This window comes from Streptomyces cynarae (assembly GCF_025642135.1).
Taxonomy (GTDB): Bacteria; Actinomycetota; Actinomycetes; order Streptomycetales; family Streptomycetaceae; genus Streptomyces; species Streptomyces cynarae.
The window spans coordinates 7,564,818-7,795,503 of record NZ_CP106793.1 but is presented as its reverse complement, the minus strand read 5'-3'; the positions used below and the strand labels follow the sequence as shown (position 1 = coordinate 7,795,503).

Sequence of the window (230,686 nt, the reverse complement as noted above, 5' to 3'; positions counted from 1 at the left end):
GCGCCAACGGCCCGCCATGTTGGACTTCACCTCGAGGTCGACCAGGCTCTCGGACTCACGCCCGAAGGACTGGGTGAGGGAGTCGGCGCGGCCCATCGTGCGGCCGAGCAGGATGCCGCTGACGGAGAGCGACTCGGTGACGGTGGCGGCCATCGCGGCCATCTGCTTCTGGCGCTGGGTGGCTATCTTCTTGCGTTCGTTGCCGACGCGCCGGCTGATCCACACGAACAGCGGCAGCAGGAGCAGCGAGACCACGGTGAGGCGCCAGTCGAGGGCGACCATGGCGACGATGGTGGCGACCACGCTGGTGAGGTTGGACACCAGGGAGGTCGCGGTCGAGGTGACCGTCGCCTGCATGCCGCCGATGTCGTTGGCGATCCTGGACTGCACCTCGCCCGTGCGGGTGCGGGTGAAGAAGGCGAGCGACATGCGCTGCAGTCGGCCGTAGACCGCGGTGCGCAGGTCGTGCATGACGCGCTGGCCGACGGTGGTGGAGATCAGGGTCTGCAGCACACCGAAGACGCTGGTGACGACGGCGCTGAGGATCATGCCGAGGGCGAGCAGGGTCAGCAGACCGGTGCGGCCCTGCGGGATCGCGACGTCCAGGGTCTCCTTCAGCAGGAATGGCGTGGCCACGGAGACCAGCGATGCGGCGCCGACCAGCAGGCCGACGATCGCGAGTCGGCCTCTGTACGGCCTGAAGAGCTTCAGGATGCGGCGGACCTGCCGCGGCTTCTCCGGCGAGTCGCCGGGCGACGGTGTCCAGGTGGGTTGGTCGGGGTGCATGGGCTCCTACGGAGGTGAGGCGTCGGAACGCGTCGTGGACGCGTCGGGACGGGTATCGGGATCCTAGCTCATTGTTACCTATACTCACAATGCACAACGTCCTGATATTGTTCCCGCATGACGACCCCCGATCCGGACAGCCTGCTCGCCGAGCAGCTGCTGCGGCTCACCCGTCGGGTCCACCGCATCCAGAAGCGCCATCTGGAGCGGTGCGACCTGGGCATCACCCCGGCCCAGTCCCGGCTGCTGCGCACACTCGCCCACTTCAGCTCACCGCCCCGCATGGCGGATCTCGCCGAGCGCCTCGAGGTGGTGCCGCGAGCGGTCACCACGCTGGTCGACGGCCTGGAGGCGAGCGGCAGGGTGCGCCGGGTACCGGATCCGACCAATCGGCGGGTGATCCGGATAGAGGTCACGGACGAGGGGCGCAGGGCATTGCGCGCTTTGCGCGGTGCGCGTCGGTCCGCGGCCGAGGAGATTCTCGCTCCCTTGACGGACGAGCAGCGTGAGGTGCTGGGCGATCTGCTCACCACACTGATCGACGGCGGGGACGTCGCCCTGCCGGCCGAGGGCGACCTCGCAGCCGGACGGGAGCACCGGTGCTGACATCACGCGCCTGAACGGCATGTGGCGGGGCGCGGCTCCCGGCTCGAAGTCAGCCGCGCCCCCTGGTTGCGTCAGGCCTCTCGTGCGGGTTCCCTGGCCGCGCCGGCGGTGGGGCCGACCTGCGCAGCGACACCGGCTTCCCCCGTCGCGTTTCCCACCGGGACTCCGCCCGTGCGCAAGGGGCCTCACTGGGCGTCAGGGAGTACGTCCGGTTGCCCCCAGGCCCTCAGGTGCGCCCTGTCGCCCATCACCACCACGGGCTCCTGGTCGGGATCGAGCACGCGCAGCAGGTGCCTCATACCGGATTCGGGCAGCGTGACACAGGCCAGCGTGCCGTCTTCGTGATCCACGTGCAGCCAGATGCCGCCGCCCTTCTCCTCACCCTCGGGGCGGGCCGGATCGTGGGGCGGGGTGCCCCTGAGCCGGTTGTAGTCGATGGCGATGACGTAGTCGAAGACGTTCCGGTGCGACTCGTCCAAGCCCGCCGGCGCCTGGTACGAGTCCCCCTGGCTGTACGGGAGCTTCGTCCCCGGATCGTCGAGGAGACCGCCGGCGTCGCTGAGCGTGAACACGCCGACCGGACTGCGCAGATCGCCCAGGTAGTGGTCCGTCGTCCAGCCCGCCTTCCCGTTGTGCCCGCGCCAGCGCCCCGACTCCTTCCAGGCCGAGCCCTCCTTCAGGTAGAGCGCGACCGTGGACTCCGGAGAGTCCTCGTCGTCGCCGTAGACCACGACGACCTGACGCGACCCGTCGGGGATCCGCCGGTACAACCCGTCACCGACGCCCGGAATGCGGCTCGGCCCGTGCGTGGGCGCAGGTGTCCTCCCGGCCCCGTTCCCCGGAGCACCACGAAGGGTCCGGCCGTCCCGTGTCGGATCGGGGCCCTTCGCCCGGTGGCTCTCGCCCGCCGAACCGCCACACCCGGGCACGGACATCAGCAGCACACCGCAGGCCGCCGCCACCATCCACCTGTCCACCGCCGCACCGCGCACACCACCTGTTCGCATATGTCGTATCGTCACATCGCTTTCCGGACCCTTCCGTCCGGATGTCTGCCATTCGGCCGCACGCAACGGGCGGGGGCCGGTTCTCGTCTGCGGGGGCGGAAAACCGTTTGCTTCCGGACGCGTTCCGACGCGACGCTGTCACGGCTTGTCACGGGCAGGCGTCGGACCCGCAGACGCTGTCCCGTCCTGCCCCACCACCCGTTTCCGCTGACACGAGCCACTGGGACGTCATGCAGATTCACGACCTTCCGTATCCCGACCCGGGTGTGCCGGACGCACGCTCGGGTCCCCGATTCCTGTGGTGGCTCGGCCGGAACCAACTGGGCGGCCAACTGAAGTCCCTGGCCTGGGGGCTGCTGCACTTCCTTTCCGTCTGCGGGCTGCCGTTCTGCGTCGGTCTCGCCGTGCAGGCCGTCGTCGACCGGTCGGGCACCCGGCTCGCACTGACGGGCGGACTGCTCCTGCTGTGCGGGGCCGGCATCGCGCTCGGCGACACCATGCTGCACCGCACCGCGGTCACCAACTGGATCACCGCCGCCGCGCGGGTCCAGCAGCTCCTGGCGCGCAGGACGGCCCTGCTCGGCTCCGCCCTGACCCGGCGGGTGGCGGCCGGTGAGGTCGTCGCGGTCTCCACCGGTGACGTCGAGAAGATCGGCTGGTTCGTTGAGGCCGTCTCGCGGTTCAGCGCGGCCGCGCTCACCGTCGTGGCGGTCTGCGTCGCGCTCGTCGTCTACCAGCCCGCGCTCGGCGTCATCGTGGCGGTGGGCGTGCCGGCGCTGGCCCTCACCGTGCTGCCGCTGCTGCCCCGGGCGACCCGGCGCGCCGACGTCCAGCGCGAGAAGGCGGGCCGCGCCACCGAGCTGGCCTCGGACACCGTCGCGGGCCTGAGGGTGCTGCGCGGCATCGGCGGCGAGGAACTGTTCCTGGAGCGCTACCGCCGGGCCTCCCAGGAAGTCCGCAACGCGGCCGTGGGCAGCGCCCGCATGTGGTCGCTGATCGCGGCGATCCAGGTGCTGATGCCGGGTCTGCTGATGATCGCGCTCGTCTGGCGCGGCGTACAGCTGGCCCATGAGGGGCGTATCGCGGTCGGTGAGCTGGTGACCGTGTACAGCGCCGTCATGCTGCTCACCTATCCTCTGCAGCACTTCCAGGAGATCGCCATGGCGTACTCCTTCTCCCGGCCGTCCGCCCGGCGTGCGGCCCGGGTGCTGTCCCTGGACCGCGCCACGGACGCCGCGGGCTCCCGCGAGGCGAGCCTGCCGACCGGAGACCTCTACGACCCGCGAACCGGCCTGCTCGCGCCCGCGGGACAGTTCACCGCCGTCGTTTGCGGCGACCCGGACGCGGCGGGGGTGCTGGCCGAACGGCTGGGCGGACACCCCGCGGAGGAGGACACCTCTGTGCTGCTGGGCGGCGTCCCGCTGGACGAGCTGCCGCTCCGGACGGCCCGCACCGCCGTCCTCGTCCAGGACAAGGATCCGGTGCTGTTGTCCGGCTCCCTGCGCGAACTGCTCGACGTACCCGCCTCCGGTGAGGTCGGCGCCGAGGAGGCGCTCGCCGCCGCGCAGTGCGGTGATGTCCTGGACGCCCTCGTGGAGGGGTCGACGGACATCGACGACCCGATGGACGCGCGGATCACCGAGCGCGGCCGGTCCCTGTCCGGCGGCCAGCGCCAGCGGCTCGCCCTGGCCCGGTCGCTCATCACGGACCCGCAGGTGCTGGTCCTGGACGAGCCGACGTCCGCCGTCGACTCGCACACCGAGGCACGGATCGCCGACGGGATCCGCCGCCTGCGGGCGGGTCGCACGACGGTCGTGTTCACCTCCTCGCCCCTGCTCCTGGACCGAGCGGAGCGGGTCGTGCTGGTGCACGAAGGGGAGGTCGCGGCGGTCGGCCTGCACCGCGACCTGGTGCACGCCGAACCCCGGTACCGCTCGGTCGTCACCCGCGAGACCGACGACGAAGCCGCCGCGCGCGCCGACGTCCTGGCCGAACTGCACGAGCTGGAAGACCTGGAAGAGATCGAGGAGACCGCATGATCGGCGTGGCGCCACCGGCGTACGACCCGGCGGCCCCGACGACGGCGACCACGCTGCCCGTCGGCGCCCCGGGGACCGTACGCGCCTACGTGGCCGAACTGTTCCGCCGGCACCGCCGCCCCTTCCTGCTGCTCATCGCCGTGAACACGGTCTCCGTGGTCGCCTCGATGGCCGGCCCGTACCTGTTGGGCGGGCTCGTGGAGCGCGTCTCGGACGGCGCCCGGGAACTTCATCTTGAACGCACCGTCGCACTGTTCGTCGTCGCGCTCGTCGTCCAGGCGGTCTTCGTACGCCTGGTGCGGCTGCACGGCGCCGTGCTCGGCGAGCGGATGCTGGCCGACCTGCGGGAGGACTTCCTCGTACGGTCGGTGAGACTGCCACCGGGCGTCCTGGAGCGGGCCGGTACCGGCGACCTGCTGTCCAGGATCACCACCGACATCGACCGGCTCGCCAACGCCATGCGCGAGGCCGTGCCGCAGCTCGCCATCGGCGTGGTGTGGGTCTTGCTGCTGCTCGGCGGCCTCACCGTCACGGCCCCGCCGCTGGCACCGGCCGTGCTCGTCGCGGTACCGCTGCTGGTGATCGGCTGCCGCTGGTACTTCAAGCGCGCTCCGTCCGCCTACCGCTCCGAAGCCGCCGGGTATGCCGCCGTGGCCGCGGTCCTCGCCGAGACCGTGGACGCGGGGCGCACCGTCGAGGCCCACCGCCTCGGCGACCGGCGCATCGAGCTGTCGGACCGGCGGGTCAAGGAGTGGACCGCGTGGGAGCGCTACACCCTCTGGCTGCGGTCGGTCCTCTTTCCGGTCATCAACGTCACACATGTCACCGTCCTGTCCTCGGTCCTGTTGATCGGCGGGGTGTTCGTCCTGCAGGGCTGGATCGGCATCGGGCAGCTGACGACCGGCGCGCTCATCGCTCAGATGCTCGTCGACCCGGTGGGGCTGATCCTGCGGTGGTACGACGAGCTGCAGGTGGCCCAGGTGTCGCTGGCCCGGCTCGTCGGGGTCCGCGAGATCGAGCCGGACGCGGGCGACACCTCCCTGGCGCCCGCCGGCCGTGACGTGGCGGCCGAGGAGGTGCGTTTCGGCTACCGCGCGGGCGTCGACGTGCTGCACAAGGTCTCCCTGCAAGTGGCGCCCGGCACCCGCCTCGCTCTGGTCGGCCCGTCCGGCGCGGGCAAGTCGACGCTGGGCCGGCTGCTCGCCGGCATCTACGCGCCCGCCGCGGCCGCGTCACCCTCGGCGGCGCGGAACTGTCGGGGATGTCGGCCGAGCGGGTGCGCTCGCATGTGGCCCTGGTCAACCAGGAGCACCACGTCTTCGTGGGCTCCCTGCGCGACAACCTGCTGCTGGCCCGGACGGACGCCGTCGACGCCGAGCTGTGGGCCGCCCTCGGGGCCGTGGACGCGGACGGCTGGGCGCGTGCCCTGGACGACGGCCTGGACACCGAGGTGGGCTCCGGTGGTCTGGCGCTCACTCCGGCGCAGGCCCAGCAGATCGCGCTGGCCCGGCTGGTGCTCGCCGACCCGCACACGCTGGTCCTGGACGAGGCGACATCCCTGCTCGATCCGCGCGCGGCCCGCCATCTGGAGCGCTCCCTGGCCCGTGTGCTGGACGGCCGCACGGTCGTCGCCATCGCCCACCGGCTGCACACCGCCCACGACGCAGACGTCATCGCCGTCGTGGAGAACGGGCGGATCAGCGAGCTGGGCAGCCATGAGGAGCTGGTCGCCGCCGACGGGGCGTACGCGGCGCTGTGGCGCTCCTGGCACGGGTGACCTCGGGCACCCGCCCGGCGGCGGTCCGGGGCGGGCGGCCAGGGATCGGCGGCCCGGGGATCGGCGGTCCGGGCGGGCCGTCGGTCGCCGGGACCGCTGCCGTCGCGGGTGCGCCGGTCCGCCCGCTCACAGACGCCTGCTCCGGCCTTTCCCGGCCGCTGTCCGGCTGCCGTTGCGCGGTGCCGACGGGGGGTGGAAGGCTGGAGGTGGCACCAGCCCGGGGGACGTGCCGGAACCGTCCGGCTCGGGAGGGCGCGACCCGTCCGAGTGGTTCCCGGCGTCCGCGACGCGTGCATGGCGGCAATCGGTTCCGTCCCACCACCTGGAGGTATCTGTGGACAGCACCGAGGGATGGGGCGACGACGTCTACCAGCCCGACGGATCCGAGGTGCAGGACGACGCGGGGCTGCTCGACGCCGAGGACACCCTGGAGAGCGACGGCGTCACCAACCCGCTCGACCGGGGCTGGTCGCCGCCCGAGCGGCCCTGGGCGGTGGAGCACGTGGGCGTGACCGCGGCCGAGGGGCATCGGGGCGAAACCCTGGACCAGCGACTCGCCGAGGAGATCCCGGACATCCCCGTCCCGGACGACGACGGCATCGGGGACTGGTCCGACGGCGAGGGGGAACCCCTGGACAACGAGGTCGGCGACGCCCGCTCCGGCCGTCTCGTCGCCCCGGACGAAGGGGCGCACGAGGACGAGGAGAACGGGCTGGTCGCCACCGACGTCGGCATCGACGGCGCGGCGGCCTCGGCCGAGGAGGCGGCGGTGCACATCGTCGACGAGGACACACTGCCCGGCTGAACGCCACCCGCCGCACGCGCCACGCAAGGAGGCCCCATGCAGCAGGACAAGCACCCCGACTACCGCCCCGTCGTCTTCCGCGACCGCGCCGCCGGCTACGCCTTCCTCACCCGGTCGACCGCGACCAGTGACCAGACCATCGAGTGGGACGACGGGACGACGTATCCGGTGGTGGACGTCGAGATCTCCTCCGAAAGCCACCCCTTCTACACGGGCAAGGCCCGCACGGTGGACACGGAGGGGCGCATCGCCCGCTTCGAGCGGCGTTACGCCAGGGGACAGGGAGCAGACGGCGACTCCGGGCAGTAGGTTGCCGCGCTCGTCGAACGGCCGTCGTCCTCCGGCTGCCCTCAGATGACGTTGAGCGCCGCCGCGCAGCCCACCCCGCCCAGCAGCATGAACGCCGGCATCAGCACCTTCAGCTCGACCCAGCTGCCCGCCCGGAACCGCAGTGCCTTCGGCGGGCCCACCGGATACCAGCGCTTGCGGCCCAGAGGGATCGGCCACAGGATCGGGCAGCCGGAAACCGTCAACGCGTCCCCGATGTCGTGCACCAGGGCGCCGAGGACGATCGGCAGGCCGAGCCACAGGTAGTGCTGGCCCGGCGCCGTGAACAGCCAGTCGGCACCGTTGCCCGGTTTGTCGAGTATGCCGGCCAGAATCCACGCGCTGGTCGCGGCCAGCAGCCACACCAGCACATCGCTGCTCGAACCGCGCGCCGCCCGCCACAGCAGTCCTTCGATGGCCAGCACCATGTGCGCGAAGAGGATGGCCAGCACCGTCCAGCGGCCGCCCGTGACGGCCGCCACGGCCGTTCCCACCCCGATCAGCACCGCCCACAGCCAGGTGTGCGTGAGCGTGCGGTGACCTCCCGACCGGCGAGCATCGCCCGGCTTCCTGGTCGCCTTGTAGACGGCGTACGACAGCTTGTCGACGATCTCGCAGATCCAGCGGGAGAGGGGGCCGAAGGCCCGCGAGATGGTGGCCGCCTTGTGATCCAGATCAGGGGCAAGCGCGGCACCTGCGCAGATCAGCGCACCGACGAGAAGGACCGGCCAGGGCATCGGATGACCCGACGCTGCGGCGGCCGCTCCCACCCCGAGCCAGGCCGCGGCCCCCGACAGTGAGTGTGCTGGTCCCATCATGGCCGCATCCCGCCCCATTCCTCTTGTAGCGCTGTCCAGTTGTCCGTGTGCGTCGACGTACTGTCGGCGCCACAGCGTAGCGTTCAAGATCTTCGGGTCGGCAGCCGATTCCCTCATCGGGTGCGAGGGCAGGCAAGATGGGGACGTGACCCTCATCGATCAGCTCCCGCAGACCGCAGACCCCGACGCCCTCTATGAAGCCTTCGAGTCGTGGGCCGGGGAGCGCGGGCTCACCCTCTATCCGCACCAGGAGGAGGCGCTGATCGAGGTGGTCTCGGGAGCGAACGTGATCGTTTCGACTCCCACCGGATCCGGCAAAAGCATGATCGCCGCGGGCGCGCACTTCGCGGCGCTCGCCCGGGACGAGGTCACCTTCTACACCGCGCCGATCAAGGCACTCGTCTCGGAGAAGTTCTTCGAGCTGTGCAAGCTCTTCGGCACCGAGAACGTCGGCATGCTGACCGGTGACGCCTCCGTCAACGCCGACGCGCCTGTGATCTGCTGTACGGCCGAGGTCCTGGCGTCGATCGCGCTGCGTGACGGCAGGCAGGCCGACGTCGGCCAGGTCGTGATGGACGAGTTCCACTTCTACGCCGAGGGTGACCGTGGCTGGGCGTGGCAGATCCCGATCCTGGAGCTGCCACAGGCACAGTTCATCCTGATGTCGGCGACGCTCGGCGACGTCTCGATGTTCGAGAAGGACCTGACCCGCCGCACCGGTCGCCCCACGGCGGTGGTGCGCTCGGCGACCCGTCCGGTGCCGCTCTCCTACGAGTACCGGCGCACCCCGCTCACCGAGACGCTCACTGAACTGCTGGAAACCCGGCAGGCCCCTGTCTACATCGTCCACTTCACCCAGGCGCAGGCCGTGGAACGGGCCCAGGCGCTGATGAGCATCAACATGTGCTCGCGGGAGGAGAAGGACCAGATCGCCGAACTGATCGGCAACTTCCGCTTCACCACCAAGTTCGGCCGCAACCTCTCCCGTTACGTGCGGCACGGCATCGGCGTCCACCACGCCGGCATGCTGCCGAAGTACCGCCGCCTGGTGGAGAAGCTGGCCCAGGCCGGCCTGCTGAAGGTGATCTGCGGCACCGACACCCTGGGCGTCGGCGTCAACGTCCCCATCCGCACCGTGCTCTTCACGGCCCTGACCAAGTACGACGGCAACCGGGTGCGCACCCTCCGCGCCCGGGAGTTCCACCAGATCGCGGGCCGTGCCGGGCGCGCCGGCTTCGACACGGCCGGCCTCGTCGTGGCGCAGGCGCCGGAGCACGTCATCGAGAACGAGAAGGCGCTCGCCAAAGCCGGCGACGACCCGAAGAAGCGTCGCAAGGTGGTGCGCAAGAAGGCGCCGGAAGGCTTCGTAGGCTGGACGGACAACACCTTCGAGAAGCTGATCGCCTCCGAGCCGGAGCCGCTCACCTCGCGCTTCCGGGTCACCCACACGATGCTGCTGTCGGTGATCGCCCGCCCGGGCAATGCCTTCGAGGCGATGCGCCATCTGCTGGAGGACAACCACGAGCCGCGCAAGCAGCAGCTGCGGCACATCCGGCGGGCGATCGCGATCTACCGCTCGCTGCTGGACGGCGGCATCGTCGAGAAGCTCGACGAGCCGGACGCCACCGGCCGCATCGTGCGCCTCACGGTCGATCTCCAGCAGGACTTCGCGCTCAACCAGCCGCTGTCCACCTTCGCGCTGGCCGCGTTCGAACTCCTCGATCCCGAGTCCCCGTCCTACGCCCTCGACATGGTCTCCGTCGTCGAGTCCACGCTGGACGACCCGCGTCAGATCCTCATCGCGCAGCAGAACAAGGCGCGTGGCGAGGCCGTGGCCGCGATGAAGGCGGACGGCGTCGAGTACGAGGAACGCATGGAGCGGCTCCAGGACGTCAGCTACCCCAAGCCGCTGGAGGAGCTGCTCTTCCAGGCGTACAACACCTACCGCAAGAGCCATCCCTGGGTCGGCGACCATCCGCTCTCGCCGAAGTCGGTCATCCGCGACATGTACGAACGGGCGCTCTCCTTCACGGAGTTCGTCTCGTTCTACGAGCTGGCACGCACCGAGGGCATCGTGCTGCGCTACCTGGCCAGTGCCTACAAGGCCCTCGATCACACCGTGCCGGACGACCTGAAGTCGGACGATCTGGAGGACCTGATCGCCTGGCTGGGCGAGATGGTGCGCCAGGTCGACTCCAGTCTGCTGGACGAGTGGGAGCAGTTGGCCAACCCGGAGGAGATGACGGCCGAGGAGGCCCAGGAGAAGGCAGACGAGGTCAAGCCGGTCACCGCGAACGCGCGCGCCTTCCGGGTGCTGGTCCGCAACGCCATGTTCCGCCGCGTGGAGCTCGCCGCCCTCGACCAGATCGAGGAGCTCGGCGAGATGGACGCCGAGGCCGGCTGGGACGCCGAGGCGTGGGGCGCGGCGATGGACAAGTACTGGGACGAGTACGACGAACTCGGCACCGGCCCCGACGCCCGCGGCCCCAAGCTGCTGATCATCGAGGAGGAGCCGGAGCACGGGCTGTGGCGGGTGCGGCAGATCTTCGCCGATCCGAACGGCGACCACGACTGGGGCATCAGCGCCGAGATCGACCTCGCGGCCTCCGACGCGGAGGGCCGCGCCGTCGTCCGGGTCACCGACGTCGGCCAGCTGTGAGCACAGGAGCACACCACCCATGACGAACCCAGCCGAGAGGCTCGTCGACCTGCTCGACCTGGAGCGGATCGAGGTCAACATCTTCCGTGGCCGCAGTCCCCAGGAGTCCTTGCAGCGGGTCTTCGGCGGCCAGGTGGCCGGCCAGGCGCTGGTCGCCGCCGGCCGCACCACGGACGGCGAACGGCCGGTGCACTCGCTGCACGCGTACTTCCTGCGCCCGGGCATACCGGGCGTGCCCATCGTGTACCAGGTCGAACGGGTCCGTGACGGAAGGTCCTTCACTACCCGGCGGGTCACGGCCGTGCAGCAGGGCCGCACGATCTTCAATCTGACCGCCTCCTTTCACAAGCCTGAAGAGGGGAGCTTCGAGCACCAGTTGCCGCCGGCCCGCGAGGTACCGGACCCGGAGTCACTGCCGACGGTCACGCAGGAGGTCAAGGAGCATCTGGGCGCGCTGCCCGAGACGCTGGAGCGGATGGCCCGGCGTCAGCCGTTCGACATCCGCTATGTGGACCGGTTGCGCTGGAGCAGCGACGAGATCAAGGACGCCGAGCCGCGCAGCGCGGTGTGGATGCGTGCCGTGGGCCCGCTCGGGGACGATCCGCTCGTACACACCTGCGCGCTGACGTACGCGAGCGACATGACGCTCCTGGACGCCGTCCGCATCCCCGTCGAACCGCTCTGGGGGCCGCGGGGCTTCGACATGGCGTCGCTGGACCATGCCATGTGGTTCCACCGGCCGTTCCGCGCTGACGAGTGGTTCCTGTACGACCAGGAGTCCCCGATCGCGGTGGGTGGTCGGGGTCTTGCCCGGGGCCGCATCTATGACGTCGAGGGTCGCCTGCTCGTCTCGGTCGTCCAGGAGGGACTCTTCCGCCGGCTCGAGCGGTGACGGCACGCCTGTCCCGCGCCCGCGTCGACCAGCACCCGGTCAGGGGTTTCTGCGGCGCAGCCACCCGAGCACGCCTCGCGACGGCGTCTGTTCATGCCGCCCGGCCATCGCCTGCCGGTCGGGCATGGTCCCGGTGTGGGCCACAGCCTCACCCGGGATGGCCGTTTCGCTGAAGCTCGCGGTCCGGCCCACGTCCGTGGCCCTGTGCACGGTCGTGTTCCCGCAGACCGTCGCGGCCCCGGCTCCATGGACCGGCGCAGGACGGTGGACGGTCGCGGGCCGGAGGTCGTCGTCGGGGACTCCCGGTGACAGCCACGACGCGGGCCGCTCTCGCCGCGCCTCGCTCAGCGCTCGGCCCAGATCGGCCCGGAGCCAGCCGACCTCGTCGGGGTCGTCCGCGATCATGATCCGCGCGGCGATCCGGGCCGCGGGCGAGTCGGGCGGCCACTGCACGGACTGCGCAGGTCGCAGGCGGTACAGCTCGGCGCGCTCGTACGGATCGCGGACGACATCCGCCACGTGCGCCGGGTCCAGCAGGGACGCCACCACGGCGGCCTTAGCCCACGGATCCTCCGTCAGCCGCAGCCGGAATCCGAGGTGCCGCCCACGCCAGTTGCGGGGCCGCAGGTCCAGCCCCGCGTCCAACTGGTCACGCAGCCCCTCCGGCGTCCGGCCGGTGAGCAGCGGCGCGTTCGCCTCCCCGGAGGCGAACTGCTGGACCTCCTCGGCCAGATACAGCCACACCACGGCACGGTAGCGGTTCAGGTACCACTTCACCGGCACGATCAGACCCAGGCGTGCGAACCGTGTGAACCGGGCGGGCGTCACGTCCATCAAGGCCGCGCCGTCCCTGGTGCCCACCGTCGCCACCCGTTCCCGGAGCGTCTCGGGGAACCCGTCCTCGCAGCGGACCCGGTCGATTTCGGCGCGCGTGACGCGGCGGCCCCCTCCCCTGTCGTCGGGTACCGTCCGCACACAGCCGAGCTGGACGGCGAGGTCCAACTCACCGCGCCTGAGGCCCAGTTCACGTGCGGCGCGGCCCAACGCCGGCGACGCCAGCCGCGACGTGATGTCCGCGGCTCCGGTGGTTTCCGCGATGACGGGCGTGATCGTGTGTCCGGGCATGGCCGTTCTCCCCCGTGGAGTCCGCTGCGGGCGCCGTGTGCTCCCGCGTCGGAAAAGACCGTAGCCCCATCGCCGGATTCCGGAACGGGCCTGTGGAAAACTCCGCTCGCTCCACCGTCGACGCAGGTCAGAGGTCCACTGCGGGCTTGTGCTCCCGCTCTCGGTCGGCCACGGCGAGGTGCTCCCCGACCCGGTTCACCATCAGTGTCATCTCGTAGGCGATCTGGCCGATGTCCGACTCGGCGGCGCTGAGCACGCACAGGCAGCTTCCGGGCCCGGCCGCCGTGACGAACAGAATCGCGTCCTCAAATTCGATCATGGTTTGCCGTACCTGGCCGGCGCCGAAGTGGCGGCCTGAGCCCTTGGCCAGACTGTGCAGACCGGACGAGACGGCGGCGAGGTGCTCGGCGTCCTCGCGCCGCAGCCCGGTGCTGGTGCCGGTCACCAGTCCGTCGTTGGACAGGACCAGCGCGTGCCGTATGGGCTCCACGCGCTCGGTCAGGTCGTCCAGGAGCCAGCCGAGCTCCGTGTTCTGCGCCATGGTCCGCTCTCCCCGTGTCGTAGCTCTCCCTGGCCGGAGGATCCGGTCAGCCAGCCTTCACCACAGCCGCCGTCCCGGCAAGCAGGATGGAGGTATGGCACAGAAGATGACCGACGAGGAATGGCGGGCCTTCGTCTCGCACGGGACCCGCACCGGGAAGCTCTCCACGGTCCGCGCCGACGGCAGGCCGCATGTGGCACCGATCTGGTTCCTGCTGGACGGCGACGACGTGGTCTTCAACACGGGTAAGGAGACCGTGAAGGGGCGGAATCTGGCCAGGGACGGCCGGGTCGCCCTGTGTGTGGACGACGACCACCCTCCGTACGACTTCGTCGTGCTGCACGGGCGGGCCGAGTTGTCGGAGGACCTGGAGGAGGTGCGGCACTGGGCGACACGGCTCGGTGCCCGGTACATGGGTGAGGACCGGGCGGAGGAGTTCGGAGCCCGCAACGGCGTTCCGGGAGAACTCCTCGTCCGGGTACGGGTCGAGAAGGTTCTGGCCTATTCCTCCGTCGCCGAATAGAACCGGCCTGCCCGGGCCGGCTCACACGTCAGCCCACGGAGTCCAGCAGCCGGGCGGTGTGCATCCGCCCGGCGTACTCGACGAGGCGGATCAGCACCTCCTTCCCCGAGTCGCGGTCCCGTGCGTCGCACAGCACCACCGGCGTGCCCTGGTCGAGGTCGAGGGCGCGCGACACGTCCTGGGCCGCGTGGGCGCGGGCTCCGGCGAAGCAGTTGACGGCGACCACGAACGGGATGCGCCGGTGCTCGAAGTAGTCCACCGCCGGGAAGCAGTCCTCGAGTCGTCGGGTGTCCGCGAGCACCACGGCACCGAGGGCGCCCTGGGAGAGCTCGTCCCACAGGAACCAGAACCTGTCCTGACCCGGTGTACCGAAGAGGTAGAGCGAGAGCCCGGAGCGGATGGTGATGCGCCCGAAGTCCATGGCGACGGTCGTCGTGACCTTCTGGTCCACACCGTCGGTGTCGTCCACGGACTGGCCCGCCTCGCTCAGCAGTTCCTCGGTGCGCAGCGGCCTGATCTCGCTCACCGCGCCAACCAGGGTGGTCTTGCCGACGCCGAATCCGCCGGCGACCAGTATCTTCAACGCCAGGGCGGCCATCTCGTCCTCGGTGGCGTCGGAGTGCTCGGAGACCATCGATCACTTCTCTCGGGAGTGCCGACCACGGTCGACGTCAGTACATCCGTGCGGAGTCAGCATCATGGCAACGGCGGTGCGTTCTCGGGGAGTTCGACCGCTTTTTGACCGATGCGACCACCTGTCGTCCATTCGGCGCCCGAATGGACGTACAACTCGGTTCGGGTCCGGCCCGCTGTGCTCACGGCCCATCGCCTACAGCGCCCTCAGTCCCGCGATGACCTCGCGCAGAATGCGTTCGTCAGGAAGTTGGGCCGGCGGTACGGGGCGGCTGACCGTCACGCACCCCAGCTCCAGGAGGTCCCCCAGGAGCACACGGACGACACCCACGGGCAGGTCGGCCCCGGCGGCGAGTTCGGCGACGGACTGCATCTCGATGCGGCAGAGGTCGATGAGGGCCCGGTGTTCCGGGCCCAGCACGGCATCGTCGTCGAGGTTCGGTGCCCCGGGATCCAGCGAGACGAGGGCGATGAGGTCGAAGCGCACCCCGGTGGGGCCTGGTTTGGTACGGCCGCCCGTCATCGCGTAGGGCCGCACGAGGGGGCCCGCCTCATGGTCGTACCACTGGCTGCCCGGCTGGTACGGGACGTCTGTCCTGTCCTCGGTCATCTGCGACCGCCCTTGGTCCTCATCCGGCGGCGGGTGGTCGCGCGCCCACCCTGGGCGCGGTGTAGAGGTGTTCGCCGACGCGCTTGACCAGTCGTGCCATCTCGTACGCCACCAGGCCGATGTCGGCGGTGACGGCGGTGAGGACGGCGAGGCAGGAGCCGTCGCCCGCGGCCGCCACGAAGAGGAAGCCGTCGTCCATCTCCACCATGGTCTGCCGTACACCGCCCGCGCCGAAGTGGCGGCCCGCGCCCTTGGCGAGGCTGTGGAAGCCGGAGGCGACGGCCGCCAGGTGTTCCGCGTCCTCCCGGCTGAGGCCGGTGGAGGAACCGACCGCCAGGCCGTCGTTCGACAGCACCACGGCGTGCCGGACCTCGTTCACGCGTACCACCAGGTCGTCAAGCAGCCAGTCGAGTTCACCCGACTGCTGGGCGGCCCTCATGCTCGGGTCCTGGATCATGCGGGGTCTCCTTCGCTGCTGTCGCCGGCGGGTCGGGCGGCCTGTCCGGGTGCGCGGCCACCGCCGCGTGCCCAGCCGTCTCGGTAGGCCGCCATGCGGTCCCGTACCACTTCGGGGGTGCGCTCGTCGTCGCGCCGGGAGCCGGGAGCGCTTGTCGCGCCTTCCTCCGGGCGTCGGTCGCGCAGCTGGGGGGCGAGGCTCGCCTGCCGTACCCGTCGCGGGAGGTCGTCGGAGGCCTCGGAGTCGTCCGCGGTGCGGTGCAGCCTCAGGGGCGCGACTCCTGGGGGATGGTTCTCGTGCGGCAGGTCGGCGGAGGGTGCCGCTCCGACCCGGGTGGGACGTGCCAGCGCGGGCCGTTCCGCGGTCTGCGCCACGGGCTCCCTTTGCGGCGGGACCGCGGCCACACGCGCGTACTCGCGGTCCTCGTCCCGCTCGGCGTCCGCCGTACGAGGAGGCGGTTCCGCTGCGCCGTTGTGCAGCAGGGCGGTCGGCAGGAGGACGACGGCGGTGGTGCCGCCGTAGGGCGAGGTGCGCAGGTGCACCTTGATGCCGTGCCGGGAGGAGAGTCTGCTGACCACGAAGAGGCCGAGCCGGTCGCTGTCGAACAGGTCGAGCGCCTCGGACTGCTCGATGCGCCGGTTGGCCTCGGTGAGGGTCTCCTTGCCCATGCCGAGTCCCCGATCCTCGATCTCGACGGCGTAGCCGTTGCCGACGGGCTCTCCGTTGACGCGCACGCGCGTGTGGGGCGGCGAGAACTGCGCGGCGTTCTCGATGAGTTCGGCGAGGAGGTGCGTGAGGTCGGCGACCGCGGTGCCGATCACGAAGGCCTCGGGGAGTTGCCGTACCTCCACGCGCGCGTAGTCCTCGATCTCGGAGACCGCGGCCCGTACCACGTTGGTCAGTGAGACGGGCATGCGCCAGGCGCGGCCGGGTGCCGCGCCGGAGAGGATGATGAGGCTCTCGGCGTGGCGGCGCATCCGCGTGGTCAGGTGGTCGAGCCGGAAGAGGTCGCTCAGTTCGTTCGGGTCCTCGGAGCGGCGCTCCATGCTGTCGAGCAGGTTGAGCTGGCGGTGCACCAGGATCTGGCTGCGCCGTGCGAGGTTGACGAACACCCCGGAGATTCCGCTGGCGAGTTCCGCGCGTTCGACGGCGGCGAGAAGGGCGGCGCGATGCACGATGCCCAGGGCCTCGGCGACCTGGCCGGTCTCGTCCTCGGCGGGTGGGCCGCCGGGCGCCTCGGCGTCGACGTCGATCTCCTCCCCCGCGCGCAGCTTGCGCATGGCCTGGGGGAGTTTGCGGCGTGCGATCTCCAGGGCGCTGTTGCGCAGGCTCACCAGTTCGACGACGAGTCCTCGTCCGATTCGCACGGAGATGACGAGCGACGCGGCGACGGCGACGAGGCCCAGCAGGACGGCCGCGCCGGCGGGTGTGAGCACACCGCGGGTGAACGGGTCGGCCTGGCGTGCGACACTCCGGCCCGCCTCCGCCTCAATGGTCCGCATGCCGTCCTGCACGCGCGCGTGCGCCGGATTCCAGGCGGCTTCGGGGGCGGCCGCGACGGCCGAGGCGCCGGGCCGTCTGGAGAGCACCCTGTCCTCCATGACACCGATGCCGCCGTACGCGCTGCTCTTCGCCAGCCGGTTCCAGGAGGTGCGCTCGGCGCCGCGGAGGTCGGCGACGGCGGACGCGGTCAGGGTGCGGCGCGTGTCGACGGCGCCGGTGAACAGCTTCAGCCGGTCGCCGTCAAGGCTCCGCGCCAGGCGGGCGCCGGCCAGAACGGCGTCCTCCTGGGCGAGCGACTCGCCCGCGCGGGAGAACTCGAGCAGCACGCGCGCGTCGGAGCCGAGGTCGGCGTCCTGCACACCGGTGAGCGCGCCGCCCACCTGGAAGGCGGCGACGATGGTCCTCGTGTACTGCTCGTACGCCTCCTTCCAGCCGACCCGTCGCGCGAGTACGTCGCTGCGCAGGGACCGCAGGTGTTCGGCTCCGGTCACGAAGGATTGGAGACGGCCTGAGACGCCGGAGGGCAGGTCGGTGCCGTCGGCGACGGTGTGGTGGCCGCCGAGCCTCAGTGCGGCCACGGCCCGGTCGGTGCGTCCCGACAGAGCTTGCAGATCGCTCTGCTGCTGGACGGCGGGATCGGTGGCATAGCGCACGGCGGCGACGCGCTCGTCCTGGAGCGCGGCCACGGCGTCGGCGACCGGCACGCGCACGGTGGAGTCCACTCGTTGCAGCTGGCGCAGGCGGGCGACGTCCTGGGCGGTGCTGACGGTGGCGTAGGCCCACAGGGCGATCAGGGAGATCACGGGCACCATGAGCAAGCAGACGATCTTCGCCCGGACGGTGCGCGGCCGTATGCGCCACCGTCCGGCCCGCACGGCGGTGCCTGACGGCTCAGTGCCGCCCGCCTCGTCGCTCCCGGCACGCTCGTCGGCGGCGGGCGGCGTGTGCGCGGCGGCCGCGCGCCGGTGGCCTGGGCGGCGGCTCGGCGCCGTCCGTGGGTGTCCTACGGGGTGTTCGCATGGCCTTCTCACTCGGAGTGTGTCGCGACATGTGGTCCGTGGCCCGTGGTCAGCGGCCGGCGCTCTCGAGCGGCCGCTGGGCCGACGCGGATGCCTCGCGCTCCCCGGCGGTCGGCGACAGTGCGACGAACGCCGAGGTCAGGAAGAGGTAGGACCCGAGACCGACGGCGAGGGGGAAGATGAACTGCATCGCCGTGGCCCCGGGCAGGACCTCTCCGGACGGCGTCACATCGACGCTCACCGCGAACATCCCGGTGTAGTGCATGCTGCTGACCGCCGCGCCCATGACGAGCGAGGCGACGGTGACCGCGATGGGCGACTTGATGTTGAGGCCGGCCCACAGGGCCGCCGTCGCCGCGACCACGGCGATCAGCACGGAGAGCGCGACGAGCACCGGGTCGTAGTGCACCGCCCCGTGCAGCCGAAGCGCCGTCATACCGAGGTAGTGCATGCTCGCGACCCCGAGACCGGTGGTGAGCCCGCCGAGGAAGAGCGCCCGGGGGCGGCCACCGCCGTAGCCGACGGCGAACACGCCGACGCCCACGACGATCATGGCGACGAGCAGGCTGAGGATGGTCAGCGGCACGTCGTAGCGGATCTCGGTACCGGTGACGCCGAAGCCGAGCATGGCCACGAAGTGCATGGTCCAGATGCCGGTGCCGATGGCCGAGGCCGCAGTGACGAGCCAGTTGCGACGCGACCTGCCGGTTGCGCCGAGCGCACGGACCGTGCAGCGCAGCCCGAGGGCGGCGCCTATGCACGCCATGACGTACGACAGCACGGGGGTCAGCCAGCCGAATGCGGCGTGGTCCAGGTGTCCCATGGCCACGGGACGCTAGCCCCGGCGGAGGGGCGCAAAGGGGGCGCATTTCGAAAGCTGTTGAAATCTGACGCAGACGAGGCACGGAACGATCGCGTCATGCTCGAACGTGTGCACAAAGGCATCCCTCGTGAAGGTGAGGGATCATGCGGAGCATGAGCGACATCCATACACATGTCCAGGAGTTCTTCACCGCGCGAGCGGCCGACTGGGACGCGAGGTTCCCCGACGACGGCCCGGCGTACGCCGCCGCGGTCGCCGCTCTCGGCCTTCGCGAGGGCGACCGGGTGCTCGACGCGGGCTGCGGTACGGGGCGGGCTCTGACGCCGCTGCGCGCGGCCGTCGGACCGTCGGGCCTGGTCCTGGGTGCCGATCTCACCCCGGCGATGCTTCAGACAGCGGTACGGGCCGGACGCGACCGCGACGGCCTGTTGCTGCTCGCCGACGTGGCCGCGCTTCCGCTGCGCACGGAGTCCCTGGACGCGGTCTTCGCGGCAGGGCTGATCGCGCACCTCCCTAACCCGGCCGAGAATCTGTGTGAGCTGGCGCGTGTGGTGCGGCCCGGCGGACTGCTCGCGCTCTTCCATCCGGTCGGGCGGGCGGCCCTCGCGGCCCGCCAGGGGCGGCAGATCACACCCGGCGATCTGCGCGCCGAGCCCAACCTCCGTCCGCTGCTGGCCGGTGCCGGCTGGCGCATGACGTCGTACGTCGACGAGGACACCCGCTTCCTCGCCCTGGCCGTCCGCGGGGGCTGAGTCTCAGCCTCGCCGCGCAACGACGGTCCGTCGCGGAGGGCGCGCTGTGTGCGGCGGTGCGCTCGACTCTCTCGGCTCACTCCGTGGAGGAGATCGTCGAGGAGGCCCCTGCCTGCCGGACCGGGCAGCCCTTGACCCCGGGGACCGGACGGGTGCCCAGGTCGGCGATGCGGTAGCCGTTCGGGTAGCCCTTGATCTCCCAGTTCTGCCGCGCGTAGTGGGGAGTCCGGCGCGGGGGCATGAGGCGGACTAGGCGGCCGCGGGCCCGGACCGCACGGCGTACCCACGCGCGCGTGGCGGCGCTCGGCGGCTCGTACCGGAAGGCCCGCAGGAGCGAGTCGTCGAGCAGGGAGAGAGTCACCCGGCGCAGGACCGGTGCGAGGGGGCTCGGATACCAGGAGGCCATCAGGTCCAGGGTCGCGTCGGACACGCGCCGGGCTTGCGGGTCCCAGGCGAAGTGGGCGGCCTCATAGGCGTCGAGGCAGGCCTCGAACTCCTCATGGGTCCCGGGGATGTCCTTGATGCCCATGTGCCGCCCCAGAGTGCGGTAGTGGACGGCGGAGGCGACGGTCTCGTGCCGGGACAGCCGGCGCCATCCGTAGGCGTCGATCCACCGCCTGGGCATCACCACGAAGGTGCACAGCACGTACCTCATGTCGTCATTGCTGATGTCGTAGCTGCGGTGCATCTGGTTGATGCGGCGGATCGCGGTGCGCCCCTCGTCGCTTTCGAAGCCGTGCTCGACAACGGTGTCGAGGAGCAGCGAGGTGTCGTCGTACCGCTTCTGTGTGCGGTCGGTGAGCTCCCTGGTCTCGGCGAGCAGCCGACCGATGCCGGGGACGGCGTACGTACGATAGAGCGCAAGTTCCAGGGCGCGGGTGTAGTCCCAGGGGAACTCGTACGCGGTACTGAGCCGATAGATCTCCAGGGCGTCCTTCTCGGGATGCAGACGCCGGATCTGTTCGAGCCGATCGAACCGCTTCACCGTTCCGTCCCCCTTCTGCCGCGGCGACTCCAACCCTACGTTGAAGAGCAGCACATGCACGTCGGCGGAGGCAACCACACAGGGGGAAGGTGGCGTGGCATGTTCGACAGGATCCGCACATCGGTGGGCAGACTCGGCAACAAGTCTTCGCGCGCGCAGGCGTCCGCGGCCGGTGGCAAGCGCACACACAACCTGTTCGAGGCGGCAGCCGCTTATGTGTCGGCGTGCGCCGAGGACGACCAGGACCGGATGGACGAGGCCGCGGCCTGGGTCTCGCCGGAGGCCCTGTCGTTCGGTGTGACGGAGCTTGCCTGCCGTGCGCTGATCGCTCTCGCACGGGAGCGCGGCGACTCTCCGCGGTCCGTCGCGCGGACGCTCCTCGGCCTGCCTGCCGCCTGACGCCGGAACTCGCCGGGTGCTTTCGCCCCGTCCGGCCGGAGACGTGCGGTTCCTTCTGCGATTCGCAGTCGTGACAACCGGCTCGCGGGCGCATTAAGGTGCGCCGACGAACCAGTGATCGGGAGGACGGCATGACCGGGACGGACGAGGACTCCGTCGCCGCCACGGACGACGACGCGCTGTATGTGCTGACGGCGATTCTGCTGACGCCCGCGCAGTTCCCGAGCGTGCTGGGCGACGACTATCCGGAGGCCTGCGCGGCGCTCGGTCTGCCGCCCGTGATGGACGGCTACGGTTTGGTACTCGGCCAGGACGCCGACGGTGCGCGCTGGACGGTGGTCGTCGACGACGTGTCGCTGGTGGCCGTGGCGATCGCCTCCTGGGACTGCGGCATGGAGTACGACCTGTCACCCGACGAGCGCACGGTCGTCGCCGCGCTGCCGGGCTGGCCGCTGGCCGTGGCCGTCGCGGCGCCCGGTGTGCCCGCCCCGCACGACCCGGCACCGGAAGACACCGATCGTGAGCCGCTCTCCCCGCCGGACACCGACACCTGGGGTCCGGCGCAACGGCGCCTGGGCGCCGACCAGATCGCGCTCCAGTGGGCCGTGTGGCGAGACCAGATCGACGCCGCCGACTTCGCACCCGTGGACGACGCGGAGCCGGCGGCGGAAGGTGGCGAGCCCGCAGACGGCAAGCCCGCAAGCGGGGCCCGCAGCGCGATACACCGCGCGCTTGACCAGGCGCACGGGTATGTGGACTCCCCTCCGCCGCCGGGCCGTGTCCGTTCCTCGTTCGCACCCGGTGACGCACGCCTGTTGCGTGCTGACGGGCCCGGCTGGTCCATGGTGGCCAGGACAGACGACATCGCGTTCTTCCTCCTCGACGAGAAGCCCGGAGAGGTGATCCCGGTGGGCCGGGGGTCGCAGTTGCCCGGACTGCTGGAGGGCCTCGACAAGGTGGCGGCACGTCCGGCCTGAGTTGGGACAACTGGGTGCGGCGAACATGGGCAGCATTGTGAGACCCCATACGGTCATCTCCGCCCGTGTGGGCCACACCTATGGTCGGCGACCTTCCGTGGTCGGAGCATGGGCAGCCGCGTGCTCCCGTCCTGACTTGGAGGTCCCTCATGCGCCTGTCCCGTCGCGTCGCGTTGTGCGCCGCCGCTCTGCTCGTCTCGGCCCTCCCCGGCCGCGCGGCGGCGGGCGACGGTGGCCATTGCAAACCCCAGGAGCGGATACGGGTACCCGGTGCGGCGTTCCAACAGAGCGCCTGTCTGGAGGACATGACGACGGCGGGGCTCGCGGGAACGCCGTACACGGACATGACCGACCAGGCGGGCCTGACCGCCGCGGCCACCCGCAATCCGTCCGGTGTGCCGGGGCTGCAGATCGACGGCTACTTCCCGGACGACTCGCACTTCAACACCACGCACGGCTGGCGGCACGACGCCCAGTTCGTGATCCGGCTCCCGGACCGGTGGAACGGCGGCCTCGTCGTCACGGGCGCCCCCGGTACGCGTCGGCAGTACGCGACCGACACGGCGATCTCCGACCGGGTGCTGGCGCAGGGCTACGCGTACGCGGCCACCGACAAGGGCAACAGCGGGCCGGACTTCTACCGTGACGGAACCCGCCCCGGTGACGCCGTCGCCGAGTGGAACCGGCGCACGACGCAGCTCACGCTGGCCGCCAGGCGGGTGGTGGCGCAACGCTACGGGAGGGCCCCTCGGCGCACGTACATGACCGGGATCTCCAACGGCGGCTACCTGACGCGCTGGCAGTTGGAGCACCACCCCGAGCTGTACGACGGCGGGGTGGACTGGGAGGGCGCCCTGTGGACGGCCGACGGCCCGAACCTGATGACGTCGCTGCCGGTGGCCGTGGCCCGCATGCTGGGGTCCGCCGGGGACGAGGATCTGTACGCGGCCGGGTTCGCCCGGGGATCCGAGTTCCTGTGGCCGTACCACGAGAAGGCTTACTGGGGCATCACGCAGAAGATCTACCGGGCCGAGTTCGACCCCTCGTACGACCCCACCTGCCCTGGTGCGTCCGCCGGGTCGACGGCGGAGCAGATCCTGGCACCCTGTCCTTCGGACGCGGCCTACGACTACGCGGCGCGACCCTCGTCCGTGCACCGAGCGGTCGCCCGGGTCGCCCTCACGGGACACATCGGCAAACCGCTGATCACGCTGCACGGCGACCTGGACGCCCTGCTGCCCGAGAGCACGGACTCCGACGTGTATGCGCGCATGGTGCGGGAGGCCGGCCGCGGAGCGCTGCACCGCTTCTACACCGTCGCGGGCGGTACGCACGTCGACGGCCTGTACGACTCCTATCCCGACCGGCTCAGGCCGATTCTGCCGTGCTACCGGGCGGCCTTCGACACGCTCACCGCATGGGTCGAGCGGGGCGAGCGGCCGCCCGCGGACCGTACCGTCGGCAGGCCCGCGGGCGGTGACGTGGTCAACTCCTGCGCACTGACGGGGCCCGGGGCCGGCCGCTGACCTCTCAGCGGCCGAGCTCCTTCCGCGCCACTCGGCGCAGCCTGCGCCGCTGCGAGGGGTCCAGGGTGAAGTACGCGGCCGCCGGGACTCCCAGCACGATCAGGAGGACGGCCCACCACGGCAGCCATATCCACAGGATGAGTCCGGCCAGCACTCCCCCGGTGGCGATCTTCGCGTTCCTCGACATGTGACGCCTCCTTCGCGGCCACTGCCGCTCCTTGTTCTGAGAACGGGTGCCTGCGGCGTGCGGTTCCGGGCTCCGACCCTGAGACAACCCTGAGCCCCACCCCTCAGCCATCCCTGAGAGACCCTTCAGGGGACGGCCGCGACCTCAGTGTGCGTCGACGGTGCGGCGGCCGGGGCCGCGAAGAGTGACTCCAGGTCGCTCGGAAAGCCGCTGGGAAGCACGCTGGGCCACCCCGACGGCAGCCTCGTCGGAAGGTCCGAGGGGAGCTTCGAGGGCAGTGCGGTGGGCAGTCCCGTCGGGATGCCCAGGGACGGCGCAGGTGCACGGCTTGTGCTCGCGCCGCTCTCGGTGGGCGATTTCCGCTGCGACGCGCCTCCGCGGTTGACGACGAGGACCACGGCGACGATTCCGAGGGCCACAATCGCGGCGAGCGTCAGGAAAAAGCCGGCGCGTCGGCGGACGGGCGCGCCGGGTGGTCCGGGCGGAGGCTGGAACGGCGGGCCGAACCCGGTGTGGTCCGAGGGCGGCGTGTTTCCCGGCGGCATGGCCATACGGTCCACGGTCGCCCCCGACCGGTCATGACGGCACCCCCGCGCGGCTGTTGATACGGACTCATGCCGTGGACGGCATGAGTCCGGGACATCCCGCGCGGGGGGGGCCATTCCTCGAGTACCGGCAGCGCTCAGCCGCGCGCGCCCAGGAGATGGTCCATGGCCAGCTGGTCCAGGCGCTCGAAGGCCATCCCGCGCGCGGCGGCCGCCTCCACGTCGAACTCCTCGAAAGCGCTGCGGTCGGCGAGCAGCGCCTGAAGTCCGTCCTCGGCGGTCGGCTGCGCCAGCTGGTCCAGACGCGAGGCGCGCAGGGCCTCCTGGACCTCCGGATCGGCCCGGAAGGCGGCCGAACGCTCCTTCAGGATGAGGTAGTTGCGCATGCAGCCCGCCGCCGACGCCCACACGCCGTCGAGGTCCTCGGTCCGCGGCGGCTTGAAGTCGAAGTGGCGCGGGCCGCTGTAACCGGCGCTCTCCAGGAGGTCGACCAGCCAGAACGCGGCCCGCAGGTCGCCCGCGCCGAAGCGCAGGTCCTGGTCGTACTTGATGCCGGACTGGCCGTTGAGGTCGATGTGGAAGAGCTTGCCCGCCCACAGGGCCTGGGCGATGCCGTGCGGGAAGTTGAGGCCTGCCATCTGCTCGTGGCCCACCTCGGGGTTGACGCCGTACAGCTCCGGACGTTCCAGGCGCTCGATGAAGGCCAGGGCGTGGCCGACGGTGGGCAGCAGGATGTCGCCGCGGGGCTCGTTCGGCTTGGGCTCGATGGCGAAGCGCAGGTCGTAGCCCTGTGAGGTGACGTACTCGCCCAGGAGGTCGAAGGCCTCCTTCATGCGGTCGAGTGCGACCCGCACGTCCTTGGCCGCGCCGGACTCGGCACCCTCCCGGCCGCCCCAGGCGACGTACGTCTTGGCGCCCAGCTCCACCGCCAGGTCGATGTTGCGGATGGTCTTGCGCAGTGCGTAGCGGCGGACGTCCCGGTCGTTCGCCGTGAAGGCGCCGTCCTTGAAGACGGGGTGCGTGAACAGGTTGGTGGTGGCCATCGGCACGGTCATCCCGGTCGTGTCGAGGGCCTGACGGAAGCGCTTGATGTGCGCCTCGCGCTCGCTGTCCGAGGACCCGAAGGGGATCAGGTCGTCGTCGTGGAAGGTCACGCCGTAGGCCCCGAGCTCGGCGAGGCGCTGCACCGTCTCCACCGGGTCCAGGGCGCGCCGGGTGGCGTCGCCGAACGGGTCCCGTCCCTGCCAGCCGACGGTCCACAGGCCGAAGGTGAACCTGTCCTCGGGGGTGGGCTGGTAGCTCATGCCGCGGCTCCTTGCTCGCTGAGACTATTTCGTCATGGCGCTTAACAAATTAGTATGCGAAGGCATCTCTGGGAAGAGACGATGTGTCCTCCGTACGGTGACTCCGTACGGTGACGACGGGCGCACGTCCGGCCACTGCGGCCGGGCACGCCCGCCCACAGGCCAGAACCCGCGAGCCGCGGAAGAGGGAGAGCCCGATGTCAGCAGCCGAGGGTCCGCTCGTCGTCGGAGTGGACTCGTCCACCCAGTCCACCAAGGCCCTGGTGGTCGACGCGTCGACCGGACGGATGGTGGCGAGCGGTCAGGCACCGCACACCGTCACGTCGGGCGCCGGTCGCGAGAGCGACCCGCGCCAGTGGTGGGAGGCACTGTGCGAGGCCCTGCACCAGTGCGGCGAGGCGGCCCACGAAGCCGCCGCCGTGTCGATCGGCGGCCAGCAGCACGGCCTGGTCACCCTGGACGGCCGGGGGGAGCCGGTCCGCCCGGCCCTGCTGTGGAACGACGTACGGTCGGCGCCGCAGGCCCGCCGCCTGGTGGAGGAGCTGGGCGGTCCCAAGGTCTGGGCAGAGCGCACGGGAAGCGTGCCCGGCCCGTCCTTCACGGTCACGAAGTGGGCCTGGCTGGCCGAGAACGAGCCGGAGGCCGTCCGCGCGACCAAGGCCGTGCGGCTGCCCCACGACTACCTGACCGAGCGTCTCACCGGGCAGGGCACGACCGACCGCGGCGATGCCTCGGGCACCGGCTGGTGGGCGTCGGCGACGGAGTCGTACGACGAGGAGATCCTCGCGCACGTGGGCCTCGACCCCGCCCTGCTGCCGCGCGTGGTCCGGCCCGGGGAGGTGGCCGGCACAGTGCGCGACGCCCACGACCTGCCGTTCTCCAAGGGCACCCTGGTCGCGCCGGGCACCGGCGACAACGCGGCCGCCGCGCTGGGCCTGGGGCTGCGACCCGGGACCCCGGTGCTGAGCCTCGGGACCTCCGGAACGGTGTACGCGGTCTCGAGACGGCGGCCCGCCGACCCGACCGGGACCGTGGCGGGCTTCGCGGACGCGCACGGCGACTGGCTGCCGCTGGCGTGCACGCTGAACTGCACGCTCGCTGTCGACCGGATCGCCGCCCTGCTCGGCCTGGACCGGGAGGCCGTCGAGCCCGGTACCGGTGTGACGCTGCTCCCCTACCTGGACGGCGAGCGCACCCCGGCCCTCCCGCACGCCTCGGGGCTGCTGCACGGCCTGCGGCACGACACGACGGCCGGACAGCTGCTGCAGGCGGCCTACGACGGCGCGGTGCACTCACTGCTCGGCGCCCTCGACCTGGTGCTCGACGCGGACGCGGACCGCACCGCCCCACTGCTGCTCATCGGGGGCGGCGCGCGGGGCCGGGCCTGGCAGGAGACCGTACGGCGGCTCTCGGGACGTCCGGTCCAGGTTCCGGAGGCCCGGGAACTGGTCGCGCTGGGCGCCGCCGCGCAGGCCGCCGGGTTGCTGACCGGTGAGGACCCGGCAGCCGTCGCCCGGCGCTGGGACACCGCGCGCGGGCCGGTCCTCGAGGCCGTGGAGCGGGACGAGGCGACGCTGGCCAGGATCACCGGGGTACTCTCCGACGCGGCGCCGCTGCTGGAGCGGGAGCCGGACCGGCGCTGACGAGATCCGAGGGAGGCATGACCGCACCGCTGCACGAAGCCCATCCGTCCAGCCCCGGCCGACGGCTGCCGGACACCCAGCAGGGCATGCGCCGCCGGAACCTGGCGCGGGTCATGCACACCGTGAGCGCCGAGGGGCCGCTGTCGCGTGCCGCGGTCGCCTCACGGATCGGGCTGACCCGCGCGGCGGTCTCGACGCTGGTCGACGAGCTGATCCGGTCGGGACTGCTGGAGGAGCTGGGGCCCGAGCGGCCCGGCCGGGTCGGGCGCCCCGGTTCCGCTCTGGCCGTCAGCGGGCGCGGTCCCGCCGGGATCGGCGCCGAGATCGGTGTCGATCACCTGGCGGTGTGCGCGGTCGATCTGCGGGGCGACGTACGGGCTCGGGCGGTGCGGCACGGCACGAACCGCGACCGCCCGCCGCAGCCGGTGCTCGGCGAACTGACCGCACTGGTACGGCAGGTGGTGGCGGAGGCGCGGCGGGAAGGACTGTGGCCCGCGGGTCTCGCCGTCGCCGTGCCCGGCCTCGTCGCGCGCGACGCCCGGACCGTGGTGCGGGCCCCCAACCTCGACTGGCACGACGTCGACCTGGGGCCCCTCCTGCCGGACGAGCTGCCGCTGACGGTGGACAACGAGGCCAACTTCGGCTCGCTCGCGGAGCTGTGGCTCGGTGACGACACCCCCCGCGACTTCCTGCACGTCTCGGCGGAGATCGGCATCGGCGGCGCCGTGGTCGTGGACGGGCGGCTGCTGCGCGGGACGCGTGGATTCGCGGGCGAGCTGGGTCATGTGCCCGTGCGCCCGGAGGGTCCCGCGTGCGCCTGCGGCGGGCGTGGCTGCCTGGAGCAGTACGCCGGTGAGGAGGCCGTGCTGCGCGCGGCCGGGCTGACACCGGGCGAGGACCGCGTCGAACTCCTGGCCGAGCGTGCGGCACAGGACGACCGGGAAGTACTCCGAGCCCTGCGCGGCGCCGGAACCGCGCTCGGCATCGCGCTGACCGGGGCGGTCAACCTGCTCGACCCGGAGACGGTCGTGCTGGGCGGAGCCCTGGCCGCTCTGGCGCCCTGGCTCCTGCCGTCCCTGGAGCGGGAACTGGCCCGGCGAACGGCCGGCCCGGCCTGCGCCGTGAGCGTCTCACGGCTGGGGTCCGAGGGGCCGCTGCTAGGGGCCGCGCACTCGGTGGTGCGGGCGGTGCTGGACGATCCTGCGGCAGCGGCGGCGCGGATGTGACCGCCTGGCCCGGGGCTTCCGGGAGCCCGGTCACGTAGGGTCACGTCCCTCGAACGGGTGACGAAGATATCCACAGTCTCCTGGTTGTCCACCGAAGACACCGCCCTCTTCCTGCCCAACCGCCCAGCCCCGTACCGTGATTCACGCGAGGCGCAGCCGCCGGGCAGTGGCTGCGCGGGAGCAGAATCGGGGGGTTCACATGGCGGGGGACACGGCTTTCGGCCTGAGGCGTGAGGCGATCGGCCTGCGCGAGGTCCTGTTCCAGAGCATCACGGCGATGGCGCCGGCGGCAGCGGTCGCGGCGTCCATTCCCTCCGGCGCGGCCTTCGCGGGCGGCAGCCTGCCGTTGTCGGTGCTCGTCGCCCTGGTGGCCTGCCTGTTCACCGCGTCGTGCGTGGCCGAGCTGGCGCGGCGGCTGCCTGCCGCCGGCTCAGTGGCGACCTATGCGGCGCAGGGGCTGCATCCGGCCGTCGGCTTCCTCGTCGGCTGGGGCTATGTGTTCGTGGAGGCGCTGGTGCCGCCGCTCCTGCTCCTGCAGCTCGGCTTCACGACGGCGGGCACGCTCCACCAGGAATGGTCCGCCTACCCGGACGATCTGTGGTGGCCGTGGGCACTCGCCGGTGCGCTGATCATCGGGGTGACGGGTTACCTCGGCGTGCGCGCATCGGCCCGGTTCGGCACCGTCCTCGGCGTCTTCGAAGTGCTGGTCTTCCTGGTCTTCGCCGTCTGGCTGATCGTCAGAGCGGGTGGGCACAACACGCTGTCGGTGTTCGGGACCTCCCACACGGCGAAGGGGTACGAGGGAGTGAGCGGCGTGTTCGCCGGATCGGTCTACACGGTGCTCGCCTTCGCCGGATTCGAGGCGGCTGCACCGCTGGCGGAGGAGACGAAGGATCCGCGACGGACGATGCACCGCGCCGTCCTCGGAGCGGCGCTCGCGATCGGACTCTTCTACGTGGTCACGACCTACGCGATGGCCGTGTTCGTCGGCCCCGACCGCTTCGCCGGCTTCGGCGCGTCGGGAGCGGCGTCCTGGGAAGGTGTGGCCCGGGCCTCCTTCGGGCTCTTCTGGGTGCTGGTGTTCCTGGCAGTCGTCAACTCGACGGTCGCCAACGCCAACGCGTGCGCCAACGTCTCGACGCGTACGGCTTTCGCGCTGGCGCGGATCAGGGTGTTCCCGCCGCTCTTCGCGCGCCTGCACCCCCGGTACCACTCTCCCGCCGCCGGTGTCGCCGTGCAGAGCGCGGTGGCCGTGGCGGTCATGCTGGGGCTCGGCCTCGCCTACGACCCGGTCACGGCGTTCCTTCTACTGGCCACCATCATCGTGACGGTCGTCATCGGTGTGTACATCGTGGTCAACCTGGCATGCGCGGGCTACTTCCTGCGCCGCGAGCGTGAGTCGTTCAGCCCGGTGCGGCACCTGCTGTTCCCGCTGCTTGGCGTCGCCGCCTTCGTACCCGCCCTGCTGACCGCGGCGGGCCTGCCGGTGTTCCACTTCGTGTCCAAGCTGACCGCTCCGGTGTCGTACGCCGGTCCCGTCGTCGGGGTCTGGATGGCCGCCGGGGTCGTGGTGCTGCTGGTCCTGCTGCGGCGCCACCCCGGACGGATAGCTGAGACCGCCCGCGTCCATCTGGACGACTCCCCCACACCCGACCCTCTGCCGAACGGAGCCGTACAGCCATGAGCGATCCCCGAATCCTGACCGTGCGACCCACGCCAGACGAATACGCCTGGACCTTCGGCGGCGCACCACCCGTCGCACGGATCGTGCCGGGCACGGTCCTCGACCTCTACACGGAGGACTGTTTCGCCGGACGGGTCCAGTCCGAGAAGGACCTGGTGTCGGAGGTGTGCGAGTTCCCGTATCTGAATCCGCAGACCGGTCCGTTCCACGTGGAGGGCGCCGAGCCGGGCGACACCCTCGCGGTCCACTTCGTGTCGATCGAACCGGCCCGGGACTGGGCGGCCTCGACGACGGTGCCCCTGTTCGGCGCGCTCACCTCGACGCACACCACCGCGACGCTGCAGCCGCCACTGCCGGAGGCCGTGTGGATCTGGCAACTGGACCGGGAGCGCCGCACCGCCCTGTTCACCGCGCGGGACAGCGACATCCGTATCGAGCTGCCGATGGACCCCATGCACGGCACCGTGGGCGTGGCACCGGCCAACCTGGAGGTGCGCTCCGCGCTGGTGCCGGACGCGCACGGCGGGAACATGGACACCCCTGAGATGCGGGCGGGCGCCACCTGTTACCTGGGGGTGAACGTCGAGGGCGGGTTGCTCAGCCTGGGCGACGGGCATGCCCGGCAGGGAGAGGGTGAGACCTGCGGAGTGGCCGTCGAGTGCGCGATGAACACCGTGGTGATCGTCGAGCTGCTCAAGGGCGTCGCCACACCCTGGCCGCGCATCGAGACCGACACGCACATCATCTCGACGGGCTCGGCACGCCCGCTGGAGGACGCGTTCCGGATATCCCAGCTCGACCTGGTGCAGTGGCTGGTGCGCGACTACGGGTTCAGCGAGCTGGACGCCTACCAGTTCGCCACCCAGACGGTCGAGTCTCCGCTGGCGAACGTCTGCGACACCAACTACACGTGCGTGGCCAAGCTCCGCAAGGAATGGCTGCCGGCGCGCGAGACGCACCGAGGAATTCATGCCCGCATGCGCGAAACGGCGGCCGCGCTGGGGCGTTGAGCAGACCAGGACAAATCGGCACTTCTTCGAAAGTCAGGCGCGGAAGGCACTCCGTCCAATGAAACGAACCGAGCAGGAGCGGGCAAGACCCCTCACCAGCAGGCGCCGGTTACTGCAGGGCGCGGCCCTCGCAGCGGTTCCCTACACGCTGCTTCCCTCCGCACCGGCCCAGGCCCGGCCCCGGACCGTCGACCATCCCTTCGCGGACTGGATGTCGGCGGACCCCCGCAACTACACGCCGTCCGACCGGCCCTTCAGTTATCCGCTCGACCTCGTCGTCATCCACGTGACGCAGGCGACGTACACGAGCACCCTGGGCATCTTCCAGAACCCGCGGAAGAACGTGTCCGCGCACTATGTCGTCCGGTCGGCGGACGGGCACGTCGCGCAGTGCGTCCGCGAGCACGACATCGCGTGGCACGCGGGCAACTGGGACTACAACACACGGAGCATCGGCATCGAGCACGAAGGGTGGGTGGACCGTCCCGGATATTTCACGGACGCCCTGTACGCGGAGTCGGCCCGACTCACGGCGGCGATCTGCGCCCGACACGGCATCCCGAAGGACCGGGCGCACATCATCGGCCACTACGAGGTCCCGGGCACCGACCACACCGACCCCGGACCGAACTGGGACTGGACGCGCTACATGAGGCTGGTCAACGTCTCTTGACGCCAGCGCGCGAACCGCCCGTCCCGTTCGGGTCGATGGCGGTCGAAACGGTTGTCGGCGGCCGACCCCGGAGTGACGATGTCACCCATCGCACCGCCGTTCCCGGGAGGCCGAGTTGACCGAGCCGTGGGTGGCCCTGGAGCCAGGGGCCGATCCCGTAGAACGGGTACGGGAGCTGCGTCGCGCGCACGAGACGTTCACGGCGGTGGGGACGGTGGCACGACGGGTCCGTCCCGTGGTGGCCGACTCGTGGCGGCGTTCGGCGCTGGCGGGCGTCGGACCGGAGGGTACGGCGCCGGTGGAGCTGACGGACGGCGACCTCGGCTCGTACCGGGCCGAGCATCCGCTCGCTCGGGTGATGCCACTGGTGCGTGAACTGATGGGCCCGTTCGCGGCGGACGGCGAACATCTACTGGCGGTCTGCGACGCGCAGGGCAGGCTGTTGTGGGTCGAGGGACATCCGGCGACACGACGGCGGGCGGACAGCATGAACTTCGTGCCGGGGGCCCGCTGGGCGGAGTCCGCGGTCGGGACGAACGCGCCGGGGACGGCCGTCGCGGTCGACCGGCCGGTGCAGGTGTTCGCCGCCGAGCACTTCGTCCGGCGGGTCCAGCCGTGGACGTGCGCGGCGGCGCCGGTGCACGATCCGCGCACCGGGCGGGTGCTCGGCGCACTGGACATCACAGGCGGGAACCGGCTCGCGCATCCGCACAGCCTGGGGTTCGTGCAGGCGGTGGCGCGGGCCGCCGAGTCCCAGCTGGCGCTCCTGGCGCCGGTCGAGGACGCGGCGGACACACTGCGGCTGACGGCACTCGGCCGTGACGAGGCGCGGCTCGTCGTCGACGGCCGAAGGGTCCGGCTCAGCCGCCGGCACAGCGAGATCCTGGTACTGCTGGCCCGGCACCCGGAGGGACTGACCGGGGGCGAACTGCTGTGCGCGCTGTACGAGGACGAGTCGGTGACGCCGGTGACGCTGCGCGCCGAGCTGGCCCGGCTGCGCCGGATCCTCGGCCCCGCTCTGCTGGCGTCGCGCCCGTACCGGCTCACGGCCGCGGTGGAGTCGGATGTCAGCGTCGTGGAGCGTCGGCTGGACTCGGGGGCGGTGGCGGAGGCGGCGGCCGCGTACCGGGGCCCGTTGCTGCCCGGTTCGCAGGCGCCCGCGGTGGCGCGGTTGCGGCGCAGGCTCGCCGACGGGCTACGGACGGCGCTGATCGCCCGCCGCGACCCCGACCTGCTGGCCGACTGGGTGCACGCGCCGTGGGGCGAGGACGACCTCGACGTCTGGCGGGCACTCGCGGCGGTACGGCCGACTGCGGCGGTAAGGGCACGCCTCGAGGACCTGGAGGCGGAGCTGGCGGCACCAGCGGGATGGGAGCGTCCCGGACCTCACTGACGCCGGGAGACGAAGACCGGCGTCCGTCCGTGAGCCCCAGCACGCAACGTCCTCGCAACGTCCTCCTTCCTAGCCTCGGCGTCGAGAGCTGCCCAACGGCGGGCAGCGCCTTCCCAGGAGGCAGAGCCGCAATGACCCGTTACGCAGCGCCCGGCACCGAGGGCGCGATCGTCTCCTACCAGGCGCGTTACGACCACTTCATCGGCGGAGAGTACGTGCCGCCGGCGCGTGGCCAGTACTTCGAAAATCCGACTCCGGTCAACGGGCAGCCGTTCACGGAGATCGCGCGGGGCACCGCCGAGGACGTGGAGCGCGCGCTGGACGCGGCGCACGCCGCCGCGCCCGCCTGGGGCCGTACGTCGGCGACCGAGCGCTCCGACATCCTCCGGAAGATCGCCGACCGGATGGAGGCCAACCTGGAGCAGTTGGCGGTGGCCGAGAGCTGGGAGAACGGCAAGCCCGTCCGGGAGACCCTGGCCGCGGACATTCCGCTCGCCATCGACCACTTCCGCTATTTCGCGGGCGCGCTGCGCGCTCAGGAGGGTTCGCTGGGCGAGCTCGACGACGACACGGTGGCATACCACTTCCACGAGCCGCTCGGCGTGGTGGCGCAGATCATCCCGTGGAACTTCCCCATCCTGATGGCGACTTGGAAGCTCGCGCCGGCGCTCGCCGCGGGCAACGCCGTCGTGCTGAAGCCGGCCGAGCAGACCCCGGCGTCCATCCACTACTGGCTGAGCTTGGTCGCCGATCTGCTGCCGCCGGGCGTGGTGAACATCGTCAACGGCTTCGGTGTCGAGGCGGGCAAACCTCTGGCGTCGAGCCCACGCGTGGCGAAGGTCGCGTTCACCGGTGAGACCACGACCGGGCGGCTGATCATGCAGTATGCCTCCGAGAACATCACCCCGGTGACGCTGGAACTCGGCGGGAAGTCCCCGAACATCTTCTTCGACGACGTCTGGTCGGCGAACGACGACTTCCGCGACAAGGCGCTGGAAGGCTTCACGATGTTCGCGCTCAACCAGGGCGAGGTGTGCACCTGCCCCTCACGGGCGCTGGTGCAGCGGGGCAACTACGCCGAGTTCATGGAGGCGGCGGTCGCCCGCACGGAGAAGATCAGGGCCGGGCATCCGCTGGACACCGACACGATGATCGGCGCCCAGGCGTCGAACGACCAGCTGGAGAAGATCCTCTCCTACCTGGACATCGGCCGGCAGGAGGGCGCGAAGGTCCTCACGGGCGGAGAACGCGTCGAGTACGACGGTGAGTTGAAGGGCGGGTACTACGTCCAACCGACGATCTTCGAGGGCGACAACCGGATGCGGATCTTCCAGGAGGAGATCTTCGGGCCGGTGGTGTCGGTGACGTCGTTCCACGACTTCGACGACGCGATCAAGATCGCCAACGACACGCTGTACGGGCTCGGGGCGGGCGTGTGGACGCGGGACATCAACACCGCGTACCGCGCGGGCCGCGCCATCCAGGCGGGCCGTGTCTGGACGAACTGCTATCACGCGTACCCGGCGCACGCGGCGTTCGGCGGCTACAAGGGCTCGGGCATCGGCCGTGAGACCCACAAGATGATGCTGGAGCACTACCAGCAGACGAAGAACCTGCTGGTCTCGTACTCGCCACGCAAACTGGGCTTCTTCTAGGCTCACGCGCAAGGGTGCCTGACCTGGCGAGACTCCCCGTCAGGCACCCTTCTCGGTCAAGGTCCAAGCAACAAAGACGGCCGATGAGAACCGCGCGCCCCGACAATCCATGACACACACGACGTCAAGATCGAGAACGACGGCGTCGCCTGGCCACGTGATCAGGCGTTCAAGGCGTCGATGAGGGCCTTGGTGACGTCCTCGGTGGAGGCGGTGCCGCCGACGTCGCGGGTGAGGATGCCGGCGGCGGTGGTCGTCTCGATGGCCTTGTGGAGGCGGGCCGCATGGTCGGGCAGGCCGAAGTGCTCCAGCATCAGGGCCGCGCTGCCGACCGCGCCGATCGGGTTGGCCAGGCCCTGACCCGCTATGTCCGGCGCGGAGCCGTGGACCGGCTCGAACATGCTCGGGAAGCGGCGCTCGGGGTTGAGGTTGGCGCTGGCGGCCAGGCCCAGGCTGCCGGCGAGCGCGCTGCCGAGGTCGGAAAGGATGTCGGCGTTGAGGTTGGAGGCGACGACCACCGAGAGGTCTTCGGGCTTCAGGACGAACTTCGCGGACATGGCGTCGACCAGGACGCTCTCGGTCTCCACGTCCGGGTAGTCGGCGGCGACCCGCTTGAAGACGTCGTCCCACAAGACCATGCCGTACTGCTGCGCGTTGCTCTTGGTGACCGACGAGACCTTCTTGTGCGCCCGGGTGCGGGCAAGGTCGAAGGCGAAACGCATGATGCGTTCGCAGCCCAGCAGCATTCCGGCGTATCCGAGCCCGCCGACCGACCCGGCACCCGGGACTCCGGCAAGGGGCGCCGCATCCGTGACACCCGCCGCCGACTCCCGTACGAAACCGGCGTGCGCGTCGTCCAGTTGCCGCACGTCGTCCACCGTCGCCCCCTTCACGTCACCTCGGCCGCCTCGTCTTCGGTCCTGTCCTCGGCCTCGTCCTTGGTCGTCAGCGGCGGCTCGCCCGCCTTCCCGGCCGGCACCGCGCGGGCCCGCTCCAGGTCCAGGCCGTTCTCCCACTTGGCCACGGTGAGAGTGGCCACGGCATTACCGAAGAAGTTGACCAGCGCCCGGCACTCCGACGCCCATGAACTGCAGCTTGTGCATCAGTCCCGGCAGCGCGGGCTCGGCCGTGGACGTGCCGAGGATCAGCCAGAACTCCTCCTTGAAGTAGCGGAAGAGCTGGAAGATGTTCAGCCGCACGTACAGGGCGAGCACCCCGCCGAGCACCACCACCACGAACAGCGCGGAGGTGACGTAGAAGAGGACGATCAGCGAGCCGAGGCTGGTCAGCGTGGACAGGCCGAACTTGCCGATGGCGTACGACATCGCGCCGAAGGCGCCCAGCGGCGCGGCCTTCATGATGAAGGACAGGACCTTGAAGACGACCTCGGTCAGACGCCCGACGGCGACGGTGATCGGCTCGCCGGTCTTCCCGACCATCTTGATCGCGATGCCGAAGGTCACGGCCAGAAAGATGACCTGGAGGATGTTCCCCTCGACGAACGGGTCGAAGAAACTGTTCGGCACGATGCCCGTGAGGAACTCCCACCAGTGCTGGTGCTCTCCCTGGGATATGTACTGGCTCGCGACGCCCGACGTCTTGAGCGTCGCCGGGTCGGCGTGCACGCCGTCGCCGAGGCGGAAGAGGTTGACGGCCACCAATCCGGTCAGCAGGGCGACGAGCGTGCCGACCGGAAGTAGGCGAGCGCCTTGACGCCGGTGCGGCCGACCTTCTTCAGGTCCGCGACACCGGCGATGCCGCCGATGATCGTCAGGAAGACGATCGGACCGATCAGCATCTTCATCGCGGTGATGAACGTGGTGCCGATCGGCTCCATGTCCGTGGCGAGATCCGGCCATCGCCAGCCCAGCACGATGCCGATCACGATCGCCACCGGCACCTGGACGTACAACTGCCGGTACCACGGCGTCGCCGCGATACGCGCAGCTTGCTCGGCTCGTCCGCCGCCTGGGGTATGCGTCATTACAGCCTCCCTGATCGCGCGCCACCGAGCCCGATCGGTACGCGCCAGCTTTCGCCACAGTGAACCGGGCCGCAGCTCAGGGGGTCCACGACCAAAAATCGATGCCCTGTATAGGCGCTGCCTATCTTTCCTGGCGCATCTGCACCGGTGCGTCCCTCCGGAGCGAGGGCCGGCGGGTGGCGTGAATTCCGTCGTCCTCGGTGTCGGTAGCGGCGCGATCGGGGTGCGTGAAAAAGAAGACTGTCAGACCTGTTTTCGAGCCTTCCAGCCCCGGCCAGGCGCGCCGTAGGGCACGAACAGCGGGAAGTCGTTGCCGAACTGGGCGCCGTGGAGGGCCTGTTGCAGCTCGTCGATCGTTACCGCGCAGAAGCCGTGCCCGGGACCGGGCGACCTGCTGGAGCGCGCAGCGCGGCGAAGCACCCCTAGGCGGTAATCGATCGGTGGATCAAGCCTCAAAGCTTGAACACAAATTACACACATCCTCTCTTCATACCGGCCGCCATGGTCTAGATTGACCGTGCTTCAGCTGTTCGGACATGAGGCGAACCATCGATGATCCATGGGTCCGGCGCTAAGGAAAGCCAGCAGTCGCGTCCCCGGCGCCGGACGTGGGGTGATCAACATCTGGAGCCCGAGAGGGGGCCTTGGGCGCGGGGAGCGCCCGAGGTTTCGGCGGGTTCCCGTGCGCCTCGAGAGTCTGGCGGGCGAGTCTGCTGCCGCCAGGGGGGTTGTTCAAGTAGCTCTGAAATAGCCGGGATGTGGGCGGGGGGCGGGGGCCTCCCGAGGGGAGGAACAGCACGGCGCGGGAGGCGGGGGCCTCCCGTGGGGGAGCAACAGTGTTGGGCGAACACGTCGAACCACTGGGGACCTGGGGGGTTCTGTGCGGCAAGGGGGACTTGTCAGCCCGTTTCCGTCGGCGCGCGGGCGTCTGGCGAACGGGGCAATCAGCCAGCCCGCGATTGCCTGGGAGCAGCGGTACAGACGTGCCGTGGTCACCAGCGATAGCGTGACCACCGCCTTCGTGGTGGCGGCGATCGGCAACTTTTTCGGGGCCCGGGACGCGGCCAACTGGCACGAGAAGTGGGGAATTCTCGCATTCGGCACCGAGCTGCTGGTGCTGGGAGCGCTGGCGGTGGGCCGGGCCTGGGCTCCGGCCGTGCTCGGCCAGGGCGCCGAGGAATTCCGAAGACTCGGACGCTCACTGTTCGCGGCGACCGTCGTACTGGCGCTCGGCGGGATAGCCCTGACCTCGCGCAACATCAAACTCTGGATCTTCGTCGCGATACCCGCGATCGCGCTCGTCACGATGACCGCGCGGTATCTGCTGCGCCTCTGGCTGCACAAACAGCGCAAGGAAGGCCGGTGCCTGAGACCGGTGCTCGCTGCCGGGAGCCCGGCCACCGTGCGCGACCTGATCACCAGAACCCGCAAGTTCCCGCACATCGGCTGGCGGGTGGAGGCGGTCTGCACGACGGACGGTCGCGGGCTCGACGGTGACGAACTGGACGGGGTGCCGGTCGTCGGTCAACTGGCGGACGTCGCCAAGCACGTCCGCCACGACGGCTACCGCGTCGTCGCGGTCACACCGGACCCGCACTGGACACCGGACCGGCTCCAGCGGCTGGCCTGGAACCTCGAGGGCAGCGACGCCGAAATGGTCGTGGCCCCCGTGCTGATGGAGGTGGCCGGCCCGCGGCTGCACGTCGACGCGGTGCTCGGGATCCCGCTGCTGCGGGTCAGTATGCCGACCTTCACCGGGGGCCGCCGGGCGATCAAAGCGGTCGTCGACCGGGTGGGCGCGGCGGTCCTGCTGGTGCTGTTCGCGCCGCTGATGGTGCTCGTCGGGCTGCTCGTGGCGGTGGACAGCCGGGGTGGGGTGTTCTACCGCCAGCGCAGGGTCGGCAAGGACGGCCGCGAGTTCACCATTCTCAAGTTCCGCACCATGGTCGCAGGGGCTCACGGGGCACGTGCGGAGCTGGCCGACCGCAACGAGGGCGCGGGCCTGCTGTTCAAGGTCCGCCGGGATCCGCGGGTGACCCGGGTGGGAGCAGTGCTGCGCCGGTACTCGCTCGACGAGCTCCCGCAGCTCTTCAACGTGCTCACCGGATCGATGTCCCTCGTCGGACCGCGGCCTCCGCTACCGGAGGAGTGTGCCGCGTACGACCCGGACATCCGGCGGCGGCTGCTGGTCAAGCCCGGGCTCACCGGCCTGTGGCAGATCAGCGGACGCAGCGATCTGCCGTGGGAGGAGGCGGTCCGCCTCGACCTGCGGTACGTGGAGGACTGGTCGCTCGCCCTGGACACAGTGATCTTGTGGAAGACGCTGCGTGCGGTGCTTCACGGGCAGGGGGCCTACTGATGCGCGGGGGTCGTCCGACCGGCGCGCGGACCGCAGGCCGAGGGGGCCTGCCTGGGGGGAGTGACGCGTCATGAGAGTCAGCGTTTTCGGGCTCGGTTACGTGGGCTGCGTGTCGGCCGCGTGCCTGGCCAGCATGGGCCACGAGGTCATCGGGGTGGACGTGAACCAGGTGAAGGTCGACCTGGTCAACGACGGCAAGGCCCCGGTGGTCGAGGAGCGGATCGGCGAGCTCATCGCCGAGGTGGTGCGGACCGGGGCGCTGCGCGCAACCGGCGACGTCCGCGAGGCGGTCATGGACAGCGAGGTGTCGCTGGTCTGCGTGGGCACACCGTCGGAGCCCAACGGCAGCCTGTGCACCACGTACTTGGAGCGGGTCACCGAGCAGATCGGCGCCGCGCTGGCCGAGCGGGGTGGGCGGCACACCGTCGTGTTCCGCAGCACCATGCTCCCGGGCACGTGTCTGAACCTGCTGGTGCCGATCCTGGAGAAGACCGTCGGCGGCACGGCCGGGGTGGACATCGGGGTCGCGGTCAACCCGGAGTTCCTGCGCGAGGGCACGAGCGTGCGGGACTTCTTCGACCCGCCCAAGACCGTCATCGGCGAGCTCGACCCGTCGAGCGGTGACGCGGTGATGGCGCTGTACGACGGCTTGCCCGGTGAGGTGTTCCGGGTGCCGGTCCCGACGGCCGAGGCGATCAAGTACGCGGACAACGCGTTCCACGGCCTCAAGATCGGCTTCGCGAACGAGCTGGGCGCGGTGTGCCAGGCGCTCGGGGTGGACTCGCACCAGGTGATGGACGTGTTCCTGGCCGACCGCAAGCTGAACATCAGCCCCGCCTATCTGCGGCCCGGCTTCGCCTTCGGCGGCTCCTGCCTGCCCAAGGACCTGCGCAGCCTGGTCCACGCGGCGCAGCGGGCCGATGTCTCGGTGCCCATCCTCTCCCACGTACTGCCCTCCAACTCCGACCATCTGCAACGCGCGGTGGAGCTGGTCGAGCGCACCGGCAAGCGCCGGGTGGGCCTGTTCGGGCTGTCCTTCAAACCCGGCACCGACGACCTCCGCGAGAGCCCGCTCGTCGAACTGGCGGAGAGGCTTCACGGCAAGGGGTACGACCTGCGGATCCACGACGCCAACGTGAGCCTCTCCCGGCTGCTCGGCGCGAACCGCGAGTACATCGAGATGCGGCTGCCGCACCTCGCGCAGCTGCTCGCGGACTCCGTCGACGAGGTGCTCGAACATGCCGAGGTGTGCCTGGTCGGGACCAGGGACCCGGCCGTCCTTGCGGCGCTGCCGCATGGGGACGGCCCGGTGATCGTCGACCTCATCCGCCTTCCCGACGCCGAGGCGCGCCGGACCGAACCGGGATACATGGGCCTTGCTTGGTAACGCAATCAGCGGCGGCGGGTCGGACCGGCGCGCGCTGATCCTGGTGGAGAACCTGTCGGTGCCGTTCGACCGGCGGGTGTGGCAGGAGTGCACGACGCTGCGCGACGCGGGCTGGACGGTGCACGTCATCTGTCCCCAGGGGAGCAAGCGGGACACGGAGCCGGAGGCGGAGATCGACGGGGTGCGGATCCACCGCTACCCGTTGCGCGCGGCCACGGGAGGACCGGCCGGCTACCTGAGGGAGTACGGGTCGGCGCTGTGGCACACGGCCCGGCTGGCCCGCAAAGTCGGTCCGGTCGACGTGGTCCACGCCTGCAACCCGCCCGACCTGCTGTTCCTGCCGGCACTGTGGCTGAAGCGGCGCGGCGCGCGGTTCGTCTTCGACCAGCACGACCTGGTGCCCGAGCTGTACCTCTCCCGGTTCGACCGCGGCAAGGATCTGCTCTACCGCGCCGTGTGCGCGCTGGAACGGTGGACCTACCGGGCCGCGGACGTCGTGATCGCCACGAACGAGAGCTACCGGGACGTCGCGGTGCGCCGTGGCGGTCGGCGGCCGCAGGACGTCTTCGTGGTGCGCAGCGCACCAGCGATCGACCGGTTCCAACCGGTGCCGCCCGAGCCGGAGTTGAAGCGCGGCAAGCCTCATCTGCTGTGCTACCTCGGTGTCATGGGCCCGCAGGACGGCGTCGACTACGCCTTGCGCGCCCTCGCGAAGCTGCGCGACGAGTTCGGGCGGACCGACTGGCACGCGGTGTTCGTCGGAGCCGGCGACGCCTTCGACGCGATGGTGGAGCTGTCCCGGCGGCTCGGGCTCACGGAGCAGGTGCAGTTCACCGGGCGCATTCCGGACGCCGACCTGGTGCGCTACCTGTCCACCGCGGACGTGTGCCTCTCCCCCGACCCGCGCAATCCGCTCAACGACGTGTCGACCATGAACAAGGTCCTGGAGTACATGGCGATGGGCCGGCCGATCGTCTCGTTCGACCTGAAGGAGGCGCGGGTCTCCGCCGGTGACGCCGCCGTCTACGCGCCCGCCAACGACGAGGCCGAATTCGCCAAGCACATCACGGTGTTGCTGGACGATCCGGAGAAACGGGCGCGGATGGGCGAGATCGGCCAGGAGCGGATCAGCGGGGAGCTTTCCTGGCGGAACTCGCAAGCGTCGCTCCTCGCCGCCTACGCCGCAGCGAGCCGCGATCGAACTCCGGAGTCGGCGGACGACCCGATCCGCACAAGGAAGAGGCAGCGGCGTTGAACGAAGACACGATCCGCCTAGTCACGATCGGGCGGATACTACGCCGGCGTTGGCGACTGCTCGCCGTCCTCGCCGTGCTGGGCGCACTCGTGGGCTACGGCACTTCCGTGGTGGTGTTCCCGGCGCGATACACCGCGTCGGCACCGGTACTGCTGCCGGGACAGTGGGAGGAGCGCGAGCTGCTCACCCAGGTGGACATCGCCACCAGTTCGGCGGTGCTCGACCGCACGGCCGCCGCTCTCCACTGGTCCGGCGTCAGCGGCACCGAGCTGGAGCATCGAGTGACCGCCAAGGCCGCCGACGGGAACATCATCAAGATCTCGGGTACGGCCGACACCCCGGAGCGCGCACAGCAGCTCTCCGACCAGGTGGCCCGGCAGTTCGTCGCCTTCGCAGCAGGGGTCGCGGGCGGCAGCACCGACACCGAGGCGGCCTCGGGGACCGAGGCGCTGCGGAAGAAGGTGGCGGAGACCAACCGCCGCATCACCGACCTGGCCAAGGCGGCCGATCCGGGACAGACCGTGGAGAGCGTGCAGGCCCGCACCGAGCTCGAGCAGCTGCGCACCTCGCTCGAGGAGGCCATGCAGAAGCTGGACGAGGCCGACCCTGCGAACAACAAGGCGGGCATGGTCGTCATGGGTCCGGCCCCCAGGCCGACCGGCGAGGCGCCGCCCACGAGGCTGCAGCTCGTCCTCGGCGGAGCAGTGCTGTTCTTCCTGCTCGCGCTCATCGGCCATCTCGTCGCGGCGCGGATGAACCGCCGACTGCGCACCGAACCGGAGATCGCCGCGGCGCTGGGCTCGACCCTCCTCGGCACCGTCGACGTGCCCACTGAACAGCCGGTGCACCGGCCGGAGGACGGGGGCCCGCGAGCCCGGATCCGCCGCCTCCTCGGCATCGACGCACGGTGGGACATACCCGTCCCACAGCAGTCCGTTGACCAGGCCGGCAGTCGGCTCCGCTACCGGCGGGTGTGCGCTCGCCTGAAGGAGCGACTGCCGGGAGCCCAGCGGCTGCTGGTCGTCGTACCGGACGGCGACGAGATCGCCCGCCGGGCCGCGGGGCAACTCGTCGCCGAGGCCAAGAACGGTCTGCAGCTGCGCGTGGTCGAGGTTTCGGTGGACCGGCCGACAGTGCCGGACCGCGACACCGAGTCCGGCGCCCTGGTCGTCCTCAGCGCGGGCAGCTGGACCGCGGAGGAGCTCGCCGGCATCGCCGAGGCGTGTGCGGACGGCAGGCACGAGGTCGTCGGCATCGTCGTCGCCGGCATGGTCCTGGCCCGCCCCACGCGGTCCGCCGGCCAGCTTCCCGACGACGCCACCCTGACGCTCGCGGTGCCCGGCCACGGAACGGGAGGTTCAGCGTGACGACGAGCACGACTTCGGAGTCGACGGCCGCCGCCCCGCTCCTTGACCTGCAGGCACTGGTGGTGGCGGTGCGCAGGCGCCGGCGCCTGTGGTGCGCCATGGCGCTGGTGGGCCTGCTGATCGGCTCGGCGGTGGCGATCCTGATGCCGCCGCCCCCGAGCGCGGTGACCAAGGTGCTGGTCGCGCACGCGGAGGACCAGCCGAACGACCCCGGAACGCTGATCCGCACCGACGTCGCGCTGCTGCAGACCACGCGGATCGCCGACGCGGCGCTCAAGGCCCTCAAGTCCCCGGAAAAACCGGAGACCTTCATGCGGGACTACAGCGGCGTCGGTCTGACCAACAATCTGCTGCAGATCAATGTGACGGGTGCCAGCGACGCGGAGGCGGAGGCCCGCGCCAAGGCGCTGGCCGACGCGTTCGTCGCGGACCATGTGCGGCGGATTCGGGAAACCTCGAACGCCGAGGCCAAGGCCCTGCTCAACCAGCGCGACCGACTGCGGGACGAACTCGCCCAGGTCAACAAGGCGATCGGAGACGGATCGACGACGAGCGGGGCCAAGACGTCGGCGAATCTGGAGTCGCTCTTCGCCCGCCGGGCCGACCTCACCTCGAAGATCACCGATTTCGGCGAGCGCGCCGCGGAGGCGAGCGTCGGCACGCCCCAGCTCATCGCCGGCACACAGATCGTGGACGCCCCGCACGCGGTGCGACACTCCCTGCCCAAGGCCGCCGCCACCGACGCCGCGATCGGGCTCGTACTCGGACTCGTCCTCGGGCTCGCGGTGGCCGCGGTCGGCGCGGTGGTGGCGGACCGGCCCGTGCTGCGCCGGGAGATCGCGGTGAACCTCGGCGCCTCGGTCATCGCGGAGCTCCCCGCGCGGTCGCCCAGGCTGTGGCGCCGTCGACGGAACAGGACGGCACGCGAACGCCTCACCGGGTCCCTGGCACGCACCGTGCGCGACTCCGCGGAACCGGTGTCGCTGCTGGAACTGGGCTGTGCGCGCAGCGCGAGCGTGATCGCACTGGATCTCGCCCGGGCGCTGGCGACGGAGGGGCCGGTGGTCGTCATCGACGGTCTGCCCGGCTCGCAGCTCTCCGGCCGCCGCCCGAAGTCAGGAGACCCGACCGTGGTGAGCGGGGAACGTGCCGCGAGCGTGTCGCATCAGGAGCGCCCGCTCGGCGTCGGCTCGGTGGCGCCCGGCACGGCGTGGACCGACCTCCAGTTCCTCGGCACTCGGACCGTGCTCGTCGTGCGTGCCGGGCACGGCAGCGCCGCATGGCTGCACACCGTGGCGCGGCAGCTCGCCGACCAGCGCATCACGGTGATCGGTGTGGTGCTGATCGACCCCGATCCGCGCGACCGGACCGACGGCACGCTGTGGGACGGGCTGCACACCGCTCTGCGCGGCCAGAACGACCGGACGGCCCGGCAGAACGGTGGGGGTACCTCCCACGCCGTCAAGGCAGTGGGAGAGGGCCGGCATCGGACTGAGCGCCAGCCGATGTGGGCGACACGGGTCCCGGACAGCGAGCAGGAGGTGCGGTAGGACATGTGTGGCATCGCAGGCACTTACCGATGGCCGGACGGGAAGGCCGTCACCGACCGGCTCACCGAGACACTCGCCCACCGCGGCCCGGACGGGGCGGGCCGGTACGGCCATCCCGCCGGTGACGGCGAAGTGCAGCTCGGGCACCGCCGGCTGGCCATCATCGACCTGTCCGAGACCGGCGCCCAGCCGATGGTCTCGGACGGCCTCGCCCTGACGTACAACGGCGAGCTGTACAACGCGCCCGAACTGCGTGCCGAGCTGACAGCAGCCGGCGTGCGGTTCCGCGGTACCTCCGACACCGAGGTGCTCCTCGAGGCCTGGCGGCGCTGGGGCACGGACTGCCTCCCGCGGCTGCGCGGCATGTTCGCGTTCGGCGTCTTCGACGAGCGGACCGGCGAGCTGGTGCTCGTCCGCGACCAGCTCGGCATCAAGCCGCTGTTCCTGCTCCGCCGCGGCGAGGGCCTGGCGTTCGCCTCCGAGCTCAAGGCGCTCGCCGGCGCGACCGGCGGATCGCTGGAGGTGGACCACGCGGCGCTGGTGGCCTCGCTGCTGTACTACTGGGTGCCGGACTCACGGTGCGCGTTCCGCGAGGCGGAGAAGCTGCCGCCCGGGAGCTGGCTGCGGTGCCGGCCCGACGGCCGCATCGAGCGGGGCCGGTTCTGGAACCTGAAGGACGTGGCCGCCGAGGGCCGGGAGCGGGCCCGGGCCGGCGAGCAGCCGGACCTGGCCGAAGTCGTCGAGGAGTCGACCCGGCGCCACCTGCTCTCCGACGTGCCCGTCGCGACCTTCCTCTCCGGCGGCCTCGACTCCAGCTACCTGACCGCTCTGGCGGCTCGCCACCAGCCCGGGATCTCCGCCTACACGATCGGGTTCCGCGCCGAGGACGCCAAGTTCGAGGCGATGCCGGACGACCTGCGCTACGCCCGGCAGGTGGCCGAGCGGTTCGGCGTCGACCTGCACGAGATCGAGATCGCCCCGAACGTGCTCGACCTGCTGCCGCAGATGACGTACCACCTGGACGAGCCGATCGGTGACCCCGCCGCGATCAACACGTTCCTGATCTGCACGGCCGCCCGGGAGGCCGGGGTCAAGGTGATGCTCTCGGGGATGGGCGCCGACGAGCTGTTCGCCGGGTACCGCAAGCACCTGGCCAACCTGCTCGCGCTGCGCTACCAGCGCGTCCCGCGGCCCCTGCGGCGCGGTGTGTCCGCGGCCGTGGACCGGCTGCCGGTCGCCACGTCCCGCCGGGGGCTCAGGTCGGTGCGCTTCGCCAAGCGGTTCCTCTCCTTCGCCGATCTGCCGGAGGAGACCGCGTTCCGGCGCAGCTACACCATGTACGACCAGGACGAACTGCTCGCCCTGATCGATCCGGACCTGGCCGGCACGGTCGACGATGTCCTGACCGAACACGCGGACGTCTATGCGGACAACGACCTCGACGACTTCGTCAACCGCATGTGCCTGGGCGACGCCCGGATGTTCCTGCCGGGCCTGAACCTCACGTACACGGACCGCTCCAGCATGGCCGCGTCGACCGAGGTGCGGGTTCCGTACGTGGATGTCGAGGTGGTCAGGGCGGCGTTCGCCGTGCCCGGCGACCGAAAGATCGTCGGACGGCAGGGCAAGGCGGTCCTCAAGGAGGCGGCCACCTCGATCCTGCCCCGGGAGATCGTGTACCGGCCCAAGGGCCTGTTCAGCGCCCCGCTGCGCGCCTGGATGAGCCGGGATCTGGCCCCGCTGGTGCGCGAGGTGGTCAACGACGGCGAGCTCGTCCGCTCCGGGTTCCTGCGCCGCGACGCGCTGGCGCGGATGGTCGCCGAGGACGCCGCCGGGCAGCAGGACTTCTCCAAGCATCTGTGGCATGTGCTGACCCTCGAGTACTGGTATCGCGACGCGACCTCTGGGTCCGGCCAGAGCACTCGGCAAACGGCTTAGGAATCAGGGGAGTTCCGGTGAAACAGGTTGTACAGAACTACAAGAGCGGCGAGCTGGCGGTGCTCGACGTGCCGGTGCCGGGGTGCAAGCCGGGCGGTGTGCTGGTCCGCAGCGCCTACTCGCTGATCTCCACGGGGACCGAGCTCATGAAGGTGTCCGAGGCCGGCATGTCGATGCTGGGCAAGGCCCGCTCCCGGCCCGACCAGGTGGCCAAGGTCATGCAGAGCGTGGCCACCAACGGCGTGCCCGCCACGTACCGCAAGGTGATGGGCAAGCTGGACTCCTACACGCCGCTGGGCTACTCGCTGTGCGGGGTGGTCGAGCAGGTCGGCGCCGGCATCGACGACGTGAAGGTCGGCGACCTCGTGGCCTGCGCCGGCAACGAGCACGCGCTGCACGCCGAGCTGAACTGGGTGCCGAAGAACCTCTACTCCCCCGTCCCCGACGGCCTCGCGCCGCGGCACGCGGCCTTCGGCACCGTGGGGTCGATCGCGCTGCAGGGCGTCCGCCAGGGCGAGCCGCAGCTCGGCGAGGTGGCGCTGGTCATCGGACTCGGGCTGATCGGGCAGCTGGTGGTGCAGCTCCTCGCCGCCTCGGGAGTCCGCGTCGTCGGCGCCGACCCCGACCCGGCGCGCTGCGAACTCGCCGAGCGCCTGGGCGCCGCGGCCTGCGGCGATCCGGCGTCCGCGGCCGTGGAGACCGCCGTCGCCGAACTCACCGGCGGCCTGGGCGTGGACCAGGTGTACCTGGCCGCCGGCGGCGGCAGCAACCAGCCCGTCGAGCTGGCCGCCAAGCTCTGCCGGGACCGCGGCCGGGTCGTCGACATCGGCAAGTGCCGCCTGGACCTGCCGTGGAACGCGTACTACGAGAAGGAACTCGACGTCCGGTTCTCGCGTTCGTACGGGCCCGGTCGCTACGACCCGTCGTACGAGCTGGAGGGGCGCGACTACCCGATCGGCTACGTGCGCTGGACCGAGCGCCGCAACCTGGCGTGCTTCCTCGACCTCCTCGCCCGCGGCAGCGTCGACGTCGAACCCCTGATCTCCCACATCGCCGACTTCGACGACGCCGTCGAGACGTACCAGCGCCTGAAGGACGGCGAACTGAAGGCCGTGGCCGTGCTGTTCCAGTACCCCGAACACACGACGGAAGCGGCGGAACCGGCGGCTGTGTCGGTGGCCGTGCCCGTCGTGAAGGTGCGGCCCGGTCCGGCCCGGCTCGCCAAGTCGCCCGTGCGGCTGGCGTTCGTCGGCGCGGGCAACTACGCGACGTCGATGCTGCTGCCGCACCTGGCACAGCGCGAGGGTGTGGAGTTGTCGACGGTCGTCACGACGACGGCCCTGTCCGCGGCCAACGCGCAGCGGAAGTTCGGCTTCGCCGAGGCGACCACCGACCTCGACGCCGTGCTCGGCGACAAGTCCGTCGACGCGGTGTTCGTGGTCACCCGGCACAGCTCGCATGCCGAACTGACCCGGAAGGCGCTGCTCGCCGGCAAGACCGTGTTCGTGGAGAAGCCCCTCGCCCTCACCGAGGAGGAGCTGGCCGGCGTGCTCGCGGCGGTGGAGGAGTCCGGCAACGACCGGCTGCAGGTGGGCTTCAACCGCCGGTTCGCGCCGCTGCTGCAGGAGGCCAGGCAGCGGTTCGGCACCCGGACCGGCCCGGCCAACCTCCGCTACCTGGTCAACGCGGGACGCCTCGACCACGGCAGCTGGTACCTCCAACAGGGCTCCGAGGGCTCGCGGTTCGTGGGCGAGGGCGGGCACTTCATCGACACGGCGAGCTGGCTGCTCGACGCCGACCCCGTGTCCGTGTACGCGACCGCTCCGTCGGGCAACGAGGACCTGCAGATCGTGCTGCGCTACCCGGACGGGTCCACCGCCACCATCAGCTACGTCACCTCCGGCCCGTCCGGCTTCCCGAAGGAGACGCTGGACCTGATCGCGGACGGCCGTGCGCTGCGGCTCGACGACTTCGTGCGTGCCTCGGTGTACGCCCGCAAGCGGTGGGTCAGTTCGCGGCTGCCCAAGGCCCGGGACAAGGGTCAGAACGCCGAGCTGGCCGCGTTCGTCAAGGCCGTGCGGACCGGCGGGCCGATGCCGGTCCCGCTGGAGTCGCTGGTCACCACCACGGCGGCCACCCTCGCGGTGCAGGCCGGTCTGGCGAGCGGCGCCCCGGTGACGCTGGCGAGGGCGCGATGACCATGAGCGCGGGCTGGTACCTGCGGCGGCTGTCCCGGATGGGACCGCAGGAGGTCGCGGGCCGGGTGGGCGACGCGGTGCGCCGGCGTCGGTGGCGGTCGGCGCCGCCCGACTGCCCGAGCGTGACCGGCGCCCGGTTCACCGCGGTCCTGCCGGCCGGGACGATCGCCGCCCTGCCTCCCGACGCCGTGAAACGCCTCGTCGCCGAGGCGGACCGGCTCATGGACGGGCACGCCGAGTACTTCGGCGTGGTCCGCGACGACCTGACCGACCCGGACTGGTGGCTCGACCCGAAGACCGGTCGCCGGGCTCCCGCGGGCTACGCGTTCGACGTGCCGTACCGGAGCGAGGACGCGGTAGGGGACATCAAGCAGATCTGGGAGCCGTCCCGGCACCAGTACCTGACCCGGCTCGCCGCCGCCTACGCGATCACTGAGGACGAGCGGTACGCCGAGCGCGTGGCCGAGCACCTGAGGTCGTGGTGGGCGGCCAACCCGCCGCTGCGCGGCGTCCACTGGATCAGCGGCATCGAGCTGGGCATCCGGCTGCTGTCCTGGGTGTGGATCCGCCGGCTGCTGGACGGCTGGTCCGGCGCGGCCGGTCTGTTCGAGGCCAACCCGGTGGCGTTGAACCAGATCTGGCACCACCAGCGTTGGCTGGCCGCCTTCCCCAGCCGGGGGTCTTCGGCGAACAACCACGTCATCGCCGAGGCCGCCGGTCAGTTCGCCGCGGCCTGCGCGTTCGACTGGTTCCCCTCGTCGGGCCGTTGGCGGGCCGACGCGCTGCGGTCGCTGGACCGGCACCTGCGCGGCAACACCTACGTTTCCGGCATCAACCGTGAGCTGGCCACCGAGTACCACGGACTCGTCCTCGAACTCGGGCTGGCCGCGTTGGCCGAGGCCGATGCCGCCGGCGTACCGGTCCCCGCGTCGATCCGCCTGGTGCTGCTGCGCATGACCGACGCGCTCGCGGCCATCGTGGACAACCGGCTCCGGCCGCCGCGTCAGGGGGACGCGGACGACGGGTACGGTCTGGTCGTGGACGGCGCGGGCACCGACCGCTGGGGCTCGCTGCTGGCCACCGGGGACGCCGTGTTCGGCCGGCTCGCCTGGTGGCCGGCGGTAACCGGCACCGACGTGCGCACCCCGCTGCTGGCCGCGCTCATCGAACGCACTGAACCGTCGGTGCGCCGCCCGGCGGAGCGGCCGGCGCACTTCGCCGATGCGGGCATGACCATCCTGCGCGGCCCGGAGGAGATCTGGTGCCGCTGCGACGGTGGCCCGCACGGCTTCCTGTCCATCGCCGCGCATGCCCACGCGGACGCGCTGTCCGTGGAGGTCCGGCACGACGGGGTCGACGTGCTCGCCGACCCGGGGACGTACTGCTACCACGGGCAGCCCGAGTGGCGGCAGTACTTCCGGTCGACCCTCGGCCACAACACCCTGCAGCTGGACGGCGGTGACCAGTCCGTCTCCGGCGGCCCGTTCCTGTGGACCCGGCATGCCGAGAGCCGTGTCCTGACCGTGGACACATCCGGCGAGGACGTGACCCGCTGGTGTGCCGAGCACGACGGCTACGAGGGTTCCGTGCACCGCCGCCGGGTGGAGCTGACGGCCGCGCGCCGGGAGCTGCGGGTGATCGACGAGGTCCGCGGCCAGTACAGTCCGCGCCGGGCCGTACGCCTGGCGTTCCACCTTGGCCCGGCGATCACCGCGGACCTGGTGGGGAACCGGGCACAGCTCACCTGGACCAGGGACGGCGAAGACCGTTCCGCGGTGCTCGACCTGCCCGGGCAGTTGTCCTGGCAGGCGTATCGCGGCGAGACGGATCCCGTGCTGGGCTGGTACTCCGCCGGATTCGGGCGCAAGGAACCCGCCACCACACTGGTCGGTTCCGGCTTCACCGACGGCGCGGAGGGCTTCACCACCGTGCTCGGGTTCCGCGGCTAGGAGGGCGCGTGGGGATCAAGACGCGGCCGTGGGCGCCGGCGGTGGCACCGCTGGTGCTCGTCCTGCTGGTGGCGACGGGCTGTGACAGTACGCCGCACGCGGCGCGTGCGAAGCCGACCGCCGTGCCCACCACGTCCGGGGCGCGGTCCACATCCATGGCCCGGGTGTGTGCCAATCCCGCGGCCGGGCCGACCAAGGCGCCTGCGGGCGCGGTGACGGTCGACCCCGCGGTGGTCGGCGACCTGGCGGCGAAGACCAAGAGCAGTCCCCCGCACACCACGTTCTGGCTCCGACCGGGCAAGCACAGGCTCGACCCGGACCGCTACGCCCAGGTCATCCCCAAGGAGGGCGACAGCTACCTCGGCGCGCCGGGTGCGGTGCTCGACGGCCGGAAGAAGAACCAGTACGCGTTCGCCGGTACCGCCCGCGACGTGTCCATCCGCTACCTGACGGTGCAGGGCTTCGACCCCCCGCAGAACGAGGGCGTGGTCAACCACGACTCCGCCGACGGCTGGGTGATCGAGCACACGACGATCCAGAACAACTCCGGCGCCGGGCTGATGGCCGGTGCCCGTCAGCAGGTCCGTGCCGACTGCCTGCGCGACAACGGCCAGTACGGCATGAACGCGTACAAGGCCGGCGGCCGTATCACGGACCTGGTGGTCGAGGGCAACGAGATCGTGGGCAACAACACCGGCGACTGGGAACGGCGGCAGTCGGGCTGCGGCTGCACCGGAGGCATCAAATTCTGGGCCGTCGACGGCGCCGACGTACGCGGCAACTGGGTGCACGACAACCGCGGAACGGGGTTGTGGGCGGACACCAACAACAACGACTTCCTCATCGAGAACAACGTGATCGAGGCCAACGACGGTGCCGCACTGATCTACGAAATCAGCTACAACGCGGTCATCCGGAACAACACGATCCGGCGGAACAACTGGGTCGAGGGCCGTGCGGCGGCCGACCGCGGCGACAGCTTCCCGTTCGCGACCATCTACCTGTCGGAGTCCGGCGGCGAACCACGGATCAAGGCCCGCACCAGCGAGATCGAGATCTACCGGAACGTGCTGGAGAACAACTGGTCCGGGATCACCCTGTGGGAGAACGCCGACCGGTTCTGCAACAGCCCCGCCAACACCTCGTCCGGCGACTGCACGTTGCTGGTGAAGAACACCAAGCGCTGCGCCCAGCCGGCGATCGCCAAGGCCCCGCTCTACTCGGACTGCCGGTGGAAGACCCAGCGGGTGGACATCCACGACAACCGCTTCGTGCTGGACAAGTCCGTCATCAAGTGCACGGAGAAGTGCGACCGCATGGCGGTGCTGTCCAACTACGGCACCTATCCCGACTGGTCGCCGTACAAGGGAGAGCGCGTGGCCGAGGCGATCACCAGCAAGCAGCACAACCGCTGGCACGACAACGTCTACGCCGGCCCGTGGAAGTTCGTCGCCTACGACCCGAGCCGAGTGCTCGACCTCGGGCAGTGGCAGGGCACGCCGTACCAGCAGGACGCGGGCAGCACCTTCAGCGCAGGGAACGGTGGCTGAGATGGGCGCGGACCGCACACCGAAGATCGTCGGGACCGTCTGGGGACTGCTGATCCTCAACACCCTCGGCTCCGCCGGCGCGAAGACCATCGTCCCGCTCCCCCGCTCCCTCATCCAGATGGTCACCATGGGCGCGCTGGTCGCCGCGTTCGCGCTGGCGCTCCTGGTCAATCTCCGGCTGCGCGTCCGAGCCAGCTCCTACGTGTTCCTGCTCACCCTGCTGCTGGTGGCGAGCGTGATCTCGAGCGCGAACCTGGAGTCCGGGTTCGGCGCGCTGTTCCGCTGCTTCCGGCTGGCTCTCTTCGTCGGCACGCTGTGGCTGCTCACCCGCTGGTGGGACGGCGGCATGACGTTCGTCCGGCACCACATCCGCATGTACTTCGCGGTGCTCGGGTCGGTGGCCGCCGGCCTGGTCGTCTCACCGGGCGCGGCCCTGCCCGACCTCTACGGCGGACGCCTTGTCGGCGCGTTGTGGCCGCTCACACCGCCGCAGATCGGACAGTACGCCGCGGTGATCATCGGACTCACCGTGCTGCTCGTACTGGGCCGCCGGACCGACAGGGTCAGCGCGGCGGTGATCATCATTCCGTCCCTCGTCCTGCTCGCGCTGACCCATACCCGGACGGCCACGCTCGGCCTGATCATCGGGCTGGCGTTGGCGATCGGCTCGCTCCTCCTCACCAGCGCCGCGGCCCGCCGCTTCTTCACCTGGGCGGTGCTGTGCGTCACGGTGGCCGCGGTGGGGTTCGCCTCCCTGCTCCAGGCGTGGTTCCTGCGCGGCCAGAGCAAGGAGAACTTCTCCAGCCTCACCGGTCGGGCCAAGGTCTGGGACGCACTGCTGGCGGCGCCTCGGACGACCGGGGAGCAATTGTTCGGCGTGGGCCTGGGCGACAAGTCGTTCGGCGGGCTGCCGATCGACGACAGCTGGCTGGCCGTCTACAACGAGCAGGGCCTGATCGGCGTCTCCCTCGTCGCGGCGTTCCTCATCGTGCTGGGCGGCGTCGCGTTGCTGCGGCCGCCGTCGCTGTCGAGGGCCTGCGCGATCTTCCTGATCAGCTACTGCGCGATCGCGTCGTACACCGAGGCCGGTCTTGGCGACGCCTCGCCGTATCTGCTGCATCTGGCCCTGGCCGCCTCACTGCTCGCGGCACCTGCCGCGGCCACCGACCTCTCGACGCCCGAAGTCCCTCGACAACGCATCCCGCTACGGACCCGCAGATCGGAGGTGACCTGAGCATGCACATCCTCGTGGTGCACAACCGCTACGCCTCGGCACAGCCGAGCGGGGAGAACAAGGTCGTCGACCAGGAGGTGGCGCTGCTGCGCGAAGCCGGCCACCGGGTCGAGGTGTTCGAACGGCGCAGCGACGACATCGCCGCCCGGTCCCTCCTCGGCAAGGTCGCGGTGCCACTCCTTGTGCCGTGGAATCCGGCGGTCCGCACGGAGCTCGCCGCCCGGCTGCGCAGCGAGCGGCCGGACGTGGTGCACGTCCACAACGTCTTCCCGCTCCTGTCGCCCGCGGTCCTTGCCGCCTGCGCCGACGCCGGCGTGCCCGCCGTCGCCACCCTGCACAACTACACCCAGGTCTGCCCGCCCGGCACGCTGCAGCGGGACGGCCGGCCGTGCACCGAGTGCGTCGGATCGGCGGTACCGCTGCCCGCCGTGCGGCACGGCTGCTACCGCAACTCCCGCCTTGCCACGGTGCCGCTCGCGGTCAGCCTGTCGGCCAACCGGCGGCGCTGGTGGTCCGGCGTGGAGCGGTTCTTCTGCATCTCCGCGGCGCAGCGCGACACCCTGGTGCGGGCCGGCATGCCGGCCGAGCGGCTGGCGGTGAAGCACAACTTCGTACCCGACCCGGGCGTCTGCCGAGAGGGCGACGGAGAGCATCTGCTCTATCTCGGCCGGCTCGCGGAGGCCAAGGGCGTGCGGCTGCTCATGGCCGCGTGGGACGAGATCGCGGCGAGCGGCGGGGTGGGAGTACCGCTCGTCATCGCCGGCGCGGGGCCGCTGGAGCCGGAGGTGACCGCCTGGGCGGCGGGCCGGGACGACGTGCGCTACGTCGGCCTGTTGGACACAGCGGAGTGCCGGAAGGCCGTCGCGCGGTCGGTCGCCGTGGTCGCTCCCTCGACCTGGCTGGAGGCGTTCGGCCTGGTGGTCGTGGAGGCGATGGCGGCCGGGGTCCCGACCGTCGCCGCCGGTCACGGCGCCTTCGTCGAACTCGTCGAGGACGGGGTCACCGGGCTGCTGCACCGGCCGGGCGAGTCCGCCTCGCTCGCGTCCTGCATACGCCGGATCGCGACCGGACCGGACCGCAACCGGGAGATGGGCCAGGCGGCCCGGATCCGTTACGAACAGGGTTTCAGCCCGTCGGTCGGCCTCGACCGCCTGGTTGATGAGTACCGCACCGCGATCGCGGGTCGGTCAGCACTGGCTCGCGGCGGGGACACCCGCGCGAGCAGGGGGGATGGGGACAGCAGATGACACGATGCCGACTCTGCGGCTCGGAAGCGATGGCGAGCGTCGTCGATCTCGGGGCGACGCCACCATGTGAGAGCTTTCTCGCCGCGGACCAACTGGACCAGCCGGAGCCCGCGTACCCGCTGCACCTTCGGGTCTGCACCAACTGCTGGCTGGCGCAGATCCCGCCGCTGATCAAGCCGGAGGAGACGTTCAGCGAGTACGCGTACTTCTCCTCCTACTCGACCTCTTGGGTGGAGCACGCGCGCACCTTCGTCGCCGACGCCGTACAACGGGTGGGTCTCGGCCCCGACGCCTTCGTGGTCGAGGTCGCGAGCAACGACGGGTACCTGCTGAGGCACGTGGTGGACCGGGGGATCCGCTGCCTGGGCATCGAGCCGTCGGTGAACGTCGGTGCCGCGGCCCGGGACGCGGGTGTGCCCACGCTCACTGAGTTCCTGAGCCCGGACACCGGTGCCGCCGTCCGCGCCGATCACGGCCCGGCGGAGCTGGTCGTGGCCAACAACGTGTACGCGCACATCCCCGACGTCGTCGGGTTCACCCAGGGGCTGCGCGCCCTGGTCGCCGACGACGGCTGGGTCTCCATCGAGGTGCAGCACCTGCTGACCCTGATCGAGGAGAACCAGTACGACACGATCTACCACGAGCACTTCCAGTACTACACGGTCGCCTCCGCGATCCGGGCGCTTGCGAGCGGCGGACTCGCGCTCGTGGACGTCGAGTTGCTGCCCACGCACGGCGGCTCCATCCGGCTGTGGGCACGGCCCGCCGAGGTGGCCGGCGAGCCGACGCAGCGGGTGGCAGACGTGCTGGCCCGGGAGAAGTCCGCCGGGCTCCAGGAGCTGTCCGGATACACCGAGTTCTCCGCCCGGGTGGCCAAGGTGCGCCGGGATCTCCTCAAGTTCCTCATCGAGGCGGCCGAGCGCGGCGAGACGGTCGTCGGCTACGGCGCCCCGGGCAAGGGCAACACCCTGCTCAACCACTGCGGTATCCGGCCCGACCTGCTCCCGTACACCGTCGACCGCAACCCCTACAAGCACGGAAGGTTCACCCCGGGCACCCGCATCCCGATCCTGCCGCCCGAGCAGATCGCCGCCGACAGACCGGACTACGTCCTCGTCCTCCCGTGGAACCTGCGGGCCGAGCTGGTCGAGCAGCTGTCCTTCGTGCACGACTGGGGCGGCCGACTGGTCTTCCCCATCCCGGCTCTGAGCATTGTCGAGGTCAAGCGATGAAGGTCGTTCTGTTCTGCGGCGGTTACGGGATGCGGATGCGCAACGGCGCCTCCGACGACGTGCCCAAGCCGATGGCGATGGTCGGCCCCAGGCCGCTGATCTGGCACGTCATGCGTTACTACGCGCACTTCGGGCACAAGGAGTTCATCCTGTGCCTCGGCTACGGGGCCCACCACATCAAGGACTTCTTCCTCAACTACGAGGAGACGACGTCCAACGACTTCGTACTGCGGGGCGGGCGGACCGAGCTGCTGTCCACCGACATAGCCGACTGGACGATCACGTTCGCGCAGACCGGCATCGAGTCACCGATCGGGGAGCGGCTGCGCCGGGTCCGGCACCACCTGGACGGCGACGAGATGTTCCTCGCCAACTACGCCGACGTGCTCACCGACGCCCCGCTGCCGGAGATGATCGAGAAGTTCGCGCAGCGCGACGCTGGTGCGTCGATGATGGTGGTGCCGCCCCAGTCGTCGTTCCACTGCGTGGAGTTGGGCGAGGACGGCCTGGTGGGGGGCATCACCGCGGTGAGCGAACTGCCGCTGTGGGAGAACGGCGGCTACTTCGTGCTCCGCCAGGAGGTCTTCGACCACATCCCGGAGAACGGGGACCTGGTCGCCGACGGATGCGCCCAACTGGCCAAGCGCGGACGGCTGGTGGCGCACCAGCACCGCGGCTTCTGGAAGCCGACCGACACCGTGAAGGAGCGGGCCGCGCTCGACGAGGCCTACGCCCGGGGAGACCGTCCGTGGGCCGTGTGGGAACGGGACGGCGCGGGGGCGAACGCCGGAATGAGGACCGCATGATCCAGCTCGGCGCCGAGCGCCTGGACCGGATCGTCGCAGTGGGCGCGCACTGCGACGACATCGCCATCGGCGCCGGAGGCACATTGCTGACGCTGTGTCACGCACGGCCGGGTCTCCGCGTCGACGCTCTGGTGCTCTCCGGCGGCGGCAGCGAACGCGAGCAGGAGGAGCAGGCCGCGCTCGCCGCCTTCTGCCCGGGTGCCGACCTGCGGCTGACCGTGCACAAGCTGCCGGACGGCCGGCTGCCCGTGCACTGGGACGAGGCCAAGGCCGCGGTCGAGGAACTGCGTGCGCAGACCGACCCGGATCTGATCCTGGCCCCGCGCACCGACGACGCGCACCAGGACCATCGCGGCCTGGCGAAGTTGATACCGACCGCGTTCCGCGACCACCTGGTCCTCGGCTACGAGATCGTCAAATGGGACGGCGACCTCGGCCGTCCGGCCGCGTACCAGCCGCTGTCGCCGGAGATCGCCGAAGAAAAGGTGCGGCTGCTGCAGGAGCACTACCCCTCGCAGCGGCGCCGGCCCTGGTACGACCGCGAAGCCTTCCTCGGGCTGGCACGGATCCGCGGCATCGAATGCCACGAGCGATACGCCGAGGCGTTCGCCGTCACCAAATTCAAGCTCAACCTGGGGGGTTGAACCAATGCGCGTACTACTGACCGGGCACCAGGGCTATCTGGGCACCGTGATGGCCCCGGTCCTCGCCGCCGCCGGACACGAAGTCGTCGGCCTGGACTCCGGCCTGTTCGCCCACTCCGTCCTCGGCGAGACGCCCGCGGACCCGCAGGGGCACCGGGTGGACCTGCGCGACGTCACGGCCGAGCACGTGGCCGGGGTGGACGCCGTGATCCACCTGGCCGCCCTGTCCAACGACCCGCTGGGATCGCTGGCGCCGGAGCTCACCTACGACATCAACCACCACGCGTCCGTACGGCTGGCCCGGCTGGCCCGCGACGCCGGAGTGCGGCGCTTCCTGTACGCGTCGACCTGCTCGGTCTACGGCGCCGCCGGCGGCCACGACCTGGTGGGCGAGGACGCCCCGCTGCGCCCGGTGACGCCGTACGCGGAGTCCAAGGTGCGGGTGGAGGACGACCTGCACGCGCTGGCCGACGGCGACTTCACCCCGGTGTACATGCGCAACGCCACCGCCTTCGGCTACTCGCCCCGGCTGCGCGCCGACATCGTGCTGAACAACCTGGTGGGCCACGCGCTCCTGTCCGGCGAGGTCCTCGTGCTCTCCGACGGCACCCCCTGGCGCCCGCTGGTGCACGCCGCCGACATCGCCCGGGCCTTCACGGCCGCGCTGAGCGCGCCGCGCGATGCGGTGCACGACCGGGCGTTCAACATCGGCAGCGAGACCAACAACGTCACGGTCGCCGAGATCGCCGAGCAGGTCGCCGAGGCGGTGCCCGGCGCGAAGGTGCGGATCACCGGGGAGAACGGGGCCGACCCGCGCTCCTACCGGGTGGACTTCTCCCGGTTCCGCGCCGCGATCCCCGGCTTCGACTGCGAGTGGACGGTGAAGCAGGGGGCACTCGAACTCGCCGACGCCTACAGGAAGTTCGGGCTGACCAAGGAGGACTTCGAGCAGCGCTTCACCCGGCTCGCCGTGCTGCGCGCGGCGTCCGAGGCCGGCACTGTCGACGACACCCTGCGGTGGCGCCGATGACCACGGCCGGCGAACAGCCGATGACGGCCGCCGGCGACCAGATGTACGCACTGGTGGAGCGGATGTACCCGCTGTGCCGGAGCATCACCGGCGACGGTGTCCGCGCCACCCTGGACATCGTCGGCGAGTACATCCCGCTCCAGGTGCACGAGGTGCCGACCGGGACGCAGGTGCTCGACTGGACGGTGCCGCAGGAGTGGAACATCCGGGACGCGTACATCGCCGACCCCGCCGGCAACCGGGTCGTCGACTTCGCCGCGTCCAGCCTGCACGTGCTCGGCTACAGCGTGCCGGTGTCCAGGACCATGCCCCTGTCCGAGCTGCGCGGACACCTGCACACCCTGCCGGACCACCCGTCCTGGGTGCCGTACCGCACCAGCTACTACAAGCCGGAATGGGGGTTCTGCCTGGCCCAGGAGACGCTGGACGCGATGCCGGACGGCGAGTACGAGGTCCGCATCGACTCCACCCTCGCCGACGGCCACCTCACCTACGCCGAGCATGTGGTCCCCGGGCAGGTCCCCGACGAGGTGATCGTCTCCTGCCACGTGTGCCACCCTTCGCTGGCCAATGACAACCTGGCCGGCATCGCGGTGGCGACGTTCCTGGCCCGGGCGCTGGCGGAGGAAACGCCGTACTACACCTACCGGTTCCTCTTCGCGCCCGGCACCATCGGAGCGATCACCTGGCTGGCCCGCAACGCGGAGCGGGTGAATGGGGTATCCCCTGCTCTGGGGGCCCCTCCCTGCTCGAAGAGCTTGGGGGAGGAGCCGAGAGCTGGGGGAAGGGTCAAGCACGGCGTCGTGCTGGCCTGCGCCGGGGACCCGGGCCAGTTGACGTACAAGCAGAGCAGGCGCGGTGACGCGGAGATCGACCGGGTGATGCGGCACGTGCTGACCGCATCCGAACGGCCGCACCGCGTCAACGAGTTCACCCCGTACGGCTACGACGAGCGGCAGTTCTGCTCGCCCGGGTTCAATCTCGGGGTGGGCTCGCTCACCCGGACCCCGTACGCCGGTTACCCCGAGTACCACACCTCGGCGGACAACCTGGACTTCGTCTCGCCGGAGGCCATGGCGGACACCCTCGCGGTCTGCCGCGAGGCGTTCGCCGTCCTCGACCGCAACCGGCAGTACCTCAACCTCAGCCCCTACGGCGAACCGCAGCTGGGCCGACGCGGGTTGTACGACGCGCTCGGCGGCCGCAGCGACACCAAGCAGGCCCAGATGGCCATGCTATGGGTGCTCAACCTCTCCGACGGCGAGCACAGTCTGCTGGACGTCGCGGAGCGGTCCGGGCTGCCGTTCGACACCGTCGCCGCCGCGGCCGATGCCCTGCACGGCGCCGGGCTGATCAAGGCGTGACGCCGATGACCATCGAGGGGGAGAAGACGACCAGACCGGCCGGGTCCGCCAAGCGGGCCCTGGTCGGCCGGCTGTCCTGGGGGCTGGCCGACCAGGCGGCCTCCAGCATGTCCAACTTCGCTGTGGGCATCTACGTGGCCCGCTCGCTGGGGGTGACCGCGTTCGGCGTGTTCAGCCTGGCCTGGGTGACCTACGGTGTGGTGCTCAACGTCTCCCGCGGCCTTTCCACCGACCCGCTCGTGGTGCGCTTCAGCGGTGTGTCGGACGCGTCCTGGCGCGGGGCGGTGGCCCGGTCGACGGGTACCGCACTCGGCGTCGGCACCGCCATAGGTGCGGTGTGTCTGGTGGTCGGGCTCGGTCTCGGCGGCCGGTTGGGGCCCGCGTTCGCCTGCCTCGGCGTCATGATGCCGGGCCTGCTGCTGCAGGACGCCTGGCGGTTCGGGTTCTTCGCCGCCGGCAACGGACGGAAGGCGTTCGTCAACGACGTCGTGTGGGGTGTCGCGCTCGTCCCCGCCATGGTCGTCGCGGCCCATGTGGGCAGCGTGGCCGCTTTCGTGCTCGCCTGGGGCGCGTCCGCCGCCGTGGCCGCCGCGTACGGCTGCCTCCAGTCCGGCATCCGGCCCAGGATGGCCGAGGCGCGCGGGTGGCTTCGAGAACAGCGCGATCTCGGCTACCGGTACCTGGTCGAGAACGTCAGCCTCAGCGGTGCGAGCCAGCTGCGGGCGTACGGGCTCGGCGCGATCGTCGGGGTCGGCGCGGTGGGTGCGGTGCGGGGCGCCGAGCTCCTGATGGGCCCCTTCCTCGCCGTGTTGATGGGCCTGTCGCTGGTCACCGTGCCGGAGGCGGCACGCGTGCTGCGGCAGGCCCCGCACCGCCTCGGCCCGTTCTGCCTCCGGCTGGGCGGCGGGCAGGCCGTCGCCGCGCTCCTGTGGGGCGGGGCCCTGCTGCTGGTCCCGGACCGGCTGGGCGAACTCGTGCTCGGCGACGTCTGGCACTCCGCCTCGCAGCTCATCCTGGCGATCACCTTCAGCGTCGCGGGCGCGGGCCTCGGCACCGGCGCGGCGGCCGGTGCGCGCGCTCGGCGCGGCCCGGCGCAGCCTGCGCTGCCAGCTGTTCGCCTCCGCCTGCTATGTCGGCGGCGGGCTCGGCGGCGCTGCCGTGGCGGCACGGTCGGCTCGGCCTGGGGCGTCGCCGCCGCGACCGTCAGCGGCTCGGCCGTGTGGTGGCTGCAGCTGCGGTCCGCCCTCCGCGAGCGCCATCACGACTCCATTCCCGAAGTGAGGACCGCATGACCGACCGACCCAGGCTGAGCATCGGCCTGCCCGTCTACAACGGCGAGGAGTACCTGGCCGAGTCGCTCGACGCCCTGCTCGGTCAGACCTACGAGGACTTCGAGCTGGTCATCTCCGACAACGCCTCTACCGACGGGACCGAGAGCATCTGCCGCAAGTACGCCGCACAGGACTCCCGCATCCGGTACCTCCGGCTGCCCCGGAACGTCGGCGCCACGCCGAACCACAACTACGTGTTCACCCAGTGCCGCGGCGAACTGTTCAAGTGGGCCTCGCACGACGACCTGTACGCCCGCGACCTGCTGCGGCGCTGCGTCGAGGCGCTGGACGAGCGGCCGGACGTGATCCTCGCGCACGCCGACCAGGCGGTCATCGACGGCGACGGCCGGGTGAAGGTGCCGTACGAGTACACGCTCGCCACCGACTCACCGCACGCCCCGGAGCGGTTCCGCAGCATGCTGTTCGAGCCCGGCGGTGACGACTTCTACGGAGTGATCCGGGCCGACGCGCTGCGCCGGGTGAAGCCGATGGACAGCTACCACCACGCGGACCGCACGTTCGTCGCCGAGATCGCCCTGCACGGGCGCTTCCACCAGGTGCCGGAACTCCTGTACTTCCGCCGCGACCACCCCACTCGCGCCGAGCGGGCGAACCCTTCCAAGCGCGCCCGGTGCGTCAACCTGGACCCGCGCCGGGCGGGCCTGCTGCATCCGACGCCCCGGCTGCTCGCGGAGTACGTCTGGGGCTTCGCCTCGGCGATCCGGCGGGCCCCGTTGTCCGCGGCCGACCGGCGCGCGTGCTACCGCCACCTTGCCGCGTGGATGACCAGCCGGGTCCGGCCCGGCGCCGGTGAGCGGGTCGAGGACCGCGCCCCGGTCGACCCTGCCGCGCTCACCGTCTCCGTCGACGCCCTCGTCGCGGGCCGCGAAGGGCGGCGGGCATGAAGACGGCAACACGTGTGGGGGTGTTCGGCCTCCTCGGCTCCGGCAACCTCGGCAACGACGGGTCGCTCGAGGCCGTGCTCGGGTACCTGCGCGCCGAGCACCCGGAGGCGGTCGTGGACGTCCTGTGCGGCGGACCCGAGGCCGTCACGGCCCGGTTCGGGATCCCCGCCACGCGGCTGCACTGGAACCGCGCGGAGTACCGGACCGCGTCACGCGCGGGCGCGATCGCGTCGAAGGGCCTGGGCAAACTCGTCGACGTCTTCCGCACCGCCGCCTGGGTGCGCCGCCACGACGTGGTGATCGTGCCCGGCATGGGCGTCCTGGAGGCCACGCTCCCGCTGCGGCCGTGGGGCTTCCCGTACTCGCTGTTCCTGCTCTGCGCGAGCGGCCGGCTGCTCGGCACCCGGGTCGCGCTGGTCAGCGTCGGCGCCGCCGAGATCGGCAACCGGCCCACCCGGGCCCTGGTGCGCTGGTCGGCGCGGCTGGCCGCGTACCGGTCGTACCGGGACGCCCAGTCCCGTGACGCGATGCGGGCGATGGGCGTGGACACCGCGCGCGACGAGGTCTACCCCGACCTCGCGTTCTCCCTGCCGACGCCGCAGGCGAGCGCACCCTCGGACTCGCCGGGCACGGTCTGCGTCGGCGTCATGGACTTCCACGGCGGCAACGACGACCGCGCCCGGGCCGACGAGATACACCGGCGCTACCTCGACGGGACGATCCGTTTCGTCCGCGCGCTGGTCGAGGACGGCAGGCCCATCCGGCTGCTCACCGGCGACCAGTGCGATGTGGCGGTGGTCGACGCGATCCTCGACGCGGTGGACTCACCGCTGATCACCGCCGCCGAGCCGTCCTCACTGGCCGACCTGATGAAGGAGATGGCGGCCGCCGACACCGTGGTGGCGGTCCGCTACCACAACCTGATCTGCGCGCTGAAGACCGGCACGCCGGTGCTCGCACTCAGCTATGCGGCGAAGAGCGACGCGCTCATGGACCGGATGGGCCTTGGCGCGTACTGCCACCCGGCGCGCGAGGTCGACGCCGACCGGCTGCTCGAGCAGTTCCGGGCGTTGGAGAAGCGATCGGCCGAGCTGCGGCAGACCCTGACCGAGCGGAACCAGGCCGCCGCGCAGCAACTCGCCGACCAGTTCGCAGCGTTGACCGCGGCCATGTTCCCGACGACCGACCACACTCACACCCCCCGGAAGGCTTGATGAAAGCGACCGAAGTCCCGGAGATCGCCGGCGCGTACCTGTTCGAGCCCACGCCGTACGCCGACGAGCGCGGCTTCTTCTGCCGCACCTTCGACGCCGACGTGATCCGCTCGGTGGGTCTCGACCCGCACGCCTTCGTCCAGGACAGCGTCTCCCGCTCGGTCCGGGGCGTGCTGCGCGGCCTGCACCTGCGCTCCGGCGCCGGCGAGGCCAAGCTGGTGCGGTGCTCGTACGGGAAGGTCTTCGACGTCGTCGTGGACCTGCGCCCGGAGTCGGCGACGTACCTGGGCCGGGCCTTCTTCGAGCTGTCCGGCGAGACGCAGACGACCGTGTACATCCCGGCGGGGTGCGCGCACGGCTTCCAGGCGCTGACCGAAACCGCCGACACCTCGTACCGTATCGACCGCCCGCACGATCCGGCCGAGGACGTGACGATCGCCTTCGACGACCCGGAGCTCGCCATCCCCTGGCCGCTTCCGGTCACATCGATGTCCCAGCGGGACCGTGAGGCGCCGAGCCTCGCCGAGGTCCTGAAGCACAAGGAAGGGTGAAGTCGGCTTGGAAACCGAAGAGTTCGAACTGCCCCGGTCGCGGGCGGCGAACGAGCGGCTGCACACCCTCATCCCCGGGGGCGCGCACACCTACGCCAAGGGCGACGACCAGTACCCCGAGAACCTGGCCCCGGTCATCAGCCACGGGCACGGTGCCCACGTGTGGGACATCGACGGCAACCGCTACATCGAGTACGGCTCCGGCCTGCGGTCGGTCAGCCTCGGCCACGCCCACCCGCGCGTGCTCGAGGCGGTGCGGCGGGAACTCGACCGTGGCAGCAACTTCGTCCGGCCGTCCATCGTGGAGGTCGAGGCCGCGGAACGCTTCCTGGCCACGGTGCCGACCGCCGAGATGGTGAAGTTCGCGAAGAACGGCTCCGACGTCACCACCGCCGCGGTGCGTCTCGCCCGCGCCGTCACCGGGCGTCCGCGGGTGGCCATCTGCGCCGACCAACCGTTCTTCTCCGTCGACGACTGGTTCATCGGCACCACGCCGATGTCCGCCGGCATTCCGGCGGCGACCACCGAGCTGACCGTGGCGTTCCCGTACGGGGACCTGGCCGCCACGGAGGAGTTGCTCACCCGCTACGAGGGCGAGGTCGCCTGCCTGATCCTCGAACCCGCCTCCCACACCGAGCCTTCCCCGAGCTCTCAACTTCGTTCGATCAGGGGAGGCCCCACTCCCGGGTACCTCGCCGGACTGCGCGAGCTGGCCGACCGGCACGGCTGCGTCCTGATCTTCGACGAGATGATCACCGGCTTCCGCTGGTCCGAGGCGGGCGCTCAGGGTCTGTACGGCGTCGTCCCCGACCTGTCCACGTTCGGCAAGGCGCTGGGCAACGGGTTCGCCGTCTCCGCGCTGGCCGGGCGCCGCGATCTGATGGAGCGGGGCGGGCTGCGTCACTCGGGCGACCGGGTGTTCCTGCTGTCCACCACGCACGGTGCGGAAACGCACTCCCTGGCAGCCGCGATGGCGGTGCAGGCCACCTACGTCGAGGAGGGCATCACGGCGCGGCTGCACGCCCTGGGCGAGCGGTTGGCCGCCGGTGTCCGCGACGCCGCGGCCGGCATGGGCGTCGACGACCACATCGTCGTCCGGGGCCGGGCCAGCAACCTGGTCTTCGCCACCCTCGACGAGAAGGGGCAGCCGTCGCAGCCGTACCGCACCCTGTTCCTGCGCCGACTCCTCGCGGGCGGGGTGCTGGCCCCGTCGTTCGTGGTGAGCAGCGCGCTCAGCGAGGCCGACATCGATCACACCGTCGACGTGGTGGCACAGGCATGTGCGGTGTACCGGAAGGCCCTGGACGCCGGTGACCCCACCCCCTGGCTGGCCGGACGACCGGTGAAACCGGTGTTCCGCCGCCTGGCGTGACGTCAGCGACGCTCCAGCCGACCGGCGTCGGCCGTGCGACCGGCCCGCCGGTCGGCCGTACGGTCGACCAGCCATGCGGTCGCCGGCACCACGACCAGCGCGGTGCACCAGCCGCCGAGGACGTCGGTCGGGTAGTGCGCGCCCAGGGCGACCTGCGCCCACCCCATCGCGGCGCCGCCACCAGCGCCGCAGCGAGCACGAGTGACGTGCCGCCGCCTTGCCGAGGCCGAGCCGGCCGGTCGCGGGCAGCGCCGCCGTGAGGGCGAGCGCGGTGAAGAAGGCGGTGTGCCCGCTCGGGTAGGACAGATTGTCGGCGCCGTGGATGGTCCGTCCCACCACGTGCTTGAGCAGCGTCGCCGTCCCCACGGTCATGCCGACGCCGACAACGACGAGAACCGCGGCACGAGGACGCCGAAGCAGCAGGCACCCCGCCACAGCGGCCACGATCACCATCGTCGATCCGGCGGGCTCCCCCAAGAAGTCCAGGGTCAGAGCCGCATACCGCCACGGCGGCCGCACACTGTCCGCGGTCGGCTGGATGATCCACCGGTCCTCCCTGCCGGGCTCGCTGTGACCGGCGTACAGGACCCCGAGCGCGGCGACCACCAGCGCGGCGAGGACCGCGACCGGCCCGAGCCACGCGCGCAGCGACCTGGGCAGCACCGCCGGCGCCGACCGGCCGGTCACGCGCCCACCTCGTCCGGTCGACCTTCGGTGCTTTGCTCCGGGCCCTCTTGAAGACTGCCCGGCCCGCTTTCGGTGACCTTCCTCGCGCCGACGGCCAACCGGCCGCCCACCTGGTGGTGCGCGCCGCGACCCCCTACGTGGCGGCGGTCGAGCCGAACACCCCGCTCATGACCGAGACGGGGCAAACCCCGCACACCGTCGCAGACCATCCGGCAGATGCGACACACCTCCCCCTCACGTCGGCGCCGTTGGCGCCATGTCACCCGCCGCTACCGCGATGCCGCGCCCGGAATCAGTCGCTGCCTGCCCACCTGCCCAGCACTGCGGTCGCGGCAAACGGCCGTCGGACGGTCCGTGTGTCAACACTCTGGCACAGCGTCCGCCGTCTTGACTTCAGGACGCCTCAACGCGGGGCTTCAGACGCCACCGATCCGCCGGACGATCCGCTCCCCCATACGTCGGCGCACTGCAAGGCCTGGCGGGCCTATCCTCGACTCCACCTTCTGGCTGGACTTGCCGTTGCAGGGCCACAGGATGAGCTGGGTTCCCGGGGCGGTGCCGTCACCGGCCGCGGCGAGGCAATTGCCGAGGACGCGGAGTTCGCCCGCGTCGGTCGCCGCGATCTGCTGGTCCTGGTTCCCGGAGCAGTCCCGGATCTGGCCCACTTCTCCGAAGGACTGCCGGAGATCGAACCGGCCTTCCTCGAGGCCGGCCTGTCCTCCCTGCTACGGGTCGCGCCCCATGGCACATGGGTGCCGCTGACCCCCTGGACCCTCCGCGCCAGCCGGACTTGGCCGCGCGGTCGGCCGGCGTCAGGCGCTGAGTGCGGTGCGGAGGGTGCCGGCCATCAGATCGATGGCCTGTTTCCCGGCCGCGACCGGGCCGGTGTGGGTGAAGTAGTGGTCGACGCCCTCGAAGACACGGTGGGTGACCGGTACGCCGGCGGCCTCCAGGGCCTTGGCGTAGGCGTCACCCTCGTCGCGCAGGCGGTCGTTCTCCGCGGTGATGACCAGGGCGGGAGGCAGTCCGGCGAGGTCGTCGGCCAGTCCGGGCGAGACGAGCGGATGGGCACGGTCGGCGGGGTTCGGGACGTAGGCGGCGGTGAAGATCCGCATGAGCTGAGGGCTGAGAAGCGGCTTGGCGATCAGGGACTGCCTGGTGGCGGGATCGGGCTCGTCCTCGTCGCGCAATGGGCAGACAGGAGCCGGCCCGCCGCATGCGGAGGGCACGCGGCGGGCTGCGGCGACCTGCCTGTCTCATCCGGGCCGGGTGGAGCCCCAAGTCCCGAACCACAGACGCCCGCTGTGGGCCTGGGCGGACGCGCCGGTCAGCAGCCGCCGCAGTTGTAGTAGAGGACGTCCCAGTGGCTGCCCTCGTCGGTGTAGACGTTCCCGGAACCGGACGTCCACATCGGGTAACCGTCGCCGCGCAGGCCGGAATAGCTGAAGTAGGTCTTGATGTAGTTGCCGATGCAGGTGTACTTGCTGTAGTCGAGCTTGTAGCCGTTCCAGTGCGAGTACGTGCCGCTGGCGTGGCCGGTCTCGGTGCCGCCGGTGATGTTGAGCGCGCAGCCGCTGGCCTTCTTCAGGGTGACGGCGCCCTGAGCGGTGGCGAGGTTGAGCTGCTCGAACGACGTGCAGGTGGAGTTGTAGCGGTTCGTGCAGTTGCCGGAAGAGGACCAGGTGATGCCGGCGCTGCGGAACATGCTCTCCGCCTGGGCCTGGGTCAGCTTGGTGACGGCGTACGCGTTGTCCGACGAGGCCAGGCCCACTCCGGGCGCGAAGAGCACCGTCAGGACGAGGGCCAGGATGCCGGCCACGACCCGGGCGCGCGGTCGCTGCCGAAGGCGGAACTGGGCGGCGGGACTGCTCATTCGGATTCCTCCTGCTGATGCCGACGAGGGTGTGCAGGTGGCGCAGAAGGGAGTGTGGCGGAGGCTACACGCGTCCACCAGTAGGCATACGTGTACGCGTCAAGAGGTGGACGGCCCGGCCACGGGCCGCTCGGGAAGAGCCGAGCGGCCCGGCTGCACGGACGGCGAGGCCGTCCGCTGACGGGCCCCACGGGGGGCTGACCGGGGACCTTCACCAAGGGCGGTTATTGTGACGGCCGAATCGAAGGTGGACCGAGCTGGCGGAGGGCACACAGTGTCGGACAAGGGGCGGCTCGTCGCCGGCCGGTACCGGCTCACCGAGCGGATCGGGCGTGGCGGCATGGGCACCGTGTGGCGCGCCGAGGACGAGGTCCTGGGCCGCCAGGTCGCGCTCAAGCAGCTGCACGAGCCGCCCCACCTGTCGCCCGACGAGGTCGCGACCCTGTACGAGCGCACCCGCCGCGAGGCCCGCAGCGCGGCCCGGGTCGTTCACCCCAACGTGGTCGTCGTCCATGACGTCGTGGAGGACGACGGCCGGCCCTGCATCGTCATGGAGTACGTTCCCGCGCTCACGCTCGGCGAGCTGCTCGGGGACGGCCGTACGGTCCCGGCCGAGGAGGCCGCCCGCATCGGCCTGGGCATGATCGCCGCCCTGAGGGCCGCGCACGCGGCCGGTGTGCTGCACCGCGACGTCAAGCCGGGCAATGTCCTGCTCGGTACCGAGGGTCGGGTGGTCCTCACCGACTTCGGGATCGCGACGACGGTCGGCACCTCGACGCTGACGAGGACCGGCGAGATGGTCGGGTCCATCGACTTCATGGCCCCGGAGCGGATCCGCGGGAAGAAGCCCGGCCCGGCGTCCGACCTGTGGTCGCTGGGCGCGACGCTGTACCAGGCGGTGGAGGGACGGCCGCCGTTCCGCCGCGACACCGCGGTGGAGACGGCGTACGCCATCGCCGTGGACCCCTTGGAGCCCATGAAGCACGCCGGGGCCCTGGAACCGCTGATCCAGTCCCTGCTGTACAAGGAGCCCGGCGAACGGCCCTCGGCGGAACAGACGGAGAGGGCGCTGCGCACCGCCTTGTCCGGGGCGCCGACCGAGGTACTTGCGGCGGCGCCGAAGGAGAGGCACCCGGGGAGCACGGCTGCCGTCGCCGCCTCGACCGGCGGCCACGAGCACGACACGGAGCCGGAGGCGGGGACGGCCTCCACCGGGGCGGCGGAGTCCACCCGGGCCGGCAGCCGTGAGCGGTCCCGGGGCCGTGAGCGGTCCGGGGGCCGGAGAGGCAAAGTTCTCGCGTCCGTGGCGGTGGCCGTCGCGGCGGTGGGTGCGGCCACGCTCTACGCGACCTCGCAGCAGTCGCAGCACACTGCGCACGCGCCCGACGCCCGGAAGACCCGCCGCGCCACCACGGCAAACGATGCCCCGTCGCCCGTGCCCGCCGGCTACCACCAGGTCAGGGACGAACGGCTCGGCGTCTCTCTCCCCATTCCGGACGGCTGGAAGGCCGGCCCGCACACCGGTGACGAGGTCACCTACACCGACCCGACGGGTCTGGCCGGCATCACGATCGGCACGGTGGACCCCGCGGGGGCCAACCCCGAAGCGCACTTCCTGGACATCGAGACGAACACGAAGGCCAACTACCCGACATACCGGAGGCTGCGTATGCAGCAGACGACGTTCCGCGGGGAACCTGCGGCCGTGTGGGAGTTCACCTTCAAGGGCCGCGTCCGCGCTTTCCGCGCCGTCGATCTGGGTTACGGCCGTGAAGGCGGCCGGGAGTACGACATCTACCTCTCGGCTCCGGACGCGAAGTGGGACGCCTACCGACCCGTCTTCGACCACGCTCGAGACGGATTCACCGCCACCGGTTCCTGAATCCGCGGCCGGCCAGTGAGTGCGAGACGGTTCAGGGCGTCGCCACGACCGCCGTGGAAGGCGCGAACAACGCCAGCTGATCCGTGATCCACGGATCGAGCACAGCCAGCTGGTCGGCGATCCACGGGTCGAGGGTACGACCATCCGTCCGGCGCTCACCGACATGCCGGTGGCCTTCGCTCCGGTCCCGGGATCCGCCGTGGACGGCGACGGCCTTCGGATCTGCCTTCCAATCCTGGGCGGCAACCGTCCTGACGGTGGAGTGACCGTCCGCCTGGGGGGTGGCCGCGGCAGCCGGTCCGCCGACGGCGAGGAGAGCGCTTCCGACGAATATCGCGGAAACACCTCCGGTCCCGATACGCCGTATGAGCTTTCCCATGGTCTTCTCTCCTTGCACAGTCCGCTGGTCTGCGACTGCAAACGATGAAATGCCGGGTTTCGGCGTCACCCAAGCTACGCACTCTCACGTAGTTGAACAATAAACGATCTGGTGAAACACATCACCGGAATCACGGGGAATAGGAAGCGGGGCCGGCCTTGCGATCGCCGGCTTGGGGGCGAAAAGCGCCGGTCGATACCGCACAGGCGGGTGAATCCGCGGGCTCGGGATACCCGACGGGTATGGCTCGGCTACCGAAGTTGCGACACAGGGGTCATGCCGATCGTGGCGAAGAGCGGTTCGGGCCGGGGCCCGAGGTGGAGCGGCGGGCGCCGGACGCGCCGACGAAACTGCCCAGGCGGTCGTGGGGCGCGGTGCTGAAGGGCTCGCTGCGGGAGTTCAAGGACGACGAGCTGACCGACCGGGCGGCGGCCTTGACCTATTACGGGGTGCTCTCACTGTTCCCGGCGCTTCTGGTGCTGGTGTCGATGCTGAGCCTGACCGGCAAATCGACCACCAACCAGGTGCTGGCCAATGTCAAACAGTTCGCCCCCGGCTCGGCACGCGACATCCTCACGAGGGCGGTGCAGCAACTACAGGGCAACACCGGCACCGGCTCGGTGATGGCGATCGTCGGTGTGGTGCTGGCGGTGTGGTCGGCGTCCGGCTATGTGGCCGCCTTCATCCGTGCGGCGAACGCCGTCTACGACGTGCCCGAGGGCCGCCCGGCGTGGAAGGTCCTCCCGGTGCGAGTGGGGGTGACGGTGGTGCTGCTGGTGCTGGCCGTGATCAGCGCCCTGATCGTGGTGTTCACCGGTGGTCTGGCCCGCCAGGCGGGGGCCGCGCTCGGCATCGGTGGCACCGCGCTGACGGCGTGGTCGATCGCCAAGTGGCCCGTGCTCGTCCTGCTGGTCACGCTGATGATCGCCATCCTGTACTGGGCGAGTCCGAACGTGCGGGTGACCGGATGGCGGTGGCTCACCCCGGGCAGCTTCCTGGCCTTGGTGATCTGGATGATCGCCTCGGCCGGGTTCGCGTTCTACGTGGCCGGCTTCGCCTCCTACAACAAGACCTACGGCACGATGGCAGGGGTGATCGTCTTCCTGGTCTGGTTGTGGATCACCAACCTTGCGATCTTGCTGGGCCTGGAGTTCGACGCGGAGGTCGCACGGCAGCGGGCCGTCGCGGGCGGCTACCCGCCCGAGGCGGAGCCCTACGCCCGGCCTCGTGACACCCGGAAGTGGGACGAGGAGGACCGGCGCCGCCTGGAGGGGTCCTGAGCCTCGCGCAACCGCGGGCGTGTGCACGCCGACACCGTCCACTCCGTCGGCGTGCACCTCGCCGGGCCGGGCCGGCGAACCCCCGTGCGGCTTGCCTGTCGTGCCCGCCCTCGGGCGCCGGCGCCTCCCTCGCGCGCTCAAACCTGCGCGGCTACGGCCTCGCGCGCCTCGCCGGGGTAGCGGACGCCGATGTGGTCCCGTATCGCGTCGAGCGTCCGCATCACGGCGAGCGTGCCGTCGAGGGGGACGAGTGGAGACTCGGTGTCACCGGCGCGGAGGGCGCGCATGACCTCGACGGCCTCGTGGTGGAGGCTGTTGACGGGGCCGTTCGCCGGGTCGGCCGGGAACTCCTCGGCCTCGCGGCCGTCGCGATGCAGGACAAAGCGGTCGGGATGGAAGAAGGTATACGGAATGTCGATGCGGCCGCGCGAACCGGTGACCGTGGCGATTCTGGGAGACTCGCCGATGATGGAGCAGTGCACCAGAGCCTGAGCACCGCTCTCCCAGGAGAGCAGCGCTCCCGTCTGCAGATCGACGCCCTCCTGCGAGAGCACCGCTCGCGCCGCCACGTCCGAGGGCTCACCGAGCAGCAACTGCGCGAACGAAACCGGGTAGACGCCCAGGTCGAGCAGCGCGCCCCCACCCTGCGCCGGGTCCCGTAGCCGATGAGAGGGCGGGAAGTCCCCAGCGATGCCGAAGTCGGCCTGCACCGAACGCACTTCACCGATCGCGCCCTCACGCACCAGGTCGGCCACGCGCCGGATCAGCGGGTTGCAGTACATCCACATGGCCTCCATGAGGAAGACCCCACGCTGCCTCGCCAACGCCACCAGTTCCTCGGCCTCGCACACGTTCAGCGTGAACGGCTTCTCGCAGAGCACGCTCCGACCCGCCTCCAGGCACAGCCCCGCAGCGGCCCGGTGCGCCGAGTGCGGAGTGGCGACGTACACGACATCGATGTCGTCGTCCGCAGCAAGGGCGCCCCAGTCGCCGTAGGCCCGCGGTATCCCGAACCGTCCCGCGAAGTTCTCGGCCGACTCCCTGCTCCGCGACGCCACCGCCACCACTTCCGCGTCCGGCAGGTCCATCAGGTCCGCCGTGAACGCGGCCGCGATCCCTCCGGTCGCGAGAATTCCCCACCGCACGGGTTCGCCGACCATGCCCCACCCCTTGTTCCGTGACCGACAGACGTCATTCGAACCGAGAGCATAAGCGGCGAGTGAACGCAGGGAGGCGCACAGGCCCGGGCACGACGGCCGGCCCGAACGCCGGATCTCCCTCGGCTCGACTCACCCCGCGCCACACCCCCGCGGGCATCCCGTGCTGTGCGACGCCGTTGACATCCCCTGCCGGCCGCCTCATAGTACCTGTCACTAGAGCGCGCTAGTGCAGCGCTCCAGTGACAACGAGGCGGTCTCACCCCCGGCCGCCGCACAGCACTTCCGCCGTCACCCGAGCACCCGCAGTCCGCCCGCGCCCGGGCCCGCCTCGCCACACCGGACGAGGCCGCCTTCGCCGAGCGCGGCCCCCGGTCCTCACGCTCAGGGCCCGCACACCCCGCCCCGACGTGACAGCCGGATCCTCCTCCGCCCCGACTCCCCCGACCGCACAGCGAGGTGCAAGGGACATGCACAGACACAAGCGAACCGCCGCCCTGACCGCCACCGTTCTCGTCGGCGCCCTGTTCGCCGCCGGGTGCTCCAGCAGTTCCGGCGGCAAGAAGGCCGATCAGGCGGGCACGAACATATCGGCCGGCAAGGCCACCACGCCGCGCATGACCGTCGCCATGGTGACCCACGCCGCCCCCGGCGACACCTTCTGGGACCTGATCCGCAAGGGCGCCCAGGCCGCGGCCGCCAAGGACAACATCAAGCTCGTCTACTCCAGCGACCCCAACGCGGGCAACCAGGCCAACCTGGTGCAGAACGCCATCGACCAGAAGGTCGACGGCATCGCGCTCACCGCGGCCAAGCCCGACGCCATGAAGGCGGTGGTGGCCAAGGCCAAGGCCGCCGGCATCCCGGTCGTCGGCTTCAACTCCGGTCTGGACGACTGGAAGAGCCTCGGCATGCTCGAGTACTTCGGGCAGGACGAGAACATCGCCGGCCAGGCCTTCGGCCGACGGCTCAACCAGATGGGCGCCAAGCACGCCGTGTGCGTGATCCAGGAGCAGGGGCAGGTCGCCCTCGAGTCCCGGTGCGCGGGTCTGAAGAAGGGGTTCGAGGGGAAGACGGACACGATCTACGTCAACGGCACCGACATGCCGTCGGTGAAGTCCACGCTCACCGCCAAGCTCCAGCAGGACTCCTCCATCGACCAGGTCGTCACCCTCGGGGCCCCGTTCGCCCTCACGGCCGTGCAGTCCGTGAAGGACGCCGGCAGCAAGGCCGGGGTCGCGACCTTCGACCTCAACAAGGACCTGGTCAAGGCGGTTCAGGACGGGCAGGTCGAGTTCGCGGTCGACCAGCAGCCGTATCTGCAGGGCTACCTCGCTGTGGACGCACTGTGGCTCTACAAGACCAATGGCAACTTCAGCGGCGGCGGCACCGCCCCGGTGCTGACCGGTCCGGCCTTCGTGACCAAGGACAACGTCGACGCGGTCGCCGAGTTCGCCGACAACGGGACACGCTGACCACCGACACGTACGGCTTCCGGGCGGAACGACCGCCGTCCGGGCGGCGTGACCCACACGAGCGGCCCCAGGGCCCGGACCTCGGTCCGGGCCCCACCGCGCGCTGCCGCGGCCCGTCAGACCGGCGCCTCGGGCGGCGGCCCGCTGGTCCCCCTCACCACCAGCTTCGGGTCGAGCACCGCCTCACGCGGCTCACGCTCCGGGGTCTCCAGCCGTTCCACGGCGAAGCGCACCGCGTGCTCCGCCATGAGCACCGCGTCCTGACGGACCGTCGTGAGGCCGATGGGCATCAGGTGGGAGAGGTGGCTGTCGTCGTACCCGACGACGGACAGGTCCTGAGGCACCTCGACACCGGCCCGCACCAGCGACATCAGCAGGCCCATCGCGCACCGGTCGTTGCCCGCGAGGACCGCCGTCGGCAGGGGCCGGCCGCTCGCCTGCTCCTCCAGCAGCAGGCGGCCGGCCTCGATGCCGGACCGCTCGGTGTGGTCGCCGGGGATGACCCGCAGCTCCGGCTCGAGCCCGTGGCGGCGCATCGCGGCCCGGTAGGCGCGCCGTCGCTCCGCGGAGCCGGGGCCCCGGCCGCCGTCGATGTGCACGATCCGGCGGTGCCCGAGCTCGACGAGGTGGTCCATCGCCTGCCGTATGCCCTTGCCCTCGGCGGTGTGCACGCTGTCCACGCGCACGTGGGGCACGCGCCGGCCGACCGAGACGGTGACCGTGCGCTGCCCGAGCGCGTCGAGGTCGGCGGGATCGGCGTCGGGGCCGAGCAGGATCACCGCCTCGCAGCGGTGGCCGAGCAGCGCCTCGACCGCCTTCGCCTCGCCGCGGCCCTCGGCGGTGGCGGACAGCAGGACCTCGTAGCCGAGTCGCTCGGCCTCGGGGTAGATGCCCTCGACGAGGTCGGCGTGGAAGGTCTGGTGGACGGTGAACATCACGCCGAGCGTGCGGCTGCGCCCGCGGGCCAGCAGACGGGCCGCACTGTCGGGGCGGTAGCCGATCTCGTCGGCGACGCGGAGCACGCGCTGCCGGGTCTCCTCGCTCGCCCCCGGCTGGTTGCGGAACACGATGGAGACGAGCGCCCGGGAGACGCCCGCCTTCTCGGCGACGTCCGCCATCGTGGGGCGCTGCCTGCCCGAAGCATCCACCAGTGATCCCACCCTCCGACGGCGCCCACCTTATCGGGCGAGCTGAAATCTCCCGGCAACAAGCTATTGACATGACATTTGGACAGGGGTCATCGTACTCGCACTAGAGCGCACTAGTAGAGCGCGATAGTCGACTTCTCCCGTGACCACTCCCGGGATCTTCCGGAGCGAAGGGACACCAGCGTGATGCACCGCCCACGGCAAGCGTGTCCAGGCCCTCGGCGGCGCCAAGAACCACGCCGTCGTCCTGCCCGACGCCGACCTGGAGTTCGCCGCCGACCACATCACCGCCGGCGCCTACGGCTCGGCCGGCGAGCGCTGCATGGTCCTCTCCGTCGCCGTCACCGTCGGCCCGGCCGCCGACGGACTCGTCGACGTGCTGCGGCGCAAGGCTCGCGAAGTCAAGGTCGGCCCCGGCGACGCCCCCGGCACCGGCATGGGTCCGCTGGTCACCAAGGCAGCCCAGGAACGCGTCGAGAACGCCGTCGGCACAGCCGCCGCCCAGGGCGCCGCCGTCGTCGTCGACGGCCGCAGACTCAAGATCGCCGGCCACGAGGACGGCTTCTTCACCGGCCCCTCCCTCCTCGACCACGTCACCACCGAGATGGACGCCTACCGGGAGGAACTCTTCGGACCCGTCCTCGCCATCGTCCGCGTCGACACCCTCGACGAGGCCATCGCCCTGATCAACGCGAACCCCTACGGCAACGGCACCGCCCTGTTCACCGCGTCCGGCGAAGCCGCCCGCCGCTTCCAGCGCGACGTCAAGGTCGGCATGATCGGCATCAACGTGCCGGTGCCCGTGCCGATGTCCTACTACTCCTTCGGCGGCTGGAAGGACTCCCTCATCGGCGACTCCCCCATCCACGGCCCCGAAGGCATCCGCTTCTACACCCGCCCCAAGGTCGTCACCTCCCGCTGGCTCCGGCCCAAGCAGCAGGTCACCGCGGGCTTCACCTTCCCCACCTCCCACTGAACCCCGTCCCCTTCCCCGAAGGACACGTCATGGCAACGGCGCCAACCCCACTCCGCACCATCGCGGGAAACCTGTGCCTCGGCTCCGCCCCGGACTCCTGGGGCATCTGGTTCCCCGAGGACGAGCACCAGGTCCCCCACACCCGCTTCCTCGACGAGCTGGTCGAGGCCGGCTACGAGTGGCTGGAGCTCGGACCGTACGGCTACCTGCCCACCGAGCCGCAGCGCCTGAAGGAGGAACTGGACGCCCGCGGCCTGAAGGTCTCCGGCGGCACCGCCTTCGGCGCCCTGCACCGGCCGGAGGCCTGGGCCGACATGCTCGCCCACGTCCGCCAGGTGGCCGGACTGACCGCCGCCGCCGGCGCCCACCACCTCGTCCTCATCCCGCCCATGTACCGGGACGAGAAGACCGGCGCGTTCACCGAGTCCCGCGTGCTGACCGCCGAGCAGTGGGCGGGCTTCGGGCGGGCCGCCGACCGGCTGGGCAAGCTCCTGCTGGACGACTACGACGTCCGGCTGGTCATCCATCCGCACGCCGACAGCCACATCCAGACGCAGCCCGAGATCGAACGGCTGCTCAACGAGTCCGACAGCCGCTACACCAACCTGTGCCTGGACACCGGCCACGTGGCCTACGGCGGCGGCGACAACCTGGACCTGATCCGCCGCTTCGGCGAGCGCGTCGGCTACGTCCACATCAAGCAGATGGACCCCGGGATCCTCGCTCAGGTCGCCGCCGAGAACCTGTCCTTCGGCGAGGCCGTCAAGCGCGGCGTGTGCGTGTCCCCGCCCGCCGGTGTGCCGGACCCGGCCGACGTGGTGGCCGAACTCGCCAGGCTCGATGCCGAGTTGTTCGTGATCGTCGAGCAGGACCTGTACCCGTGCGCTCCGGAGGTGCCGCTGCCGATCGCGGTGCGCACCCGCGAGCACCTGGCCGGCTGCGGCCTTTCCGGAACCCGACGCCCGAACATCAACCGGTAGGAGGCGGCCATGGACGTCAGGGACGACGCGACTCAGGCCCCCGCAGTCACGGCCGACGCCCCGCCCGCCGTCTCCCGGCGGCTGCGGCTCATCACCGTCATCGCCACCTTCGGCGGCCTGCTCTTCGGTTACGACACCGGTGTCATCAACGGCGCCCTGCCCTACATGAGCAAGGACCTCGGTCTGACCCCGTTCACCGAGGGCATGGTCACCAGCTCGCTCCTGCTCGGTGCCGCACTCGGTGCGGTCGCCGGCGGCCGCCTGTCGGACGCCCGCGGCAGGCGCCGTACGATCCTCACCCTCGCGGTGCTGTTCTTCGTCGGTGCGCTCGGCGCCACCCTCGCCCCGACCACAGCGGTCATGGTCGTGGCCCGCTTCGTGCTCGGCCTGGCGGTCGGCGGCGCTTCGGTGACCGTGCCGGTCTACCTGGCGGAGATCTCCCCCGCCGAGCGGCGCGGCGCACTGGTCACCCGCAACGAACTGATGATCGTCAGTGGGCAGTTGCTGGCCTTCACCTCCAACGCGATCATCGCGAACGTCGGGAGCGAGTCCGGCGGCATCTGGCGCTGGATGCTGGTCATCGCCACGATCCCGGCCGTCGTGCTCTGGTTCGGCATGCTGGTCATGCCGGAGAGCCCCCGCTGGCTGGCCTCCAGGACCCGCTTCAACGATGCCCTGGAAGTCCTCAAGCAGGTGCGCTCCCGGCAGCGGGCCGAGGCCGAACTCGCCGAGGTCTCCGCGCTCGCCGTGAAGGAGGAGCAGGAGAAGCTCGGCGGCTGGCAGGACATGAGGTCCACCCCGTGGGTGCGCAAGCTGATGTTCGTCGGCTTCGGCATCGCGATCGTGCAGCAGATCACCGGCGTCAACACGATCATGTACTACGGCACCCAGATCCTCACCGACGCGGGCTTCGCCGCCGACAGCGCCCTGACGGCGAACATCGCCAACGGCGTGATCTCGGTCCTCGCCACCTTCGTCGGCATCTGGCTGCTCGGCCGCGTCAACCGCCGTCCGATGCTGATGACAGGTCAGATCGGCACGACCGCCGCACTGTTGCTGATCGGCGTCTTCTCCCTGGTGCTGCCCTCCGGTGACGACCGCGCCTACGCCGTCCTCGCCATGACCGTCACGTTCCTCGCCTTCCAGCAGGGCGCCATCTCGCCGGTGACCTGGCTGATGCTGTCGGAGATCTTCCCGATGCGGATGCGCGGGTTCGGCATGGGCGTGGCAGCGGTGGTGCTGTGGCTGACCAACTTCGTGATCGGTCTGGTCTTCCCGTCCCTGGTCTCCGGGATCGGGATCTCCAACACGTTCTTCCTGTTCGTCGTGGCGGGCGTCTTCTCCCTCACCTTCGTCAAGCTCTACGTCCCCGAGACCAAGGGTCGCACCCTCGAGACGCTCGAGGCCGAACTGCGCACGCGCTTCTCCTGACCTCCCCCGCCCTCTTGTGAAGGGATCGACCATGACCGTACGTGTAGGCGTCATCGGCGCCGGAATGATCGGCCAGGACCACATACGGCGCCTGACCGAGGTCGTCACCGGGGCCGCCGTGACGGCCGTGACCGACATCGACGCCGCCCGTGCGGCGGAGGTCGCCGCCCGCGTCGGCGCGACCGCCCTGCCCACCGGCACCGAGCTGATCGACTCCCCCGACGTGGACGCCGTCCTCGTCACCTCCTGGGGCCCCACCCACGCCGAGCACGTCCTGGACGCGATCGCGGCCGGAAAGCCGGTGTTCTGCGAGAAGCCGCTCGCCACCACCGCCGAGGACTGCCTGCGCATCGTCGACGCCGAACGCGCCCACGGCCGCCGTCTCGTCCAGGTCGGATTCATGCGCCGCTTCGACGCCGGCTACCGCCAGATGAAGGAGGTCATCGCCTCCGGCTCCCTCGGCGCCCCGCTGATCGTGCACTGCGCCCACCGCAACCCGGCCGTGCCGGACTCCTACACCTCGGCCATGGCCGCGCAGGACACGGCCGTGCACGAGATCGACGTGCTGCGCTGGCTGCTGGACGACGAGATCGTCTCCGCCCAGGTGATCACCCCGCGCGCCACGAGCAAGCGGTTCGACCACCTCAAGGACCCGCAGATCATGTACTTCGAGACGGCGAACGGGGTCCGCATCGACCTGGAGGTCTTCGTCAACTGCCAGTACGGCTACGACATCCAGTGCGAGACCGTCGGCGAGGAAGGCCTTGTCCGGCTGCCCGACCCCGCCGCCGTCGGCGTCCGCACCGCCGGACGGCACGGCACGGCCGTCCTGCAGGACTGGAAGGGCCGCTTCGCCGAGGCCTTCGACACCGAGTTCCGCGAGTGGGTCGGCGCCGTCGCGGCCGGCACCGAGCCCACCGGCCCGTCCGCCTGGGACGGCTACGCCGCCACCGTCATCACCGACGCCGCCGTCCGGTCCCTGGAGGCGGGCGGCCAGGTCGTCACCGTCGACATGAAGCCCCGCCCGGCCTTCTACGGAGGCACCGCATGAAAATCGCCCTCGACCCGTACATGTTCCGCGCCCTGCCGATGGACGACATGGTGCGCACGGTCGCCGAACTCGGCTACGAGTACCTCGAGTTGTCGCCGCGCGAGGACTTCATGCCGTTCTTCCTGCACCCGCGCGCGGACGACGAGCGTGTCGCACAGCTGAAGAACTCCCTGCGTACGCACGGCGTCCAGCTGTCCTCCGTGCTGCCGCTGTACAAGTGGTCCTCCCCCGACGAGGCCGAGCGGCAGGCCGCCGTCCGCTACTGGAAGCGGATGATCGAGATCACCGCGGACCTCGGATGTCCGCTGATGAACTCGGAGTTCAACGGCCGCCCGGAGCGCGCCGCCGAGAGCGAGGCGGCGTTCTGGCGCTCGATGGAGGAACTCCTCCCGGTCTTCGAACGCGAGGGTATCGCCCTCAACCTGGAGGCTCATCCGGACGACTTCTGCGAGGAGAACACCCCTGCGGTCGACCTCGTCCGCGCGATCAACAAGCCCTGGGTGAACTACCTGTACTGCGCCCCGCACACCTTCCACCTCTCGGGGACCGACCCGAAGGCGGACATCGCGGCGATGCTGCGCCACGCCGGCGACAAGCTCCAGCACGTGCACATCGCCGACTCCTTCAACCACAAGGGGTCGTCGGGCCTGCGCTACATCCTCAACCCGCCCGGCACTCCGGCCCGCATCCACCAGCACCTCGACATCGGTCAGGGCGAGGTGGACTGGGACGCCTTCTTCGGCGCCCTGCGCGAGCTGAACTTCGACGGCGTCGCCACGGCCTGCGTCTTCGCCTGGGAGGAACGCGCCCGCGAGTCCTCCGCCTTCATGCTGGACCGCATCCGCAAGGAACTCACCGTGTGAGCCCCGCGACCGGCGGCCGTGCCTTCCCGGGCACGGCAGCCGGGAGCCCTGGTCCTGGGTACGGGCGCCGAGTCCCGGTGCGGCATACCCGCCGGTGTCCGGCACCGGGACCTCCCCGGTACTCCCCGCGCACATCGTGTCCGGCCACCGGCCGAATGGGCATCGCCGGTTCCCGGCGACGTTCACCACGAGCTCACCCGCGCCGATCCGGTCGGCCCGCCCTCCGCAACATGCTCCGGACGGCGGTCATCGGCGCCCGTCTGCCGGACTGCCCGGCGAAGGCCCTCTGATCCCGTCGTCGGTCAGGGCGATGACGATCTCCGGCGGTGCGGCCAGGGTGTTCCTGACCGTGCAGCGGGACACCGCCGCCCGCAGGGCGTCCCGCCGTCCGGCGGGGAGCGCGGGCGCGCGCACCCGCAGACGGACCGAGCTCACGCGGGGCGCCCGGCCGGACGCCGTACGGAATTCCGTCTCGATCCGCAGCCCCTCGCGGCTGAGGTCGTGGCGCTCAAGGAACCGGCCGGCGCAGTGCGCGACGCACGCGGTCAGCGACGCCACGAGGAGCTCCACGGGAGTGGGGGCCGTGTCGGTACCGCCGTCCGGCACCGGCTGGTCCACGGCCAGTATGTGACCGCGCAGCCGTACTTCGTAGGCGTCCGCGGCGATCGGCACGGCGTCCGCGTGGCCCGGCGGCCCCGGGACCCGCGGGGCGAACGAGGCGGCCTGGTGGAGCAGCAGCCCGGCGACACGCCGGGCCTCCTCGGGCGTCAGCGAGGCCAGGGTCTCGCCCCGGTCGCGGGGTTCGCAGGTGATGCCGAGGACCACGCGCGCCATGTTCGGAGGCATACCTTCGGGCGTGAACCCGGAGACGGTGACCGTACGACCGCGCCGGGTGCGCACGCCGTCCGCGAGCCGTTGCCTTGCGTTCACGATGTCACCGTCCAGACTCGGCGCGCGGCGCCGGCGGGCGATCACGCGCCGTGCTCCACCTCGATGTGCCGGGCCTTGGCCTTCCGTGTCTCCTCGGGTGCGGTCGCTTGTGCCGACACCTCCAGTGCACCGCGCCCGCCGCCCTACCGCTGAGGCCGAACAGCCCATGCCGGGGGACCCGAACGTCCCTGCCCCACCCTTCAGAGCGACTCCGGTACGACGGCCACCGGGCACTCGGCGTGGTGCAGCAGCGTGTGGGCCACCCGGCCCAGGTGGAGTGCCCGGCGGTCGTGGCCGCGCCGGACGCCGATGATCACGAGGTCCGCGGCGGCCGAGCGGTGCAGGAGAACCCTGCGGGCGGTTCCCTCGACCGTGGACCGGTGCACCCGGACGTCCGGATGGTCGGCCACCGCGTCCTGGAGCAGGGCGTCGATCAGAGTGGCCGCCCGCTCCTCGCAGCACAGGGCCGGGTCCCCGGCCAGCAGGGGGTGGTCGACGGGCCGGTGCGCGGGGCGGTGCCAGACACGGACGACGTCGAGGACGCAGTGCCGCGCCTCTGCCTCGCGGAGGGCGAACCGCACCGCGGCGCCGCTCGTGCCGGGCTCGCCGGCGCCGAGCAGGATCCGCTCGTGCGTGCCCTCAAGCCCGGCCCGGTCTCCGCGGACCACGATCACCGGCCCACGGGCACGGCCCGCGACGGTGAGGCTGACCGAGCCGAGGAGCAGACCCGCCAGCCGGCCGCGGCCACGGCTGCCGGTCACCACGGCCGAGGCGTGGTGCACCGCGCGCAGCAGCGCGTCCACCGGGTCCTCGGGCAGGACGTCGGCGGTGACCTTCACCTCCGGGTTGCGGCACCGGGCGCGTTCCGTGGCGGTGGCGACGACGTCCGGGGGGACGTCGTCCTCGTCACGCTCACCCTCGGAGGCGTACAGCAGCCGCAGGGGCAGCCCGTGCCGGGCCGCCTCGTCGGTCGCCCAGTCCACCGCCACGAGGCTGCAGTCCGATCCGTCGACGCCCACGACCAGGGGCGGCTCCATGCGTCCCACCGCCTTTCGTCCGGCTCCGGAACCGCTGCGCGACCGGCTCCGGAACGGCTCTCCTTCACCGTCACACCGGTCGCGGAGAGGTGAGAGGGGCACTTCGGCCCCTGGTGGGGGACATTCGGCCCCCTACCGTGCCGGGGCGGCCTTGCGGAGTGTCGCGATGCAGGTGCCGATCGCCGTCCGAAGCTCCTCCAGGCGCTGGAGCATGTCGTCCTCGTACAGGTCGTCGAGGTCGTCGGCGTCGTCCAGGGTGAGCTCCTCGAAGACCTTCGTCGCTCGCTGGAGGCTGCTGTAGAACTTCGTCCGCCGCTCCAGGCGGCGCAGTTCGGGATCGGACTCGACGGTGCGCGCGACGAGTTCCTTGACCGTGTCGTACGCCTCCGCCGCCCACTGTCCGGCCTCTTCGCCCTCGTCGAGTTCGTCGAGGAGGGACAGATGGCGCTCGGCTTCCGCACGGAGGTCGGCGGGCGCGTCGATCGTCTGCCCGGCCGGGGTCTTGACCTGGCCGTTCTCGACGATCTGCCGGACGTAGCCGATGCGGTCCGCCACCCGGCTCTCACCGGCCACCGCCTTCTTCAGCTCGTCGGTGCGGACGACGTCACGGGCCAGTTCGGTCTGCAGGGCCGGGTCCTCCTTCAGCCGGTCCAGCAGCGCGGCCCGCGCGGTCCGGGCGGTGGCGGGGTCGGCGAGGATCGCGGCACGCAGCGCGGTGGGGTTCTCGGCGACCTCCAACGCCTTGGTGGGGCGGATGCCCTCGGCCTCGGCCGCCGCCGCGATGGCGGTACCGCGCTCGGAGGACGCGCTGGAGCGGGGGCTGTAGTAGGAGAGCCATGCGTCGGAGTCCGGCAGGTCGATCTCCTGGCCGGGGACGAGGATCTCGAAGTGCGGGACGAGCCCGTCGTCGGCGGCCTTGTCCCAGGCCCTGTAGTAGCGCATGACCCGCTCCCCGGAGCATCCCGCCAGCTCGGCGAACCGCTGGGCGGAGATCTTCGCGGTCTCCCCCGCCGGCTGTCCGCCGGGCCGTACACTGCGCGCCACCTTCAGCGCGAACGCCCAGCCTCCGGTCCGCGCGTACACCCCGAACTCGCGGGCGTCACGCGCCACCGCCTCGGCGACCTCGGGTTGCGCGGGAGCCGGGACGGCTCCCGGCTCCACCCAGAACTCGTCGCCTGCTGAGTCTGCAGCCGCTGCCGCGTCTGCTGCGGACGGGACGATCGGTACGGTCACGGGGAACTCTCCCGGGCACTCGCGGACTGTGGGAACCGAAGCGAGCAGCCTATAGGAGCGTGTCGCCGCCGAGGTTTCGCGGCGCAGGGGCGAGGTGCGCGCCATCTCCGGCCGGCCTGTCGGGTCCGTCCGATCGGTCCGTCCGGGCGCCGCTCGTTGAGTGACACGGCGTGGAATACGCGGCGTCGGGCGGCCGTTGGGCTCTGCTGTGATCAAGTGGTGCGTGGCCGGCGCACCGTACCGGGTACGGAGGGATCGGAACCGATGGGCGACGTCACCAGCACGGACAGCGTGGGCTCCCTGAAGGAGAACGTCGGGCGGTACGGCATCTGGAGTGCCGGACTGCGTGCGGAGGATCCCGCCAGGCGCGGCGAACTGGCCGACGCCGCCGCCGAACTGCAGGAACTCGGCTTCGGCGCGGTCTGGCTGGGCGGCAGCAGCGCGGTGCGCCACGCGGTGCCGCTGATCGAGGCGACCTCACGGCTCGTCGTGGCGACCGGCATCCAGAGCATCTGGCAGTACGAGGCCGGCGACACGGCGGCGAGCGTCGCGGAGCTGGAGCGGACTCATCCGGGGCGCTTCCTGCTCGGCCTCGGCGTGAGCCATGCGAAACTCGCGGACCAGTACCGCCGCCCGTACTCGGCCATGGTCGGCTATCTGGACGAGCTCGACGCCGCCGGCGTACCGGCGGGGCACCGTGTGCTGGCCGCGCTCGGGCCGAAGATGCTGGAGCTGTCCCGCGACCGCGCCGCGGGCTCGCACCCGTACCTGGTGACCACCGACCATACGGCCGAGGCCCGCGCGATCCTCGGTGACGGCCCACTGCTGGCTCCCGAGACGAAGGTGGTCCTGGAGACGGACCCGGACCGCGCCCGCGCGACGGCCCGCGGCGGCCTCGCCGTCTACCTCGGACTGCCCAACTACACCAAGGCGCTCGCCCGGTTCGGCTTCACCGAGGACGACTTCGCGGGCGGCGGCAGCGACCGGCTGGTCGACGCGCTGTTCGCCTGGGGCGACGACGACCGGATCCGGGAACGCATCGAGGCCCATCTGGCGGCGGGCGCGGACCATGTGGCCCTCCAGGTGGTCGACGACCAGCCCCGCGACTCGCTCCCCCGGGAAGCCTGGCGCCGCCTGGCCGCGCTGCTGAGCTGACGCCACGCACGATCCGGGGTCCGTTGTCAGTGCCCCCTCCTACTGTGGTCGTCGGCTCAGGACCACTGACCCAAGGCGAGACGACGGAGTCCCCATGACCACCCTGCCCGACCGGCCGAACACCGCGCTGCTCGTCATCGACGTCCAGAAGGGGGTGATGGCGGGCACGCCCCGCCGCGACAGCGTGATCGCGAACATCGGCACGCTGGTCGACAGGGCGCGCGAGGAGGACGTGCCCGTGGTGTGGGTGCAGCACTCCGACGACCAGCTCAAGCGGGGCAGCGAGAGCTGGGAGTACGTGCCGGAGCTGGTGCGCCTCGATGACGAGCCCCTGGTCCACAAGCTCTACGGCGACTCGTTCGAGGACACCGAACTGGAGACGGTGCTCGCCGGGCGCGGAGTGGGCCGGCTCGTGGTCACCGGTGCCCAGACCGACCAATGCATCCGGTCCACCCTCCACGGCGCCTTCGTCCGCGGCTACGACGTGACGCTGGTCGGTGACGCGCATACGACGGAGGACCTGACTCAGTACGGCGCGCCGGCCCCGGAGCAGGTGATCGCGCACACCAACCTCTACTGGAACTGGCACAGCGCCCCCGGGCGCCGCGGCGGGACGGTCGGCACGGCGGAGGTGACGTTCGCACCGGCCGACGGGGGATGAATCTGCCCGACGAGGGATGAACGTGCCGTACTGGGTACAAGTGGTGCGACCCCCTGGCACGGTCGTAGCGTGTCACGGGAGTCCGGAGACACCCGAGACGGACGGGCGGGAGCGGACATGCGCAATCACACACTCACCAAGGCGGTCGTACTCGGTGCCGCCGCATCACTGGCAGCAGTCATGGGCACGGCGTCCGCCGCCCCGGCCACGGCGCCGTCGGCCGCACACACCGCGCCACGGCAGTCCGGGCGCCCCGTCGTCGTCGACTGTTTCTGGCAACCGCAGGTACGCCCCGGCGCCTTCGTGATCGCCTGCGGTGACGGCAACAGCCTCCTGTCCTCGGTCCACTGGTCGCAGTGGGGGTCGCGCTCGGCCGTGGGCGAGGCCGTCAACATGGTCAACGACTGCAAGCCGTACTGCGCGGCGGGCAGGTTCCACTCGTATCCGGTCACCGTGCGGCTCGACCACCCGCAGCCCTGGAAGAAGCGCCCGCAGCTGGAGCACTACACCCGGATGACCCTCACCTACACCGACGGCAGGCCGGACGGGTTCGGACGCGTGGTGACCTATCCCCTCTGGGACTGATCCGGCTCCTCCACGGTCACGCGGGGCCGCGCAGCCCGACGCCGGTGACCCCGACCGGGTTGCCGGACGGGATCACTCCCGAGGCCACCACCGTCCGGGCCAGCGGGGCGAGCAGTTCGGCCAGTCGCGTGGTGGCATCGTGACCGAGCGCGCGCCACGGCCCCTCCGCGGCGGCGTCGGTCGCCTCTTCGATCGCGTCGCGCTCGGCTGCTCCCGCACCGGTCAGACGCCCGCCGCCGTCGATCCACCCGCGCTCCCGCAACAGCGCCTCGGTGCCCTGCCAGCTGGCAGCGTCCCATTTCCGGCCCTCCCGCAGCAACGCGCCGTCCGACTCGCCCGCGGCGGCCTTGAGCACCATCGCCTCGACCGGGCCGACGCCCCGGCTCACCAAGACGGCGACATGCCCGTCACCGCGGTGTTCGCGGAGCGTGGTCGCCGCCTGCCAGAGCCGTACGTGCGGCTGGGCAGGGCGTTCCAGTGCCTGGTTGGCCGCGCCGAGCACCCGTCCCGCGGTGTCGGCCGCCTGGGCCGCGTCCCAGGCGAGATCCGCCGCCTCCGCCATCAGTGCGCCGTGCACGGCCTCGTCCCCGTACAGCCGCCGCATGGCCCGGTCCACCGCCCGCTCCCTGGCCGCCAGCAGGTCCGAAGGTGACGCGTACCGCCACGCGTCGGGCAGCGCCCGCGCCACCCGCTCGGGGTGGAACACATAGAAGCTGCTGGTCACGACCGCCGCGGGAACAGGACCGAGCGGCGCGGCGCGCAGACCGAAGTAGCCCATCCAGAAGCCGCGCATCCCGGCTTCGTCGGCGGCCTGCCGTGCCTCCGGGGCGAAGTACACAAGGTCGTGCACCGGCTCCGAGAGCTCCCACATCAGCCGGGAGGAAACGTCCCTCACCCTGCCCCCTCGACTCGTCGTCCCCGCACCCGATCGGCCGGGTTATGACAGCGGTCATAGCACACATCATGACGACAGTCATAGGGGTGCGGCAGGAGACGCGCCGGCACCGACGCCGATCGGCCCGGCCATGTTTGGGTGCCGCACCACCGATCACTCGACGTGGTGAGTGACCCCCCAGTCGACATGCGACGTGGAGGAGCAACGGTGGCTGGAGAACAGAAGGCCAAGGCGAAGTACGAACAGGCCAAGGGCAAGATCAAGGAGACGTTCGGCCGCGCGCTCGGCAATGAGTCCGTGACGGCCGAAGGTCGAGGCAAGAAGTCGAAGGGCGACATGCGCCAGATGAAGGAGAAGGCGAAGGACATCTTCAAGCGCTGACGCAGAAGGCGCCCGCGGGCGGGGCCCCCGGTCCGGTGGACCGGGGGCCCCGCCGCGTGTCCAGCCGCTCAGCGTCCGTCATCGCGGCGCAGCGGCCCCCAGGAGCCGGACTGGCGGTCGACCTCGGTCTGGGCCTCCCTGATGACCTTCTCGTCGACCCAGCCGACCGGCTCGACGTCCCGTACCAGCGGCTCGTTGTCGGGCCCGCGCCCCTCGACCCGGCCCCGCAGAACCCAGGGACGCACCCCCTCCCCCTTCTCACGGGGCAGGTGCGAGTAGTCGTGCAGCCGCCGGGCCACCCACAGCTCGACGGGCCGGTCCCCCCACCAGGGCTCGACCCCGAGGGGATTGGCCGACAGTCCCGGCATCGGGACGCCGGTGAGGTCGTCCCTGCTCTTCGCGTTCCCCAGATCGGCGGAGGGTCCGCGCGACCAGCGGACGTAGAGGTCGGAGTCGCGGTCCACCAGGGCCCCCAGCTCGCCGAGGGTCCGCACAACGGGAAGGTCGTCCGTGGCGTGCATACGGTCGCTCCTCCTCACGGTCGCCCATGCCCCGGTGACCCCTGCGCCACCGGTTCCCCACCACGACGGCACGGATGCGCTCCCGCACCGCGGTCACCACCGGGTACCCGTGTGCCCAGGGGCAATCCCTGAGGTGGTGGGAGAGATCCACGGCCGCCGTTCTAGAGATCGACGGCCGCCATCCCGGCCTCGTCGTAGCGGTCGCCCGCCGGCGGCGGGAGTTCGGCGTCGATCCGGGCGAGGTCGTCCTTCGTCAGCTCGACGTCGACCGCGGCGGCGTTCTGTTCGAGGTAGGTGCGGCGCTTGGTGCCCGGGATCGGGACCAGGTCCTCACCCTGCGCGAGCACCCAGGCGAGAGCGAGCTGCGCCGGCGTCACGCCCTTCTCGGTGGCGATCTCCTTCACCTTCTCGGTCAGCCTGAGGTTCGCCTTCAGGTTCTCCCCGGTGAAGCGGGGGCCGTTGCGCCGGAAGTCGCCCTCGTCGAGTTCGTCCGGCGAGGTGAACCGGCCCGCGAGGAAGCCGCGCCCCAGGGGCGAGTAGGGGACGAACCCGATCCCCAGCTCACGGCACGTGGGCAGCACCGCGGCCTCCGGGTCGCGCGACCACAGCGAGTACTCGGTCTGCACCGCGGTGATCGGGTGGACGGCGTTCGCGCGGCGCAGCGTCTCCGCCCCCGCCTCGCTGAGGCCGATGTGGCGTACCTTGCCCTCCGCGACCAGCTCCGCCATCGCCCCGACGGTCTCCTCGATCGGTATGTCGGGGTCGACGCGGTGCTGGTAGTACAGGTCGATGTAGTCGGTCCCGAGCCGCTTGAGCGAGCCATGGACGGAGCTGCGCACATGCTCGGCCGAGCCGTCCTGCCGTCCGATGGTGCTGATGTCCCCGGGGACGGCGTCGTCCATCCGGTAGTTGAACTTGGTCGCGATCACGTAGTCGTCGCGGTGTCCCTTGATCGCGCGGCCGATCAGCGTCTCGTTGGTGAGCGGGCCGTAGAGCTGTGCGGTGTCCAGGAACCTGACGCCCAGCTCGAGGGCGCGCCGGATGGTCCTGATGCCCTCGTCCTCGTCGGCGGTGCCGTAGAAGGCGGACATCCCCATGCAGCCGAGACCGATGGCGGAAACCTCCAGGTCCCGAAGCCTGCGCTGCTTCATGTGCGTCTCAGCCCTTCCTTGCGATGCTGTCCTTCGCTCCGCGGGTGCGTGCGAAGCGCGAGGCTCACCGTGCCCGCGGCCTCACGGCACAGCGGCATCCTCAACTCCATGGAGCAGCGGATCCGCCGCAGCGGCATCCCGGAGGTCCGCATGCGGCACGGTCCGGCAGGCGGCGCTCAGGTGGCACAGTCGGCGTGCGCCGAGATCCGGCACGCGACCATGTGGCGAGACGGCCGCCCGGCGCCCGCCTACCACGGCCCGTTCGCCGCCCACGGCCTCCGCCCACGGCCCGTTCGCCGCCCACGACTGGTCCCGGTGAGCCATGGCGTGCACGCTAGATCTTCGAGTGCGCTCGAAGTCAAGGCGGAAGTCGGAGCGTGGCTCCCTCAGCGACCCTTGCGGCCCACGCCCGCGTACACCCAGTACTCCCGCGGGTTGTCCGGAACCGGGGCCTCCGGGTCCGGGCGCCACAGCGGTACGTGGACCAGGCCGGGCTCCACCAGGTCGAAGCCGTCGAAGAGGGCGAGGATCTCGTCGCGAGAGCGTGCAGTAACCGGCGACGTGGCCCGGGACCGGTACAGCTTGCCCACGGCGGCGGCCGTGTCCGGCCGGTCCTGGTTCGTGGCATGGCTCATAGCCAGCCAACTGCCCTCGGGGACGGCGTCCCGGAAGGCGGCCACGAGGCCGGCCGGGTCCTCCTCGGGGGCGATGAAGTGCAGGATCGTGATCATCAGTACGGCGACCGGCTGCTCGAAGTCGATCAGTTTCCGCACCTGTGGCGAGGACAGGATGTCCCGCGGCCTTCGGATGTCGGCGTCGACGATGTCCGCGTGCGGGTTGTCGGCGAGCAGGGAAGCGCTGTGGGCCACGGCCACCGGGTCGTTGTCCACGTAGATCACCCGCGCTCCAGGGCTGGCCTCCTGCGCCACCTCGTGGACGTTGCCCTGGGTGGGAATGCCCGAGCCGAGGTCGATGAACTGCCGCACTCCGGCTCCGATCAGGAAGCGCACGGCCCGCCGGAGAAAAGCGCGGTTGGCCCGCGCCAGGGTGCGGACCTGGGGGTCGATGGCGGTGAACGCCGCCAGCGCCTCCCGGTCGATCGCGAAGTTGTGCTGCCCGCCCAGCATGGCGTCGTACATCCGGGCGACGCTCGCCTTGTCCGGATCGACGCCCTGCGGGAGCCCCTCGTGACCGGGCATCTCAACTCCCCCCACTCCCAATGATCTTGATGTCCCATCATATAGTTGCCAGCGACCACGCGGCGAGGCGATCCCCTGCCGCCGGCCGCACCCGGCCCCCACCCGGAAAGGCACGACCCTGCGGAACGAAGCGCGCAGCCACTTCGGCGAAGCACCGGCGGCCGCAAGCTCGCCCCGTCGGCTTCCCTTCTCCCCGGCGGCCGACGTCATCGGCTCCGAGCTCGACCTGCACCTGACCGGCAGTCATATCGTGCACGCGCTGACGCCCGGGTTCTGCGACGCGGCATCGGTGTACCTGCTGCAGCGCTGGCTCGTCGAGGAGAACGCCTACGCCGTCGCGGACCCGCCGCAGATCGAGGCACGCCGGCTCGCGCTGCGGGTGGGAACGGACGCGGCGGAGGACTGGGAGGGCATACTGCCGGTCGGCGAGGTGATCGTCTTCCCACGGGAGACGCCCTACGCACGCGCCCTGGCCACCAGGCGCACGCAACTGCTCGACGCTGTGGACGCCCACACCACCGAACGCCTCACCGCCTCCGGCGGCGACGCGGCCCGGATCAACCGGCTCCTGCAGACGGTTTCCTTCCTTGTGGTGCCGCTCCATCTGCGCGGCACCGCCGTCGGTTTCATCGTCGGCAGTCGTGGCCCGCACCGGGCCCGCTTCCGCCTCGACGAGGCCGCGGCCGTCGAGTCGCTGGCCGCGCGGGCCTGCGTGGCCCTGGACAACGCACGCCGGTACGAGCGTGAGCGCCGCACCGCTCTGGCCATCCGGCGAAGCCTGCTGCCCGCAACCGCGCAGGAGTTCGACGGCTGCCGCATCGCCCACGACTATCTTCCCGCCGGACAGGACAACATCATCGGGGGCGACTGGTTCGACGTTCTCTCCCGGCCGGGCGGCCGTATCGGTCTGGTCGTCGGGGACGCCATGGGGCACGGCCCGGAGTCGGCGGTCGCGATGATCCAGCTGCGTACCGCCGTGCGTACTCTGGCGGGCCTCGACATCGCCCCCGCGGAGCTGATGCGCCGGCTCGACGCACTCGCCTGCGACACCCCCGGTGCCTCCTTCGCCACCTGTATGTACGCCGAGTGGGACGCGCAACGGCGTACCTGCACGTTCGTCGGCGCCGGCCACCCGCCGCCGCTGATCCGGGGCCCGGACGGACGGGCCGCACCGGTCTCGCTCGCCAGCGCCGGCCTGCCGCTCGGCCTCGGCACGGGCACCTACGAGCCGACCCTGCTGCACGTTCCCGAACCCGCGCTGCTGCTGCTCTACAGCGACGGCCTGGTGGAATCCCGCAACACCGACATCGACCAGGGCATCGCCGCCCTCGCCGGCCTCCTGGACTCGTACGCCGCCGCGTCCGCGGACTCGACCGACCCGGGCGCCCTGCAAGCGCTGGGCCGGCGGCTGCTGCACGACACACCGGCCACGGACGGCACGGACGACCGGACCGTCCTCCTCGCCGAACTGACGCCCGTGCGGGACTGAACGACCTGGGCTCATCACCGTCTTGTGGGCGGGACGGAGCGATGGAACGCTTCCCCTCCGCCGGTACCGTCCGGGGGCGGTGACGCGGAGGGGAGAGGGCCGATGGAGTTGGAGCTCCGGCACCTGCGCGTGCTGTGCGCGATCGCCGACGCGGGAAGCGTGGGCCGGGCCGCGGCGGACCTGGGGTACTCGCAACCGGCCATGAGCACCCAACTGCAACGCATCGAGCGCCACTTCGGTGAGCCGTTGTTCGAGCGCGGCGCATCGGGCGTGCGGCTCACCAGGTACGGCGTGGAGGTCGTGGCCCGGGCGCGGGATGTCCTCGCCCGCGTGGAGGTGATCGGGCGCCGTCCGTGCGGGAGCACTGCGAGAACGCGTAGAGCCCTGCGTGTGGCCGCGACGAACTCCCCGATTCTGCCGGGCATGGTGGTCCGGGTCCGGCGCCGGCTGCCGGACGTGTCGGTCACGGTGAGCAGCGTGTACGCGTCCTCCCGGATCGTCGAGCTCCTTCAGGAGGGTGTGGTGGAGGCGGCGATCGCCGCGGACTACCCGGGCAGGGAGTTGCGCCATTCGGCCGCGGTGGCACACCGGGGGATCGTCACCGAGCCGACGTTCGTGGCTCTGCCGTCGTGTCACCGGCTCAGGCACCACTCCCAGGTCTCGCTCGCCGACCTGGCTGAGGAGGCGTGGTTCGTGACACCCGACGACGGAGCGGGCTGGCCGGGAGTGTTCTACGCGGCCTGCGAGGCGGCCGGCTTCGCACCCGCGGTGGTGCACGAATTCCTCGGCGACCAGGCGCAGTTGCAGCACATGATCGCCGACGGCCTCGGGGTGTCCCTGGTGCAGGCGACACTCCGGCCGACGCCGGGCGTGCTGGTCAAACCACTGACGGGCACACCGCTGTGGTGCCGCTACGTGCTGGCCTGGCGGCGCGACAAGGTTCCCGAGGAACTGGCCGAGACGCTCCACGTCTTGGCCACCACGGCCTACCAGGACCTCGTCGCCCGCTCTCCGCACCTGAGGACATGGGCCTCGCGGACGTGGCGCGTGACCGTGACGTAGCTCCGGCGAGCAGCCGGCCGGATGCCATGCCAGGTGTCATGTCACACCAGGTGTCATGCCCCGTCAGGTGTTATGCCTCACCGTGCAATGTGCTATGTCACACCCCATTGTGAGGACCACCGGCCATTGAGAAGGTGCCTCTCACGCCTCATCACCGCCTCCGAGGCGCATCTATCCGCGAAGGAGCCCAGATGCGCTACCGCTTCGCCCTGCCCAGACGCGTGGTCGGCGCCCTCGCCGTCTGTGCCGCCGCCGTCGGCCTCCTGACGACACCGGCGCCCGCCGCCCCACCCCCGGCCCGCACCGCCGCCGTCATCGCATCCCGCACCACGCCCCCTCCCGTGCCCCCGACCGGCTCGGACTTCGGCGTCTCGGACCGGGCCGTGCAGGGCCGACGGGCCGCTCCGGACCGGATTCCGCCCCTACGGGCGGAGTCGCCCGCGCATGAACCGTCCGCCGCCACCGGCCCGAAGGCCGTCTCCGTTGCGAGGCCCTGCGTCCCCTCCGACTTCGGCGGCCGGAGCGGGCCCGCGCTCGTGGCCTTCGTCGCGACCTCGACCGTGGAGTGCGTCAACAGCCTGTTCGCCGTCACCGGTACCGACGCACACGCGATCTTCCGCGAGCCGCAGATGGTCACCGTCGCCCACGCCTTCACGCACGCGGCGCGGCGATACGGCGGCGACAACACGGCCGGCATATGGCAGCTGGTCCTGTTCCTGCGTGCCGGCTACTACGTGCAGTTCAACAACCCGTCCGACGTCGGTCCCTACGGCACGGCCCTGACCACGGCGACGGCCCGGGGCCTGGACGCCTTCTTCGCCCGCCCGCATGCGCGGGACGTCACCTCCGCGAACGGCGACGTCCTGGGCGACGTCATCGTCCTCACCGACAGTGCCGGCCTTCAGGGGCGTTACCTGAGCGTCTATCGCAGGGTGCTGAGCGGATACAACAGCTCCTACGACGCCGTCGCCGGCATGGTGGCAGCCGTCAACGACGTCTACACGCCCCTGTGGCGCGGAAACTGGAACACCGCCTACATCGACGCGGTCACCGCCGACCCGAGCATCCTCGACACGCTCCACACGTTCGCACTCGACCACCGGAACCTGCTGCGGACCGACCGTGCCTACCTGGACTCCAACGCGGGCATGGTCCTGGCCCGCCACATCGAGCATCCCGGCCTCCGGGCCACGGTCCGCCCGCTGGTCAAGGGCCTGTTGAAGGCATCGCGGATCACCGGGCCCACAGCCGGGCTGTGGGTCGCCGTCGCGACCCAGGCGGACTCCTACGACAAGGCCCACTGCTCGTACTACGGCGTGTGCGACCTCGCCGGCAGGCTGGCGAAGGCGGCACTGCCCATCACCCACAGCTGCGATTCGACCCACACCATCCGGGCGCAGGCACTGACCTCCGCCGACCTCGACGCCACGTGCGCGAGCCTGGCCGGCCAGGACCCGTACTTCCACGCCCTCGTCGAGGACGAGGGACCGATACCCGGCCAGCACGAATCGACCGTCCAGCTCGTCGTGTTCGCCGACCGCGCCGACTACCGGACCTACGCCGGGGCCATCTTCGGCGTCAGCACGGACAACGGCGGCATCACCCTGGTGGGGGATCCCGCCGATCCCCGCAACCAACCCCTCTCGATCATGTACCAGAAGGGGTACGACGACGGCTTCACGGCCCGGATCTGGAACCTCAACCACGAGTACACGCACTATCTGGACGCCCGCGACGACATGAAGGGCGACTTCTCCCAGCAGACGGCGGTGCCGGACGTCTGGTGGATCGAGGGCCTGGCCGAATACGTCTCCTACAGCTACCGCGGCATGACCGACGACCAGGCGGTCGCCGAGGCGGGCAGGCACACCTACACACTGAGCACGCTGTTCCAGAACACCTACGCCAACAGCGACGTGACCCGCACCTACCCGTGGGGCTACCTCGCGGTCCGCTACATGTTCGAAAAGCACCCGGATGACATCCGGCGGATGCTCGCCCGCTTCCGGGTCGGGGACTACCCGGGCGGCTACGCCGTGTACGACGGCATCGGCGCCCGCTACGACGCCGAGTTCGACACCTGGCTCACCGCGTGCGCCGCGGGCGCCTGTGCCGGACCGGGCGCGGCCGCCTCCGGCACGGCGACGTGCCTGCGCGGCGGTAGTCCACCCGACAGGGCGACAGGCCGACCGGCAGCCGGTCGGCCTCGTCGATTCGGTCGGACGGAACCTCGTACGACGACATCGCCGGTTCAGCGGTGGAGTGCGGCGAGGTCCGGCCCCGGCAGGTGGATCCAGCCCTCCCGTGCCGCTGCGGCGCGCTCGTCCGCGGTACGCGGCCCCACGGTGTCCCCGATCAGGACGGCACGGGCGACCAGGGCGCAGACCAGGGCGTCGAGGTGGTCGTGGCTGTCGACGCACCGCTCCCGGACGGCCCCGGGCAGGGGCGCCCCCAACCCGGCCTCGACCGAGCCGATGATGTGCTCGCGGACGGCCCGCGCCTCGGGCGCCGCTCTCTTGTAGCTGCCGGCGGGGCGGATCCCCCAGCGCCGGAGCGCGGCAGCCGGGTAGACCTCGGCGACCGGTCCCAAGCCGTCCCGGGGCACCTCCACCCCCGTCGCCGCGAGGGCGTCCAGCAGCCGCGCCGCCCGCAGCGCCACGACACCCAGCAGATCGGTGGACACCGACAGCGGGGGCCGCATGGCGGTCGCCTTCCAGGTGATGTCGTCGGTCAGCCGGAACCGCAGCGGGTCAAGGCCCGGCCTTCCGTCCGCGTGTTCCCCGTACCCGGCGGGAGGCGGAAGGCGCTCACCCCGGTGATGCGCCTCGACCGTCGCCACGAAGCTCGACGGCCAGCCGAGAGGACAGTCCAGGCCGGTCTTGTCGGCCGACCGGATCACGGCCAGCAGGCCGTCGTCCCCCTCGGGCTCGAGGAACTCCGCCGTCACCCCTGGCCCGCCGCCCCACGTCATCCGGCACACGGCGGTACGCCGGGCGCTCGCGGCGAGATCCACACCGACCGTCACCGCCTGTCGTCGCATCACGCCCGGAATGCTCCCGCAGCAGGCCGGCCGGGTCCAACCGCTACTCGTCCTCGGTCGCCGTCAGCTCGACGCCGCCCACGAGGCCTGCCGACATGTTGTAGAGGAAGGCGGCCAGGGTCGCCAGTGCCGTGGTCAGCGCGACTTCGACCACCGCGACGCCGGCGGTGAGGGCGAGCGCCCAGCCCAGCGACCGCCAGGCCACCGCTCCGACCACGGTCAGCAGCACCCACAACAGGGCGACGGTCACGATCGAGCAGAGCCCCAGAGTGACCGATATCAGGAAGCTGGTCGTCATGACCGACCAGGGATCGGCCCCCGACAGCCGCAGTCGTGCGCCAGGCGTGCGCGGCGCGGGGCGACCCCCGTCCCGCAGCCCGCCGGAGCCTCGGCCGTCCGCAGCGCCGGGGGTCGCACTCATGGGGTCCTCCTCACCCTCACGAAGCCGCTCAGACGGCCGCCGACACGCCGCGCTCGGCCGCCGTGGCGATGTGGTGGCGCGTGATCCGGCCGACCTCGTGCCAGAAGGGTTTGGCGGTCAGGTACGTGCCGAGCGCGGACAGGAAGCCGATGGAGGCGTCGACGCTGATCCGGCCCTGCTTGGCCCAGTAGACGTCCTGCAGGTCCAGCAGCAGCGCGAACTCGTCGAGGATCAGTGCGGTCCCGCACCCGTAGGCGGCCGCGACGGCGGGGTGCCCGATGGCCCGCTCGTCACCGCGTACGGCGATCAGGCCCACACCGGCGAGGGTGGCGATGCCGAAGTTGTAGTGGTGCAGGTGCTCGCCGCCCGCGGAGATGTTCCCCCAGGGCAGCCATCCGCCCCGGATGCCGTGGGTGATGATCCGCACCGTACCGAAGGTCACTCCGAAGGAGATCCATGTCACCAGCAACGACCGCTGGAGCGGCGTGAGATGCCGCTCCGCAGCCTGACGCCACCGCCGCACGAGCAGCGAGCCCTGCGGACGGCTGTGCCGCTCGGTGACAGATCCCATGACCGACCGACCTCCCACACCGAACGGGCATCCGCCGTGCGAAGCCGACGCTATGTGCGGCCATGTCCCTCTGCATCCCGAACTGTCGGCGAGAGCAGCCCTGCCACGCCGGCGACAGTGCGGGAAGACCTTGCGGACGGGGCCGATGGGCGGGGCGGGGGCGGGCGGCGCCACAGAGGCTGTTCGGGTGACGACGCACGGAGCGGCAAGCAGTAGTCCGGGCAGTACGGGAGTGCGTTCGGTGCGACCTGTCAGGACCCCGGGAGCAGGCGAGTCGGGCTGTACCCGGGTTTTGCCCTACTCAGGGCGAAGCTTTCCGGTTTTGATGGAGACTCTGGATTTCCTGGCCAACTGGCCCCGCGGTCCGGCGGTCCGGCGGCGCAGCCATGCCATCAGTCCTTCGGTGGCGCCGTGCTCTCCCGTACGGTGAGGGTCGTCGCGATCTCCAGTCCGGTCTGGGGTGCCTGCTCACCGCGGCCGAGGGTCAGTGCGAGTTCGGTCGCCGCGATGGCCATCTCGGTCAGCGGCTGGTGGACGGTGGTCAATGGCGGGTCCACCCAGGACACCGCCGGCAGGTCGTCGAAACCGACCACGCTCAAGTCCTCGGGGATGTACAGGCCGGCTTCGCGCGCGGCCTGGTAGACCCCGAGCGCCAGGAGGTCGTTCGCGGCGAAGATCGCGGTGGGGCGGTCGGGCCGGGACAGCAGGTCGCGCGCCGCGGCGTAGCCGTCCTCCCGGGTGAGCTTGGCGTGGACCACGAGGTCCGGATCGGCCGGCAGACCGGCGGCCTGCAGCGCCGAGCGGTAGCCGTCCAGCCGGGCAGCGCAGCACAGCACGTCCTGCGGTCCGCTGATCATCGCGATGCGGCGATGGCCCAGCTCGGTCAGGTGGCGGGTCGCGGCCCGGCCGCCGGACCAGTTGGTGGCGCCGACGAAGGGGACGTCGTCCGGCAGTTCACAGGTCGGATCGAAGACGACGAACGGAATGCCCTTCGCCTGGAGCTGCTCGCGCTCGGCCTCGGAGAGCTGCGCCACCGACAGCACGCAGTTCGGGCGGCGGGCCACGGTGTCGTCCCAGGCTGGAGCGGGTGAGTCGTGCAGGCCGAAGCGCGAGACCATCAGCCCCACGCGGTGCTTGCTGGCCACCCGCTCCACACCCCGGATGATCTCCACGGCCCACATGCTCTCCAGCTCGCGGAACACCAGCTCCACCACGTTGTTGCGATTGGCGCCCGAAAGCTTGCGGTAGCCGTACCGGTCGATCAGCTCCTCGACGCGGGCACGGGTGCCGGGCGACACCCCCGACTTGCCGTTGAGCACCTTCGAGACGGTCGGAACCGATACGCCCGCCGACTCGGCGATGAACGCGATCGTCACCGGCCGGGAGGAGTCACCCCCGGGGCGTTCGCCACCATCCGCCAGTCCTTCCGCTGCGTCGTCAGCCAAAGCCGCCTTCCGATCCTTCGCGTCCTCGCCGCCCACGATGGCCGGCCGAGCGACCGGCAGCCTGCCCGGCGGGTGCGGCACCTTAGCGGTTGCCGCATAGCCGGACCAGGACATCCGCCCGCATCATATTAGCTCTCTCCGCCCGCAAGCGACGAAACTTTCCTGCGGTAGCGCGACGCGGCCTGCCTCGCCGGAGGCCGGGATCGCGCCGCAGGATGTGTGCGGCGGCAGCAGCACGATCCGGTGCATGACCACCGAGCAAGCCGGCGCCACGGTCGGGCCCGGTCGTTCCCGGGTCGGCGCGGGCGCGGCCCGCCCCTCGGGGGCGGGCCGCCCGGTCTCAGTCCGCGACTGCCTGGGGTGAGGCGAGGCGGAAGGCGGCCAGCCGGAAGTCTCCGCGCAGGGTGAGGTGCAGGTCGTGCACGCCGTCCAGCGGTGCGGGGAACTCCTGGGTGACGGTCGTCCACGTGTAGCGGCCGCCGGTGATCGGCACGGGGAGGGCCGCGAGGAGGCGTTCGTCGGCCCTGAGTTCCAGGAGAGCCTCGCCCGGCCCGGTGTCCGCGCGCGCGACCTCGGCTTCCAGGCGGACCGCGGAGGTCAGGTCGGCGGAGCGGAAGAGGGTGGTGGCGGGTTTTGTGGGGTCCTTGGGGGTGATCGCGTCGCCGGTGGTGCGGGTGGCGTCGACGAGTGTGAGGTTCTCGTAGTCGTCGAAGTCGGCGGCCCTGGTGCGATGGTCGACAACTGTCCGTGGTCCGGGAGCGGTTCCGGTGACGGTGAGGGGCGCGGTGAGGACGACGTCCTCGGCGGACCGGGCGATGAGGACCTCGTACGTGCCCGGGTCGGTGGTGAAGGCCCCGGTGGTGACGTCCCAGTGGGCGAGCTGTTCGGCGGTCAGGTGGAAGGTGACCTCCTGGCTTCCGCCCGGGGCGAGCCGGACCTTGGCGAAGTCGGCGAGCTTCAGCCGGGGCGCCTCATAGCGGGCGTCCGTCGCGCGGACGTAGAGCTGGACGACTTCGCTTCCGGGGCGGGTGCCGGTGTCGGTCAGGGTGACCGAGATGTCGACCGCGCCGTCGGGGTCGATGGACGCTGCGGACAGGCGCAGGTCGTGGTAGGTGAAGTCGGTGTAGGACAGACCGTGGCCGAAGGGGTAGAGGGGTGGGGTGCGGTGGTACTGGTAGGTCCAGCCGGCTTTGACGATGTCGTAGTCGAGTGGGTGGGGGAGTTCGTCCTCGCCCCGGTACCAGGTCTGGGGCAGGCGCCCGGAGGGGTCGGTCTCGCCGAGCAGGACGGCGGCCAGGCCGTGGCCGGCCTCCTGTCCCGCGTGTGAGGTCCACAGTACGGCGGGCAGGTGCGTGTCGGCCCAGTCCAGGGCGTAGGGGTAGCTGCTCATGACGACCAGCACGGTCTGGGGGCGGACGGCGGCGACCGCCCGCAGCAGCTCCTGCTGTCCTTCGGGCAGTGCGATGTTCGCCCGGTCCTGGGTCTCGCGGCCGCCGATCAGGGGGTGGTTGCCGAGGACGACGACGGCGACGTCGGCGCTCTGGGCGGCGGTCCGTGCTTCGGCGATGCCGTCGCGGAGCAGTTCGCGGTGGAAGGTTTCGGCGGCCTGCGGGGTCTCGGCCGTCATCCTCACCGCGCCGTCGGCGGGGTCGATGGCGGCGTAGCGGCCGGTGAGGACGTTGCGCAGCAGCACGGCGTCGGGGCCGCCGGCAGGGTCGGGTTCCACGCGGAACGTTTCGTGGATGAACCAGGACTTGAGCTGTTGCTGGTCGGCTTCCAGGTGACCGTCGTCCTTGACGCTCAGGTAGCGGCCGGTGTCGGCATCGCGCAGTGTCAGTGCGCCCTCGCCCCAGTCGACAGTGTCGAAGGAGGTCTTGCCGAGCAGTTCGCCGGTGGTGCGCGAGCGCAGGGCGATGCGGTCGCAGCCCTCGACCCGGACCACGTGTCCGCCCTGATCGGCGAGTGCTGCTTCCAGCCCTGCGGCGGCGGTGACCTGGTAGGGCAGAGTGCCGCTGTACCAGTCCTCGCACAGGGTGTCGGACAGCGGGCCGATGACGCTGATCGTCGGGGTGCGGGCTGCATCCAGGGGCAGCAGTCCGTCGTTCTTGAGCAGCACCACCGACTCGGTCGCGGCGAGCCGGGCCAGCTCGCGGTGGCGGGGGTGGTCGATGACGTCGGGGCCGATGCCGGCGTACGGATCGAGGTGCTGGTCGAACTCGCCGAGTCGGAAACGCAGTTCGAGTTGCCGCCGTATGGCGCGGTCGACGTCGTCCTCGTCGATCAGGGATCGCTCGATGGCCTGGCGCAGCCAGCCGATGACGGTGGCGCTGTCCTGTTCGTGGTCGGTGAAGCTGTCGATGCCGGCCTTGAGGGCTGCGGCGTAGGCCTGGGGGTGGTCGTCGAAGTGGTGCTGGGGGTCGACGAGGTTGCAGGGTGCTTCGGCGTCGCTGACCACGAACAGCTCGCGGCCGGTGGAGACGACCCAGCGCCGCAGCTCGTCCTCGATGAGCGGGCTGACGTGGCACGGGCGGCCGTTGACCAGGTTGTAGGCGGCCATGGCGCCGGTGGCCGCGCCGGAGGCGACGACGGGCCGGAACGCGGCCAGGTCGTATTCGTGCAGTACGCGTGGGCGTAGCCCGGAGGAGGTGGTGCAGCGGTCGTCCTCGTTGTTGTAGGCGAGGAAGTGCTTGAGGACGGAGGCGACGCGCAGGTGGTGCGGGTGGTCGCCGACCAGGCCCTGGCAGTAGGCGGTGCCCAGCCGCGCGGTGTGCACGGGGTCTTCGGAGTAACCCTCCTCGTTGCGGCCCCAGCGCGGGTCGCGCAGCGGGTTCACCACCGGGGCCCACGCCTGCAGGCTGTTGGTGCCCGGGCCGGAGGCGGGCGGGCGGTGGTGGTGGAAGGCGCGCAGCTCGACCGAGACGGCTTCGGCAATCCGGTGCACCAGTTCCTCGTCCCAGGTCGCGCCCAGCCCCACCGCCTGCGGGAAGACGGTCGCCTCGCCCAGCCAGGCCACACCGTGCAGCGCCTCGGTCCCGGTGCGGAACGCCGCGACGCCCAGACGCGGCACCGCGGGAGCGTACTGGTGCAGCATCGCGAGCTTTTCGTCGAGGGTGAGTCGTTCGAGCAAGTCGCCGACGCTCGTCCGCAAGAGCAGCGCCGGATCCTGACGGAAAGTTTTCGTCAGCGGAGACGGATGGTGGACTCACGCGGCTGACCCCCAGCGAGTGGGACGGAACAGTAGTCGAAGCGCATCGACGCTGTCACGGGCCGTCCAGGCTGTGCAACGAAAGCAGAAAGGATTTTTTTGCTTTGGTTTCTCCCCTTGTCCAGCAGGAGAACGGTCGATACGGTCCCGCCAATCGTTTAAGCGCTTCGACGCTTCGCAGGAGAAGGGCCGCCTCCACTATGAGCAGTCAGCTGAATCGCAGAACCTTCATCGGTACGGCCGCGTCGGTCGCGGGAGCCGCCGCGATGGCGCCGCTGCTGTCCGCCTGCGGAGGCGGCACGCAGCAGAAGACCGGTGCGAACACCAAGTCGGGTCTGAAGGCGGCGCTGCCGGCCTACGTGCCCAGCACGGCCGTGAAGCCGGACATCCCGTCCGTGTCGGGTGGCGGCAACGGGGCGGCGACCGACCCGGGGTTCCTGCGCTACCCCACCGACCAGGTCGCGACGGTCTCCGGGGTGCCGGGCAAGGGCGGCAGCTACACCGCGGTCACCCCGCTGTGGGGGACCGTCCCCCCCGCGGGGAACTCCTTCTATCAGGCCATGAACAAGGCCCTCGGCGTCAACCTCGCCATCAAGCCGGCCGATGGCAACAACTACAACACCATCGTCCCCACCATGACCGCCGCGCGCCGCCTGCCCGACTGGATTCAGCTGCCGGCCTGGTGGAACAACGCCTTCAACACCGGCGAACTGGCCGGGACCCAGCTCGCGGACCTCACCCCCTACCTGGCCGGCGACAAGGTCAAGAAGTACCCGAACCTCGCCGCCCTGCCCACCGGCGCCTGGCAGACCTGCGCGTGGGGCGACAGGATCTACGGAATCCCCTGCTTCTCCACCAACTTCTCCCTCGCCGGCGCCATCTTCCACCGCCGTGACATCCTGGAGGCCAAGGGGATCACCGCGGACCAGGTCAAGTCCGCCGACGACATGTGGAACCTGGGCAAGGAGCTGACCGACGCCAAGCGCGGTGTGTGGGCCTTCGACGACGTGTGGACCTACCTCTCCCTCTTCTGGGGCGTGCCGGCGCAGTGGAAGCTGGTGGACGGCAAGCTGGTCCACAAGTACGAACTGCCGGAGTTCCTGGAGGCCATGGACTGGCACTACCGTCTGGCGAAGTCCGGCTTCATGCACCCCGACGCCCTGGCGGGGGACAACGCCGCCCAGGGCACCCGGTTCTACTCCGGGAAGGTGCTGATCGCCGGCGGGGGCCTCGGCGCGTGGAACCTTGCCGACCACCAGTCGGGCACCGCCGCGGACAAGAACTACCGCCGCGGCGCGTTCGACATCTTCGCCGCCGACGGCAAGGGCACTCCGAGCATCTTCCTCGGTCCTTCCGCCAGCATGATCAGCTACCTGAACAAGCGTCTGAAGCCGGCCCAGATCGAGGAACTGCTGTCGGTTGCCAACTACCTGGCCGCGCCCTACGGCTCGCGCGAGTACACCATGGTCAACTACGGCGTCGAGGGCGTCCACTACACGATGAACAACGGTGTGCCGACGGCGACCAAGGAGGGCCAGAAGTTCGTCCAGGCGACCACCTACCCCTTCCTGGCCTCGCCGACCTCCGTGGTCAGCAACCAGGGCGCCGACGTCGTCACCAAGGACTACTCCGGCTGGGCTGCCGCGAACGTGAAGTACGGGTACAAGCCGCTGTTCTGGAACGTGAACATCAGCCTGTCGCAGTCGCTGGCGAACGCCGCCGCCGCACAGTCGGTGGAGGACACCATCAAGGACTGCTACCACGGCAAGAAGAAGGTCTCCGACGTCCAGGCGGCCATCTCCAGCTGGAAGTCCAGCAGTGGTGACCGCCTGACGCAATGGATGACCACGAACGTCCTGGACAAGGTCGGGACCGGCCAGTGAGCGTCCAGCAGTCGCAGGACACGGGACGCCCTGTGCAGCTGAACTGGCGGATGAGGATACGGCGCGACAGGACGCTGCTCCTGATGACCGTGCCCTCGATCGCGCTGCTGCTGGTCTTCAACTACGCGCCGCTGTTCGGCCTGGCCACCGCGTTCCAGGACTACGACCCGCTGGTCGGAGTCTGGCACAGCCAGTGGGTGGGATTCGACCAGTTCCGCCAGCTGTTCCACGATGCGCAGTTCTGGGACTCGCTGAAGAACACGATCTACCTCAGCTTCGTCCAGCTGATCCTGTTCTTCCCGATCCCCATCGTGCTGGCCCTGCTGCTGAACACGGTGCTCAGCACACGGGTGCGCAACTTCATCCAGTCCGTGGTCTACCTGCCGCACTTCTTCTCGTGGGTGCTCACGATCACCATCTTCCAGCAGATGCTCGGCGGCGCCGGCCTGCTCAACCAGTACCTGCGCTCGCACGGCATGAGCACATGGGACATCATGACCAACCCGCACACCTTCGCCCTGCTGGTCACCAGCCAGGCGGTGTGGAAGGAGGCCGGCTGGGGGATCATCGTCTTCCTTGCCGCACTGGCCGGCATCAACAGGGAGCTGTACGAGGCCGCCGCAGCCGACGGCGCGGGTCGCTGGCGGCGGATGTGGCACATCACCCTGCCCGGCATGCGCGGAGTGATCGTGCTGATGCTGGTCCTGCGGCTGGGCAACGCGCTGTCGGTGGGCTTCGAGCAGTTCCTGATCCAGCGTGACGCGGTGGGCCACTCGTCCGCGGACGTACTGGACACCTTCTCCTTCTACTACGGCATCGCCACCAACAACTACAGCTACGGAGCGGCTGCCGGGCTGTTCAAGAGCGTGATCTCACTGCTGCTCATCTGGGGTGCCAACAAGCTGGCGCACGCCTTCGGCGAAGACGGGTTGTACCGCAAATGACCAACACCCTCAGCATCAGCCCCACCCGCGCCGGAGCGGCGGCTCAGGCCCGCGGCAACAAGGCCGGATCGGCACGCCCGCCGTGGGAGGAGCCGCCCACCGTCGTCGGACAGACCGTCAAGGGACTGACCCTGATCGGGGTCGTCGCGGTGGTGTTGGTCCCCATCTGGATCATCCTGGTGACCAGCTTCTCCACTCCCGGGGCGATCAACCGGGCCGGGGGCCTGGTGATCTGGCCGGACGGCCTGACCGTGGAGCCGTACCGCGAGATGCTCCTCGACCCGACCGTGCGGACCTCGCTGCTGGTGAGCCTGGGCATCACCTTGATCGGCACCGCGGTCTCGATGGCCGTGTCGGTCATGTGCGCCTACGGCCTGTCCCGGCCTCGCTCCTTCGCACACCGCTTCCTGCTGTTGCTGCTGATCGTCACGATGTTCGTCAACGGCGGCCTGATCCCCACCTTCCTGGTCGTCACCGACCTCGGCGGCTACGGCAAGTACTGGGCACTGATCCTGCCCAGCGCGGTCTCGGTGTTCAACATCCTGATCCTGCGCGCCTTCTACTCCGAGACCTCCGGCGAGCTCATCGACGCGGCCCGGCTCGACGGCGCAGGCGACTGGCGGATCCTGTGGTCCGTCGTCCTGCCCACCTCGCGCGCCGTGACCGCCGTGGTCGCCCTCTTCTACGCAGTGGGCTACTGGAACGCCTTCTTCAACGTGATGCTCTACATGCCCACGGACAGCCAGAAGTGGCCGCTGCAGTATGTCCTGCTCACCTATGTCAACCGTGGCGTCGGACTGCCCGGCTCGGTCAACGCCGGCTTCGGCAGCGCCCACGCCCAAACGGCGCCGCTGTCCCTGCAGATGGCGGTCGTGGTGCTGACCCTGATCCCGCTCCTGATCGTCTACCCGTTCGTCCAGAAGCACTTCCGCACCGGCGTACTGACCGGAGCGATCAAGGGCTGACGTGATCGGCCGCCGTACCACCCCGCAGACCGGAAGCGGCCCCGTGCGCCCAACCCCGCCGCGTGGCAGGGCCGCTTCCCACATCCGAGGAAATGAGGGCAGGACACCACGATGGTGACCATCGCCGACGTAGCCCGGCATGCCGGAGTGTCGACCAGCACTGTCAGCTACGCCTTCAGCGGCAAGCGCACGATCTCCGCCGCGACCCGGCGCCGTGTCGAGCGTTCCGTCATCGAACTCGGCTACCACCCCAACGCCGGTGCCAGAGCGCTGGCCGGACGCCGCTCGCACGTCCTGGCCCTGGTCGTGCCGCTGCGCACCGACGTCTACGTCCCGATCATGATGGAGATCGCCATCTCCGTCACCATCCGGGCCCGCCGGCACGGCTACGACACCCTGCTGATCACCAACCACGAAGGCCCCGAAGGCGTGCACCGGGTCGCCGCCAGCGGACTGGCCGACGGGGTGATCCTCATGGACGTCCAACTCGACGACGCACGCATCCCCCTCGTCCGCGGCCGGCCCACCCAGGCCGTCCTGATCGGCCTGCCCGACGACCCCAGCGGCCTCTCCTGCGTCGACCACGACTTCGCCACCGCCGGCGCACTGTGCGCGGACCACCTCGCCGACCTCGGCCACCACGAGATCGCCTTCATCGGCTACGGCCCGGGCGTCTACCAGCGCCGCGCCGCCTACGCCGAGAGCACCCTGGCCGGATTCCGCGAACGAGCCGCACAACGCGGCCTGCGCTTCCTGCACCGCCCCTGCGAGGGCACCTACGAAAGCACAGCCGGGACCTTCACCCGCATCCTCGGCGACCGGCCCAGCACCACCGGCTTCGTCGTGCAGAACGAGGCGGCGATCGGACACCTGCTCGACTTGCTGCGAACCAGCGGACGCTCCGTCCCCGAGGACGTCTCCGTCGTCGCCCTGTGCCCGGCACACCTTGCCGAACAGCACGTGCCGACCCTCACCGCCGTGACCGGCCCGGCCAAGGAACTCGGCCAAGTGGCCGTCGAACAGCTCATGCGCCGGATGACCGCGGCCGAACGCGGCGAACAACCGCTCGACGAACGCGTCCTGCTGACACCGACCCTGACCGTCCGCCAGAGCACCGGCTCCGCGCCGCGGTAGCACCGGCACCGGCCCGAATCCGGCCCACCGCACCCGCGCGGTGCCGGTCGAGCGCGCCCGCGGCAGCAACTTCCCGGCCCCAGACTTCAGGAGAAGCCCCGTATGTCCCCGTACTTCGACGTCCCTCACCCCCCTGTGGGACCAGGGACTCCCGTTGTCCCGCCCGCGCCCCCGCACAGCTTGCCCGGCCCCGAGCGGACGCCCGAGCCGGCGATGACCGGCCTGCACAACGAGGTCTGGTCGTACGGCGAGGCGGCGTACCCGATCCCGCGCGACTACCTCCACGTGGGCGAGCGGCAGCATGTCCGCGACGCCGCGGATGCCGGGGCGGAGGTGGCGCTGTGACCGCCACGCCGGCCCACCAGACCCTCAGCTGGGGCCACGACGCGTTGCGGCTCGACCTGCGCATCGCCGCCGACGGCACCACCCGACTCGACCTGGGCGCGCCCTCCGACCCGGCCGGGGACGGCGCGCTGCCGCTGGTCGAGGTCACCGCCACCGGCCACGGCCGGTTCTGGTCCAGCCACCGCCTGGTGGACAGCGCCCTCGGCACGCGGCTGCGGCACCGCGCGCACCACGTCATCCGCGAGGGCGGGTGGCATGTGCTCACCGTGGCGCTTCACGACCCGGACACCGGGCTGGTCGCCGAGGTGGTGTACCGGTCCCCGGACGGCGTGCCGGCCCTGCGCGCCGAGGTGACGCTGCGCAACGAGGGCGTCGGCACCCTGCACCTCGAGTCGGTGACCTCGCTGGTCCTCGGCGGCATCACCGACGTCGACCTGGACACCGCCGACGTGTGGTGGGCCGACAACGACTGGCTCGCCGAGTTCCGCTGGCAGCGCCGGCCGCTGCGGGCGGCGCTGCCCCAGCTCAGCGGGCGGGTCCGGTACGGGTACGGCAAGGGCTCGTTCGCGCTGGCCGGGCAGGGCACCTGGTCCAGCTGCGGACACCTGCCGATGGGCGCGCTGTCCGACCGCGCGTCCGGCCGCGCCTGGGTGTGGCAGGTCGAGCACAACGGCGGCGGCTGGCGCTGGGACTGCGGCGAACGGCACGACACCGCCTACCTGGCGCTGTCCGGCCCCACCGACGCCGACCACGGCTGGCGGCACCCGCTGGAACCGGGCGGCGAGTTCCGCGCGGTGCCGGTGTCGGTGGCGTTCGGCGACCGGCTGGACGACGCGTTCGGCGCGCTGACCCGCTACCGCCGCGCGAGCCGCCGCCCGCACCCGGACCACGAGAACCTTCCGGTGATCTTCAACGACTACATGAACTGCCTGATGGGCGACCCGACCACCGAGAAGCTGCTGCCGCTGGTGGACGCCGCCGCGGACGCCGGCGCGGAGTACTTCGTGATCGACGCCGGCTGGTACGACGACAGCGCCGGCTGGTGGGACGGCGTCGGCGAGTGGGAGCCGTCCACCACCCGGTTCCCCGGTCCGCGCGGCATCCACGAGGTGCTGGACCGGATCCGCGAGCGCGGCATGGTGCCCGGCCTGTGGCTGGAGCCCGAGGTGGTCGGGGTGCGCAGCCCGATCGCCACGGCGCTGCCGGACGAGGCGTTCTTCCGCCGCGACGGCGTGCGGGTGGTGGAGACCGGGCGGTACCAGCTCGACCTCCGGCACCCGGCCGCCCGCGCCCACCTGGACGCCGTGGTGGACCGGCTGGTCGGCGACTGGGGCGTCGGCTACCTGAAGCTGGACCACAACATCGACGCCGGCACCGGCACCTCCGGCCACCCCGCCGAGGTCCCGGCCGCCGGGGCGCTCGGCCACCACCGGGCGCACCTGGCCTGGCTGGACGGCGTGCTGGACCGGCACCCGCACCTGGTGCTGGAGGACTGCGCGTCCGGCGGCATGCGCGCGGACCAGGCGTTGCTGTCCCGTATGCAACTGCTGTCCACCAGCGACCAGCAGAACCTGCTGCACTACGCGCCGATCGCGGCTGCCGCGCCGACCGCCGTCACCCCCGAGCAGGGCGCCGTGTGGGCCTACCCGCAGCCCGACGACACCCCGGACGAGGTGGCGTTCACCCTGGTGAGCGCGCTGCTCGGGCGGATCCACCTGTCCGGGCAGCCGGCCGGCCTGGGACCGGAGGCGCGCGCCCTGGTGCACCAGGCGGTGGCGGTCTACCGCGACCTGCGCGCCGACCTGCCGGGCGCGCTGCCGGTGTGGCCGCTGGGCCTGCCGGCCTGGGACGACCCCTGGGTGGCGCTGGCCCTGCGCACCCCGGCCACCACCTACCTGACCGCGTGGCGCCGCCCCGGCGCCGGCCCGACCACCACCCTGCACCTGCCGCACCTGCGGGACACCCCGGCGGTCGCGACACCGGTCTTCCCCGCCGAAACCCGCGTCACCACCGCCTGGAACCCCGGTACGGCGGAACTCACGCTGACCCTGCCCACGGCCCCGTCGGCCGTCCTGCTCCGCCTGAGCTGACCCGCGCCCACCCCTGAACCGACCCGCGCCCACCCCACGGGGCCGCCCCACAGTGCGATGAGGGCTCCACCCCCCACCCCTGCCTGCCGTGCCTGGGCGCACGGCTGGAAACCCGCCGTTCCGCAGGCGGGAGCACCACCACATCCCTGCCCGAACCACGACCCAATGGAGGGTTTCGTGAAACGGTTCCTGCGCGCGGCGCGTGATCGCCTGCTCGCCCCAGCCGCCGCTCTGACGCTCACCGCCGCCGCCCTGTCCGTCGGCGCGCTCACCGCCGCCCCGGCAGCCACCGCCGCCACCGCCACCACCTCGGCGACGGTGACGGTCGACACCACCCACTGGCTGGCGAACTACTCGTCCACCACCCCCGGCCTGAACACCCAGGTCTACGACGCCAACATGAACCGCTCGGACATCCCCGGCCTGCTCAGCAACGCCGGTGTCGGGATGATGCGCTACCCGGGCGGCAGCTACGCCGACATCTACCACTGGCAGACCAACACCGCCGACGGGGCCTTCGTCGCCCCGAACACCGACTTCGACTCGTTCATGGGCACCGTCCGGGCGGCGCACGCGCAGCCGATCATCACCGCGGACTACGGGTCGGGCACTCCGCAGGAGGCGGCCGGCTGGGTGCGGTACGCCAACATCACCAAGGGCTACGGCGTCAAGTACTGGGAGATCGGCAACGAGATCCCCGGCAACGGCGAGTACGGCGCGCAGTGGGAGACGGACAAGCACTCCAGCCACAGCGCCACCACCTACGCCAACAACCTCCTGCAGTTCATCTCGGCGATGAAGGCGGTCGACCCCAGCATCAAGATCGGGGCGGTGCTCACCACGCCCGGGAGCTGGCCGGACGGCATCGTCGGCCCCGGCGACACCATGGACTGGAACCACACGGTCCTGTCGATCGCCGGCCCGAAGATCGACTTCGTGATCGTGCACCACTACCCGTCGAGCACCAGCGAAGCCGATCTGCTGACCAAGCCGCAGGGCCAGGTCCCGGACATGGCCGCCACGGTGCGGTCGCTGATCAACCAGTACGCCGGCAGCAACGCGCCGAACGTGGGCATCGCCATCACCGAGACAGCCCCCGACAGGGACAAGGACACCGCCCCGAACGCGTTGTTCACCCCTGACCAGATGCTGACCTGGGCGGAGAACGGCGCGTTCACGGTCGACTACTGGGCCATGCACAACGGCACCGACTGCTCCCAGGTGACCACTGTGGACGGTGCCACCGACTACGGCGACGGGGGCGTGCTCTCCAGCGGCGCGTCCTGCGAGCCGGCGGTGGACACCCCGTTCGCGCCCTACTACGGCATCTCGATGATCAGCAAGCTGGCCCAGTCCGGCGACTCGCTGATCCAGACCAGCAGCTCCACCTCGCTGATCTCCGCGCACGCGGTGCACCGCGGCAACGGCGACGTGAACGTGATGCTGATCAACAAGGACCCGAACAACAGCACCACGGTGTCCCTGTCCTACAACGGGTTCACACCGTCCTCGGCCGCCCCGACCGTGTACACGTACCAGAAGAACGGCACGTCGATCACGTCGTCCACCAGCGGCACCGCCACCACCCAGACCGTTCCCCCGTACTCGGTGGTGGTGGTGCAGATGCACCCGAGCAGCGGCGGCAGCACCGGCGCGCTGCACGCGGTCGGCGCGGGCAAGTGCCTGGACATCAACAACAGCAGCACCACCGCCGGGACGCAGGCCCAGATCTGGGACTGCAACGGCGGTACGGCCCAGACCCTGACGCGCACCTCGGCCAAGGAGTTCCGCCTCTACGCGGGCACCTCCACCCCGATGTGCCTGGACGACTACGGCAGCGGCACGACGAACGGCACCGCCGCCGTGATCTGGCAGTGCACCGGCGGCGCCAACCAGCAGTGGAACGTCAACTCCAACGGCACGATCACCAACGTGGCCACGGGGCTGTGCCTGGACGTGAACGGGTTCGGCACAGCGAACGGCACCAAGGTGCAGCTCTGGACCTGCGGCTCGAACCAGAGCAACCAGCAGTGGACCTTCGGCTGACACCTGTCGGTTGAACCGCATCGGGCGGCCCGGCGCCTCGCCGGGCCGCCCCTCCCGTCGAACGACGACCAGAACAGGGCCGGCTGCCCTGGAGAGGAACGAGTGTGCCCGACCAGCACCAGGCGACCACCGCCGTCAGCAATCCGATCATCCCCGGGTTCCACCCCGACCCCACGGTGTGCCGGGTCGGCGATGACTACTACCTCGCCTGCTCCAGCTTCGAGTACTTCCCGGGCGTGCCGGTCTTCCACAGCCGCGACCTGGTCAACTGGACGCAGATCGGCAACGCGCTGGACCGGCCCGAGCAACTGGCCCTCCCGCTGGACTCGCCGTCCTCCGCCGGCGTCTACGCGCCCACCCTCCGGTACCACGACGGAGTGTTCCACCTGATCGTCACCAACGTCAGCGGCTACGGGAACCTGCTCGTCACCGCCACCGACCCGGCCGGCCCGTGGTCCGACCCCGTCCGGCTGCCGGACGTGCCCGGCATCGACCCGGACCTCGCCTGGGACGAGGACGGCACCTGCTGGTGCACCTGCGCCGGCGTTCGGCAGGTCCGGCTCGACCCGACCACCGGCAAGGTGACCGGCGAACCCAAGGACGTCTGGTCCGGCACCCCCGGCGCCCGCTACCCCGAGGCCCCGCACCTCTACCACATCGGCGAGCACTGGTACCTCATGATCGCCGAGGGCGGCACCGAGCGTGCGCACGCCGTTGCCATCGCCCGTGGCACGTCCCCGAACGGGCCCTTCGAGCCGTGCCCGCACAATCCGATCCTCACCCACCGCGGCCGCGAGCACCCGGTGCAGAACACCGGCCACGCCGACCTCGTACAGGGCCCGGACGGCTCCTGGTGGCTGGTACTGCTCGGCGTCCGCCCGAACGGCGGCACCCCCGGCTGGCACGTGCTCGGCCGTGAGACCTACCTCGCCCCGGTCACCTGGAACGAGGAGGGTTGGCCGGTGGTCGGCTCACCCGACCTGGAGCTGACCGTCCCGAACTGGCCGCTGCACCCCGCGCCCCCGGTGCCGGTGCGCGACGACTTCGACGACGAGCGGCTCGCCCCGCAGTGGGTCTCGCTGCGCGACCGCCCGGCCGAGCTGATCACCACCGGCGAACGCCCCGGGTGGCTGAGCCTGCGGGCCCGGGGCGCGTCGCTCGACGACCGGGACGTGGTGTTCGTCGGCCGCCGCCAGCAGCACCACGCGTGTCGGGCCGGCGCCCTGGTCGACGCGACCGAGGGCGCCGGCGGCCTGGCGGTGCGATTGGACGAGCGGCACCACTACGAGGTGGAGGTCGCCGACAGCGAGGTGCGCGTGGTCGCCCGCCTCGGCTCGGTGCGCAGCGTGGTCGCGTCCCGGCCCGCGCCGGCCGGCCCGGTGGTGCTGCGGGTGGACGTCACGACCCCGGCGCCGGACTACCCGGGCAGCGGCCCCGACCTCGTCACGCTCGGATTCGAGGAGCCGGACGGCACGTTCACCGCGCTGGCCGCACTGGACGGCCGCTACCTGTCCACCGAGGTGGCCGGCGGCTTCACCGGTCGCGTCATCGGCGTCTACGCCGCGACCGGCACCGTCCACGTCGACTGGTTCGACTACCAGCCGCTCACCCCGGAGTCGTGACACATGACCCGCTCCGGCACGACGGAAACCGGCGGAGTCTCCTGACCGCCGCACCCGTCCCCCAACCTGTGCACGGCAACCGCGTGCACGAGGAAATCCCGACGATCGAGAGGCACCGAACATGACCGGAAAGCCCAGCCCGGGGAGAGCCGGCCGGCGGCTGTCGCTGCTGGTGAGCCTGCCCCTGGCCTTGATCACCACGGTTGCTGTACCCAGCGCCTCAGCCCTGGCCGACACCGCCACGAACACCACCGCGAGCACCACCGTGGACGCGGACGCCCGCACCGGCGCGCAGGCCGTGGTGGCGGCGATGCAGCCGAGCTGGAACCTGGGCAACACCCTGGACGCCTTCCCGACCGAGACGTCGTGGGGCAGCCCGCTCACCACCAAGGCGACGTTCGACGCGGTCAAGGCGGCCGGCTACCGCAGTGTGCGGATCCCGGTGACCTGGAGCAACGCCCAGGACACCACCGCGCCCTACACGATCGACCCGAAGTACATGGCGCGGGTCAAGCAGGTCGTGGACTGGGCCATCGAGGACGGCCTGTACGTCGACCTGAACGTGCACCACGACTCGTGGCAGTGGATCAAGAACATCACCACCGACGACCATGACGCGGTGCTCGCCCGGTTCGACTCGACCTGGCAGCAGATCGCGGCCGCGTTCAAGGACGAGCCGCGCAAGCTGCTGTTCGAGAGCGTCAACGAGCCGCAGTTCAGCGACAACGCCACCGATGCGCAGAAGACCCAGGCGATGGACGAGCTGAACACCTCGTTCCACACGATCGTCCGGAAGTCCGGCGGCGGCAACGCCACCCGCGTACTGCTGCTGCCCGACCAGAACACCAGCCCGACCGACCTCCAGAAGATGACCGAGCTGTACACGACGATCACCAGGCTGAAGGACCCGAACCTCGGGGCCACGATGCACTACTACAGCTTCTGGCCGTTCAGCGTGAACAACAGCGGCTTCACCACCTACAACGAGACCGCCCAGCAGGATCTGGTCACCGCCTTCACGCAGATGCACGACGTCTTCGTGGCCAAGGGCATCCCGGTGTACCTGGGCGAGTACGGCACGCTGTCCTACCCGGACTTCACCAAGCCCGACCAGATCGAGCGGGGCGAGGCGTTCAAGTACTTCGAGCAGCTGGGTTACGAGGCGCGGATCAACGGCATCACCACCGCGTTGTGGGACGCCGGCTCGTTCCTCAACCGCAACACCCTCCAGTGGCGCGACCCCGAGCTGGTCGCACTGATCAGGGCGAGCTGGCACACCCGCTCCGGTACCGCGTCCACCGACCAGGTGTTCCTGCCGAAGTCCGCGCCGGTCGCCGCGCACACCGTCACCCTCAACCTCAACGGCCTGTCCTTCCGCGGCCTGTGGCAGGGCGACACCCGGCTGCGTCCCGGCGTGGACTACGCGGTGTCCGGTGACCAGCTCACGCTGACCCCCTCGCTGCTCACCCGACTGGGCGGCGACCGGGCGCTCGGCGAGAACGCCACCTTCCAGGCGCGGTTCTCCCGGGGCGTGCCGTGGACGTTCCACGTGATCACCAACGACCTGCCGGTGCAGTCCGACGTGACCGGTACGACCGACTCGTTGACCATCCCCACCCAGTTCAAGGGCGACGTACTGGCCACCATGGAGTCCCGGTACGCGGACGGCAGCAACGCCGGCCCCTACTCCTGGACCCCGTACCAGGAGTTCAACACCCACTTCACGCCGGACTACCCGAACGGCGCGATCAAGCTGACCTCCGACTACCTGAAGACCCTCACCGACGGCGCCACCGTGACCCTGAAGTTCGACTTCTGGAGCGGGGCCTCCGTCACGTACCACGTGACCAGGTCCGGCGACAAGGTCACCGGCACCGTCTCCTGACCACCGGGTGACCGACCCCGGCCCCGTGTGCTCCCACACGGGGCCGGGCGTCAGAAGAACAAGAGGAATCGCCTTGCCTTACAGCATCAGCGCGGACGGCCTGGAACGTCACACCGCCCAAGAGATCCTCCGTGTCGAGCCCTGGGGGCCGCACGCGGTCCGGGTCCGGGCCTCGTCCGGGACAATCGCCCCTTCCGCTCCCGGCGCGCTGGAGATCCCCCCGCCCTCCCCCCACGTCGACGTGTCCATCGCGGAAGACGGCTCTGCCCGCCTGGTCAACAGCCGCCTCGCCGTCGAGGCCCTGCCGGACGGCCGGCTGAGGTTCCTGCACGCCGCCTCGGGCCGTGAACTCCTCGCCGACAAGTCCCCGTACCCCCATCATCCCGGCCCCCGCGTCCATGCGGCCGGCGGCCGGACGGAACAGCACTTCGAGGCCTACGCCGGCGAGCGGCTGCACGGCCTCGGGCAGCATCTGCACGGGCTCCTGGACCAGAAAGGCTGTGTGATCGACCTCGTCCAGGGCAACACCGTGGCCGCCATCCCCTTCCTGCACTCCTCGCGCGGCTACGGACTGCTGTGGAACAACCCCGCCACAGGCCGCGTCGAACTGGGCACCGACACCACCCGGTGGACCGCCGACGCCGGCGGGCGGGTCGACTACTGGATCACCGCCGGTGACACTCCGGCCCAGATCCTGGACGCCTACACCCTGGCCACCGGACGTCCGCCGCTCCTGCCCGAGTGGGCGTCCGGTTTCTGGCAGTCCAAACTTCGCTACCGTACCCAGGACGAACTCCTGGCTGTGGCACGGCAGTACAAGGAACGCGGACTGCCGCTGTCCGTCATCGTCTGCGACTTCTTCCACTGGCCCGCGATGGGCGACTGGCGTTTTGAACCAAGCGAGTGGCCCGATCCCGCCGCGATGGTGGCAGAGCTCTCCGGCCTCGGGGTGAAGCTGGCGGTCTCGGTATGGCCCACCGTCGAACCCGGCAGCGACACCTTCGACGAGCTGCGCTCGGCCGGATGCCTCGTACGGGACGGCGACGGCGGCCTGCTCACCTGCCACTGGCCCTCCCGCAGCGCCGAGGAGCCGATGCGCCGGATGGCGTACTACGACGCGACCGACTCCCACGCGCGCGCCGCGCTGTGGCGACGGCTGAGCGACAACTACCTCTCAGCGGGCGTGGCCTGCTTCTGGCTGGACGCCTGCGAACCCGACCTGCCCCGGGATCTCGCCGACCGTGCCGTCTACGCCGCCGGTCCGGCCGCCGAGGCCGCGAACCTCTACCCGCTCCTGCACACCCGAACCGTCGCCGACGGCCTGCGCGCGGCCGGCGAGGACCGGCCGTTGTCCCTGGTCCGCTCCGCATGGGCGGGCAGCCAGAAGTACGGCGCCGCACTGTGGTCCGGCGACATCCCCACCACCTTCGACTCCCTCGCGCGGCAGATCAGAGCCGGACTGAACGTCGCGATGAGCGGCGTCCCCTGGTGGAACACCGACATCGGCGGCTTCTTCGGCGGCGACCCCGACGACCCCGCCTACCGCGAGCTGCTGATCCGCTGGTTCCAGTACGGCACCTTCAGCCCCGTCATGCGGCTGCACGGGGACCGCGTGCCCCACCACCCGGCCTTCTCCACGGACATGACCGGCGGGCCGAACGAGGTCTGGTCCTACGGGGAGCGAGCGTACGGCATCCTCCGGGACCACCTGCTGCTGCGCGAACGCCTGCGCCCGTACCTGAACACGCTGTCCCAGGACGCGCACCGCACCGGCGCACCGCCGATGCGCCCGCTGTTCTTCGACTTCCCCGAGGACGAAGGCGCCTGGGACGTGGACGACCAGTTCCTGCTCGGCCCCGACGTGCTGGTGGCACCGGTGTACGAGCCGGGCGCGCGCACCCGCCGGGTCTACCTGCCCTCCGGCGCCCGCTGGTACGACCCGGCCACCGGACACGTGCTGGAGGGTGGAACGGCATCCGACGCCGACGCCCCGCTGGAGCGCATACCCGTCTTCGTACGCGAAGGAGCCGCCGTCGCACACGCGTTGCGCTGACGCGTGCAGGTGTCGGGACGCGCATCCGTGCGGCCCGCACTTCCTTCAGGACCGCGGCGGTTCGACCGAAGAAACCCCTTCTCACAGATGGAGCAACAGATGGCAGACTTGCGGACCATGAACAGTGGCGCGGCAGCGCTGACGTTCCACCCACTGACGGCGGAGGTGCCGCGCTCGGCTGCGGGCGCGCCCGCGGTGATCATCATGCCGGGCGGCGGCTACACCTTCCTTGCCCCGCACGAGGGGGAGCCCGTCGCACAGTGGCTGAACCAGCTCGGATTCGCCGCCTGGGTGCTGGAGTACCCGGTAGGGCCACAGGACTTTCACCCCGCGCCGCTGGACTCGGCACGGGCGGCGATGCGTGAGGCGCGCGCGCAGGCGCCGGGGCTGGGGGTCGACCCGTCGCGCATCGGGGTCCTCGGCTTCTCCGCGGGCGGCCACCTCGCCGCCCACCTCGCCGCCGGCCCGGACACGGCCGACGACGAGCGGCCCGCGTTCGCGGTGCTCTGCTACCCGGCGACGTCATGGCACAACTTCGGCCCCGCCGCAGCCGGCGAACCGGACAGCGACCCGCTCCTCGGCCCCGGCTCTACCCCACAACAGCGCCGCGCGGTCTCCATCGAGCTGATCGCCGTCCCGCAGACCCCCCCGACCTTCATCTGGCACTGCGCGGACGACGACACCGTCGGGGTCGACCACGCCCTGTCCCTGACCCAGCGCCTGGCCTCCTTGCGGGTCCCGGTCGAACTGCACGTATTCCCCACCGGCGGACACGGCGTGGGACTGGCCCAGGACATGACGCCCGCCGGCACGTGGACCTCCCTGTGCGCGCAGTGGCTCCGCAGGACGACCAGCCACCGCATCCGGCGCGAAAGACACCGGTAACGAGTCCTACTCACGGCAGTTGCAGAGCCGCGAGCAGATCAACAACGCTATGTCCGCTCAATCCGAACCAGTTGTGAGGCGTCGCCTGCCCCTCCGGCCAGGGACTTTCAGCGCTGTCCCAGGGACTTCCGAGGGACTTTCCGCCGCCCAACGCGGCAAGCCCCCGAAAGACCGGAAAGAGCCTCCGTCCCAGATCAGAGGGCCTTTCCAAGGAAAAACTGCAGGTAGCGGCAGACGGGTCGGGCTGTACGCCGGGTACAGCCCGACCAGGCCGCGGCGACGTGCGCCGGTCATCAGGAGGCCGTTGTCATGTCCGGATTGCCGTAGTAGGCGTCGGGGCCGTGCTTGCGGGTGTAGTGGCGATCGAGCAGGTGGCTGGGTGGAGGGGCGGTGGGGGCGAGGCTGAGGGTGTGGAGGGCGATGTCGGCGACCGCCTCGCAGATGATCGCGTGTTCCAGGGACTTGCGGGCGGTGGCGCCCCAGGCGAAGGGACCGTGGTTGGCGACGAGGGCGGCAGGGACCTCGACGGCCTTCTGGTCGTCCTCCTCGAGCATGTCCACGATGACGCGGCCGGTGTTGTACTCGTAGTCCTTCGCGCATTCCTCCGGGGTGAGGTCGCGGGTGACGGGGATGGGGCCGTTGAACGTGTCGGCGTGGGTGGTGCCGAGGACGGGTATGTCTCGGCGGGCCTGGGCGAAGGCGACCGCGTGGGTGGAGTGGGTGTGGGTGACACCTCCGATGGAGGGGAACGCGAGGTACAGGCAGCGGTGGGTCTCGGTGTCGGTGGAGGGGCGCAGGTCGCCGTCGACGACCGCGCCGTCGGACAGGCGTACCGTCACCAGGTGGTCGATGGCGAGGTCCTCGTAGGGGACTCCGGAGGGCTTGATGACGAAGACATCCGCCTCCCGGTCGACTCCGCTGACGTTGCCCCAGGTCAGGGTCGCCAGACCGACCTGGGGGATGGCGAGGTTCGCCTCCAGGACGTCCTGCCGCAGGCCGTCGCGCACAGCTACGGTCATCGCTCGTCTCCTTCGGTGCGGTCGTGGGTCACAGGGCCTGGGCGAGTCGGTGGTAGGCGGCGTTCCAGCGGATTTCCTTGGCGAGCTGCTCGACGGTGGTGTCCGCGCCGATGGTGAGCAGTTCGACGCCGGTCATGGCGGCGAAGTCGGTCAGCGTCTCGGCGTCGACGGCGGAGCTGAGCACGGTGTGGTGCGGAGCGCCGGCGAGCAGCCAGCTCTCGGCGGACTCGGCCAGTGAGGGGCGCGGCTTCCACACGGCCCGGGCCACGGGGAGGTGGGGCAGGGGCTCGCTGGGGCCGACGACGTCGACCTCGTTCGCGGTCAGCCGGAAGCGGTCGCCGAGGTCCGCCAGGCCGACGACGACCGCCGGGCCGGGTGCGGCGTCGAAGACGAGGCGGACGGGGTCCTCGCGGCCGCCGATGGACAGCGGGTGGATCTCGCAGCGGGGGCGGTCGGCGGCCACCGACGGGCAGACCTCCAGCATGTGCGCACCGAGGATGCGGGGTGTGCCGGGGCCGAGGTGGTAGGTGTAGTCCTCCATGAAGGTGGTGCCGCCGGGCTGCCCCTGTCCCATGACCTTCATCACGCGCAGCAGCGCGGAGGTCTTCCAGTCGCCCTCGCCGCCGAAGCCGTAGCCGTCCGCCATCAGGCGCTGGACGGCCAGGCCGGGGAGCTGGCGCAGCCCGCCCAGGTCCTCGAAGTTGGTGGTGAACGCGGTGAAGCCGCCCTCGGTGAGGAAGGTGCGCAGACCGAGTTCCTGGCGGGCGGCGTAGAGCAGCGAGTCGTGGCGGATGCCGCCCGGGCGCAGGGCCGGGACGACGTTGTAGGACTCGACGTACTCGTCGGCGAGTTCGGCGGCCGCCTTGTCCTCGACGGCGTCGACGACGGCGACGAGGTCGTTGACCGCGTAGGTGTTCACGGAGAACCCGAACCGCATCTGTGCCTCGACCTTGTCGCCCTCGGTCACGGCCACGTCCCGCATGTTGTCGCCGAAACGCGCCAGGCGCAGGGTGCGTGCCGCGTGGCGTCCGGCGGCGGCCCGCGCCCAGGCGGCGACCCGGCGGATCACGCGCGGGTCGGTGGCGTGGCCGGCGACGATCTTGCGTTCGATGCCGAGCCGGGCCTCGATGTGGGCGAACTCCCGGTCGCCGTGGGCGGCCTGGTTGAGGTTCATGAAGTCCATGTCGATGCTCGACCAGGGCAGCGACAGGTTGTACTGGGTGTGCAGGTGCAGCACCGGCAGGTCCAGCGCGCTCAGCCCGCCGATCCACATCTTGGCCGGGGAGAAGGTGTGCATCCACACGATCACGCCCACGCAGTCGGTGGAGGTGGTTGCCTCCTGGCACAGTCGGCGGATCGCCTCCGCGTCGGTGAGGACGGGCTTCCACACGATCCGCAGCGGGATCGGGTCGGCCGAGTCGAGTCTTTCGGCGATCTTCCGGGACTGATAGGCGACCTGGTGGAGAACGTCCTCGCCGTACAGGCCCTGACTACCGGTCAGAAACCAGATCTCCTGGCCGGCGGACGGCTTTTCGGGTGCGGTCATGACGGGATTCCTCTCGGGTGGAGCGCGACGTGCGGGTGGGGTGGTGGGGCGCGCTCAGGCGGACGCCTCGGCGCGGATGCGGCGCAGGCGGTGCATGACGTCGTTGGTTCCGCGGCCGAAGTAGTCGTGCAGGAGCCGGTATTCCTCGTAAAAGCGGTCGTAGGCGGCGGCGCGGGCCGGGTCCGGCTGGTACACGCCCCGGTCGGCCTTGCCCATGGAACGGGCGGCGGCCTGGATGTCGGGGTACGCCCCGGCCGCCACTGCCGCGTGCATCGCCGCGCCGAGAGCGGGCCCCTGTGCGGAGCCGATGACGCCGAGGGGACGGCGGGTGACGTCCGCGTAGATCTGCATCAGCAGTGCGTTCTTCGTCAGTCCGCCCGCGATGATCAGCTCGTCGACCGGCACCCCGGACGACTCGAAGGCCTCGATGATGGTCCGGGTGCCGAACGCGGTGGCCTCCAGCAGCGCCCGGTAGACGTCCTCGGGCCGGGTCGACAGTGTCAGCCCGACGACCACACCGCTCAGTTCGTGATCGACCAGCACCGAGCGGTTGCCGCTGTGCCAGTCCAGCGCGATCAGACCGTGTTCACCCACCTGCTGTCCGGTCGCGAGCGCCGTCAGATGCTCGTGGGCGTTGCGGCCCAGCGCGGCGGCCTGTTCGGCGTACTCGACGGGCAGGCCGGTGCGCACGAACCAGCCGAAGATGTCACCGACGCCGCTCTGCCCGGCCTCATAGCCCCACAGGCCGGGCAGGATGCCCCCGTCGACGACACCGCACATGCCCGGCACCGTGCCGTGCTGGTCGGAGCTCATCACGTGGCAGGTGGACGTGCCCATGATGGCCACCATCTGGCCCGGCTCCACCGCGCCGGCGGCGGGCGCCGTCACATGGGCGTCGACGTTGCCCACGCACACCGCGATGCCCTCCGGCAGACCTGTCCACGCCGCCGCCTCGGCCGTCAGCTGCCCGGCCTTGGCTCCCAACGCGCCGATCGGGTGCTCGAGTTTCTCCGTCACGAAGTCGGCGAAGGCGGGGTTGAGTGCTTCCAGATAGGCACGGGAGGGGTAGGCGCCGTCCTGGTACTGGCCCTTGTAACCGGCGGTGCAGGCGTTGCGGACGTACGTCCCGCACAGCTGCCAGACGATCCAGTCCGCCGCCTCCAGCCACCGCTCGGTGCGGTGGTAGATCTCCGGGTCCTCCTCCAGGACCTGCAGGGCCTTGGCGAACTCCCACTCCGAGGAGATCTTCCCGCCGTACCGCTGCAGCCACGGCTCCTTGCGTTCGGCGGCCAGCGTCGTGATCCGGTCGGCCTGGGCCTGGGCGGCGTGGTGCTTCCACAGCTTGACGTAGGCGTGCGGACGGCCGGTGTACTCGGGCAGCTCGCACAGCGGCGTGCCGTCCGCGAGCACCGGCAGCACCGTGCACGCGGTGAAGTCCGTACCGACGCCGATGACCTGCTCCGGCCGCACACCGGCGGCCGCGAGCGCCGCCGGCACCGCGTGGCGCAGCACGTCGACGTAGTCCGACGGCACCTGCAGGGCCCAGTCGGGAGGCAGCCGGGTGCCGTCCGGCAGCTCCCGGTCGAGGACCGCGTGCCGGTACTCGTGCTCGGCCGTCCCCAACTCCTCGCCGTCGCGCACCCGGACAACCACGGCCCGTCCGGACAGCGTCCCGAAGTCGACTCCTACGACGCAGGGTTCCAGGTTCCCCGCCGTCTCGTCTCCGGCGTTCATGATCAGCCTCCCTCACACAGAGGTATTCGATATATCGATCACTGTTCGATCTCCTGAAGACACCCGAGGCGGCACCTGCGTCCGGATCGGCGGAGTCGACCGACATGCTGGGCGGGTCCGTCGAAGTCCGCGGCGGCGCCGGCGCCCCGAGCAGACGCGGGGAACTGGGCGACCGGCCACGGACGGCCCGCGGTTTTCGAACTGCGCTCCCAGCGGAGCCCTCAGCTCCGGCTTCTGCCGAAGTAGCGTGCGCGCACCCGGTCGAGCAGGATGGCGACGCCGAGGACCGCGCCCTGCACCACCTGCTGGTCGTACGGGCTGACCTTGAGCGCGAGCAGGCCGTTGGTGATGAACTCCAGCAGGATCGCGCCGGCCGCGATGCCGGCGATACGGCCCTCGCCACCGGAGAGCGACATCCCGCCGACCACCGCGGCGGCGATCGCCGTCAGTTCCCAGCCCGCGCCGACCGAGGGGTCGGCCACGTTCATGCGGCCGATCACCAGGATGCCGACCACACCGGCCAACGCGGCGCTGGCGACGTAGGTGGACGTGATCCGGCGGGCGGTGGGGATGCCGGCAAGCCGGGCGGCCTCCTTGTTGCCGCCGACCGCGTAGATCTGCCGGCCCACGTAGGTGCGCTCCAGCACGAACCAGGCGATGGCGGCCGCGCCGACGAAGAAGAGTGCGGGGACCGGCACCTGACCGATGTAGTACTGGCTCAGGTTGCTGAACACCGGGTCGAGGTTGTTGATGGGCGAGCCGCTGGTGATGGCGAGCGCCATGCCCTGCGCGACGGTGTAGGTGACCAGGGTGATCACGAAGGGCGGCACGTTCAGGCGGGTCACCATGATGCCGTGCCAGAGGCCGACGCCGGCAGTGATCACGATCGTGAGCAGGATCGCGAGGGGCGCGGGCATGCCCTGGTCGACGTTCATCCAGGCGGCCAGGATGCCGGCCAGGCCGGCCAGCGCGCCCACCGAGAGGTCGATGCCGCCGGTCAGGATCACAAGCGACTCGCCGATCGCCAGGATGCCGACCTGCGCGAGGTCGCGGCCCATCACCTGGAGGTTGCCCGTCGCGGTGTACGTGTCCGCGTTGGCCGCGATCCCGACGAACACCAGCACACAGGCGATGATCACGCCGGCCTCCGGGGAGGCGGCGAGCTTGCGGGCGAGACTCGACACGGCCGGGCGGGAACTCGGCTTGAGCTCGTCGGGTGCGAGCGTGCTCTGCGCGCTCATGCTGTGGCTCCGTTCGTCAGTTGTTCCTGGTCGGGCTTTCCGGGATCGGGCTTTTCCTGGTCCGGCATTTCCTGGATGAGGGCGGAGGTGCCGGCCGCGGCCGTCATGATCCGCTCCTTGGTGGCGTCGGCCCGGTCGATGACCGTGACGACCCGCCCGTGGTTCATCACCGCGATGCGGTGGCAGATCCACAGCAGTTCCTCCAGTTCGGAGGAGGCGACCACCACCGCCATGCCCTGCTCCGCCGCCCGGTCGATCAGCTTGTAGATCTCCGCCTTCGCGCCCACGTCCACGCCGCGGGTCGGCTCGTCCAGCAGGAGCAGGCGCGGCTCCGCGGCGAAGGCGCGTCCGAAGATGGCGCGCTGCTGGTTGCCGCCGGACAGCGAGCCGATCGGCTGCTCCACCGACTGCATCCGTACGTTGACGTTCTCGGTGATCCTCCGCGCCTCGGCACGTTCGCGGCCCGGCCCGAGCAGGCCCCGGGTGCTGATCCGCTTGAGCACCGAGACGACGACGTTCGCGCGGATCGACGCGAACAGCACCAGCGACTGCTCCTTGCGGTCCTCGGGGATCAGCGCGATCCCCGCCGCCACGCCGTCGCCCGCGCCCCGCGGCTGATAGGGCTCGCCGCCCAGCAGCATCCGGCCGCCCGTCGAGGGCTGCGCGCCGGCGATCGTGTGGACCAGGCGGCTGCGGCCGGAGCCCATCAGCCCGGCCACACCGAGGATCTCGCCCTCGCGCACCTCCAGGTCGACGGGGCCGAGACCGTCCGCGGTCAGGCCCTCGACCTGCACAAGGACCGGGCTCGACGCCGGTGGCGCCTTGGGCTCGCCCTGCGCGACCTCGCCGCCGACCATCTCCCGGATCAGCCGCTCCTCGGTGGCCTCCGCCGGTTCGAGGTCGGCCACCAGCCTGCCGTTGCGCAACACCAGAACGCGGTCGCTGATGTCGCGGACCTCGTCCAGACGGTGCCCGATGAACAGCACCGTGCCGCCGCGTTCGGCCAGCTGCCGTGCCAGGCCCAGCACCATCTCGGCCTCGACCGGACCCAGTGAGGAGGTCGGCTCGTCCAGGATCAGCAGCTTGGGCTCACGGCCCCAGGCCTTGGCGATCTCGATCATCTGCCGGGTCGGCACCGGGAGGGTGCGCACCTCCCGGCTGACCGGGATCGTCTCGGCGGACAGCCCGATCTCCGCCAGCATCGCCTCGGCCTCGGCCCGCTGCGCGGCACGGTCCACCAGGAACCGTCGCTTCGACTGCCGCGGGCGGCGGCCCAGCAGCAGGTTCTCCGCCACCGAGAGCTGCCCGACCAGGGGGAACTCCTGGGAGACCATGGCGATGCCGAGTTGTCCCGCCGCCTCGGTGGACCCCGCGACGAGGGGCTCGCCGTCGATCTGGATCTCGCCGCCATCCCGGTGGACCGACCCGGCCAGCGTGCCCATGAGCGTGGACTTCCCGGCGCCGTTCTCGCCGACCACGCCGATCACCTGCCCGGCGTACAGGTCGAGTTCCGGCAGGTCGAGGACGCGCACCGGCCCGTAGGACTTGTGCACCCCCCGCAGCCGCGCGGTGACCGCGCGGCCCGGGGCGTTCTTCGTGGCCGTCATGCTCAGCCGATCCCGAGCTGCGACTCGAGGGACTGGTACGCGCTCAGGTCGGACTTGGTGACCAGACCCACGCCGGAGCTGAGGGTCGAACCGTCCTTCTCCAGGTAGGGCTTGACGATCGCCATCGTCTTGTCCTTGCCCAGCACCTTCTCCGCGGCCAGGATGTACGCCCCGGTGTAGCCCTGCTGGTAGGGCATCTGCACCACGGTGCCGGAGATCACGCCGGACTGGATGAACTTCAGGGTCTGGGCGTCGGAGTCGTCCGACACGATGTGCACCGAAGAGGTCTTGCCGGCCGAGGTCACCGCCTGCGCCAGCGCGGGACCGTCGTAGGAGTAAACCCCGTACAGGCCGTTGACGTCGGGGTTGTTGGCGAGGATGGTCTCCGCGTCGGAGGTGGCGGTGCTGGCCTGCAGGTTGTCGTTGACCTTCTGCGCGACCGTGATCTGGGTGCCCTTCAGCGCATCCTCGAAGCCCTGGATGCGCTGGGTGGCGTTCGACGCGGTGAGCGAGCCGACCAGGATCGCCACCTTGCCCTTGCCGCCCAACACCTGCTTCATCGCGGTGCCGGCCTGGTATCCGGCGGTGTAGTTCGGGGTGCCCAGGTAGAGCGAGGCGGCGTCGGTGCCGGGCAGCGGCGAGTCGATCGCCAGGACGTCGATGCCCTTCTGGACGTCGGTGTGGATGGTCCCCGCGGCCGAGGTCGGGTCGATCGCCGAGATCGAGTAGCCGGTCACGCCCTGCGAGCGAAGGGTCTCCAGCTCCGAGTTCTGCTCGGTCAACTTGCCGTTGGGCGGGGCGAAGTAGGTGCACTTGCTCTTCGCGAGGCCGAGGTCGGAGCAACCCTTGAGGAAGCCGACCTGACCGGCCTTCCAGTAGTCGGCGGCCACGTTCACGACCATCGCGATGTCGACCTTGGACAGGTCCTTGCCGGCCAGCGCGGACTTGAGCGCCGCGTCGAGCTTGGCGAGGTTCGTCTGGTTGAAGGTGACCGAACCGGCCAGCGCGACCGGGGCCGCGCCGGCGCCCGCCGAGCCGGAGGCGGCCGGGGTGGAGGCGTCGGAGCCGCCGGCGTTCTTGGAGCAGGCGGCGGCGGTGAGCGAGATGAGCACCGCGGTCGCGGCGGCCACGGTGCGGGACCTTCTGGTACGGATCATCGTTGATCGGCGCCCTTCTAGGCGTGTCGGAGTTGGAGATCCCACAGCCGGGAGCGGCTGCGGGCAGGTCGGGCATGGCTGGATCACGGCCCGCCCACGGGCCGGCCGAGGTATGACGGTGCCTGTGATGCGGGGGGGTGCGAGGGTGCGTGCTGGTCCCTCCGGGGCGGTACGCGGCGGAGGGGGCGGTTGTCGCCGAGTCGGGCGCCTGGTGATCGCGGCGGGGCGGGCGGACGGCGATGCGGGGGCGCCTGACGGTAAGTCAGGTCTTGGAGAGCGGCCGCTCGGGGCGGTGGCCTGGGTGAAGCTGTCGCGACGGGCAGGTCACGCGCAACAAGCCCTGGCGGTCGGGGAGTCGATGAAGTGGCGTGTGGCCACAGCCGGATCGCCGGCGGTCACGCTAACGGGGAGCAGCCCATGTCGGACTTCCTTTTTCAGTGTCGGGGGCGGGTCGCCGAGGTGCGCACCACAAGAGTGGGCGGGATGACGATGTGCGGTGTCCCGGCGGTTGCCGGGAGCCCCGCGTCGGGGTCGCCGACGATCTCGATCAGCGCGCGCAGGGCGCGTCGGCCGAGTTCGTCGAAGTCCTGGCGGACGCTGGTCAGTGACGGGCCGAAGTACTCGGTCTCCGGCATGTCGTCGAAGCCGACGACGCTGATGTCCTCGGGCACCCGGCGCCCGGCCTGTTGCAGGGCCCGCAGCAGGCCGAGGGCCATGTGGTCGTTGGCGCAGAACACCGCGGTGACATCCGGGTCCGCGGCGATCCGTTGACCGAGCTCGTATCCGGTGCGGGCCGTCCAGTCAGCGCCGGTCAGCGGTTCGGTCACCGGAGCACCCCGCTTCTCCAGGGCGCCGCGCCAACCGGCCTCGCGCTCCTGGGCGTCGAGCCAGGAACGCGGCCCGACCAGGTGGTGCACCGTGCGATGGCCGAGGTCGAGCAAGTAGTTGGTGGCGAGTTCGGCACCCGCCTCGTTGTCCACGGCGACCGAGGCCAGCGCCGTGTGTGTGCCACAGCCGACCGCGACCAGGGGCACGTCCGGCGGTACGTTCGCCAGTGCGCCGACGGCTGCGGTCTGCGGCGCGATGACGATGATTCCCTCGACACCCTGAGCGCGAAGCCGGTCGACGGCGTCCAGCACCGAACGCCGATCGAGCGTGCCGACCGCGGCCACGGTGACGAAGTACTCGTGCTGTCTGGCCGCCTGCTCGATGCCGTAGAGCATGCAAGCCGGCCCGTACAGCGTGGTGTTGAAGCTGATCACACCCAGGGTGCGGGTGCGGCGCGTCGCCAGGGTGCGGGCGGCGGCGTTGGGGCGGTAACCGAGTTCACGGACGGCGGCAAGCACCCGCTCCCGGGTGGCGGGTCGCACATTCGGGTGGTCGTTGAGGACCCGTGAGACGGTCTGGTGCGAGACACCCGCGATCCGGGCCACGTCCGCCATCACCGGTGCACGATCCCCGTCCATGCCTCCACCTCCTCACGTGCCATGAATGTTTCCGATCTGGCGCTTCTCCGGTGGGAGCGAGCTCGCCGTGGGGAATTGTTAGCGCACACAATTCGGCGGGGTCAAGGCTCCCCAACTGGTCACTCCGGGCATTGCCCGACAGCGTTGTCAGACCTTTCAGGGCCCACATGACCTGCTCATTCAAATCCCGCAACAGCGCCGCTGGGCATGTCGTCGCACGCAGAAGCGAACCAAGTTCACAGCTTCTGTTTCCACACTCTTGACTGTTCAACAGTGTTGACCGCCTGTTCATCCGAGCGTAAAAAGACGGAGTCGCGAGACCGGTCGATCACCCCCCGACTGCGCGAGAACAGCACATGTACGACCCCCAGCTCCAGACCGGCCTGCCGTTCCGACCTGCTGCATCACCCCCGCCACGTGGGCTCTCGAACAGAGCGGCCCGTGCTCCGGCCGTGTCCCCCTGCCCCATTCCCTCAGAGCTCGGATGAGTGACGGCATCCGACAGCCTCGATTGTTAGCGCCCACAATCCCCTGCTGAACGGGCGGCGGGCCGCGTTCAGCGCCGACGCCGTGCCCCCGGCGGCAGTCCCCGGATGTGCACATCACCGCATTCCGGATGCCCCCTTGCTCCCTGCGCACCTGGCGCCGGGCCAGAGAAGAACGCAAGACGGAAGAGGTTCACAGTGATCGTCAGACACCTGAGAGGTCTCCGGCTGAGGGTGGTGGGCGCGGTTCTCGCACTCGTCGCCGGCATCCTGGGCGGGGTCATCGCCACCTCGGGCACGGCCCAGGCAGCCTCGTCCCTGCCGTGCGACATCTACGCATCTGCTGGCACGCCCTGTGTCGCCGCGCACAGCACCACGCGGGCGCTGTACGCCTCGTACAGCGGCAGGCTTTACCAGGTCAAGCGCCTCTCCGACAACACGATGACGAACATCAACACGCTCAGCGCCGGCGGCTACGCCAACGCCGCGGCCCAGGACTCCTTCTGCGCCGGAACCGAGTGCATCATCACCCAGATCTTCGACCAGAGCGGCAAGGGCAACAACCTCACCATCGAGGGCCCGGGCGGCAACGGCGGGCAGGACGTCGGCGCCATCGCCAACGCCCTGCCGGTGACGGCCGGCGGGCAGCACGTCTACGGCGTCTCCATCCAGGCCGGCGTCGGCTACCGCGACAACAGCACCAACGGCGTCCCCACCGGCAGCCAGGCACAGGGCGCCTACATGGTCACCGGTGGCCACCACGTCGACGGCAACTGCTGCTTCGACTACGGCAACGCCGAAACGAGCAGCACCGACACCGGCAACGGTCACATGGACGCCATCAACTTCGGCACCGAGTGCTGGTTCTCGCCCTGCTCCGGCTCCGGTCCGTGGGTCATGGCGGACCTGGAGAACGGCCTCTTCGCCGGCGGCAACGGCACCAACAGCAACAACACCGGCAACTCCAGCACGTTCGTCACGGCGATGCTGAAGAACAACGGCACCAGCACCTATGCGATCAAGGACGGCAACGCGCAGTCCGGCACTCTCAAGACCGACTACAGCGGCAGCCTGCCGACCACCGCCGGCTACATGCCGATGCACCAGGAGGGCGCCATCGTCCTCGGTACCGGTGGTGACGACAGCAACTGGTCCGACGGGTCGTTCTTCGAGGGCGTCATGACCGCGGGCTACCCGACCGACGCGGCCGACGACGCCGTGCAGGCCAACGTCGTCTCGGTCGGCTACACCCAGGCCGCCCAGACCTTCCCGGTCACCGGCACCGCCTACCGTCTGACCAACACAAACAGCGGCAAGGTGCTGGACGCCGTGAACTGCGGCACTGCCAACGGCACCTCGATCGACATCTGGTCCTCGCTGGGCAACACCTGCCAGCAGTGGAAGTTCGCCAGCGCCGGCAACGGCCACTACACCATCACCAACGTCAACAGCGGCACGGTCCTCGACGACAAGAACTGCGGCATCAACAACGGCACCGCCGTGCAGCTCTGGTCGTCACTCGGCAACACCTGCCAGGAGTGGGACGTCACCCCGGCCGGCAGCCACTACACGATCACCAACGTCAACAGCGGCATGACGCTCGACGTGGCGAACTGCGGCACGAGCAACGGCACGGCCGTCCGCCAGTGGGCGCAGTTGGACAACGGCTGCCAGCAGTGGGACATCGCGCCCTGACCGAACCGACCGCAGCACCGATGGCCCGCCGCCCCTCCCCCAGGCGGGCCATCGGCCTGTCCAGCGGCACCGCACGGGGGCGGCAGGTCCAGAGCCCCGGCGGCAAAGACCAGCGGCGGGCGAGTGGGGCCGTACGCCCGGACAGCTCACCCGCGACGATCAGCCCCAGCACCCCACCCAGAACACGACGAAGCCCCCGAACCCGCAGGTTCGAGGGCTTCCGATGTCCAGAGACATCACACTGTCGGGACGACAGGATTTGAACCTGCGACCCCTTGACCCCCAGTCAAGTGCGCTACCAAGCTGCGCCACGTCCCGGTGCGGCTCCCGCGGTGTCCCGCGTGATCACGCGGACAGAACTTTACCCCACGACGGGCCCTGCCCCGAAAAGGGGCCGGCGAGGCGGGACAATCGGGGTATGAGCGACGCATCGGGAGTTCGGGCGGACCGGGGACGCGACCGGGACACGGAGGGGCGGGCCCGCAACGCGCGGCCGCGGGACGGTCTGGGACGGCCGCTGCCGTACGGGGCGGAGGGCGTGGCACGCCAGCCGGAGGGCGTCGTGCGCACCCCGGAGGAGACCGTCACCGAGGCGCAGGCGCTGCTGGACGCCGGAAAGCCGTTCCATGCGCACGAGGTCTTCGAGGACGCCTGGAAGTCGGGCCCCGAGGAGGAGCGGGCCCTGTGGCGCGGGCTCGCGCAGCTGGCGGTCGGTCTCACGCACGCGGCCCGGGGCAATGTGACCGGGGGCGCCCGGCTGCTCCGGCGCGGCGCCGGGGCCGTCGAGGCGTGGGCGTCGGCGACGGGACGGGACCGGCCGTACGGGCTTGAGGTGACCGGGCTGGCCGGTTGGGCCCGGGAGTTGGCGGCTGTGGTGGAGCGGGACGCGGCGACCGTCGACGCGCGGGCGTGGGCGCCCCTGCTGCGTGGGGCACGGTCGTAGGGGGGTGGGCCGCGGGGACTGTCGGTGGGGTACGGCAGACTCGGGGCGTGCGAAAGATTCATGTCATCGGCATCGGGGCGGGCGACCCCGACCAGCTGACCCTGCAGGCGGTGAAGGCGCTGAAGAGCACGGACGTGTTCTTCCTCCTCGACAAGGGCGAGGTGAAGTCCGACCTGGTGCAGCTGCGCCGTGACATCCTCGACGCACACCTGCCCGAGCGGTCGTACCGCCTGGTCGAGGCGCGCGATCCCGAGCGGGACCGGGCCGCGGGCGGTGCCGCCTACTCCCCCGCGGTCGGCGACTGGCGCTCGGCGCGCGCCGGGATCTACGAGCGGCTCATCGCCGATGAGCTGGGCGAGGACGAGAGCGGCGCGTTCCTGGTGTGGGGCGATCCCGCGCTGTACGACAGCACCCTCGGGATCCTCCAGGAGGTCCTCGAGCGGGGCGCGGTGACGTTCTCGTACGAGGTCGTGCCGGGCGTCAGCAGCGTCTCGGCGCTGGTCGCGAAGCACCGCACGGGACTGAACCGGGTCGCCGGGCCGGTGCAGATCACCACCGGCCGCCGCCTCGCGGAGGGCTTCCCGGAGGGGGTCGACGACGTGGTGGTGATGCTGGACGCGCACCAGGCGTTCCGGAAGTACGTGGACCAGGACATCGACATCTACTGGGGCGCGTACGTCGGCACGCCGGACGAGATACTCGTCTCCGGTCCCCTCGCTCAGACGGCCGAGCGCATCGAGCGGCTGCGCGCCGAGGCGCGGGAGCGCAAGGGCTGGATCATGGACACGTATCTGCTGCGCAGGCGTCCCCGGGAGTAGTGGGGCGGGCGGGCTGCGGACGGCTCGGAGACCCGGGGGCCGACCGTGCCCCCGCCGTCGTCAGGAGCCGCTGAGCCCCAGCCGGGCCAGCACGCCCGCCACGTCGGGCACCGCCGTCACGCCCTGCGGCAGCGGAGGGCGGCGTACGACGACGACCGACAGGCCGAGTTCTCTGGCGGCCGTCAGCTTCGCGGCGGTCGCCTCTCCCCCGCTGTCCTTGGTGACGAGGACGTCGATGCGGTGCTCGCGCAGGAGCGCCGTCTCGTCCTCGACCGTGAACGGTCCACGCGCCAGCAGTACCCGCGTGTGCGGTGGCATGGGCGGCTCGGGCGGGTCCACCGACCGCAGGAGGAAGTGCAGGTCGGTCAGGTGCGCGAAGGCGGCGAGGCCCCCTCGGCCGGTGGTGAGGAAGACGTGCCGGCCGAGCCGCGGCAGACGGTCCGCCGCGCCGGTGAGCGAGGCCGCCTCGTGCCAGCGGTCGCCGGGACCGGCGCTCCAGCCGGGTCTGCGGAGCACCACGGCGGGGACGCCGGTGGCCGCGGCGGCGCGTGCCGTGTTGTCCGTGATGCCCGCGGCGAACGGGTGCGTGGCGTCGACCACGGCGTCCACGCGGTGCTCACGCAACCAGGCGGCCAGCCCCTCCGCGCCGCCGAAGCCCCCGACGCGTACCTCCCCGTCGAGGGTCCCCGGCCGGGACACCCGTCCGGCCAGGGACGTGGTCACGCGGACGCCGGGACGGGACGCCAGCGCCGCGGCGAGTTCGCGTGCCTCGGTGGTGCCGCCGAGGATCAGGACGTGCGGGGGCATGACGACGAGGGTACGGCTGCCTCGGAGCACGTTGGGCAGGAACCTTCCCGCATGCCGTACGGCCGTCCGGCACCCTGCTCGTTATCGTCCTGGCATGCCCGACATCGACGCAGTGCGTGCCGTCCTCATCGACATCGACGGCGTCCTCACCGTCTCGTGGCGGCCGCTGCCGGGCACGGTCGACGCGCTGGGGGAGATCCGTGAGTCCGGCTACGCGGTCGCCCTCGTCACCAACACGACGTCCCGCACCCGTGCCTCGATCGCCGAGACCCTGTCCGCGGCCGGCTTCCCCGTGGCCGCCGAGGACATCCTCACCGCGCCCGCCGTCACCGCCGCGTACCTCGCCGAGCACCGCCCGGGGGCGCGGTGCTCGCTGCTCACCAGCGGTGACATCCGGGAGGACCTGGCGGACGTCTGTCTCGTCGACGACGAGGACACCGTCCCGGACGTGGTGGTCCTCGGTGGCGCCGGTCCCGAGTTCGACTACGCGGCGCTCAACCGGGCCTTCGGCCACCTCCAGCAGGGCGCGCGGCTGGTCGCCATGCACCGCAACCTGTACTGGCGCACGGACCGGGGGTTGCAGTTGGACTCGGGGGCGTTCCTGCTCGGCCTGGAGAAGGCCGCGCACACGGAGGCCGAGGTCACCGGAAAGCCGTCGCCCGCCTTCTTCGAGGCCGCGCTGACCCGCCTCGGGGTGGCCGCCGACCAGGCGCTCATGGTGGGCGACGACATCGAGTCCGACGTGCTCGCGGCCCAGCGTGCCGGGCTCACCGGAGTCCTCGTGAAGACCGGCAAGTACCTGCCGCAGACCCACCGGGACGTAGGCGGCGAGCCCCACCACGTCCTGGACTCCTTCGCGGACCTGCCCGCGCTGCTCCGATAGCTCAGCGCAGCAGGAGCTGGAGGGCGCCCACCACGGTCGCCGCGATCACCAGCTGCTCGAACAGGCGCTGGTTGATCCGGTCCACCGCCCACCTGCCGATGGCGGCGCCCGGCAGCACGAACACCGCGAGCGCCGCGTCCAGCAGCAGGGAGCGGCCGTCGATCAGGCCGAGGCCGACGCTGAAGGGCACCTTGGAGACGTTGACGATCAGGAAGAAGAAGGCCGAGGTGCCGAGGAAGCCCAGTTTGCGGAAGCCGGCGGAGAGCAGGTACATCGACATCACGGGGCCGCCGGCGTTCGCCACCATCGTGGTGAAGCCGCCGAGCACGCCGTAGGAGCGGGCCTTGATGCGGCCGGCGCGAGTGGTCACCGCGTCGGGTTCGTCGTCCCGGTCGGCATGTCGGCGGCGCCACACCGTGACCGCCGCCATCAGCAGCAGGATCGCGCCGATCGAGGTCCGTACGACCGCGTCGTCGGCCCACACCAGGAACAGCGTGCCGACGACGACGCCCGCGGCGACCGCCGGGAACAGGCGCCACAGGGTGGGCCAGTGGGCGTGGCGGCGGTAGGTGAGGACGGCGAGGACGTCACCGACGATCAGGATCGGCAGCAGGACGCCGGTCGAGGCCCGGGCGGGCAGGACGGCGGCGAAAACGGCGAGGCTGACCGTGTTGGCGCCGCTCACGGCGGTCTTGGAGAAGCCGACGAGCAGCGCGGCGGCGGCCAGCGCGGCGAACCCCCACGGCGATATGTCCCAGAGCGTCATCGTGTTCATGCGGGGACCGATGCTATGCCCACGCATCTGGCCACGTCAGGGGCGTCTCGCCAGATGGGCCTCCGGTGAGGCGGCGCCCTGAACAACCCTGCCCCGCGCCCTGCTTCTCCTACACGGGCGGACGCTCGACGAGCACCGTGCTGCCCTGCCCCACGCCCACGCACATGGTCGCGAGCCCTCGGGCGGCGCCGGTGCGGCGCATACGGTGCAGGAGGGTGGTCAGGATGCGGGCGCCCGAGCAGCCGAGCGGGTGCCCGAGGGCGATGGCGCCGCCGGTCGGGTTGACCAGCTCCGGGTCGAGGCCGAGCCGGTCGGCGCAGGCGAGGGCCTGGGCGGCGAACGCCTCGTTGAGCTCGGCCTCCTGGACGTCGCCGATCGTCCAGCCCACCCGCGCCAGGGCCTTCTCGGTGGCGGGGACGGGGCCGATGCCCATGACGTCCGGGTGCACGCCGGCCGAGGCCCCGGCCACGTACCGGCCCAGGGAGTCGAGACCCAGCTCGTCGAGGACCTCCTCGCTGACGAGGAGGAGGCCGGCGGCGCCGTCGTTCATGGGCGAGGCGTTGCCCGCGGTGACGGTGCCGCCCTCGCGGAACACCGGCCTGAGGCGGGCGAGTTTCTCGTACGACGTGTCCTCGCGGACGCCTTCGTCGGCGGTGACGACGACACCGTCGGGTCGGGTCACGGGCAGGAGTTCGGCGTCGAAGAGCCCGTTCTTGCGGGCCTCGGCCGCCCGCCGGTGGCTGCGCAGCGCGAAGTGGTCCTGGCGTTCGCGCGGGACGCCGTACCGCACGGCGACCTCCTCGGCGGTCTCCCCCATGGAGAGCAGGCCGTGCAGGTCCTTCATCGCCGGGTTGACCAGCCGCCAGCCGAGGCGGGTGTCGGCGGTCTCGATGCGCTGGGGCAGCGCCTCGTCGGGGCGGGGCAGTACGAAGGGGGCGCGGCTCATGGATTCCGAGCCACCTGCGACCACGATGTCGGCCTCGCCCGCGGCGATGGCGCGGGCGGCCGTCGTCACCGCCTCCAGGCCGGAGGCGCACAGCCGGTTGACCGTGGCTCCCGGGACGGACTCGGGCAGGCCGGCGAGGAGGGCGGCCATGCGGGCGACGTTGCGGTTGTCCTCGCCGGCCTGGTTGGCGGCGCCCCAGTAGACGTCGTCGACGCGGGCGGGGTCGAGCGCGGGCACGTCCGCGACCAGGCCGCGGATCACGGTGGCCGCGAGGTCGTCGGGCCGCACGGTGGACAGTGCGCCGCGCAGCCTGCCGATGGGGGTGCGGCGGGCTGCCGCGAAGTGGACGGTACGCACGACGGGACTCCTGACCGGCCTCGGCGATGGAGCGGAGCCAGTTAATTAGCACCGCTAGTTTCGAACTATAGACCGCCGGGCGGTCGCCGGGAAGCTCACCGGTGGTGCAGGGGAAGGGACTGCTGGTGCAGCGGAAGGGACTGCGCTCCCGCCGGGTTTCACCTGATCGGTCCTGGGGACCCGGGCGCGCATGGAGTGGTTGCGGCAAGCGGCGTGCGTGGGTGAGGACCCCGAGCTGTTCTTCCCCGTCGGGACGGCGGGACCCGCCGTCGAGGAGACCGCCGCCGCCAAGCGCGTCTGCCGCCGCTGCCCCGTCCTGGGCGAGTGCCTGGACTGGGCGTTGGGCAGCGGGCAGACGGCGGGCGTGTGGGGCGGCACCGGCGAACAGGAGCGCGCCGAACTGCTCCGTGCCACAAGAGACCGACCGACAAGGAGAAGCGCGCGATGACCGTGGTGCACAGCACGCTGCCCGAACCCGCACGCCGGGTCACCGGGGAGGCCCTGCAGGAGACCCTGGTGGATCTGCTCGGGCTGTCCCTGGTCGGGAAGCAGGCCCACTGGAACATCGTCGGACCCAGGTTCCGTTCGATCCACCTCCAGCTCGACGAGGTGGTCGGCACGGCGCGCTCGTACGCCGACACGGTGGCCGAGCGTGCGTCCGCGCTCGGCGTGCCGCCGGACGGCCGACCGGAGACCATCGCGTCCGCCTACGGCCTGCCCGGCACGAAGGAGGGCTGGCTGCGGGACACCGAGGTCGTGGGCCTGATGGTGGAGTCGCTGGAAGCGGCGATCGGGCGGCTGCGCAAGCGGATCGACGCCACCGCGGAGGCGGATCCCGTCACCCAGGACCTGCTGATCGGGATCACCGCGGAGCTGGAGAAGCAGCGCTGGATGTTCGAGGCCGAGAACTGGCCGCGCGAGGAGTGAGACCGAGCGGAACCCGACCATCGAGGGTGGAGAGGAGTACGCCATGACGGACGCCCTGGAGATGGACGCGCTGTGGGAGGACTTCCACCGGGTGGTGAACATGACCTCCCAGGAACTGGCGGCCTGGCTGCGGGTCCGGGACGCCGACGAGGAGAGCGAGCCACTGCCGGAGGAGGCGGGCACGCCCACCGGGCGGCATGTCCTGTCGATTCTTCAGAAGCGGCGCACCGATCTCACCGACGACGACGTCCGGGTGATGCGCAAGGTGGTGGACACGGTCACCTCCGAGGTGGACGTGGAGAACGAGCCGGAGGCCGAGGACGAGCACCGGCGCCACCGGCTCATGACGCTGGGGCACGACCCGCTCAAGGCGTCACGGTGAGGCCGCCATGGGCCGGGACGACAGAGCCGCCGAGGTGATCCGGGAACTCGTCGGCGAGCACGGGCAGACCTACGCGGAGGACGCGGGGATCCGGCTCAAGGACGCCCCGCAGCCGCTGTACCGGCTGCTGTTGATGGCCCTGCTGCTCAGCGCCCGCATCCGCTCCTCGATCGCCCTGGCCACGGTGCGGGCGCTTCAGGAGGCGGGCCTGAAGGACCCGCGCCACATGGCGCAGGCGGACTGGCAGGAGCGGGTCGACGCGCTGGGGCGGGGCGGCTACCGGCGATACGACGAGCGGACGGCGACCCAACTGGGCGACGGTGCCGAGTTGCTGACGGAGCGTTGGGGCGGAGACCTGCGACGGCTGCGGAAAGAGGCCGACGGCGACGTCTCCGCCCTGCGCCGACTGTTGCAGGAGGTACCGGGGATCGGACCGGCCGGCGCGGACATCTTCCTGCGCGAGGTGCAGCGCGTATGGCCGGAGGTGGCCCCCTACCTGGACGCGAAGGCACTGTCGGGTGCGGAGCGTCTGGGGCTGCCGAAGGACCCGGAGAAGCTGCTGGAGCTGGCGAAGGACACCGAACCGGCGGTGCTGGCAGCGGCGTTGGTGCGCGCCGCACTCGACAAGAAGCTGGCGGAAGAGGTGCGGGAGCACGCGGCCTGAGGGCGGAGTCGGGGGGCGCCCGGTGGGCGCCGCCCCGGCAGTGCCCGCCGCGGACCTTCCCGCACCGGACACCGGTGCCTCGGCGTCGCCGACACCGCGACGACCGGCAGGTGAAATCTTCACCGGAAGCGGAGAAAGCGCATTCTCCCGCACACCCGCCCGCTACGTTTTGACATGCGCGCAACACTCCCTCCCGTCACCCCCCAGGAGCCGTTCCCCATGCGCAGACTCCTCGCCACCCTCGCGGTGGCCGCCGCCGCGCTCGGCGGTCTCACGGTCACCGCGCCCACTGCCGCGGCGGCCGACTCGGGCACGTTCCGCGTGCTCAGCTACAACGTCGCCGGTCTCCCCGAGGGCATCTCCAGCGCCCCGACACCGCGCCAGTCGAGCACCACGACGATCGGCTCACGCCTCGGCCCGTACGACATCGTCCAGGTCCAGGAGGACTTCAACTACCACGCGTACCTGTACGCCTCCGACTCCCACCCGTACCGCACGCCCACCAGCGGCGGCGCCGGCGTCGGCAGCGGACTCAACACGCTGTCCGCAGTCCCGTACGACACCGACGACTTCGAGCGCGTCCACTGGAACTCGTGCCAGTACGACTCGGGCGACTGCCTCACCCCCAAGGGCTTCACGTTCATGCGGGAGCGCCTGGCCGAGGGCGTCTACGTCGACTTCTACAACCTGCACACCAACGCCGGGACGAACGACGGCGATCTGGCCTCACGGGCGGACAACCTCAACCAGCTGACGGACTTCATCAAGACCCACTCCGCGGGCAACGCGGTCGTCGTCATGGGCGACACCAACACCCGCTACACGCGCTCGGGTGACACGATCGCCGAGTTCGCCGCTGCGAACGGCCTCACCGACGCCTGGGTCAAGCTGGTGCGCGGCGGCACCCCACCCGCCAAGGGCAGCGACCCGCTGCTCTGCGACGAGAACGCGGTCACCAACAGCTGCGAGGTCGTCGACAAGATCCTCTACCGGGGCAGCAGACTGGTCTCACTGGGCGCCACCGCGTACAACAACGAGCACACCGGGTTCCTCACGGACGACGGCAAGATGCTCTCCGACCACGACCCGATCACCGCGACGTTCAGCTGGGCGCGCAACTCCGCCTTCCAGCTCAGCGACCAGTTCGGCGGGCCGCACGGCGACTACTACGACGACATCGACAGCGTCCCGGCAGGCGCCCGGGCGACCGGCATCTCGCTGCGCAGCGGCTCCCGTGTCGACCAGGTCGGCGTGACGCTGACGGGCGGCACCACGCTCGCCCACGGCGGCACGGGCGGTACCGCGTCCTCGCTGACGCTGGGCAGCGACGAGTACGTGACGGGCGCGCAGCTCTGCGAGGGCCAGTACGACGGCCGCACGAGGATCTTCTCCGCGAAGTTCACGACCAACCTCGGCCGCAGCCTGGCGGGTGGTACCACGACGTCCGACTGCGTGACCCGTACGGCGCCCGCCGGCTGGCAGATCGCAGGGTTCCACGGGCGCTCCGGTGACGAGGTCGACAAGCTCGGCTTCATCTACACCCGGCGCTGAGCGCCACGACGAGACATCGAGGGCCGCTGACCGACCCGGCAGCGGCCCTCACGTATGGCTGACACCCGTCCTCGGGTTAGTCTTGCCGCCGTACCGGACACGGGGTGCCCCAACTGCGGGCTGAGATCACACCCGTCGAACCTGAACCAGTTCGTACTGGCGGAGGGATGTCTTTCATGCCATCGGCGCATGTCTCGGGCGGGCTGCCCACGGGCGGCCGGAGAACCGTCTTCGACGGGCGGATGCCCGCCGCTCCCGGCGACCTCAGGGTCGAGGGCCACGGCATCGAGCCGGTCCCCGAGACGAATCGTTACGGCGGGGCGGGCCGGCTGTTCACCGTGTGGTTCGCCCCCAATCTGACCATGACCGGCGTGTTCACCGGGACCATCGGCATCGCGCTCGGCCTGGACTTCACCACCGCGCTCGCCGCCGTCGTCCTCGGCACGGTGCTGGGCGCGGTGCCCACCGCCTATATGAGCACCTGGGGCAGCCGCACCGGAGCCGGCCAGCTGCCGCTGGCCCGGCTGGCGTTCGGGCGCGCGGTGGTGCTGCCCGGGGTGCTGCAGTGGCTGTCCTCGATCGCCTGGGACGCGCTGATCGGGCTGTTCGGCGGCGATGCGCTGGCCCGGCTCGCCGGCTGGCCGTTCTGGCTGGGCGTCCTGGTGGTGATGCTCGCCCAAGGAGCCCTCGGGGTCCTCGGCTACGAGGCGATCCACCGGTTGCAGCTCGTCATGACGTTCGTGCTGGCGGCCGCCTTCGCACTGATCGCCCTGCGCATGGCGGGCAGCGTGCACCCCGCCTGGACGGGCACCGCGCACGGCGCCGACCGCGTGGGCGCCTTCGTGCTGACCAGCACCATCGCGCTCAGCCTGTCGCTGTCCTGGGCGCCGTACGCCAGCGACTTCAGCCGCTATCTGCCGCGCGGCACCGCACGGTCCCGGATGTTCTGGTGCACGCTGCTCGGGCTCGTGGTGTCCTTCGTGGCCGTGCAGGTCCTCGGGCTGTGGGGCGCCTCGGTGCTGACCGACCAGACGGCCGCGGGCGTGGACCATGTGCTGGGCGGGGGTGCGGCCGGTGCCTTCGGGCTGCTGGCCGTGGCGCTGGCGGCGCTCGCCAGCAACGCGATGAACGACTACAGCGGCTCCTTGGCGTTGCAGACCGTCGGGGTGCGCCTGCCGCGTCCGCTGGCCGCCGCCCTCGCGGTGGTGCTGGGCTTCCCGCTGGTGCTGTGGATGCACGCGGCGAACACCACGGCCCGCTTCCAGAACGTGCTGCTGTTCGTGAGCTACTGGATCCCCGGGTTCGTGGCGATCGTGGTCGTCGACTGGCTCGCACGGCGCGGCACCGCTGTCGACCTCGCCGCCGGGACCGCCCTGCCGCGCTCCGTCCGGCCGCCGCTGCTGGCGTTCGTCGGCGCCTTCGCCGCGGCGGTGCCGTTCATGGACACCGGCCTGTACGTGGGCCCGGCCGCCCACGCGCTGCACGGCGCTGACGTCTCGTACTACGTGGCGTTCCTGGTCGCTCTCGCGCTCTACGCCCCGCTGCGCGTCCGCGAGGAGAGTCGCGTGCGCGTCCGAGAGGAGGGCCGCGCATGACCGCGCCGCCCCGTGTCCTGACCATCGCCGGCTCCGACTCCGGCGGCGGCGCCGGGATCCAGGCCGACCTGAAGACCATGCTGGCGCTCGGCGCCCACGGGATGAGCGTGATCACCGCGGTCACGGCGCAGAACTCCGTGGGAGTGCAGGGGGCGTGGGAGCTGCCCGTCGAGGCGGTGCGCGCCCAGTACCGCAGCGTCGTCGACGACATCGGCGTACAGGCGGTCAAGACGGGCATGCTCGCCTCCCCGGCGCTGGTCCAAGCGGTGGCCGACCTGCTCACGGACGTGCCGGCACCGGTCGTCGTGGACCCGGTGAGCGTCTCCAAGCACGGCGACCGGCTGCTCGCCGACGACGCCCTGGACGCCGTACGGACCAGGCTGCTGCCGCTCGCCACGGTGACCACGCCGAACCTGGACGAGGTCGCGGAGCTGACCGGCATCACGGTGACCGACGAGACGGGCATGCGCCGCGCGGCCGACCGCCTGCTGTCGTACGGGCCCCGGTGGGTGCTCGTGAAGGGCGGGCATCTTCCCGGGGAGGCCACCGACCTGCTCACCGACGGCCGGCAGGAGCACTGGCTGCGCGCTCCGCGCCACGACAACCGCCACACCCACGGCACGGGCTGCACCCTCGCCTCGGCCGTCGCGGTCGGTCTCGCACAGGGCCTCACGGTGCCGGATGCGGTGCGGCAGGCCAAGGAGTACGTCACGGAGGCGATCGCGGCGGGCTTCGCGCTCGGCGCCGGCATCGGACCGGTGGACCACGGCTGGAGGCTGCGTGCGCGCACGTGACGGTGGCCGGGGAGGAGCCCGCCTTCGTGGGGGTGCCTCGGGTCACGGCGTCACAGGCGGATCTGATGTGATGGACGGGCACCGCCGATCCTTGCGCGGAAGGACCGAACCCTGAACACCCCGCTCGCCGAGGCTCTCTCCGTCGTCCTCCTCGTCGCCGTCCTGGCCGGCGCGGTGGTGCGTCCCTTCAGACTGCCCGAGGCGGTCTGGGCGGTTCCGGCCGCCGGGATCGCCCTCCTGACCGGCGCCATCTCCCTGGACCACGCACGGGCCGAGGCCGAGCGCCTGGGCCCGGTGGTCGGCTTCCTGGCGGCCGTGCTGGTGCTGGCCCACTTCTGTGACGTCGAGGGGCTGTTCCAGGCCTGCGGCGCGTGGATGGCCAGCTGGGCGGCGGGCCGTCCCGGACGGCTGCTGACCGCCGTGTTCGCCCTCGCCTCGCTGATCACCGCGGTGCTCAGCCTGGACGCCACCGTCGTGCTGCTCACGCCCGTCGCGTTCGCCACCGCGGCCCGCATGGGCGCCCGCCCGAAGCCGCATCTGTACGCCTGCACCCATCTGTCGAACACGGCCTCGCTGCTGCTTCCGGTCTCCAATCTCACCAACCTGCTCGCGTTCGGTGCGGCCGGGCTGAGCTTCACCCGTTTCGCCGCGCTGATGGTTCTGCCGTGGCTGGTGGCGGTGGCCGCCGAGTACGCGGTCTTCCGGCGTTTCTTCCGCCACGACCTGGGGGCGGGAGCCACCGACGAGGACCACGGCGAGCCGCCGAGGCTGCCGCTGTTCGCTCTGGTGACGGTCGCGTGCACGCTGGCGGGGTTCGTGGTGGCCTCCGCGTTCGGCATCGACCCGGCGTGGTCGGCGGCGGCCGGGGCGCTGGTGCTGGCCGTGCGCGGACTCCTCCGGCGCCGGGCCACCCCGCTGACCGTGGTGCGCGCGGCGGCGCCGTCCTTCCTGGCGTTCGTCCTGGCGCTGGGCGTCGTGGTGCGCGCGGTCGTCGACAACGGCCTCGCGAGCGCTCTCGGCCAGGTGATCCCCGGTGGCACCGGCCTGCCCGCGCTGCTCGGGGTCGCGGCCCTGGCGGCCGTGCTGGCCAACCTGATCAACAATCTGCCTGCGGTGCTGGTGCTGCTGCCGCTGGCCGCCCCGTCCGGTCCCGGAGCGGTGCTGGCCGTCCTGCTCGGCGTGAACATCGGCCCCAACCTCACCTACGCCGGTTCGCTGGCCACGCTGCTGTGGCGCCGGATCGTCCACCAGCACGACCACGGCGTCGACCTCAAGGAGTTCACGCGCCTCGGCGCGATCGCCGTGCCGACCGCGCTGGCGGGCGCGGTGGTGGCGCTGTGGGCGTCCCTCCACGTCGTCGGGACCTGACCCCGCACCGGGTCCCGCACGCTTCGCCTCCCCGGCGGTGAGCAACTCCCGCCCCGCCGTCCGTAACTGATCGGTACAGCGGTACGAGCCGCACCGAGCGACATCCGTCGCGCCCGCCCGACAGGCGTGCGCGACGGATCCGGACCCAAGGAGCACAGCATGCAGGCGACCGCGCAGATCGGCGTCACCGGGCTCGCGGTGATGGGCCGCAACCTGGCCCGGAACTTCGCGCGCAACGGGTACACCGTCGCCGTGCACAACCGCACCCCGGCCAGAACGAAGGCCCTGATCGAGGACTTCGGGCACGAGGGCACGTTCGTGGCCGCCGAGACGGCCGAGGAGTTCGTGGCGGCGCTGGAGCGCCCCCGCCTTCTGATGATCATGGTGCAGGCGGGGGCGGCGACCGATGCCGTGATCGAGGAGTTCGCCCCGCTCCTGGAGCCCGGCGACATGATCATCGACGGTGGCAACGCGCACTTCGCCGACACCCGGCGGCGTGAGCGGGCGCTGCGCGAGCGCGGCATCCACTTCGTCGGCGTGGGTGTCTCCGGCGGCGAGGAGGGTGCGCTCAACGGGCCGAGCATCATGCCCGGCGGCTCACCGGAGTCGTACGCCGCGCTCGGCCCGATGCTCGAGAAGATCAGCGCCAAGGTGGACGGCGAACCGTGCGCGACCCATGTCGGCACCGACGGCGCCGGGCACTTCGTGAAGATGGTCCACAACGGCATCGAGTACGCCGACATGCAGCTGATCGGCGAGGCTTACGACCTGCTGCGCCAGGTGGCCGGCTTCTCTCCCGCCACGATCGCGGAGATCTTCCGTCAGTGGAACAAGGGGCGCCTGGACTCGTATCTGATCGAGATCACGGCGGAGGTGCTGTCCCATGTGGACGCGGCGACCGGCAGACCGTTCGTGGACGTCGTCGCCGATGCGGCCGGGCAGAAGGGCACCGGGCGCTGGACCGTGCAGACCGCGCTGGAGCTGGGCTCCCCGGTGACCGCGATCGCCCAGGCCACCTTCGCCCGCGCCGCCTCCGGCCAGTCCGCGCTGCGCGCGGCGTACCGGGGACTGCCCGGCGGCACGAACTGGGACCTGACCCCGTACGAGGCCGAGCGGTTCACCGCGCAGGTGGAGCAGGCCCTGTACGCCTCCAAGCTGATCGCCTACGACCAGGGCTGGAAGATGATCCTGGACGCGGCCAAGGAGTTCGGCTGGAAGATCGACCTGGGAGCCGTCGCCAAGATCTGGCGCGGCGGCTGCATCGTCCGCGCCGCCTTCCTGGACCGCATACGTGCCGCCTACGCGGCCGATCCGCGCCTGGTCAGCCTGCTGTCGGACGCGGGTTTCGCCTCGGAGATCGCCGAGGCGCAGGTGCCGTGGCGCGAGGTGATCGCCACCGCGGCCCGTCGGGGGGTGCCGGTGCCCGCGTTCTCCGCCGCGCTGTCGTACTACGACTCCCTGCGCGCCGACCGTCTGCCGGCCGCGCTCACCCAGGGGCAGCGCGACTACTTCGGCGCCCACACCTACCGTCGCGTCGACCGCGAGGGCAGTTACCACACCCTCTGGGGCACGCCGGGCCGCACGGAGACGGAGGTCATCTGAGACCGGCGCACCACCGGGCTCCCCCAGCGGGAGCCCGCCCCGGACACCGACATGCCGAACCGGCGGGCCCGGCCCGGGCCGGGCGAGGCTGTTGCGATCAAGCGGGCGAAAACATGTCGACGGTAAGGTCGATTCATGAACGCAGAGTTCGATGTCGTGGTCCTGGGGGCGGGTCCCGGCGGTTATGTGGCAGCCGTTCGCGCCGCCCAACTCGGTCTGAGGACCGCCGTCGTCGAAGGCCGGTTCTGGGGCGGCATCTGCCTGAACATCGGGTGCATCCCTGCGAAGGCGCTGTTGAGGAACGCGGAACTGGCGCACCTCGTCGTCCACGAAGCGGACACCTACGGCCTGAAGTTCGACGGGCAGGTCGGCCTCGACTACCGGGCGGCGTACCTCAGGAGCCGCAAGGTGGCCGACGGGCGGGCCAAAGGCGTCGGCTACCTCATGCGCAAGAACGGCATCGCGCAGTTCGAGGGCCAGGGGTCGTTCATCGACCCGCACACGATGAACGTCCGGATGTCCGGTGAAGAGGCCACCCTCACCTTCGCCCACTGCATCATCGCCACCGGCTCGACCGTGAAGCTGCTGCCGGGCACCCGTCTCGGCAAACGCATCGTGACCTACGAGGAGCAGATCCTCTCCGACAGCCTCCCGGCCAGCATCGTCATCGCGGGCGCCGGTGCCATCGGGGTGGAGTTCGCCTACCTGCTGCGGGCCTACGGCGTCCAGGTCACGCTGGTCGAGTTCCTCGACCGGGTCGCTCCCCTGGAGGACGAGGAGGTCTCGGCGGAGCTCGCCCGGCAGTTCCGCCGGCAGGGAATCACGGTCATGACCTCCACCCGCGTGGAGTCCATGGAGGAGACCGCGGACGGCGTCCGCGTCGTCGTCTCGCAGGCCGGGCAGGAAAAGACACTGGAAGCGGAGAAGGTGCTCCAGGCCACGGGCTTTCAGCCCCGTACGGCCGGATACGGGCTGGCGAACGCGGGCGTCCGGCTCACGGATCGCGGCGCGATCGACGTCGACGGCCGGTGCCGCACCAGCCAGTCGCACATCTTCGCCATCGGGGACGTGACGGCGAAACTGATGCTCGCGCACACGGCGGAGGCCATGGGCGTCATCGCCGCGGAGACCATCGCGGGCGCCGAGACGATGGAACTCGACTACCGCATGATTCCCCGCGCCACCTTCTGCCGGCCCCAGATCGCGAGCTTCGGCTGGACCGAGGCGGAGGCCAGGAAGGAGGGGTTCGACGTCCGCGTCGCGAAGTTCCCCTTCACCGCGAACGCCAAGGCGCACGGATTCGGCGAAACGGCCGGCTTCGTGAAACTCATCAGCGATGCCCGCCACGGCGAACTCCTCGGGGGCCACCTGATCGGGCCGGACGTCACGGAACTGCTCCCGGAACTGACGCTCGCGCAGAAGTGGGACCTGACTGTGACCGAGCTCGTGCGGAACGTGCATGCGCATCCCACGCTGAGCGAGGCCGTCCAGGACGCGTTGCACGGTCTGGCCGGGCACATGATCAACCTGTGAGGGCGCAGCCCGCGACCGACTCCAGGCGTCTGGCATGGTCTTTCTCGTCCAGGCCGGCTAGTAGGCGGGTGGTCGTATACTTCGTGGTATGGGACGCACCAGTGACGCCAAGGAGAAGATCCTCACAGCTGCGCAGTCGCTCCTCGAACTGCGGGGGTATTCGGCATTGGGCGTGGCCGAGATCTGCAAGACGGCCGGGGTGCCCAAGGGCAGCTTCTACTACTTCTTCGAGTCCAAAGAGGCTCTGGCACTGGCCGTCCTCGATGAACATTGGGCCGTCCAGCAGCGTGACTGGGTCCGCGTCCTGCGCAGTGAGGCGGAGCCCCTGGAGCGGCTCCGGCAGCTGTTCGAGGAGACCGAAGCCGCTCAGCGTGCCGGTCAGGCCAGTTGCGGTTCCGTCTCGGGGTGCATGTTCGGCAACCTCACCCTGGAGCTGAGCAACCAGACCGAGGCGATACGGGAGCGTCTGCAGCAGATCTTCGAGGCACAGGTCGCCCTGGTGGAGGACGTCATCTCCGAGGCTCTCGCCCGCGGAGAGGTCACCGTCGCCGACACCCACGAAGCCGCCCGCTCGGTTGTCGCGCAACTCGAGGGCCAGGTGCTGTTCGCCAAGCTCTACAACAACACGTCCCAGCTCAGCGCCCTGTGGCTGAACTGCCTGGCCCTGCTGGGTGCTCGGGCATCCGAGGAGCCGCGGGTCGCTGTGTGACGCGCGTCCCGGGCCGGGGACCGAGCCTGGCCCAACCGGGGGAGCGAGCCCGGGCGCCTGGTGAGGCGGAACACGGCTCCGACTTTGACTTATAGCCGACCGGTCGCCTAGTTTAGACGACCGGTCGGCTATTTTCTTGCCGCACGCTCCCCTTACGAACGGAATCCGCTGTTATGGCCACCCCCGTCAAGCTCGCGATCGTCTACTACTCGTGCACCGGCACGATCGCCGAGATCGCGAAGGAACTCCACGACGCCGCCATCAAGGCCGGCGCCGAAGTCCGCCTGCTGAAGGCCGCGGAACTGGCTCCCCGAAGCGCCATCGACTCCAACCCCGCCTGGGCCGCCAACCACACCGCCACCGCGGACATCCCCGAGGCCACCCCCGACGACATCGATTGGGCCGACGCCGTCGTCTTCGGCACCCCCACCCGCTTCGGCAACGTCTCCTCACAGCTCAAGCAGTTCATCGACACCCTCGGGGGCCTCTGGGCGCAGGGCAGGCTCGCCGACAAGGTCTACAGCGGCTTCGTCTCCACCGCGACCGCCCACGCCGGCCACGAGTCGACGCTCCTCGCCCTGTACAACTCCGTCCACCACTTCGGCGGCATCATCGTCACCCCCGGCTTCACCGATCCGGCCAAGTTCATCGACGGCAACCCCTACGGCACCTCCCACGCGGACGGCCAGGGCAGCAACCCCGTCGACGACACCACCCGCACCGCCGCCCGCATACAGGCCGAACGCGTCGTACAGATCGCCGCACAGGTCAAGGCCGCCTGACGAGCCAACGGCGCGAGACGAAACCGTACAGAAGGGAAACGCCATGAAGGAGTTCCTTGTGGAGCTCACCACCACTGTCCCCGAGGGCACCGAACCCGCCGAGGTCGACCGGCGTCGCGCCGCCGAAGCCGTCCGGGCCAAGGAGCTCGCCACCGCCGGCCACCTGGTCCGGCTGTGGCGCCCGGTGGGCGAACTGCGCAGCATCGGACTGTGGCGCGCCGCCGACGAGGACGAGCTCCGTGAGAAGGTCATCGGCACACTGCCCCTGTGGCCCTGGATGACCGCGCAGGTCACCGCCGTACAGCCACACCCCAACGACCCCGGCAGGCCGGGCGCCGCCTGAACCAGCTCTGCCCCCCACCCACGAAAGAGCGCGAGAGGACAATCCTGATGAGCAGCACGGCAGAGCATGAAGAGATCCTGCGTGGCGTCATGGACCGATGGAAGTCGGGCGTCGATGCTCACGAACCGCAGCGGATCGCCTCGTACTTCACCGAAGACGCCATCTTCCAGGGACTTCACCCTTACGGTGTCGGCCGTCGAGCGGTGGCCGAGTACTACGACTCCCAGCCGATCGGACTGACGGCGGAGTACAGCGTTCTGGAAACAAGGCAGGTCGCCGAGGATGTCGTGCTCGGATACCTGGGCGTCGACTTCTCCTTCACCGACCGCCCGACGATCAAGGTCACTCTCAGCGTGCTGATCAGGCGAACCGCCGACGGCTGGTCCATCAGCCACTATCAGGTGACCAAGCTCGACTGAGGGGACGGCGAAGCAGCCGACCGCCGCCTTCCCCGGAAATGAGCCGGAGGCCGTATCGGTATCCTCCGATACGGCCTCCGACCCGCTGTTTCGCAAGTCGGGACGACAGGATTTGAACCTGCGACCCCTTGACCCCCAGTCAAGTGCGCTACCAAGCTGCGCCACGTCCCGTTGCCCGTCTGACCTGGGGTTTCCCCTGGCCCAACGTGCACAGAAACAATACCGCACTCGGGGCCGTGGTCGCGCATCCCTTTATCCGGCGTTCACTCGCGGCGCCTCTCCCCTGCCGGGAGACCCAGGTCAGGATGGAGGTCGAGGAGGCGGGGCGGTGCCGCCTGGCGCCAGGAGTCGGCGAGGATGTCATGCAGCTCGCTCTCGTCCTCCAGGACGGCGAGGCGCACCCGGATCCAGGCGAACTGTGCCTCGTGGTCGGCGACCCAGAACTTCCCGGGCTCCGCCAGGACCAGTTCGTCCCGCTCCTCCTTCGGGCACCGCACCGCCATGGACGACTCGTCCTCGGGCAGGGTGGCGAACATCTTCCCCGCGACCCGGAACGTGGGCATGCTCCAGGCGATCTTCTCCGTGCTGTCCGGCAGGGAGAGGGCGATACGGCGTACGTCTTCGGCGTCCGGCATGTCTCGCACCGTAGCCAACTCCACTGACAATGGGGCGGCCGGTCAACGAGAGAGCGGCGCCACCCGCTTGTAGAAGATCGTCGTGGGGTGCAGGACGCCCGCCGGGGTCGCCGCGAAGTCCGGTATCGAGCCGACCCTGGTCCAGCCCGCGGAGCGGTACAGCGACTCGGCGGGGCTGCCGGTCTCCGTGTCCAGGTGGAGCAGGGTGATCCCGGCCTCCGCGGCGGCCCGCTCCGCGGTGGCCAGGAGCCTGCGCGCGAGGCCCTTGCCGCGGGCCTCGGGGTGCACCATGAGTTTGACCAGCTCGGCCCGGTGGCGGCCGTTCGCCTTGTCCGCGAAGGCGAGGCTCACCGTGCCCGTCACCCGGTCCCCCGCCCACGCCGCCCACACCGCGAGGCCGCCCGCGTGGACGGCGTCGGCCCGCGCCTTCCACCAGGCAACAGCCGCTGCCCGGTCCAGCGGCGCGAGGAAGCCGATGGACGCCCCGTTGTGCACGGTGTCGGTCAGCAGATCGGCCAGTTCCTCGCAGCGTGCCAGCACCTCGTCCCCGCCGAGTCTGTCGATCACGGTCACGGGAGCACCACCACCAGCGTGTATCGCACATCGTCCGGTCCCGGACAGCGGAACCGCGTCGGCCCCCAGACCCGCATCCGCAGGCAGTCGCCGGCGCCGAGGCGGTGTTCGACGTCCTGTGCGGTCACCTGCAGCGTTCCGTCAAGGACCCAGATGTGCTGCTCGAGCCCTGGCACGGGCGGCCGGTCGTAGGCGATGTCGGCTCCCGCCGTGAGCCGTCCCTCGACGAGTTCGCCGCGCAGTCCGGGGTGCGGAGGGGAGACGGACCGTCGCACGAAGCCGGACGCCGCGTCCTGCCACACCAACTGGTCGGCGGCGCGGACGACCTGCGCGGGCTCCGCCTCCACCTCACTGAGCAGCCGGGACATCGTGTGGCCGTAGACGGCGCACAGCCGGTTCAGCAGCGCGGCGGTGGGGCTGGTCTCGGCGCGTTCGGCACGGGACAGGGTCGAGCGGCTGATGCCGCTGCGCTCGGACAGCTCGTCCAGCGACCAGCCGCGTTCGGCCCGTAGCGCGGCGAGACGGGCCGCCAGCCTCGCGTCGACGGAGTCGATGAGATCGTTTCCCATTCCCATAAACGGGATGTTATCCCAAATTTGAGAGACAGGAGAGTGCTGTGAGCGCCTGGGTTTTTCCGGATTCCCCGGAGACGGGGGGCGCCCGTCAGTCCGCCGTCGCCGCCTCCGTCAGCGCGTCCAGCACCGGTCGGATCAGGGGGTGCTCCTCCGCGCCCCGGCGCACGGCCGCGAAGACCCGGCGTGTGGGCGCGACACCGTCGACCGGACGGACCACCACGCCGGTGAGATCCATGCCGCGCAGGGCCGAGCGGGGCACCAGCGCCACCCCCGCGTCCGCCGAGGCGAGGGCGACGACCGCCCGGAAGTCGTCCGAGGAGTGCTCGAGGCGGGGCTGGAACCCGGCGTGCTCGCAGGCAAGGACCACCACGTCATGGCAGGGGTTGCCGGGATAGGGGCCGATCCACGGGTCCTTGGCCAGTTCGGCGAGCGGGACTTCCGGGGTGTCGGCCAGGCGGTGGGTGACCGGTACGACGGCGTCGAAGGGCTCGGCGTAGAGCGGGATGTGCGTCAGCCGGGGATCGTCGGCGTCCGGCGCGCCCCGGTACTCCACGGCGACCGCCACGTCGACCTGCCGGTCGAGGACCATCGGCAGACTCTCGTCGCCCTCCGCGTCCTGCACGCGGATGCGGATGCCGGGCGCGCTGCGGGCGAGCCTGGCCAGCGCGGGGGCGACGACCAGACCGATGCCGGTGGCGAAGGAAGCCAGCGTCACCGTGCCCGCCGAGCCCGCGCCGTAGGCCGCCAGCTCGGCCTCGGCGCGCTCCAGCTGCGCCAGGACGGCATGGGTGTGGCTGAGCAGGATCTCGCCGGCGGGAGTGAGCCGTACGCCCTTGGCGCCACGCTCGACGAGCCGGTGGCCGGTCTCCTGTTCCAGCGCGGTGAGCTGCTGGGACACCGCGGAGGGGGTGAGGTAGAGCGCGGCGGCAGCGGCCGTCACCGTGCGGTGGTCGGCCACCGCACGGAGGATGTGCAGCCGCCGCGCTTCGATCATGCGAACGATTATCGCAAGAGGTCCGGGTCGCCTCAGACGTCGAGTTCCGCCCGGGCCGCCACGAAGGCGTCGACGGCGCGGTGGACGTCGTCCGTGGAGTGCGCCGCGGACAGCTGCACCCGGATCCGGGCCTGGCCCTGCGGGACCACCGGGTAGGAGAAGCCGATGACGTACACGCCCCGCTCCAGGAGCAGCTCGGCCAAGCGTCCGGCCTTCGCGGCGTCGCCGATCATGACCGGGGCGATCGGGTGGTCGCCCGGCAGGATGTCGAAGCCCTCCTCGGTCATCCGGCGGCGGAAGAGAGCGGTGTTCTCGTTCAGCTTCTCGCGCAGGTCGCCCGCGGACTCCAGCAGGTCGAGCACCTTGAGGGAGGCCGCGGCGATCACCGGGGCGAGGGTGTTGGAGAAGAGGTACGGCCTGGAGCGCTGGCGCAGCAGGGCGACGATCTCGGCACGGGCGGCGACGTAACCACCGGAGGCGCCGCCCAGCGCCTTGCCGAGGGTGCCCGTGACGATGTCGACGCGGTCCATGACGCCGTGAAGCTCGGGGGTGCCCCGGCCGCCGGGGCCGACGAAGCCGACGGCGTGCGAGTCGTCCACCATCACCATGGCGTCGTAGCGGTCCGCGAGGTCGCAGATCTCGCGCAGCGGGGCCACGTAGCCGTCCATGGAGAACACGCCGTCGGTAACGATCAGCTTGCGGCGGGCACCACCCTCGGTGGCCTCCTTCAACTGCCTTTCCAGATCGGCGAGATCGCGGTTGGCGTAGCGGAAGCGGCGGGCCTTGGACAGGCGGATGCCGTCGATGATCGAGGCGTGGTTGAGGGCGTCGGAGATGACCGCGTCCTGCTCGCCGAGAAGGGTCTCGAACACACCGCCGTTGGCGTCGAAGCAGGAGGAGTACAGGATGGTGTCCTCCTGGCCGAGGAAGGCCGAAAGGCGCGCCTCCAGCTCCTTGTGGACCTCCTGGGTACCGCAGATGAAGCGCACCGACGCCATCCCGTAGCCCCAGCGGTCCAGCGCCGCGTGGGCGGCGGTGATCACCTCGGGGTGGTCGGCGAGCCCGAGGTAGTTGTTGGCGCAGAAGTTGAGCACCTCGCCGGGGCGGCCGCCCGCGGTGACGCCGACGGTCGCGGACTGCGGGGTGCCGATCACGCGCTCGGGCTTGTGCAGCCCGGCGGCGCGGATCTCGTCGAGGGTGGCGCGCAGGTCGTCGCGCACGGAGTCGAACATGGAGAGGCTCCTAAAAGTGCTTACGCCGGGAGGGAGTTACGCGGTCCAGTCGAGGATGATCTTGCCGCCGCGGCCGCTCGCCGCGTCGGCGAACGCGGCCTCGTGGTCGCGGTAGTCGTACCGGCCGGTGATCACGGGTGACAGGTCGAGGCCGCCCTCCAGCAGGACGGACATCGCGTACCACGTCTCGAACATCTCGCGGCCGTAGATGCCCTTGATGGTGATCATCGAGGTGACGATGCGCGCCCAGTCGACGGGGAACTCCTGGGACGGCAGGCCGAGCATCGCGATGCGGCCGCCGTGCGTCATGTTGGCGATCATGTCGCGCATCGCCTCGGGGCGACCGGACATCTCCAGGCCGATGTCGAAGCCCTCGCGCAGGCCGAGTTCGCGCTGGCCGTCGGCGATGGTCACCTCGGAGACGTTCAGGGCGAGGCTGACGCCGATCTTGCGGGCGAGGTCCAGGCGCTCCTCGCTGACGTCGGTGATGACGACGTTGCGGGCGCCCGCATGCCGGGCCACGGCGGCGGCCATCAGGCCGATCGGACCGGCACCGGTGATCAGGACGTCCTCGCCGACCAGTGGGAAGGACAGGGCCGTGTGCACGGCGTTGCCGAACGGGTCGAAGATCGCGGCGACATCGAGGTCGACGGGGACGCGGTGCACCCACACGTTCGTGGCGGGCAGCACCACGAACTCGGCGAACGCGCCGTCCCGCCCGACACCGAGCCCGACGGTCGCCCGGCACAGATGGCGGCGCCCGGCGAGGCAGTTGCGGCACTTACCGCACACCAGGTGGCCCTCGCCGCTGACCCGGTCACCGACGCCCACATCGGTGACGTCCCGTCCGGTGGCGACGACCTCGCCCACGAACTCGTGCCCGACGACCAGGGGCGTGCGGATCGCCTGCCGGGCCCAGCCGTCCCACGCGCGGATGTGCAGGTCGGTTCCGCAGATCCCGGTCCGCAGCACCTTGATCAGTACCTCGCCCGGGCCGACGGCGGGCTCCGGAACGTCCATGAGCCGGAGCCCTGGTTCCGCCTTGTCCTTGACCAGCGCCTTCAACGCTACGGCTCCTGGGAGTGGGGCCCGGCGCCGGGCATGCCGAAGGCGCCCGCGCCGGGGGAAGGATGTGAAGTCGCTCAGAAATCTGCCGCATCGGGGATCGGCGGTCCATCGAGGATTTCTTAAGCGCGACCGCAGCTTTCCTTCACGCCCCGCGCTTCCGCACCGCCGGGGTCCTGCCCTCAGGCGCGCTCGGCATCACCCCTCTCCCTGACGGTGATCCGCTCGGCGAGCTCCGCCGCCAGCGACTTGATGGTGTCCAGGCCCGCGCGACCCCAGGGGCGCGGTCGCACATCGAGGGCGCAGACCGTGCCGAGAGCGATGCCCGTGCCGTCCATGAGCGGGGCGCCCAGGTAGGAGCGGACGCCGGCTTCGTCGACGAGCGGATTGCCGGCGAAGCGGGAGTAGTCACGGACGTCCTCCAGCACCAGGGCCTTGCGCCGGACGACCACATGCGGGCAGAAGCCGTACTCGCGGCCCAGGTGGCGGGCCGGTTCGCCGGACTCGCCGTCCGGGTCCGCGGGCGCGGTGAGGGGGCGGTCGTCGGGCTGGTGGAGTCCCGCGAAGTACTGACGGTGTTCCTGCACGAAGGTGACCATGGCGTACGGCACCTCGGCGAGCCCCGCGAGCCGGTCCGCGAAGGCGTCGAACTCCGGTTCCGCGCGCTCCCCGAGGCCGAGTCGGCGCAGCCTGCGAACGCGCTCGGGGGCGTCCACGTCCTGAGGGGTCAGGAGCAGTCGGCTCAGTCTCATGCGCGGGCTCCGCGGCTCGTGGCGGGTGCCGGCGTCTGGGCGAGCAGGTGGCGGACGAGCGTGAGCAGGGTCTGAATCCCGGAGCTGGAGATCCGGGCGTCGCAGCGCGCCACGGGGACCCCGGGATCCAGGTCGAGGGCGGCGCGCACCTCCTGCGGGTCGTAGCGGTGGGCGCCGTCGAACTCGTTGACGGCGACGATGAATCCGAGGCCGCGGCGCTCGAAGAAGTCGACGGCGGCGAAACAGTCCTCCAGGCGCCGGGTGTCGGCGATGATCACCGCGCCGAGCGCGCCCTCCGACAGCTCGTCCCACATGAACCAGAAGCGTTCCTGCCCGGGCGTCCCGAACAGGTACAGCACATGCTTCGGGTCCAGGGTGATCCTGCCGAAGTCCATCGCCACCGTCGTCTCGACCTTGCCCTCGATGCCGTCGAGGCGGTCGGTGGCGGCGCCGGCCGTGGTGAGCAGTTCCTCCGTGCTCAGCGGCGCGATCTCGCTCACCGCTCCCACGAAGGTCGTCTTGCCGACGCCGAACCCTCCCGCCACCAGGATCTTCAGCGCGGTGGGGAAGGGATCAGAGCTGTCGTCGTAGTCCATCGAGCACTGCCTCCAGAAGGGACCGGTCGGTGGGGTTGTGGTGGTGTGCGGGGGGCTTGGTGGTGAGCGCCCCGCAGTCGACGAGGTCGGACAGCAGCACCTTCGTGACCGCCGCCGGCAGCCTCAGGTGGGCGGCGACCTCGGCGACCGGGACGGCCGAACGGCACAGTCCGAGCGCTTGGGCGTGCTCCGGGCCGAGTGGGCCGAGGGGGGTTGATCCGGTGGCCCTCACCTGTGACAGGAGGTCGAGCGCGGCGGTCGGGCGGGTGCGGCCGTTGCTGATCGTGTAAGGACGCACCAGCCGCCCGGCCGCGTCGTCGAGCCAGGGGCCGTCACCGGCCGTGGTGATGCTCAAGGCCGCGTCGCCGTGGACTGTTCGACGCTTCGGCGGGGCGCGGTCGTCAGGTACGGTCGCACACTCTTGACGAGCATCGCCATCTCGTAGCCGAGGACCGCCGCGTCGGCCTCGCGGTCGGCCAGGACGGCGAGACAGGTGCCGGAGCCGGCGGTGGTGACGAACAGCAGGGTCGCGTCGAGTTCGACGACGACCTGCCGTACGTCACCGCCGTCCCCGAAGCGGACGCCGGCGCTGCGGCCGAGGGCGTAGAGGCCGGAGGCGAGGGCGGCCATGTGGTCGGCGCCGTCCGGGTCGAGGCCGTGTCCGGCCTTCACCAGCCCGTCGCAGGAGAGGAGGACCGCGCTCGTGGTGTGCGGTACGCGCTGGACGAGGCCGCTCATCAGCCAGTCGAGGTCATGAGCCTGGGCGGTAGGCGCTTCGCTCGCCATGGTGGATCGACTCCTTGGGGTACGTGGGTCTGCGGAAGCGGGAGGGGTCGGGGCGGTCATCCGGCCGGAGCGCTCCCGTCGTGACGGTCTGTCAGGTCATGTTCGGGCGGGGTCGACTCACGCAGGGCTTCCGCGAGGCCGATGCCCCGTCGGAACGCGGCCATCAGGCCGGGGTCGTGGCCGGTGTACCGGTCGGCGTCCTGGTGGACGGGCGGGGTGGGGCCGCCGCGGAGCTGAGGCGCGAGGTGTTCCTGGGCGCGGCGGCGCGGCAGCGAGGGTCTGCCCAGGGCCGCGCTCGCCGCGTCGGGGCGCGGCACCGTCGGTCTGGTCGCCTCCTCGGCGAGGGTCGCGCGGTCGGCGGGGCTGATGCCGGGCCGGGCCTCGGCGGGGGTGGACCGTGGTGCGTCGGTGTCGCGGACGGGCAACGGGGTCCTGACGGGGTCGGCCGGGATGCCCGCGGGTGCCGTGCGGCGCGGTTCGTGGGGTGCGGGGTGTTCGGACGCCGGGGCGTAGGGATGGCGGATGGGACGGGTGTGCGGCGGGGCGGCGACGGCCGTGGTGTGCGGGTAGGCCGCGGTGACCGTGGGCCACGGGTTCGCGGCATTGGCCGTGTCCCGGGGGCTGGTCGGGGTCGCCGCACTCCGGGAGTCGGATGCGCCTCCGGTGCTCCGGGCGCCCGTAGCGACCGCGGTGCCCTGCGGTGCCACCGGTGTCATCGTCGCGGCCGCGCCCGGTGCCGGGCCGAGCAGCCCTTGCGGCAGGACGAGCACGGCCTGCACACCGCCGTAGATGTTGGTCTGCAACCGGACGTGGATGCCGTGCCGGCGGGCGAGTTGGGAGACCACGAACAGGCCGATGCGGCCGTCCGTCAGCAGACCGGCGACGCTGAACTGGTCCGGGTCGGCGAGCAGGGCGTTCATCTTGTTCTGCTCGGCCTGGGGCATGCCGAGCCCTCGGTCCTCGACCTCCACGGCGAGTCCCGAGGTGACGAGACTGGCACGCAGCACCACCTGGGTGTGCGGCGGCGAGAACACCGTGGCGTTCTCGACGAGTTCGGCCAGCAGGTGGATCACGTCGGCCACGGCGTGTCCGCGCAGGCTGCCGTCGACCGGCGGCACGAGCCGGACCCGCGTGTACTGCTCGACCTCGGCGGTCGCGGAGCGCAGCACCTCGGTCATGGGGACCGGGTTGCTCCACTGCCGGCGGGAGACGGCGCCGCCGAGCACGGCGAGGTTCTCGGCGTGGCGCCGGATGCGGGTGGCGAGGTGGTCGATGTGGAAGAGGCCCTTGAGCAGATCGGGGTCCTCGATGTCGTTCTCCAGCTCGTCCAGGATGGAGATCTCCCGGTGGACGAGCGACTGCAACCGCCGTGCGAGGTTCAGGAACACCTCGAGCTTCTGTTCGCTGTCCGCCCGGCTGGAGAGCTGTGCCGCCTGGACGACCGCGGCGACGGCGCCGTCGTGGGCGCGTGCCAGCTCCGCGGCGAGCTGTTCGAACTCGTCGGCGTCGGCGGCGGGTGTGCCGCGCGGCGCACGCACGGGCGGCGCCTCGCCGTGGCGCAGCGCTTCCACGAGGGCGCGCAGGTCGGCCTCGTCGCGGGCGCTCTCGCGGCGCAACGCGTCGAGCCGGCCGGTCACGGACCGGGCGGCGCGCTCGGCGGCCACGGCGGCGATCACGATGCCCACCACGGTGACTCCGAGGAGCCCGCGAGCACGGCCCAGAGCGCGAGGGTGGGGCGTGCGCCGGTGGTACGGACCGCGAAGAGCACGGCGGCGCAGGCGGCGAGGGCCACCGCGAGCGGCGGCAGGACGGCCAGCCGCCACAGCTGGGGCCGTATCCGGATCTCGGGGTGCGGGAGGACCGCGTGGGCGGCCGGCCGCCCGTGCCGCCCGCCCTGGCGGCGGTCTTCGCGTGCGGCGGGTGCGCGAAGGTGAGACATCGGCGTCCTCGTCCTGGGTGCGTCGGGGGCGTGGGGGCTCCCGCGGGTCTGCGCGACTCGCGCACGCGCCATCGCGGCGCCGGTCGAGAGAGCCGACGTTCCGGCCCTGCGTCGCCCGACGGACACTCAGAGTAGTCGCCCTGGAGGCAGGTGGGGTGGGCTGTTGACAAAGTCCTCCGGAGAGCTTCCCGCTCTGGTATGACCTGTCGTACGACAGACCGATAACCGTGTCGGTCACGCGTTCCCGCTTGTTATTGAAGCGATCAGGGCTGGTCAGAAGTGGTCACAAGCAAAAGGTGAGTCGCTGAGGAATTTCCCGTTCCACGGTCCTCGCCCCGCTCGAACGCCGATCGAATAGTCAGCCGGCCCGGGGTCTTCCGCTCCCCGGAACCCCGGACGGCGCCCCTCGGGATCGTCACCCGGAGTGTCGGCGGCCGTCTGCCGATCGGCGGCCGCCGGGCGGAGCTGATCGAGCGGGGCGACCGGTCGGCGGCCGCCGACACCGAGCGTCTGCTGAGCCTTGCGGACCCGCCGACGACGCTGTTCGCGGCGAACAACTTCGCGTCCATGGGAGCCGTGCCGGGCCTCGCCCGGGCAGGCCGCAGGGATGTCGCGCTGGTCGGCTTCGACGACATACCGGTCGCCGAGGTCCTCGAGCCCGCCCTCACCGTCGTCGCCCAGGACCCGGCGGCCATGGGCGCCGCGGCCGCGACGATCGCCGACCCGCCTGGACGGTGACGGCTCCCGAGCACGCACCACGGAGACACCCACCCGGCTCATCCCCCGCGGCTCGGGAGAACTGCGCCCTCGCTGAACCTGCCGGCGCGCACAACGGGCGCGGCACGGGCGAGGCGCGGCCGCGATCGGCGTTCGCCTGCGACACCCGCCGTGCGTGGCCCGTCGATGAATGGCCGGGGATCGACCTGTCCCCCCGATGGGCGGCTGCGTACGATGCGAGCGCTCCCGGCCTTCACAACTCGCTCATGGTTTCTCCACAGGCCGGGAGTCTGCGCGGGCAAGTTTGACGTGCTCATGACTAGCTCGCGCGTGTCCACCCCCCACCGAACGAGGGAGAACCATGGCCGGCGGACTTCTTCTGAGCGGCGCGATCGCCGCTCTTCTCACCACCACGATTCCGGCGCAGCACAGCTCACCCGTCTTCACCGACCCGCCCCCGGACAAGATCGTCATCGATGTCGCCACGGTCAACGGCTCCGGCTGTCCGCAGGGCACCACCGCCGTCGCCGTCTCGGAGGACAACACCGCCTTCACGGTGACCTACAGCGACTACCTCGCTCAGGCCGGCGGGACCTCCGACCCCACCGCCTTCCGCAAGAACTGCCAGCTCAACCTGGTCGTGCACGTCCCGCAGGGCTTCACCTACGCCATCGCCAGCGCCGACTACCGCGGCTTCGCCTCACTCCAGCAGGGCGCGAGCGGCACCCAGCGGGCCTCGTACTACTTCCAGGGCTCCTCGAACACGGCCTTCCGCAGCCACCCGTTCAACGGCCCCTACAACGACAACTGGCAGGCCACCGACAGCACGGACTGGGCGCAGCTCGTCTGGGCGCCGTGCGGAGTGCAGCGCAACTTCAACATCAACACCGAACTTCGGGTCACCGCGGGCACGTCCGCGCCCGGCAAGGTCAGCTTCATGACCATGGACTCGACGGACGGGGACATCAGCACCGTGTACCACATGGCCTGGAAGGAGTGTCCGCGCTCCTGAACAGGAGCCGGCGGGCGGGTGAGCGCGACGCTGCCCGCCCGTCGGCGGCGTGGCGGGTCATGGCTCATTGGTGCAGATGAGCCAAGGTCCCGTCGTTCACGGGATATGGGCGTTCACGGGGCAGGAGTTGCCGGGCCATTTCCAGGTCTCCATCCCGTACATGGGCATGGATCGTGTGGGCGAGCGGTGTGATGTCGGTGATGGAGACGATCCATTCATCGGCGTAGAGACGAGCGGCTTCGCCGGCGAGGCCGAGCTGCAGCGACCGGTGGGGAAGCGGCTGAAGACGCAGGTCGCGCTCTGGGTCCCATTGCACTCGGGCCGGGGCCCGCTTCAATTGGCGCTTCCACGTGGAGCGGTCTGCGTGGAGCCCGTGTTCGAAGTGGGACAGACAGGCGTGTTCCAGTGCCCACTCGAAGCCTTCGCGGGCGATCTCGACGGCGAGGACGGTTTCCTGGCCTTCCTTGGTGCCCCACCCGCAGCGGTACATCATCCACAGGAACGACGGCTTGATCCATGTCATCCGGTCCCGCTGCCACACCGCCGGGAAACAGCCCTCCCGGGCGGCCGGCAGACCGATCTCCGGTGCGTACGCCTGGTAGACGGTGACCGTGGAGTCCGTGTGCAGGGCTCGTATCTGGTGCTTTGGTGCTGCCACGTGGACCAGGGTGGACACACGGCTACGGATGCGCCATCGAATTACCGCGGCGAGAGGCCGCCCAGCCTGCGGTGGCACATGAGGGTGGCGGCGATGCCGGCTGAGGCGGCCGACCTCATGCCGATCTTGCGCAGACGGAGGGCGGCGGCCCGAGGCGGTGGCCGGTCGGGCTGCGGAACACGCGCACGGTCACGGTGACGGGCGGTTCGGTTTGTCGGCGTCCTCGCCTCGCTGGTGACCGCGGCGGGCATCGCGGTCGAAGATGCCCAAAGTCTCGCACGGTCCGCCCTCGGCGCCGATGGCGTGCGGGAGCATCGTGGGGAACTCCGCCGCCTGGTTGGTCTCGATCCGGAAGTGCCGGTTGCCCAGCAGCAGGATCGCGGTGCCGGACAGGACGACGAGCCATTCGCGGCCCGGATGGGCACGCATGCGCGAGGGATTGTCGGGCGGCGGGTTGGTGATGCGCTGACGTACGACGGTCATGCCGGGGTCCGCCTTGATCGGCCAGCGCATCAGCCCGTGGGCTGCGTCGACCACCGGGTTGGAGACGACGTCGTCGGTGGCGGTCTCGACCAGTTGATCGAGGGAGGTGTCCAGGGCGCGGGCGAGGGTGACGAGCTGGTCCAGGGCCAGGCGGCGTCGGCCGTTCTCGATGCGGCTGAGCGTGGACTGGCTGACCTTGGCGCGGGCGGCCAACTCCTCCAAGGACAAGCCCTGGGCCACACGCAGTGCGCGGATGCGTTTGCGCACCAGGCTGTCCAGCTCACCATTGTCTTGCGTCATAGGCAACATTGTATGCCATTGCGGCAAAGCACGGTTAGCGTCGTTCGTGCTCGGCCCCCCGACGACTGGTGGGGCAGCGACGGAAAGGGGACGACGACATGCCTGCGACGACCACCGCACGCGCGGCCGAAGAGTTGCCGGGCGGGACCGTTGACGCCGTAGTGATCGGTGGTGGCGCCGCCGGTCTGAGTGGAGCACTGATGCTGGCCCGTTGCCGCCGGTCGGTCGTCGTGATCGACAGCGGCACTCCGCGCAACGCGCCCGCCCAGGGCGTGCACGGGCTGCTCGGCCTGGACGGCACTCCTCCGGCCGAACTGCTCGAACGGGGCCGTGAAGAAGTCCGCCGCTACGGCGGCACGGTGAGAACCGGCGAGGTGATCGGGGCCGCTGCGGCTGATCCGTCCGCCGACGGGGATCCACGCTTCACTGTCACCCTGTCCGACGGCACCGCCCTGCACGCGCGCCGCCTCCTGGTCGCCACCGGTCTTCGGGACGTTCTGCCCGACGTTCCCGGGCTGGCCGAACACTGGGGACACAGCGTGGTGCACTGCCCCTACTGCCACGGCTGGGAGGTACGCGACGAGCCCATCGGTGTCCTGGCGGTGGGCCCGGCTTCCCTCCACCAGACACTGCTGTTCCGCCAGTTGACCGACGACCTCATCTACTTCACCGGCGGCACCCGACTCGACGAGGACACCCGGGCGCGCTTCGCCGCCCGCAGCATCCGTATCGTCGACACCCCCGTCGACCAGGTCGTGGCGGCCGAGGGCGGAGGTATCGCGGGCGTGCGCCTGGCGGACGGTCGGTTCATCCCTCGCCGCGTCCTCGCCGTCGCGACCACCATGCGGGCGCGCTCCGCGGGCCTGGAGGATCTGGGGCTGCCGATGCAGGACCTGCCCGGCGGGATGGGACGCCACTTCGCCACCGGCATGGCCGGCACCACCGAGGTGCCGGGCGTGTGGGTGGCAGGCAACGCCACTGATCCGACCGCCCAGGTCGGCGCCTCGGCAGCAGCAGGCGCCCTGGCCGGGGCCCACATGAATGCCGACCTGGCCACCGCCGACACCGAGGCGGCCCTCGCCGCCGCGCAGCGCGACATCACTCACGCCTGACCGCCCGCCCGTCACCGGCCCCGCAGCCGCTGCGCTCCAACCGCGTAAGAGACGGGCGGAACCCACCCCTACGCCCCCTGGTGCTTCAGCTTTGCTCCAGCGCCGAGATCGGCATGTCCGTTGAGAGGAATTGATGAGTACGAACCAGCCTGGCAAGGTGAGCGCTGAGCCGAGGGGCGTCGCCGGCGAGGGGGTGCCCGACGCGCGTCAGCGTCGCACGATCCTGATCGCCGTCTGTGTCGCGCTGATGGCCGTCATCGCCTCGGTGTCCGGGCTCAACGTCGCCCAGCCCGACCTCGCCGTCACCTTCGGCGCCTCGCAGAGCACGATTCTGTGGATCATCAACATCTACACCCTCAGCCTGGCCGCGCTCCTGTTGCCCCTCGGCGCGATCGGCGATCGCGTCGGCCGCAAGCCCATGCTGCTGTCCGGCCTGACCGTCTTCGGTATCGCCAGTGCAGCGGCAGGCTTCGCCCCGTCAGCAGCGGTCATGCTTGCCGCACGCCTGCTCGGCGGCGTCGGCGCGGCGATCATCATGCCCATCACGCTCGCCGTCATCACCTCCACCTTTCCCGAAGGCGAACGGGGGCGGGCGATCGGCGTGTGGACCGGCGTCGCCGGAGGCGGCGGCATCCTGGGCATGTTCCTCTCCGCCGCCCTGGTCGACGTGGCCGGCTGGCGGTGGCTGTTCGTCCTCCCCGTCGCACTCGTCGTCGTCGCGCTTACCATGACGCTGCGATCCGTACCCGACTCCCGCGAGACGTCCGGGCGCACTTTCGACACCGTCGGCGCGCTCACCTCCATCGTCGCCGTGGTCGGGCTCATCTTCGTCCTTCAGGAAGGCCCTGAGCGCGGCTGGACCGCGCCCGCGACTCTGCTCAGCCTCGCCGTCGGCATCACCGCCGCCGGTGCCTTCGTGGCCTGGGAACTGCGCCGCCGCGATGCCGCGCTCCTGGACGTGCGCCTGTTCGGCGAACGCTCTCTGGCCGGCGGCTCGATCACGCTGTTGGTGGTCTTCGGGGTCCAAGCGGGCATCTTCGTGGTCCTCTTCCCCTTCTTCCAGGCCGTCCTCGGCTGGTCGGGGCTGCTGTCCACCCTGGCGCTGATGCCCATGGCCGTGCTGATGATGACGGTCTCCGGCCTCGCACCCAAGCTGGCCGCGCGTATCGGCCCCCGAGCGACCACGGCCACTGGAATCCTCCTGGCCTGTGCCGGTCTGGCGCTCATGGCCGCCATCGTCTCCGTCGACGGCGGCTATCTGTCCGTCCTGCCCGGCATGCTCGCCATGGGCATCGGCATGGGGTTGTCGATGACACCCTCCACCGAGGCCATCACCAGTGCCCTCCCCCGCGAGCGTCAGGGCGTCGCGTCCGCACTCAACGACGTCACCCGCGAATTCGGCACCGCGCTCGGCGTCGCCCTGCTCGGAGCACTCCTGTCCGCCGGCTACCGCAACGCCATCGACTCCCGACTCGCCGGCGTTCCCTCGGGCCCGGCCGATGCCGCGCGTGAAGGCGTCGCCAACGCCGTCGACGCCGCGGACCAGGCCGGCCCTCATGCGCGAGTTCTGATCCGTGCCGCCCAGGAGTCGTTCGTCGACGGCTGGCAGCACGCCATGTGGGCAGGGGTCGCCGTCATGGCCGCCCTCATCGTCTACGTGCTCGCCCGAGGCCCCCAGCACCCCATCCGCACACCGGCGAACGAACCGGAACCAGCCGACGCGACCGCTGGATAACACGGACCACCGCCTGCCGCTGCGACGAAAGTCCACAAACGAGAGGAACCCCGGCCGGCACAGGGCCGGGGTTCCTCGAGGTGGTGCATATCGGTCAGCAGGTGGCGTCGCCCACGCAGTGAACCGCTCGTCCACGCACCGGCAGACCGCACCACATCGCGATCACCGTGGATCGGGCAGGTCAGTGCTGCAGGGTGAGGAGGCCCGGTCGCCACGGCAGTTGGTCGTAGGGGCCGCCCGCGTTGGGGGACTTGCCCTGGTAGAGGAACTGCAGGTTGCAGGGGTCGATGGTCATGGTCTGGTCGGGGTTGTTGCGGACCAGGTCACCGTGGCTGATGTCGTTGGTCCAGGTGGCACCGCTGTTGGCCTTGCCCGCGAAGGGGTTGCTCTCGCTGGCGGCCTGCGGGGTCCAGGAACCGCTCAGGCTGGTGGCGGTGAACGAGCGGAAGTAGCGCTGCTCATTCGCACCCCGAGCCTCGACGATCATGAGGTACTGGTTCTGGCCCTGGACCTTGTAGACCTGCACCGCCTCGAACAGGTTGGCCGTCGTGTCGCTCATGACCGTCGTGTACGACGAGCCGAAGTTGCCCGGGAAGTTCCCGATCGGCATGCTCGCCCGGTAGATCTTGCCGTTGTCACCGGCGAAGAACAGGTACATGTTCTGGCCGTCACCGATCAGGGTCTGGTCGATCGGGCCGGAGTTGGGGATGCTGCCGGTGAACAGCGGCTGCGGCGCGGACCAGCCGTTGGGGTTGGTGGGGTCGCTCGACGTCCGGTAGACGAAGGGCGACGCACCCCACTGGGACGCCAGCACCCAGATGTTCTTGGGTGCGAAGTAGAACAGCGTGGGCGCCACCGCGGACTGGCTCATCCCGGTCTGGCCGGCCGACGCCATGTCCGACCAGTTCGTGAACGGACTGAACATCATCGAGCCGTACGACGATCCCGACACGTTCGACGCGTAGACCAGGTGCTTGCCGTTGTACACCACGTTGGTGAAGTCCTTGAGCGAGACCCACCCGTTCGCCGGCTGCGCCAACGGACCGGTCGACGTCCACCGGTACGTCGACGGAAGAGAACACGTGCCGCCCCCCGGCGGGGTCGACGTCCCGGACAGGCCGGTCCACTTCTGGTTGCTGCCGCCGTTGCACGTCCAGATCTCCACCGCCGTGCCGTTGGCCGTACCGGCACCCGTGACGTCCAGGCACAGGCCGGACTCCACGCCGACGACCGTGCCGTCGGAGTTCACCCGCCACTGCTGGTTCGCACCGCCGGTACAGGTCCAGATCTGCACCCGGGTACCGGCCGCGGTGGCGTGGCCCGGAACATCCAGGCACTTGTTGCCGTACACGGTCAGCTGGTTGCTGTCCGTCAACGTCCACTGTTGGTTGGTCCCGCCCGAGCAGTCCCAGATCTGCAGGTAAGTGCCGTCGGTCTGACTGGCGCCCGGCACATCGAGACACCGGCCGGAACCAACACCGCGCAAGGCGCCGCTGGTGGCCGCCTGAGCCGGGTTGGCGACGAGCAGCGCCGCCAACGCGACCAGGGCCGCAACCGCAGCGGCGAGCACCACAGACAGATGCCTGCGGCTGAAACTTCGTCCGCGCATGGGGACCTCGTATTCCTTGAGTAAGCGGTTCCGGTTTACCCGTTCAGGGGCTGTCCGGACTGTCGATGTGGTGCTGTTCGCAGCCGTCCGTGGGCACTGGGCTGACCCCTCGTGGCTTCCCGGCGGCCTGCGAGACCTTCGACACAGTCCTTGCTGCCGTGGCGCCACGTGCCATTGACGGTTCGCTCGCAAGCTCGTGCCCGCACGGTGCCGTGCCTGGCCCCGGCGTTTCAGTTCTCCAGGCGCCAGTGCTGGTTCGCACCGCCCGTGCAACTCCACAGCTGGACTTTCGTCCCGTTGGCGGTCCCCTGACCGTTGGCGTCCAGGCAGAGCCCCGACTGCACCGCTGTGATCGTGCCGTCGGAATTGATGTTCCATTGCTGGTCTGCCTGTCCGCTGCAGTCCCAGATCGCCGCCGGGGTGCCGTTGCCCGCCGCCTGGCCGACGCCCAGGCATTTGTTGCCGTAGACAACCAGCTGCTTTCCAGCACCGTAGGTCCACCGTTGGTTGGAGCCGCCGTTGCAGTCCCACAGTTGTGCCTGCGTGCCGTTGGCCGTGGTGGAGTTGTTGATGTCGAGGCAGCGCCCCGACTGCTGGCCGACGATCTTCTGGTTGCCGGAGGGCGGTGGCGGATTCGAGCCGAACTGGGTGAAGAACTGCCACACCGCTGCCGACGTCCAGGTGCGCGATCCGTCACCGGTGGAACCGTCTATGGGGCCGGGGTCGTGGCCCGCTCCGTCGAACGCGGCCCAGACAACGGGGTATCCGGACCTGCATCCGGAGTAGGTGGTGATGATGTGCGTCAGGCTTCCGTAGGCCGGCTCGGGCGGGTTCTGCGGAGTGCAGCCGTTGTTCCGGACGAAGGTGTCGCGCAGTTCCCGTCCCAGCGAGATGGGCAGCACGTTGTCCCTGATGCCGTGCAGGCCCATGTAGGCGATGGGCTGAGTCCCGCCGTCGCACCCGCTGAGGTTCGCGCCGGAGTAGACCGCGACCGCGCGGAAGACCGTTGCCCGGGAGCAGGCGAGGGCGTACGACATCGCGCCGCCGTAGCTGAAGCCGGCGGAGAAGACCTGGGTCGTGTCGACGCACAGACCTGATTCGATCTGGCTGACCATGGCGTCCACGAAGGCCACGTCCTGGCCGCCGGAATTGGCCCAGCCGTTGCCGATGCCCTGGGGAGCGACGAAGATCGTGCTGTTGTTCGCGTTGTCCGCCAAGCGCCGCAGGCCGTAGTAGGACCAGTTGTACCCGTCCGTTCCGCCCGAGTCGACGTCGCCCGCCGTGCCGCCCCGCCAGTGGAAGCCGAAGATCAGCCGATAGGGGTGGTTGCTGTCGTAGCCGGAAGGAACCCGCAGTATGTAACTGCGGGTCTGACCGCCGCTCTGAATCGTGTGTGTACCACTCGTCAGCGTCGGGGCCTTGCCGCAGCCGGCGGTCGCCCGGACGGCGCCGGTGGTCGTGGCCGACGCGGGCACGCCGAGGCCGCTGCTGAACGAGGTGCCCGCGGTTGCCAGGACGAGAAGTACCGCGGCTGCGATGGACGTTAAGAGGGATGTGCGTTTCATACACTCCTTCTTTCGAAGTCGATGGGTCGGGCCGGGAGTGCAACATCGCGTCGCACCGGGAGGTGTGCGCGCCGACCCGCCCCAAGGCGCGATCAGCGCTCCGCGCGCACGACGCGATCCGATGCCACGGCGACTTGACCGGGGCGGCCTGGCCGGCGGCCGTCGACAGCACCGGCAGCTCGAGTGCCAGGACGATGCCGGCCCCAGTGCCGGACGGCCGGGTCTCGCTCTCGACCTCATCCGGTCCTCCTGCGGTCGGGCGCCACTGCGCTGCGGCGCGCGTGTTGGGCGGGGCGGCTCCCGTGGGTGGGCGGTACACGGCGCGGCGACATGCCGGGGCGGCGATGGGATGCCGCCCCGGAGTCGAGCGCGGGTGCCTCACCGGGTCAGCTCAGCGACCATTGCTGGTTGGTTCCGCCGTTGCAGGTCCACAGCTCGGCGAGGGCTCCGTCAGCCGTGGCCCCTCCGATGACGTCCAGGCACAGGCCGGACTGGACGCCGGTGATCGTTCCGTTGGAGTTCAGCGTCCACTGCTGGTTGGTCTGGCCGTTGCACGGCCAGATCTCCACCTTCGTCCCTGGGGTGGTCTGGTTGTTGTAGGCGTCCAGGCACATCTGGGCGCTGCCGGAGTAGACGGTGAGCTGGTTGGAGGTGGAACGCGTCCATATCTGGTTGGCCCCGCCGTTGCAGCTCCAGATCTCCACCTGGGTGCCGGCGGTCGTGGTCGAGTTCGGTACGTCCAGGCACTTGCCCGCACCCACCGCGTGCAGCTCACCGGTCACGCTGGTGCCGCCGCCGCTGCTGGTGCCGCCCGCGACCCGGTACATCACCGTGCCGTGCGCCGGAACCGAGGCGCTGATGGTGCCCGAGGTGGTCGAGGACGCCCCCGACCACAGGTCGGTCAGGGTGTACGTGGACGCCCCGGTCTTCCCGATCGCAGTCGCGGTGGTGGTGATGGTCGCCGTCGAGCCCGTCTCGTTGAACAGCGCCACCGACACGTCTCCGTTGGCCAGCGGCTTGGCGAGCACGTCCAGGCCACCCGAGGACGACACCATGGTGCCTTGCTTGCCCAGAGGGTCCTGGTCGACCGCGATGACCCGGGAGTTGGTGAGGATGGACAAGGTGCTCGCACTGGCCGAGGGGATGTTGGTGCCCGCGATCAGGGGCGCGGCCATCTCCGCCCACAGACTGAACTCGCTGCGGCTCTCGGTGGCCGTCAGCGAGCCGTTGCCGACCTCCAGCATGTCCGGATCGTTCCAGTGGCCGGGGCCGGCGTAGGAGGCCAGTCCCACGTTGCTGTGGAAGATCGACAGCATGCTGGAGTAGTCGGCGGTGATGTCCCCGGTGGTGCGCCAGCTGTTGCCCACGTCCGCGCCCCAGGTCCACACGTTCTCCTGGCCCCAGTTGCACAGGCTGAACAGGATCGGCCGGCCGGTGGCCGCCAGGGCGTCCCGCATCGCGGTGTACCGGGTCCGCGCCGGGGCCCCGGTGTTGTTGCAGTTGTCGTACTTCAGGTAGTCCACGCCCCACGACGCGAAGGACTGCGCGTCCGTGGTCTCGTGCCCCAGGCTGCCCGGATACCCCGCACAGGTCGCGGTGCCCGCGTCCTCGTAGATCCCCAGCTTCAGCCCCAGCGAGTGCACGTAGTCCGCGGTGCCCTTGATGCCGTCGGGGAACTTGGCCGGGTCCGGCACCAGGTGGCCGCCGGAATCGCGGCTGTGGGTCATCCAGCAGTCGTCGATGTTGACGTACGAGTAGCCCGCCGCCTGCATGCCGTTGGTGTGCATCGCCTGCGCGGTGGACTTGATGAGCGACTCGGAGACGTTGCAGCCGTACGCGTTCCAGTCGTTGAATCCCATCTGCGGGGTCAGCGCGAGCCCGTTGCCGAGCGCGGCGGCGGGCTGCGCCGTACCGAGGGTGAGGAGGGGAACGGTCACGGCGAGCAGCATGGCCGAGAACGTGAGCGCCAAGGTCCGGCGCAGGGACGGCAGCGGGGGCAGCGGCCGAAGGCCCCTGGCTCTCGCAGTGGTCATGGGCATGGGTCATCGACTCCTGGGGCGAGGTGTGGGAGAGCACGTGCAGGACGGGGGGACAGTTCGCGTTGCGGCCCTTCGGCACCTGCGGGTGAACCACCGCCTCCCGAAGTGCTGAAGGCAGATCAGCGGTAGCCGGCCGCGGTGACGTCGGCCTGCACCGCGTTGTCGGTCGCGTCGGAGGGGTAGCCGGCGACGACGGCTCCTTCGTAGAAGGTGCCGGCGCTCAGATTGGCGCCGCCGCCGGGCTTGCAGCAGTCGCCGCCGCTCCCCAGGACGATGGCTCCCTGCTTCTTCATGGGGCTGTATCCGCCGGGAAGCCCGCCGTCCCAGAGGGTGGTCAGGCCGCCGGACTGCGCGTTGCCGCCTTTGAGGGCGAACCTCGACGTTCCGTTGTTCTTCAGCATCGCGGTGACGAACTTGCTCGGAAACGCCCGGTGGTCGGTGTTCCAGGACTGGCTGCCGCCGGAGTACAGGCCCCATTCGAGATCGGCCTGCACCGCCGGCGCCGGTGCCGACCATGTCGGCGCGGTCGCCAGCAACACGGTCAGCAGCGCCATCACGCATACGGCGGCGGCCGCCGGTAAGTGGAGTCTCCGGGCCGCAGGGGTCCGGGGCGAAACAGATGAAGGCTGCATTCTGTTCCTTGAATATGGGGGGAAGGGGACAGAGAGTGCCATACCTGTTCAAAGCGGATCACGATGGCTTAAAAGGTACGTCGACTGCTCCCGAGAGCAGTGCCCGAGAGCACCCACAGAGAACACTCAGACATCCCATGTCGCATAGTGATCCCACACGCCTGACACCCTGTCAATACACCTGTCACGCCGACTCGACTGCCCATCCATCCCATGTTTTGCCACGTCAGCCCGCCGTGACGGCATGCCGAAACCCGCGTCCGGCGACGGCCGCCGTGCCGGGCGCGGGTGTTGTGCGGCTACTCCGAGGCGATCCGGGGCAGAAGCGCGCGCTGGGCGCCGATCACCTCACCTGAGGTTCCAGTGCTGGTTGGCCCCGCCGTTGGAGTCCCAGACCTGGACCGGAGCCCCGTTGCCAGTCTGCCCGGCGGGAATCTCCAGCGCCCGGCCGGAAGCGACGTTGGTCAAGGTGTACGAACCGTCGCCGTTCCGACTCGCCCGCCAGTGCTGGTTCGCGCCGCCGTTGGCATCCCAGATCTCCATCCGCGTGCCATTGCCCGTCTGACCGCCCGGCTCGTCCAGCACCCGGCCACTGCCGACATTGGTCAGCGTGTACGAACCATCACTGTTCTGACTCGCCCGCCACTGCTGGTTCGCAGCACCACCGTTGGCGTCCCAGATCTGCAAAGGCGTGCCGTTCCCCGTCTGTCCAGCCGGGACGTCCAACACCCGGCCCGCAGCGACATCACTCAGCGAATACACCGTGCCCGAGACGATGCCTCCTGGGTCCCCCGGGTTCCCCGCACTGCCGCCCAACGCGGTCAGGACCGCGTCGTAGGCCGGCTTCTTGTTGCCGTTGCGGTCGAACAGCAGCGGATTGTCCCCACTTCGCCACGAGTCGCTGTCCCTGATCCCCCACACCGTGATGCCGGTGCAGCGGGCGACGTTCATGCACGCCTGGACGGTGTTGGCGTACGCCGTCGGCGGCGCCTGGGCGATATCGAGCTCGGTGATCTGCACGTCCACGCCGAGGGCGGCGAAGTTGGCCAGGGTGGTCCGGAAGCTCGACGGCGGGCCGCCGACGCCGAAGTGGCTCTGGAAGCCGACGCAGTCGATGGGCACACCGCGCGACTTGAAGTCCTTGACCATGCTGTAGACGCCCTGCGTCTTCGCGTCGGTCCAGTTCTCGATGTTGTAGTCGTTGTAGCAGAGCTTGGCCGAGGGGTCGACGGCCCGGGCGGTGCGGAAGGCCTCCTCGATGAAGCCGTTGCCGAGCACGTTCTGGAACACCGAGCTGCGGTGCTGGGAGGAGCCGTCGGCGAAGGCTTCGTTGACCACGTCCCAGGCGTAGATCTTGCCCTTGAAGTGGCTCATCTCGTTGGTGATGTGATTGTTCATCACGCTGCGCAGCGTGTTCGGGTCGGTGATCGAGCTGACCCAGCCGGGCAACTGCGAGTGCCATACCAGGGTGTGGCCGCGCATCCGCTGCCCGTGCGCGGTGGCATGGCCGACGATCTGGTCGGCCGGGCCGAAGTTGAAGTTGCCGCGGGACGGTTCGGTGGTGTCCCACTTCATCTCGTTCTCGGGGGTGATCATGTTGAACTCCCGGTCGAGAATCGTGGAGTACGTCGAGTCGCCGAGCCTTCCGGCAGCCACGGCCGTGCCGAAATAGCGGCCGCTGCCGGCCGCGGCCGCGCCCAGCGTGCCGGATGCCGCATGGGCGGCAGGGGACGCCGTCCCGGCCATGGCCAGTACCGTGCCGGCTGTCAGTCCGGTGGCCAAGGCCAGGGCCTTGCGGAGGCGGGGCTCCTCGTTGAACCAGAACATGAAGGATCAGTCTCCTTGTGTGGGGGGTGGGGCACCGTTCACGAGTCGGTGCTGCGGTGGGGTGGGGTCACGGAGCCGAGGTGACCGGCAGAGCGGTCCACTGCCGTTGGCGACGTTCCGCAAGGCGTGGCAGCCGTCGCACTGCTGCACAGGCAGCCGCAAACTGCCGGCCGCTCCATGCGGAGACCTGCTCCGGGGGCGGTTGCCCGTCGCCGACGGTGAGCCGGCCGCGGGCCGGAGCCGTTCAGGTCAGTTGAGGTTCCATCGCTGGTTGGATCCACCGTTGCACGGCCAGAGTTCGGCCGGCGCGCCGTTGGCCGTGGAGGCGCCGGTGACGTCGAGGCAGAGCCCGGACTGGGTGCCGGTGACGGTGCCGTCCGCGTTCAGCTGCCACTGCTGGTTGGCGCCGCCGTTGCACGGCCAGGTCTCCACCTTGGTGCCGGCGGAGGTCTGGTTGTTGTACGCGTCGAGGCACATCTGACTGCTGCCGCTGTAGACGGTCAGCTGGCCCGAGGCCGTGCGGGTCCAGGTCTGGTTGGCGCCACCGCTGCAGTCCCAGATCTGCAGCTGTGTGCCGGCCGTGGTGGACGAGTTCGGCACGTCCAGGCACTTGCCCGCGCCCACCGCGTGCAACGCACCGGTACTCGTCCCGCCGGCGGAATTGCTGTATCCGGCCGCGGTGATGTCGGCCTGGACGGCGTTCTCGGTGGCGTCCGACGGGTAGCCGGAGGTCATCACGCCCTCGTAGAAGGTGCCTTGGGCGCCCTTGCTGTTGTCGCCGCCGATGCCCAGGATGATGGCGCCCTGCTTCCGCATCGGGTTGTAACCCGGGACGTCGGGACGCGGTCCGTCGTAGAAGGTGGACAGGCCGCCGGACTGCGCGTTGCCCCCACGGATCGCCCAGTGGTTCGGACCACCCTTGACGATGGCGGTCGTGTACCGGTGGTCGATGGTCGGATCGCCCGCGTTGTAGTGCTGGTTCACCCCGGAGAACAGGCCGTTCTCCAGGTCGGCCATGATCCAGGGGCCGTTGCCCGCACCGTAGCCCCAGACCTTGATGTTGCCGAAGTAGATGGCCTCCATGGTGCCGTTGCCGTCGTCGTTGCTGTCCGTCTCGGCGTTGCCGTAGTCGAAGCAGCAGCCGCCGTTGTAGTGCGTGCCGTCGAAGATCGCGTACATGCCTTCGGGGTTGTCCCCGGTCGCGATGCCGTTGGTGTGGTTGTTGCGGTAGCCCGTGCCGGGCGCCACGAAGACGCCGTAGGCCTTGTGACCGCCCACCATGGTGGGCGCGGCCGTCGCGTTCGCGAGGTTGTCGGGGCCGCCCGCGGCACCGCCACCGGGCGCCTGGGTGAGGTTGTTGCCGCGGCCTGACTGGTCGTAGACCGTCGTGATCAGGCAGGTCGTTCCCGAGCAGAACGAGTCCTGGGCGGCGGCGTCGGCGTACCCGCCCGCGCTCAGGACGCCGATGTTCCGGGTGGTGTTGTCCGAGGTGCGCCGGACCTGGTAGAGCGGCCCGTTGTACGAGGCGTACAGCGCTCGGGTCGTGCTGTGCGCCGCCACACAGGGCGTGCCGCCCGCCGCATAGATGTCGCACGGCCCGGACGCGGCCGCACGGGCCGTGCCGGCCGTGGCCGTGGCGCCGACCAGTGCCCCGGCGACGAGTGCGGCTGCGGCCGCCGCCCGGGCCGACGTTTTCGACCGAGAGCGGGGCGAGCGCGTCGGCGGCGGAACGTGCGCCCGGTCCGGCACGCCACGCGGCCAGCCACGGTGCCGTACCGCCGCGAATAATCGCCGGACGCCACCGCGCCCGGACGGCAGGCGGCGTCCTGTACCTATGGTTGTCATCCGATCTCCCTACCGCGCCGACGCAACCCGGCCGGGTTGTGTTGGTGGCGCTGACAATCCGGAAGCGCTTCGAGGTGCCGTTTCGCAGCGAGATTGCAGAGAGGTTTCGGGGGGAGACGGTGCTCCCGGTTTCGCTGGGCTGTCAAGGGTGTGGAGCCCACTGTTGCAAAGGTCGTCGCGGAATCGATTCGAAGGCTGATTCCTGCCGTTCCGAAGCTCTCGGCCGGTCGAAGAGTCGTGGCGTGGGCACATGCGGACGGCGGCGTGACCGCCCGTTCCGCCGCCGTGGTGGGCCGCACAGGTCTGCGGCGACCACGTCAGAAGCATCGGGCTGATCCGCCGCCATGCCGCTGAGCAAGGGCGCAGCCGTAAAACCGGGGCGACGGGGGCCGGTTCGCAGGGCACTGGCCCAAGCGGCGGAGCCTCGGCTCGCGCGTCGGTTCAGCGCTCCCCTCCCGGCCCGCCATTGACCCCGCACACCGCCGGTCGTAGCATCCCGTCGAACCGCTTGCGTGGAATCGATTCGCTCCGAGCCTTCTGGGATTGCGTGAGACGCGGAACGCATGACGGTTCCGGCAGCCCGGCGCCGTTCCTCGCGGACTCACGCCCCTCGGGCATCCTGCGTCCTTCGTCCGCCCGGGCCCGCCACGACGCAGCCGTCCGCGTGGCGCCGCTGGGCACCTGGGGCTCGTCCAGCACCAGCCACGACGAGTCCCGCGGGGCGCCACTCGTCAGTATCCTTGCGGCCTGAGTGCGGTCTTGAGGAGCTGCATGAACATCGGGGAGATAGCTCGACGCGCGGGGGTGTCACGCAGCACGGTGTCGTACGCGCTCAGCGGCAAACGACCCGTCGCCGCCGGCACTCGCAGACGTATCGAAGACGTGATCAACGAATTGGGATACCGCCCCAACGCGACCGCGAGGGCCCTCAAGGAGGGCCGGACCCGGACCATCGGTCTCGTCGTCCCGCCGGCCGGCAACAGGCTCACACACATGCAGCTTGACTTCGTCGCCAGCGTGGTCGACGCCGCCGCCCGGGTCGACCTCGATGTGCTGCTGTCCCCTTCCGGCGGGGATCACGACCGTTCCTTCGAGCGGTTGGTCTCGGAGAGCCGCGTGGACGGCGTCATTCTGATGGAGATCCGCCTGGCGGACCCTCGTGTGGGGCGCCTCCAGGAAGCCGGGCTGCCCTTCGTCGGGATCGGGCACACGGCCGGCGACCACCAGATGTCCTGGATCGACGTCGATTACGCCGGCCTGGTCCAGCACTGCGTACGGCACCTCGCCGATCTCGGGCACCGCCGGGTGGCTCTGGTCACTCGTTCCCGGGAACTCATCTCGGCCGGCTACGGCCCCGCGCACAGGGCCAGAGAGGGTTTCCAGGCGGCCCTGGCGGAACGCGGGCTCGACGGTGTCGAAGTGCCGTGCGGGGATGACGCCCGCTCCGGTCAGGAATGCGTCGAGGCGCTCCTGCGCAGCCATCCGGACGTCACCGCTGTCACCACCATCAACGAGGCCGCCCTGCCCGGCGTCCAGCGCGCACTGGCGGACGCCGGTCTCGAAGTGCCGTACGACTTCTCCATCACAGGTGTGGCGGCCAGGACGTGGGCCGAGGACTTCCGACCACCGCTCACGGCCGCGGACGTACCGGCTCTGGAAATGGGCGAGAAGGCCGTTTCCCTGCTCGTGGAACGCATCGCCGCGCCGGACACACCGCCTCGGCACATCCTGTTGACCCCGCCGATCTCGTTGCGTTCCAGCACAGCCCCCGTACCCACCGGCGGGCCGGCACGGTCGAACCGCGCGACGCACTGAGCCACGCGTACGGCAATCACGTCGACACGACGCCCGTACGCGGCAGCGCGACCCGGGCGTTCCTCTGGTGGCGTGTCAATGTGCGGCAGCGGTACGGGGCACGGCCGTCAGGCGCTGAAGCGGGTGACCAGGCGGGTGGGCAGGATCAGCGGGGTGGGGTCCTGACCGCTGATGAGCGCGACGAGCATGCGCGCCATCTCCCGTCCGAAAGCCTTTATGGGCTGATGGACGGTGGTGAGCGGCGGATCGGCGATCTGGGCGACGGTCAGGTCGTCGAAGCCGACAACGGCGACATCGGCGGGGACCGATCGGCCGGCCTCGCGCAAAGTGCGCAGCGCTCCCGCCCCCATGTTGTCGTTGGCGGCGAACACCCCGTTCACCTCGGGGTGGTTCGCGAGCAGTGCGGCCATGGCGGCGGCTCCACCGGGTTCGGTGAAATCCCCCTCCTGCGGCGGGTACGGGTCAAGGCCTGCTGCCAGCATGGCGTCCCGGTAGCCGCGGTACCGGGCGCGCCCGACCTCGGTGTCCAGACGCCCGCAGATCGTGGCCACACGGGTCCGGCCACGGATGAGCAGGTACTCGGTGGCCTCGCGCGCTCCGCCGGTGTTGTCGACGTCCACATACCACCGGGGGGCCGGACCGAGCGGGCGACCGCCGAACACGACGGGCATCTCCGCGTCCTCTGCCACACGGGCCAGCGGATCGCCCTCGCGCAGCGCCATCAGCATGACGCCGTCGGCACCCCTGGACCGAAGGAGCTCCTCCACCCGCTTGTGGCCCCGCTCGGAGGCGGCCAGACACAGCATCAGATGCAGGTCGGCCTCCTCCAGGGCGGCCGAGGCTCCCACGATCACCTGGGCGAAGAACGGGTCCGCGAAGATGGACGGATCCTCTCCCGCGACGACAAGGGCCGCCGCTCCCGTCTGGCGGGTGGCCAGAGCGCGTGCAGTCGGGTTGGGGACGTAACCCAGTTGCTGGACAGCCCGCTCGACCGCCTCACGTTTGGCGCGGCTGACGTGCGGGGCGTTGTTGAGGACGCGTGAGGCCACCGAGCGGGAGACGCCGGCGCGTGCGGCCACCTCGTCGAGCGTCGACTGCCGGCGCGGCGCATTCTCCCCCATGGACCATGAGCCTTTCCCTCCCGGCCTCGCCGAAAGTGTGTCGTCCCCGACTCGGTTCCACTGCCATCCGGCCGGTGGGCGACGGAGGGCATATGCGGGCCCTTGAGGGACCGAAGTCTGGTAGCGCTTCCAGTTCCAGGACTGGCAGAGCCTTGTCTTCGTCATGTGAAGTGCGGGTCGTGCATCACCTCTTGACAGCTTCACCAAGGCGCAACACGATACCGGCCACACACCAAAAGTTCTCAGTGCTTTTGGGACCGCTTCCAATGGGAGCGCTCCCAAGATCAGCCTCCGGCTCTTCGGAGGGCGCCTCTGCCCCAGCCCGTCGGCCCAAGGGGGCTCGTACCACCGCACTTCCTCAGCGCGCTGCACGCTCGGAACGCGAGCGTGCGACGCATCCCTGCCAGGAAACCGAGGTACAGTCATGCGCCGCAGACTCCGCGCCCTCGTGGCGGCGTTCTCCGCTCTGCCGCTGGCGCTCGCCGTCGCACCGTCCGCCCACGCTGCCGACCCGACCACCATGACCAGCGGGTTCTACGTGGACCCCGACTCCAGCGTGAAGCGGTGGGTCACTGCCAACCCCGGCGACGGCCGGGCGTCGGCGATCAACGCCTCCATCGCCGACACCCCGATGGCCCACTGGTTCGGCTCCTGGAGCGGCACCATCGGCACCGCCACGGGTGCGTACGTGGGCGCGGCGGACAGTCGGGACAGGCTGCCGATCCTCGTCGCTTACAACATCTACAACCGCGACTACTGCGGCGGGCACTCCGCCGGCGGAGCCGCATCGCCGTCCGCCTACGCGAGCTGGATCGCCCAGTTCGCCGGCGGTGTCGCGGGCCGCCCGGCCATCGTCCTCCTCGAACCGGACTCCCTCGCGGACTACGGCTGCATGACCCAGGCTCAGATCGCCGAGCGCCAAGGCATGATCACCGGTGCCCTCGCGCAGTTCAACCGCCAGGCACCCAACACCTGGGTCTATCTGGACGCCGGCAACCCGAACTGGGCGAGCCCGGCGACCATGGCCCAGCGCCTCCATGAAGCCGGTCTCCGACAGGCCCACGGCTTCTCGCTCAACATCTCCAACTACTACACCACGGCCGAGAACATCGCCTACGGCAACGCCGTCAACAGCGAACTGGGCGCCCGCTACGGCTACACCAAGCCGTTCGTCGTGGACACCAGCCGCAACGGCAACGGCTCCAACGGCCAGTGGTGCAACCCCTCAGGCCGCCGCATCGGCACCCCCACCCAGAAGGGCGGAGGCGCCGAGATGCTTCTGTGGATCAAGACCCCGGGCGAGTCCGACGGCAACTGCGGCGTTGGATCCGGCTCCTTGGCCGGTCAGTTCCTCCCCGAGGTCGCCTACAAGATGATCTACGGCTACTGAGCCCGGACCGCCGTGGCCCGGTACGTCCCTGACCCGCGACAGGTCCACGGGACCGTCCGCCGCAGCCCGGCCGGGTCCGCCGCTCACCGCCTTCCGCCCAGGCGGTCGCCGGCCCGCCGCGGCGGCAGACGATCCCCCCAATCCACCCCCAGGAGCAGCCGTGAATCCACTCGGCCCACGACGCCGCGCCGCTGCCGTCATGGCGGCACTCACCGCCTGCGCCGCCCTCACCGCGACGCAGGCTCAGGCCACACCCGCGCAGGACGTGATCACTCCGGCCACGAAGTTCTACGTGGACCCGCACAGCAAGGCCGCGAAACAGGCCCTCGTCGACTTCGGGAACGGAGACATGGAGAACGCCGCGAACATGGCCTTACTCGCGAGCTGGCCGCAGGCCGAATGGTTCACCGAGGGCACCCCCGGCGAGGTGCGCGGCAAGGTGAACAGGCTTGTCCGCCGGGCGCGGGCCGTGGACCGGACCCCCGTCCTGGTCGCTTACGACGTACCCGGCCGGGACTGCTCCCAGTACTCCAGCGGCGGAGCCGCATCCTCCGCCGCCTACCGCAAGTGGATCGACGCCTTCGCCGCCGGCATCGGCGACGACAAGGCGGTGGTCGTCGTCGAACCCGACGGCCTGGCCAACCTTCCCAAGGACTGCGGGCCCACCACCGACCCGACCGGCGAACTCACTGCCGCCCGCGTCGCCGACCTCGCATACGCGGTCAAGACCCTGAAGGCCCGGCCCCGCACCGCGGTCTACCTGGACGCCGGCAACGTACAGTGGCGGGCCGTCGGCGACATCGCGCAGCGACTGCAGGATGCGGGGGTCCAGTACGGCGACGGCTTCGCCCTGAACGTGTCCAACAACCACCCCACCGACCACAACGCCAGATACGGCACCTGGATCGCCAAGTGCATATGGTTCGCCACCAAGGGCCCCGGGCAGGCACGCGGCCACACCGACTGGTGCGCCAGCCAGTACTACTCGTCCGCCGCCCCCAACGACGGCGCCCCGGGTAACGCCGTCTCCCCCACGGACCCCATTACCTGGCGGTGGACCGACGCCTGGTTCGACCAGAACGTGGGCACCCCGCCGACCGACGAGCTGCATCACTTCGTGATCGACACCAGCCGCAACGGTCGGGGCGCCTGGACCCCGGCGCCCGGCAAGTACAGCGGGGATCCGGAGATCTGGTGCAACGCGCCCGGCCGCGGTCTCGGCCCGCGCCCCACCGCCGACACCGGTGTCCCGCTCGTCGACGCCTACCTGTGGATAAAGATCCCCGGTGAGTCCGACGGCAGCTGCACGCGCAACACCGGCGGCACGATCGACCCCGAGTACGGCATCGTCGACCCTCCCGCCGGCACCTGGTGGCCCGACCAGGCCCACGCACTGGCCCGCAACGCGGTACCCCGCCTGACGTTCAATCGCTGAGTCCGGCGGACGTCTCCGTACGCGTCCGGACACGGAGCTCGATTCATCCTGAAGTTGCCGGTCACCGGGCTGCTGTGGGTGGGAATCGGGTTGCTGTTGTAGGTCGGCCTCAAGGGCGGACTTCCGTCACACGCTCGGTTCGTCCACGGTCAGCCCTCGCCCACGAGGTCGAGGTCGTCACGAGTTGCCACCGGGGTGATCTCCGGAACGGGCCACTTGCGGTGCAGCGGCGGGGACACATCCCGCCACCAGGGGTGCGTAGGGAGGTCGCCGGCGGGCTCGAAGGGCTGGCCCGGAACCGGGACTGCGACCGCCTGCCCGACTGCGTCGGCCGCGGCCTTCGTCCACTCGCCGGGCTCCGCCCACGCGTGGGGGGCGAGGTTGAAGGTGGCCCAGTGGATGGGGAGCAGAACACCGTGCGGCGCGCCGCCCTGGAGGTCGAGGTGGGCGCGCGTGCCCTCCTCGGGGGTCATGTGGATGTCCGGCCAGAAGTCGGAGTACGCGCCGATCTGGATCATCGTGGCGTCGAACGGGCCGTGTGCCGCGCCGATGTCCTTGAATCCCTCGAAGTAGCCCGTGTCGCCGCTGTGGTAGACGCGGTGCTCGTCGCCGGCCACGGACCACGACGCCCACAGCGTGTGCTGCCCGTTGCGCAGGCCGCGGCCGCAGAAGTGGCGGGCCGGGGTGGCGGTCAGCGTGAGGCCGCCGACCCGCGTGGATTCGTGCCAGTCCAGCTCGCGCAGCCGGTCGGCGGACACACCCCAGTGCTCCAGGTGGGCTCCGACGCCGAGCGGTATCGCGAACACGGTGTCCGTGCCGGCCAGGGCCTTGATGGTGGGCAGGTCGAGGTGGTCGTAGTGGTCGTGGGAGATGACGACGACATCGACGGGGCCGAGCGCGGCCAGTGGCAGCGGCACCGGGTGCAGCCTCTTGGGTCCGGCGAAGTCGAACGGCGAGCAGCGCTGCCCCCACACCGGGTCGAACAGCACCCGGTGCCCGTCGATCTCCGCGAGCACGCTGGAGTGACCCGTCCAGGTCAGCCGCAGCCCGCTCGCCGGGGGCTTGGCCAGGTCGGCGTAGGTCGTCGGGTGCACGGGGATCGGACCGGCCGGGGCACGGCGGGCGCGGTCCTCCTTGCGGAAGTACATCTTCGCCAGCTCCAGCGCGGACCCGCCCGAGGGACGGGTCCGGGTGCCCTCCGGGTTCACGAAGGCGCCGTCCGCGAAGTGCGGTGATCTGCGGATGCGCGCCAGGCGCTCCCCGCTGGGATCCACGCCGAAGGCGGTGGGTCGCAGCGCGCGGAGCCCGGAGCTCAGGGGACCGAAACCGGTCACAGCACCTCCAGTGGAGTGGGTGAGGTCCTCATTATGGTCGGCCCGTACGACAGTGCCGGGTCGGCCATGTCACACGGCGGCGTGCGTCCCGGACACGCTTCGCCACGCGGGCCGGATGTCACATCCGTGCGCGCCGGTCCGTCGTACCCGTGTGGGCGCCCACCACGGAGCGCCCGGGAACGACGCACTGGAGGTGCCCCATGGCCCGTATCTCCCTAACCCCGCGCCGCACGCTCTTCTTCCGCGTCATGGAGTGGTATTCGAAGCGGACGTACGGAAAGGTCCTCGACCCCGGCAAGGCGCTGGCCCACCAGCCGCGCGTGCTGTGGAGCGATCTGCGGTTCGAGCAGTCGGTGGCGAAGTGGAACAAGCTGGACCCGGACCTGAAGGCGCTGGCGGAGATGGCGACGGCCGCGGCGATCGGCTGCGCCTGGTGCATGGACTTCGGCTACTGGGTGAGCCGGGAGCGCGGTATGGCCCGCGAGAAGTTGGTCGACGTGCCGCGCTGGCGCGACAGCGGCGTGTACACGGAACTGGAGCGCGACGTCATGGAGTACGCCGAGGCGATGACCGCCACCCCGCCCACCGTCGACGACGCCCTCGTGGCACGGCTCCTGGGCCGGCTGGGCGAGCCCGCGTTCGTCGAGCTGACGGCGATGGTCGCGGTGGAGAACCTGCGCTCGCGCATCAACGCCGCGCTCGGACTGACGAGCCAGGGGTTCAAGGATTCCTGTGACCTGCCGCCCGTGGAGCGGCGGACGAGCTCCGCGCGGTAGCGCTCACTCCGAGGGCGCGCGGTTCCGACCTGTCTCGACGACCGCCGTGCCGACCTCCCGCAAGCGGGTGGCCCCTTTGAGGCTTCCGTACTCGGGTTTCGATGGACACGACGAGCGGCCCGGGCTCTGCGGAACCGCCGCGCTCGGCCTCTGGGTGAGCCGCAGGTGTTCACCCGTGAACCGCGCCGGCGAGCGCCTCGACGTCGTCGGACAGCCGGCGGTCGCCGCCGGGATCGTCGGCGCGGGCGCGACGCGTGGACGCCCCGGTCGCGGCCACCGGCGGCAGGGCACCGTCCGGGGCAGCGGCCTGGGCGCTGCCTTCCCCAGGCACCGGCCCAAGCTCCGCCCCCACCCTTCCGTTTCTGCCTGAACGGCCTCCTCCTCGAACTCCCTCCGGCGGTCGGGGAGTAGAGGCCCGGACTTCACACCGCCTGCGCGATCCGCACCCTGATGTCGTCCGGTGACAGCGTCCCCTTGGCCACCACCCGGTCCCCCGACGACTCTCCGCGCAGCCGCCGTCCGATCCACGGCACCAGGTACTCGCGTGCCCAGTGGATGTCGTCGCGCCGTACCTCGAACGTGCCACGCGGGGGCAGGGGCGGCCACGGCTGGTCCGGGTCGGCCGGTACCTCCATGCCGAGAACCTGGCCCGCCCGCAGGGCGACACGGGTGTGGCCCTCGGGCGAGAGGTGGAGACGGTCGTCGTCCCAGGCGCGCCGGTCCTGCACGGACTTGAGCGACCACAGGTCCAGGACCGGGCAGCCGTACCGGTCCGCGATCGCCCGCACATGGCCGTTGTAGGTGGCGATCTTGCCGCGCAGATGCTTGAGCACCGGCACGCCCCGGGTGTCGAACCCGGTTGTGACCATCACCGTGCCGACGGCGGACGTCAGGACCGCCACGGCCCGCTCGAACCGCTCGGCGACCTCGTCCGGGTCGGTGCCCGGCCGGATGATGTCGTTGCCGCCCGCGCAGAACGAGACCAGGTCCGGAGCCAGTTCGACGGCCTTCGGGACCTGGTCCTCGACGATCTGGTCGAGCAGTTTGCCGCGCACGGCGAGGTTCGTGTACCGGAAGTCGCCCTCGGGCCGCCGGTCGGCGAGGAGGACCGCGAACCGGTCGGCCCAGCCGACGAACTGCCCGTCGGGCCCGGGGTCGCCGACACCCTCGGTGAAGCTGTCCCCCACCGCCACGTACGACCCGATCACTGATGTGTTGTCATTCTTCGAATCGTCTGCCACATCGGTCCATGATTCACCTTGTGATGTGAGCTACGCGACCGTAGGAAAAGGTTGACGGACGGTGAGATAAACCACTCGCCGCATCCGGGTCGATCAGGAATAGGCCTCTGATCAGGTGTGTTGGGCGAGCCGCCGGACGCTGAACCGGGCAGGGCGATCAGATCCGGCGCAGATGGATGACCGTCGCATCGAAGTCACCGCGCAGCGCGGGACGCAGCCCGTGATGCAGGAGCACCGCGCCCCTGTGCAGTTCGCCTGTTTCTCGGCATTCGTACGTCGCCGCCGGGTCCAGGCCACGCAGCCGCAGGGGGGCGACCGGCTCGCCGTAGTGCTGTGCCTGGAGCCAGGCGAGGACCACGGTCTCGTCGCCGAGGACGTACTGCACCGCGCTCAACCCGCCCGCCGGCGGCCGCAGCCGGTACAGGTCACCGCGCTGGACCACGGGCCGGATCTCCTTGTAGAGGGTGACCCAGTCGCGCGCCTCGGCCAGCTCCTCCTCGGTCCACTGGGTGAGGTCGCCGCCGACACCGAGCACCCCGGCCATGGCGCTGACGAACCGGAAGCGCAGCGAGCTCACCCGCCCGTTGAGCATCGCGTTCGGACTGTCGGTGACCCAGGCGGCCATGACCCGGGCCGGATGGACCTGGCTGAAACCGTGCTGGATGGCGAGCCGGTCCAGCGGATCGGTGTTGTCGGAGGTCCACACCTGGTCCGTGCGGCTCATGACGCCCAGGTCGACACGTCCGCCGCCGCCCGAGCAGGACTCGAAGGCGACATGGGGGTGCGCGGCCCGCAGCCGGTCCAGCAGGGCGTAGAAGGCGCGCACGTGATCGACCCAAAGCCGCTGCGGGTAGGGCTCGCCGGGCCAGCCGGCGTCGGTGAAGCAGCGGTTGAAGTCCCATTTCACATAGTCGGTCGGGGCGCTGGAGAGCAGGGCGTCGAGCTGCTCCCAGAGATACTCCTGGACGTCCTCGCGGGCGAGGTTGAGCACGAGCTGGTTGCGGAACTCCGTCCGCTTCCGTCCCGGCTGGTACTGCACCCAGTCGGGATGGGCGCGGTAGAGGTCGCTGTCCGGGTTGACCATCTCGGGCTCGACCCAGATGCCGAACTGCATCCCCAGGGCGTGCACGTAGTCGGCGAGCGGCTTGAGGCCGGAGGGGAAGCGGTCCGGGTTGGGCCGCCAGTCGCCGAGCCCGGCGCGGTCGCTGGTACGGGCGCCGAACCAGCCGTCGTCGACCACGAACAGCTCCACCCCCATGGCCGCCGCCCGCCGCGCCAGCGCCCCCTGCTGCTCCTCGGAGATGTCGAACTCGGTGGCCTCCCACGAGTTGTAGAGCACGGGGCGGTCCCGGTCGGCGTCCGGAACGATGTGCGCACGCTGGTAGGCGTGCCAGGCACGGCTCGCGCCACCGTGGCCGCCGTCACTCCACAGTCCCGCGAAGACGGGGGTGGTGTACGTCTCCCCCGGCGCAAGGAGCAGCAGGCCCGAGTCGTCGTACCCCGCGCCGCCGGTGATCTGCACCCGGGCGTCCGGGAGCTGGGCCACGGCGATCCGCCAGGTGCCCGACCAGGCGAGCGTGCAGCCGTAGACCTCGCCGCTCTCCTCGGTGGCGTCCGTGTCCAGCGCGACCCACGGCAGGTGCTGGTGGCCGGTGTGGCCGCGGCGGCTGCCGATGACCTTCTCGCCGTAGGTGAGCTCGGACCGCACCAGCCTGGACTCGGCCGCCCAACGGCCGTGCAGGTGGGAGAGGCGCCAGCCCTCGCGCTCGGGCAGCGTCCAGGTGGCGGAGTCGGCGCGGAGGAGTTCGGCGGGAGCGGGGCCGTCGTTGGCGATGGTCACCCAGCGCTCCACGACATCGCCGCGCATCCGGTAGTGGAGGGTGATCCGGAGTCCGGCGTCGGTGAACCTGAGCCGCAGCTCGTCGCCGTCGGCCTCGAACGCCTCGAACGCCCACTCCGTGCCACGGCGCTCCTCGGCGCGCACGGACAGGGCGGGACGTACGAAGCGGGGGCCGCCCTCGACCGGATACTCCTCGCGACCGTCGAGCGGGGCCTCGAAGGGCCGGTACGGCGGTGCCGGGAGGGCCGCTAGCGCCTCGGCGTCGGCAAGGGCCATCCGCGGGCCCCAGTGCAGGTGCAGCAGCGTGTCGTCCTCAGCGAGCCGCAAAGCGTAGCTGCTCGTGGTCCCTGACAGCAGCCAGGTGCGGCCGTCCGCGGCGATCTCCAGCATCACATGCCCCCACAGATTCGAACAGGTGCGATCAGGCCCCAACATCATCGGGTGTGAGATGCCTCGCGGGCAACGCCTGTCCGTCACGTGGGCGCCTGCCGGGGACGATCGCCTGATCAACGGTGCCGTATCGTCGGGGCGCGGCCCGCCGGCGAACAGCGCCGGCGGTCGGATGGGAGGAGCCCTCGTGACGCAGCAGGTCCCGTCTACCGAGCCCGAGCTGACCGGCGTACGCAACTTCCGCGACGTGGGTGACCTGCCGACCGTGGACGGGCGGCGGGTGCGGCGCGGAGTGCTCTTCCGCAGCGGCCACCTCGCGCACGCGACGGAGCAGGACGCGGCCTTCCTCACCTCGCTGGGCCTGCACACGATCTTCGACTTCCGCAACGCGGCGGACAAGAAGCTGGAGGGCCCGGACGTCGAGCTCCCCGGCGTGCGGAACGTCAACCTGCCGCTGACCGACCCGGCGCACGGCGCCGAGTTCTGGAAGATGGTCCGCGACGGCGACCTGGAGCAGCTGCGCGGCCTGCTCGCCGACGGCAAGGCGGAGAACAGGATGATCCTGTCGTACCGCACGATCATCAAGGAGCGCACGGCCGAGCACTCCCAGGTGCTGCACGCGCTGGCGGAGGACAGCGTGCCCGCGCTGATGCACTGTGCCGCGGGCAAGGACCGCGCGGGGCTGTCGATCGCGGTGACGCTCCTCGCCCTCGGGGTCGAGCGTGAGGCGATCGTCGCGGACTACCTGGAGTCGAACGCGAAGCACCGCCGCTACAAGGTGCGCCGCAACGGCTCGTCGCCCGACGTGTACTCCCCCGAGGTGATGGAGTTGCTCAGCCCCCTCTTCGACGCGCGCGCCGAGTATCTCGCGGCGGCGATGGAGACCGTCGAGGAGACCTGGGGCGGTGTCGATGCCTACCTGGAGAAGGGGCTGCGGATCACGCCCGCGGTGCGGGAGCGGCTGCGTGACCGGCTGCTGGACTGAGGTGCGGTCCGGGGTGGGCGCTCATTTCGCGCCCACCTGGAACAGCAGGTAGATGAAGGCGGCGAACAGGTGGCCGACCGCGATGTAGACGATCAGCCGCACCCACAGTCCACGCGGGAACTTCTCCTCCATCATCCTGCGGGGGCGGGATTCGGGTTGCTCGGTCATGGCATCTCTCCAGGGGTGGGGCCGAGGCAGAGCGCGGAGGTCGGGCTCTGCAGCAGGGTGTGGACGAAGAGCAGCTCGGTGCCGTCGTGGTCGGCGGCGGCGAGGCGGTGCGGGGTCAGCGAGTCGAAGTGCGCGCTGTCGCCCGGGGCGAGTAGGTGGGTGGAGTCGCCGAGGCGCAGCCGCAGCCGCCCCTTGAGGACGTACAGCCATTCCTCGCCCGGGTGGACGCGCACGATGTCGCCCTGGGTGCCGTAGGGGATGTGCACCCGCAGGGCCTGCATGCCGCGTCCGGCCCCGCCCGCCTGCCAGTACGCCCAGCCGCCCGCCCGGGTCGGCTCCATGTCGGCGGCGCGCACGACGGCGTCCCGGTCGGCGACGGTCTCGCCGAGCAGTTCGGAGACGGTCGTACCGTAGATGCGGGCGAGCGCCAGCAGCATGGGCAGGGACGGCTGCCGCCGGCCGGTCTCCAGCCGGGACAGGTGCGCGGGCGAGAGCCCGGCGGCACGGGCCGCGGCCTCCAGGGTCAGCCCGGCGCGACGGCGCAGCGCACGCAGCTGTGGTGCGACGACGGGCAGGTCCTCGGACGGCCCGTCCTCGGTCCCGGTGCCGGGATCGGTCTCAGGAGAGCTCATGCCTCCATTGAGCCGGAGCCTTGCCCCACCGGCAAATTTCTTGCCTCAGAGGCAAAAGCTCCGGTTCCCGAAGGGCCGGTGGTTTCCGGGGGTCAGCGCTTTCCGGAAGGTCAGCGGTTCGCCACCGCCTGCTTGATCAGCGTCTTGCCGAAGTCCCACATCAGCCCGCCCCCGTGTGCGTCGTCCATCACCGCGGTGAAGGCGTCCACGAACCGGTCGACGTCCGCCTCGCCGATGATCAACGGCGGGATCAGCTTGATCACCTCCAGGTGGTCGCCGGAGACCTGGGTCAGGATCCGGTGGCGCTGCAGCAGCGGCACGACGACCATCTGCGCGAACAGGCCCTTCCGGGCGGCCTGGAGCACGGTCCACCGGCTGCGCAGCTTGAGCGAGCTGGGCCGGCCGAACTCGATGCCGATCATCAGGCCCCGGCCGCGGATCTCGCTGAGCATCTCGTACTTGTCGACGAGCTCGGTGAGCCGGGACTTCAGCTGCTCCCCGACGGCCCGGGCGTTCGCGACGACCTGCTCGTTCTCCATCACTGACAGGACGGCGAGCCCGGCCGCCATCGCCTGCGCGTTGGACCCGAAGCTCGCGGAGTGCACGAGGACCCGGTCCATGGACGAGTAGACCTTCTTGAAGATCCAGTCCTTGCCCAGGGTCGCGCCGACCGGGACGTAGCCGCCGGAGAGCGCCTTCGCCACGCACACCAGGTCGGGCTCGACGCCGTCCTCGTGCTGGTGGGCGTAGAAGTCGCCGGTGCGGCCGAGGCCGGTCTGCACCTCGTCCGCGATGAGCAGCGCCTTGTGCTTGCGCAGCAGCTCCTGCGCGGCGCGCAGATAGCCGGGCGGGGTCTCGTGGACGCCCTTGCCCTGGATCGGTTCGACGATGAGGGCCGCCACGTCCCCCTTCTTCAGCTCCCGGGTCAGGGCGTCGAGGTCGCCGAGCGGGACGGCGGTGTCGGGCAGCAGCGGGGCGAAGCCGTCGCGGAAGCCGTCCTCGCCGTTGACGGAGAGCGACCCGGTGGTCAGCCCGTGGAACGCGTGGGTGCAGTACAGGATCCTGGGCCTGCCGGTGGCGTACCGGGCGAACTTCAGCGCGGTCTCGACCGCCTCCGTGCCGCTGTTGCCGAAGAACACCCGGTCCAGGTGCGGGCTGTGGGCGAGCAGCTTCTCCGCCAGCAGCCCGGGCAGGGGCTGGCAGTCGAAGCGGGTGAGGTCGGCGAGCTGCGCGTCCAGTACGTCGTGCAGCGCCCTGCGGACCACGGGGTGGTGGCGGCCGAGGCCCATCACCCCGAACCCGGCGAGCATGTCCAGGTAGTCGTTGCCGTCGGCGTCCCAGAAGTGGGCGCCCTCGGCCCGCTCGTAGACCTTGTCGAAACCGATGGTGTGCAGCATGCGCGGAAGCTGATGGTTGAGGTACTTCGCGTGCAGCTCGTAGCGCTCGGCCCCGCGTTCGGCCAGGAGTGCGCCGAGGTCGAACTCCCGTTGCCCGGTGGGGATGGTCATTCCGCGTTCACTTTCTCCTGGGACAGCACATCCTTGGACAGCTCGTCCTTGGCGGCCAGGCAGGCGCTGATCCGCCCGGCGATCTCCACGGGCGTGAGGCCGATGTCGGCGAGCACCTCGCTGCGCTTGGCGTGCGCGAGGAACTGCTCCGGGATCCCGAACCGCCGCACCGGCACGTCGACGTCGGCGTCGCCGAGCGCGAGGGCGACCGCGGAGCCCACGCCGGCGGAGCGGCTGTTGTCCTCGACGACCGCGACGAGCCGGTGCTCGGCGGCCAGGCCCGGCAGGGAGGGGTCGACGGGTTTGACCCAGCGGGGGTCGACGACCGTGCAGTCGATGCCGCGGGCCTGAAGCAGGTCGGCGGCCTGCAGGCAGACGGGCGCCATGACGCCGACGGCGACGAGCAGCACCTGGGGCGTCTCGTCGCGGTGCAGCACGTCCAGGCCGCCCACCCGGTCCACGGCCGGGATCGCCGGGCCCACCGACTCCTTCGGGAACCGGATCAGGGTCGGCGCGTCGTCGACCGCGACCGCCTCCCGCAGCTGGGCCCGCAGCTGGTCGGCGTCGCGCGGCGCGGCGATTCTCAGGCCCGGCACGACCTGTAGGACGGACATGTCCCACATGCCGTTGTGCGAGGGTCCGTCGACGCCCGTGACCCCGGCCCGGTCCAGCACGAAGGTGACGCCGCAGCGGTGCAGGGCGACGTCCATCAGGAGCTGGTCGAAGGCGCGGTTGAGGAAGGTGGCGTAGACGGCGACGACGGGGTGCAGCCCGCCGGTGGCGAGACCGGCCGCGGAGACCGCCGCGTGCTGCTCGGCTATGCCCACGTCCCACACCCGGTCGGGGAACCGCTCGGCGAACCTGCCGAGGCCCACCGGGTGCAGCATGGCCGCCGTGATGGCGACGACGTCCTCGCGTTCCTCTCCGATGCGGGCGATCTCCTCGCCGAACACCGAGGTCCACGACGGGGCCTTGGGCGGCGCGAGGGGCTCGCAGGTGCGCGGGTCCATCACGCCGACCGTGTGGAAGTGGTCCTCCTCGTGGGCGAGGGCGGGCTCGTAGCCGCGGCCCTTCTCGGTGAGGCAGTGGATGAGGACGGGACCGTGGAAGCGCTTGGCGCGGCGCAGCGCCGACTCGACGGCCCGGATGTCGTGTCCGTCGATGGGGCCGACGTACTTCAGGCCCAGGTCCTCGAAGAGGCCCTGGGGTGCGAAGGCGTCCTTGAAGCCCTTCTTCGCACCGTGCAGGGCCTCGTAGACGGCGGGGCCGATGACGGGCGTGCGTTGCAGCACGTCCTTGCCCCAGGCCAGGACCTTCTCGTAGCCGTCGGTGGTGCGCAGGGTGGCGAGGTGGTTGGCGAGGCCGCCGATGGTGGGCGCGTAGGAGCGTTCGTTGTCGTTGACGACGATGATCAGTGGGCGGTCCTTGGCGGCGGCGATGTTGTTGAGCGCCTCCCAGGCCATGCCGCCGGTGAGCGCGCCGTCGCCGATGACGGCGACGACGTGGCCCTTCTCCCCCTGTACCTGTCGGGCCTTGGCGAGCCCGTCGGCCCAGCCGAGCGCGGTGGACGCGTGGCTGTTCTCGATGACGTCGTGCTCGGACTCCTCACGCGACGGATAACCGGACAGACCGCCCTTGCCACGCAACTTCGAAAAATCCTGACGCCCGGTCAGAATTTTGTGGACGTAACTCTGATGTCCGGTGTCCCACAGGATGCGGTCGACCGGTGACTCGAAGGCCCGGTGGAGCGCGATGGAGAGTTCCACCACCCCCAGATTGGGCCCCAGGTGCCCCCCGGTCCTGGCGACCGCGTGGATCAGGAACTCCCTGATCTCCTCGGCCAGTCGGCTCAGTTCTGCCTCGGACAGCGCCTTCAGGTCGCGTGGTCCCCGGATGTTCTCCAGAATGGTCACGCCGGGCCCCCTCTCGGTCCGTGCTGTTCAACTCACGGTGACGGCCGGCGCTCCCGGCCCGACGCCGTCCTTCTCCATCCGTTCGGCGATCCTCATCGCCTCCTCGATGAGGGTCTCCACGATCTTCGACTCGGGCACGGTCTTGACGACCTCACCCTTGACGAAGATCTGGCCCTTGCCGTTGCCGGAGGCGACCCCCAGGTCCGCCTCCCGTGCCTCCCCGGGGCCGTTGACCACACAGCCCATGACCGCGACCCGCAGCGGCACCTCCATGCCCTCGAGGCCGGCGGTGACCTCGTCCGCGAGCTTGTACACGTCGACCTGGGCGCGCCCGCAGGACGGGCAGGAGACGATCTCCAGGCGCCGCTGCCTGAGGCCCAGCGACTGAAGGATCTGGATGCCGACCTTGACCTCCTCGGCGGGGGGCGCCGACAGCGACACCCGGATCGTGTCGCCGATGCCCTGCGACAGCAACGCGCCGAACGCCACCGCCGACTTGATCGTGCCCTGGAAGGCGGGACCGGCCTCCGTCACGCCGAGGTGCAGCGGGTAGTCGCACTGCGCGGCGAGCTGCCGGTAGGCCTCGATCATCACGACCGGGTCGTTGTGCTTGACGGAGATCTTGATGTCCCGGAAGTCGTGCTCCTCGAAGAGCGAGGCCTCCCACAGGGCGGACTCGACGAGCGCCTCGGGGGTCGCCTTGCCGTACTTCTTCAGCAGCCGCCTGTCCAGGGAGCCCGCGTTCACCCCGATCCGGATGGGAGTGCCGTGGTCCTTGGCGGCCTTGGCGATCTCCTTCACCTTGTCGTCGAACTGCTTGATGTTCCCGGGATTCACCCGAACGGCCGCGCAGCCCGCCTCGATCGCCGCGAACACGTACTTCGGCTGGAAGTGGATATCGGCGATCACCGGGATCTGCGACTTGCGCGCGATCGTGGCGAGGGCGTCCGCGTCGTCCTGCGTGGGGCAGGCGACGCGGACGATCTGGCAGCCGGAGGCGGTGAGTTCCGCGACCTGCTGCAGGGTGGCGCCGATGTCCGACGTACGGGTCGTCGTCATCGACTGCACCGACACCGGGGCCCCGCCCCCGACCGCCACCGGCCCGACATGGATCTGCCGCGACATGCGCCGCTCGGCGATCGGCCGGGCCGGTACCTCGGGGACGCCCAGAGGAACGGCGGTCATCACGTCACCCGTTGTTCTGCTGGACGGTCTCACGCATGGCCCGCAGGGACTCCTTCAGCGAGCCCATGGTGGCGAGGACGGCGGTGGGCTCGTAGCCGCAGTGCGCCATGCAGTTGGCGCAGCGCGGGTCCTTGCCGCGGCCGTACTTGTCCCAGTCGGTCTTCTCGATCAGTTCCCGGTAGGTGGGCACGTACCCGTCGCTCATCAGGTAGCAGGGGCGCTGCCAGCCGAAGAGGGAGTAGTTCGGGATCGCCCAGGCGGTGCACGGGAAGTCGACCTTGCCCTCGAGGAAGTCGAGGAACAGCGGGGAGTGGTTGAGCCGCCAGCGGCCGCGGTTGCCGCCCGCGAAGGCCTTCTTGAACAGCTCACGGGTCTGTTCGACGCCGAGGAAGTGCTCCTGGTCGGGCGCCTTCTCGTAGGCGTAGGCCGGCGAGATCATCATCTCGTCCACCTTCAGGTCGTCATTGAGGTAGTTGAGCACCTCGACGACGGTCTGCGGGGTGTCCGTGTTGAAGAAGGTCGAGTTGGTGGTGACCCGGAAGCCACGCCGCTTGGCCTCCTTGATGGCCTCCACCGCCTCGTCGAACACGCCTTCCTTCGCCACGGACTCGTCGTGCCGCTCGCGCAGGCCGTCGATGTGCACGGCGAACGCGAAGTACGGGGACGGCGTGAACTTGTCCATCTTCTTGCGCAGCAGCATGGCGTTGGTGCACAGGAAGACGTACTTCTTGCGCGCCACCAACTGCCGGACGATCTCATCGATCTGCGGGTGCATCAGCGGCTCGCCGCCCGCGATCGACACCATCGGCGCACCGGACTCCAGAACCGCTCCCACGGCCTGCGCCACCGGCATGCGCTGCTTCAGCACTCCCGCCGGATGCTGGATCTTGCCGCAGCCCTCACACTTCAGGTTGCAGGCGAAGAGCGGTTCCAGCTCCACGATGAGCGGAAACTTGTCCCGCCTGCGCAGCTTCTGTTCGAAGAGATAGGTCGCCACCTTGATGGACTGGCGCAGCGGCATGGCCATCTGGCTCACCTCCTGGGGAGCAGCAAAGAACGGTGCCATTCGAAGAAAACAGGCAGCACGGCACGAAGAACACGGAAAGCTGATATTCCACCGCGAACGGTGCCGATGCGGACGAGTTCATGTTCTGGAGCGTCCACGACCACCCGGACGGCCGCAACCGGGCGGGCGCCCGTCCGAACGGCGCTCAGGAGCGTGGCCGCGGACTCCATGTCGACCGCGATCGCGCCGGTCGCGAGCAGTTCGGACCGCTCCTGACCACGGACGACGTGGTCCGAACCGGTGAGCGGTCCGGTGTGGACGGTGCGCCCCGGGACGGCGCGCACGAGTTCCTTGACGAGCAGGTCGGTGCCCTCGCACGGGGTGGTACCGCGGGGGTCCCGGGTCTCCTCGGCGACGACCAGGTCACCGGGGTGCATCCCCGGTGCGAGTCCCGCGCAGAAGCCCGTGGCGAGGACAGCCGCGAGAGCGAAGCCCGGCTCGCCGAGCGCCCGGGTGACCGACCGTTCGGCCGCCCGGGGTCCCATACCCGTACGGAGTACGGTCACGGGCCCGTCGGCACCCCACTTGCTCGGTTCGGCTGCGGGGCGCCGGAAGCCGGTGTCGAGAGCCCGACCGTGCTCGGCCCCTCCTTCGTCGGGGCCTCCGCGCTCCCCCGAGCTCTCGGCTCTTCCCCCACTCTCGGCTTCGCTCGAGCCGGGGGACCCCCAGGAGCAGGGGGGACCCCCACGGCCTCTCGACACCGGCGCGCCCCTTCGCCTCACGCTGTGACCGCCGCTGCGCAGGGCGAGGTGCTCGATGCCGAGCGCGCAGGCGATCAGCAGCGGGGCCGGCTCGGGCTTGACGCTCATCAGCTCCCCTTGGCCTTGGCGAACGGCTCGCCGTGCACATAGCGGCCCAGTGCGGTGAGCGGGAAGACCTGCCGGTAGAGGTGGTAGTTGATGGAGAAGTCCCAGGGGAAGCCGGTGCCGGTGAAGTACGGCTCGTCCCAGGAGCCGTCCTCGTTCTGGGTCTGGGCGAGGAACTCGATGCCGCGCTCGACGGCCTTGGACTCGCTCTCCCCAGCGGCCAGCAGCGCGAGCAGGGCCCACGCCGTCTGCGAGGCGGTCGAGGCGCCCCTGCCGCTCCACTTCCCGGCGTCCTTGTAGGAGCGCAGGTCCTCACCCCAGCCGCCGTCGTCGTTCTGCACGCTCTCCAGCCAGGCGACGGCACGGCGGATCGCCGGGTGCGCGGCGGGGATGCCGGCGGCCACCAGGGCGGGCACCACGGACCCGGTGCCGTAGACGTAGTTGACGCCCCAGCGCCCGAACCACGAGCCGTCCGGCTCCTGTTCGGCCAGCAGCCACTCGATGCCGCGGCGGGTGCGCGGGTCGTGGGCGAGGCCCTCGACCGCGAGCATCTCCACGACGTGCGCGGTGACGTCGGCCGACGGCGGGTCGATGACCTCGCCGAAGTCGCAGAACGGCAGCCGGTTGGGGAACGGGCTCGTGTTGTCCACGTCGAAGGCGCCCCACGCGCCGTTCTTCGACTGCATGCCGAGGTTCCAGCGCACCCCGCGCCCGATGGCCTTCTCCATCCGGTCCGGGTCGTGGTGTTCGACCCGGCGCAGCGCGAGGACGACCTCGGCGGTGTCGTCGATGTCGGGGTAGTTGTCGTTGTGGAACTCGAACGCCCAGCCGCCCGGCGGCAGCTGGGGGCGGCGCACCGACCAGTCGCCGGGCCGGACGATCTGCTCGCCCAGCATCCAGTCGGCCGCCTTTACCAGCTGCGGGTGGTCGGCGGGCACACCCGCGTCGGCGAGCGCGATGGTCGCGAGACAGGTGTCCCACACCGGGGACTGGCACGCCTCGATCATCCGGGCGCCGTCCTCCCGCCATACGGCGAAACGGTCCAGCGACGCGAGGCCCTCGCGCATCACCGGGTGCTGGAGGTCGTAGCCGAGCAGGTGCAGGGCGATGACCGAGTACACCGCGGGCGGCTGGATCCCGCCCCAGCAGCCGTCGTTCTCCTGCCGCTCGATGATCCAGCGGGCGGCCGTGTTCATGGCGGCCCTGCGCAGTCGGCGCGGGGCGACCTTGCGGAACTGGTGCAGCGCCTTGTCGAGCCGCTGGAAGACCCCGTCCCAGCTCGCCACCGGGGCGAGGTCTCTGTCCGGGCTGGGGTGGTCCGGGTCGGTGTGCAGCTCGTCGAGCGGGAACGGCGCGGGCCGCACCGGGCGCTCGGCGGAGACGATGGTGAGCGGCACGATGGTCTGCCGTGCCCAGCAGCCGAAGTCGTAGATGTTCAGCGGCATCCACTTCGGGAACCAGATCAGCTCCGGCGGGAGTTCGGGCAGGTCCTCCCACTTCCACCAGCCGAACAGGGCCAGCCAGATCCGGGTGAAGACGCGGGCGGCGGCGATGCCGCCCTGTTCGCGGATCCAGGCGGACGCCTTCGCCATGTGGGGTTCGTCCGGCGCGTCGCCCGCCAGGCGCAGGGCGACGTACGCCTCGATGGTGGTGGACAGTTCGCCGGGTCCGCCGTAGAAGGTGGCCCAGGTGCCGTCGTCGCGCTGCTCGCCGCGGATGAACAGCGCGGCGGCGCGGGTGGTCTTCTCGTCACGGATGCCGAGGAACTGACGCAGCAGCAGGTCCTCGGCGTCCATCGTGACGTTGGTCTCGAGGTCGCCCTTCCACCAGCCCTGGGCGTCCTGCCGCGCGAGCAGGAAGTCTGTGGCGCGCCGCATGGCGCGCTCGGCGGCGTCTCGAGTGCCTCCGGCCCCGGCCGCCCCCGGGATCGGTTCGCTGGTGTCGCTGGCCGAGGCAGCGCGGGGCGGCAGGGCCCCGGGGCTTCCGTCGGTCGTCGCTGTCATGGCTTCCCCTTCGTGCAGTCGTACGAAATCGTGCTGCTGTGGGTCCGCCGTCGGCCGGTGCGCGTGCGCTCAGGGCACCGGCCGGCGACTACGCGAGGTGTATTCGACCGATAGTGATCATCTCTTCCGTACGACGACGAAGTCGGCGAGCGCCGTGAACCGGTCGCGCACCTCCTGGGGCATCCGGACGGCGTCCAGGGCCTCGATGGCGATCGCGTGCTGGCGACGCGCCTCCTGAGCGGTCCATTCCCGGCCGCCGGCCTCCTCGATGAGCGCGGCGCGCGCGGCGAACTCCTCCTCCGAGAAGTTCTCGAAGTCGCTGCTCTTGGCGTCCTCTGCGAGCAGCTCGCCGAGCCGCTCGGAGGCTTCTCCGCCTGCCGCCAGCGCGGCCACGACCGGCAGGGACTTCTTGCGCTGGCGCAGATCGCTCCAGGTCTGCTTTCCGGTGGCCTCCGGGTCGCCCCAGATGCCGAGGAGGTCGTCGACGGCCTGGAAGGCGAGGCCGAGGTGGTAGCCGTACTTCTCCAGCGTGTCGGCCGTCGCGTCGTCCGCACCGCCGAGGACCGCGCCGATGGAGGAGGCGCAGGCGAGCAGGGCGCCGGTCTTGTTGCCCTCCATCTCCAGGCACTCGGCGACGGTGACCCGCTCGCGGTGCTCGTAGGAGATGTCCTGCGCCTGACCGTCGATCAGGGCGCGGGTGGCGGTGGTCAGCCGGCGGGTGGCGCGGCCGGCCTCGACGGTGCCGATCTCCAGCAGCACCTCGTTGGCCAGGGCGAACAGCGCGTCGCCGACCAGGATGGCCTGCGCGGGGCCGTGCACCTTCCACACGGTGTCGCGGTGGCGGCGCTGCTCGTCACCGTCCATCAGGTCGTCGTGCAGCAGGGAGAAGTTGTGCACCAGCTCGACCGCGACCGCGCCGGGCACGCCCACCTCGGGCGCCCGGCCGGCGGCCTCGGCGGACAGCAGGGCCAGCGCGGGGCGCACGGCCTTTCCGCCGTCGCCGTCCGCGGGGTTGCCCTGGGCGTCGATCCAGCCGAAGTGGTAGGCGGCGACGGTGTCCATGGGCGGCGCCAGGCGGTCGACGGCCGACCGCAGCACCGGGGTGGCCAGCGTCCGGCCGCGCTCCAGGAGCGCGGACACGTCCACCGCGGTCCTCGGGGCGGCCGTCTCGGCCGGGGGCACAGTGGGCACGGTCTCTCCTCTTGTTGCGATACCGGGGGTGCGGGGGCCCGTTTCCAGCGAATCGACGCTCATGCCGCCTCCTCGAAGAGATCGGGGAGGTGGGCGCCGGACCGGCCCAGCGCGCCGAGTGCGGCGCCCGCCGCACCGATGCCACTGCGGACCGCACTCTCCATGGTCGCGGGCCACCCGGTGGCGGTCCACGCTCCGGCCAGGCAGAGGCCGGGGGCCTTGGTGCGGGCGCCGGGCCTCAGACGCCCGACGCCAGGGCTGGGGGCGAACGTCGCCGTGCGCTCCCGGGTCACGAAGAAGTCCTTCACCTGGGCGCCGCGGGTGGCGGGCAACAGCCGCTGGAGCTCGGGCAGGTAGCGCTCGCGCAGTACGGCGACCGGCTCGTCGATCTCCTCCTGGGCCGCCGACTGCGACAGCGCCAGGTACTGGCCCTCGCGCAGTCCGGAGGCCTCGGTGCGGTCGAAGACCCACTGGACCGGGGAGCCGAGGGCGGCGAAGAACGGGCGGTTGAGCACCTTGCGGTCATAGACGACGTGGATGTTGAGGATCGGCGCGGTGCCGATGTCCAGCAGCCGCTCGGGGGCCTCCAGGGCGCCGGGGGGCAGCAGATCGTGGGCCTCGCGCTGCGGAACGGCGAGGACGACGGCGTCCGTTTCGATGCGCTCGCCGGGAACCTGAACGCTCCAGACCCCGTTTTCGTCAATGGAGATGGAGGTGACGCGTGTACGGAGCTCGGTTCGGACGCCCGCGGAGTCGAGCGCCTTGCGGGCCAGCCGGTCGTGCAGTTCGCCCAGCGGGACGCGTGCCCAGCCGATGTCGGCCGCGCCGGGGTCGGACAGCAGGCCCGTCTTGAACACCATCGCGGCGAGCCCGAGCGAGGCGTCGCCGGCCACCGCGTTGAGGGTGGCGACCCCGACCAGGTCCCACAGTGCCTCGACGGCACGCGCCGACTGACCGTGCGCGGTCAGCCAGCTGCCGAAGTCCTGCGCGTCGAGCGCGGGGTCCGCGAGGTCAAGTGCTCGCAGCGCCAGTGCGGCACGCCCCACCTTGGCGCGCTCGGCGAGCGAGAGATGCGGATAGGTGGCCAGGCTGCGCCCGAGATGCAGGGGTACGGGCAGCGCGTCGCGCCGTAGTCTGCCGAGCCGCCGTCCCGGTGCGGCGTTCGCGTCGAGAACGGGCACGTCGAGACGATCCTGCAGGGGCGCGAGCGTGGAGGCGTCGATGCGGTCGAGGAACCAGCGGTACGCGGTGCAGCAGCGCAAGTAGACGTGCTGGCCGTTGTCGACGGTCAGATCGCCGCGGTGGAAGGAGAACGCGAGTCCGCCGAGCCGCGGTCGTCCCTCCAGCAGGGTGACCCGCACCCCGGCGTCGGCGAGCGCCAGCGCGGCCGTGATCCCGGCGAGTCCGCCCCCGACCACCACGGCGGACGTGCCGGGCGAGGACGGCATGCCACGGTGACCCCCGGTGTCCGCGACCGGGTCCTCCGCATGGGTGCCGTCGCTCATCGTGCTTCCTCCCGTGCCGGTCCACCGTGGTGCTTGAACGATGCACGGCAGGCCGTCGCAGTCAGGGACGCCGCGCCGCATCGGAGGGTTGCCTGCCGCTTTTCGGAGGTGGCGGGAGACGGAACCGGGGTGTCGATCACACACGCCTCCTGACGGTCCGTCGGGACACGTTCCGCGCGTCGAGCCCCGACAGGCCGCGCACAGCGACGTACGCCTTCTCACGCCCGGGCAGCGAGACCCGGCCGCGCAGCACGGCCTCCGGCTCGCGCTCGATACGGTCCAGGAGCCGGCGGTAGATGCCGGCCATGGCGGCGACGCAGGCGCCGCTGCGCCGGTCGAGCATGGGCAGCAGCCGGTATCCCTCGGCGAAAAGAGCGCGGGCCCGACGCACTTCGAAGTGCACGAGGCCCGCGAAGTCGGAGCCCTCGGGTGGGGTCGGTCCGTGGAACCCTGCCGAGCAGCCGAACTTGGCGAGATCGTCGGCGGGAAGGTAGACGCGGCCGCCCTCGGCGTCCTCGCGGATGTCCCTGAGGATGTTGGTGAGTTGCAGCGCGAGCCCGAGCGTGTCGGCATACTCCGGCGCGCGCTCGGCGCCGCGCGCCCCCGGTTCGGTGCCGAACACACCCAGCGAGAGCCGTCCGATGGCCCCGGCGACACAGCGGCAGTAGACCTTCAGATCGTCCCAGGTCTCGTACGTCTCGCCGCGTACGTCCATCAGGACGCCGTCGATGAGTTCGTCGAGGCCGCCGAGGGGGATCGGGAAGTGCCGACCGGCATGGGTGAGGGCGACGGCGACCGGGTCGGTGTCGTCCTCGGCCACCTCCTCGTCACGGATACGGGCCAGCAGCGCGCGGGTCTCCTCCAGCCGAGCCGTCTTGACGTCGGCCGCCAGCGCGCCGTCACCGATGTCGTCGACACGCCGGGAGAACGCGTAGAGCGCCGACATCGCGCGGCGCTTCGGCGTCGGCAGGAGCCTGATCCCGTAGGCGAAGTTACGGGCCTGCTGCCCGGTCACGGCCTCGCAGTAGCGGTACGCGGCGAGTACCGGTGGGGACACGTGTTCTTCCGACTCCACGGTCCGGATCACCCCTCTCCTCGCAGAGTCACGCCCACCTCGCGCAGCAACCGGAGCTTGCCGGGCTTGGGCGGGCCGGGAAGTACGTCGTAATGGGCTGCGGCGATCGCGTGGATGGCCGCCCTTCCTCCCGCCACGAAGCCCGCGAGCAGCAGCTTCAGCCTGCCGTGGACGCTACCCACCAGGGGGGCGCCTTCATTCAGGAGATCGCGGGCGCGTTCTGCTTCGTACGCGACCAGCGCGCGCACCGATGCGCCCGTTGTGGGCGTGGCGAGGTCCGCCTCCTGCACGTGGAAGCGCTTCATGTCCGCGGCGGGCAGATAAATGCGGTCGCGGTCGCGGTCCTCGGCGACGTCCTGGAGGTGCTCGACGATCTGCAGGGCCGTGCAGATCGCGTCGGAGCGGCGGACTCGCTCGGGGGTGGAGGTGCCGGTCACGGCGAGGACGAGGCGGCCGACCGGGTTGGCGGAGAGTTCGCAGTAGGCGAGGAGGTCGTCGTACGTCTCGTAGCGCTTGACGAGCTGGTCCTGGCGGTTGGCGGCGATCAGGCCGAGGAACGGCTCGGGGGTGAGGCCGGCGCGCCGGACCGTGGGCTGCAGCCGGCGCAGGAGGGGGTGACGGGGTGTCGCGTCGAAGACCCGGCGCAGGTCGGCCTCGAAGGCGTCCAGGAGGAGCAGGCGGTCCCCGGCCTCCTCGGGCGACACGCCGAGCAGGCGGGCGTCCGACCCGCCGGGGGCGAGGTCGCCGTCACCGATGTCGTCGACCAGCCGGGCGAAGCCGTAGACGGCCATGAGGTCTTCCCGCCAGGCCTTCGGCAGGAAGAACGGCGCCACGGGGAAGTTCTCGTCCGCGGCCTTGTCGAGGGTGCCGCGCTCCAAGTCGCCGATGCGCGCCGTCCCGGCTTGCGTCACCGCTCGCCGCCCGGCGCGGGGACGGCACATGTCCCGCGGAGCTGGAGACTTTCCGTAGCCATTGCCGTCACATCTCCCGTTCTACACCGCCGACCCAATACAACCTCTTTCGGACACGCCGCCCGACTGTCCGTGCAGCGCGACAGGTGTGGGGGTGTATGGCATTATCGCCCCACTTGCCGCGAATCAGCACTGTCACAGCTTACGTTGTACAACGCGCGGAGCTTCGGCGGGGTGTCCTGCACATCACAACAACACACCGATTGGCGCCAAGATTCCTGAGACGAACCCGAGTTGACGTTTCCTTTGCAGACGCAGGGCCCCGCCGAAACGTTGCGACGGGGCCCCGGGCGGCGGTGATCACTTGCCCGTGAACTTCTCGTATTCCTTCAGGACCTCTTCCGTGGGGCCGTCCATCCGGAGTTCCCCGCGTTCCAGCCACAGGACGCGGTTGCAGGTGTCACGGATGGATTTGTTGTTGTGACTGACCAGAAACACCGTGCCCGCCTCCTTGCGCAGTTCCCGGATGCGGTCCTCTGACCGCTTCTGGAAGGCGCGGTCGCCGGTGGCGAGGGCCTCGTCGATCATGAGGACGTCGTGGTCCTTGGCGGCCGCGATGGAGAAGCGCAGCCGGGCGGCCATGCCGGAGGAGTAGGTGCGCATCGGCAGGGTGATGAAGTCGCCCTTGTCGTTGATGCCCGAGAAGTCGACGATGTCCTGGTAGCGGGCCTTGATCTCCTCCCGTGACATGCCCATCGCCAGACCGCCCAGGATGACGTTGCGCTCGCCCGTCAGGTCGTTCATCAGGGCCGCGTTGACGCCGAGCAGCGAGGGCTGGCCGTCGGTGTAGACCTTGCCCTTCTCCGGGGGCAGCAGTCCGGCGATGGCGCGCAGCAGCGTGGACTTGCCGGAGCCGTTGGAGCCGATCAGCCCGATGGCCTCGCCGCGGTAGGCGACGAACGACACTCCCCTGACCGCGTGCACCCTGCGGACACCGCGCGCCGCGTCGTCGGAGCCCCGCTTGAGGATGCGGCTCAGAGCGGCGGTCGCGCTGCCCTTGCCGGCCCCGGCACCGTTGACGCGGTAGACGATGTGCAGCTCGTCCGCGATGACGGTGGGCACCCTGGCCCCGGTGTTCTGCTCAGCCACGGCCGTACCGCTCCTCCGCCTTCCAGAAGTACACGAACCCGCCGGCGAAGACGACGACGGCCCAGAACAAGGCGATGGCCCACACGTGCGGCGGGAGGTTGGCGGCGCCGTAGTTCTTGATGAGCGCGAAGCGCATCAGGTCCATGTAGACGGCGGCCGGATTCGCCTGCAGCGCGCGGACGACCCATTCCGGGCGGCCGGCGAGCATGGTGTGGATGGAGAACATGACACCGGAGGCGTACATCCACGTGCGCAGGATGAAGGGCATCAGCTGCGCGAGGTCCGGGGTCTTGGCACCCATCCGCGCCACGATCAGGGACAGGCCGGTGTTGAAGAGGAACTGCAGCACCAGGACCGGGATGATCAGCAGCCAGGACAGCCTCGGGTAGCTGCCGAACCCGATGGCGACGGCGAACAGCACGATCATCGAGAAGAGCAGCTGCTGGAGCTGCTGCAGCGCGAAGGAGATGGGCAGCGAGGCGCGCGGGAAGTGCAGGGCCCGGACCAGGCCCAGGTTGCCGGAGATCGCCCGGACGCCCGCCATGATCGAGCTCTGGGTGAAGGTGAACACGAACACGCCGGTCACCAGGAACGGGATGTACGTCCCGTGCGACATGCCCCGGCTGGCCTTCAGGATCAGCCCGAAGATGAAGTAGTACACGAGCGCGTTCAGCAGCGGGGTGGCGACCTGCCACAGCTGGCCGAGCTTGGCCTGGCTGTACTGGGCGGTGAGCTTCGCCTGCGAGAAGGCGAGGATGAAGTGGCGCCGTCCCCACAGCTGGCGGACGTAGCGGACGAGTCCGGGCCGGGCACCGCTCACCGAGAGGCCGTACTTGGCGGCCAGCTCGGCCGGGCTCAGCCCGCCATCGGCGGACGGGCCGTCGGTCACCGCGACGCGCCCGTCATGCGTTGTCTCACTCACAGGTTGGCAAACTCTCCGTTTTCGGGATGCGCGGGGGGCCCGCGCTCGGGTGGAGCCGCGATGTGGGCCCCCGCCCGCTGGCTTCCGAGTACCGAGCTTGTCAGATCACCGGGGGTCGGCCCAGTCGGGTGAGCCGCCAGACCGTACGCCACCGCATGGGCCGGCGGGGCCCGCAGGGGGTCGTCCAGCCCTCCCGGAAGCCGCCGAACCAGGCCCTCAGGGCGGCCCGCGAGGGGCGGCGCAGCAGCGTCAGGAGCATCCAGACGCCCAAGTACACCGGGACGAGGACGGCGGGCAGGTTGCGGCGGGCGAGCCACACCCGGTTGCGGGCGACCATCCGGTGGTAGACCGCGTGCCGGGAGGGCGCGGTCGTGGGGTGGTACAGCACCATGTCCGACCGGTAGTCGATCATCCAGCCCGCGTCCAGGGCCCGCCAGGCCAGGTCGGTCTCCTCATGGGCGTAGAAGAACTCGTCCGGCAGGCCGCCGACCTCGGCGAAGACCTTCGTGCGGACGGCGTTGGCGCCGCCCAGGAAGGTGGTCACCCGCGAGGAGCGCATCGGGTCGGAGGCGCGCAGCCGGGGCACGTGGCGGCGCTGGGTCTCGCCTGTGTCGGGGTCGGCGATGCGGAAGCTGATGATGCCGAGCCGGGGGTCCGCGGCGAAGGCCTCGCGGCACAGCTCGGCGGTGTCGGTGCGGGCGAGCAGGCCGTCGTCGTCGAGGAAGAGCAGCACGTCGGCGTCGGTGCCGCCGGGGCCGAAGGCCTCGATGCCGACGTTGCGGCCGCCGGGGATGCCGAGGTTCTCGGGCAGCTCGATCGTGCGAACGCCGTCGGGGACGTCCGGGACCGGGGAGCCGTTGCCGACCACGACCACCTCGACGGGGTCGCCGTCCTGCTTGGCCACCGAGTCGAGGAGGCCGCGGAGCTCGGCCGGGCGGTTGCCCATCGTGATGATGACGGCCCCGACCTTCAGGGCGCCGCCCGGGGCGGCACCGCCGCGTGCGGCGCCGCTCACTTCAGCCTGCTGGAGGCCAGGATGGACACGAGGTGGAGCACCGTCTGGAGCAGCGCGATGCCGGCCAGCACGGCCACGCCGAGCCGCTCGAAGAACAGGTCGCCCCGCACCGTGTCCACGATCGCCAGGACCAGGATCAGCAGGGACGCCTCGATGCCCAGGATCAGCCGGTGGAACTTGAGCGCGGCGGCGGCCCTGCGGGCCAGGGCCATGCCGGAGGAGCGCATCTCCGAGGCGGCCTCCTTCACCGGCGGCAGCCCGCCCTGGTGCCGGGCCACGCCGACCAGGTCGGTCTCGGCCTTGATCAGGATGGCACCGAGCGCGGCCAGCGTCCCGAGGAAGGCCCACAGCCAGTCGATACGGCCGCTGCCCCACAGGTCGGCGGCGCGCAGACCGAAGCCGACGAGCACGGCGGCATCGGTGAGGTAGGCACCGACTCGGTCCAGGTACACCCCGCCCAGCGAGTACTGCTTCTTCCAGCGCGCGATCTCCCCGTCGACGCAGTCCAGCAGCAGGTACAGCTGGACGCACACCACGCCGAGCACTGCGCCCCAGATCCCCGGCACGAGCAGTGCCGGGGCCGCGAGCACGCCGAAGACGGTCATCAGGTACGTGAGCTGGTTGGGTGTGACCCTGGTGTTGACCAGGTAGCGGTCGACCCGCAGGGACACCTCTCGCATGTAGAGGCGTCCCATCCAGTGCTCACCGCTGCGCCGGTCCTTCACCCCTGCGGGGTGCACGACGGGCCGGAGTTCAGCTACCGATGGCCTTGACATAGTCGGCGTAGGTGTCCTTGATCTGTTCGGGCTTCAGGTCGAGGTGTTCGAGGATCGTGTAGCGGCCGGGCCGGGTCTGCGGGGCGTACTCCACGACCCGGACGAACTCGTCCACCGTGAAGCCGATCTCCTGCGGCAGCACGGGCAGCCCGTGCCGGCGCAGCACCTGGGCCATGAACGCCGACTCCTCGTGCGCCCCGCGCAGGTACATCGCGAAGGCGGCACCGAGGCCGCACTGCTCGCCATGGGCGGCCGCGCGCTTGGGGAACAGCAGGTCGAAGCCGTGGTTGATCTCGTGGCAGGCCCCGGAGGAGGGGCGGGAGTCGCCCGACACGGACATGGCGATGCCGCTGAGGACCAGCGCCTCGGCGAGGATCTGGAGGAAGTCGTTGTCGCCGATCCCTCCGGGGTGGCGCAGCACGGCCTCGCCGGCCTGCCGGGCCATGGCCGCGGCGAGGCCGTCGATCTTCTCGCCGTTGACACGGTTGGCCAGCTCCCAGTCCGCGACCGCGGAGATGTTGGAGATGGCGTCGCCGATACCGGAGCGCACGAAACGGACGGGTGCCTCGCGGATCACGTTGAGGTCGATGACGACCGCGATCGGGTTCGGCACTCCGTACGAGCCGCGGCCCGCGTCGTTGTCGAGGGTGGCGACCGGGGAGCACAGGCCGTCGTGCGCGAGGTTCGTGGGCACGGCGACCAGGGGCAGGCCGACGCGCGCCGCGGCGAACTTGGCGCAGTCGATGATCTTGCCTCCGCCCAGCCCCACGAGCGCGTCGTAGTGGCCGGACTTCATCTCACCGGCCAGCCGGACCGCGTCGTCGAGGGTGCCGCCGCCGACCTCGTACCAGGTGGCACCGGGCAGGCTGGGGGAGAGCCGCTCCCGCAGCCGGGCGCCGGAGCCGTCGCTGACCGCGACGGCGAGCTTGCCCGAGTGGGAGATGCGCTCGTCCGCGAGCACGCCCGCCAGGTCGTCGAGGGCACCCGCACGGATGTCCACGACGACCGGCGAGGGGATGAGCCTCGTCAGTACCGGCACGCGATCTCCCGCCCCCGGGCCAGGTCGTCGTGGTTGTCGATCTCGACCCACGGGACGTCGCCGATCGGCGCCACGTCGATCTTGAAGCCGCGGTTGACGAGCTCCTGGTAGCCGTCCTCGTAGTACAGCTGCGGGTCGCGCTCGAAGGTGGCCTTGAGGGCGTCGGCCAGCTCCTCGGCGGCCTCGCCCTCGATGAGGGTGACGCCGATGTACTCGCCGGTCGCCTCGGCCGGGTCCATCAGCTTGGTGATCTTCTGGACGCCCTTGGCGGGGTCGACGACGACCTTCATCTCCTCGTCGGCGAGCTTCTTGACCGTGTCGAGGGCGAGGATGATCTTCTTGCCGTCGCCGCGGGCGGCGAGCAGGGTCTTCTCGACCGAGACCGGGTGGACGGTGTCGCCGTTGGCGAGGATCACGCCGTCCTTGAGGGCGTCACGGCCGCACCACAGGGAGTAGGCGTTGTTCCACTCCTCGGCCTTGTCGTTGTCGATCAGGGTGAGCTTCAGGCCGTACTTCTGCTCGAGGGCCGCCTTGCGCTCGTACACGGCCTCCTTGCGGTAGCCGACGATGACGCCGACCTCGGTCAGGCCCACCTCGGCGAAGTTGCCGAGCGTGAGGTCGAGGACCGTGAGGCTGTCCTCCGCGCCCTCGGGCCCCACCGGCACCAGAGCCTTGGGCAGGGTGTCGGTGTAGGGGCGCAGGCGCCGTCCGGCGCCGGCCGCCAGCACGAGGCCGATCATGCGGGTTCTCCTTCATCGTGTACGGCGGGTGCGCCGCCCTTGTGTGCGGCCACCCAGAAGCGGATGCTCTCGACGAGCACCACGAGCGCCACGTACCCGGCGAGGGCCGTGAGGGCGACCTTGAACTGTGCCGCGGTGAGAGTTGCGGCGAGAACCGTGACGAGCAGCGTCCGGCCCTCGTGCCCCCCGATCGCGCGCACCAGCCAGTGCGGCGGCGCGCCGGCGTCGCCGCGGATGCGGTACACCGTGTCGTAGTGATGGTAGGCGACGGCCGCCACCAGGCCGAAAGCCGCCGGCAGCACTCCGTTCACCCCGGACTTCGCGGCGAGTACGAGGACCGTGCCGTATTCGGCGGCCCGGAAGAGCGGGGGGACCAGCCAGTCCAGGGGGCCCTTGAGGGGGCGGGCCAGGGCCAGGGCCAGGGGCGACTGAAGCACGTAGAAGACGGCGCCCAGGACGGGCCACCAGCTGCCGTATCCGGCGAGCGAGGCCGCGAGCACGACGACGGCGCCGCCGACCAGGGCGGTGCAGGCGGGTGCCCGCAAGGACACCCGACGCGCGACGCGCGTCAGCAGCTCGGCGAGCGGCCCGCTGTCCGCGAGGTCCGCCAGCGCCCGAGCCGCCCGGTCGGTGCGGCGCGCCTTGCGCGTCACCGACCGGAGCACCCGGCCCGCCGTGGTGTACGTCGCCGCGAAGGCGCAGCCGATGAGCAGCACCACGAAGGTGACACGGGGAGTGGCGGCGGCCGTCAGGACGGCTATCAGCGCCCAGCGCTCCCCGATCGGCAGAACGATCATCCGGCGCACCCACACCGTCCAGCCGACGCTGTCCAGGCGGTCGGAGAGGGCCGCGGTGGGGCTGGTGTTCGCGGTCGCGTCGTGGTTGGCCTCGTTGAACGCGAAGTCGACCACGTGCCGACATGTCTGCAGGACCATCGCGCCGAGCGCGAGCGCCCACACGTCGTCGCCGCCGCGGGCGGCGCCGAGGGCGAGGCCCGCGTAGTAGGCGTACTCCTTGACCCGGTCGAACGTGGCGTCCAGCCAGGCGCCGAGCGTGGAGTACTGCAAGGAGTACCGGGCGAGCTGGCCGTCGGTGCAGTCCAGGACGAAGGACAGGATCAGCAGGACGCCGGCCGCGACGAAACCGCCGCGGGTGCCGGTGGCCGCGGCGGCCGCCGCGATGAGGGCGGTGACCAGCGAGGCGGTGGTGACCTGGTTGGGGGTCAGCCCGCGGCGGGCGCACCAGCGCGCGATGTAGCGCGAGTACGGGCTGATGAAGTGGGTGGTGAAGAAGCCGTCGCGGGCCTTGACGGCGCTGCGCAGCCGGACGGCCTCGTCGTCGACGGCGGCGACCGCCTGCCGGGCCTCGTTGCGGGACTGCGGGTCGGTGGGGACGGCGGCGACCAGGGTGCCGAGTTCGGGGCGGTGGACCGGGATGCCGTCGGCGTCGAGGGCGGCGGTGATGCGCTCGGCGAGGTTGTCGGTGACCACGGCCGCACCGCCGGCCGTGGCGGAGTTCTCGCGGGCCAGAGCACGGGTCAGGGCCGGGCGGGCGGCGGGCTGGGCGGTGACGGCACCGGGCACGGCGGCGGCCGGGAAGCGGGGATCGGTCAGACCGAGGCGCAGGGCGTGCAGATGCCCCACGAAGCGGGCGTCGACGATCGCGACCCGCTGGCCCGCCGGCACGGCGGCGAGGAGGGCCTCGGCGTCACCGGTGCCGGTGGCGACCCGCACGTCGAAGCCGAGGGACCGCAGATCGCCCTCGAGCGACGATCCGGGGACCGGCTGTCCGGTGAGGATGGCGGTCGACAGACGAACTCACTCCCTGAAGGCCGACGCGCGTACGGGCGCCGGTCATGTGTGCGATGCGGTACGCCCGGGCAGGGGCCGGGCGGCGTGTCGGCAGAGGCTATCGGATGCCTGGAAGCCCAGGTTCACCGGGCGTTCACGGGCTGATCAACCCGGCCTGTGCGGCCACCGCCGCGATCATCATCGGGGATGGGACGGGCAGGCCACAAACCGCGGGTGCGGATCCACCCATTCCCGACAGCTGGGCGGGCGGGGCCGGACGGCGTTCGCCGGACGGGCATAGGGTGAGGCTCCATGACATGGCTGATCACCGGCGGAGCCGGGTACATCGGAGCCCATGTGGCGCGGGCGATGGTCGCCGAGGGTGAGCGCGTCCTGGTCCTGGACGACCTCTCGGCCGGCGTTCGCTCCCGGCTTCCGGAGGGCGTTCCACTGGTGCGGGGCTCCGCGCTGGACGGCGAGCTGCTCAAGAGTGTCCTGGCCGAGCACGAGGTGACCGGTGTGGTGCACCTCGCGGCGCGCAAGCAGGTCGGCGAGTCCGTGGAGCGGCCGACGCACTACTACCGGGAGAACCTGGGCGGTCTCGCCACGCTGCTGGACGCGGTCGCGGAGGCCGGGATCAGGCGGTTTCTGTTCTCGTCGTCCGCGGCCGTGTACGGCGACCCGGATGTGGACCTCATCACGGAGGACACCCCCTGCACCCCGATGAGCCCGTACGGCGAGACGAAGCTCGCGGGCGAGTGGCTGGTGCGGGCGGCGGGCCGGGCGCACGGCATGGCGACGGTGTGTCTGCGCTACTTCAACGTGGCGGGCGCGGCGGCGCCGGAGCTGGCCGACACGGGCGTGTTCAACGTCGTGCCCATGGTCTTCGACCGGCTGACCCGCGGCGAGGCCCCGCGGATCTTCGGCGACGACTATCCGACACCGGACGGCACCTGTGTCCGCGACTACATCCACGTCGCCGACCTCGCCGAGGCGCACCTCGCTGCGGCCCGGCGGCTGGCCGGGGGCGCGACGGGCGACCTGACGGTCAACGTCGGCCGTGGCGAGGGCGTCTCGGTACGGGAGCTCGTCACGCTCATCGGCGAGGTGACCGGTGACGGCACGCCCGCGGTCGTCGAGCCGCGCCGCCCCGGGGACGCGCCCCGCGCGGTCGCGTCGTCCGCGCTCGCCGAGCGGGAGCTGGGCTGGAGGGCCCAGCGCGGGGTGCGCGACATGGTGGAGTCGGCCTGGCAGGGGTGGCTGCTGCACCACCCGGAGGCACGTCACGACTGAGCGGGACGCGAGCCCCTCGGCGGGGGTACGCGGGGCTGCGCCACGGGTGCGCGGCGCGTGCGCCGGCGCGGGTTGCCGTGGGCGCGCTCCCGCGTGGTTCCCCGTCGGTGGCGACGGGCACGATCAGGTATCCGACCGCTCTTGGCGCCCTCTCCGCGTGGTCCCGGACCGCTTTCGATACGTCCGTGCCGGGACATGCGGGGAGGAGCGAAGTGCCGGGAGTGCCGGATTCGTACGGCAGACTTGAGGCTGGACAACCGATGCGAAGGATGGGTATGCCGATCACACCTGCCACCGCGACGCACCGTTCGCCGAACGGCACCGCCGAAGCCGTCATGCTGGAGCTGGTCGACGAGAACGGCACCACGATCGGCACCGCCGAGAAGCTCGCCGCCCATCAGCCGCCGGGCCGGCTGCACCGGGCGTTCTCGGTGTTCCTCTTCGACGAGCGGGGCCGGCTGCTGCTCCAGCAGCGGGCGCTGGGCAAGTACCACTCCCCCGGCGTCTGGTCGAACACCTGCTGCGGCCACCCCTACCCGGGTGAGGCGCCGTTCGCGGCGGCGGCCCGGCGGACGTACGAGGAGCTGGGCGTCTCCCCGTCGCTGCTCGCCGAGGCGGGCACGGTCCGCTACAACCATCCGGATCCGGACTCGGGCCTGGTGGAGCAGGAGTACAACCACCTCTTCGTCGGCCTGGTGCAGTCCCCCCTGCACCCGGACCCGGAGGAGGTCGGGGCGACGGCGTTCGTGACCACGGAGGAGCTGGCCCAGCGGCACGCCGAGGACAGGTTCTCGTCGTGGTTCATGACGGTCCTGGACGCGGCGCGGCCCGCGATCAGGGAGCTGACCGGGCCCTCCGCGGGCTGGTGAAGCGGGGGTCCGTCCGGCCCGCCCGGACGGACCCGCACGGTCCGCGGATGCCGGACCGGCTCGGTGGACGTCCCTGCCGGCTCAGAAGACGCCCGTGGGCTTGAGCGGAAGCGCGGCCCAGATCACCTTGCCGCCGCCGGCCGTGTGCTCGACGTCGCACACCCCGCCGGCCTCCCTCGTCACCTCCCGCACCAGGAGCAGTCCCCGACCCCCGGTGCGGCCGTGGTCCGCCTCCAGCGCGCTCGGGCGGTAGGGGTGGTCGTCCTCCACCGCCACCCGCACCCACTCGGGGCCGACGGCGACCTCCACGGCGAGCATCGGCGACAGCAGCGCCGCGTGCCGGACCGCGTTGGTGACCAGCTCGGAGACGATCAGCAACAGCGCCTGCACGGTGTCGTCAGAGACCGGCACGCCCTGGCGGACGAGCAGGTCCCGCACCGCGTGCCGCGCCTGCGGCACCGAGGCGTCCACGGCGGCGGCGGTGAACCGCCACACCCCCTCGTACGGCAGCGGTCCCGTCGGCCTCACGCCTTCCGGCGCCCTTCCGCCGCCTTCAGGGCGTGGGCCGGACCCTCGCCCTTCGTTCTCCATCGTCCGGTCGCCACCCTTGCGCTCGATTGTCACCACACCTCGAGTGTTGGGAATGCGCTGGTCCGTCCCAAAAGACTGAACACAAGTCAGCAAGTATCGACGACATCTGACCATTGGCGTATGACACGGTCAGTTGTGTGACCGCTCCTGCTCCCTGCCGCGCCACCTTGCGAACTCTTCGGGTTGTACGCGTTCGTCGAGCCTTCGACGGCTGCGGATAGCATCCGGCGTATGGAGCCCCAGCTGCTGCACCGCGTCGCCGACGGGGTCGCGACCGTCGTCATCCACCATCCGGCCAAGCGGAACGCCATGACGGCCGCCATGTGGGAGACGCTGCCGCCGCTGCTCGACGCCCTGGCCGCCGACCCCACGGTCCGGGTACTGGTGCTGACCGGGGAGGGCGGAACGTTCTGCGCGGGCGCCGACATCTCCACGCTCCAGGACTCCCCCGAGGAGGCGCAGCGCCTGGCCGTGCTCGCGGAGGAGGCGCTGGCCGCCTTCCCCAAGCCGACGCTGGCCGCGGTGCGTGGGCACTGTGTGGGCGGCGGCGCCCAGCTTGCGGCCGCCTGCGATCTGCGGTTCGCCGAGGAAGGTGCGCTGTTCGGGGTGACGCCCGCGAAGCTCGGGATCGTCTACCCGGCCTCCGCCACCCGCCGACTGGCCGCGCTGGTCGGCCCGGCGAACACCAAGTACCTGCTGTTCTCCGGCGAGTTGATCGACGCCGGGCGCGCGCTGCGCACCGGTCTCGTCGACGAGCTGCTGCCCGAGGGCGAACTGGACAAGCGGGTCACCGAGTTCACCAGCGTCCTGGCCGCCCGCTCGCAGCTGACGCAGGCCGCGGCCAAGGAGTTCGCGAACGGCCGCACGCACCGCGAGGCGTACTGGATGGAGCAGGCGCGCGGCAGCGGCGACACCGCGGAGGGCGTCGCCGCGTTCCTTGAGCGCCGCGCGCCGCGCTTCACCTGGACTACGTCAGGCTGAACCGGCTGGAGGCGCGGAACTCCTCGACGAGATGCGCGGGCGCCTTCTCGGGCGACCCGGCGTCGTAGGGCGGCTGCGGGTCGTACTCGGTCAGCAACTGCACGGCCTGGGCGTGCTCGTCGCCGCCGATCCTGCCGACCAGGGTGAGCGCCATGTCGATGCCTGAGGAGACCCCGGCGGCGGTGACGTACTTGCCGTCGAAGACCACTCGCTGCCCGGTCGGCTCGGCGCCGTACCGGCGCAACAGGTCCCGCGCGATCCAGTGACTGGTCGCCCGCCGTCCGCGCAGCAGGCCGGCGGCCGCCAGCAGCAGCGACCCGGAACAGACGGAGGTCGTCCAGGCGCTGGTCGCGTCGGCCGCGCGCAGCCACTCAGCCAGGGCCTCGTTCTCCAGCTGCGCGAGCGTGCCGGGGCCGCCCGCCACCACGACGATGTCGGGGCGGGGCACCTCCCGCAGGGCCTTGTCGGCGGTGAGGGCGAGGAATCCCGTGTCGGTGCGGACGGCGCCCGGCCGCTCGGCGACGAAGTCGACGCGGGCGTCCGGCAGACGGCTGAGGATCTCGTAGGGCCCGACGACGTCGAGGGCGGTGAAGCGGTCGTAGACGACCATGGCGATCTGCATGAAGGTCCCTTTCAGGGGGTGGTGGCGGGGCGGAACCGGCGGCGGTACTCCGCCGGGGAGGCCCCGAGGGCCTTGACGAAGGCACGCCGCATGGCCTCCGGGGTGCCGTAGCCGCTGGCGCGGGCGATCTCCTCCACGCCGTCGCCGGTGTCCTCCAGCAGACGGCGGGCGTGTTCGAGGCGGACGCGGTCGACATAGCGGCCCGGGGGCATCCCTGTCTCGGCCTGGAAGGCGCGGGCGAAGTGACGGGGCGACAGCCGGGCCCGGGCGGCGAGCGCCTCCACGGTGAGGTCGTCGTCCGGGTGCTCGCTGATCCACTGCTGGACCTCGCGCAAGGGCTCGCGCCGCGCGGTCTGGGCGGCGAGCTGAGCGCTGAACTGGGCCTGGTTGCCGGGGCGGCGCAGGAAGACGACCAGGTGGCGGGCTATGGTCAGGGCGGTGTCACGACCCAGGTCCTCCTCGACGAGGGCCAGGGCGAGGTCGATGCCGGAGGTGACGCCGGCGGAGGTGGCGACGTGTCCGTCGCGTACGTAGATGGGGTCGGGGTCGACCTCGATCTCCGGATGGTGGCGGGCCAGCGTGTCGCAGTACGCCCAGTGGGTCGTGGCCCGGCGCCCGTCGAGGAGGCCCGCGCGGGCCAGCAGGACGGCGCCGGTGCAGACGGAGACCAGACGGTCGGCGCGGGGACCGTGTTCCCGCAGCCAGTCGAGCAGGCGCTCATCGGGGTGCCGGCTGCCCTGACCGCCGGGAACGATCAGGGTGTGCGGGGCGGGCGCGTCGCAGAGGGCGTGGTCGGCCGCCAGCGTGAGGCCGCTGGAGGTGCGGACAGGGCCGCCGTCCAGGGAGGCGGTGACGAGGCGGTAGGACCCGGGGCGGCGCAGCTCGGCGCCCGCGAAGACCTCCACCGGGCCGGTGACGTCAAGACTCTGAACGCCGTCGAAGAGGACGACCAGGAGGGTGCGCATGCCGTCGATTCTTGGCGGTGGGCGACATGGCTGCAACGACGAAGATCCCACCTTTCCTGCCATGCCGGGCCGTGCGCTTTTCGACGTACCGACCAGTCGGTAACCTGCCGGTCATGACCTCTCCCCTACCGGAGCGCGCCGCGCGGCGCTGCCACAATGTGATCAATCCGCTGCACTCGACGCACTACTTCTCGCCGGATCTGAGCCGGGAACTGACCGCCGTGGGCGTGTCCGACAGCAGAGCCGCCTACTTCGCGGTGCGGGCCGCCGCCATGGGCCCCGTGGGCGCGGGTGTGGTGACGGCCGCGTTCTTCAACTTCCACCCCGGGCTGGTGGCACGGCATGTGCCGGCCGTGTGGGAGACGGCGTCCCCCCAGGTGGTGCTCGCGGCACGCGCGCGTGCAGTCGACGCGACGCTGCGGCGGCTGCTGGGCGAGGAGACCGTCGCCGCCAAGGAGACGGCCGAGGCGGCGCAGCTCGCGCTGCGCGCGACGGAGGCGTGCACCCGGCACGCGCGCCCCCTGTATGCCGCGCACGCCGATCTGCCGGTGCCCGACGAGCCGCACCTGGCGCTCTGGCACGCTGCCACACTGCTGCGGGAGCACCGCGGCGACGGCCATCTCGCGGTGCTGCTGGCGGCGGACCTCGATCCGGTGGAGGCACTGGTGACGCACACCGCGACCGGCAAGGGCATGTCCCCCAAGTGGGCGCTCGGCACGCGCGGCTGGAGCCGGGAGGACTGGGACGCGGCGTGCGGGCGGCTGCGCGAGCGTGGACTGCTCGGTGCGGACGACGAGTTGACCGAGGCGGGCACCGCGCTGCGCGGGGAGATCGAGGCGGAGACCGACCGCCTGGACCGGGCCCCCTACGAACACCTCGGCGCCGCGGGCGTCGAACGGCTGACGGATCTCGCGGGCGCGCTGCTGACCAGGGCCCTCACGGCCGGGGCCTTCCCGGAGGGCATGATCGGCAAGGGATGAGGTACCCGGCCGTCACCCGATGGTCCACACCGGGAGACGAAAGGGGAAACTTGTGTTCCGTGCGATCGCAGACGTACTGCGCCAGATCGGCGGCGCCGTCGCGACCGTCGTGACGCTGCCGCTGCGGGCACTGGCCCGGCTGTTCGGCGGGGCTTCGGACTCCGCCCGCCGGGCCTGAACCGCCCGAGGACCCCCAGCCCACGGGGCGGCGCGGACGGCGCCGCCCCGTCCTCGTGCCCTTGCGCCCCCGTTGTCGGTGCGACCTGCCACAATTGCCGCGCAACCTCAGTGGAGAAGGCGGTACGGGATCGTGACGACACCCGGGTCCCTCGGAGCAGGGTCCATCGAAGGCAGGATCGCCGAGGAGCTCGGCGTACGGGAGCGGCAGGTGAAGGCCGCGGTCGAGCTGCTGGACGGCGGCTCGACGGTGCCCTTCATCGCCCGCTACCGCAAGGAAGCGACCGAGATGCTCGACGACGCGCAGCTGCGCACGATCGAGGAGCGGCTGCGCTATCTGCGTGAGCTCGAGGAGCGGCGCACGGCGATCCTCGAGTCGGTGCGGGAGCAGGGCAAGCTCACGGAGGAGCTCGAGGCGCGGATCCGGGGCGCGGAGACCAAGGCGCGCCTGGAGGACATCTACCTCCCCTACAAGCCAAAGCGGCGCACCAAGGCGCAGATCGCACGCGAGGCGGGGCTCGAGCCGCTGGCCGAGGGCCTGCTCGGCGACCCGACGGTGGAGCCCGTGGCCGCGGCGGCCGCGTTCGTCGACGCCGACAAGGGGGTGCCGGACCCGCAGGCCGCGCTGGAGGGCGCGCGGGCGATCCTCACCGAGCGGTTCGCGGAGGACGCGGACCTGATCGGCGAGCTGCGCGAGCGGATGTGGGTGCGCGGACGCCTGGCGTCCAAGGTACGGGAGGGCAAGGAGGAGACGGGCGCCAAGTTCGCCGACTACTTCGACTTCGCCGAGCCCTTCACCGAGCTGCCCTCGCACCGGGTCCTCGCTCTGCTGCGCGGCGAGAAGGAGGAGGTCCTCGACCTCGTCCTGGAGCCGGAGGAGCCGACGGACGGTCCGTCGTCGTACGAGGGGATCGTGGCGCACCGCTTCGGGATCGCCGACCGCGGCCGTCCTGCCGACAAGTGGCTGCTGGACACCGTCCGCTGGGCCTGGCGCACCCGCATCCTGGTGCACCTGGGCATCGACCTGCGGCTCAGGCTGCGTACGGCGGCCGAGGACGAGGCCGTCAAGGTCTTCGCTGCGAATCTGCGCGACCTGCTGCTCGCCGCCCCCGCCGGCACCCGCGCGACGCTGGGCCTGGACCCCGGTTTCCGTACGGGCGTGAAGGTGGCCGTGGTGGACGCGACCGGCAAGGTGGTCGCCACGGACGTCATCCACCCGCACGTCCCGGCCAACAAGTGGGACGAGGCGATCGCCAAGCTGGCCCGGCTGGCCAAGGAGCACGCGGTCGAGCTGATCGCGATCGGCAACGGCACGGCGTCCCGCGAGACGGACAAGCTCGCCGGTGAACTCATCTCCAAGCACCCCGAGTTGGGGCTGACGAAGGTGATGGTGTCCGAGGCCGGCGCGTCGGTGTACTCCGCCTCCGCGTTCGCCTCGCAGGAGCTGCCGGACATGGACGTGTCGCTGCGTGGCGCCGTCTCCATCGCGCGCCGTCTGCAGGACCCGCTCGCCGAACTGGTGAAGATCGACCCGAAGTCGATCGGCGTCGGCCAGTACCAGCACGACCTGTCCGAGGTGAAGCTGTCCCGCTCGCTGGACGCGGTCGTGGAGGACTGTGTGAACGGCGTGGGCGTGGACGTCAACACGGCGTCGGCTCCGCTGCTGGCCCGGGTCTCCGGCATCTCCTCCGGGCTCGCGGAGAACATCGTGGCGCACCGCGACACCAACGGCCCGTTCACGTCCCGCGCCCAGCTGAAGAACGTGGCGCGGCTCGGGCCCAAGGCGTACGAGCAGTGCGCGGGCTTCCTGCGGATCCGGGGCGGTGACGACCCGCTGGACGCCTCCAGCGTGCACCCGGAGGCGTACCCGGTGGTCCGGCGCATGGTGAAGACGACGGGCCAGGAGGTGGCGTCGCTGATCGGGAACACGGCGGTGCTGCGCTCGATGAAGGCGTCCGACTTCGTGGACGAGACGTTCGGTCTGCCGACGGTGACCGACATCCTCAAGGAGCTGGAGAAGCCGGGGCGCGACCCGCGGCCCGCGTTCAAGACGGCCAGCTTCAAGGAGGGCGTGGAGAAGATCTCCGACCTGTCGTCCGGGATGATCCTGGAGGGCGTGGTCACGAACGTCGCCGCGTTCGGCGCCTTCGTCGACGTCGGCGTCCACCAGGACGGTCTGGTGCACGTCTCCGCGATGTCGAAGACGTTCGTCAAGGACCCGCGGGACGTGGTGAAGCCGGGTGACATCGTCAAGGTGAAGGTCCTGGACGTCGACATTCCGCGCAAGCGGATCTCGCTGACGCTGCGGCTGGACGACGAGGCGGCTCCGCAGGGGCAGCCCTCCGGCGGCGCCCGGCAGCGCGGCGGGCGTCCCCCGCAGCAGCGCCAGGGCCGCCAGGGCACGGGCTCCCGCCAGGCGCCCCCGCCGGCCAACAGCGCGATGGCGGACGCACTGCGCCGGGCCGGTCTGCTCGACCAGAAGCCGGGCCGCCGCTGAGGTGCCGGGCCCGGGCCCCTGCTCCGTAGGGGAGCCCGGGCCCGGGTTCCCTCCGGCCGAGCCGTACGGGATCAGGTCGTCACAGGATGTCGGCCAGGCGGTCCACCTGGGCCGGGTCGAGGCCGTAGCAGTAGAGCATCACCTCGTCGGCACCGAGGTCGGTGAAGGCGGTGATCGCCTCCTGGATCTCCGCCGGTGTGGTGAGCATCCCGGCGACCATCCGGTCGGCCATGCCGGTGAAGGTGTAGTAGGCGTGCATGGCGGTCCGTGCGTCGTCGATCACGTCCTGCGGGCCGAGCGCCACATTGACCTGCGCGACGAGGCGGGGCTCGCCGTCGCGGCCGTACTGCTGCCAGAACCCGCGGACGGTGTCGAACAGGCCGCCCGCCCAGGAGGGCGGCGCGGCGGCCAGGAAGCCGTCGCCCCACCGCGCGACGCGTTCGAGCGCGGCCGGCTTGAACCCGCCGAAGAGGACCTCGGGGCCGCCGGGGCGAGCGGGCGTCGGCCCGATCGGGCCGACGCCCTCACCGTACGGCTCGCCGGACCACAGGCGCCGCATGACCTCCATCTGCTCGTCGAGGCGCCGACCCCGGGTACGCGGGTCGGTGCCCGTGGCCCGGTGGTCGTCGTCACGGCCGCCGATGCCCAGGCCGAGGACCAGCCGCCCACCGGTCATCCGGTCGAGGGTGGCGGCCTGCTTGGCGAGCAGGGCGGTATCCCGCAGCGGGGCGAGCAGCACCTCGGTCTGGACGCGGATGCGGGAGGTGGCGCCCGCGAGGACGGAGAGCGCGACCAGGGGTTCCGGGTTGTCGTAGACGAGCCGGTCGAGCAGGCCGAGGGTGCTGAAGGGCCCGGCGTCCGCGTGCCGCGCCCAGGTGAGCAGGGTGGTCGGGTCGCCGATGGGCAGACCGATACCGATGTTCATGCGGGAGACCTCCGACAGGAAGGGTCGACAAGGACAGCTGCCGCCCCTCCGGCACCTCGGTGAGGTGGGACGCTCCCGCTCTGCGGCGTACTTCGGGGGAACATCTCGTCGGAGTCAACTCACTCTAGGACGAGCACAGTTCGGGGAACAAGCCGATTGCCCGACGCGGTCACGGGTGTTCCGTCACCTTGCCGTCCGCCACCTCCAGGCGGCGTGTCACCCGTACCGCGTCCAGCATCCGGCGGTCGTGGGTGACGAGGAGCAGAGTGCCCTCGTAGGAGTCCAGGGCCGACTCCAGCTGTTCGATCGCCGGCAGGTCCAGGTGGTTCGTCGGCTCGTCCAGGACCAGCAGATTGACCCCCCGGCCCTGGAGCAGCGCCAGCGCGGCACGGGTGCGTTCGCCCGGGGAGAGGGTCGCTGCCGGGCGCAGGATGTGGTCCGTCTTCAGGCCGAACTTGGCGAGCAGGGTGCGGACCTCGACCGGCTCGGTGTCGGGGACCGCGGCGCGGAACGCGTCCAGCAGGGATTCCGGGCCGTGGAACAGCTTGCGGGCCTGGTCGACCTCGCCGACCAGGACGCCCGAGCCGAGGGAGGCGTGGCCCGCGTCCAGCGGGACACGGCCGAGGAGCGCGCCGAGCAGGGTGGACTTGCCCGCGCCGTTCGCGCCCGTCACCGCCACCCGGTCCGCCCAGTCGATCTGGAGGGACACCGGGCCGAAGGTGAAGTCGCCGCGCCGCACCTCCGCGTCCCGCAGCGTGGCGACGACCGCGCCCGAGCGGGGGGCCGACGCGATCTCCATGCGCAGCTCCCACTCCTTGCGGGGCTCCTCGACGGCCTCCAGGCGCTCGATCATGCGCTGGGTCTGCCGGGCCTTCGCGGCCTGCTTCTCGCTGGCCTCGCTGCGGAACTTGCGGCCGATCTTGTCGTTGTCGCTCGCCTTGCGGCGTGCGTTCTTGACGCCCTTGTCCATCCAGGCGCGCTGCATCTGGGCACGGTCCTGGAGGGCGGACTTCTTGTCGGCGTACTCCTCGTACTCCTCGCGGGCGTGCCGGCGGGCCCGCTCACGCTCCTCGAGATAGGCCTCGTATCCGCCGCCGTAGAGGTTGATCTGCCGCTGCGCGAGGTCGAGTTCGAGAACCTTGGTGACCGTGCGGGTGAGGAACTCCCGGTCGTGGCTGACGACCACCGTCCCGGCGCGGAGCCCGCTGACAAAGCGCTCCAGCCGCTCCAGGCCGTCCAGGTCGAGGTCGTTGGTGGGCTCGTCGAGCAGGAAGACGTCGTAGCGGGACAGCAGCAGGGAGGCGAGGCCTGCGCGGGCCGCCTGCCCGCCGGACAGGGACGTCATCGGCTGGTCCAGGCCGACGCCCAGGCCCAGGGAGTCGGCGACCTCCTCGGCGCGTTCGTCGAGGTCCGCGCCGCCGAGGGCGAGCCAGCGCTCCAGGCTCGCCGCGTACGCGTCGTCCGCGCCGGGCGCCCCGTCGACGAGCCCCTGCGTGGCCTCGTCCATCGCCCGCTGCGCGTCGGCGACGCCTGTGCGGCGGGCCAGGAACTCCCGTACGGTCTCCCCCGGCCGGCGCTCCGGCTCCTGCGGCAGGTGCCCGACCGTGGCGGTGGGCGGGGACAGCCGCAGCTCGCCCTGCTCGGGGGTGTGCAGCCCGGCGAGCATGCGCAGCAGGGTGGACTTGCCCGCGCCGTTGGCACCGACGAGCCCGATCACATCACCGGGCGCGACGACGAGGTCGAGCCCGGTGAAGAGCGAGCGGTCGCCGTGCCCGGCGGCGAGGTTCTTGGCGACGAGGGTGGCAGTCATCAGACCGCCGATCCTAACGGCCGCCCGGTGCCGCGCGCGCCCGGATTCTCACCGCGTCACGGCCTCCACCAGGACACTTCCCGAGGTCCGCGCCACGAGGAACGCCTCGCCCTTCACCGCCTTGGAGTCAAGGGCGATACGGTGACGGCCCGGCTCCAGGACGCCGTCGAAGACCTCGCTGGTGTGGGTGCGGTAGAGGCGGTCGAGGCGGTGGGCGGTGAGGCGGACACGGCAGCGGGAGGTGACCTCTACGTACGCCGCGCCGTCGGTGGCAGCCAGTCCCGTCAGGCGGCGCTGCTGGGCCGGGGCGCGGTCCAGCGCCTGCTCGATCTGGGCGACGAGCAGCGGGACGATCGGGGCGAGTCCGTCGACGTGGGCGACATCGAGCCCGGCGTCCTCGAAGGACCGGCGTACGGCGGCCCGTTCCTCCTCCGTGACCGCCCGTCCGAAGGCGACGGCACCGTACTGGCGCAGTTCCTCGGTGGGGACGCCGGTCGCGTCGCGGGTGATGTCGGCGCCGATGCCGATGGTGCGCAGGGCGGCGGCGAGCTTGGCGAGCACGGCGACACGGGCGCCGATCAGCAGCACGCGGCGCCGGGACGCGGGGGCGCCGCCGTCCAGCAGCGCGCCCAACGCGGCACGGTACTCGGCTCCGTGGAAGCGGAAGGGGCCGATGCCGTGGTAACCGTTGAGTTCGAGATCGGCGGTGTCGTCGGTCTGCCAGGCGAAGTCCCGCCAGACGTAGTCGTCGCCGTCGCGTGCGATGACCGCGGTGACCGCTCCGCACGCCAGGTCCTCGCACTCGGGGCAGCCGTACAGGACGTACCGGCCGCCCGGCAGCGGCGCACCGGTCTCCAGCAGCAGCCCGCGCACCTGCGCGGTGAAGATCGCAGGCGGTATGTCGGAGGCCAGCGGGGAGACGGCGTCGAGGTCGGAGAGCCGGTGCAGCAGCGGGCGTCCGTCGACGACGAAGTCCACGAAATCCCGGTGCGCTTCGTAGTCGCCACCGGTGAGCACGGCACCGGCCCGCATGGCCGGTGCCAGGCCGAAGGTCGCGTATTCGGCAGGCATGCCGTGAGTATCCCCACGCGGGGGGTGATGTGAGCACGGCAGAACGGATTCGATCGGCCTACCGCGCCGGCAGGGGCGGCCGGGCCGTGGACCCGGCCGCCCGAGGCTGTGTCGGATGCCGTGCCGCCGTCAGCGGCCGTCGGGGACGCGGTGGTCCCTGTGCGGGCTCCGCAGGCCGTACGGCGTGGTGGGCGCAGCAGTTGCCGACGTCGCCCCGGAGGTGGCGCCCGCGAACGCCGCGGCCCCTCCGACGAGCGGCACCCGGGCCGCCGTGCGGGACAGGTCCACGGTCAGGGTGGGCGTGGTGGACGGAGGGTCGATGAGGTCCTTGTCGGTGCCGGCGACGATCAGGGCCAACCGGTGGCCCTTCGGGACGACGTGGTCGGTCGCGGCCAGGTCGAGCGTGACGGTGTAGGGCCTGCCCGGGGTCAGCGGGACGCCCTTCGCGTCCGAGGCGTAGTGGCCGAGGTCGGCCCAGCCGCGGCTGAACACCGTGGAGGTGACGTCCGCCTTCTTGGCCTGGGTGACCTTGAAGCAGGCGCTGTCGCCGGCCGTGCTCGCGCCCCAGCAGGTGCGGTCGGTGAGCGTGGTGATGCCCTCCTGGGAGTCGGCGTAGTCGCGGATCGTGTCGGCGCCGAGGTCGACGAGCACGGCGGACAGGTGGGCGGAGGAGGTGGTGGGCGTGACGGTGACGGTCACCGTGGAGGAGCCGGAGATCCGCAGGTCCCTCGACAGCGTCGGGGTGACGAACCCGGCCTTGTCGGGGGTGGACCGGTCGATGTGCGCGGCCCAGTCGGTCTCGCTGAGCTGCGGGTCGTCGGTGAAGGTCTCGGTGCCGGTGCCGGAGCGCAGTCCGAGGGTGCCGACGCCGGCCCGGTCGCCGTGGCCGGGACGCAGCGTGGTCGTGGCCGTGTCGCGGGGCGGCCAGACGGTGGAGGTGACCCACTGGTCGGGGTGACGTTCGATGTCGGCCACGGGCTCGCGGTCGATGCCGTTGTCGTATCCGAGGAGTTCGTGGTCGAACCAGCGGTGCAGGGTGTCCACCCATGGGGCGCGCCGGTAGTCGAAGGGGTCGACGTGCCCGGTCTGCGAGAGCCAGATCTTGCGCTTGACGCCGTGCTGGGCGAGGGCGTTCCACCACTGGCCGAGGTGCTTGGTGCGCACGTTGAGGTCCTGCATGCCGTGCACGAGGAAGACGCTCGCGCGGACCTTGCCCGCGTCCTTCACGTAGTCGCGTTCGGTCCACAGCGGTGTCCAGTCACCGGTGCGCGGCGCGCCGTCGACGAGTCTGTGCTGCACGGCGGCGCACTTGGCGCGGGCGTCGGGGCTCTCGACGTAGTCGGACAGCCAGTTGGGGCCGGAGTCGTACAGGGGTGCGCCCTTGGCGAAGTAGTAGTCGTACCAGGAGGAGATGGCGCTGATGGGCACGATGGTCTTCAGGCCCTTGACGCCGGTGGCGGCGACTCCGTTGGCGATGGTGCCGTCCCAGCTCTTGCCGATCATGCCGGTGGCGCCGTTGGTCCAGGACGCCTTGGCGGGCGTGGTGCCGGTACGGGTGGTGTAGGCCTTGGCGCGGCCGTTCAGCCAGTCGATCACGGCCTTGGCGGACTGGATGTCGGAGCGGCCGCCCACGTCCACGCAGCCGTCGGAGCGATCGGTTCCGGCCAGGTCGACGCCGACGAAGGCGTACCCGCGCGGTACGAAGTAGTTGTCGTAGAAGAGCGGCATCTGGACGACGTGGCCGCTCGCGTCGTAGGTCTTCTTCTGACTCTCGTTGCCGCGCCCGCAGCAGGAGTAGTAGGGGCTGGCGTCCATGATGACGGGCACCTTGCGGCCCTTGGCCGCGGGTTCACGGGGCCGGACGACGTCGGCGGCGACACGGTCGGACTTTCCGTCGCCGTCGCCGTCCAGGCCGGTGTCCACCCAGACCGACTCACGGATGGCGTTGTCGTACGAGTAGACGGGCCAGCTCTCCCGGGGCGCGCTGTGGGCGGCCGACGGGATGAGGAGGACCGCCAGGAGCGCGGCGGTGGCCGCAGCCGCGAGCGGTCTGAAGGCTCTGAGGGGGGTGCTGATCCGCATGCGCGGGACGGTACCGGGATCAACTCCTGTGCAGAAGAGGGCATCTGAGGGACTGTCCGGTTCGGGTTCCGGCGTGGCCGGTGGGGCCGGATGGACGGGTGGCTCATGTCGGCCGGATGGCGATCGTGTGACAGAGGGTGCCATGGACATGCCGGGCAACGCCGGGTCTGAATAGGCTCCGGACACAACAGACCTCGTGCCCCTACGACTTGGAGTTCTCGTGCACCGCAGACTCATCGCCCCGGGCGCACTCGCGGCGGCTTCCCTGTTGCTGGCGATCCCGGCATCGGCGGCCACCTACCAGCCCGGTGCCCCGGGTATCGGCGATCCCTACTACCCGTACTACGGCAACGGCGGATACGACGTCTCCCACTACGACCTGCGGCTGACGTACCAGCCGAAGACGGACGAGCTGCAGGGCACGGCGACGATCCTGGCGCGGACGACACAGGACCTGTCGCGGTTCGACCTGGACTTCCTGCTGGATGTGAGCGAGGTGCGGGTGAACGGGGCGAAGGCGTCCTTCACCGCCTCGGGCCAGCACGAGCTGGTGGTCACACCCGCGAACCCGCTGGCGAAGGGCACGCCGATCACCGTCGTGGTCCGCTACAGCGGCGTGCCGTCCACCAAGAGCGCCTACGGCTTCACCACCTGGCACCGGACCCCGGACGGCGCGGTCGCCGCGGACGAGCCCGAGTCGGCGTGGTGGTGGTTCCCGAGCAACGACCACCCGAGCGACAAGGCGACGTACGACGTGTCGGTGGCGGTGCCGGACGGCACGCAGGCGATATCCAACGGCACGCTGCAGTCGACGAGTTCCAAGCTGGGCTGGACCCGCTACAACTGGCGGGAGAACAAGCCTCAGGCGACCTATCTCGCCACCCTCGCGATCGGCAGGTTCGACATCACGACGAGCGCCTCGGACGGCGGGGTCCCGGTCGTCAACGCCTACAGCAAGGACCTGGGCGACAACGACGGGGCCGCGCGGGCGAGCGTGGAGCGGACCGGGGAGATCGTCGACTGGCTCAGCGGCTACTTCGGGCCGTATCCGTTCAGCTCGGCGGGCGGCTATGTGCCGAACACGACCACCGGGTACGCACTGGAGACGCAGACCCGGGTGTACTACAGCCCCAAGCAGTTCGCGAACGGCTCCAACACGTCCGTCGTGGTGCACGAGCTGGCGCACCAGTGGTACGGCGACGACGTGTCGCTGAAGGGCTGGAAGGACATCTGGATCAACGAGGGCTTCGCGCGGTACGCGCAGTGGCTCTGGTCGGAGCACGAGGGCGAGGGCACGACGCAGGAGCTGGCGGACTACGTGTACGCCGCGCACCCGGCCGACGACGCCTTCTGGACGGTGAAGCCGGGTGACCCGGGGCCGGACAGCCAGTTCGACATCGCGGTCTACGACCGGGGTGCGCTGGCCGTCCAGGCGCTGCGGAACGAGATCGGGGACGACGCATTCTTCGCCGTCCTGAAGGGCTGGCCGAAGGAGCACGCGTACGGCAACGCCTCGGTCGCCGACTTCCAGGCGTACGCGGAGAAGGTGTCCGGGAAGCCGCTGGGGGCTCTTTTCGACACCTGGCTGTTCCAGCCCTCGAAGCCGGCGGCACCGGCGGCACGCGCCGCGTCCGTCGCACCGGCTTCGGCTGCCGTGACGCAGCCGAGGTCCTGGAAGAAGATCGAGGCGACGAACACCGCTCACTCCGGCTGATCGGCGCCACTCCACGCGCGGCCCGAGGCCGGCTCCGGGACGTACCCGCGTAGTCGGCCTCGGCAAGCAGTGCCCGGGGCGCTACCGGCTGGGCTTCGCCACAGGCCGACGGCGGTGATCCTCCACGTGTCCGCTGCTCAGTCACCGTGGTCGTACACGGTCACCTGTATCTCCCGCCGTACTAGCCGTTGCTCAATCAGCGGCTCCACCTGGGACCACGTACCGCCCGCCAGCCCGCAGCCGATGCGCGGCATGTGCACGGAGGCGCCGAGTTCGAGGGTCTTCTCGCCCAGCGCGGCGAGTGCCGCGTCGATCGCCTCATACCTCACCGGCACCTCCGTGCCGCTGCTCCCGCGCCTGCGTATCCCCCGCTGCCCGACCATGTTGGCCACCCACAAGGAGGGCTCAACGCGGACGTACTGAACAGCCCCCAGCCCGAAGTCGTTCGCCGCGCGGTCCCGGTGCCAGGCGCGGTACGCCGCCTCAGGCTCGGGCCAGCGGTGCGACAGCGCTCGGACGAACCCCTTCCCCCAGCCCCCGATGTCATTGCAGACATGGGCGATCACCTTGGGGCCCTCGCCCGAAGGCACGGTGGCATCACCCCGGATGTATGCGATCTCCGGCATGACGCCACCGTAGGAGCTGCCACTGACAGCGGCCCCTGAGCTGCTACTTCGTGAGGTCGGTCAGTTCCTGGTTCGTGGCCTGTTCGATGCGGCGGCGCAGCGCGAACCAGCCGCCGACGAGCAGGGCCGCGATCACGGGGATGAGCAGCAGGGTCTTGCGGCCGACGTCGGGGTCGTTCCACATCAGGCCGAGGCAGACCAGCAGGAAGGCGATCGTCGCGATCTCCGTGACCGGGCTGCCGGGCAGCCGGAAGGACGGTCGGGTGAGGTGGCCCGCCCGGGCACGGCGGACGAAGACCAGGTGGCAGATCATGATGATCACCCAGGTGCTGACGATCCCGAGGGAGGCCACGTTCAGCACGATCTCGAAGGCCTGGCTCGGCACGAAGTAGTTCAGGCCCACGCCGATCACGCAGACCGCGCAGGTCAGCAGGATGCCGCCGTAGGGCACCTGGCTGCGGTTCATCCGCGCCGTGAACTTGGGCGCCGAGCCCGCCATCGCCATGGAGCGCAGGATGCGGCCGGTGGAGTACAGGCCGGAGTTCAGCGAGGACATCGCGGCGGTGAGGACGACCAGGTTCATCACGTCGCCCGCGCCCTGGACACCGATCTTCGACAGCACGGTGACGAAGGGGCTCTCGTCCCCGGAGTAGACCGAGCCCGGCAGCAGCAGTGCGAGCAGGACCACCGAGCCGACGTAGAACAGACCCACACGCCACATGATCGAGTTCACGGCGCGCGGCACGACCTTCTCGGGCTCCGCGGTCTCGCCCGCGGCGACGCCCACCAACTCCAGGGCCGCGTAGGCGAAGATCACGCCCTGCATCACCAGGACGACGGGCATGAGCCCGTGCGGGAAGATCCCGCCGTGGTCGCTGATCACGCCGAGACCGGGCGTGCGGCCGTCCACCTCGTGCCGCGTGGCCAGCAGGAAGATGCCGACGAACATGAAGGCCACCAGGGTGGCGACCTTGATGATCGCGAACCAGAACTCCATCTCGCCGAAGATCTTCACCGAGATCAGGTTCACCGCCAGCACGACCGCGAGGGCGATCAGGGCGAGCACCCACTGCGGGATGGAGGTGAAGAAGCTCCAGTAGTGGGTGTAGAGCGCGATGGCGGTGATGTCGGCGATGCCGGTCGTCGACCAGTTCAGGAAGTACATCCAGCCGGCGACGTAGGCGCCCTTCTCGCCGAGGAACTCGCGCGCGTACGAGACGAACGACCCGGACGACGGCCGGTACAGGACCAGCTCGCCGAGGGCGCGCACGACGAAGAAGGCGAAGACGCCGCAGACCAGGTACGCCAGCGCGAGGGCAGGACCCGCGTTGTGCAGCCGTCCTCCGGCACCGAGGAAGAGTCCGGTGCCGATCGCCCCGCCGATCGCGATCATGTTGATGTGGCGGGCCTTGAGGTCCTTGCTGTAACCGGCGTCGCCCGCGTCCGCGGGCGCCCGGGTCGCATCGGTGTGGGATGCAACCGCGGCCGTGTTCACGGCGTCCTTGCTCACGAGTGGATCTACTCTCTGGTACGCCCGGCGCTGGGGTGGTGCGCGGGTTTCCGGATGGGGCTCGGTCCGGCCACCCTTGACGCGGCACAGACCAAGGGCTCACCTTCTCGCAGAGGCCGATTTCCATGCGATGGCGCAGGTCACAGAGCGGGACTTCTCACATGTTCCCCACATGGGCGTCCCAGAGTGGTCATAAAGGCACGGCGGGGGACCCGTGCGGGACTCCTGGTCCCGGGTCCCCCGGCCGTCTCAGCGGGCGTCGTCCACCGTCTCAGTGAGCGTCGGTGAACCGCTCCCCCTTCTCCGCCTTCTCCACCAGCAGCGCGGGCGGCGTGAACCGCTCGCCGTACCGCTCGGCCAGCTCCCGGGCCCGGGCCACGAAGCCGGGCAGGCCTCCCTCGTAGCCGTTGATGTACTGCAGGACGCCGCCGGTCCAGCCGGGGAAGCCGATCCCGAAGATCGATCCGATGTTGGCGTCGGCGACGGAGGTCAGTACGCCCTCCTCGAGGAGCCGGACGGTGTCCAGCGCCTCCGAGAACAGCATGCGCTCCTGCATGTCCCGGAACGGGATCCGGTACCCGGGCTCGGTGAAGTGCTCCCGCAGGCCCGGCCACAGCCGGCCGCGCCTGCCGTCCTCGCCGTACTCGTAGAACCCGGCGCCGCCGCTGCGCCCGGTGCGGCCGAACTCGTCGATCATGCGGTCGATGACGGCCTCTGCCGGGTGCGGTGTCCAGGTGCCGCCCGCCTCCACCACGGCCCGCTTGGTCTCGTTGCGGATCTTCCGGGGCAGGGTGAGCGTCAGCTCGTCCATCAGGGACAGCACCTTCGCCGGGTAGCCCGCCTGGGCCGCCGCCTGCTCGACGGACGCGGGCTCGATGCCCTCGCCGACCATCGCGACACCCTCGTTGATGAAGTGGCCGATGACCCGGGAGGTGAAGAAGCCCCGCGAGTCGTTGACCACGATCGGCGTCTTGTTGATCTGCCGCACCAGGTCGAAGGCGCGCGCCAGCGCCTCCTCACCGGTCCGCTCCCCCTTGATGATCTCGACGAGCGGCATCTTGTCGACCGGCGAGAAGAAGTGCAGCCCGACGAAGTCGGACTGCCGCTCCACACCCTCCGCGAGCGCGGTGATCGGCAGGGTGGAGGTGTTGGAGCACAGCAGCGCGTCGGGCTCGACGACGTTCTCGATCTCCTGGAACACCTTGTGCTTGAGCGCCGGATCCTCGAACACGGCCTCGATGACGGCGTCGCAGCCCGCGAGGTCGGCGGCCTCGGCGGTGGGGGTGATGCGGGCGAGCAGCGCGTCGGCCTTCTCCTGGGTCGTACGCCCCTTGGAGACCGCCTTGGCGCACAGCTTCTCGGAGTAGCCCCTGCCCTTGACGGCCGCCTCGAGGGAGACGTCCTTCAGGACGACCTGGATGCCCGCGCGGGCACACGCGTAGGCGATGCCCGCGCCCATCATGCCGGCGCCGAGGACGGCCACCTTGCGGACCTGGCGCGGTTCGATGCCCCCCGGGCGGTTGGCGCCCGAGTTGACGGCCTGGAGGTCGAAGAAGAACGCCTGGATCATGTTCTTCGCGGTCTGCCCGGTGACCAGCTCGGTGAAGTAGCGCGCCTCGATGGTCAGGGCGGTCTCGAAGTCGACCTGGGAGCCCTCGACGGCCGCCGCGAGGATGTTGCGCGGGGCCGGGTAGGGGGCGCCGTTCAGCTGCTTCCTCAGGTTGGCCGGGAAGGCGGGCAGGTTGGCGGCGAACTTCGGGTTGGACGGCGTACCGCCCGGGATCTTGTAGCCGGGCCGGTCCCAGGGCTGGTGGGACTCGGGGTTGGCGTCGATGAAGGCGCGGGCCTTGGCCATCATCTCCTCGGGGGTGGCGGCGACCTCGTGCACGAGACCGTTCTCCAGCGCGCGCCGGGGCGAGTACTGGGTGCCCTGGAGCAGCACCTTCAGCAGGGCGTCGGCGATGCCCATCAGGCGCACGGTGCGGGTGACGCCGCCGCCCGCCGGGAGCAGACCCAGGGTGACCTCGGGAAGGCCGATCTTGGAGCCGGGGGCGTCGAGGGCGATGCGGTGGTGGGAGGCGAGGGCGATCTCGTAGCCGCCGCCGAGGGCCGCGCCGTTGAGGGCGGCGACGACCGGCTTGCCGAGGGTCTCGATACGGCGCAGGGAGTTCTTGATCGCCACACCGGTCTGGAACGCCTGCTGGGCGTCCTCGGGGCCGGCCTTGATCATGTCCTTGAGGTCGCCGCCCGCGAAGAAGGTCTTCTTCGCGGAGGTGTAGACGATGCCGCGGATGGAGTCCTTCTCGGCCTCGGCCCGCTCGGCGATCGCCGCGATCGACTCCTTGAACGCCTGGTTCATGGTGTTCGCGGACTGGTTCGGGTCGTCGAGGACGAGGGTGACGACGCCGGTGTCGTCCTGCTCCCAGCGGATGGTGGTGGACTCTGTGCTCATCGGGGTGCTCCGTAAGGTCCGTTCGAACCGTTCGATCCGTTGGGGAAGGTCAGACGCGTTCGACGATCGTGGCGATGCCCATGCCGCCGCCCACGCACAGCGTGGCCAGCCCGTACCGCTTGTCCTGCCGCTCCAGTTCGTCCACCAGCGTGCCGAGGATCATCGCGCCGGTCGCGCCGAGCGGGTGGCCGAGCGCGATGGCGCCGCCGTTGACGTTGACCTTGTCCAGGGACAGCCCCATGTCCTTGGCGAAGCGCAGCACGACCGCGGCGAACGCCTCGTTGATCTCGACGAGGTCGATGTCGTCGATCGTCAGCCCGGCCTTGGCGAGGGCCTTGCGGGTGGCGGGCGCGGGTCCGGTCAGCATGATCGTCGGCTCGGAGCCGGAGACCGCCGCGGACACGATCCTGGCCCGGGGCCGCATCCCGTACCGCTCGCCGGTCTCCTTGGAGCCGATGGCGACGAGGGCCGCGCCGTCGACGATGCCTGAGGAGTTGCCCGCGTGGTGGACGTGGTCGATCTGCTCGACCCAGTGGTACTTCTGCAGCGCCACCGCGTCGAAGCCGCCCAGTTCGCCGATGTCCGCGAACGACGGCTTCAGCTTGGCGAGAGAGTCGGCGGTGGTGCCGGGCCGCATGTGCTCGTCGTGGTCGAGGACGACGAGACCGCTGCGGTCCCTCACGGGGACCACGGAGCGGTCGAAGCGGCCGTCCTTCCAGGCCGCCGCCGCCCGCTCCTGGGACAGCGCCGCGTACTCGTCGACGTCCCTGCGGGAGAAGCCCTCGATGGTGGCGATGAGGTCGGCGCCGATGCCCTGCGGCACGAAGTTGACGGTCATGTTGGTCATCGGGTCGGCGAACCAGGCGCCGCCGTCCGAGGCCATCGGAACCCGGGACATCGACTCGACGCCGCCCGCGAGCACCAGGTCCTCCCAGCCCGAGCGGACCTTCGCGGCGGCCAGGTTGACCGCTTCGAGACCGGACGCGCAGAAGCGGTTCTCCTGGACGCCGGCCACCGTGTCGGGCAGTCCGGCGGCGATCGCGGCGATCCGGGCGATGTCGGAGCCCTGGTCGCCGACCGGGCTCACCACACCGAGCACGATGTCGTCGATCGCGGCGGGGTCGAGATCGGGAAAACGCCGCCGCGTCTCGTGGATGAGCCCGACCACCAGGTCGATGGGCTTGGTGCCGTGCAGGGCGCCGTTGGCCTTGCCGCGTCCGCGCGGGGTGCGGATCGCGTCGTAGACGTACGCTTCGGTGCTCAACTGTCAGCCTTTCGAGGAGGGTCGGCCGGGCAGGCGCGGCTCGGGAGGGTCGAAAGCTTCGTCGGTCGCCGCCCCGAGGAGTCGCGGCACGTCCCAGTCGCGGGCGACGTCCTCGGTGTCGGCGCCGGGCTGCGCGGGCCCGCCGTGCACCGCCGTATGGGTGACCGAGAAGCGGGGCGCGGGCGCCGGCTGGGTGATGCCGCCGTGGTCGGTGAAGGTGCCGCGGGCGGCGAGGTGGGGGTGTGCCGGCGCCTCCCGGAGTGACAGGACGGGCGCCACGCACGCGTCGGAGCCTTCGAAGACGGCGGTCCACTCGTCGCGCGTGCGGGTCTTGAAACGGGCCGCGACCAGCTCCCGGAGTTCATCCCAACGGGCGACGTCCTTGCGGGCCGGGGCCCGGTCCGCGATCCCCAGCAACTCCACGAACTCCCCGTAGAACTGCTGTTCAAGGGCACCCACCGCCATGTAACGGCCGTCGGCCGTCTCGTAGGTGCCGTAGAACGGGCAGCCTCCGTCGAGCAGGTTGGCGCCGCGCCGGTCCTGCCAGCCCCCGGCGGCGAGCATGCCGTGGATCATCGAGGCCAGGTGGGCGGCACCGTCGACGATGGCCGCGTCCACCACCTGGCCGGTTCCGGTCGCGCGGGCGTGGTGGAGGGCGGCGAGAACGCCGACCACGAGGTAGAGCGCGCCTCCCGCGTAGTCGCCGACGAGGTTCGCGGGGACCGCGGGCGGCGCGTCCGGGGCGCCGATCATGCCGAGCGTGCCGGTGAGCGCGATGTAGGCGATGTCGTGTCCGGCGCGCGGGGCGAGCGGGCCCTCCTGGCCCCAGCCGGTCATCCGGCCGTAGACGAGCCGGGGGTTGCGGGCGTGGCAGGTCTCGGGGCCGACGCCGAGGCGCTCCGCGACGCCCGGGCGGTAGCCCTCGATGAGGATGTCGGCGCGCTCGGCCAGGTCCAGGACGCGGGCCGGGCCCTCCTCGGTCTTCAGGTCGACGATCACCGAGCGTTTGTTGCGGTTGGTGACGTCGTACTCCGGGTCGACGGCGAGTCCGGAGCCGTTCGGCCGGTCCACGCGGACGACGTCGGCGCCGAGATCGGCGAGGAGCATGCCGGCGAACGGGCCGGGCCCGATACCGGCCAGCTCGACGACGCGCACGCCGGCGAGGGGGCCCAGCCCCGGCGTCCTTGCCACTGCCATCCGGCCCCCAGCTCCGTGAGACACCCGATCCGAGATCGGCGTTGTCGAGAACGTGTTCCAGTACGGGCACTATCCGATCGAGCAAGCGCTTAGTCAAGCGTGGGCCTCGACCGCATACTCTCCGTACGCACATTCTCGCCTCACCGTAGTCGCGGCCACCGACAACGGCACGGGGGGCAATCGTCGGCCGGCGTCAGGACCCCCACTCCAGGACCGTGACGACCATCCCGACGATCCAGGCGAGCCCCGCGAGAGCGGTGAGCAGCAGAGCGGCCGTCACGGCACGCTCGACGGGCTGGGCGGGGTGGCTCACGGTCTTCGGCGCACGGTGTGTCGTCATGTGTCCCACCTTGCCGATCACGGCGGTGCGGCCACATCCGTTCACCTACTCAGGCGCAGTACTCAGGCCGCGGACCCGACGGCCTCCTTGAGGGCGCGCCTGCACAGGCTGTCGGCGCGCCGGGTGGACTCGGGGATGCGGTACACCGGGGCGAGCGCGAGGGTGTGCGCGCAGGCGGTGTCGAGGCCGACCCCGGTGCCCCACGGAGACGAACACCGGCTTGACGCCCGCCTGGGTGCGCAGGGCGCTGCCGACCTCCTCGCTGCCCGCGAGGAGCGGGCTGCTGCTGCCGCGCTCGGTCCCCGGCTCCGCGTAGGCGAAGGTGAACGGGTTCTTGGCGACGCCGATCGTGGGCAGTCCGGTGAGGACGCCGAGGTGGCTCGCCAGACCGAACCGGCGCGGGTGGGCGAGGCCGTAGCCGTCGCAGACGACCATCCCGGGATCGCGGTCCAGGGCCTCCAACGCGGCCAGGACGGTGGGGATCTCCCGGAAGGCGAGCAGACCGGGAACGTACGGGAAGGAGACCTCACCGACGGCCGTGGCCTCGGCGAGAGGGGTGAGCGTGGCCGCGTCCAGGACGACGGCCGCCGCCGCGACCACGCCGCGCTCGTCGTCGTAGGCGACGTCGACCCCCGTCACGGGGCCGGTCCCGGGCGGCGGCCCCGGTTCGTCGAGGATCACCCGGCCGCGCAGCTCGTCCTGCACGGCACGGGCCTCTTCTTCGGTCGCGGGCCAGCCCGCGGGGGTGCGTACGACGGTCATGGTGGTGACGAGCGTAC

196 protein-coding genes, 2 tRNA genes, 10 pseudogenes and 1 riboswitch (1 of these 209 running past the window's edge) are annotated in these 230,686 nt (G+C 70.9%); of the genes and pseudogenes, 100 read left to right on the top strand and 108 right to left on the bottom strand.

The annotated features are described in order from the left end of the window. Positions 1–786, bottom strand: the beginning of a protein-coding gene (locus N8I84_RS35135) for an ABC transporter ATP-binding protein (RefSeq protein WP_263233505.1). The gene continues 1,017 nt to the left of window position 1, outside the view; 786 of the gene's 1,803 nt are visible here — the first part of the coding sequence; its start codon is at positions 784–786; its stop codon lies off the left edge, out of view. A 117-nt stretch (positions 787–903) separates the two neighbouring features. Here N8I84_RS35135 and N8I84_RS35130 point away from each other — a divergent pair, with 117 nt between their 5' ends. After that, entirely contained in the window at positions 904–1,392 is a 489-nt protein-coding gene (locus tag N8I84_RS35130; protein ID WP_263233504.1) for a MarR family winged helix-turn-helix transcriptional regulator, read from the top strand. Positions 1,393–1,577: 185 nt separating this feature from the next. Here the strand turns inward: N8I84_RS35130 and N8I84_RS35125 are convergent, their stop codons facing one another. Beyond that, entirely contained in the window at positions 1,578–2,399 is an 822-nt protein-coding gene (locus tag N8I84_RS35125) for a hypothetical protein (RefSeq protein ID WP_263233503.1), read from the bottom strand. A 230-nt stretch (positions 2,400–2,629) separates the two neighbouring features. Between N8I84_RS35125 and N8I84_RS35120 the strand changes: the two genes are divergently transcribed. The 4 genes and pseudogenes from N8I84_RS35120 (at position 2,630) to N8I84_RS35105 (ending at position 7,329) form a co-directional block, all read left to right on the top strand. Beyond that, positions 2,630–4,438 (top strand): ABC transporter transmembrane domain-containing protein, encoded by a 1,809-nt coding sequence (locus N8I84_RS35120; RefSeq protein WP_263233502.1) that lies wholly within the window; start codon positions 2,630–2,632, stop codon positions 4,436–4,438. Beyond that, a pseudogene (locus N8I84_RS35115) lies at positions 4,435–6,215 on the top strand (ABC transporter ATP-binding protein). Before N8I84_RS35120 ends, N8I84_RS35115 begins: the two are co-directional and overlap by 4 nt. Before the next feature lie 334 nt (positions 6,216–6,549). Then, complete coding sequence (locus N8I84_RS35110) at positions 6,550–7,020, top strand: DUF5709 domain-containing protein (protein ID WP_263233501.1); 471 nt, start codon at positions 6,550–6,552, stop codon at positions 7,018–7,020. Positions 7,021–7,056: 36 nt separating this feature from the next. Beyond that, positions 7,057–7,329, top strand: coding sequence for a type B 50S ribosomal protein L31 (locus N8I84_RS35105; RefSeq protein ID WP_263233500.1), 273 nt, complete (start codon positions 7,057–7,059; stop codon positions 7,327–7,329). Between the two features lie 41 nt (positions 7,330–7,370). On the opposite strand, the gene N8I84_RS35100 is transcribed toward N8I84_RS35105, so the two are convergent. Continuing rightward, complete coding sequence (locus N8I84_RS35100; protein ID WP_263233499.1) at positions 7,371–8,165, bottom strand: metal-dependent hydrolase; 795 nt, start codon at positions 8,163–8,165, stop codon at positions 7,371–7,373. A gap of 145 nt (positions 8,166–8,310) precedes the next feature. Here N8I84_RS35100 and N8I84_RS35095 point away from each other — a divergent pair, with 145 nt between their 5' ends. Continuing rightward, positions 8,311–10,824 carry a DEAD/DEAH box helicase gene (locus tag N8I84_RS35095; protein WP_263233498.1) on the top strand — a complete coding sequence of 838 codons (2,514 nt, stop codon included), beginning with the start codon at positions 8,311–8,313 and terminating at the stop codon, positions 10,822–10,824. A 19-nt stretch (positions 10,825–10,843) separates the two neighbouring features. Further along, complete coding sequence (locus tag N8I84_RS35090; RefSeq protein WP_263233497.1) at positions 10,844–11,716, top strand: acyl-CoA thioesterase; 873 nt, start codon at positions 10,844–10,846, stop codon at positions 11,714–11,716. 39 nt (positions 11,717–11,755) lie between these two features. On the opposite strand, the gene N8I84_RS35085 is transcribed toward N8I84_RS35090, so the two are convergent. Together N8I84_RS35085 and N8I84_RS35080 are read right to left on the bottom strand one after the other, a co-directional pair. Next, the gene (locus N8I84_RS35085) at positions 11,756–12,841 is read right to left on the bottom strand and encodes a DUF6397 family protein (RefSeq protein WP_263233496.1); all 1,086 of its coding nucleotides are present in this window, start codon (positions 12,839–12,841) and stop codon (positions 11,756–11,758) included. A 127-nt stretch (positions 12,842–12,968) separates the two neighbouring features. Further along, on the bottom strand, positions 12,969–13,382 hold the full coding sequence (locus tag N8I84_RS35080) for a roadblock/LC7 domain-containing protein (protein ID WP_200420203.1): 414 nt from the start codon (positions 13,380–13,382) through the stop codon (positions 12,969–12,971). A 94-nt stretch (positions 13,383–13,476) separates the two neighbouring features. Here N8I84_RS35080 and N8I84_RS35075 point away from each other — a divergent pair, with 94 nt between their 5' ends. Next, positions 13,477–13,905 (top strand): PPOX class F420-dependent oxidoreductase, encoded by a 429-nt coding sequence (locus N8I84_RS35075; protein ID WP_263233495.1) that lies wholly within the window; start codon positions 13,477–13,479, stop codon positions 13,903–13,905. Between the two features lie 28 nt (positions 13,906–13,933). Here N8I84_RS35075 and N8I84_RS35070 read toward each other — a convergent pair whose 3' ends face one another. From N8I84_RS35070 to N8I84_RS35050, 5 genes and pseudogenes are all read right to left on the bottom strand, one after another. After that, positions 13,934–14,539: a GTP-binding protein gene (locus N8I84_RS35070; protein WP_200420205.1), complete on the bottom strand. Its 606-nt coding sequence runs from the start codon at positions 14,537–14,539 to the stop codon at positions 13,934–13,936. A 195-nt stretch (positions 14,540–14,734) separates the two neighbouring features. Further along, complete coding sequence (locus N8I84_RS35065; RefSeq protein ID WP_263233494.1) at positions 14,735–15,148, bottom strand: DUF742 domain-containing protein; 414 nt, start codon at positions 15,146–15,148, stop codon at positions 14,735–14,737. Positions 15,149–15,167: 19 nt separating this feature from the next. After that, positions 15,168–15,605: a roadblock/LC7 domain-containing protein gene (locus N8I84_RS35060; protein ID WP_263233493.1), complete on the bottom strand. Its 438-nt coding sequence runs from the start codon at positions 15,603–15,605 to the stop codon at positions 15,168–15,170. Beyond that, a pseudogene (locus tag N8I84_RS35055) lies at positions 15,602–18,128 on the bottom strand (sensor histidine kinase). Before N8I84_RS35055 ends, N8I84_RS35060 begins: the two are co-directional and overlap by 4 nt. A gap of 48 nt (positions 18,129–18,176) precedes the next feature. Further along, positions 18,177–18,950 (bottom strand): MHYT domain-containing protein, encoded by a 774-nt coding sequence (locus N8I84_RS35050; protein ID WP_263233492.1) that lies wholly within the window; start codon positions 18,948–18,950, stop codon positions 18,177–18,179. A gap of 152 nt (positions 18,951–19,102) precedes the next feature. On the opposite strand from N8I84_RS35050, the gene N8I84_RS35045 reads away from it, so the two are divergent. Next, a complete protein-coding gene (locus N8I84_RS35045) occupies positions 19,103–19,702 on the top strand; it encodes a class I SAM-dependent methyltransferase (protein WP_263233491.1) in 600 nt (199 codons plus the stop codon). Positions 19,703–19,778: 76 nt separating this feature from the next. Here the strand turns inward: N8I84_RS35045 and N8I84_RS35040 are convergent, their stop codons facing one another. Then, positions 19,779–20,687, bottom strand: coding sequence for an oxygenase MpaB family protein (locus N8I84_RS35040; protein ID WP_263233490.1), 909 nt, complete (start codon positions 20,685–20,687; stop codon positions 19,779–19,781). 99 nt (positions 20,688–20,786) lie between these two features. Here N8I84_RS35040 and N8I84_RS35035 point away from each other — a divergent pair, with 99 nt between their 5' ends. The 3 genes from N8I84_RS35035 (at position 20,787) to N8I84_RS35025 (ending at position 23,589) form a co-directional block, all read left to right on the top strand. Then, on the top strand, positions 20,787–21,086 hold the full coding sequence (locus N8I84_RS35035; RefSeq protein WP_263233489.1) for a hypothetical protein: 300 nt from the start codon (positions 20,787–20,789) through the stop codon (positions 21,084–21,086). Positions 21,087–21,217: 131 nt separating this feature from the next. Further along, a complete protein-coding gene (locus N8I84_RS35030) occupies positions 21,218–22,063 on the top strand; it encodes a hypothetical protein (protein WP_263233488.1) in 846 nt (281 codons plus the stop codon). Positions 22,064–22,212: 149 nt separating this feature from the next. Beyond that, positions 22,213–23,589 (top strand): tannase/feruloyl esterase family alpha/beta hydrolase, encoded by a 1,377-nt coding sequence (locus N8I84_RS35025; protein WP_263233487.1) that lies wholly within the window; start codon positions 22,213–22,215, stop codon positions 23,587–23,589. Positions 23,590–23,593: 4 nt separating this feature from the next. Here the strand turns inward: N8I84_RS35025 and N8I84_RS35020 are convergent, their stop codons facing one another. The 3 genes from N8I84_RS35020 to xylA all read right to left on the bottom strand — a co-directional run bounded on the left by N8I84_RS35020 (position 23,594) and on the right by xylA (position 25,625). Then, positions 23,594–23,776 (bottom strand): hypothetical protein, encoded by a 183-nt coding sequence (locus N8I84_RS35020; RefSeq protein ID WP_200420214.1) that lies wholly within the window; start codon positions 23,774–23,776, stop codon positions 23,594–23,596. A 125-nt stretch (positions 23,777–23,901) separates the two neighbouring features. Further along, the gene (locus N8I84_RS35015; protein ID WP_263233486.1) at positions 23,902–24,321 is read right to left on the bottom strand and encodes a hypothetical protein; all 420 of its coding nucleotides are present in this window, start codon (positions 24,319–24,321) and stop codon (positions 23,902–23,904) included. 137 nt (positions 24,322–24,458) lie between these two features. Further along, positions 24,459–25,625, bottom strand: a complete 1,167-nt coding sequence (gene xylA / locus N8I84_RS35010) for a xylose isomerase (RefSeq protein ID WP_263233485.1) — start codon at positions 25,623–25,625, stop codon at positions 24,459–24,461. Between the two features lie 197 nt (positions 25,626–25,822). Here xylA and xylB point away from each other — a divergent pair, with 197 nt between their 5' ends. The 7 genes from xylB (at position 25,823) to exaC (ending at position 34,909) form a co-directional block, all read left to right on the top strand. Beyond that, complete coding sequence (gene xylB, locus N8I84_RS35005; protein WP_263233484.1) at positions 25,823–27,268, top strand: xylulokinase; 1,446 nt, start codon at positions 25,823–25,825, stop codon at positions 27,266–27,268. Positions 27,269–27,285: 17 nt separating this feature from the next. Next, entirely contained in the window at positions 27,286–28,494 is a 1,209-nt protein-coding gene (locus N8I84_RS35000) for an ROK family transcriptional regulator (protein WP_263233483.1), read from the top strand. Positions 28,495–28,693: 199 nt separating this feature from the next. Next, positions 28,694–30,178 carry an APC family permease gene (locus N8I84_RS34995; RefSeq protein ID WP_263233482.1) on the top strand — a complete coding sequence of 495 codons (1,485 nt, stop codon included), beginning with the start codon at positions 28,694–28,696 and terminating at the stop codon, positions 30,176–30,178. Beyond that, positions 30,175–31,188 (top strand): acetamidase/formamidase family protein, encoded by a 1,014-nt coding sequence (locus N8I84_RS34990; protein ID WP_263233481.1) that lies wholly within the window; start codon positions 30,175–30,177, stop codon positions 31,186–31,188. Before N8I84_RS34995 ends, N8I84_RS34990 begins: the two co-directional genes overlap by 4 nt. Before the next feature lie 58 nt (positions 31,189–31,246). Then, complete coding sequence (locus N8I84_RS34985) at positions 31,247–31,861, top strand: N-acetylmuramoyl-L-alanine amidase (RefSeq protein ID WP_263233480.1); 615 nt, start codon at positions 31,247–31,249, stop codon at positions 31,859–31,861. A 115-nt stretch (positions 31,862–31,976) separates the two neighbouring features. After that, complete coding sequence (locus N8I84_RS34980; RefSeq protein WP_263233479.1) at positions 31,977–33,254, top strand: GAF domain-containing protein; 1,278 nt, start codon at positions 31,977–31,979, stop codon at positions 33,252–33,254. A 131-nt stretch (positions 33,255–33,385) separates the two neighbouring features. Further along, a complete protein-coding gene (exaC, locus tag N8I84_RS34975; RefSeq protein ID WP_263233478.1) occupies positions 33,386–34,909 on the top strand; it encodes an acetaldehyde dehydrogenase ExaC in 1,524 nt (507 codons plus the stop codon). A 161-nt stretch (positions 34,910–35,070) separates the two neighbouring features. On the opposite strand, the gene N8I84_RS34970 is transcribed toward exaC, so the two are convergent. The 5 genes from N8I84_RS34970 to N8I84_RS34950 form a co-directional block, all read right to left on the bottom strand. Continuing rightward, entirely contained in the window at positions 35,071–35,802 is a 732-nt protein-coding gene (locus tag N8I84_RS34970; protein ID WP_263233477.1) for an isocitrate/isopropylmalate family dehydrogenase, read from the bottom strand. Continuing rightward, a complete protein-coding gene (locus N8I84_RS34965; RefSeq protein ID WP_263233476.1) occupies positions 35,799–35,948 on the bottom strand; it encodes a hypothetical protein in 150 nt (49 codons plus the stop codon). The genes N8I84_RS34970 and N8I84_RS34965 overlap by 4 nt, the downstream gene beginning before the upstream one ends. Positions 35,949–35,952: 4 nt before the next feature. Next, positions 35,953–36,567 (bottom strand): cation:dicarboxylate symporter family transporter, encoded by a 615-nt coding sequence (locus N8I84_RS34960; RefSeq protein ID WP_263233475.1) that lies wholly within the window; start codon positions 36,565–36,567, stop codon positions 35,953–35,955. Positions 36,568–36,575: 8 nt separating this feature from the next. Beyond that, on the bottom strand, positions 36,576–36,893 hold the full coding sequence (locus N8I84_RS34955) for a cation:dicarboxylate symporter family transporter (RefSeq protein ID WP_263233474.1): 318 nt from the start codon (positions 36,891–36,893) through the stop codon (positions 36,576–36,578). Between the two features lie 243 nt (positions 36,894–37,136). Next, a complete protein-coding gene (locus tag N8I84_RS34950; protein ID WP_263233473.1) occupies positions 37,137–37,313 on the bottom strand; it encodes a hypothetical protein in 177 nt (58 codons plus the stop codon). Between the two features lie 460 nt (positions 37,314–37,773). On the opposite strand from N8I84_RS34950, the gene N8I84_RS34945 reads away from it, so the two are divergent. The 21 genes and pseudogenes from N8I84_RS34945 to N8I84_RS34845 all read left to right on the top strand — a co-directional run bounded on the left by N8I84_RS34945 (position 37,774) and on the right by N8I84_RS34845 (position 65,376). Further along, entirely contained in the window at positions 37,774–39,252 is a 1,479-nt protein-coding gene (locus N8I84_RS34945) for a sugar transferase (protein WP_263233472.1), read from the top strand. Positions 39,253–39,322: 70 nt separating this feature from the next. Further along, a complete protein-coding gene (locus N8I84_RS34940; protein ID WP_263233471.1) occupies positions 39,323–40,639 on the top strand; it encodes a nucleotide sugar dehydrogenase in 1,317 nt (438 codons plus the stop codon). Next, positions 40,629–41,894 carry a glycosyltransferase family 4 protein gene (locus N8I84_RS34935; RefSeq protein ID WP_263233470.1) on the top strand — a complete coding sequence of 422 codons (1,266 nt, stop codon included), beginning with the start codon at positions 40,629–40,631 and terminating at the stop codon, positions 41,892–41,894. The genes N8I84_RS34940 and N8I84_RS34935 overlap by 11 nt, the downstream gene beginning before the upstream one ends. Then, entirely contained in the window at positions 41,891–43,261 is a 1,371-nt protein-coding gene (locus N8I84_RS34930) for a Wzz/FepE/Etk N-terminal domain-containing protein (protein WP_263233469.1), read from the top strand. The genes N8I84_RS34935 and N8I84_RS34930 overlap by 4 nt, the downstream gene beginning before the upstream one ends. After that, positions 43,258–44,811 (top strand): Wzz/FepE/Etk N-terminal domain-containing protein, encoded by a 1,554-nt coding sequence (locus N8I84_RS34925; RefSeq protein WP_263233468.1) that lies wholly within the window; start codon positions 43,258–43,260, stop codon positions 44,809–44,811. The genes N8I84_RS34930 and N8I84_RS34925 overlap by 4 nt, the downstream gene beginning before the upstream one ends. Before the next feature lie 3 nt (positions 44,812–44,814). Next, positions 44,815–46,749, top strand: coding sequence for an asparagine synthase (glutamine-hydrolyzing) (gene asnB, locus N8I84_RS34920; protein WP_263233467.1), 1,935 nt, complete (start codon positions 44,815–44,817; stop codon positions 46,747–46,749). Positions 46,750–46,766: 17 nt separating this feature from the next. After that, positions 46,767–48,947 carry a bi-domain-containing oxidoreductase gene (locus tag N8I84_RS34915; RefSeq protein WP_263233466.1) on the top strand — a complete coding sequence of 727 codons (2,181 nt, stop codon included), beginning with the start codon at positions 46,767–46,769 and terminating at the stop codon, positions 48,945–48,947. Next, a complete protein-coding gene (locus tag N8I84_RS34910; protein WP_263233465.1) occupies positions 48,944–50,896 on the top strand; it encodes an alginate lyase family protein in 1,953 nt (650 codons plus the stop codon). The genes N8I84_RS34915 and N8I84_RS34910 overlap by 4 nt, the downstream gene beginning before the upstream one ends. An 8-nt stretch (positions 50,897–50,904) precedes the next feature. Next, entirely contained in the window at positions 50,905–52,446 is a 1,542-nt protein-coding gene (locus N8I84_RS34905) for a right-handed parallel beta-helix repeat-containing protein (RefSeq protein ID WP_263233464.1), read from the top strand. Between the two features lies 1 nt (position 52,447). Beyond that, complete coding sequence (locus N8I84_RS34900) at positions 52,448–53,680, top strand: O-antigen ligase domain-containing protein (RefSeq protein ID WP_263234985.1); 1,233 nt, start codon at positions 52,448–52,450, stop codon at positions 53,678–53,680. Between the two features lie 2 nt (positions 53,681–53,682). Beyond that, positions 53,683–54,927, top strand: a complete 1,245-nt coding sequence (locus tag N8I84_RS34895) for a glycosyltransferase (protein ID WP_263233463.1) — start codon at positions 53,683–53,685, stop codon at positions 54,925–54,927. Further along, on the top strand, positions 54,924–56,159 hold the full coding sequence (locus N8I84_RS34890) for a class I SAM-dependent methyltransferase (protein ID WP_263233462.1): 1,236 nt from the start codon (positions 54,924–54,926) through the stop codon (positions 56,157–56,159). The genes N8I84_RS34895 and N8I84_RS34890 overlap by 4 nt, the downstream gene beginning before the upstream one ends. Then, complete coding sequence (locus N8I84_RS34885; RefSeq protein ID WP_263233461.1) at positions 56,156–56,965, top strand: sugar phosphate nucleotidyltransferase; 810 nt, start codon at positions 56,156–56,158, stop codon at positions 56,963–56,965. The genes N8I84_RS34890 and N8I84_RS34885 overlap by 4 nt, the downstream gene beginning before the upstream one ends. Then, positions 56,962–57,609, top strand: coding sequence for a PIG-L deacetylase family protein (locus N8I84_RS34880; RefSeq protein ID WP_263233460.1), 648 nt, complete (start codon positions 56,962–56,964; stop codon positions 57,607–57,609). The genes N8I84_RS34885 and N8I84_RS34880 overlap by 4 nt, the downstream gene beginning before the upstream one ends. Before the next feature lie 4 nt (positions 57,610–57,613). Continuing rightward, positions 57,614–58,639 carry an NAD-dependent epimerase/dehydratase family protein gene (locus N8I84_RS34875; protein ID WP_263233459.1) on the top strand — a complete coding sequence of 342 codons (1,026 nt, stop codon included), beginning with the start codon at positions 57,614–57,616 and terminating at the stop codon, positions 58,637–58,639. 20 nt (positions 58,640–58,659) lie between these two features. Then, a complete protein-coding gene (locus tag N8I84_RS34870; protein ID WP_263234984.1) occupies positions 58,660–60,003 on the top strand; it encodes a DUF4910 domain-containing protein in 1,344 nt (447 codons plus the stop codon). Positions 60,004–60,008: 5 nt separating this feature from the next. Further along, positions 60,009–61,295, top strand: a pseudogene (locus tag N8I84_RS34865) (hypothetical protein). Beyond that, positions 61,292–62,239: a glycosyltransferase family 2 protein gene (locus tag N8I84_RS34860; protein WP_263233458.1), complete on the top strand. Its 948-nt coding sequence runs from the start codon at positions 61,292–61,294 to the stop codon at positions 62,237–62,239. The pseudogene N8I84_RS34865 and the gene N8I84_RS34860 overlap by 4 nt, the downstream one beginning before the upstream one ends. After that, complete coding sequence (locus N8I84_RS34855; RefSeq protein ID WP_263233457.1) at positions 62,236–63,453, top strand: polysaccharide pyruvyl transferase family protein; 1,218 nt, start codon at positions 62,236–62,238, stop codon at positions 63,451–63,453. Before N8I84_RS34860 ends, N8I84_RS34855 begins: the two co-directional genes overlap by 4 nt. Beyond that, positions 63,453–64,004 (top strand): dTDP-4-dehydrorhamnose 3,5-epimerase family protein, encoded by a 552-nt coding sequence (locus N8I84_RS34850; protein ID WP_263233456.1) that lies wholly within the window; start codon positions 63,453–63,455, stop codon positions 64,002–64,004. Before N8I84_RS34855 ends, N8I84_RS34850 begins: the two co-directional genes overlap by 1 nt. 7 nt (positions 64,005–64,011) lie before the next feature. Then, entirely contained in the window at positions 64,012–65,376 is a 1,365-nt protein-coding gene (locus N8I84_RS34845; RefSeq protein WP_263233455.1) for a glutamate-1-semialdehyde 2,1-aminomutase, read from the top strand. Positions 65,377–65,378: 2 nt separating this feature from the next. Here the strand turns inward: N8I84_RS34845 and N8I84_RS34840 are convergent. From N8I84_RS34840 to N8I84_RS34825, 4 genes and pseudogenes are all read right to left on the bottom strand, one after another. Continuing rightward, positions 65,379–66,063, bottom strand: a pseudogene (locus tag N8I84_RS34840) (phosphatase PAP2 family protein). A 416-nt stretch (positions 66,064–66,479) separates the two neighbouring features. Continuing rightward, a complete protein-coding gene (locus tag N8I84_RS34835) occupies positions 66,480–66,728 on the bottom strand; it encodes a ricin-type beta-trefoil lectin domain protein (RefSeq protein ID WP_263233454.1) in 249 nt (82 codons plus the stop codon). A 147-nt stretch (positions 66,729–66,875) separates the two neighbouring features. After that, a complete protein-coding gene (locus tag N8I84_RS34830; protein WP_263233453.1) occupies positions 66,876–67,292 on the bottom strand; it encodes an alpha/beta hydrolase in 417 nt (138 codons plus the stop codon). Positions 67,293–67,390: 98 nt separating this feature from the next. Beyond that, positions 67,391–67,936, bottom strand: a complete 546-nt coding sequence (locus N8I84_RS34825; RefSeq protein ID WP_263233452.1) for a hypothetical protein — start codon at positions 67,934–67,936, stop codon at positions 67,391–67,393. A gap of 274 nt (positions 67,937–68,210) precedes the next feature. Between N8I84_RS34825 and N8I84_RS34820 the strand changes: the two genes are divergently transcribed. After that, the gene (locus N8I84_RS34820; RefSeq protein WP_263233451.1) at positions 68,211–69,818 is read left to right on the top strand and encodes a serine/threonine-protein kinase; all 1,608 of its coding nucleotides are present in this window, start codon (positions 68,211–68,213) and stop codon (positions 69,816–69,818) included. A 31-nt stretch (positions 69,819–69,849) separates the two neighbouring features. On the opposite strand, the gene N8I84_RS34815 is transcribed toward N8I84_RS34820, so the two are convergent. After that, positions 69,850–70,197, bottom strand: coding sequence for a hypothetical protein (locus N8I84_RS34815; protein ID WP_263233450.1), 348 nt, complete (start codon positions 70,195–70,197; stop codon positions 69,850–69,852). A 242-nt stretch (positions 70,198–70,439) separates the two neighbouring features. Here N8I84_RS34815 and N8I84_RS34810 point away from each other — a divergent pair, with 242 nt between their 5' ends. Further along, positions 70,440–71,477, top strand: a complete 1,038-nt coding sequence (locus N8I84_RS34810) for a YihY/virulence factor BrkB family protein (RefSeq protein ID WP_263233449.1) — start codon at positions 70,440–70,442, stop codon at positions 71,475–71,477. A 137-nt stretch (positions 71,478–71,614) separates the two neighbouring features. On the opposite strand, the gene N8I84_RS34805 is transcribed toward N8I84_RS34810, so the two are convergent. Continuing rightward, positions 71,615–72,637, bottom strand: coding sequence for a Gfo/Idh/MocA family protein (locus N8I84_RS34805; protein ID WP_263233448.1), 1,023 nt, complete (start codon positions 72,635–72,637; stop codon positions 71,615–71,617). A gap of 467 nt (positions 72,638–73,104) precedes the next feature. Between N8I84_RS34805 and N8I84_RS34800 the strand changes: the two genes are divergently transcribed. Beyond that, on the top strand, positions 73,105–74,109 hold the full coding sequence (locus N8I84_RS34800) for a substrate-binding domain-containing protein (protein WP_263233447.1): 1,005 nt from the start codon (positions 73,105–73,107) through the stop codon (positions 74,107–74,109). A gap of 116 nt (positions 74,110–74,225) precedes the next feature. Here N8I84_RS34800 and N8I84_RS34795 read toward each other — a convergent pair whose 3' ends face one another. Continuing rightward, entirely contained in the window at positions 74,226–75,227 is a 1,002-nt protein-coding gene (locus N8I84_RS34795; RefSeq protein ID WP_263233446.1) for a LacI family DNA-binding transcriptional regulator, read from the bottom strand. Positions 75,228–75,447: 220 nt separating this feature from the next. On the opposite strand from N8I84_RS34795, the pseudogene N8I84_RS34790 reads away from it, so the two are divergent. The 5 genes and pseudogenes from N8I84_RS34790 to N8I84_RS34770 all read left to right on the top strand — a co-directional run. Beyond that, positions 75,448–76,233: pseudogene (locus N8I84_RS34790) on the top strand (aldehyde dehydrogenase family protein); the annotation flags it as partial. A gap of 29 nt (positions 76,234–76,262) precedes the next feature. Further along, positions 76,263–77,213, top strand: a complete 951-nt coding sequence (locus N8I84_RS34785; protein WP_263233445.1) for a sugar phosphate isomerase/epimerase — start codon at positions 76,263–76,265, stop codon at positions 77,211–77,213. Between the two features lie 9 nt (positions 77,214–77,222). Beyond that, complete coding sequence (locus N8I84_RS34780; RefSeq protein ID WP_263233444.1) at positions 77,223–78,644, top strand: sugar porter family MFS transporter; 1,422 nt, start codon at positions 77,223–77,225, stop codon at positions 78,642–78,644. Positions 78,645–78,675: 31 nt separating this feature from the next. Next, the gene (locus tag N8I84_RS34775) at positions 78,676–79,695 is read left to right on the top strand and encodes a Gfo/Idh/MocA family protein (protein WP_263233443.1); all 1,020 of its coding nucleotides are present in this window, start codon (positions 78,676–78,678) and stop codon (positions 79,693–79,695) included. Beyond that, entirely contained in the window at positions 79,692–80,558 is an 867-nt protein-coding gene (locus N8I84_RS34770) for a sugar phosphate isomerase/epimerase family protein (protein ID WP_263233442.1), read from the top strand. Before N8I84_RS34775 ends, N8I84_RS34770 begins: the two co-directional genes overlap by 4 nt. Before the next feature lie 246 nt (positions 80,559–80,804). On the opposite strand, the gene N8I84_RS34765 is transcribed toward N8I84_RS34770, so the two are convergent. From N8I84_RS34765 to N8I84_RS34755, 3 genes are all read right to left on the bottom strand, one after another. Next, complete coding sequence (locus tag N8I84_RS34765; RefSeq protein WP_263233441.1) at positions 80,805–81,488, bottom strand: OsmC family protein; 684 nt, start codon at positions 81,486–81,488, stop codon at positions 80,805–80,807. Positions 81,489–81,688: 200 nt separating this feature from the next. Beyond that, entirely contained in the window at positions 81,689–82,525 is an 837-nt protein-coding gene (locus N8I84_RS34760; protein ID WP_263233440.1) for a universal stress protein, read from the bottom strand. A 132-nt stretch (positions 82,526–82,657) separates the two neighbouring features. Then, positions 82,658–83,758, bottom strand: a complete 1,101-nt coding sequence (locus N8I84_RS34755) for a hypothetical protein (protein ID WP_263233439.1) — start codon at positions 83,756–83,758, stop codon at positions 82,658–82,660. Between the two features lie 264 nt (positions 83,759–84,022). Between N8I84_RS34755 and N8I84_RS34750 the strand changes: the two genes are divergently transcribed. The 3 genes from N8I84_RS34750 (at position 84,023) to N8I84_RS34740 (ending at position 86,159) form a co-directional block, all read left to right on the top strand. Next, positions 84,023–84,913, top strand: a complete 891-nt coding sequence (locus N8I84_RS34750) for an LLM class F420-dependent oxidoreductase (protein WP_263233438.1) — start codon at positions 84,023–84,025, stop codon at positions 84,911–84,913. A 94-nt stretch (positions 84,914–85,007) separates the two neighbouring features. Further along, positions 85,008–85,574: a cysteine hydrolase family protein gene (locus N8I84_RS34745; protein WP_263233437.1), complete on the top strand. Its 567-nt coding sequence runs from the start codon at positions 85,008–85,010 to the stop codon at positions 85,572–85,574. Positions 85,575–85,691: 117 nt separating this feature from the next. After that, entirely contained in the window at positions 85,692–86,159 is a 468-nt protein-coding gene (locus N8I84_RS34740) for a hypothetical protein (protein WP_263233436.1), read from the top strand. 16 nt (positions 86,160–86,175) lie between these two features. Here N8I84_RS34740 and N8I84_RS34735 read toward each other — a convergent pair whose 3' ends face one another. Continuing rightward, positions 86,176–87,054 (bottom strand): SCO6745 family protein, encoded by an 879-nt coding sequence (locus tag N8I84_RS34735; protein ID WP_263233435.1) that lies wholly within the window; start codon positions 87,052–87,054, stop codon positions 86,176–86,178. Between the two features lie 207 nt (positions 87,055–87,261). On the opposite strand from N8I84_RS34735, the gene N8I84_RS34730 reads away from it, so the two are divergent. Then, positions 87,262–87,435, top strand: coding sequence for a CsbD family protein (locus tag N8I84_RS34730; RefSeq protein WP_200420256.1), 174 nt, complete (start codon positions 87,262–87,264; stop codon positions 87,433–87,435). Between the two features lie 68 nt (positions 87,436–87,503). Here the strand turns inward: N8I84_RS34730 and N8I84_RS34725 are convergent, their stop codons facing one another. The 3 genes from N8I84_RS34725 to N8I84_RS34715 form a co-directional block, all read right to left on the bottom strand. After that, positions 87,504–87,956: a DUF6098 family protein gene (locus N8I84_RS34725; RefSeq protein ID WP_263233434.1), complete on the bottom strand. Its 453-nt coding sequence runs from the start codon at positions 87,954–87,956 to the stop codon at positions 87,504–87,506. A gap of 161 nt (positions 87,957–88,117) precedes the next feature. Then, the gene (locus N8I84_RS34720; RefSeq protein WP_263233433.1) at positions 88,118–89,107 is read right to left on the bottom strand and encodes an aldo/keto reductase; all 990 of its coding nucleotides are present in this window, start codon (positions 89,105–89,107) and stop codon (positions 88,118–88,120) included. A 386-nt stretch (positions 89,108–89,493) separates the two neighbouring features. After that, a complete protein-coding gene (locus tag N8I84_RS34715; RefSeq protein ID WP_263233432.1) occupies positions 89,494–90,306 on the bottom strand; it encodes an SAM-dependent methyltransferase in 813 nt (270 codons plus the stop codon). 250 nt (positions 90,307–90,556) lie between these two features. Between N8I84_RS34715 and N8I84_RS34710 the strand changes: the two genes are divergently transcribed. The 3 genes and pseudogenes from N8I84_RS34710 to N8I84_RS34700 all read left to right on the top strand — a co-directional run. Beyond that, the gene (locus tag N8I84_RS34710) at positions 90,557–91,795 is read left to right on the top strand and encodes a PP2C family protein-serine/threonine phosphatase (protein WP_313884314.1); all 1,239 of its coding nucleotides are present in this window, start codon (positions 90,557–90,559) and stop codon (positions 91,793–91,795) included. A 102-nt stretch (positions 91,796–91,897) separates the two neighbouring features. After that, on the top strand, positions 91,898–92,857 hold the full coding sequence (locus tag N8I84_RS34705) for a LysR family transcriptional regulator (protein ID WP_263233431.1): 960 nt from the start codon (positions 91,898–91,900) through the stop codon (positions 92,855–92,857). A 191-nt stretch (positions 92,858–93,048) separates the two neighbouring features. Then, positions 93,049–94,929: pseudogene (locus N8I84_RS34700) on the top strand (collagenase); the annotation flags it as partial. A 179-nt stretch (positions 94,930–95,108) separates the two neighbouring features. On the opposite strand, the gene N8I84_RS34695 reads toward N8I84_RS34700, so the two are convergent. The 5 genes from N8I84_RS34695 to N8I84_RS34675 all read right to left on the bottom strand — a co-directional run bounded on the left by N8I84_RS34695 (position 95,109) and on the right by N8I84_RS34675 (position 101,461). Then, the gene (locus N8I84_RS34695; RefSeq protein WP_263234982.1) at positions 95,109–95,897 is read right to left on the bottom strand and encodes a DUF429 domain-containing protein; all 789 of its coding nucleotides are present in this window, start codon (positions 95,895–95,897) and stop codon (positions 95,109–95,111) included. 43 nt (positions 95,898–95,940) lie between these two features. After that, positions 95,941–96,318 (bottom strand): DUF3566 domain-containing protein, encoded by a 378-nt coding sequence (locus tag N8I84_RS34690; RefSeq protein WP_263233430.1) that lies wholly within the window; start codon positions 96,316–96,318, stop codon positions 95,941–95,943. Between the two features lie 28 nt (positions 96,319–96,346). After that, positions 96,347–96,889 carry a hypothetical protein gene (locus N8I84_RS34685; RefSeq protein ID WP_263233429.1) on the bottom strand — a complete coding sequence of 181 codons (543 nt, stop codon included), beginning with the start codon at positions 96,887–96,889 and terminating at the stop codon, positions 96,347–96,349. Between the two features lie 392 nt (positions 96,890–97,281). Next, a complete protein-coding gene (locus N8I84_RS34680; RefSeq protein WP_263234981.1) occupies positions 97,282–98,310 on the bottom strand; it encodes a LacI family DNA-binding transcriptional regulator in 1,029 nt (342 codons plus the stop codon). Positions 98,311–98,674: 364 nt separating this feature from the next. Further along, positions 98,675–101,461 (bottom strand): glycoside hydrolase family 3 protein, encoded by a 2,787-nt coding sequence (locus N8I84_RS34675; protein WP_263233428.1) that lies wholly within the window; start codon positions 101,459–101,461, stop codon positions 98,675–98,677. Between the two features lie 278 nt (positions 101,462–101,739). On the opposite strand from N8I84_RS34675, the gene N8I84_RS34670 reads away from it, so the two are divergent. The 11 genes from N8I84_RS34670 (at position 101,740) to N8I84_RS34620 (ending at position 117,391) form a co-directional block, all read left to right on the top strand. Next, positions 101,740–103,422, top strand: a complete 1,683-nt coding sequence (locus tag N8I84_RS34670) for a type 2 periplasmic-binding domain-containing protein (RefSeq protein ID WP_263233427.1) — start codon at positions 101,740–101,742, stop codon at positions 103,420–103,422. Beyond that, positions 103,377–104,366, top strand: a complete 990-nt coding sequence (locus N8I84_RS34665) for an ABC transporter permease (protein WP_390898979.1) — start codon at positions 103,377–103,379, stop codon at positions 104,364–104,366. The genes N8I84_RS34670 and N8I84_RS34665 overlap by 46 nt, the downstream gene beginning before the upstream one ends. After that, positions 104,363–105,331: a carbohydrate ABC transporter permease gene (locus N8I84_RS34660; RefSeq protein WP_263233425.1), complete on the top strand. Its 969-nt coding sequence runs from the start codon at positions 104,363–104,365 to the stop codon at positions 105,329–105,331. The genes N8I84_RS34665 and N8I84_RS34660 overlap by 4 nt, the downstream gene beginning before the upstream one ends. A gap of 111 nt (positions 105,332–105,442) precedes the next feature. Then, positions 105,443–106,465, top strand: a complete 1,023-nt coding sequence (locus N8I84_RS34655) for a LacI family DNA-binding transcriptional regulator (RefSeq protein WP_263233424.1) — start codon at positions 105,443–105,445, stop codon at positions 106,463–106,465. A 213-nt stretch (positions 106,466–106,678) separates the two neighbouring features. Then, a complete protein-coding gene (locus N8I84_RS34650; RefSeq protein ID WP_263233423.1) occupies positions 106,679–106,810 on the top strand; it encodes a hypothetical protein in 132 nt (43 codons plus the stop codon). Continuing rightward, positions 106,807–108,900, top strand: a complete 2,094-nt coding sequence (locus tag N8I84_RS34645) for an alpha-galactosidase (RefSeq protein WP_263233422.1) — start codon at positions 106,807–106,809, stop codon at positions 108,898–108,900. The genes N8I84_RS34650 and N8I84_RS34645 overlap by 4 nt, the downstream gene beginning before the upstream one ends. Before the next feature lie 177 nt (positions 108,901–109,077). Continuing rightward, the gene (locus N8I84_RS34640; RefSeq protein WP_263233421.1) at positions 109,078–110,946 is read left to right on the top strand and encodes a ricin-type beta-trefoil lectin domain protein; all 1,869 of its coding nucleotides are present in this window, start codon (positions 109,078–109,080) and stop codon (positions 110,944–110,946) included. A 104-nt stretch (positions 110,947–111,050) separates the two neighbouring features. Continuing rightward, on the top strand, positions 111,051–112,568 hold the full coding sequence (locus N8I84_RS34635) for a glycoside hydrolase family 43 protein (RefSeq protein ID WP_263233420.1): 1,518 nt from the start codon (positions 111,051–111,053) through the stop codon (positions 112,566–112,568). A gap of 121 nt (positions 112,569–112,689) precedes the next feature. Next, a complete protein-coding gene (locus N8I84_RS34630) occupies positions 112,690–114,453 on the top strand; it encodes a cellulase family glycosylhydrolase (RefSeq protein ID WP_263233419.1) in 1,764 nt (587 codons plus the stop codon). Between the two features lie 73 nt (positions 114,454–114,526). Continuing rightward, positions 114,527–116,506 (top strand): glycoside hydrolase family 31 protein, encoded by a 1,980-nt coding sequence (locus N8I84_RS34625; RefSeq protein ID WP_263233418.1) that lies wholly within the window; start codon positions 114,527–114,529, stop codon positions 116,504–116,506. Between the two features lie 99 nt (positions 116,507–116,605). Beyond that, positions 116,606–117,391: an alpha/beta hydrolase gene (locus N8I84_RS34620; protein ID WP_263233417.1), complete on the top strand. Its 786-nt coding sequence runs from the start codon at positions 116,606–116,608 to the stop codon at positions 117,389–117,391. A gap of 293 nt (positions 117,392–117,684) precedes the next feature. Here the strand turns inward: N8I84_RS34620 and araD are convergent, their stop codons facing one another. From araD to N8I84_RS34585, 7 genes are all read right to left on the bottom strand, one after another. Then, positions 117,685–118,410 (bottom strand): L-ribulose-5-phosphate 4-epimerase AraD, encoded by a 726-nt coding sequence (gene araD / locus N8I84_RS34615; protein WP_263233416.1) that lies wholly within the window; start codon positions 118,408–118,410, stop codon positions 117,685–117,687. 28 nt (positions 118,411–118,438) lie between these two features. Next, the gene (araA, locus tag N8I84_RS34610) at positions 118,439–119,956 is read right to left on the bottom strand and encodes an L-arabinose isomerase (protein ID WP_263233415.1); all 1,518 of its coding nucleotides are present in this window, start codon (positions 119,954–119,956) and stop codon (positions 118,439–118,441) included. 54 nt (positions 119,957–120,010) lie between these two features. Beyond that, positions 120,011–121,690, bottom strand: coding sequence for a ribulokinase (gene araB / locus N8I84_RS34605; RefSeq protein WP_263233414.1), 1,680 nt, complete (start codon positions 121,688–121,690; stop codon positions 120,011–120,013). A gap of 221 nt (positions 121,691–121,911) precedes the next feature. Beyond that, positions 121,912–122,931: an ABC transporter permease gene (locus N8I84_RS34600; protein ID WP_263233413.1), complete on the bottom strand. Its 1,020-nt coding sequence runs from the start codon at positions 122,929–122,931 to the stop codon at positions 121,912–121,914. Then, positions 122,928–124,538 (bottom strand): sugar ABC transporter ATP-binding protein, encoded by a 1,611-nt coding sequence (locus tag N8I84_RS34595; RefSeq protein ID WP_263233412.1) that lies wholly within the window; start codon positions 124,536–124,538, stop codon positions 122,928–122,930. Before N8I84_RS34595 ends, N8I84_RS34600 begins: the two co-directional genes overlap by 4 nt. 2 nt (positions 124,539–124,540) lie before the next feature. Next, positions 124,541–125,668 carry a substrate-binding domain-containing protein gene (locus tag N8I84_RS34590; RefSeq protein WP_263233411.1) on the bottom strand — a complete coding sequence of 376 codons (1,128 nt, stop codon included), beginning with the start codon at positions 125,666–125,668 and terminating at the stop codon, positions 124,541–124,543. A 461-nt stretch (positions 125,669–126,129) separates the two neighbouring features. Then, entirely contained in the window at positions 126,130–127,161 is a 1,032-nt protein-coding gene (locus tag N8I84_RS34585) for a LacI family DNA-binding transcriptional regulator (protein ID WP_263233410.1), read from the bottom strand. Between the two features lie 683 nt (positions 127,162–127,844). Here N8I84_RS34585 and N8I84_RS34580 point away from each other — a divergent pair. After that, positions 127,845–129,341 carry an arabinofuranosidase catalytic domain-containing protein gene (locus N8I84_RS34580; protein ID WP_390898978.1) on the top strand — a complete coding sequence of 499 codons (1,497 nt, stop codon included), beginning with the start codon at positions 127,845–127,847 and terminating at the stop codon, positions 129,339–129,341. Between the two features lie 244 nt (positions 129,342–129,585). Here N8I84_RS34580 and N8I84_RS34575 read toward each other — a convergent pair. Continuing rightward, positions 129,586–129,659: transfer RNA gene (locus N8I84_RS34575), tRNA-Pro, on the bottom strand. Between the two features lie 100 nt (positions 129,660–129,759). On the opposite strand from N8I84_RS34575, the gene N8I84_RS34570 reads away from it, so the two are divergent. Both N8I84_RS34570 and cobF read left to right on the top strand, forming a co-directional pair. Then, positions 129,760–130,284 carry a DUF309 domain-containing protein gene (locus N8I84_RS34570; protein ID WP_263233409.1) on the top strand — a complete coding sequence of 175 codons (525 nt, stop codon included), beginning with the start codon at positions 129,760–129,762 and terminating at the stop codon, positions 130,282–130,284. Positions 130,285–130,331: 47 nt separating this feature from the next. Further along, on the top strand, positions 130,332–131,102 hold the full coding sequence (gene cobF, locus N8I84_RS34565; protein ID WP_263233408.1) for a precorrin-6A synthase (deacetylating): 771 nt from the start codon (positions 130,332–130,334) through the stop codon (positions 131,100–131,102). Between the two features lie 60 nt (positions 131,103–131,162). On the opposite strand, the gene N8I84_RS34560 is transcribed toward cobF, so the two are convergent. Beyond that, positions 131,163–131,909 carry a cobalt-precorrin-6A reductase gene (locus N8I84_RS34560; protein WP_263233407.1) on the bottom strand — a complete coding sequence of 249 codons (747 nt, stop codon included), beginning with the start codon at positions 131,907–131,909 and terminating at the stop codon, positions 131,163–131,165. 103 nt (positions 131,910–132,012) lie between these two features. On the opposite strand from N8I84_RS34560, the gene N8I84_RS34555 reads away from it, so the two are divergent. Continuing rightward, entirely contained in the window at positions 132,013–132,792 is a 780-nt protein-coding gene (locus N8I84_RS34555; protein WP_263234979.1) for an HAD-IIA family hydrolase, read from the top strand. A 1-nt stretch (position 132,793) separates the two neighbouring features. Here the strand turns inward: N8I84_RS34555 and N8I84_RS34550 are convergent, their stop codons facing one another. Together N8I84_RS34550 and N8I84_RS34545 are read right to left on the bottom strand one after the other, a co-directional pair. Then, entirely contained in the window at positions 132,794–133,567 is a 774-nt protein-coding gene (locus tag N8I84_RS34550; RefSeq protein WP_263233406.1) for a sulfite exporter TauE/SafE family protein, read from the bottom strand. A 109-nt stretch (positions 133,568–133,676) separates the two neighbouring features. Then, positions 133,677–134,870 (bottom strand): thiolase family protein, encoded by a 1,194-nt coding sequence (locus tag N8I84_RS34545; protein WP_263233405.1) that lies wholly within the window; start codon positions 134,868–134,870, stop codon positions 133,677–133,679. Between the two features lie 190 nt (positions 134,871–135,060). Here N8I84_RS34545 and N8I84_RS34540 point away from each other — a divergent pair, with 190 nt between their 5' ends. The 14 genes from N8I84_RS34540 to N8I84_RS34475 all read left to right on the top strand — a co-directional run bounded on the left by N8I84_RS34540 (position 135,061) and on the right by N8I84_RS34475 (position 147,539). Continuing rightward, complete coding sequence (locus N8I84_RS34540) at positions 135,061–135,318, top strand: WhiB family transcriptional regulator (RefSeq protein ID WP_263233404.1); 258 nt, start codon at positions 135,061–135,063, stop codon at positions 135,316–135,318. Next, on the top strand, positions 135,315–135,797 hold the full coding sequence (locus N8I84_RS34535; RefSeq protein WP_263233403.1) for a Dps family protein: 483 nt from the start codon (positions 135,315–135,317) through the stop codon (positions 135,795–135,797). Before N8I84_RS34540 ends, N8I84_RS34535 begins: the two co-directional genes overlap by 4 nt. 43 nt (positions 135,798–135,840) lie before the next feature. Further along, complete coding sequence (locus N8I84_RS34530; protein ID WP_200420288.1) at positions 135,841–136,179, top strand: DUF3140 domain-containing protein; 339 nt, start codon at positions 135,841–135,843, stop codon at positions 136,177–136,179. Positions 136,180–136,186: 7 nt separating this feature from the next. Next, the gene (locus N8I84_RS34525; protein ID WP_263233402.1) at positions 136,187–136,843 is read left to right on the top strand and encodes an HhH-GDP family DNA glycosylase; all 657 of its coding nucleotides are present in this window, start codon (positions 136,187–136,189) and stop codon (positions 136,841–136,843) included. A 219-nt stretch (positions 136,844–137,062) separates the two neighbouring features. Further along, on the top strand, positions 137,063–138,394 hold the full coding sequence (locus N8I84_RS34520; RefSeq protein WP_263233401.1) for a jacalin-like lectin: 1,332 nt from the start codon (positions 137,063–137,065) through the stop codon (positions 138,392–138,394). 90 nt (positions 138,395–138,484) lie between these two features. Continuing rightward, positions 138,485–138,579, top strand: a riboswitch (TPP riboswitch). After that, positions 138,571–139,989 (top strand): purine-cytosine permease family protein, encoded by a 1,419-nt coding sequence (locus N8I84_RS34515; RefSeq protein ID WP_263233400.1) that lies wholly within the window; start codon positions 138,571–138,573, stop codon positions 139,987–139,989. (Overlaps the previous riboswitch by 9 nt.) After that, on the top strand, positions 139,986–140,783 hold the full coding sequence (gene thiD / locus N8I84_RS34510) for a bifunctional hydroxymethylpyrimidine kinase/phosphomethylpyrimidine kinase (protein WP_263233399.1): 798 nt from the start codon (positions 139,986–139,988) through the stop codon (positions 140,781–140,783). Before N8I84_RS34515 ends, thiD begins: the two co-directional genes overlap by 4 nt. Positions 140,784–140,894: 111 nt before the next feature. Beyond that, entirely contained in the window at positions 140,895–142,151 is a 1,257-nt protein-coding gene (locus N8I84_RS34505; protein WP_263234978.1) for an arsenic transporter, read from the top strand. A gap of 159 nt (positions 142,152–142,310) precedes the next feature. Next, complete coding sequence (gndA, locus tag N8I84_RS34500; RefSeq protein ID WP_263233398.1) at positions 142,311–143,753, top strand: NADP-dependent phosphogluconate dehydrogenase; 1,443 nt, start codon at positions 142,311–142,313, stop codon at positions 143,751–143,753. A 135-nt stretch (positions 143,754–143,888) separates the two neighbouring features. Then, a complete protein-coding gene (lpdA, locus tag N8I84_RS34495; RefSeq protein ID WP_263233397.1) occupies positions 143,889–145,286 on the top strand; it encodes a dihydrolipoyl dehydrogenase in 1,398 nt (465 codons plus the stop codon). A gap of 88 nt (positions 145,287–145,374) precedes the next feature. Then, on the top strand, positions 145,375–145,995 hold the full coding sequence (locus N8I84_RS34490) for a TetR/AcrR family transcriptional regulator (protein WP_263233396.1): 621 nt from the start codon (positions 145,375–145,377) through the stop codon (positions 145,993–145,995). Between the two features lie 173 nt (positions 145,996–146,168). Continuing rightward, the gene (gene wrbA, locus N8I84_RS34485) at positions 146,169–146,777 is read left to right on the top strand and encodes an NAD(P)H:quinone oxidoreductase (RefSeq protein WP_263233395.1); all 609 of its coding nucleotides are present in this window, start codon (positions 146,169–146,171) and stop codon (positions 146,775–146,777) included. Positions 146,778–146,820: 43 nt separating this feature from the next. After that, positions 146,821–147,120: a muconolactone Delta-isomerase family protein gene (locus tag N8I84_RS34480; RefSeq protein ID WP_263233394.1), complete on the top strand. Its 300-nt coding sequence runs from the start codon at positions 146,821–146,823 to the stop codon at positions 147,118–147,120. Positions 147,121–147,167: 47 nt separating this feature from the next. Beyond that, on the top strand, positions 147,168–147,539 hold the full coding sequence (locus N8I84_RS34475) for a YybH family protein (protein ID WP_263233393.1): 372 nt from the start codon (positions 147,168–147,170) through the stop codon (positions 147,537–147,539). Between the two features lie 97 nt (positions 147,540–147,636). Here the strand turns inward: N8I84_RS34475 and N8I84_RS34470 are convergent. The 12 genes and pseudogenes from N8I84_RS34470 to N8I84_RS34415 all read right to left on the bottom strand — a co-directional run bounded on the left by N8I84_RS34470 (position 147,637) and on the right by N8I84_RS34415 (position 156,686). Further along, positions 147,637–147,710: transfer RNA gene (locus N8I84_RS34470), tRNA-Pro, on the bottom strand. Between the two features lie 92 nt (positions 147,711–147,802). Beyond that, positions 147,803–148,174, bottom strand: a complete 372-nt coding sequence (locus N8I84_RS34465) for an MmcQ/YjbR family DNA-binding protein (protein ID WP_263233392.1) — start codon at positions 148,172–148,174, stop codon at positions 147,803–147,805. A gap of 42 nt (positions 148,175–148,216) precedes the next feature. Continuing rightward, a complete protein-coding gene (locus N8I84_RS34460) occupies positions 148,217–148,747 on the bottom strand; it encodes a GNAT family N-acetyltransferase (RefSeq protein ID WP_263233391.1) in 531 nt (176 codons plus the stop codon). After that, positions 148,744–149,322, bottom strand: a complete 579-nt coding sequence (locus N8I84_RS34455; protein WP_263233390.1) for a helix-turn-helix domain-containing protein — start codon at positions 149,320–149,322, stop codon at positions 148,744–148,746. Before N8I84_RS34455 ends, N8I84_RS34460 begins: the two co-directional genes overlap by 4 nt. An 88-nt stretch (positions 149,323–149,410) precedes the next feature. After that, positions 149,411–150,316, bottom strand: a complete 906-nt coding sequence (locus N8I84_RS34450; RefSeq protein WP_263233389.1) for a LysR family transcriptional regulator — start codon at positions 150,314–150,316, stop codon at positions 149,411–149,413. A gap of 32 nt (positions 150,317–150,348) precedes the next feature. Beyond that, positions 150,349–151,548 carry a glycine C-acetyltransferase gene (locus N8I84_RS34445; RefSeq protein ID WP_263233388.1) on the bottom strand — a complete coding sequence of 400 codons (1,200 nt, stop codon included), beginning with the start codon at positions 151,546–151,548 and terminating at the stop codon, positions 150,349–150,351. Between the two features lie 36 nt (positions 151,549–151,584). After that, positions 151,585–152,613 carry an L-threonine 3-dehydrogenase gene (gene tdh / locus N8I84_RS34440; protein WP_263233387.1) on the bottom strand — a complete coding sequence of 343 codons (1,029 nt, stop codon included), beginning with the start codon at positions 152,611–152,613 and terminating at the stop codon, positions 151,585–151,587. Positions 152,614–152,795: 182 nt separating this feature from the next. Beyond that, the gene (locus N8I84_RS34435) at positions 152,796–153,365 is read right to left on the bottom strand and encodes a GAF domain-containing protein (RefSeq protein WP_263233386.1); all 570 of its coding nucleotides are present in this window, start codon (positions 153,363–153,365) and stop codon (positions 152,796–152,798) included. Further along, the gene (locus tag N8I84_RS34430; protein WP_263233385.1) at positions 153,362–153,961 is read right to left on the bottom strand and encodes a GTP-binding protein; all 600 of its coding nucleotides are present in this window, start codon (positions 153,959–153,961) and stop codon (positions 153,362–153,364) included. Before N8I84_RS34430 ends, N8I84_RS34435 begins: the two co-directional genes overlap by 4 nt. Further along, positions 153,939–154,310 (bottom strand): DUF742 domain-containing protein, encoded by a 372-nt coding sequence (locus tag N8I84_RS34425; RefSeq protein WP_263234977.1) that lies wholly within the window; start codon positions 154,308–154,310, stop codon positions 153,939–153,941. The genes N8I84_RS34430 and N8I84_RS34425 overlap by 23 nt, the downstream gene beginning before the upstream one ends. Positions 154,311–154,312: 2 nt before the next feature. Next, positions 154,313–154,747, bottom strand: coding sequence for a roadblock/LC7 domain-containing protein (locus tag N8I84_RS34420; RefSeq protein ID WP_263233384.1), 435 nt, complete (start codon positions 154,745–154,747; stop codon positions 154,313–154,315). 56 nt (positions 154,748–154,803) lie between these two features. Continuing rightward, positions 154,804–156,686: pseudogene (locus tag N8I84_RS34415) on the bottom strand (ATP-binding protein). A 354-nt stretch (positions 156,687–157,040) separates the two neighbouring features. Between N8I84_RS34415 and N8I84_RS43235 the strand changes: the two are divergent. Together N8I84_RS43235 and N8I84_RS34405 are read left to right on the top strand one after the other, a co-directional pair. Continuing rightward, positions 157,041–157,424, top strand: a complete 384-nt coding sequence (locus N8I84_RS43235; protein WP_390899071.1) for a substrate-binding domain-containing protein — start codon at positions 157,041–157,043, stop codon at positions 157,422–157,424. 340 nt (positions 157,425–157,764) lie between these two features. After that, a complete protein-coding gene (locus tag N8I84_RS34405; RefSeq protein ID WP_263233383.1) occupies positions 157,765–158,415 on the top strand; it encodes a DUF4360 domain-containing protein in 651 nt (216 codons plus the stop codon). Between the two features lie 64 nt (positions 158,416–158,479). Here the strand turns inward: N8I84_RS34405 and N8I84_RS34400 are convergent, their stop codons facing one another. Both N8I84_RS34400 and N8I84_RS34395 read right to left on the bottom strand, forming a co-directional pair. After that, positions 158,480–159,073, bottom strand: coding sequence for a DUF4291 domain-containing protein (locus N8I84_RS34400; protein WP_263233382.1), 594 nt, complete (start codon positions 159,071–159,073; stop codon positions 158,480–158,482). Between the two features lie 189 nt (positions 159,074–159,262). Beyond that, complete coding sequence (locus tag N8I84_RS34395) at positions 159,263–159,856, bottom strand: helix-turn-helix domain-containing protein (protein ID WP_263233381.1); 594 nt, start codon at positions 159,854–159,856, stop codon at positions 159,263–159,265. 98 nt (positions 159,857–159,954) lie between these two features. On the opposite strand from N8I84_RS34395, the gene N8I84_RS34390 reads away from it, so the two are divergent. Together N8I84_RS34390 and N8I84_RS34385 are read left to right on the top strand one after the other, a co-directional pair. Next, positions 159,955–160,968: an NAD(P)/FAD-dependent oxidoreductase gene (locus N8I84_RS34390; RefSeq protein ID WP_263233380.1), complete on the top strand. Its 1,014-nt coding sequence runs from the start codon at positions 159,955–159,957 to the stop codon at positions 160,966–160,968. A 133-nt stretch (positions 160,969–161,101) separates the two neighbouring features. Further along, the gene (locus N8I84_RS34385) at positions 161,102–162,703 is read left to right on the top strand and encodes an MFS transporter (protein ID WP_263233379.1); all 1,602 of its coding nucleotides are present in this window, start codon (positions 161,102–161,104) and stop codon (positions 162,701–162,703) included. Positions 162,704–162,884: 181 nt separating this feature from the next. Here N8I84_RS34385 and N8I84_RS34380 read toward each other — a convergent pair whose 3' ends face one another. The 6 genes and pseudogenes from N8I84_RS34380 to N8I84_RS34355 form a co-directional block, all read right to left on the bottom strand. Then, positions 162,885–164,312 (bottom strand): non-reducing end alpha-L-arabinofuranosidase family hydrolase, encoded by a 1,428-nt coding sequence (locus N8I84_RS34380; RefSeq protein WP_263233378.1) that lies wholly within the window; start codon positions 164,310–164,312, stop codon positions 162,885–162,887. Positions 164,313–164,542: 230 nt separating this feature from the next. Further along, the gene (locus N8I84_RS34375; RefSeq protein ID WP_263233377.1) at positions 164,543–165,877 is read right to left on the bottom strand and encodes an RICIN domain-containing protein; all 1,335 of its coding nucleotides are present in this window, start codon (positions 165,875–165,877) and stop codon (positions 164,543–164,545) included. Between the two features lie 386 nt (positions 165,878–166,263). Then, a complete protein-coding gene (locus N8I84_RS34370) occupies positions 166,264–167,910 on the bottom strand; it encodes a glycoside hydrolase family 27 protein (RefSeq protein ID WP_390898977.1) in 1,647 nt (548 codons plus the stop codon). 125 nt (positions 167,911–168,035) lie between these two features. Next, positions 168,036–168,416, bottom strand: a pseudogene (locus N8I84_RS34365) (arabinofuranosidase catalytic domain-containing protein); the annotation flags it as partial. Between the two features lie 483 nt (positions 168,417–168,899). After that, positions 168,900–170,294: pseudogene (locus N8I84_RS34360) on the bottom strand (endo-1,4-beta-xylanase); the annotation flags it as partial. Positions 170,295–170,624: 330 nt separating this feature from the next. After that, a complete protein-coding gene (locus N8I84_RS34355) occupies positions 170,625–172,220 on the bottom strand; it encodes an arabinofuranosidase catalytic domain-containing protein (protein ID WP_263233376.1) in 1,596 nt (531 codons plus the stop codon). 771 nt (positions 172,221–172,991) lie between these two features. Here N8I84_RS34355 and N8I84_RS34350 point away from each other — a divergent pair. Then, positions 172,992–174,035: a LacI family DNA-binding transcriptional regulator gene (locus N8I84_RS34350; RefSeq protein ID WP_263233375.1), complete on the top strand. Its 1,044-nt coding sequence runs from the start codon at positions 172,992–172,994 to the stop codon at positions 174,033–174,035. Positions 174,036–174,142: 107 nt separating this feature from the next. On the opposite strand, the gene N8I84_RS34345 is transcribed toward N8I84_RS34350, so the two are convergent. Next, positions 174,143–175,156 carry a LacI family DNA-binding transcriptional regulator gene (locus tag N8I84_RS34345; RefSeq protein ID WP_263233374.1) on the bottom strand — a complete coding sequence of 338 codons (1,014 nt, stop codon included), beginning with the start codon at positions 175,154–175,156 and terminating at the stop codon, positions 174,143–174,145. Positions 175,157–175,580: 424 nt separating this feature from the next. Here N8I84_RS34345 and N8I84_RS34340 point away from each other — a divergent pair, with 424 nt between their 5' ends. Together N8I84_RS34340 and N8I84_RS34335 are read left to right on the top strand one after the other, a co-directional pair. Beyond that, a complete protein-coding gene (locus tag N8I84_RS34340) occupies positions 175,581–176,546 on the top strand; it encodes a glycoside hydrolase family 6 protein (RefSeq protein WP_263233373.1) in 966 nt (321 codons plus the stop codon). Between the two features lie 160 nt (positions 176,547–176,706). Further along, the gene (locus tag N8I84_RS34335; protein WP_263233372.1) at positions 176,707–177,981 is read left to right on the top strand and encodes a glycoside hydrolase family 6 protein; all 1,275 of its coding nucleotides are present in this window, start codon (positions 176,707–176,709) and stop codon (positions 177,979–177,981) included. A gap of 149 nt (positions 177,982–178,130) precedes the next feature. On the opposite strand, the gene N8I84_RS34330 is transcribed toward N8I84_RS34335, so the two are convergent. Further along, a complete protein-coding gene (locus N8I84_RS34330) occupies positions 178,131–179,315 on the bottom strand; it encodes an MBL fold metallo-hydrolase (RefSeq protein ID WP_263233371.1) in 1,185 nt (394 codons plus the stop codon). 200 nt (positions 179,316–179,515) lie between these two features. On the opposite strand from N8I84_RS34330, the gene N8I84_RS34325 reads away from it, so the two are divergent. Beyond that, positions 179,516–180,091 (top strand): carboxymuconolactone decarboxylase family protein, encoded by a 576-nt coding sequence (locus N8I84_RS34325; protein WP_263233370.1) that lies wholly within the window; start codon positions 179,516–179,518, stop codon positions 180,089–180,091. A gap of 169 nt (positions 180,092–180,260) precedes the next feature. Here the strand turns inward: N8I84_RS34325 and N8I84_RS34320 are convergent, their stop codons facing one another. The 3 genes from N8I84_RS34320 to N8I84_RS34310 form a co-directional block, all read right to left on the bottom strand. Further along, complete coding sequence (locus N8I84_RS34320; protein WP_263233369.1) at positions 180,261–180,422, bottom strand: hypothetical protein; 162 nt, start codon at positions 180,420–180,422, stop codon at positions 180,261–180,263. A gap of 91 nt (positions 180,423–180,513) precedes the next feature. Then, entirely contained in the window at positions 180,514–181,299 is a 786-nt protein-coding gene (locus N8I84_RS34315) for an SGNH/GDSL hydrolase family protein (protein ID WP_263233368.1), read from the bottom strand. 190 nt (positions 181,300–181,489) lie between these two features. Continuing rightward, complete coding sequence (locus N8I84_RS34310) at positions 181,490–183,562, bottom strand: alpha-galactosidase (protein ID WP_263233367.1); 2,073 nt, start codon at positions 183,560–183,562, stop codon at positions 181,490–181,492. Positions 183,563–183,749: 187 nt separating this feature from the next. On the opposite strand from N8I84_RS34310, the gene N8I84_RS34305 reads away from it, so the two are divergent. After that, the gene (locus tag N8I84_RS34305; RefSeq protein ID WP_263233366.1) at positions 183,750–184,547 is read left to right on the top strand and encodes a tyrosine-protein phosphatase; all 798 of its coding nucleotides are present in this window, start codon (positions 183,750–183,752) and stop codon (positions 184,545–184,547) included. A gap of 21 nt (positions 184,548–184,568) precedes the next feature. On the opposite strand, the gene N8I84_RS34300 is transcribed toward N8I84_RS34305, so the two are convergent. The 20 genes from N8I84_RS34300 to N8I84_RS34210 all read right to left on the bottom strand — a co-directional run bounded on the left by N8I84_RS34300 (position 184,569) and on the right by N8I84_RS34210 (position 205,962). Further along, a complete protein-coding gene (locus tag N8I84_RS34300; RefSeq protein WP_263233365.1) occupies positions 184,569–184,715 on the bottom strand; it encodes a DUF6126 family protein in 147 nt (48 codons plus the stop codon). Next, on the bottom strand, positions 184,712–185,347 hold the full coding sequence (locus N8I84_RS34295) for a helix-turn-helix domain-containing protein (RefSeq protein ID WP_263233364.1): 636 nt from the start codon (positions 185,345–185,347) through the stop codon (positions 184,712–184,714). The genes N8I84_RS34300 and N8I84_RS34295 overlap by 4 nt, the downstream gene beginning before the upstream one ends. Positions 185,348–185,457: 110 nt before the next feature. Then, positions 185,458–186,855 (bottom strand): aspartate aminotransferase family protein, encoded by a 1,398-nt coding sequence (locus N8I84_RS34290; protein WP_263233363.1) that lies wholly within the window; start codon positions 186,853–186,855, stop codon positions 185,458–185,460. Next, positions 186,852–188,768, bottom strand: coding sequence for a 1-deoxy-D-xylulose-5-phosphate synthase (dxs, locus tag N8I84_RS34285; RefSeq protein WP_263233362.1), 1,917 nt, complete (start codon positions 188,766–188,768; stop codon positions 186,852–186,854). Before dxs ends, N8I84_RS34290 begins: the two co-directional genes overlap by 4 nt. Positions 188,769–188,795: 27 nt before the next feature. After that, positions 188,796–189,953, bottom strand: a complete 1,158-nt coding sequence (gene ispG / locus N8I84_RS34280) for a flavodoxin-dependent (E)-4-hydroxy-3-methylbut-2-enyl-diphosphate synthase (RefSeq protein ID WP_263233361.1) — start codon at positions 189,951–189,953, stop codon at positions 188,796–188,798. A 4-nt stretch (positions 189,954–189,957) separates the two neighbouring features. Beyond that, entirely contained in the window at positions 189,958–190,980 is a 1,023-nt protein-coding gene (hpnH, locus tag N8I84_RS34275; protein WP_263233360.1) for an adenosyl-hopene transferase HpnH, read from the bottom strand. A 5-nt stretch (positions 190,981–190,985) separates the two neighbouring features. Beyond that, positions 190,986–191,828: a phosphorylase family protein gene (locus tag N8I84_RS34270; RefSeq protein WP_449334048.1), complete on the bottom strand. Its 843-nt coding sequence runs from the start codon at positions 191,826–191,828 to the stop codon at positions 190,986–190,988. Further along, positions 191,828–193,828: a squalene--hopene cyclase gene (shc, locus tag N8I84_RS34265; protein ID WP_263233359.1), complete on the bottom strand. Its 2,001-nt coding sequence runs from the start codon at positions 193,826–193,828 to the stop codon at positions 191,828–191,830. Before shc ends, N8I84_RS34270 begins: the two co-directional genes overlap by 1 nt. A gap of 117 nt (positions 193,829–193,945) precedes the next feature. Beyond that, entirely contained in the window at positions 193,946–195,082 is a 1,137-nt protein-coding gene (locus N8I84_RS34260; RefSeq protein ID WP_263233358.1) for a polyprenyl synthetase family protein, read from the bottom strand. Further along, complete coding sequence (hpnE, locus tag N8I84_RS34255) at positions 195,079–196,524, bottom strand: hydroxysqualene dehydroxylase HpnE (protein WP_313884313.1); 1,446 nt, start codon at positions 196,522–196,524, stop codon at positions 195,079–195,081. Before hpnE ends, N8I84_RS34260 begins: the two co-directional genes overlap by 4 nt. Further along, a complete protein-coding gene (locus tag N8I84_RS43230) occupies positions 196,521–196,664 on the bottom strand; it encodes a DUF6380 family protein (protein ID WP_374707182.1) in 144 nt (47 codons plus the stop codon). The genes hpnE and N8I84_RS43230 overlap by 4 nt, the downstream gene beginning before the upstream one ends. Further along, positions 196,661–197,611, bottom strand: coding sequence for a presqualene diphosphate synthase HpnD (hpnD, locus tag N8I84_RS34250; RefSeq protein ID WP_263233357.1), 951 nt, complete (start codon positions 197,609–197,611; stop codon positions 196,661–196,663). Before hpnD ends, N8I84_RS43230 begins: the two co-directional genes overlap by 4 nt. Next, positions 197,608–198,510 (bottom strand): squalene synthase HpnC, encoded by a 903-nt coding sequence (hpnC, locus tag N8I84_RS34245; RefSeq protein WP_263233356.1) that lies wholly within the window; start codon positions 198,508–198,510, stop codon positions 197,608–197,610. Before hpnC ends, hpnD begins: the two co-directional genes overlap by 4 nt. Positions 198,511–198,870: 360 nt before the next feature. Then, positions 198,871–199,659 carry an ABC transporter ATP-binding protein gene (locus N8I84_RS34240; RefSeq protein WP_263233355.1) on the bottom strand — a complete coding sequence of 263 codons (789 nt, stop codon included), beginning with the start codon at positions 199,657–199,659 and terminating at the stop codon, positions 198,871–198,873. After that, positions 199,652–200,581, bottom strand: a complete 930-nt coding sequence (locus N8I84_RS34235) for an ABC transporter permease (RefSeq protein WP_263233354.1) — start codon at positions 200,579–200,581, stop codon at positions 199,652–199,654. The genes N8I84_RS34240 and N8I84_RS34235 overlap by 8 nt, the downstream gene beginning before the upstream one ends. Before the next feature lie 100 nt (positions 200,582–200,681). Next, on the bottom strand, positions 200,682–201,554 hold the full coding sequence (locus N8I84_RS34230; protein WP_263234974.1) for a glycosyltransferase family 2 protein: 873 nt from the start codon (positions 201,552–201,554) through the stop codon (positions 200,682–200,684). Positions 201,555–201,592: 38 nt separating this feature from the next. Further along, positions 201,593–202,372 (bottom strand): CDP-alcohol phosphatidyltransferase family protein, encoded by a 780-nt coding sequence (locus N8I84_RS34225; protein WP_263233353.1) that lies wholly within the window; start codon positions 202,370–202,372, stop codon positions 201,593–201,595. Next, positions 202,350–203,411 (bottom strand): iron-containing alcohol dehydrogenase family protein, encoded by a 1,062-nt coding sequence (locus N8I84_RS34220; RefSeq protein ID WP_263233352.1) that lies wholly within the window; start codon positions 203,409–203,411, stop codon positions 202,350–202,352. The genes N8I84_RS34225 and N8I84_RS34220 overlap by 23 nt, the downstream gene beginning before the upstream one ends. Next, positions 203,399–204,151, bottom strand: coding sequence for a phosphocholine cytidylyltransferase family protein (locus N8I84_RS34215; RefSeq protein ID WP_263233351.1), 753 nt, complete (start codon positions 204,149–204,151; stop codon positions 203,399–203,401). Before N8I84_RS34215 ends, N8I84_RS34220 begins: the two co-directional genes overlap by 13 nt. Further along, positions 204,148–205,962, bottom strand: coding sequence for a CDP-alcohol phosphatidyltransferase family protein (locus tag N8I84_RS34210; RefSeq protein ID WP_263234973.1), 1,815 nt, complete (start codon positions 205,960–205,962; stop codon positions 204,148–204,150). The genes N8I84_RS34215 and N8I84_RS34210 overlap by 4 nt, the downstream gene beginning before the upstream one ends. Before the next feature lie 291 nt (positions 205,963–206,253). On the opposite strand from N8I84_RS34210, the gene galE reads away from it, so the two are divergent. Both galE and idi read left to right on the top strand, forming a co-directional pair. After that, on the top strand, positions 206,254–207,234 hold the full coding sequence (galE, locus tag N8I84_RS34205) for a UDP-glucose 4-epimerase GalE (protein ID WP_263233350.1): 981 nt from the start codon (positions 206,254–206,256) through the stop codon (positions 207,232–207,234). 275 nt (positions 207,235–207,509) lie between these two features. Further along, the gene (gene idi, locus N8I84_RS34200; RefSeq protein WP_263233349.1) at positions 207,510–208,103 is read left to right on the top strand and encodes an isopentenyl-diphosphate Delta-isomerase; all 594 of its coding nucleotides are present in this window, start codon (positions 207,510–207,512) and stop codon (positions 208,101–208,103) included. 81 nt (positions 208,104–208,184) lie between these two features. Here idi and N8I84_RS34195 read toward each other — a convergent pair whose 3' ends face one another. Then, positions 208,185–208,694 (bottom strand): ATP-binding protein, encoded by a 510-nt coding sequence (locus N8I84_RS34195; RefSeq protein ID WP_200420595.1) that lies wholly within the window; start codon positions 208,692–208,694, stop codon positions 208,185–208,187. Positions 208,695–208,925: 231 nt separating this feature from the next. On the opposite strand from N8I84_RS34195, the gene N8I84_RS34190 reads away from it, so the two are divergent. Beyond that, a complete protein-coding gene (locus N8I84_RS34190) occupies positions 208,926–209,675 on the top strand; it encodes an enoyl-CoA hydratase/isomerase family protein (protein ID WP_263233348.1) in 750 nt (249 codons plus the stop codon). On the opposite strand, the gene N8I84_RS34185 is transcribed toward N8I84_RS34190, so the two are convergent. Continuing rightward, positions 209,662–210,297: a DJ-1/PfpI family protein gene (locus tag N8I84_RS34185; protein ID WP_263233347.1), complete on the bottom strand. Its 636-nt coding sequence runs from the start codon at positions 210,295–210,297 to the stop codon at positions 209,662–209,664. The two genes, N8I84_RS34190 and N8I84_RS34185, sit on opposite strands and share 14 nt — an antisense overlap. 11 nt (positions 210,298–210,308) lie before the next feature. Next, positions 210,309–211,262, bottom strand: coding sequence for a GlxA family transcriptional regulator (locus N8I84_RS34180; protein WP_263233346.1), 954 nt, complete (start codon positions 211,260–211,262; stop codon positions 210,309–210,311). A 113-nt stretch (positions 211,263–211,375) separates the two neighbouring features. On the opposite strand from N8I84_RS34180, the gene N8I84_RS34175 reads away from it, so the two are divergent. The 3 genes from N8I84_RS34175 to N8I84_RS34165 all read left to right on the top strand — a co-directional run bounded on the left by N8I84_RS34175 (position 211,376) and on the right by N8I84_RS34165 (position 214,916). Beyond that, positions 211,376–212,242 carry an SCO6745 family protein gene (locus N8I84_RS34175; protein WP_263233345.1) on the top strand — a complete coding sequence of 289 codons (867 nt, stop codon included), beginning with the start codon at positions 211,376–211,378 and terminating at the stop codon, positions 212,240–212,242. A 52-nt stretch (positions 212,243–212,294) separates the two neighbouring features. Then, the gene (locus tag N8I84_RS34170; RefSeq protein ID WP_263233344.1) at positions 212,295–212,420 is read left to right on the top strand and encodes an LPFR motif small protein; all 126 of its coding nucleotides are present in this window, start codon (positions 212,295–212,297) and stop codon (positions 212,418–212,420) included. 132 nt (positions 212,421–212,552) lie between these two features. Continuing rightward, positions 212,553–214,916: a Tex family protein gene (locus tag N8I84_RS34165; RefSeq protein WP_263233343.1), complete on the top strand. Its 2,364-nt coding sequence runs from the start codon at positions 212,553–212,555 to the stop codon at positions 214,914–214,916. 79 nt (positions 214,917–214,995) lie between these two features. On the opposite strand, the gene N8I84_RS34160 is transcribed toward N8I84_RS34165, so the two are convergent. The 4 genes from N8I84_RS34160 to N8I84_RS34145 all read right to left on the bottom strand — a co-directional run bounded on the left by N8I84_RS34160 (position 214,996) and on the right by N8I84_RS34145 (position 220,804). Next, positions 214,996–215,841 (bottom strand): LLM class flavin-dependent oxidoreductase, encoded by an 846-nt coding sequence (locus tag N8I84_RS34160; protein ID WP_263233342.1) that lies wholly within the window; start codon positions 215,839–215,841, stop codon positions 214,996–214,998. 169 nt (positions 215,842–216,010) lie between these two features. After that, on the bottom strand, positions 216,011–217,651 hold the full coding sequence (locus tag N8I84_RS34155) for an ABC-F family ATP-binding cassette domain-containing protein (protein WP_263233341.1): 1,641 nt from the start codon (positions 217,649–217,651) through the stop codon (positions 216,011–216,013). A 48-nt stretch (positions 217,652–217,699) separates the two neighbouring features. Beyond that, positions 217,700–218,722: an oxidoreductase gene (locus tag N8I84_RS34150; protein ID WP_263233340.1), complete on the bottom strand. Its 1,023-nt coding sequence runs from the start codon at positions 218,720–218,722 to the stop codon at positions 217,700–217,702. 129 nt (positions 218,723–218,851) lie between these two features. Further along, positions 218,852–220,804: a Xaa-Pro dipeptidyl-peptidase gene (locus N8I84_RS34145; protein ID WP_263233339.1), complete on the bottom strand. Its 1,953-nt coding sequence runs from the start codon at positions 220,802–220,804 to the stop codon at positions 218,852–218,854. A 220-nt stretch (positions 220,805–221,024) separates the two neighbouring features. On the opposite strand from N8I84_RS34145, the gene N8I84_RS34140 reads away from it, so the two are divergent. After that, positions 221,025–222,518, top strand: coding sequence for a M1 family metallopeptidase (locus N8I84_RS34140; RefSeq protein WP_263233338.1), 1,494 nt, complete (start codon positions 221,025–221,027; stop codon positions 222,516–222,518). Between the two features lie 137 nt (positions 222,519–222,655). Here N8I84_RS34140 and N8I84_RS34135 read toward each other — a convergent pair whose 3' ends face one another. The 7 genes and pseudogenes from N8I84_RS34135 to N8I84_RS34105 all read right to left on the bottom strand — a co-directional run bounded on the left by N8I84_RS34135 (position 222,656) and on the right by N8I84_RS34105 (position 230,669). After that, positions 222,656–223,144, bottom strand: a complete 489-nt coding sequence (locus N8I84_RS34135; protein ID WP_263233337.1) for a macro domain-containing protein — start codon at positions 223,142–223,144, stop codon at positions 222,656–222,658. Positions 223,145–223,187: 43 nt separating this feature from the next. Next, positions 223,188–224,654, bottom strand: coding sequence for an amino acid permease (locus tag N8I84_RS34130; protein WP_263233336.1), 1,467 nt, complete (start codon positions 224,652–224,654; stop codon positions 223,188–223,190). Positions 224,655–224,925: 271 nt separating this feature from the next. Further along, a complete protein-coding gene (locus N8I84_RS34125; RefSeq protein WP_263233335.1) occupies positions 224,926–227,106 on the bottom strand; it encodes a 3-hydroxyacyl-CoA dehydrogenase NAD-binding domain-containing protein in 2,181 nt (726 codons plus the stop codon). Between the two features lie 49 nt (positions 227,107–227,155). After that, a complete protein-coding gene (locus N8I84_RS34120) occupies positions 227,156–228,370 on the bottom strand; it encodes an acetyl-CoA C-acetyltransferase (protein ID WP_263233334.1) in 1,215 nt (404 codons plus the stop codon). 3 nt (positions 228,371–228,373) lie between these two features. After that, positions 228,374–229,567, bottom strand: coding sequence for a CaiB/BaiF CoA transferase family protein (locus N8I84_RS34115; protein ID WP_263233333.1), 1,194 nt, complete (start codon positions 229,565–229,567; stop codon positions 228,374–228,376). A 193-nt stretch (positions 229,568–229,760) separates the two neighbouring features. Beyond that, the gene (mmpA, locus tag N8I84_RS34110) at positions 229,761–229,907 is read right to left on the bottom strand and encodes a morphogenic membrane protein MmpA (protein WP_263233332.1); all 147 of its coding nucleotides are present in this window, start codon (positions 229,905–229,907) and stop codon (positions 229,761–229,763) included. A 62-nt stretch (positions 229,908–229,969) separates the two neighbouring features. Continuing rightward, a pseudogene (locus N8I84_RS34105) lies at positions 229,970–230,669 on the bottom strand (endonuclease V). Positions 230,670–230,686: the final 17 nt, after the last annotated feature.

Bases quoted from the DNA above. Each gene is read 5' to 3' on its own strand.
- N8I84_RS35130 (WP_263233504.1), top strand. From the start codon at position 904: ATGACGACCCCCGATCCGGACAGCCTGCTCGCCGAGCAGCTGCTGCGG.
- N8I84_RS35125 (WP_263233503.1), bottom strand. From the start codon at position 2,399: ATGCGAACAGGTGGTGTGCGCGGTGCGGCGGTGGACAGGTGGATGGTG.
- N8I84_RS35120 (WP_263233502.1), top strand. From the start codon at position 2,630: ATGCAGATTCACGACCTTCCGTATCCCGACCCGGGTGTGCCGGACGCA.
- N8I84_RS35105 (WP_263233500.1), top strand. From the start codon at position 7,057: ATGCAGCAGGACAAGCACCCCGACTACCGCCCCGTCGTCTTCCGCGAC.
- N8I84_RS35100 (WP_263233499.1), bottom strand. From the start codon at position 8,165: ATGATGGGACCAGCACACTCACTGTCGGGGGCCGCGGCCTGGCTCGGG.
- N8I84_RS35090 (WP_263233497.1), top strand. From the start codon at position 10,844: ATGACGAACCCAGCCGAGAGGCTCGTCGACCTGCTCGACCTGGAGCGG.
- N8I84_RS35085 (WP_263233496.1), bottom strand. From the start codon at position 12,841: ATGCCCGGACACACGATCACGCCCGTCATCGCGGAAACCACCGGAGCC.
- N8I84_RS35080 (WP_200420203.1), bottom strand. From the start codon at position 13,382: ATGGCGCAGAACACGGAGCTCGGCTGGCTCCTGGACGACCTGACCGAG.
- N8I84_RS35075 (WP_263233495.1), top strand. From the start codon at position 13,477: ATGGCACAGAAGATGACCGACGAGGAATGGCGGGCCTTCGTCTCGCAC.
- N8I84_RS35070 (WP_200420205.1), bottom strand. From the start codon at position 14,539: ATGGTCTCCGAGCACTCCGACGCCACCGAGGACGAGATGGCCGCCCTG.
- N8I84_RS35065 (WP_263233494.1), bottom strand. From the start codon at position 15,148: ATGACCGAGGACAGGACAGACGTCCCGTACCAGCCGGGCAGCCAGTGG.
- N8I84_RS35060 (WP_263233493.1), bottom strand. From the start codon at position 15,605: ATGATCCAGGACCCGAGCATGAGGGCCGCCCAGCAGTCGGGTGAACTC.
- N8I84_RS35050 (WP_263233492.1), bottom strand. From the start codon at position 18,950: ATGGGACACCTGGACCACGCCGCATTCGGCTGGCTGACCCCCGTGCTG.
- N8I84_RS35045 (WP_263233491.1), top strand. From the start codon at position 19,103: ATGAGCGACATCCATACACATGTCCAGGAGTTCTTCACCGCGCGAGCG.
- N8I84_RS35035 (WP_263233489.1), top strand. From the start codon at position 20,787: ATGTTCGACAGGATCCGCACATCGGTGGGCAGACTCGGCAACAAGTCT.
- N8I84_RS35030 (WP_263233488.1), top strand. From the start codon at position 21,218: ATGACCGGGACGGACGAGGACTCCGTCGCCGCCACGGACGACGACGCG.
- N8I84_RS35025 (WP_263233487.1), top strand. From the start codon at position 22,213: ATGCGCCTGTCCCGTCGCGTCGCGTTGTGCGCCGCCGCTCTGCTCGTC.
- N8I84_RS35020 (WP_200420214.1), bottom strand. From the start codon at position 23,776: ATGTCGAGGAACGCGAAGATCGCCACCGGGGGAGTGCTGGCCGGACTC.
- N8I84_RS35015 (WP_263233486.1), bottom strand. From the start codon at position 24,321: ATGCCGCCGGGAAACACGCCGCCCTCGGACCACACCGGGTTCGGCCCG.
- xylA (WP_263233485.1), bottom strand. From the start codon at position 25,625: ATGAGCTACCAGCCCACCCCCGAGGACAGGTTCACCTTCGGCCTGTGG.
- xylB (WP_263233484.1), top strand. From the start codon at position 25,823: ATGTCAGCAGCCGAGGGTCCGCTCGTCGTCGGAGTGGACTCGTCCACC.
- N8I84_RS35000 (WP_263233483.1), top strand. From the start codon at position 27,286: ATGACCGCACCGCTGCACGAAGCCCATCCGTCCAGCCCCGGCCGACGG.
- N8I84_RS34995 (WP_263233482.1), top strand. From the start codon at position 28,694: ATGGCGGGGGACACGGCTTTCGGCCTGAGGCGTGAGGCGATCGGCCTG.
- N8I84_RS34990 (WP_263233481.1), top strand. From the start codon at position 30,175: ATGAGCGATCCCCGAATCCTGACCGTGCGACCCACGCCAGACGAATAC.
- N8I84_RS34985 (WP_263233480.1), top strand. From the start codon at position 31,247: ATGAAACGAACCGAGCAGGAGCGGGCAAGACCCCTCACCAGCAGGCGC.
- exaC (WP_263233478.1), top strand. From the start codon at position 33,386: ATGACCCGTTACGCAGCGCCCGGCACCGAGGGCGCGATCGTCTCCTAC.
- N8I84_RS34955 (WP_263233474.1), bottom strand. From the start codon at position 36,893: ATGACGCATACCCCAGGCGGCGGACGAGCCGAGCAAGCTGCGCGTATC.
- N8I84_RS34940 (WP_263233471.1), top strand. From the start codon at position 39,323: ATGAGAGTCAGCGTTTTCGGGCTCGGTTACGTGGGCTGCGTGTCGGCC.
- asnB (WP_263233467.1), top strand. From the start codon at position 44,815: ATGTGTGGCATCGCAGGCACTTACCGATGGCCGGACGGGAAGGCCGTC.
- N8I84_RS34910 (WP_263233465.1), top strand. From the start codon at position 48,944: ATGACCATGAGCGCGGGCTGGTACCTGCGGCGGCTGTCCCGGATGGGA.
- N8I84_RS34900 (WP_263234985.1), top strand. From the start codon at position 52,448: ATGGGCGCGGACCGCACACCGAAGATCGTCGGGACCGTCTGGGGACTG.
- N8I84_RS34895 (WP_263233463.1), top strand. From the start codon at position 53,683: ATGCACATCCTCGTGGTGCACAACCGCTACGCCTCGGCACAGCCGAGC.
- N8I84_RS34890 (WP_263233462.1), top strand. From the start codon at position 54,924: ATGACACGATGCCGACTCTGCGGCTCGGAAGCGATGGCGAGCGTCGTC.
- N8I84_RS34885 (WP_263233461.1), top strand. From the start codon at position 56,156: ATGAAGGTCGTTCTGTTCTGCGGCGGTTACGGGATGCGGATGCGCAAC.
- N8I84_RS34880 (WP_263233460.1), top strand. From the start codon at position 56,962: ATGATCCAGCTCGGCGCCGAGCGCCTGGACCGGATCGTCGCAGTGGGC.
- N8I84_RS34875 (WP_263233459.1), top strand. From the start codon at position 57,614: ATGCGCGTACTACTGACCGGGCACCAGGGCTATCTGGGCACCGTGATG.
- N8I84_RS34870 (WP_263234984.1), top strand. From the start codon at position 58,660: ATGACGGCCGCCGGCGACCAGATGTACGCACTGGTGGAGCGGATGTAC.
- N8I84_RS34860 (WP_263233458.1), top strand. From the start codon at position 61,292: ATGACCGACCGACCCAGGCTGAGCATCGGCCTGCCCGTCTACAACGGC.
- N8I84_RS34855 (WP_263233457.1), top strand. From the start codon at position 62,236: ATGAAGACGGCAACACGTGTGGGGGTGTTCGGCCTCCTCGGCTCCGGC.
- N8I84_RS34850 (WP_263233456.1), top strand. From the start codon at position 63,453: ATGAAAGCGACCGAAGTCCCGGAGATCGCCGGCGCGTACCTGTTCGAG.
- N8I84_RS34825 (WP_263233452.1), bottom strand. From the start codon at position 67,936: ATGAGCAGTCCCGCCGCCCAGTTCCGCCTTCGGCAGCGACCGCGCGCC.
- N8I84_RS34815 (WP_263233450.1), bottom strand. From the start codon at position 70,197: ATGGGAAAGCTCATACGGCGTATCGGGACCGGAGGTGTTTCCGCGATA.
- N8I84_RS34810 (WP_263233449.1), top strand. From the start codon at position 70,440: ATGGCTCGGCTACCGAAGTTGCGACACAGGGGTCATGCCGATCGTGGC.
- N8I84_RS34805 (WP_263233448.1), bottom strand. From the start codon at position 72,637: ATGGTCGGCGAACCCGTGCGGTGGGGAATTCTCGCGACCGGAGGGATC.
- N8I84_RS34800 (WP_263233447.1), top strand. From the start codon at position 73,105: ATGCACAGACACAAGCGAACCGCCGCCCTGACCGCCACCGTTCTCGTC.
- N8I84_RS34795 (WP_263233446.1), bottom strand. From the start codon at position 75,227: ATGGCGGACGTCGCCGAGAAGGCGGGCGTCTCCCGGGCGCTCGTCTCC.
- N8I84_RS34785 (WP_263233445.1), top strand. From the start codon at position 76,263: ATGGCAACGGCGCCAACCCCACTCCGCACCATCGCGGGAAACCTGTGC.
- N8I84_RS34780 (WP_263233444.1), top strand. From the start codon at position 77,223: ATGGACGTCAGGGACGACGCGACTCAGGCCCCCGCAGTCACGGCCGAC.
- N8I84_RS34775 (WP_263233443.1), top strand. From the start codon at position 78,676: ATGACCGTACGTGTAGGCGTCATCGGCGCCGGAATGATCGGCCAGGAC.
- N8I84_RS34770 (WP_263233442.1), top strand. From the start codon at position 79,692: ATGAAAATCGCCCTCGACCCGTACATGTTCCGCGCCCTGCCGATGGAC.
- N8I84_RS34760 (WP_263233440.1), bottom strand. From the start codon at position 82,525: ATGGAGCCGCCCCTGGTCGTGGGCGTCGACGGATCGGACTGCAGCCTC.
- N8I84_RS34750 (WP_263233438.1), top strand. From the start codon at position 84,023: ATGGGCGACGTCACCAGCACGGACAGCGTGGGCTCCCTGAAGGAGAAC.
- N8I84_RS34745 (WP_263233437.1), top strand. From the start codon at position 85,008: ATGACCACCCTGCCCGACCGGCCGAACACCGCGCTGCTCGTCATCGAC.
- N8I84_RS34740 (WP_263233436.1), top strand. From the start codon at position 85,692: ATGCGCAATCACACACTCACCAAGGCGGTCGTACTCGGTGCCGCCGCA.
- N8I84_RS34725 (WP_263233434.1), bottom strand. From the start codon at position 87,956: ATGCACGCCACGGACGACCTTCCCGTTGTGCGGACCCTCGGCGAGCTG.
- N8I84_RS34720 (WP_263233433.1), bottom strand. From the start codon at position 89,107: ATGAAGCAGCGCAGGCTTCGGGACCTGGAGGTTTCCGCCATCGGTCTC.
- N8I84_RS34715 (WP_263233432.1), bottom strand. From the start codon at position 90,306: ATGCCCGGTCACGAGGGGCTCCCGCAGGGCGTCGATCCGGACAAGGCG.
- N8I84_RS34705 (WP_263233431.1), top strand. From the start codon at position 91,898: ATGGAGTTGGAGCTCCGGCACCTGCGCGTGCTGTGCGCGATCGCCGAC.
- N8I84_RS34695 (WP_263234982.1), bottom strand. From the start codon at position 95,897: ATGCGACGACAGGCGGTGACGGTCGGTGTGGATCTCGCCGCGAGCGCC.
- N8I84_RS34690 (WP_263233430.1), bottom strand. From the start codon at position 96,318: ATGAGTGCGACCCCCGGCGCTGCGGACGGCCGAGGCTCCGGCGGGCTG.
- N8I84_RS34685 (WP_263233429.1), bottom strand. From the start codon at position 96,889: ATGGGATCTGTCACCGAGCGGCACAGCCGTCCGCAGGGCTCGCTGCTC.
- N8I84_RS34670 (WP_263233427.1), top strand. From the start codon at position 101,740: ATGAGCAGTCAGCTGAATCGCAGAACCTTCATCGGTACGGCCGCGTCG.
- N8I84_RS34665 (WP_390898979.1), top strand. From the start codon at position 103,377: ATGGATGACCACGAACGTCCTGGACAAGGTCGGGACCGGCCAGTGAGC.
- N8I84_RS34660 (WP_263233425.1), top strand. From the start codon at position 104,363: ATGACCAACACCCTCAGCATCAGCCCCACCCGCGCCGGAGCGGCGGCT.
- N8I84_RS34655 (WP_263233424.1), top strand. From the start codon at position 105,443: ATGGTGACCATCGCCGACGTAGCCCGGCATGCCGGAGTGTCGACCAGC.
- N8I84_RS34650 (WP_263233423.1), top strand. From the start codon at position 106,679: ATGACCGGCCTGCACAACGAGGTCTGGTCGTACGGCGAGGCGGCGTAC.
- N8I84_RS34630 (WP_263233419.1), top strand. From the start codon at position 112,690: ATGACCGGAAAGCCCAGCCCGGGGAGAGCCGGCCGGCGGCTGTCGCTG.
- N8I84_RS34620 (WP_263233417.1), top strand. From the start codon at position 116,606: ATGGCAGACTTGCGGACCATGAACAGTGGCGCGGCAGCGCTGACGTTC.
- araD (WP_263233416.1), bottom strand. From the start codon at position 118,410: ATGACCGTAGCTGTGCGCGACGGCCTGCGGCAGGACGTCCTGGAGGCG.
- araA (WP_263233415.1), bottom strand. From the start codon at position 119,956: ATGACCGCACCCGAAAAGCCGTCCGCCGGCCAGGAGATCTGGTTTCTG.
- araB (WP_263233414.1), bottom strand. From the start codon at position 121,690: ATGAACGCCGGAGACGAGACGGCGGGGAACCTGGAACCCTGCGTCGTA.
- N8I84_RS34600 (WP_263233413.1), bottom strand. From the start codon at position 122,931: ATGAGCGCGCAGAGCACGCTCGCACCCGACGAGCTCAAGCCGAGTTCC.
- N8I84_RS34595 (WP_263233412.1), bottom strand. From the start codon at position 124,538: ATGACGGCCACGAAGAACGCCCCGGGCCGCGCGGTCACCGCGCGGCTG.
- N8I84_RS34585 (WP_263233410.1), bottom strand. From the start codon at position 127,161: ATGGACGGGGATCGTGCACCGGTGATGGCGGACGTGGCCCGGATCGCG.
- N8I84_RS34570 (WP_263233409.1), top strand. From the start codon at position 129,760: ATGAGCGACGCATCGGGAGTTCGGGCGGACCGGGGACGCGACCGGGAC.
- N8I84_RS34560 (WP_263233407.1), bottom strand. From the start codon at position 131,909: ATGCCCCCGCACGTCCTGATCCTCGGCGGCACCACCGAGGCACGCGAA.
- N8I84_RS34550 (WP_263233406.1), bottom strand. From the start codon at position 133,567: ATGAACACGATGACGCTCTGGGACATATCGCCGTGGGGGTTCGCCGCG.
- N8I84_RS34540 (WP_263233404.1), top strand. From the start codon at position 135,061: ATGGAGTGGTTGCGGCAAGCGGCGTGCGTGGGTGAGGACCCCGAGCTG.
- N8I84_RS34535 (WP_263233403.1), top strand. From the start codon at position 135,315: ATGACCGTGGTGCACAGCACGCTGCCCGAACCCGCACGCCGGGTCACC.
- N8I84_RS34530 (WP_200420288.1), top strand. From the start codon at position 135,841: ATGACGGACGCCCTGGAGATGGACGCGCTGTGGGAGGACTTCCACCGG.
- N8I84_RS34525 (WP_263233402.1), top strand. From the start codon at position 136,187: ATGGGCCGGGACGACAGAGCCGCCGAGGTGATCCGGGAACTCGTCGGC.
- N8I84_RS34520 (WP_263233401.1), top strand. From the start codon at position 137,063: ATGCGCAGACTCCTCGCCACCCTCGCGGTGGCCGCCGCCGCGCTCGGC.
- N8I84_RS34515 (WP_263233400.1), top strand. From the start codon at position 138,571: ATGCCATCGGCGCATGTCTCGGGCGGGCTGCCCACGGGCGGCCGGAGA.
- thiD (WP_263233399.1), top strand. From the start codon at position 139,986: ATGACCGCGCCGCCCCGTGTCCTGACCATCGCCGGCTCCGACTCCGGC.
- gndA (WP_263233398.1), top strand. From the start codon at position 142,311: ATGCAGGCGACCGCGCAGATCGGCGTCACCGGGCTCGCGGTGATGGGC.
- lpdA (WP_263233397.1), top strand. From the start codon at position 143,889: ATGAACGCAGAGTTCGATGTCGTGGTCCTGGGGGCGGGTCCCGGCGGT.
- N8I84_RS34490 (WP_263233396.1), top strand. From the start codon at position 145,375: ATGGGACGCACCAGTGACGCCAAGGAGAAGATCCTCACAGCTGCGCAG.
- wrbA (WP_263233395.1), top strand. From the start codon at position 146,169: ATGGCCACCCCCGTCAAGCTCGCGATCGTCTACTACTCGTGCACCGGC.
- N8I84_RS34480 (WP_263233394.1), top strand. From the start codon at position 146,821: ATGAAGGAGTTCCTTGTGGAGCTCACCACCACTGTCCCCGAGGGCACC.
- N8I84_RS34475 (WP_263233393.1), top strand. From the start codon at position 147,168: ATGAGCAGCACGGCAGAGCATGAAGAGATCCTGCGTGGCGTCATGGAC.
- N8I84_RS34465 (WP_263233392.1), bottom strand. From the start codon at position 148,174: ATGCCGGACGCCGAAGACGTACGCCGTATCGCCCTCTCCCTGCCGGAC.
- N8I84_RS34455 (WP_263233390.1), bottom strand. From the start codon at position 149,322: ATGGGAATGGGAAACGATCTCATCGACTCCGTCGACGCGAGGCTGGCG.
- N8I84_RS34450 (WP_263233389.1), bottom strand. From the start codon at position 150,316: ATGATCGAAGCGCGGCGGCTGCACATCCTCCGTGCGGTGGCCGACCAC.
- N8I84_RS34445 (WP_263233388.1), bottom strand. From the start codon at position 151,548: ATGTTCGACTCCGTGCGCGACGACCTGCGCGCCACCCTCGACGAGATC.
- N8I84_RS34435 (WP_263233386.1), bottom strand. From the start codon at position 153,365: ATGAGACTGAGCCGACTGCTCCTGACCCCTCAGGACGTGGACGCCCCC.
- N8I84_RS34430 (WP_263233385.1), bottom strand. From the start codon at position 153,961: ATGGACTACGACGACAGCTCTGATCCCTTCCCCACCGCGCTGAAGATC.
- N8I84_RS34420 (WP_263233384.1), bottom strand. From the start codon at position 154,747: ATGGCGAGCGAAGCGCCTACCGCCCAGGCTCATGACCTCGACTGGCTG.
- N8I84_RS34405 (WP_263233383.1), top strand. From the start codon at position 157,765: ATGGCCGGCGGACTTCTTCTGAGCGGCGCGATCGCCGCTCTTCTCACC.
- N8I84_RS34395 (WP_263233381.1), bottom strand. From the start codon at position 159,856: ATGACGCAAGACAATGGTGAGCTGGACAGCCTGGTGCGCAAACGCATC.
- N8I84_RS34390 (WP_263233380.1), top strand. From the start codon at position 159,955: ATGCCTGCGACGACCACCGCACGCGCGGCCGAAGAGTTGCCGGGCGGG.
- N8I84_RS34385 (WP_263233379.1), top strand. From the start codon at position 161,102: ATGAGTACGAACCAGCCTGGCAAGGTGAGCGCTGAGCCGAGGGGCGTC.
- N8I84_RS34380 (WP_263233378.1), bottom strand. From the start codon at position 164,312: ATGCGCGGACGAAGTTTCAGCCGCAGGCATCTGTCTGTGGTGCTCGCC.
- N8I84_RS34375 (WP_263233377.1), bottom strand. From the start codon at position 165,877: ATGAAACGCACATCCCTCTTAACGTCCATCGCAGCCGCGGTACTTCTC.
- N8I84_RS34370 (WP_390898977.1), bottom strand. From the start codon at position 167,910: ATGACCACTGCGAGAGCCAGGGGCCTTCGGCCGCTGCCCCCGCTGCCG.
- N8I84_RS34355 (WP_263233376.1), bottom strand. From the start codon at position 172,220: ATGACAACCATAGGTACAGGACGCCGCCTGCCGTCCGGGCGCGGTGGC.
- N8I84_RS34350 (WP_263233375.1), top strand. From the start codon at position 172,992: ATGAACATCGGGGAGATAGCTCGACGCGCGGGGGTGTCACGCAGCACG.
- N8I84_RS34345 (WP_263233374.1), bottom strand. From the start codon at position 175,156: ATGGGGGAGAATGCGCCGCGCCGGCAGTCGACGCTCGACGAGGTGGCC.
- N8I84_RS34340 (WP_263233373.1), top strand. From the start codon at position 175,581: ATGCGCCGCAGACTCCGCGCCCTCGTGGCGGCGTTCTCCGCTCTGCCG.
- N8I84_RS34325 (WP_263233370.1), top strand. From the start codon at position 179,516: ATGGCCCGTATCTCCCTAACCCCGCGCCGCACGCTCTTCTTCCGCGTC.
- N8I84_RS34310 (WP_263233367.1), bottom strand. From the start codon at position 183,562: ATGCTGGAGATCGCCGCGGACGGCCGCACCTGGCTGCTGTCAGGGACC.
- N8I84_RS34300 (WP_263233365.1), bottom strand. From the start codon at position 184,715: ATGACCGAGCAACCCGAATCCCGCCCCCGCAGGATGATGGAGGAGAAG.
- N8I84_RS34295 (WP_263233364.1), bottom strand. From the start codon at position 185,347: ATGAGCTCTCCTGAGACCGATCCCGGCACCGGGACCGAGGACGGGCCG.
- N8I84_RS34290 (WP_263233363.1), bottom strand. From the start codon at position 186,855: ATGACCATCCCCACCGGGCAACGGGAGTTCGACCTCGGCGCACTCCTG.
- ispG (WP_263233361.1), bottom strand. From the start codon at position 189,953: ATGACCGCCGTTCCTCTGGGCGTCCCCGAGGTACCGGCCCGGCCGATC.
- hpnH (WP_263233360.1), bottom strand. From the start codon at position 190,980: ATGGCCATGCCGCTGCGCCAGTCCATCAAGGTGGCGACCTATCTCTTC.
- N8I84_RS34270 (WP_449334048.1), bottom strand. From the start codon at position 191,828: ATGAGCGTCAAGCCCGAGCCGGCCCCGCTGCTGATCGCCTGCGCGCTC.
- shc (WP_263233359.1), bottom strand. From the start codon at position 193,828: ATGACAGCGACGACCGACGGAAGCCCCGGGGCCCTGCCGCCCCGCGCT.
- N8I84_RS34260 (WP_263233358.1), bottom strand. From the start codon at position 195,082: ATGAGCGTCGATTCGCTGGAAACGGGCCCCCGCACCCCCGGTATCGCA.
- hpnE (WP_313884313.1), bottom strand. From the start codon at position 196,524: ATGAGCGACGGCACCCATGCGGAGGACCCGGTCGCGGACACCGGGGGT.
- N8I84_RS34225 (WP_263233353.1), bottom strand. From the start codon at position 202,372: ATGTCAAGGCCATCGGTAGCTGAACTCCGGCCCGTCGTGCACCCCGCA.
- N8I84_RS34215 (WP_263233351.1), bottom strand. From the start codon at position 204,151: ATGATCGGCCTCGTGCTGGCGGCCGGCGCCGGACGGCGCCTGCGCCCC.
- galE (WP_263233350.1), top strand. From the start codon at position 206,254: ATGACATGGCTGATCACCGGCGGAGCCGGGTACATCGGAGCCCATGTG.
- idi (WP_263233349.1), top strand. From the start codon at position 207,510: ATGCCGATCACACCTGCCACCGCGACGCACCGTTCGCCGAACGGCACC.
- N8I84_RS34195 (WP_200420595.1), bottom strand. From the start codon at position 208,694: ATGGAGAACGAAGGGCGAGGGTCCGGCCCACGCCCTGAAGGCGGCGGA.
- N8I84_RS34190 (WP_263233348.1), top strand. From the start codon at position 208,926: ATGGAGCCCCAGCTGCTGCACCGCGTCGCCGACGGGGTCGCGACCGTC.
- N8I84_RS34185 (WP_263233347.1), bottom strand. From the start codon at position 210,297: ATGCAGATCGCCATGGTCGTCTACGACCGCTTCACCGCCCTCGACGTC.
- N8I84_RS34180 (WP_263233346.1), bottom strand. From the start codon at position 211,262: ATGCGCACCCTCCTGGTCGTCCTCTTCGACGGCGTTCAGAGTCTTGAC.
- N8I84_RS34175 (WP_263233345.1), top strand. From the start codon at position 211,376: ATGACCTCTCCCCTACCGGAGCGCGCCGCGCGGCGCTGCCACAATGTG.
- N8I84_RS34160 (WP_263233342.1), bottom strand. From the start codon at position 215,841: ATGAACATCGGTATCGGTCTGCCCATCGGCGACCCGACCACCCTGCTC.
- N8I84_RS34155 (WP_263233341.1), bottom strand. From the start codon at position 217,651: ATGACTGCCACCCTCGTCGCCAAGAACCTCGCCGCCGGGCACGGCGAC.
- N8I84_RS34150 (WP_263233340.1), bottom strand. From the start codon at position 218,722: ATGCCTGCCGAATACGCGACCTTCGGCCTGGCACCGGCCATGCGGGCC.
- N8I84_RS34145 (WP_263233339.1), bottom strand. From the start codon at position 220,804: ATGCGGATCAGCACCCCCCTCAGAGCCTTCAGACCGCTCGCGGCTGCG.
- N8I84_RS34135 (WP_263233337.1), bottom strand. From the start codon at position 223,144: ATGCCGGAGATCGCATACATCCGGGGTGATGCCACCGTGCCTTCGGGC.
- N8I84_RS34125 (WP_263233335.1), bottom strand. From the start codon at position 227,106: ATGAGCACAGAGTCCACCACCATCCGCTGGGAGCAGGACGACACCGGC.
- N8I84_RS34115 (WP_263233333.1), bottom strand. From the start codon at position 229,567: ATGGCAGTGGCAAGGACGCCGGGGCTGGGCCCCCTCGCCGGCGTGCGC.
- mmpA (WP_263233332.1), bottom strand. From the start codon at position 229,907: ATGACGACACACCGTGCGCCGAAGACCGTGAGCCACCCCGCCCAGCCC.